Raw genomic sequence first — 230,686 nt, 5'->3', positions numbered from 1 at the left:
AATGTTGACAACTCGTTGCGGTCTAACAAATTTTGATAGACTTGTTGATGATTTAGAAACCCCGCCGCTCCATTACATAATATATAGTTATTAAACGCTAAGTCTCTCAATACGTCTTGCGCATGAAAACGACTTCTACCTGTCGCAACCGTGACTAAATGTCCTTTTTCTCGTAGAATCTCTAACGCTTCTCTTGTGCTATCTAGCGCCTCTTTGTTACTATTCAGCAACGTTCCATCAATATCAAAGGCAAATAATTTTCGTTTCATAAACTAACTCCGTCTCTCTTTCTTATCCATACTTATTTGTTGTCAATGTTTAGGTTTGGGTACTATAAATGCTTACTCGCTTCTCGCACAGCAAGCGGGCTCAGTATTTCTTCTGCTAAAAACTCGATTACCCACGTAGCATCTGTTTTAGTATATTCTCTTAACGCCCAACCAATTGCTTTTTGAATAAAGAACTCATCTGTATACTTATCATAAAGAATGGCTTTTTTCAATAAGTCAAGATTGGTCTGCTCCTTATATTTCAACTGCAAATTAAGCGCTATTCGTCGATACCAAAAATTCTCATGACCATAAAACCAATCATAGACAGTTGAAAGTTCAGAGGGATTAAGCTTGACCCACTCACTATAGACCTTGCGCCATGCATCAATACTGTCCCACCAGCTCTTTTCCCCTAATAAAAGAAGGAGCGCCTCCATAAATTCTAACGATAGACGTTTGACATTTTTTGAAGCCAAGTCAATCGCATAATATTGATACTCTCGTTCCACTTTTTGATAATTTTCTTGAATCGTCTGCAATAATTCAGGCAGAGACCAAGTTAAGCTTGCTTTTAAATAGGCCTTTTCCAAGTCTCGTTGCTCAGGCTTTGGAACGCCGGCAAAAGGAAAATGATTTTTCATATACTTTTCCATAGGAACTGCTTGTTCAGGATTACGTGGAAAAATTAAAGGGTTCATTTGATCTTCCTCCAAAACAGAAAAAAGTGGTGCACAAACACACACCACTTTCGCTGATTAATCTACATAATTTGATTTTGAATTGTTTAGCCACGCATAACCAAGACCCATCACTAAACCACCACCAATATAATTTCCGATTAAAGCGAAAACCAGATTGTGGGCAACACTTCCTACAGTCATTGCAGCAAGACCACCGTTTGAGGCAGCATAGACTAACGTGAATGCCGGAAAATTGGCAATCACGTGTTCGTATCCCAAGAAGGCAAAGATAAAGATAATAAACACAATCGCAGCAATTTTCCCTGCATCATCCTTCATTCTCATACTCACTAACACAGCCGTATTTACCACAATATTAGCAAATATTCCTTCAACCAAAATTTGAATCGTTGACTTACCTAATTTTGCAGCGATTCCTTCATACATATAATTATCCATGGGTAAATTTTGGAAAGGTGCCGTTAACGACACAAGATAACCAAAAACAACCCCACCGATTAAGTTAAATAAAATACACGTAAATAAAATCTTAGCAGCCATCGATAAATTAATTTTCTTACGATAAACACCTACCGTCATATAAAGCATATTAGAGGTTCCTAATTCTGCGTTCATATATAAAATCATAACAAGCGACCAACTAAACATAAAGGCGTAAAGAATTTTTCCTAAACCATGGACCATTGACTCAGCTTTCATCGCAATAGCAAATGCAATCGCCGTACCTAATGTTAAAAACAAACAAGCCAACATAGCACGAACGGCATAGCGGGCATAACTATTTTCGATTAGATTAACTTTCTTTTCTATAGAAGAATCAATCTTTTCAAATAAGGGTGACACTGGGTTCATGTTTTTATCTCCTTTTCTATAACACAAAGCTTCAGTTATATTTTAAAGAGGAAACCTTAATTTGTAAAGTTTTTTTTGAAAACTGACAATTTTTTCTGAAAAAATAGTGGTTGATTTACACCAGAAATCACTTGACTTTCTTTCGAAAAATGACGTATACTAATGATTGTGTAAAATAATGCAGCAGAAGAATAATAGCTCGTCCCCAGTTTGTTGCCCCGTTTAGGGTTCAATTAGTAACCACGGCTGCAAAAGGTGAAGATTGAAGAACAAACTGTACGAATATGAATTGTTCAACGGATTATTTTACTCCAAAAAAACTTATTTTATTGGAGGAACTTTAAATGTCTCGTTATACTGGCCCATCTTGGAAAGTATCACGTCGTCTAGGAATCTCTCTATCAGGAACTGGTAAAGAACTAGAACGTCGCCCATATGCACCTGGTCAACACGGACCAAATAGCCGTGGAAAATTATCTGAATACGGTATGCAAATGGCTGAAAAACAAAAATTACGTCACACTTATGGAATGAACGAACGTCAATTCCGTAACCTTTTTGTAAAAGCTAGCAAAATTAAAGAAGGTAAACACGGGGTTAACTTCATCATCTTACTAGAACAACGTTTAGATAACGTTGTTTACCGCCTAGGTTTAGCAACTACTCGTCGTCAAGCACGTCAATTAGTTAACCATGGTCACGTAATGGTTGATGGAAAACGCGTTGATATTCCTTCATACCACGTAGAAGTAGGTCAAGTGGTCTCTATCCGTGAAAAATCTAAAAACGTTGTAACAATTAAAGAAGCAGTTGAAGCGGTTGTTGGTCGTCCAGCATTCGTAAGCTTTGACACTGAAAAGTTGGAAGGATCATTAACTCGTTTACCAGAGCGTGACGAATTACATCCTGAAATCGACGAATCTCTAATCGTTGAATTCTACAACAAAAAACTTTAAGATGTTTTACGAAGCACTCAAATCCTTTTATATCAAGGGTTTGGGTGTTTTTTCATTTCTAAAAAAGCAATAAAATCGGGTTTGACTTAGTTTTTGACTTAGTTGCCTATTCAGTTAAATAATCCATCAACGTATCTACCGTCTTTTGACTGATGTCTTCTCCAACATGAGTATAGGTATCCAATGTTGTTTTAATACTAGAATGCCCTAGTCGAATTTGAACTTCTTTAGCAGTTGCCTTACTCTCGAATAAAAGAGTTGCATGCGTATGGCGCAACCCATGCGTATTGATATCGGGTAACTCTGCACTTTTAGTGATTCTTTTCAACATATCATAAATACTTCCATTATGGAGGACCTTGCCATTCCTCGAAAGAAATATATGAGAGGTATCTTTTCTCTCAACAGTAGTGAAATAATCCTCTTGCTTCTTTCTAAATGAGGATAACCTTTCTATTGTGTCTTCATCTATTATGACCACTCGATTAGATGCTACATTTTTTGGTGTTCCGACTACCCAACCTTCATCGGTAAAGGTAAATGTCTTTGTAATCGATACTGTATGTTTCTCGAAATCTATGTCTGACCAATTCAAAGCTGTACATTCACCTATCCTCATTCCTGATTGAGCCAATAGTCGAAATACTATCTTCTGAACTTCATTAATATAATGTCCTTCTAAATGATCCAGATAGTCATAAAGTTTTTTTAATTCCTCTTTCGTAAGATAATTACGTCCTCTCTTTCTTTTCACCACTTTGGGTTTTATAACATACTCTGTTGGGTCATCCTGTAGCAGTCCTATACTCACTCCATAGCGGATAATTTTCGATACAATTTGTAAGATTTGATGATAATATTTTGTACCGTTTTCAGCCATAAAACCATCATAATATTTTTGCAATGATAATACATTCATATCTTTTAGCTTTGTTTCTCCTAGACCTGGTAATACATAGTTTGTAATTTTCTTACGTGTTCCTCGATAAGTGGACTCTTTCACTCCTTTTCTATATTGAGGTAACCACAAATCATATAAATCCTTAAAGGTATTTATCGGTTTTTCCGTTTTCTTTTTTTCCTCTGGATTAAACTCATATAGTAACTTGGAGTATTTATTTTTTACTTCTGTTTTTGTTCTTCCGCGAATATTGGTAATCTTTTGTGTACCGTCATAATAAGTACCTATATAGGCATTTTTACAAATAAATCTCTTATCACCTTTTTTAGTCTTATATTCTTTTATTTTCTTTGTAATATCCATTTCTAAAACTCTCCTTATATGTGTGGGGCACATAGGAAAGCAAATTAATTATTTTTTGTTGTGTTTGATGTTTGTTGAATAAACGCTAAATCTTTTGCTACTCTTTCAATTTCTTCTAATGGTAGCGTGTCAAAGATTGGGGGATCAATCAATGGTTTACCCGTGTCATCAAAAAGCAACTCTCCTTGATCGTCATATCGTTTACGTGGCGTAAAGTAGCTATTAATATATTCTAGTGACTGAGCTATCTGGCTTAGTTCATCTAACTTATAACGGTCTAATATCTTCGTAAGATTAAATATGTTTTGAACTTTCTGATCGTACGTATCGATTCTATCCAAAATAGTTGTCGTTTCAGAGACCGCTATTTCTTTTGGCGTACCAAATAATTGGATAGGTGTTGCATGAAAAACTTGAGCAATCTTTTCCATAGTTTCAAACGTTGGGTAACGATTCCCTCGCTCAATATTTGAAATTGTTTGCTTTTGAACACCGATTTTCTCTGCTAATTCTGTTTGTGACAGATTAAATTCTTTTCTCAATCGTGCAATATTTCCACCGAAATTTTCTATCATATTCCTCACCTCGAGTTTATCATAATCCTTTATTACGAAATTTTCAAGCAAAAGATAATCTTTAAGCGTTACAAAAAATACTAAAAAAACTATTTGACATTATTTTCCATTAGCGTTATTATGTTGTCATAAGATACTTATAGATATATTTGTAATGTTATTAGTTTCCTAGAAAGAAAGGAGATGAATATATGTCGAAAGTCGAACGCTCTTTATTGGATTGGCAAAAAGAAAACGTGGAGAATTGCTTTACGATGATCAAACAAGCCATCGAAGATGCACGTGAAGAACATGATATTGTTAAGCAAAAGTATTGTGCTGAATATTTTGATATCAGTGTGAATACATTAAAAGATTGGGTAACCCATGGCTGCCCAGAAATACGATTGGACTCAGGAATGGTTTTATATAGCAAGCGAGCAATTCATGAATGGTTATTAAGTTTTCAACAATAGTGGAAAATAAAAGATGTGTGGGGCACTAGAAGGAGCGAATGTGATAAATGATGAGTTGGAGGATAAAAATAAAAAGAGAAAAATCATCTCAATTGGCGTCTCTTTGCGGAGGGGTTCGCACAAGCGAATGCCCCTTCGTAAAGAGTTCGCCTATCCATGAGTGAGCAACGCTCACTCATGGATGTATCCCCTATATCTAACAGGGGGGTACAAAAACACAAAAAACAAGCAAGCAACAATTAATAATTCTTACTCTGGCAAGGATTACAGAGTTTTTCATGGGATGTGAACTTTTGATGAATATTTCACATTATTTCACACGTTATTCAAGAAAACACGAGTAAAGTAGCATCGAAACTTTAGTTTTTCAGCTTGAGAGATATTCTATGACTACTTGGCTAATCAATCAGCAAAGATTCACCTGTCGCTAAATAACTTAATTTGTCTTTTAAGATTGGTTTCAGCAACTTAAAAGCTTTCATCCCTGTACAATGACAGGTGTAAAAATGGTCGACTGATAGGTTATTCAGCTTCTTACCTATTTGTTGCACCTCAATTTTATCCATACCTAAATTATTAAGATAAGGAATCCCTATCATATGGAAGCCACCAACTACATGTTTAATTTTCTTTGTAGGAAAAGACTTTTCTATCTCTTGGATAATCTCGACAATTCCATGATGACTGCAGCCAGTAAAAATAGTCAGCTCCTGATTATGTTGCAATACAAGAATCATTTCATCAGAAAAATCATCGAGAATAATGGTCTCGTCAACTGACTTATACAAATTAGCTGTTGTTTTAGTTTTCTTCCGCAAAGGTACGAGAAAAACATTCGGATATATTTCTTTCGTCGCTGAAATAAACGTCCAGTTACTCTTATCTAGCGATTTTGGCATGCCAACATACTTATGAAAATTCAAAATTTTTAGATATTTAGGATTATGTATATCGTGCGAACAATAAATCTTTTGCTCAGATAATTCTGGTAACTTCAATCCACCCGTGTGATCAGAATGACCATGTGAAATTACGATGCCATCCAAATCAGTCAAACTGATTTCTAACTTCTTCGCATTTTCAACACTTTTCTTGTTTGGACCCGTATCCATCAACAATTTTAATCCATTAAACTCTATGTGCATGGATAAGCCGTGCCCATTTTTAAGCATTCGATTATTTGTTATATTATCAAGTAACATTGTAACTTTATTCATAGCTACCACCCTTATCTACTGAACTTGAAATTACTCCTAGCATCAATTTTTATCTATTTATATTATTCCCATTACAATCACATGAAAAGTTAATAATATATGATCACCCGTTCATATGTCAATAGTTATTGTAGATACCTGTCAACGAATATAACTACCAAGCTAAATAAGGAATTAAGCAGCCTAAGCTCAGAAACTTGGCTTAGACTGCTTAATTTATCACTATTAAAAATTTAATTATTCTTCTATGTATTGTGTATCACCAATGACATCTAAAGAATATTTGTTGTCCTTATATTTAAGAATGGTCACGCTACAATTGTCTAATACTTCACCTTGATATTCTTCTGGAACTATAAGCTCTAAGATTGTTGGAATCATACTTCCTGAAGAAACAATCATCACATTCTCAGCATTTTTCTTCTTTGCATCTTTAATCACTTGGTCCATGGCCGCTTGTCCACGAGTAGTAATTTCATCATAGGTTTCAGCCGCTTTTAACGGATCATTTTCAGCAATGGCATTGGCAATCCCTGCGTCACCTATTTTTTCAACTAGCTTCTCATAGTCAGACCAGTTCTCATCTAATTTCAAACCATTTTTCTCAAAAATCGGTTCCCACATTTCACCATTGGTTTTTCCTTCATAGCCACCATAATTCCATTCTTTGAAACCATCATGTTCAAGCAATTCTGGTGTTTTATGCTCACTTTTAGAAAGAATTAATTTTGCTGTATTTCTCTGGCGACCCAGTTCACTAGAATAAGCTAAATCAAATTTGATATCCTTTAAGCCTTCTCCTAGTTTCTCAGCCTGACTAATCCCTACATCAGTCAATGGTGAGTCAGCAAACCCTTGTACTTGATCTGTTGTATTGAAAAATGTTTTTCCATGTCTGATTAAGTAAATAGTCACTTCATCATTTTTTTCTTTCGCTTCAGATTTATTATTTTCTGATCCACAAGCGGTTAAACTCAATCCTAGTAACCCGACAAACAACCCTAAAAATACTTTTTTCATTTTTTAAAGCTCCTCTCCATTCGTTTCAATTAACTGTTTATACCAATAGAATGAATCTTTACGGCTTCTTGATAAATCGCCTGTTCCATCATCATGTTTGTTCACATAAATAAAACCATAGCGTTTTTTCATCTCGCCAGTTGTCGCACTAACTAAATCAATCGGGCCCCACATTAAGTAACCAAAACAATCGACTTTATCTTCTTCAACGGCTTTTTTCAACTCACTCAAATGTTTGCGTAAAAAGTCAATACGATAATCATCATGAACAATTCCGTCTGCCCCGACTTCATCAACTGCCCCTAACCCGTTTTCACAAATAATAATCGGGAGTCCGTATCTTCGATAGGTATAGTTTAATAAGTATCTAATACCGACTGGATCAATTCCCCATCCCCACTTAGTTTTTTCCAAGAATGGATTATGAACACCACCAAAGAATGAGCTTTCATCTGCTTCGCCACCTTCATATAATGCAACCGCAGACATGTAATAATTCATGCCAATGTAATCCAATTTCCCTTCAGCGAATGCTTGTTTATCTTCTTCAGTCATCCCAATGTCAATGCCCATATCTGCATATTCTCTCAATTTATATTTAGGGAATTCACCGTAACACATTGCATCCACTTGGTAGAAGTCACGATCCATTTCTTTAAATGCATTCAAAACATTTGTAGGATTGCAATCGACTGAATAGGTTGGCGTAATACCGAACACACAACCAACTTGACTATCTGCATCTAATTGGTGAATTAATTTTGTTGCTTTTACACCAGCTAAGGTCATGTTATAGCCGACCACGGCTAATATTTCTTTTTTATTCCCTTCTAGTTCGCTATATTTCAGTCCTGCTAAAATATACGTGAACATATCCGAAGCTTCTGTTTGTGGATCAATATGATTCATTTCGTTGAAAGTAACCCAATATTTGACCTTTCCTTTCAGCGCTTTAACCATAGTTTCTACAAATTTCAAATAGTAATCGATGACTTTCCGGTTCTTCCAAGAGCCATAAGTTGTCACTAAATTCATTGGTAATTCAAAATGATAAAGTGTGATAATCGGTTCAATTCTGTATTTCAATAGTTCATCAACTACATTTTGATAGAACTCAATACCCGCTTGATTTGGCTCAGCATCATCGCCATTTGGATAAATACGTGACCAGTCGACTGAAATACGCAGACTTTTAAAGCCCATCTCTCCAAATAATTGAATGTCTTCTTTATAACGATGGTAAAAATCAATTCCTTCATGTGAAGGATAATGTCTGCCCTCTTCGATTGTTTTCGTATATTCACGAGGTGTGTTAGCTGACCCTGATGTAGCAAAATCCATAATTGCTGGACCTTTTCCACCTTCTTGCCATGCCCCTTCTAACTGATGCGCTGCGATACTTCCGCCCCATAAAAAGTCCTTCGATAATTTCGTCATTTATTTCTCTCCTTATCTATACGACGACTGTTAAGCAATCTTCTTTATTAGTTAAATTTAAATCGTTGGTTGGTAAAACATCTAAATAATCTGAAGTATTCGTAATAACTGTTATAACGACTGGGTCGTAGCCTTCCTCACGAATTTTAGCCATATCCGCTTTCAGAATTGCCTGTCCGATTGTGATCATATCTCCTTGTTGCACAAATGATTCAAAATACTTTCCGTTAAGCTCTACCGTATTTATCCCAATGTGAATCAATATTTCAATTCCGTGAGTTGTCTTAATTCCAATCGCATGTTTTGTTGGGAACAGGCTGACTACTTCACCACTAATCGGGGCATAAATTGTATCTTCCTCTGGTTCAATTCCCAGTCCTTTTCCTAATGCAGAAGAGGCAAATGCTTTATCATTTACATTGCTTAATACAACATTTTTGCCTTTTACTGGAGCTTTTATTGTTAGTTTAGGAACCTCTTTTGAATCAGACTCTAATGTTAATTCTTCCTTCGCTGCTACTTTTTCATCATCTGGAATTCCTAGAAGGTAGGCTACAATTCCTGACCCAATAAATCCGATAATGACAGCAATCACCATCATATAAAAGTTTCTATAATTATCCTTACCAATAAATGATGCAATTCCAAATAGACCTACAGGTGCATAGCCGACAACTTTCATTAGCCCAGCGAATAGTCCACCTAGTCCACCACCAATTAAAACAGCAATGTATGGACGACGATATTTTACAAACACACCGTAGATTGCAGGCTCAGTTACACCCATAAATGCACTAAAGGCTGTTGTCCCAAATAATTGTTTCTGTTTTGGATCCTTTGATCTAAAGAAGTAACCTAAGACAGCCCCACAAACAGCAATATCAGAAATAACCCACGCTGCAGTAAAGACTGGATCGTAACCTAATGTTGCATACGAATTCATAAAGATTGGTAAAATAAAGTTCCCTGCACCAATCGTAATCAAAAATGGTTGTAGCGCTGCATACAACATAACTACACTCCAACTACCAAATGTATTGCCAATAAATTCAAATATAAAGTTTATCCCATCCCCAATGTAAGTTCCTAGAGGGCCAAACAAGATTAAAGTGACAGGCAATGTAATAATCAAAATCAATACTGGATTAAAGAAATACTGTAAAGCTTTTGGAATGATTTTATCTAAGGCTTTTCCAACATATTTCATAAATATGATACTTAGAATAATCGGGAAGAACGAGTTAGAATAAGTCGTTTCAGGTAGTTTCAACCCCAAAAAGTCTAACCCGGCAACGCCATTGATTGTTTCAGACATCAGTGTAAGAGCAACTGTGACTGCTAAGTATTCATTTACCCCTAACTGACGGCCAAAAGAAATCGCAATCAATACAGGTAAGAAGAAAAATACAGACTGACGAATCGCATCTAAAATTAAATAAGTTGAACTTTCTGCAGATACTAATCCAGTCAATGAAAGCAGTGATAAAATCCCTGCCAATAGACCTGCCGACATGATTGGAACTAAAATTGGTCCCATCGCTTCAGAGAGTATCCGTAAAGCCATCGTCACAGGCTTTTCTTTTTCACCTGAGCTCGCTTCAGCATTTTCTTCACCCAATCCCAAAATTTGGTTTAATTCAGGACGAATATCTTGGACTTGAGTCCCAATAATTACTTGGTAGGCGACATCATTTGAAACAACATCGATCACATCCGGTAAATCCTTAATTTCTTCTGTACGTGCAATTTCACGATCCTTTAGTTTAAACCGCAAACGTGTCATACAATTTGTTACACTTTGAATATTATCTTTGCCGCCGAGTAATTCAATCAGCTGGTCACAAAATTCTTTATATTTCATATTAGTTCTCCTCTTCTCGTTTTGTAACACGTTGAATATGAAGCATCAAATAGGACTCCTCTTCATCAGATAATTCCTTTTCGAACGTGTCTCTGACATAAATACGTATCTTATTAACACAACTAAACGCCTCTGGATATAGTTTTCGAATCTGTTTATTCAACTCAGTCTCATTTGATGTATACCCTTCATTCTTAAACATTCGAATGATAAAATACTGTAAGTGAGTCACTAACCGAGCATAATTTATACTTTCCTCTTCGAACTCCAATTTAAAATGGTACTTAATAATCGATAATATATTTCTGACTGCCTCCATCATTCGCACCATATTGTCATCTTCATTCTCTTTTGTCTGTAGATTAATAAAGTGTAAAGCAATTGATACTGCTTCTTCATTCGGACAAGCTAGACCTGTTGTTTGTTCAATTAGTTTTACCGCATAAAGTCCAATCTTATAATGATCCGGATAAAACTTACGAACCTCCCAATCTAAGGGGCTTTTTACAATCTGTTCTTTTTCCAACCTTTTAATAGCAAAATCAACATGGTCTAATAACGCTAAATAGAGATAATCAGAAACTTTTTTATTTATGATAGCTTCTCCATACTCAATCGTCTTTGTAACAATTTGAAGATATTCATCCTTCGTATTAGAAAGTAGATAGCTGAAATGTTCTAACTTATCATGTGAGTCTAAAACGTAAGTTTTTTGAATCTCATCCTCTGAGATGTTATCACCAACCTTATGCTTGAAAGCAACACCCTTTGAATAAACGATAATTTCATTTCCACGTGCTTCGTTGTTACTTCCCTTTCTTACAATGGCTACATTATTGTTCAAAATCTGACTGATTAACATACTTTCCCTCCTTCCAAACAAAAAAACTCAAACTACCTGGGGATAGTATATTTATCCCAAGGTAATTTGAGTTCTGCCTGCATTATCAGTAACATACTCATCGCGGCAACTACCACCGTTGCCCTAATTTAAGTTTTTTCTCCTCTACAGTATAGTAGGGAATTTATTAGATGTCAACATTTTTTGGTGGCGATTTCATAAATGTTAATACTCACTCATTAAGCCTAACTTAATCAATCAATATAGAAATTAATTACTATTCAAATTTAGCCTGAATTATTCATAAAATCATTAGAAAGTTTCAAGACTCTAAGAACCTCAAAGGGTTTGAGATTTCTTTCATTTCACCCAATAGGTGCACAAAAAGAGCACACTTTATGTTATTGTAAAGTTGACAAAAACCAACAAAAACAAGGAGTGTGCTCTTCATGTCTACATTACAACAACAATCCCTTTTATTCAATCCCAAACTGGAAATTTCTAACGATGGTGGTCGGCTTTCCTCAGATGGCGGCATTTTACTTGTGAAAGAATTTATGAAAAAAATCCAATTTGACCATTTTTTACAAGAAACAGTCGCTTTTCAAGACAATAGGAAATATTGTACCCATCAGCTAAAGAACCAATTTACGCAATTGGTCCTTCAACTGATTGCCGGATATCAGAAAGATGAAGCGGCTAACACATTAAAAGAGGATCCTGTTTTTCAACTTGCACTGGATAAGCTTTGTGCCTCTCAGCCAACGTTATCTCGTTTTATCAATGGGGTCAGTCAAGAAGAACTGCCTGGCGTACACCATTTAGCACAAACTCTCGGTGCGTTTTTAATCGAGCAAACGAATCAAAGACAAATGATTTTGGACATCGATTCTACGCACTGTGATACTTATGGAAAACAAGAAGAATCAACTTACAATGGCCATTATAAAACCACTGGCTATCATCCTCTATTAGCTTTTGACCTCATTTCTGGCGCATTATTAGGTGCTGAATTGCGTGCAGGGTGCGACTATACTTCAAAAGGTGCCGAAGATTTTCTAGCGCCTATCCTTCAGCGTTATCAGGAAAAGGAGTTAGAACTGATTGTTCGAGGAGACAGTGGATTTGCCAAACCTGAAGTCTATCAAGTTTGTGAAACACACCATGCCAAATTCATCATTCGACTAAAAGCCAATCGAAAACTGCAAAAAATCGCTGAACAACTTGTCTTATACAGTGATGAGACTGATTTCACCAAAGAAGAAGTCCAGTGGTTTACGTTAGAGAACTATTGCCCGAATACTTGGGTACATCCCTATCGCGTGGTGATCAAATCGACTCGAAACGCTGGAGAATTTCTGTTTTCTCATGCATTTCTCGTAACCAATCTAATAGAGTTATCTCCAAAACAAATTTTCCCCATGTATCAAAACCGTGGTGCCATGGAAAATTTAATCAAAGAAATCAAAAACGGTTTTTTCTTCGATAAAACGGACAGTACATCGTTTACAGCGAATGCATTTCGGATGCTTTTAAGCAGTGTTGCTTACAATTTAATGCAGTGTATGAAACAACTGGTCTTTCCTGAAACTCAAAAGAAGCTTAGCATCTGTACGATTCGTTTCCGTCTATTTCATATCGCAGCTCGTGTGGTCTCTCATGCAAGGCGAACGTTTATTCAACTTTCTAGCACGAATGTATTTGATGTGTTTTATTGGCAGGTTCTTGAAAAAATACAAGGCTTACAGCTTTATCCTACAAAAAACTGACATAGACCTTAAAAAAATTTTTTAGTGCTACCAAGGGGCTAGTGTGCCCTTTTTTAAGTGAAACCCAAGAAATGAAGGCAGAATTAAGTTTCGAATCCAATTTTTCTTCTGAATAGATTCAAAATTAGGTGCCAAGTTCTCTAAAATTTGGTTTTAAGGTTTTCTTCGTTATTTTTTTAAAAGTATGAATAATTCAGGACATGAGTTATTTTACACTAATTGGCTTGATTCAAATACATTTCGACTTCAAATTTTCAAAAAAGTTTGTTTGTAAATTTTGATGCAAAACTACTAGATTTTTTAATAAAATCAATTTCTCCAACCGATAGCATTTTTTACAAACGCCCCTCATCTATATTGGTTGGAGAAAATCATTTATGAAATGGCTGTTTATCGTTAGTCTTATCTCTACTTCCTATTGTTCTTTATTTTTTTAAGTTAAAGCCTACATTAGGGCTATTTTAGAAATGAAACCATTTAATGTATCCGTTCTATTACCAATTTATCTAGATTGGTAATAGAAACCAACATCGTTTTCACTTTTATAGAAGTTCAATAGTCGAGTCGAAATATTGTTCTATAAAGTACGTTTGCTCGGCTATCTCCTTTTTTGTTAAACCTTCACCACTTGAAGTTGCTACCCACTTATCCTCAATATCATTTTTCCTATGTATAATAGCAACAAGCTGTCCTTCGAATTCCTCTAATGCACTAGTTACCTTCTTTGAAATAATATACACATCTTGTTCTTCACCATCGCCGCCTATCACTCCTGGAACAAACCCATAGTTTATTGGATAGACATTTCCATAATCATCAGTATACCCAATCGGTCGATCAATACGAACTCTGACCTTCATTTTTTTCATTTCACTTCCATCCTTTTCTATCATTAATTTTGAGAATTACTATCCATAAATTTGTAAAAAAAATGTCGAGCTCTCTTATAAAGCAAGTATACTGTACACCACACATTATCGGCCATATCAACCTATATTTTTTTGTAATTACTAAAATTCACCACAAACTCTAACGGGAATAGTTGAAATCAATCTCTACATTTACTCCCTTCTTTTTGAAATACTCTCTGATGATTTTTTAAATTGCTCGCCTTCACATATTCTACAAACCTTGGTTTCATGCACTTTCTACGAAGAGTAGAGTGACTTTTTATGCCAATTGAGTATACTTATCTTATAGAAGACTCGACAAGTGAAGGAGAATTTATATGAATTTAGGAGAACAACTGAAACATTATCGAAAAAACAGACATCTCACACAAAAGCAGCTCGCTGATCAATTATTTGTTTCTGATAAGACGGTCTCAAAATGGGAAAGTGGAAAAGGCTATCCAGATTTGAATACCTTACCTAAAATTGCCGACTTACTGAACACAACGGTTGATGATTTACTAAACGAGCGAATGGTCCCACAATACTATGAGTATAAAAGTGCACGACAGATTTTTGGAAAACCACTCGTACATATTGTTTTGCCAATAATCAGAAAAATCAATCCTTATTCTACTCTTTTTTTTAGTAGTCAATCAATCTTTATGCGAGCCATTCCACAAGCAAATGGAATTATCTCAATCGGGGTACGCGCTAAAGGGCTGCTCAGTATCGGCCTACTTGCACGCGGTTTGATTTCACTGGGTATTTTATCTACTGGTCTATTTTCCATTGGCGTTTTTGCGATTGGTCTTCTGGCTATTGGTGATGCTTCTTTCGGCCTATATGCATTAGGAAATATTGGTTTTGGTCTATTCGTTTTAGCAAATATTGCCTTTGGGGTATTTACTAGTGGTAACTTAACATTTGGCTTTACAGCGATTGGAAACCAAAGCTATGGGCCACACAGTTTTTCTTTAGGTGATGACTACACGCTTGAAATGTATCAGACAGCTGTGTCCACTTTACAAAAAACGGTTCAGCAACCTATCGCTGATGCTTTCTATAATCTAAATATTTGGCTCCACACACAGCCATTATTTATTGTCATTTTAGTCTTAGGTTTCGTCTTTAGTTTAATTTTATCGTTTTTTGTCATTTATCTGAAACGCCGGAAGCTATTTTTCACCTATTGATTACAAAGCACCCACACTTCGATACCGAGTTTATACCAACTACTAAAACATAAGTCAAAATCTTACTAGTTTAGGCTTTGGCTTTTTTCTACGCAGATAATCTATCAAGTTAAAAACCACAAAATTTCTTTTTCCGAAGTTCTTGATAAGATGACTTATAAAAAAAATACTATACATTTTTTTTAAAATCGATTACACTTTCGTTAACCGATAAATTATTATAGGTTAACGAAAGGAAAATGTATATGAAAACTTCACTAAAAGAATGGATTCTTGCGGCAGAATTTGCGGCAATTATCGCCGTACTCTCACAATTTACAATTCCACTAGGGCTGATTCCCTTAACTGGGCAAACACTAGCTGTCGGCTTAACCGCGACATTACTGGGCAAACGAACAGGGACTTATGCGATTCTTATTTATTTGCTTTTAGGTCTTATCGGTTTACCAGTCTTTGCTGGTATGTCTAGTGGTTTAGGCGTCTTATTTGGGGCAACGGGAGGCTATCTGATTGGCTTCATTTTTAACGGCCTCATCACTGGAGCGATTTTGGAATGGAAATCCTTCAATTATGCCTGGGCTATCATCGCCAATATTGTTGGCGCTATGGTCACTTTGGTCTTCGGAACAGTTTGGTTAAAGTTCAGTGCAGACATGAGCTGGCAAACCGCCTTTTCTTCTGGTTTTGTCCTCTTTATCCTACCAGGAATTTTAAAAGCTGTCGCAGCTGGTTATCTAGGAATTTTTATTCGAAACCGAATTCCTTCATTGGTCTTACAGAAATAATCAGGAGCTTTTGAGCGATTAGCTAAAATAGACACTAAAAGAGATAAACTGCTGTACGAATTGCTAAAGCTTTTTATAAAAAATACGCCACCCAAAAAAAATTTCTTTTGGATGGCGTATATCTATAATAGAAAGCCTAGTGTTCAAATCTTTTGAAATTATTTGGTTAAATCAATTTTTTTACTTATCCAATGAATGATTACTCCGCCGACTGTCATTGATACCAGTTCTCCTAACCCGATGATGACCCAATTAAAAAAAAATGGCGCATCATAGAAAATAGTCAATTGTCCGGCCACAGTGAACATTGAAAAAGCGAACATTAGCGCGGTCACAATCATTTTATGAGACATTTTTTTCAGTCTTCTCGTTACATAATGATTCACAACTAAGACGATAAAGGTTGAGACACTGCCCACAACCACATCAATCAACCCTAGTGGTGAAGCCATATTGGCGATTGCTACACCTAATGTCACCGCAATGATAGAGCGTTTATTAAATAAAGAAAGGTAATTAAACATCTCTGATAAGCGAATTTGAATTGCACCAAAGCTTATCACGGATAAAACGACGGTGACGGCCACATATAACCCTGTTATAAGAGCCATTCTAGCTGTTTGTGTGACTGTCCAACGAGCAGTACGTGTGTTGTTATTCATTTGTCATTCTCCTTTACAAGATTGCTCTTGCTTGTAACTGTGACCAAAGGATGGGAGCTCTCACTCCAGCTGAAGTGTCACAGTGTGGGTAAACCCACTGCATTCTATAATACGCCAAAAATTAGTATTTTCAAGAGGTAAATTTATTTTAACAGCCAGCCGCCATCAATCGGGATAACATCGCCTTGCATATAACTTGATTGCTGACTCGCTAAAAATAAAGTCAAGGCCGCCACTTCTTCTGGCTGAGCCCAGCGTTTCATTGGCGTCTCCTCTGCAACCCATTTGGCCATTGCACCATCGCCTTCAAAATCCGCTTGATTCATCGGCGTTTGAATCGCACCTGGAGCAATCGCTTTAACGAAGATTCCTTTATCGGCATAATCCAAAGCTAACTGTTTTGTGAATCCGACAATGGCGTGTTTGGCAGCCGTATAGGAAATACCGCCCCCACCTGCAACTAGACTCGCAATCGAAGCCATATTAATAATCGTTCCTGAAGCCCGCTCAATCATCTCCGGCAAAACGAGTTTTGTTAGGCGAAAGACACTTTTTAGGTCCACTGCCATCAGTTCATCCCACAGCTCTTCACTTGTCTCTAATAACGGCCGATAACCGTCCAAAATCCCTGCTGTATTCAGTAAAATATCAATCTTTCCAAAACGATGACGACAAGCTTCAACGGTTAAGGTCAAGACCGATAACTCTTTGACATCCCCCACTTGAAAAGCAAACGTCTTAGGAAAATCTGCTTTTAACTGAAGCATGCGTGCATTTTGTTGATCCAATCCATAGACATTCGCACCTTGCTCTAAAAAAGCTTTAGCTTGTGCATAACCAATTCCCGAGCCCGCACCCGTGACTAGCACAGTTTGATCCGTGAACTCCTCATAGACAACCGTGCTCATCCTTCAACAATCACCCAATCTTCTGCTAGAATATCGCAAACAGTTGGGGCAAAACTAGAAAATCCCTCATCTGATGTTTTAATCAATAGATAAGGCGTGACAGGGCAGCCCTCAAACTCGTCCCCGGAAACTAATGTGACGTACAGCTCAAACCCACTCCAGCCTTTACGCAAGATTTTTTTCCCATTCTTTAATTCTGGTAAAATTTCTTCAAATGTCATGATTTTTTTTGCTCCTTCTCCATTCAATTTTTGATTCACATTTCTATACACGAGTCACTCTACTAACCTATGCTTTTTAATTAGGCGAAAAACCAATCGTTTCATGATAGATTGGTAACAAGAATTCGTACGTTTCCCACATATATTGTTTCGCCTCAGCTGGGTTCTCCCATAGTGAACTTTCTTTGGGGATAATTCGCCCAATCTGAAACTCCCCTTTTTTGACATCTCGAAAACGAGTGAGCCCTTTTGCTAAATCGACTTGCGCTAACGGTTCCACCTTCTCAATCGTATGATCAAACGACACCATCGTATCTTTTGGTAGCTTCTCAAACAATGTCGGATGGTCCAGCAAGACCTGAGCCATTTCTTTTTCATTTTTCGGATTATCGATAAATGACAGCCACATAAATACATAGTCGGGAAAGATGCCTAACTGAAAATGCGGCTCCATTTTGTACCCACGTTTTTTTCTACTAATAGCTGACCAAGTATTTTCAGGAGGATAAACCGTCCGTCTACGATGTTGCGCAATGTGAACAAATAACTCCTCATTGACTTCTTTTTCAAGTAACACTTTGAAAGCATCATCTAACTCCTGAAAAACCGGTTGGATGTTTGTTCGAATAGCAGCCATTCTATTTTCCAGTCCATCTATCGTAAATACGTCAAAACTTTCTTCCGTAAACATTTTGGTTCCTCGCAATCTTCTCTAATTTGTCACGACTCTTTATTTTAACGGAAATCGTCGAAATAGCCAAATCTGAGTTTTTTATCATACATCTGACCGCTAAAAAACGCGTAAAATAAACACCCTCTGACAGCTTGTCTCTCATCACTCATTCCTTTTACACAGAAGGTTTTCTCTCAAATAAAATCAGTGGCATTTTCCCCTTGTTCTCGTGTATACTTTTCTAAAGAGAGGGGTGCTGATATATGGCACAGACACTATTACAAAAACTAAGACTATTTGAAACACAAGCTGTCACTATCTTAAATCGACCTTCAGCAGACTATTTTTCTGAATTGACCGTATCTGTTACCTATCCAATAAGACCTGTAGAAACCATTATCCTATTTATTCAAACGGTGGAAGAATTAAAAACACAGACCTTAGACATTGTAGAAAAGAATCTTTTAGTTCCTGGCGGGCGTCTTCTAATTGCCTATCCTAAAAAAGGGAATCAAAAATTTGAAACCTTTGTTCACAGAGATGAGATTTTCCCAACCCTTCAAGTGAATGACGAAGATGGTTACATCCCTAACAGTGACTACAAATTTAATCAGATGGTCAAGCTCGATGACATTTACACGTTGGTTGGTTTAAAACGCGTTGCTAAAAAAAATGTAAAGAAGGGCGCTAGTCAATCCGTTGGTGATTATATAACGTTCATTCCAATGCTTGAAAAAGAATTAGCTGATGAATCACAGGCACTTGAGTTTTTCAAATCACTCACTCCAGGTTACCAACGAAATTGGGCGAGATATGTTTACAGTGCCAAGCAAGAAGCCACTCGACAAAAACGAAAACTAGAGATGATTCAGTTATTAAAACAAGGTGTTAAATATAAATAAAAACATTCACACGAAGGGAGTTTTTTATGCAAACGATTGAAGAATATGAAGCAAATCTACCAGAGAAGTGGCACTCTAGCTATTTTTTAATGAAAGAGACTTTGTTAAACAACTTACCTGATGGATTTGAGTTAGTCTTACAATACGGCTCCCCTACATTTGTTGTACCACTTTCTGCCTATCCAAACGGTTATTTAAATAGAGCCAACGAACCTCTCCCCTTTGTTTCATTGGCCGCCCAAAAGAATCATTTGGCCGTCTATCATATGGGCATTATGGATAATCACAAACTTTTATCATGGTTTGAAGAGGCCTACAAAGAACAGGTTGCAACAAAATTAAATATGGGCAAAAGCTGTATTCGTTTTACGAATCCTAAAACAATCCCTTACGCACTAATCGGTAAGTTGATGCAAAAAATAACCCCTAGCGAATGGATTGTCGCCTATGAGCATTATCAAACCCAAAAATAATGATTGCCTAAATTTGATACTTAGAATAAAGAAAAAAATGATAGGCTGTTCTTTTTGAGAACATGCTATCATTTTTTCTTTTATGATTTCATTTAATCTACTTACTTTGATCTGTACTTTCTTGTACAGCATCCTCAGCAGATTCTGTTTTAATCTTGCTCTTTTCTTCGCCATATTTCTTTAGTTCATCAGCTTTTACATACTTCACATCGATCGGAATTGTTTTTTCAATTTTTTCTCCATCAATTGATTTTACAAGATTTTCAATTACTTGGTAACCAATTTGATACGCATCTTGATCTACAATCGCAGTAATTCTTCCGTCTTCAACACCTTTTAACCAAGTGTCTGTGTAATCAAAACCATAATGTAAGATTTCGCCAGATTTCCCTTGTGATTCTAATGCACTCATTACGCCCACGTCAGGTCCTTCAGAACCTAAAGAAAATACAGTAACTAAATCTTTGTTCGCAGAAATATAGCCTTCTAATTGTTTTTTTGATTCTGAGGGTTGGTCGTTATCTTGGATTGTTGCCAAAAACTTAAACTTACTAGCATCTGAACCATAAACTTCTTCAAAGCCTTCTTTTAAGCCTTTTTCTCGATCAATCATTGTTGGCTGTGCCACATCCACACAGACAATAGCGATTGTTCCGCCTGTAATACCTTTTGTCTTCATCTCTTCAGCAGCTTGTTTTCCTAGTTCTTTTCCGGCAGATACATTATCTGTCCCCACATACGCTGTTCTATCTGCTTCATTTTCCAAATCTGCGTCAAAGGTAATTACAGGTATATCTTTGTCCATTGCAGTTTTTATTGAATCTACAAACGCTTTTTTCTCAATCGGAGCAATGGCAATCCCAGCTACCTTTTTAGCCGTTGCTTCTTTAACAAAACCGATATGTTTTTCTTTTTTACTTGGTTCAGCCGATGGAGATGTTTTCGTCACTAAAGTATAGCCGAGTTTTTCAGCCGCATCCTCAGCCCCTTTTTTCATTGGATTCCAGTAAGCTCCTGTGTCAACGATTGGAATGAAATAGAGTGTTTTTTTCGAATCACTACTAGCCGAACTTCCGCCACCACTACAGCCTGCCACCAATAGAAGCATTACAGCCATCAAACCTGTTAAAGCAATTTTTCCTTTTTTCAACATGATTCATTTCCCCCTGATCCGTTTCTTTTTTATACTATTTATTATGACTGACGACCTGCTTTTCTCTTCAGATAATCAATAATAATCGCAAAAATAATGACCAATCCTGTGACCGTATCTTGCAAGAATGAATTAACCCCCATTAAGGTCAAGCCATTCTTAAATATTTGTAGTGTGAGAATACCTGCAACTGCGCCTCCAATAGTTCCGATACCTCCACTAAACGAAGTTCCACCCATGATAGCAGCTGCCATGGCAAACAAATCTAGGCCATTTGCGTCTTTTGAAGCGCCACCATTCAAATTAGAAACAATTAACAAACCGGCAATTGCTGCTAACATTCCTTCAATAATAAACACTTTGACAATGTGCATATCCGTATTAATCCCTGATAGTCTGGCTGCTTCTTGATTTGACCCCACAGCATAGGTATATTTACCCAATCGAGTTTTCTTCATAACAAAAGCAAAAATAATAACAACAATCACAAAAATTAACGCATTACTTTTAAAGACATCTGTTCCGATTGGCGTTTTTGCTAGTTTATTGAACCACTCTTTATCAGAACCAATAAACTGTTCATCTGTAAAAAAGCCTAACATTCCTTTGATAACATAACTCGTTCCCAAGGTTAGAATAAATGCAGGTAAATCAAACTTTTTAATTAGAAGTGCATTAATCGTACCTAACGACGCCCCTACAGCTAAAGAAATCGCTATAACAACAACTGGTGGAAACCCATGATTCGAGGCATATAACCCCACCATTCCAGAAGCCATTCCAACGTAACCGATTGATAAATCAACGTAACCACAAATAAGAACCATAGCATAAGCCACTGTAAGTATGCCTACAGGAGGTATTTGCTGAAGAAAATTTTCCATATTGTATGTGCTTAAAAAGTCAGCATTTGCAATTGAAAAATAGCCAATCAGTACAATTAAAACCAGATAGACTGAATAATTCATAAATATCGTTTTTAAATTCCACTTCTTCTTTTCACTATTTTTGTCACCTTTTGTAATCTCCATGTCTATACTCCTATCATTTTTCATTTTGGATAATTTGAGAAGCCATTATCTTTGATGAACTGATCCTTATTGACTTACTGATTCATTGTGGCATATGTCATAATCAATTCTTGTACTTCATCTTCTCTACCTTTATATTCTGATACGTTTACTTCACCTGTAATGGTTCCTTCATGAAACACATGAATTCTATCACAAATCCCTAATAGCTCAGGTATCTCTGAAGAAACAATTAAGATCGTTTTTCCCTTTATAGCAAGCTGGTTGATAATGGCATAAATTTCTGATTTTGCACCTACATCAATCCCTTTGGTTGGCTCATCAAATATATAAATTTGATTATCTGTGTTAAGCCATTTTGCTAAAACAACTTTCTGCTGATTCCCACCAGATAAACTTGAAACCGGATTTTCAATATTGCTCGTTTTGATATTAACCTTCTTGACCGATTCGTTCGCGTTATCTATCAAGTCTTGCGCACGAATGACTGCATTGTTTAAGGTGGTAATCGTAATATTATCTTTGATGGATAAACTAGCCATTAAGCCCTGATGCTTTCTATCTTCTGTCAGCAGACAAATTCCATGTTTGATTGCATCAGTTGGTGATTTAATGCGGACTGGCTTCTGATCAATCATAATTTCTCCAGACTTTAACGAATCAGCTCCAAATAAAAGTCGCATTGTTTCTGTCCGACCACTTCCAACAAGTCCAGCAAAACCGAGTACCTCTCCTCTTTTTGCCACAAAACTGACTTCTTTCACCTTATCATTTTTATCCTTTAAGTTTTGTACCCTCAAATACGGCGCTCCTATTTCCGTTGCCTCTTTCGGATAAAGATCTTTGATTTCTCGACCAACTAGCATTGAAATAATCTGCTTTTCTGATAATTCCTTAACTTCTGAGGTAGCGATAAATTCGCCGTCTCTCATAATCGTAATTCGCTCACCTAGTTCAAAAATTTCTTTCATTCGATGTGAAATATAAATACTTGAAAAGCCTTTTTCTTTTAATCTTCGAATGATTATAAAGAGTACTTCAACATCTTTATCAGATAAAGATGTTGTTGGTTCATCAAAAATGATTACTTTGGCATTCAGGCTAAGCGCTTTTGCAATTTCAATTAACTGTTTATTTGCGGTAGACAACGTACTGACAATGTCTGTTGGGTTTACTTTTGCTCCTACCATATTCAGCCAATGTTCCGTTTCTTGATGTAACTTTTTGAAATCAACAATCCCTAAGAAACGATTTGTATAGGGGAGTCTTCCAATAAAAACATTCTCCGCTACAGATAAGTCTTCGGCCAAATTTAGTTCTTGATGAACAAACCCAATCCCCAATTCAGTGGCTAAATCCGGAGTCATTTTTTTGATTTCTTTTCCTTCAAAAATAATTTCTCCTGCATCCTTTTCTAGGAGCCCAGATAATATGTTCATTAAGGTTGATTTTCCTGCGCCATTTTCACCCATAAAAGCATGAATTTCACTTTTTCGAACTTCAAGTTGGGCTTTCTTTAATACCTTGACTTTACCAAAACTCTTTTCAATATTTTTCATTGAAAATAAAATCTCATCGTTCATCTTCTCTCTTCCTTTCAGAAAATGAGTGCCTCTCTTTGCAGAACCTTATCTCACTTCATATTTAAAATAATCAAATTTTGCTTCCAAGTTATACCCTGAATAGTCAACATTCACCATACCGACAAATGCCCCTGTAAAGAAACCACCGTGCGTTTCATTAACATAATCGTCAGATAGAACTTTTGCATCTAGTTTTACTGGGACCTCTAGCCAATTTATTCCATCGAAGGAATAAAGATACGTATAAAACTGTGTACGAATTTTTGTTTTGAAATACACATACTCAACCTCATTAGGGATTGCAATTGCCTCATCTTTTAAATAGCTAGTAAAAACGCCTCGATTATTCTCTGTGAGTTCAATAACTCGCCCGTTCTTCTCATTCCACGTAATTTGAATCATTGACCAATGTTGGCTGTTATAGAAGTTAGTTAGTCCTGCCATTTGCTGATAGGTGACTGGTTCATAATTCACCTTCACCTCTGCATCTAATTCAAAAGCTTCCCATCTTCTTGCCACTAAAGAATTATTATTTAAATTAGCTAGACTACCCAAGCCATTTAAGATTAAATGACTCTCTTCAATTCGACCTATTTTTTCTGTAAAGGGAACACGTAACGTATTAAAATGGATATTCAATTGTTCATTTTCGAAATCATCTTTCACTAAATAATTCGGTTTGTATTCATGAACCGATGCGTTTTTAGGAGCATCCACTTCTAAGCTTCCTTGTCGCCCTCCAACAATGTAAGGCCACCCAGCTTCATCCCATTCAACTTTTTGGATAGCCGTTTCTCTTCCCAATGTACACCATCCACGTGGGTCATGACTGGATTCAGTTTCATGATGCCAAGGTCTACCTGTCAAGTGCGCAAAATACCATTCGTTATCTGGTGTATTTACTAAAGAACCATGACCGCATTTTTGAAGTGGATTGTCTGGATGACCAAATGCTGTTAGAAACGCTTCTGATTGACTTTCATACTCTCCATAGATTGAATTTGAACGTGCAACAACCTCTTGATGAGAATAAGTCGTTCCGCCTTCAGCACAGAACAAGTAATATTGACCAAATAGCTTATACAGATGAGGTCCTTCAACTAGTTTAACATCGGTGCCATGCCAGATAATTTTACTTGTTTCAGGCAATAAACGTTTTTCTGAAACAGAATATTCCGTGCACTTAATCCCATTAAACGGATGATGATATTCTCTGTGGTCCCACTCCATTTGTAGGAGATATTTACGGCCATCATCATCATGAAATAATGAACTATCAAATCCAACACCATTTAACTGAATTGGCTTACTCCACGGCCCATAGATTGAATCCGCTGTCGTTAAATAGTTCATACAATCTTTAAATGCACCATTTACAACTTTTACATCCGTATAGACTAACCAAAATTTTCCATCCGCATACGATAAATCAGGTGCCCAAATTCCACCAGAATCTATATTACCTTTCATGTCTAGTAACTCAACCGTATCTAAAGGGTGAGTAATCAACTGCCAATTAATCAAGTCTTTTGATTCGTGGATTTGAACTCCCGGAAACCAATCAAATGTCGAATTAGCGATATAATAAGTATCATCTACTCTAATAATTGATGGATCTGGATTAAACCCTTTGATTATGGGATTTATTATCTTCATAGTGTTCTCCAATCTCTATATAATTTATTTTTATTAAATAATGCCCTCTTGTTCATACCAGCTCTTTCTACTATAATAATGAGTGTCTTATTTTAGATTATGTGTTTTCAACTCTCTGCAGAAAAAATTTTTCAGTCCAAAGAAACCGCATTCATCAAAAATGATAGAATTTCATACGCTCGTACTCTACATTTTCGATTAGTTAGTTTATCGTACTTACTAACTCATCTGTAATCATTGTATCCGCTTTATATTTGTAGGTCAAGAGTTTTTCTATATTTTTATAAAATCTATCTATGAGCTTATTATTACTTACTTTTAATCTTTACAATAGGGCAATATAATATTACGCCACATTTTCCTTATAACAGGATAAACTTCTTTTAATAGTAATCCAGAGGTATACACTTACATGCAACTGTATACCTCTGGATTACTATCCTTGCTCGTATCCCTTAATGATTTTATTTACTGACTGCTATAAAGAAAACTAACTCATGCACTTAGCCCATCTCCATTAGATGAAACTCTTAATAGAATAAGTAGGTGAAACGAAATGATTTACCTTGTCTACAGCAAGTAGCTGTCTCTTAGTCACTAGAATCTTCTAGTTATCGAGATGTTTGATTCTTGCCTAGGCCTAATAACCCATACGACGAATACTCATCTCTTCTTTCAAAACTGTTAGGTTGTTTCAAAAAAAGTACGTCCTTAGACTGATAAACTCCCCGCATATTGAACGTATAATAAACTTATAACCAAACGGGAAGTAACACATGAATGAACAAAAAAAGGAGGTACCCATGTCTATAGTATAGCGTATTCTTATAGGTTGTGTAATTATAGTTATCTGTTATTCTCTACTTACGAAGTTTCAAACCTATTACAAACAAAGTAAAGTACAGAATACCATTTTTCGCACGCTTCAAGCGGCTCTATTTTCGATCGTTCATGTTGTTCTTGAAGGAATCTATTACGCCTTCATTCATTTTTAAAATGAAACTCTTTCAAACGGTGTAAATTTTTTTCACAATAACAAAGGCTCCACTACCCTCTACATAGAAATTCTTATCTACCCTAAACTATAGCGTCTGGAGAGATAACAATAAAATAAAAAAATTATGCGACAAAGAAGCTGTGGCAGACTATTAGTGAAATTATCGGGTAGCTCCTAGTTTGTTTTTTGTGATGTACGTCTGGTTTAGTTTTTTAGAACCAACAATCCCCACTGAACATCATCCAAAACAGCGCAAGAATCCTTATTTCGATTCTTGCGCTTCCAGTTGTCTAGGTTTTCTTCAATTTTTTGATTAATCTGCTTGCAGTGCATTGCCGTTCATCATTGAAGAACAGCCATAAAGAATAGCACCAGATAAGCCAAAGTTAAAGAGCAGTGTCACAGGGATTAAGACATTAATTGCTGCCGTCAAGTCACCGTTTAGTTTGTATAACAAGTAGACAATACCGACACTTGGTGCTAAAACAGCTGCCGTAACAAACATTCTAAGCGTTGAATTGATCATTTGGTTGCTTCTTGTTTTCATCACACGCAGTGATAATACATTTCCTGCGTATAGAACGAACACAAAGGACAACACGATGACTAAACCAGCGAGAAACTCTTTCATGTCTGGCTTCACCAGAAAAAGAGACGGTAACATCATAATAATAGACATTAACAGCGTTTTGCAGATAGGAATAAGTAACGCATAGAAGAGCTTTTTAATCGCCTTATCAGGAATCAAATAGATATAATTATTTTTCAAATCCTCTTCCAGTGCTGATTCACCGACATTCATTATCAAATAAAATATGGTAAAACCAACATAAAGGATAAAGCTTTTATTGGCGATCAAAGCCCCCATCCCAACAACCATCGCAATACTAAAGTAATCGTTTGTCTTGAAGAATTTTCTCGTTTTTTTCATAACTAAAATATTTTTTGAAAGAATAGCACCTGCATACGGTCGATAATTCACCGTAGAATCCACCACTTTTTGATTGGCCTCTTCTGTCTTTCCAGCCATCGCTCGTTTATAATATTCACTATAATCATGTGCATCAATCATTGCTTGTTCATAAAAATCGCCTTTCGCACGAACAGTCAGAATTGAAAGGAAAATGCTACAAGCTAGGAAGAGTGCATAAGGAATCAATATCCCTAAAATATTCCCATCTACGGTGTCAAACGCACTTTTCGCCCAACCAATAAACGGAACATAATAAAATTCCTTTTGATAGACAAACCCTCGAATCGCTTCGTCAATTTTCAATTCATTCTGCAGGACATTATAAACAATAAAGCCGACAATCGCTACAACAATCGCTAGAACTAAATACTTTCTTGTCTGACTTTTTGCTCCTCTGATTAAATCCTTTAGATAGATGTATTGCGTAAAGACAATCAACAAAAAGTAGGCCAAGGTATTGGTAAGAAACAGATTCACTATGTATCCTATCGGCAAGACACAAACCTGTATCGCCATCATAAACAAGATACCCGTAATCACTAAAGCACACATCAGACTTTGGAATACCGCATCAATCAGCGTATACCCTAGTATCTGCTTATTAGTATATGGACCGATAAATAAATAATACGAATCCTCTTCAAAGAATAGAGCTTGTTTACTTTGGAGCATAAATGTGGCAAACATAAATAACATAAAGACTAACGCCACAACACTAAAAATAACAACCAATTCTCCATCTAATGGTGGATTATCGTTTTTCTTGAACAAAGGCATCAACCCGACACCCATAATAGCGATAACGATAAGTGTGATGATTGCTGAGGTTGGTTTCGAAAATATATTACGAATTTTGGCTTTCTTTTTAGCAAAATATAACTTAGTTAGCTGCTTCATAAGAAACACCTTCCTTTACGCCATTCAATTCGTCAATCAGCGCTTCATTGCTCTCATCTCCGTCATTTAACTCAAAGTATAACTGCTTCAATGATTTGCCTTCCAACTCATTACGCGAAACATCCGCTAAAACTTTGCCTTTTTTCATAATGTACGCATGGTCCCAAATGTCATCGACCATATCAATAATGTGCGTGCTCATCAAAATACTTGTTCCTTGACTCTTCAGCAGCTCCATAATTCTTAACGTGTCTTGAATGCTGTTTGGATCTAGCCCCATCATTGGCTCATCTACTAGTAACGCTTTAGGCTCAATCATCAGAGCCAATGTCATCGATAACTTTTGACGCATACCTTTTGATAACTCTTTGGCAATGGTCTGTTTTTTCTCTTGAATTCTAAACAATGATAAATACTTATCCGCTTTTTTCTCATAATTGACAACACCATACGAATTTCCAATAAAATCAATGTGCTCCTTAATCGTTAACATATCATACAACACAGGCGTTTCTGGAATGTAGCCAAAATTACGCTTTGCTTCGACACTCAAATTGGGTTGCCCACAAATAGTAATCTCACCTTTATACTTTAATAACCCAATGATGCTTTTGATTGTCGTTGATTTCCCCGCGCCATTTCCTCCCAAAAGGATTGTAATTTCGCCTGGTCGAGCAACTAAATTCACATTATTTGCCCCTATTACTTTGCCATAATCTTTTGTTAAATTTTTCACTTCAATCATGTTTTCACCCCTATAAAGTTTATCTATAAAAAGTATACCCTCTCCTTTGTCCTCGTTTGCTTTATTTTCCTAAACGGTCAATTTTCATTCCTAAACTGCATCTTAGTTTGTAAACATAACGTTGTGAAAAACACATAAAACAGGTGAAATTCAATTAAAAAGTCGTAAAAATACTGTTCAACTTTAAGCGTCAAGCCTCTTTCCACACCAAAACCTGATTGGATAATACGCGAAAGAACAAACTCAATGAGATACAACAATATACAGGTGAGAATTGCATACTTTTGGGCTTTACTCTGGTGGTACATTGTTTGCTTCAAAAATAAACTAAAGGCAATCCCGGCAATAAAGATACTGACAACAAACTGATAATATGCGAGTAAACAAAGAATCCCGACACCTAAAATCGCCAAAAAATACTTGGGCTTCATTAGAGGATAGCCCTTTTCCCAGTATAGAATACTTATACTGGTTACAAATAAGATTATATTCATATCATCACCGATATCACTATACTTTTATACGCAAAAAAAAAGATTATTTTTATCCCTTTCGGTTTAAAAATAATCCCCAATGGTCATAAATTTGCTTATTTCATGACACTAAATGATTGGATAAATTCCTGCTCCTCAGCAGAAATCTTGGTTTGCTTCAAGACAAATTCATAACGACTGATAATATTCAGATAACTACTTAAGCCAAGTCCACGACTCATTCCTTTCGTTGAGTATCCTTCCTCCCAGATTTTCTGTAACAAGGGTTTTTCAACAATTGAATTTTTAACCATAACATTTAATTCAGCCGCTTCATTTAATAACACGATACTTAAGCTACCATGATTCTGTTTCATAACCTCTTCCTTGGCATTATCAATAAGGATACCCAAACAACGTGTAAAATCACTCATGCTCATCTTAATAGAATTAATTGGATAAGGAACCTCAATGGTATAGCGAATATTTTCATTCTCTAACTCCATCAATTTGACTAATAGCAAGCTCTTCAGCTCCATCACCTTCAAATTGACTAGCTGACTACTCAGCATGATGCTTGAACCAATCTGCTCATCCAAATGATTCATTGTCTTGGATAAATAATCTTGAATCGCTGAAATATCCCCCTCTTTTGCCTGCAGGTAGATGCTTGAAATAATATTTTTGTAGTCATGACGCATTGTTTTCATCTCTGACTGTAAATTCTCTAACTTCTGTATGTACAGCTGTTGCTGAATCAGTTCATTTTTCTGTCGCTCAACCTTCTCCATGTTCATAAACAAATAAGAAGAGAACCAGATTAAAACCACTGAAAAACTAATATCTGCTAAAAGAATCAGCACCATCTCGTTCGTATAATTTTGTAGCGGCTCAAAGGATTGAAGGGTCGCTACCTCTTGCATTGCTTCCATAAAGAGAGAAACAATAAACGCCAAAATACTTGCATTGACAATAATCACAAACATTACAATATAGCTAGAGGCCTTGTAGTTCGCAATTCGAACAATTCTGCTCGTAATATCTAATCGCTTCAAGATGAGGTAGGCTACGCCACTCACAAAAGGAGTCGCTATCATAGAAAAAAAAGTGCCCAAAAAGACATACTTTGATAAATCAATGAGGCTATAAAACAGACCCAACGTTAGATAGGCACCTCCTATCCAAATGATATAACTAATCATAAACGCCAAAAAGACAAGTATGTAGTTCTTCTTTTGATAGAGTTTGAAGGCGACCACCAAAATCAACAAATCGAGAACAAAAAGAAAATTGTTAAACAGAATAGGGACGATACCGGTCATTCCTGACATACCAAGAATCAAACTACCTACATAAGAGACAAGTTCAAAAAGCAGTGCCGTAAGTAGGCTTACCCAAACTGGACGCTTATGTCTGATAAGTAATTGGAGCGTATACACCAGAATTATGTTGGCAATCCAACCCGAAATAAAATCTATAAGCATATAATAGTTCACATAAAATAATTGCATGCTATCCAAAAATTCGTTCATGACATCCTCCCCACTAGACTAAAAATTTGAATAAATTCTTGTTCCTGAATAAACGTTTGTTTCAAGACAAATTCATACCGTGTAAGAATTCGTTGATAACTACTTAATCCTAAGCCACGATTACTCCCTTTTGTCGAATACCCTTCTTCCCAAATTTTCTTTAACAAGGGTTTTTCGATAATTGTATTTTTGACCATGACGTTTAGTTCATCGGGCTCGTTTAATAACAAAATACTTAAGCTGCCGTCTGGTTGTTTGCGCACTTCTTCCTTGGCATTATCAATGAGGATTCCCAAGCACCGGGTAAAATCACTAATGTCCATCTTGATGAAGTCAATCGGATAAGGCACCTCAATCGTATAGCGGATGGTTTCATTTTCAAGCTCCATCAATTTAACTAACAATAAGCTTTTCAATTCCATGACCTTCAAGTTAGCTAGCTGGCTACTTAACATAATACTTGAGCTAATCTGCTCGTCTAATTGATTCATCGTATTAGCTAAATACTCTTGAACCGAGGTACTATCACCCTCTTTTGCTTGCAAATAGATGCCTGAGATAATGTTTTTATAGTCATGTCGAACGGCTCTCATTTCTGTCTGCAGACCTTCTAACTTCTGTATGTACAACTGTTGCTGAATCAACTCATTTTTCTGCTGCTCGACTTTTTCCATATTCATAAATAAATAGGAGGAGAACCATATTAAAACCAAGACTGCACTAAAAACAATAAATAGAATAAGGAAAATATCATTTGTTGTTTTAGATAACGCTGCAGATTCTCCAGTAACAAGAAAAGCTGTAAGACTATCCATTGAAAGTATCAGCACATAATTTATTGTAGCAATCACAATCACTAAACTTGCTAAGACAATCCAAACAATCCATTTGTAACGCATAATTTGGGTTAGCGTCTCATTCAACTTTATTCGTTTACTTATTCCATAAATCGCCAACATCGGCAAAAAGACTAAAATAGTTGGCAATATCATTATATAACCGACATACTTTCCTTGACTAAACAGTGCAGTTGCAATATAGCTGACAAAAAAGTCTGATAAGTAGTACACCGCATAGGCAAAAGTAAAAGCTAATAAAAATTGTCTGACTTTCTGCTTACGAATACTAGAAAAATAAAGACCGTAAACCATCATCGTACATAAAATAATAACTGAATTCCAACCAAAAACGCCTAGCCATAGAATTAATTGAGGCCAAGTGGCAACTCGCATAAAAATAAACGCAACAAGAATAGCGATTCCGATCTTGGTGAACCATTTTTTGGTTTCGTTTAACAGAAAACTAATCAGGAGGATTTGGATCAAATGAGACAAAAAAACGCCGACACTTTGAAACGGCCATAGATTCTGAAGTACAAATGAATAGATTGTCTCCTTCATCAACAATACTCCTTCACGGTTGATTTCATTTTGCGAGAGACATAACAAACCGCCCCATTCGAAAATTCCAGTGTATTATTTTTGGCATCAAAAGATTTCATTTTGCCGAGGTTCGCTAAAAAAGAACGATGGACTCTTACAAATGTCTCCGGCAGCTGCTCACTTACCTCAGTCAAATTTCCAGAGAATTCGAGCATCTCTTTTTCTGTATAGACGTTGACCACATGCTTTTTGCTACTCGTCTCAAAAAAGAGAATTTCCTTTATAGGGATATGGGCCACGCGACCAAAGACCCTCACCTTGAAATAGGCCTCCTCACTCGCACTGACATCATTATTTTGCGCGTGAATATGATCAAGACACTCTTTTATCCGCTTAATAATATGTTCTTTGTCATCTTTAATTATGTAATCCATGACTTCCAAACGATGACGAAACGTTTCTTGTAGTAATTCATCATGCGTGGTTATGTAGACAATAAACCCTCGAGGATCCTCTTTTCTAATCGCAACACCCAAATCGAAGCCATTCATTGCCTGCTTCAAATCAACATCTAAAAAATAAATCCCTCGTTTTCTATGTTCTCTTACTTGATTGATAATTTCTTGAGGCAAAGCAGAGGAGCCAGCGATTTTAAAATCATAGGCTTGAATCATACAATATGACTCAATTGCTTTTTCTATAAATCCTCTAATTTGCTCATCATCTTCACAGATATAGATTGGAACCATCTCTTTTCCGCCCCCTTTTTGTTTTTATTCCCATTATTATACCTCATAAAAAAAGGTTTACATAGGCATTGCAAAAAGACCATATGTTATTTTATAAAAATGCATAACTAAGAATACAAACAGTTCGTTTTTCCATCTTCATATCTTCTAGACCTGAGGCATCTTTGTTTCTTAAGATTGGTTTTCTTGCAGCTTCCTTGAAGCCTGTTGCACTGTATGGTTTTCAGTTCATACAAAGTGTGAATACTTCGTCAAGAATAGCTTGAGGTGGCTCCTTTTCGAGTTGCTTAATAAGTGTGTATTGGTCGTACACATAACGAGGATATGCTTTATGCTAAAGTTTGAGATAGGTTTCAATCAAAGATGATTTGAAAAGGCGGAGACTAGTTGAGTGGGCGACCAACTCAGGAATAGCAATTGTTGTATCTCGAGCATATTTTTCAATCTTTAATCAACTGTCCCTTCCCGTGCCATAACCTATGTTCTGCCAAAATTCCGCCCATCTCAGAGTCAATTAAAGTAGCTGTTGTTTGCATTTTTCTTTTGTTGACATGCACCTGTTGGACGAACAAAAAAAGGACCCTATTAAATTAAGGTCCCTTACTTTGCGCTCTTAAGTATCATACACCCAGCCTCTCTTTATCCGAATAAACAGGGGGTACAGAAGCAATTCCATCTTCAACAAATATATAGTATCCTACTACTAACATAATAAAAAAAGTAAATAGCGTACTCCTTTTTTGTTCATAATCAATCCACTCCTAACAATATAATCCACTTATGATTAAACTTACTATACTTAGGTTAAAATTAATACTGACAAAAAAACAAGACGTTTTTTTATAATTAGTCCTCGTAAATTTACCCTTTGATTTATTCAGTTAGATACTTACAAAAACAGTCTTCAACATGGTCGTTGACGATACCCACAGATTGCATAAAAGCATAGACCGTGGTACTTCCCAAAAATTTGAAGCCGCGTTTTTTTAGATCCTTACTAATTTCATCTGATAATTCTGTTGAACCGGGAACCTCTTTTTTCTCAGCCCAATGATTCATAAGTGGCTTATAGTCAACAAATCCCCAGATATAGGCATCAAAGCTATCAAACTCGGCTTGAATTTCCATGAATTTTTGAGCGTTATTAATCGCCGCCTTAACTTTTAATGGATGCCGAATAATTCCGGGATCATTCAATAACTCTTCTACCTTTTGCTCATCATACAAAGCAATTTTATGATAATCCCAATCATCATAGGCTTGTTTGAATGTCTCGACTTTTTTCAAAATAGTCAGCCAACTCAATCCTGCTTGCATTGCCTCTAACATCAACATTTCAAATAGCTTTTGGTCATCATGTTCAGGAATCCCCCATTGTGTATCATGATAAACCGTCTCTAGCTCGTGATCTTCAGCCCACGCACATCGTTTCATCCTTTTCCTCCTAATAATCAATTAACGTCATTGACGATTGAAATTCCTGCTTTAAATGGCTTTTTTTATACTCATCGAAGGCCTCTTGATGGGTCTTTAGAATACTTCGAATTTTTGCCATTTGAAAGCTCTCCATCAATTGGTTTTCTTGAATAAATCTTCTGGTTAACTGCCATTCATAAAAATAGCCAAACGGTCGGCAACTATAAATTGTTTGCTGTAACTTTGTATCTTCAAATTTCCGATGTGTATGACCAAACACGACTCGCTCCACATTGGGAAATCGATCAATCAACTGCCCTAACTCCTCTGAACCTAAGAAAGCATTCAATTGATTCCATCGCTGATATTTACCTGTTTGATAGACAATAAATTCTTTTTTGGGAACAAAATGAGTCGCCAAAACAACCTTCAACTCTTTTTCTTCTAAGTCCTTCAGAATTTTTTCTAAACGTAAAATACCTAGCTGATTCACTTCAGGATCAGAAAACTCACGATCAATCAATCGATCGTACCAATAAAGATTTTTCAAACGAACAATTTCTTCTGTCGTCTTCATTGTCGAATAACTATAATCATACCAACCAGTGAAGCCTAACAAAACCTTCTTTTCATTAAGTGGGACAAAGCGTTCATTTAAGAAATGGTCGTCTGGAAAATGAGCCATCATGGCTTCTCCTGTCACATCGGCAAGCTCATGGTTGCCAAAAATAAAGGTCGTGGGGATGCTGCCAGAAAAAAACTGAATGACTTTTTGACAAGTCTCCAATCGATTAGCCGTATCCCCCGCTAAATGTAGATGAGTCACGTGTTCCGCCAACAAGACGTCCACTAACTGTTGAAGTTCTATTTCTGTAAAATGATTAATATCAACATGTAAATCACTAATAATCGCTAAACGTCCCACGCTCTCACCCTTCTTTTTCCATTCATACTTCAATCTATTATCTATTCATCCTACTTCGTTTTTAGCCAAGCTTCTTTTGTCAGACCATACTGAATGTCTGTCACAATTTTCCCTTTTACTTTACGAGCAGCAGGAATTCGCCCTTCTTTCACAAGTCCAATCTTCTCCATCACTCGACCGGAATTTGGATTGTCTTCATCATGAATGGCATAAATCCTATTTAATCGCATCTCCTCAAACCCAAAACGTAAAAGTTCCATCGCCGCTTCTGGGATAAACCCTTGTCCCCAAAACTTTCGACTTAAAGCATAACCCAACTCGCCAACCTCGTTTCCTTCAGTCACACGAAGTTCAATAGTGCCCATTAGCTGATGCGTTTCTTTTCGCTCAATTCCATACTTGCCTAATGGTGCTGCCATAAAAAAGTTGGCAATACTGATCGCTGCATCCTCTTTCGTTTGATAAGTGGGAAACACAAAACGAGTGGTTTCCTCATCTTTTCCGTATTCATATATATCCTCTAAATCGGCCAAAGTCACTGGGCGCAAAAGTAGCCGCTCGGTCTCTAACTGCTGATTCCGAGCAAAAATAAGGTTCACATTTTTTACTAAATCCATCTGCTTCACCTGCTTTTCTACATACTATATAGAAGGTCCGTATAAAATTCAAGTAGAAGTTTTATTTGTCACGTATCTATTTAAAAAGCAACCTAACAAACAAATGATTGATGATGCCCTCGTTTCTATAGGAATTTACCTAGGTAAATCAACTAGGTAATATCCACCCAGTTACCTACCTAAAGATAAATAAAAAGAGTGGGTTCGAACCCACTCTTTTCATCTGATTCTATTACTTATTTAAGAGCCTTATTGACATCTTCCAACATTAGGTGAGTTGACTCTAATCCGCCCCCACTTAAATACCAAACATCAGGAGATAGCTGAATGACTTTACCAGCTTTGCCTGCCTTTGTCTGTTTCACTAACTCATTATCGACCACATCATTTTGCGCTTCATCACCACCGATTGCTTTGGTTCGATCAACCACAAACAGAATATCAGGGTTCTTTTCTAAGACATACTCAAAAGAGACACTTTGACCATGGGTAGATGCTTCAATCTTATCATCCGCTTGTTCAAAACCAAATGTATCATGAACAATCCCAAAACGTGAACCTTGTCCATATGCAGATAACTGTCCTTCATTAACTAAAACAACTAGCGCTTTTTCACCACTTTTTTCTGCTTTTTCTTTAGTTTCAGCAATTTCTTTTTCTACGGTCGCTAACGCCTCTTTGGCTTCAGACTCTTTCTCAAAAATTTTACCTAAAGTCGTGACATTTTTTTGAATAGAAGCCCATGTATCCTTAGTATCAACTGATAAAAATAGTGTCGGTGCAATCTTAGATAAGTCCTCTTTAAAATCTTGTTGACGACCAGAGATAACAATCAGGTCTGGTTGCATTTGATTAATTTTCTCTAAGTCCGGCTCTTTAATGCCACCTGCTGATTCGACAGAAGTATATTTATCTAGGTAAGTGGGTAAATTATCCACTGCTGCCCCAACAATTGCATCCCCAGCACCCAGCTTATCAATCGTGTCTAGTGAGCCATTGTCGAAAACAACGACCTTTTTAGGATTGACTGGAACGGTGACTTTTCCTTCACTACCTTCGACTTCAATCGTCTTTTTTTGACTGACTGCACTAGAAGATTCTTTTGTGCTTGTAGAATCGGTCTTTTCTCCATTCCCACAGGCAACTAAAATAACACTTAATCCAGCGACTACTAAGCTCGCGAATATTTTTTTCTTCATTTTCTTTCTCCTTCATAAAACAAATTATTTGATTTTCATTACTGAAAATACATACAAAACCGTTTGCCTTCAATTTCACAGATACGAATGTTCATTCCGTATAGTTTATTCAAGACTTCACTTTGAATCACTTCGTTTGTTTCACCATGAGTGAAGAGCTTTCCATCCTTCATTGCTACAATTTCATCTGCGTAGCTTGCTGCAAAATTAATATCATGCAACACAATAATAATGGTCTTCCCCATCTCATCTACCAAACGTCGTAATGTCTGCATCATTTGGACTGCATAATTCATATCTAAATTATTTAATGGTTCATCAAGCAAGATATAATCTGTGTCCTGAGCTAAAACCATCGCAATATACGCACGTTGAAGCTGACCACCAGATAAAGTATCAATCATTTGGTCTGCCAATTCTACTAAACCCAAATTCTGCAAAGCTTCTTCAACAATTCGCTGATCTGTTTTATTCAAACGCCCCTTGCTATATGGAAAGCGCCCAAAATTCACAAGCTCTCTAACCGTTATTTTTACATTTGTTCCATTACTTTGCTTCAAAATAGATAACTTCTTTGCTAATTCATTGGATTTCCAAGACTTTACTTCATTATGGTCCAGGTAAATTTCCCCGACATCTTTTGAAATCAAGCGGCTCATCATGGAAAGTAAAGTGCTTTTTCCTGCCCCATTCGGGCCAATAAAGGCCGTCAATTTGTTTTCTGTAATCGGTAATTTTATCTCTGAAACAACCAATTTATCACCATAACGTTTGGAGACATTTTTGATTTCAATCATGCTTGACGCTTCCTTTCATAAATCAGCTTCCCGACAAAATAAAACCCACCAACAAACTCAATAATGACACTCAATGTGGTATTCAGGTGAAAGACCTGTTCCACTAAAAACTGCCCACCAACAAGAAAAATCACACCCAATAAAGCTGAGGCAACAAATAAAACGCGATGCTTATAAGTTCCCATAAACTGGTAGCTAACATTGGCCACGATGAATCCAAGAAAAGTCACTGGACCAACTAAAGCCGTGGCCGTTCCTGTCAGTCCACTAATCAATACTAATAGTAAGACTTGTAGCTGTGGAAGATTAAGCCCCAAATTAATTGCTTGATCGCGACCTAGATGTAAAACATCCAAGGTTCGACTCAGTCCGAACAAACACACTGAGACGCCAAGAATAATCCCCATTGCCCAGATAAGATGCTGACTATCGACATTTCCAAAGCTAGCGAAAAGTTTGCCCTGTAGTAAGTCATATTCGTTTGGATCCATCAATACTTGTAGAAAGGTGCTTCCACTACTGAACAGCGTGCCTAAAATTAAGCCAATCATTAACAACAAAAATAAATCATTTTGACTTTTACCTAACATAAACTTAGCTAAAAACAAGCTCGCGACAACCATCAAACCAATCGTGGCCAAAAACAGGCCCAAGCTTTGCTGAGAAAGCATTGTCACCCCGCCAAAGAAAAAAAACAGACTTGTTTGAATCAAAACATATAAAGAATCTAGCCCCAAGATGTTGGGTGTTAGAAAATGGTTTTGCGTCAGCGTTTGAAAACTAATCGTTGAAAAGCCTGTAGCCAATGCGACAAATAAAAACGCCAATAGCTTCTTTCCACGAATTTGCCAAGCAAAAGCAAAATTTCCGTAAGTATTGTATGTCAGATAAATCACACACACAACGAGTCCAACAAGACCCAGAAAGCCCAACTTTGCTAAGACGGATTGTGTAACTTTTTTCATGCTCTTGTCCTCCGTGTCAATAAAATGACAAATAGGATACTACCCAAAACGCCGACAACCACACTGACCGGTACTTCATAAGGCGCAATCACTACTCTAGCGATAATGTCACAAATAAGTAAGAAAATACTTCCTGAAATAGCTGTAATTGGTAAAATTTTCTTTATATTATCCCCATATATCAACGAGACTAGGTTCGGAATAATCACTCCTAAAAACGGAATGCTACCAACCATAATTAAAACTACCGCGCTTGCCAATGCGACTAGTCCAACACCAAAAATCTGCATCCATCGATAATTTAGTCCTAAGTTTGTCGCCAAATCTTCCCCAAAACCAACAATTGTGAATTGATAGGCAAATAAATAAATCACAGCAAACAAAGGAATTGTTAGGTACAACAGCTCATAATTTCCTTTCATAATCGTTGAAAAGTTTCCTTGTAGCCAAGAGGACATGTTTTGAACGAGCTGAAATTGATAAGCAAAAAATGTTGCTACTGATCCGACAATATTTCCAAACATGACTCCGACTAGCGGCAGCATTAACTGATTTTTGGCAGGTAATAACCTAGTTAATCCTAGAAAAACCATCGTCCCAAAAAAGGCAAATAAAAATGCCACAAATGAACGAATCGACAACGGTGCATGAGGTAAAAAGAGCATTACAACCAAGATTCCTAGTCTTGCACTATCCATTGTTCCTGCCGTTGTCGGTGAAACAAATTTATTTTGTGTTAGATGTTGCATGATTAATCCACAAACGCTTAATGTGCTACCAGCCAGTACCAAACTAACGGTTCGCGGAATCCTTGTTGCAAAAAACACTAATTGTTGTTGAAAGCTCCCCGAAAATAGTTCTGTAATTGTGAGGTTTTTTACGCCTACAAACAAAGAAATCCCGGTCAACAAAAACAACAGTAAGAAAAGAGCCATTCTTTTCATGAGTACACTCCACTATTTTCTAATTGAGAATGATTTTCATTCTTATTACAGTTTATGGGAACTTTGGAAGAAAAGCAATCTTTTTTTCATTCCATCAGGTAATCTAGAATGTGCTATACTAGTATTATGTAATGAAAACAGATTCAGGAGGTTATTTTTATGTCAGACGACCAGTTACAAAGTCACCTAGACCGCGGCCGCTATGGCAGTCCTTTAGTAAATCCGGATGAACAGCACCAGTACATGGGTACGTTTCGTGAGCGTTGCCTTCTTAGTATGACCGTGGCCGAGATGAAAAAAAGAGAAAATCAAACACGGTTCGTCCAAGAATTAAAAAAATATCCAGGTATGACGGTCCTTTTAAACGGGAAACTTCCCGACCAGCTACAGACAATGTATATTCAATTAGCTACACAAAACAATATGAAGTTCACAGTAATCAATGACTTCGTAACAAATGAGCCCACAAGCTTAGGGCTACTCTTAACCGCAAAAGAAGCTGTGAATGAAGCAGTCATTGATATTGAAGAAAAATATGCAACACCAGAATCCACAGAGGCAAAAGAGCCCACAGAAGAAGATAAAAAGGGCTTTTGGCATAAATTATTTCATTAGGAGACGATTTTATGGTTGGGTATGAACAGTTAAAAGAAGAATTGTTACGCGTCTTAGATTGTCACATTGATCTGTTAAAAGATGTCGAGACGATTGAGCCAAAACATCTAGACGGGATTGTTTTTATGATGCACAGCTTTGGTTTTATGTTAGATAGAGCGCCAAAAGTATTAGCTTTTGAAGACGAAGAAGATATGAATTACATGATGTTTCAGTACTATAGCTTACTTAGCGAGTTGAAATATAACTTAGCAATGAATTATTCTTATGCTACTTTAGCTGGTAAAAAGCTCTCTGAGATTGTCGAAATCTTCCCAAAAACCTATGAAAATGAGCTACGTCAATGGTGGGAACAAAAAACAGGTCTAGAGGTTGAAGAGACTAAACAAACCATCAGCATTCCAGCCTTTGAGTAGGGCACACGTAAAGAAGGACTTATCTTACTAAGAGACTAGGCTACCTATCAAGCTGCATGATAGGTAACCTAGTCTCTTATAGTTATTCTTTGAAGAGATAGAACGAAAAGCATGACGGTGCGCGAATAATCTGCTTGTCAAAAATAACGGCTCTATAATATATGGGACTGATGAAATTAAAAACAATTTCATCAGTCCCATTCTTGTGCTGTCCTAACTTCTTTATTCTATTCACTCACGACTTCTGGGAACAACAAATGTAAAACATTAATTGTTAAGCGACGTCCGGTTCCTTTATAGGGATAGATGTGCATGTGCATCGCCGGATTAAAGTTGGCTTCAATGATTCCATACGCCCTGTCATCTGTTGATGGATCAACCGTATAATCAGGAATAATCAAATCAATTCCACTAACCTTCGCCCCTATTGCCTTCACTGCATCCGCAGCAATCTTTTTGTAGCTCTCTGAAAACTGATCAGTCACATCGATAGAATCACCACCAGTGCTGACATTCGAATTTTCTCGAAGGGAAACTACCTGATCCTTTTCAGGAACGGAAGCCACTGTTAGTCCTTGCTCTTTTAGCATCAGCTTTTCAATCTCACCTAGTTGAATCAACTCATTAAGAGGCTTGATTCTTCTCAGACACTAACGCCTCAATCGTTTGTTTCCCATCACCGACTACATTGGCTATAAATATTTTCACAGACACCACTCCGTTTTATATCATATATTGAATTTTTAAACAATATACGATATAATCAAACTATGAATAAAATCTGTTTTGAATCATTTGAAAGAAAAAACGGGCATGATGAGTTCGCTGAGTGGATTTCTACTTTACCAAAAAAGGATAAAGTTAAGTTGTATGTGACTATTCAGAAAGTGGAGAAGCAAGGGATGCTTATAGCACAGAGGTTGAAATGGGTCAAGAAAGTTGACACAAATTTATATGAGTTAAGGAGCAAAGTAGGCTCAAATATTCAACGTGCTATCTATTTCCATGTGGACTCAGAGCGTTATATCATTACTCATGGTTTTACTAAGAAGACTGAAAAAACGCCACTTAAAGAAATTGATCATGCAAAACAGTTAAGAAAGGAATGGTTTGATTATGAAAATTGATGTTATGATTGAGAAAGAGATGAAGGACTCAGAATTTGCTGAACTTTGGGGAGTGGAAAGTGAGAAGCTTGAAACTGCAATTGCTTTATATAAGGCACGTGAGGAAGCTGGTCTGACTCAAGTTGAACTTGCTGAACGCGCTAAGACGACACAAGCAACGATTGCTAGAATAGAACGTGGTGATAATGTCTCTTTTGATAAGTTATCTGCAATTGCTCATGCTATGGGTAAAAAATTAAAGATTGAATTTGCTTAAATAAAACAAGGTTAGGACCTCACAAAATCTGGCTCTATAATATATGGGACTGATGAAATTAAAAACAATTTCATCAGTCCCATTCTTGTGCTGTCCTAACTTCTTTATTCTATTCACTCACGACTTCTGGGAACAACAAATGCAAGACATTGATTGTTAAGCGACGTCCGGTTCCTTTATAGGGATAGATGTGCATGTGCATCGCCGGATTAAAGTTGGCTTCAATGATTCCATACGCCCTGTCATCTGTTGATGGATCGACCGTATAATCAGGAATAATCAAATCAATTCCGCTGACCTTCGCGCCCATTGCCTTCACTGCATCTGCAGCAATCTTTTTGTAGCTCTCTGAAAACTGATCAGTCACATCGATAGAATCGCCACCAGTGCTGACATTCGAGTTTTCTCGAAGGTAAACAACCTGATCCTTGTCAGGAACGGAAGCCACTGTCAGTCCTTGCTCTTTTAGCATCAGCTTTTCAATCTCACCTAGTTGAATCAACTCAAGTGGTGCTCTATGATGCGAGCCTCTTAATGGATCTTGGTTCTTCTCAGACACTAACGCCTCAATCGTTTGTTTTCCATCACCAACTACATTAGCTGGTACACGAAGTAAAATTGCGCGAACGACACCATCTAACACAAAGAAACGGTATTCGGTGCCTGGCAAAAATTCTTCAATCAAGACTTCTGTATCTTCTGAAAAAGCAATCTCTAACGCAGTATAATAATCCTCTTTGGAAGCTCCTTCTTTGAAGATAGAAATTCCTAAGCCGTAATTTGTTGATTTTGGCTTGACGACAAAGGCCGTTTTTCCAAACTGAGCATACGACCGTTTGGCCTCTTCAATTTCAGCAAATTCAGCGCCCATTGGCACACGGAATCCAGCGCTTGCTAAAATTTTCTTCGTCACCGTTTTGTTTTCCATCATTAAAGGAACAATGTAGGAATCCTTACTAGTCATATTCGCATTTTTGACGTACTCCACATGTCCATGATGTTCTAATTTTAAAAACTGATCCATCTCATCTAAAATAGTTACACTGATTCCTTTTTGGATAGCATCAAATAACAAGATTTGTGTGGATAATTCCATTCCTCTAAAGCCGGCTAATTGATACGGACGATCATGTGCTTTGTCATAATACTGTTTTGCCAGAGTCACAGCGACCTCTTGTTGGCTTGTCGCTTGAATTTTTTTCAATAACGCACCAGAAACGGTTTCTTCCGGTTGAGTCAAACGGGCTTTAAGCGTAAGAGTCAGCTCTTTTTCGGCTGTTAATTCTAATTCCTCAAGCATCGCTAACATATCCATAAATAAAGCCTCGCCTTCCTCTACTAACTCCGTCTGTTCTAAAGGATTTTCCAAAGCCACTTGGTTATTTAGCAAGTCACCAATTGCCACCCATTCATCGGCTGCATGCAATTCATCTGTCCATAATAAGTACAAAAGGAAAATATGCAGAAATTCGACCTGCTCTTGGCTAATCCCCACTCGTTCAAATGGATTTACATCAATGCTGCGCAATTCAATATAACGAATCCCGAATTCAGCCAGCTCAGACATTTTTTTCCCACCACGTAAACGTAGTGGCGCATAAAATTCTTTTTCTTCTGATAGCTTACCCGTTTCTACCATCTCAGCAATATCTTGCACGTATCTCGTCAACGACTCGTAAGATACCTGAACGTTGTCATGATTCGTATAGCCATACTTACTGCTACGAATACTGCGAACCGGTTCATCTGGTTGTGGTTCATTTTCAAAATAACGAGCCTCACTCACAGGAGACGCCCCATATAAATACGTAATCAACCAACGATAACGTAAAAAGTTGCGCGAAACCTTCATATAGATTTCTGTTTTAAATTTTTCAAGGGAAGAAATTTCTGTCTGTTCGTTAAATAATTGACAGACTAATTCATCAGCAAATTCAAAATTAAAATGAATACCACTGACCATCTGTTTTCGTTTACCATACTCTTTAGCAAGATAACGTCTATATAACACATCTTCAAATTTATCTAGTTTGGCAATGATAATATCTTCTTCCTTTTCAGGCAAAGCTGGCGGCATACTAAGCGGCCAAAGCATCTCTTCTTTTGGCAATGAACGCATCGTCACATCTTGAATCGCTGCCAAATAACGAAACATTTCTTTGGCACTATCAGCGACAGGCGTAATCATCTCCACCTGGGTTTCACTAAAATCTGTTTGAATATATGGATGAAATGCACGATTTCCCAAAACAGTTGGATGATCTGTTTGCGCTAATTCTCCTTGTAAACTCACTCGTTGGCTCTCTCTTTCTAAGCCAAAACGAGCTTTTTTCAAAAATGGTCGAACCGCTTGTCGACGGATTAACTCTTTCATTTGCATGTCCACTTGCACCTCTCTACTTCTACTACCAATCATTATATAGGAAAGTCAAAATAAAACCTTATAAGTTGTCTCGAATGAATAGCCTTTCATATAAAAAGACTCTGATTAGATGATACCACTAAACATGAACGAATAGGTAGAAGAATTTTCTTTTTATTTTTCCTTCTTTGCTGAAAGAAAAAAATCACTCAAAATCGCCTAGTTTCCTCGACGATTCCAAGTGATTTTTTAAAACAACACCATTTGACAAAGTGCCTTTTTTTACTGCTCTTTAAAAGGTGCGCTTTTAGAATGCTAGCCCTTTTATTCTTCTTTTAACAGCCCTTTGAATAAACCAATCACAAAATCATTTGGTTCAAAGACTTCTAAGTCATCGATTCCTTCACCAAGACCCACTAACTTCACAGGTAAGTGTAATTCATTTCGGATAGCCAAGACAATTCCACCCTTAGCCGTTCCATCTAGCTTCGTTAGAACAAGCCCCGTAACATCTGTGGTTTCTTTAAATTGTTTTGCTTGAACCATCGCATTTTGACCAGTTGTTGCATCAAGAACGAGTAAGACCTCATGGGGTGCTTCTGGCAATTCGCGTTGAATCACTCGTTTAATCTTTTCAAGCTCGTTCATTAGATTGACTTTATTTTGCAAACGTCCTGCGGTATCCACCAACAAAACATCGACGCCTTCTGCTTTGGCACGAGCTACTGCATCAAAAACCACTGCCGCTGGATCGCCACCTGCATTTCCACGAACCACTTCAACACCTGCGCGCTCACCCCAGACAACTAACTGGTCAATCGCCCCAGCTCGGAACGTATCTGCAGCTGCCATCAAGACCTTTTTGCCCTCTTCGCGGTATTGGTGCGCTAATTTCCCGATGCTTGTCGTTTTCCCAACACCATTCACTCCGACAAATAAAATAACGGTCACGCCATCCTCTTGCAAATTGATTTCGTTAATTTCATCAATTCCTTCTGCTTCGTACAAATCAACCAGTTTTTCGATAATCGTATTTTGAATTTCTGCTGGTTTCTTCGCATTACGCAGCTTAACTTCCTGACGAAGCGACTCGGTAATTTTTAAGGCCGTTTCAAAGCCAACATCTGCTCCAATCAGCGTTTCTTCAAGCTCTTCAAAAAAATCCTCATCGACACTTCGGAAATTCGCAAATAGCTCGTTCATTCGTTCGCCAAAGGTCTTGCGCGTTTTTTCTAGTCCCTTATCGTATTTCTCTTGGACTTCAACGACTTCTTCAGGAGCTTGTTCTTCGCCAGTAAAAGCTTTCTTGATTTTATCAAAAAATCCCATCGAAATTCCTCCTTTTATTTTAAGACAAATTGCTCAATCGCTTGGGCTACGCCGTCCTCTTCATTTGAAGCTGTCACGTAATCGGCCGCCTTACGAACTTGTTCCACCGCATTGGCCATTGCCACACCCACTCCTACGTACTCAATCATCGGCAGATCATTTTCCTCATCGCCAATTCCCATAATTTCTTCTCGTTGAATCCCTAAGTCCTTTGCCAGTAGTGAAATTCCATAACCTTTTGTGATTCCTTTAGGCATGAATTCCAACAAGTTACTACGTGTTTTGATAATTTCGTAGTCCTCATAATACGCTTTAGGGATATCACTAATTTTAGGATCTAAGATATCTTGGTCAAGTGCAACCACAACTTTGTTATAAATTGTTGAACCATCAATTTCCTCTAAAGTAATTGGCTGGAAATTCAGTAGCTTGTTTAACTGACTGTAGATAGATGGATGATTCTTAGAAGTCGGCAGCTGTAAGACATTTCCTTCTGATAACACATCTAAAGGCATGTCTAAGTCCACCGATAATTGATGTAATCTATGAACATCAGAAGGCGCCATCACCGTCTGTTCCATAATTTCGCCAGTATCATTTTTTTGAACCAAGCCACCGTTAAAGGTAATGCTATAGTCTCCTGGCTCCAGTAGATTCAGCTCTTCCAAAAAGCCCTCAATTGCTTTTAGCGGGCGACCTGTACAAATCACAATTTTTACACCCAACGCTTTTGCTTCAGCCAGTACTTGTTTATTTTTTTCTGAAATTTGTTTTGCGTCATTCAGTAAAGTTCCATCTAAATCAATCGCAATCATTTTTATCACAAATACTCCCCCTTCCTCACTCAAAATCAGATAATGCCCCTTTTTCTAAGGCCTTATCCTTCTGTTACTCCTTTTATGAAAGTTGACGTGCTTCTACTTTCCTTCAGCCAACAAGACACACGTCTCCTCTAGTTTCTCTCTACACTTAACTTTGGTAGCATGTTACTCGCTATTGACCGATTAGTCAACTCTCAGACAGACGATTTTGTCTATGCTTCTGCTGAAATAATCTTGCCGCCCTCAGCCACTTCTTCCAAACGAACCGAAACAATCTTCGACACACCAGACTCCTGCATGGTAACCCCGTACAAAATATTGGCTGCCTCCATCGTTCCTTTTCTGTGAGTAACAACGATAAATTGTGTATCATTTTGGAACTGACTTAAATAATGTCCAAACCGAGCGACATTTGCATCATCCAAAGCCGCTTCAACCTCATCAAGAATACAAAACGGTACAGGTCGGACTTGAATAATTGAAAAGAGCAACGCAATCGCTGTTAATGCGCGTTCGCCACCAGAAAGTAAACTCAAGCTTTGTAGTTTTTTCCCAGGTGGTTGTGCTTCAATCTCAATTCCTGTATTCAGCAAATCTTCTGGATTGGTTAACACAAGCTCCGCACGCCCGCCACCAAACATATTCGGGAACACTACTTGAAACTTCGCCCGAATTGCTTCAAAGACTTCACTGAATCGGATTTTGACCTCTTGATCCATCTCTGTCATGGTTTCAAATAACTGTTCTTTTGCAGACAACAAGTCATCTCGCTGCGCCACTAAAAATTCATACCGCTCATTAACTTGTTCATACTGCTCAATCGCATTAATATTGACTGGGCCTAAACGGTCAATGCTTCGTTTTAATCGATTGACTTCCTGTTTGGTCTCATCGATAGCCTCTACCTCTTCGGCTTGTTCGGCAGCTGCTTCAAAGGTCAAGCTATACTCTTCTTGCAAATATTGTAGTCCCGAATCCAGCTTCATCTCCGCTCGATTCTTTTGCACTTCGATTTTTGTTTGGTCAGAAAGCATTTCTTTTTGCTTGCGGTTTCGTTCAGCTAATTGCTGATCTAACTCATCGACCTGTTCTTGAACCTCAGTTCTTTGGGCTTTTCGAGTAGCAATCTGCTCTCTTATTTCATCACGTTTTTCTTGTAGCTCCGTCACACGAACAGCCAGTGATTCTTCTGTCATCTCATGATCTGACACATCATTTGTTAGTGCATCTAATTGACGGGCTAGACTTTCTTTTTTGTCAACAGCCTCTGCTAATTGGTCATCTGCACTTTGAAGTTGCTGCTGAATACTTACCAATTGTTCTTTAGCAACTGCCAAGTCTGCAGTCAAGCGTGCGCGCGCTTGTGTCAGCTCTTGACGTTTTTCTTCCATCAAGTCACTTTCTTGGCTAATCGACTCAATCTCTTTATCAATTGCACCACGTTCTTCATCCAGCTCTTTTTGGCGTGCCTCTAGCGTTGCCTTTTGTTCCTCATACTGCTGAATAAAAGCTTGCAGTTCTTGGGTTTCAAAGCTAAAGACTTGTTGCTCTTTTTGAATTCGTTCAAGGTCAGCCGTGATATTTTGTAATTGGTTGGCTACTTCTTGTTCTTTAAAGCGAGTCGTTTCCCCTTGCTCACGAATCTTCTCAACCTTCTCCGTAAGTTTAGCAACCTCTTGTTCCATTCGACGAACACTTTTTTCTCTTTGTTGTTGTTGTTCGTCCAACTCAGCATATTGTGTCGTCAACTCCTGTAGCTCTTGCGATTGAGCAAACAAGCTTCCTTGATTGCCTCGCTTATTCGCGCCACCTGTCATCGAACCACCTGCGTTCATGACATCTCCTTCAAGAGATACCACTCGACACTGGTAGTTGATGCTTTGTGCAATTTGATTAGCGCTGGTTAAGTCTTTAGCAATAATAATCGTCCCTAACAAATTCTCCACAATTGTCGAAATTTTCTCAGGAAATTCCACCAATTGACTCGCAATTCCTAAAAAACCTGCAATCTTATTCGCTTTTTGTAAGGTACTCGCTTGCATTTGTCGAGGTTTAATCGTTGTTAACGGTAAGAAGGTTGCCCGACCACCGCGTTGTTGTTTTAGATAGGTAATTCCTTGACGAGCATCCTTTTCTGTCTCAACAATCACATGTTGTGCTGAACCACCTAGAGCTGTTTCAATCGCTAAAGTATACTCATTCGGCACATCAATTAACTCGGCCACTGCACCAACGATACCAGAAAGCGCGTCTTTTTGTTTGAGAACCATCCGAACTCCTTGATAAAACCCAGAATAGTTCTCTTGGATTTCTTGCAAGCTCTTCTGACGTGCACGAACCTGTTGGACTCGACTCATTAATTGATACATGACTTGTTGCTCTTCAGCTAAAGATTGTTGCGCTAGTTTCAATTGCTGTTGGTTTGTAACATAGTCTGCTCGTTGTTCCACTAGTTGCTCTTTAATTGTTTCATAGCTAGTCGCAATCGTCTGCTGTTTTTCTTCCAACAATTGGTTTCTCTTCGCAAGCTCTTCATGTTTGGTTAAAGCTTGCTGATTTTTAGATGATTCTTGTTGATACTGACGTTCTAAGTGCTTTAATTCATTACCAGTACTCGCCTGTTCCTGCATCAACTCGACGTATTGTGCACGTAGCTCCTCTAGTAATTCTTTCGATGTTTTTTGATATTTGATTAATTCAACTTCATTTTGTTCAATAGCCTCTTCGATTTCAAGAACTTCACCATTTTTGGCTCTTTTCTCTTCTTCTAAAGCTAAGATTGCAGCTTCTAGTTGTTGAATCTTCTCCGTCATTTCCTGTAAATTCTCTTGGTACTCTTTTGAGCTTTGTAACGTATGTTTGGATCGCTCAATCATCACCTCTTTTTGTCCTTCAGCCTGCTTTAACGCCTCCGTCAAATGCAATAACTGCTGTTGGGCATTTTCTGACCATTGATCCATCTCACTACGTTTGCCTCTAAGCGAAACCAACATCTGTTCTGATTGACGAATATCACTATTTAATTGAACAAGATAGCCATTCAATTCGTTCAATTGTTGATTTTGTTCTTCCCACTGAACCTTTGCCGTTTGAATTTCACTGACAGTCAGATTAATATCTGCTGACGTCAAGCTCTCTTTAAGGCGCAAAAACTCCTTTGCCGCCTCACTTTGAGCTGCCAAAGGGGTTAATTGATCTTCCAATTCATAAATGATATCCTGCACACGACTCAGGTTATCCTCTGTTTCAAAAAGCTTCTGCTCTGCTTTTTTCTTTCTTTGCTTGTATTTCAAAACGCCGGCTGCCTCTTCAAAAATCCCTCGACGATCTTCTGGCTTACTACTAAATATAGCTTCAACCTTCCCTTGAGAAATAATAGAGAAGGACTCCTTACCCAAGCCAGAATCCATAAATAAGTCATGAATATCCTTTAAACGACAGCTCTGTTTATTAATGAAAAAATCACTGTCGCCATTTCGATTGTAGCGACGTGTGACACTGATTTCGTTAAATTCCAATGGTAAATAATGGTCACTATTGTCCAAAATAACCGTCACTTCTGCGATATTTAATTGTTTACGAGAGTCAGAACCAGCAAAAATAATATCTGGCATCTTCCCACCACGCAAACTTTTGGCTGACTGCTCGCCAAGAACCCAACGGACAGCTTCTGTAATGTTACTCTTCCCACTGCCATTAGGTCCGACAACCGCCGTCACACTATTCTCAAAATCAATCACCGTACGATCGGCAAATGACTTAAAGCCCGCAATTTCAAGTCGTTTTAAATACACGAAAGACTCCTGCTCCCTTCACTTATCCTTGCAAATCTTTCAACGCATTCTCTGCGGCATTTTGCTCAGCTAATTTTTTTGATTTTCCTTGACCCTTACCAATCAGTTGACCATCCACATAGACCTCTGTCCAAAAAATGCGTTCGTGGGCCGGTCCTTCCTCTTTAATCAAACGATAATCAATCAAGACATCACCTGATTTTTGTAAGACCTCTTGTAACCTTGTTTTATGATCCATCTCATGTGAAAAAGCACCAGCCGCCACTTTCGGAAAAATGACTTTCTTAATGAACTCGTGAACCGCTTCTGTTCCTTGATCTAAATAGAGAGCTCCTAAAAAAGCCTCAAACAAATCGCACAACAAAGCCGGACGTCTTCTACCACCAGAGTTTTCTTCCCCTTTGCCTAAACGAACGTACTGATCAAAATGACACGCTTTGGCAAACATCGATAAGCTATCCTCACGCACAATCGCTGCACGCATCTTGGTTAGTTTTCCTTCTGGAAGATCCGGATATTCCCGATACAAATATTGGGAGACCAATAGCTCCAATACCGCATCCCCTAAAAACTCTAATCGTTCATTATCAGATAAATTCAAATTCCGATGCTCATTCACATAGGATGAATGGGTAAACGCTTGTTCCAATATATCGACATCATGAAAAGTAATTGCATATTGTGTCTTTAACTCTTTAACTAGCTGTATATCCATTCTTCAACATTCCTTTAATTGTATTTACAACACTTCCCTATTATACTGGTTTTTTCCAATTTTTGAAATGCTTCTGCGAAAAGAATACACAAGGGAAACATTCTTATAATAAATGCAAAAACTTGGCGAGCCTAGAAGGCTCACCAAGTCTACATAACAAATAAATTATTTACGAGAATCAGCTGTTACACCGATAGTTGACCATGGGTTTGTTGATTCTGCATAGTCCCAAGAGAAGTTAGTTACACGATCACTAATCGGCATTACTTCGTTACGGAACAATGTAGGAATAACAAACGCTTCGTCAGCAGCATATTCTTGCCATTTAGCAAATGCTTCTTTTTGGAAATCAGCATCAAACGCTTTATCTGAGCTAATATCTGCTAATAATTTAGTATTTTCTTCTGACTCAAAACGAGTGTAGTTAAATGCAGCTGTAGCACTATATAATCCATCTGGGTTTGGATCAGTTCCCGTATTCCATGCCCCTTGATAAACATCAATTTCTGGATCATCATTTTCTAATTTGTCATAGAATGAGTTAAACTCAATCAAACGACCTGTTGCGTATTCAACATCTAAACCAATTGATTTCCATTGTTGTACATAGTAATCAGCTAATGGTTGTGCTGTTTCTCCACCTGACATAGAAGCAAATTTAATTTTCAGCTCTTTACCATCTTTGTCTTCACGGATGCCATCATCAGTTACATCTTTGTATCCAGCATCATCTAATAATTTGTTCGCTTTATCAATATCTAAAGTATAACCTTTAATCGTTGAATCATGAGTTGTTTTAAACACAGGTGGGATTAATGACGTTGCGTTTGAACGCAAACCAGCATAGAAACGTTCCCCTACTGTACTATTATCAATCGCATAACCCATTGCTTGACGTAATGATTTATCCGCCATCTTAGACTCTGGATTGTACTCTACATGACCTTTTTCTTTGTTCCATTTACCTAGTTTGAAACCTAAGTAAGTGTAAGAAGTTTGCTCACGACCTAAGTTTGTATAACCATCTAAATCTTTATAAGTTTCATAAATATCAGTAGGCATTTGATAAACCATGTCATATTGTTTTGATTTTAATGATTCAACAATACTTGCTGTTGGTACTGAAGTCATCACAATTTTTTTCAATTGTGGTGTGCCATTCCAATAATGTTCATTTGGGCTGTACTCAACAGATTCACCTGGAACAATATTACTCATATAGTAAGGTCCAAATGTAACTGGATTTTTACGCACGGCATCACTAGATTCCATGTCTTTGATGGCAATATCTTTTAAGACATGTTTAGGTGCTGCATACGTCCAGACGCCGCCACCCGCTTGTAACATACTTGGGTTTACATCTTTATAAGAAATTTCAACTGTTTTATCATCAACTTTTTTGATTCCTGAGATAGAATCAGCTTTTCCTTCATGGTATTCGTCCATACCTACGATACGAGCAAATGTTTCATCATAACGAATTCCTGTGTAATCTTTGTGTCCGATAATTTCATAAGGGAAGATTACATCATCAGCGGTAACCTCTTCACCATCAGACCATTTAACGCCATCTTTAACTTTGATAGTCGCTTTTTTCGCATCTTTATCTAAGTCTAAAGTAGCCGCTCCATCGTTAGTGATTTTGAAGTCTCCGTCATAACTAAATAACGCTTCGTGGGAAGGTTGCATAAACATATTGTCATAAGCATCTTGATAGAATTCCCATTGGAACATTCCTTTAAACTGGCTATCTGTTGCTACCGCAACATCTAACTCACCATCTTTGATTGCTTTATCTTTATTTGTTGTTGCAATTGGAAAGCTTGCTACATCTGTCGAATCTGCTCCACCTGCTGTTTCTCCACCAGAAGAGTCAGTTCCTTTGCTGTTACTGTTGCCTCCACCACATGCTGCCAATCCTAATGTCAACACAGATGCTAAGGTAACTAGTCCTAAAATCTTTTTCTTCATCCTTTGTCCTCCTTCTTATCCTAAACGTTGACGAGCATCTGCTGAACGCTTAAATGCTTGACCAACATAATTTATACTCAACATCAATACCAAAATAAGTACTGATGCAGGTACCCAAATCCATTGTTTGTTCACGAGAACATCTCCACTGCTAGCGTAGCCAATAAGTGTTCCTAAGCTAGGAACCTTTGTTGGCAAACCAAAGCCTAAGAATGATAGGGTTGTTTCAATCCCGATATTCGCAGCAAAGTTCATTGTTAAGTTCGTGATAATTAACGAACTCAAATTGGGCATTAATTCTCTGAACATAATTTTAAAATCACTAGTCCCCATTGTTTTTGAAGCACTAACGTAATCACGGCGCCCCTCTGACAATGTCTTACTTCTAAATAATCGTGCTTTTGCTACCCAATAAAAAGCACTCATAATCGCAACAAATGACCAAACATTGTATTTAGGAATAATTGACACGAATACGATAATAATCAACATGATTGGTAAAATCATAACGAAGTCGACGATACGCATCAAAATATTATCAATTATCCCTCCATAATAACCAGAAACAATTCCTAGACCTACTCCAATAAATGAAGTAATAATAGTAATTGAAAATCCAATCAATATGGAATTACGTGCACCTATAAACAGTTGTCCTAGAACATCTCTTCCGCCCTCATCAGCTCCAAAAAGATACTTGTGTCCTTGGGCAGAGATTGATCCAGGGGTGGCATATTTATCAAAAATACTTACAAACATTACTTTATCTTGATCAATGAACATAGTCCCGATAAAAATTGCAAGTAATAAAACCACTAATATAATCAAAGATAGAATCGCAATTTTATCTTTTAAAAATTCTCGAGCAATCATTCGTAATCCCATCGGTGGAATACTCTCAGTTGCTGCTACATTCTTTTTTTCTTTACTCATTAGCGTGTCCATTCTCCTTTCTGGAAGTCATCATTTACTGAATACGAATTCGTGGATCAACGATACTCATAATAATATCGGAAAGTAAAGTTCCGACAAGAGTCGCTATCCCTAAAATCAGAACTAGCGAAGTGATTACTGTATAATCTCGTTGAGCAATACTATCAATAAATAGTTTCCCCACTCCAGGATAGCCAAATATTTTTTCAATAACTACAGAACCGGCAATTAACGAAGTAATTTCATACCCCATTTGCGAAGCCATCGGTAATGCAGCATTTCGGAAAATATGACGACTAAACACTTTTGAGGTTGGTACCCCTTTTGAGCGAGCCGTTCGAACAAAGTCCAAAGATTTTGAATCAATGACTTCGCTTCGTAAATATTGAATGGTAACAGCCGTTGCTAAGAAGGCTTGCGTCAATGCTGGTAACATAATATATTTCAGTTTATCTAGTACTTCAACAAAAAAGCCGCCTGTTAAACCAATTGTTTGAGAGCCACTTGTCGGGAACCAGCCCAATCGGTAGCCGAAGAAGAACAATGTGATTAAGCCAAAGATAAACGTTGGCACTGCAAAACTGAAGAAGTTGTAGATAACCACAGCTTTATCAAGAATTGAGTTTTGGTAACGTCCCGCTAACATCCCTAGTGGAATCGCAATGATATAAGTGAAGATAACCGTTAAAATGGATAGATACAGTGTGTTTACTACACGCTCGCCAATCAAATCAGCTACTGGACGTTTGTATAAAAAGCTCTGTCCAAAGTCTCCTTGTAGTGCATTACCAATCCATCTAAAATATTGTGTGTACCAAGGATCATTTAATCCAGCTGATTCTCTCATCGCTTCGATTACTTTAGGATCTTGGTTCGGGTTAATTAGTCCGGTAAATGGGTCTCCAGGCATTGCTTGTGCTAATAAAAATATTAAAACACTAAGAATAATTATTTGGGGAATCATTAACATTATCCGTCGTAAAATTGTTTTCCACATTATTGAGCACCCCCATCTTTTAATGCGACTTGATGTGTATCTGTAATTTTTCTCAAGTCGTATACACGACCGTTATTGTCGTAATAGTCTTTTTGATGAGTAACATACTCTTCTTCTACACGACGGCGGTTTTGTTTATGGGCGTCACGATTTTCGACATCTATCCTTGGAATAGCGGATAATAAACGTTTCGTATAAATATGACGAGGATCATCATAAATATCTGTACGAGAACCAATCTCCACAAAACGACCTTTTGTCATAATAGCGATATTATCACACATATGTTTCACGACCCCTAAGTCATGAGAAATGAATAAATAACTTAATCCATACTCTTCTTGAATACGTTTCATGAAGTTCAAGACTTGTGCTTGAACAGACAAATCAAGTGCCGATACCGGTTCGTCCGCCACAATTAATTTAGGACTTGTTGCTACTGCGCGGGCAACTCCTAGACGTTGACGTTGACCACCTGAAAATTCATGTGGATACTTATATAAAGCATCTTCTGGCATTCCAACAATATCTAACAAGCCTTTGATTTTTTTCTTTTCTTCTTGATCGCTTAATCGTTCAAAGTTACGAATCGGCTCAGCGATAATATCGATCACACGTTTTTTAGGGTTTAAACTAGACATCGCATCCTGAAAAATCATTTGAACGTCCTTATTATAGTCCATTTGTTTTCTGTTACTACGTTTAGTAATATCTTTACCTTGATAAAGTATCTCTCCTGAAGTCACTTTTTCCAAACCAACAATCGCTTTTCCGGTTGTTGATTTTCCGGAACCAGATTCACCAACTAGGCCGTAAGTTTTTCCTTTTTCAATCGTAAAATCGACACCATCCACGGCCAATACATAATCTGTTACGCGATTCAAAAAACCGCTACGAATTGGATAGTGTACTTTTAGGTCTTTTATTTGAATGAGTTCTGACATTTACACTTCTCCTTCTTCGTCTCTAAAATGAAAATGCTTATAACAAGTGCAACGAACCAAGTGATCTGGTGCTACTTCATGTAAGCTTGGATTTTCTTCATGATCGCTTTCTGGAATCCAAGGAATTCGTGGAGCAAAACGACACCCTGTACGAATCATATTCTTTAATGAAGGAACCACTCCTTCAATTACGTGTAGCTCACTATCATGATTGTCTTCTTGAGGAATCGAGTTTAATAATGAACGTGTATAAGGATGTTGTGGGTTAGAAAATAATTCTTCCACAGAAGCTACTTCAACGAATTGACCTGCGTACATTACCGCCACACGGTCAGCCATCTCAGCTACGACGCCCAAGTCATGGGTAATTAAGATAATTCCCGTTTCTGTTTCTTTTTGCAAATCTTTTAATAAATCAAGAATCTGAGCTTGAATTGTCACGTCCAAAGCAGTTGTTGGCTCATCGGCGATAATAATTGGTGGCTTACAAGCAATGGCAATCGCAATAATTACCCGTTGGCGCATCCCACCTGATAGCTCATGGGGATATTGACGACCCACACGAGCAGGATTAGGAATTCCTACTTGGTCTAATAATTCTAAGGCACGCGCTTGACGTTCGTCAGCGGTCATCTTTGTATGATAAGAAAGGCCTTCTTTAATCTGGTCTTCAATTCTCATTAAGGGATTTAAGGCAGACAATGGATCCTGAAAAATCATTCCAATATCATTCCCTCGAATCTTATTGTACAACGTCTCATTCAAATTTGATAAATTCAAATCGTTGTATAAGATTTCTCCAGTAATTTTTGTATTGTTTGGATCATGTAAGCCCATAATTGTAGTGGCTAGTGTACTTTTCCCACAGCCTGACTCACCTACTATAGCTAGAATTTCATTTTTCTCGAGGACAAAAGACACGTCGTCTACTGCGTCGTAAAAATCGTCTTTAATTCGGAAGCTAGTATGCAGGTTTTGTACGTCTAATAATTGATTATCATTTGACAATCGAATACCCCTCTCTTTTTTACCCTTCACTGCTATTGAAGTTTGTTTTATATATATGAAAAAGAGTGAACATTTTACGTTCTTTGACAGTTACAAATCTTTCTCTTAACATAATATAATAGTTTCTTAACAATTATATAGAAATCACCTTAAGAATGCAAGGTTAAATCCCTCTAAAACCGTCAAATTGTCAGAAAAATCTATTTAAATTTAACGTAGGATAAAAAAAAACAACGATTCATTAGATATCTCTAATAAATCGTTGTTTTTTATCCTTGATGAGAAAGGATATATTCTACTGCTCCACCAACTGTTTCAATTTTTTCAGCATCTTCATCTGAGATTTCAGTCCCAAATTCATCTTCAAGCTCTAAAACAAATTCCATAATGCTGATCGAATCAGCGTTCAAATCATCTTTAATACTTAGTTGATCATTTACTTTGTCTGCATCCATATCAAAATGGTTCGAGATAATATTCGCTACTTTAGCAAAAACTTCTTCACGAGTCAATTGCATTCACCTCCACTGCTTTTGACAACACCTTGTTAATAGCCAAGCCATAGTACATTTTACTCAGAATCAACAAATTTGTCCAGTATTTTTTCAAATTTGTTACAGAATAATTTCATTTTGATTTCTAAAAAAGTTACTTATTTGTTAGTCAATGATTTACTCAACTGCTTCAGTTGCGACCTCTTCTTCAAAGTGGGCAACTAGCTGTCCAACCACATCGGTTTCTAGCATGGTATGAATTTGGCGAATGGTATAACGAACAGCCTCAGGACCTGTTGATCCATGTGTTTTAACAACCGGTGCCTTCAAGCCAAACAACACTGCACCTCCATGTTTGGAATAATCCATCTCATGCTTCATGCCACGCAACGCATCCTTCAATAAAAGGGCGCCCAACTTACCTTTAACACCTTCTGCTAGAATAGAAGATTTTAACAAGTTCATCATATTCATCGCCGTGCCTTCAATTGACTTTAATACGGCATTCCCCGTAAATCCGTCTGTCACCACAACATCAGCCGCACCGCTCAACAAATCACGTGCTTCGACATTCCCAATAAAATGGATACTCTCTTCTTCTTTTAATAATTCAAAGGCCTTTTTCGTTAATTCGCTCCCTTTTGTCTCTTCCGTCCCGTTATTCAAAAGCCCAACTTTTGGCTGTTGAATCTTGCGAACCTTTTGCGCATAAAATGAACCTAACACCGCATATTGAACCAAATGCTCAGGCTTATTATCTGCATTCGCTCCTAAGTCTAAAATATCAAACCCACCATCAGGGTTCCCAATCACAGGCAATGTTGACATCAAGCCTGGGCGTTCGATATTTTTAATTCGACCAACGATGAATAAACCAGCTGCTAACAATGCGCCTGTATTTCCTGCCGAAAAAATTGCATCCGCTTCGCCATTTTTTACAGCTTGAGCTGCGAGTACCATAGAAGCTGTTTTCTTGCGACGAATCGCTTTAACTGGCTCATCATCACTAGCAATTTTCTCATCCGTGTGTACGATAGTCAGATTTTTTTCGTTTGTTACGTATTTTTTTATTTCCGCTTCTTTTCCATATAAAATAAATTCAATGTCAGGAAAATCCTGTTGCGCTAACATCACGCCTTCAACAATTGCTTTTGGGGCATTGTCGCCACCCATTGCATCTACTGCAATTCTCATTACCTGTTCGCTCCTCTCAACTCAAGACACATCTTCTTACTAATCAAAATAACGCCCTTCTGGATCTTCTATTTTGATTGATTGACTCAGTCCTCGATAGGTCTTTACTTCTTGCCAGTTAGGAATTTTCCAAATAGCATTCGCTTCTTCTCTTGCAACTTCCAAAATATTCCCATCTGTCACCAAGTCACCCACTAAAAACTGAGGAATTCCTGATTGACGTGATCCAAATACTTCACCAGGCCCTCTTAATTCTAAATCTTTTTCACTTAAGATGAAACCATTATTTGTTTCTGTCATAATTTTCATCCGCTGTACGCCCATCTCATTTTTGGGATTGGCAATCAAAATACAATAAGAAGCATCCGCACCACGCCCCACCCGTCCTCGAAGCTGGTGCAATTGTGCCAAACCAAAACGATCCGCATCCATAATCAACATGACCGTCGCATTGGGGACGTTTACGCCCACTTCAATCACGGTAGTCGACACTAAAATTTGTAGCGCTCGGTCCTTGAATGATTCCATGATACGATCTTTTTCGGTGTTTTTCATCTTCCCATGAAGAAGACCAACCTGATAGTCTGGTGAATACACCCGCTGCAAATGTTCATAAATTTCTGTCGCATTTTTTACGTCCAGTGCTTCTGATTCTTCTATTAAAGGACAAATGACATAGACTTGATGTCCTACCCTTAATTCTTTGCGCACCCATTCAAGAATACTCTCCAATTGAGGTGGGCGAATCCAACGCGTCTCTACAGGAATCCTGCCGGCTGGTAATTCATCAATCACTGAAACATCCATCTCACCGTACGCCGTAATCGCAAGCGTTCGTGGAATTGGCGTCGCTGTCATAAACAGGACATCTGGCTTGAGCCCTTTTTCTCGCAATACCTTTCGTTGATTGACTCCAAACCGATGTTGTTCATCAGTAATTACCAAACCTAACCGGTGAAATTCAACATTATCCTGAATCAATGCATGGGTTCCAATCACCACATCAATTTCGCCGTTCGCAAGCTGCGCCAAAATTTCTCGGCGTTCTGCCGCTTTAGTTGAGCCTGTTAATAACGCGGTCTGGATTTCTAAAGGGTCAAACAATTGATTTAAACTTTCTAAATGCTGTTGCGCTAAAATTTCAGTAGGCACCATTAACGCCCCTTGAAAGCCCGCCGTTGCTGTCGCATATAAAGCAATCGCCGCAACGACCGTTTTTCCACTCCCAACATCCCCTTGTAACAATCGCTGCATATGTTTTTTACTGCGCAAGTCACGACAAATTTCATTGGTTACGCGCTTTTGAGCTTCCGTTAGCTCAAAGGGTAATTTTTGGGTAAACTGCTTCACTCGTTCAACGTCATATAACACAGACAATCCTTGCGCTTCTGATTTTTCTGCTTTTTTTAAACCTTGGATCTGCATTTGGAATAAAAAGAACTCTTCAAAAATCACACGTCGTTTCGCTTGGCGACTTTCTTCTTGATCTTTTGGAAAATGCATCGCAAAAACGGCCTGTTGTCGACCAATTAACCGATATTTTTCTAGCAGCTCTTCTGGTAAATTCTCTTCTAGCTGTTGGAAATACCCTGCAAAGGCCGCTTTGATTAATTCAATTAATGTGGTTTGACGAACAGATTTGCTGACATGATAAATTGGCGCAAATTCTTCGGTTGCTTTACTACCCAAAATTTTCATCCCTGTTAAGGCTTTTCTTTTAGCATCCCATTTCCCGTAGACTGCCACCTCTTCTGACAGGACAATTTTATCTTTTAAATACGGCTGATTAAAAAAAGAGACATTAAAGACTGCGTGCTCTTGCATCATCCGAAACTGTAATCGACTTTTTTTGTAGCCATAACGACTAACAACTGGCTCTGAGACAACCAACCCTTTAAGTGTGACTTTTTCTTGATCTTGAATTTCCGTCAGATTTTTTTCTTGAATATCCTCATATCGAAAAGGATAATAGGTCATCAAATCAACAACTGTTTTAATGCCCAACTCAGCCAAATTACTCGCTCTTTTTTCGCCAACGCCAGATAATACCGTCACCGGATCATTCAAATTGCCCACAGACTGTCCCTCCTTTCTTTCAAACACTTTGAAAAGTAGCTAGAACATAAATCAATGATGATTTACATCCCAGCTACCTGTTTATTTCTATACTCTCTCTTTTTCGTTCTTACTCAGCTGAAAACAGATAAGGATACACCGGCTGGTCCCCTTGGTGAATCTCGAATTCTAACTCTTCGTATTTCTCACTCAAAGCTTCGCTCAGTTTTTCAGCTTCTTCAGCCGAACCCTCTTCTCCTGTAATGATTGTTACGATTTCTGTCTCCTCGTTAATCATTTGCTCTAACGTTTTCAATGACGTTTCAAAACGATCAGGATTTGAAATCACAATCTTACCATCGATCATTCCTAGGAAGTCGCCTTCTGTAATCTCAACACCATCAATTGTTGTGTTACGAATCGCATTCGTCACTTGACCACTGACTACACTTTCAAGCATTTCTTTCATGCCTTCTTTGTTGTCTTCTAAAGAAGCTTGATCGTTAAAGGCTAACATCGCTGTCATCCCTTGAGAAATTGTTTTTGATGGCACAACGGCTACTGGAATCTCAGCCACTTCTGCTGCTTGATCCGCTGCCATAAAGATATTTTTATTATTCGGCAAGATAATGACTTGATCTGCATTCACTTCTTCAATTGCTTTTAAGATATCCTCTGTACTCGGGTTCATTGTTTGTCCGCCACTAATCACGTAGCTTGCGCCTAAGCTTGAGAACAACTCTTGAATTCCCTTCCCTGCTGCAATCGCAATAATGCCATAAGGTGTACGAGGTTTTTTCGCTACGGCTTTTGTTTGGCCACCATCATGTTCCAAAATCGTCTCGTGTTGAAGGCGCATGTTATCCACCTTAACCTTTACAAGAGAACCAAATTTTTGACCATAATTCATCACTTCACCTGGATGTTCTGTATGCACGTGAACCTTGATAATCTCATCATCATTCACGACCAATAAAGAATCACCCAATTTATCTAAGTAGTTACGGAATTCTTCGTAATCAAACTTGCTATCAACAGTTGGGCCTTCGCCAATTTTCACCATGATTTCTGTACAGTAACCAAATGTGATATCTTCTGTTGCAAGCTGACCTTGAACACTACGATGATGCTCGGCATTCACCATATCATCCATCTCAGCTGGTGACGGTTCAAAAACTGTATCTAATTGGTATTCCCCATTTAAGACACTCAAAAACCCCTCATAGATAAATAACAGCCCTTGGCCACCACTATCAACAACCCCCACTTCTTTAAGTACAGGTAAAAGATCTGGTGTTTTCGCTAATGCGCGTTTAGCACCTGTCACAACTGAGGTCATTACTTCCACACAGTCATCTGATTCTTTCGCCTTTTTTTCTCCCGCTTTTGCGGCTTCACGAGCCACAGTTAAAATAGTCCCTTCAACTGGCTTCATAACCGCTTTGTAGGCAGTCTCCACACCACGCATAAACGCTGACGCTAAATCCTGTGCATTCAACGAGACTACAGACGGAATCTGTTTTGAAAAGCCACGGAATAATTGAGAAAGAATAACTCCTGAATTACCGCGTGCGCCCATTAAAAGCCCTTTTGATAAAACATTGGCTAATTCACCCACTTTATCTGACGTTGAATCAACCACAGCTTTCGCACCACTCGTCATAGATAAGTTCATATTTGTACCCGTATCACCATCTGGCACAGGGAAAACATTCAAAGAATTGACATATTCTGCATTTGTTTGCAAACGATTCGCACCAGCCTGCACCATTTCTTGGAACTGACTTGCGCTAATTTCTGTTACATTCACCTAAATAATCCTCCTTAAGATCGACCTGCCGTTTTTCAACAGACCTTCTGCCACCTAGTCTGGCAGTACACGTACTCCTTGAACAAACACATTAACTGAGTTAGCAGCAACACCGAGTAAAGTTTCTAAGTTGTATTTCACTTTCTCTTGGACATTGCGAGACACTTCAGAAATTTTTGTTCCGTAACTAACAATCGTATACACATCCACTGCGATTCCATTGTCTTCTTGACGTACCACTACGCCACGTGCATAATTTTCTCTACGTAAAATTTCAGTAATATTATCTTTAATTTGATTTTTGCTTGCCATACCAACGATTCCAAACACATCAGTTGTTGCGCCGCCTACGACAGTCGCAATCACTTCATTTGTAATTTCGATAGTACCAGCTGACGTTTTAATTTTTACAGCCATTGAAATGACCCTCCTTAACGAGTCTATTAACCCATTTTCTACTATAATAGTTTATCATAGCCTAACGGTAAATAAAAGGTCGAGCACCTACTTACCTCTCAAATTAACAATTTTTTTTGGTTTTGATTCAACTAAATAAAACAAAAAAATGGTGATTTCCACCATGACTTTGTCTAATTTACAATGTTTGCGTAATAATGTCAATCGTCTATAAAAAAAGTCTCTTGTAAATACGGGCAAATTATGTTAAATTGTTTTAGTATGAGCTGAAAACTATCGCTCCAATATCAAGGCAAAGGAGGAAATTAAAAATGGCTAAAGTTTGTTACTTTACAGGTCGTAAAACATCTAGCGGAAACAATCGTTCTCACGCTATGAACGCTACTAAACGTACTGTTAAACCGAACCTACAAAAAGTTCGTGTTATGATCGACGGAACACCTAAAAAAGTTTGGGTGTCAGCTCGTGCTTTGAAATCAGGAAAAGTTGAGCGCGTTTAATATTTGAATTATGAAATGTTTTCGAACCGTTCAATAGAACGGTTTTTTTTTGCGCTCAAAAATAAACAACAAGAGAAGCGCTAATACACTACTTCTTATCTCTCCAAAATTTTGAAAAACATTCCCACATTCTCACTTTTTTAGACACTCTTCATTGATTGTCTAAAAAACTCACAAATAAACTTGCATTCAGAATTCCTTTCAATTTTATCGTCTTACGGTAGTCCCTCCAAAAAAACTATATATTGTATAATAAATCTTCCTACCATCTTTCAAACTAATCTAGCTTCCTGATTGAGGATACATCGCTTCTTTTCTCAATTAGAAAACAAAACAAGAGTCGACTCTCTATTTCTAGAAACTCGACTCTTGCTGAATTGTACACTGACCACAATATACAATTCCGGTACTAACCGTTTATGATACTCCTATGTGCACCTACTAAACAAATGTCTAATAAGCAAATAAATATGTGCTGTTATGTTTTAAAGATACCGTCTTTTAGTAAAAAAGTCAATATTCTGATAATATTTTTTATTATCTGAGATTTATTATCGTCATAAAAAAACACATGGAATCCCTAATATATAGGGATTTTTTATTAATTTTTCCAAAAATTGGAGGTTTTCCTATCAATATATGGTAAACTAAAATCAATAATTTTTTAGAAATTTGGTGACTTTTATGACAACTATTAAACGATTTATCAAAGCTAATCGTTCTTATATGTTAGCTAGTTTCTTTATTCCTTTTTTCATTTTGGCCTTTGTCTATCTGACTATCGGAATTTATCCTGGAAGCAGTCGCAGCATTTTGGCCAGTGACGCCTTCTCCCAATTTTCAAATTTTCATGCCAGCTTTCGAAATATGTTGAAAGGCGATCAAAGTATTTTCTATACATGGAATGGTTCCTTAGGTTTAAATTACCTTTCCGTGATTTCTTATTATCTAGGTGGTTTTTTCACAGCTCTTGTTTTTTTCTTTCCAAATCAGATGATGCCAGACGCTTTATATGTCCTGACCTTATTAAAGGTAGCCAGTAGCGGGTTAGCTTTTTGGTTCTTAGCAAAACACACCTTCAAGATTCCTCGTTGGAGTCATGTAGCCTTAGCCGTAGCCTATGCCTTGTCTTCTTTTGCCATTGCGCACTCTGAGATTATTATGTGGCTAGACGCCTTTGTTTACCTACCTTTAATCATCTTAGGCATTCATCGCGTGATGGACTTAAAGAAGCCGACATTACTCTTTGTTTCTTATTTGATGCTCTTTTTATCTAGCTTTTATATGGGCTTCATGGTCGGACTATTCTCATTTTTATACTTCTGCGTTCGTTTGTTGACTCATTGGAAACAATATAAAGGCTCCATCCTTCAATACGGGGTAACTTCTTTACTCGCGGGTGGTGCATCGATGATTATCATTTTACCAGCTTTAGTTGACTTACGTGAAAATGGAGAAAAATTAAGCGAAATTACTAAGCTAAAAACAGAAGCCACGAACCTTTTTGATATTGTCATTAAAAATATGGTCAGCGTGTACGACACAACAAAATACGGTTCAATTCCATTTATCTACATCGGTTTATTGCCGTTAGTTTTCTGTCTTTTGTATTTTGTCACCAAGAAGATTCCTTTAAAGGAAAAACTAGGCTTTATCAGTCTTTTTGCCCTTCTTACAGCTAGCTTCTATCTGGTGCCTTTAAATCTTTTCTGGCACGGTATGCATGCACCAAACATGTTCTTATTCCGTTATGCGTTTCTTTTTTCTTTTCTAGTCATTTTCCTAGCCGGTTATGGTTGGGAGCAGTTTAAACGAGAAGATTTAGGAACACTTTGTGCGCTCATTTTAGTATTAATCGGTGTTTTCTGCATCGCCTGGGGGACAAAAGGATCCGAGAATTATTCGTATGCCACCCTCGTTTCATTCGCCTTAACCGTGGCTTTTTTACTCGTCTACTTACTGGCCATCGGATACTATCAATTAGGTTCGTTTCCAAAGAAAAAGTTGACCATTTTGTTACTCGTCTTGATGAGTGCTGAAGCGGTTATCAACACAAGTGGTATGGTTCATGGTATCTTGGACGATTGGAATTATGCGTCAAGAAACTTATACACTCAGCCTTATCCTGACATAAAAAAACTCGTTGATAAAACGAAGGATGAAAACAAAACCTTCTATCGACTAGAAAATCTCGATGGTGTTTCAGCCAATGACAGCTTCAACTACGGCTATAACGGGATTGGCATGTTTTCTTCTATTAGAAACCGCCATTCATCGACTTATTTAAATACACTAGGTTATCGTTCGCGAGGAACCAATCTGAATCTGCGTTATCCGAATAATACCGTTGCTATGGACAGCTTCTTAGGTGTCAAATACCTTCTTTCTAAAGAAGATATCAATACGTATGGTTTTAATTCAGTAGGACAATCTGGCTCTTATCAGTTGTACGAAAACAAAAACGCCTTACCATTAGGCTTCTTGACACCAAACACGATTCAAGAAATTAAGCAGCCTGAAACAGATAACTTAACGAGTCAAACGAATCTCCTAAACGGAATTTCTGGTTTGAACATGGGCTATTACCAATTTTATCCAATCACGATTGTCGAACAAAAAAATACTATTATTGATCGGTCAGGTAATCGTGTCACCTATAAAGAAGAGAAACCAAATATTTCTAAAGATATCACTTGGCAAGTGACGGTGCCCGCCAATACACAGGCCTATATCAGTCTCTTTCCAACTGATTTTGCTCAATTAGACAACTCATCTGCAACTGTTACAGTTAACGGCATCAGTCACAAAACGCAGATGAATATCACGGGCCAATATTACGATCTTGGCTACTATGAAAATCAAACCACTTTTGACTTTACCGTTAGCTTCTATGGGACCGCCGCTGTTAGCTTCATTGAGCCTGAAGTCTTAGGCTTAGATACATTGGCCTATCAAGCAGCCATTGACCAAGTCAAACAATCTGGCGTCGATTTTACAGTCAAAGGACGCACTGCAACGGGAAAGGTAACAGTATCGGAGGAGCAGACGCTACTTACTACGATTCCTTATGATAAAGGCTGGACCGCCAAAATCGATGGGAAAAAGGTCGACATCACTGGTTTTCAAAATGCCTTTGTGAGTTTTAAGGTACCAAAAGGCGCTCATACGATTACTTTAAGTTATCTGCCAGTCGGTTTCATCCCTGGCGCATTTCTATTCGTTGTCTGCATCCTTCTATTTATTGGCTATCTCTATTGGTTAAAGAAAAGACCCAATTCACGCCTATCAAACAGCAAGAATTTAGACGAGCTGACTTACGACTAATCAAAAATTAACACTCATCTAGTCAAAAAAATGACCGAAGCTAGTGAATGAACGCCCCGTTCACCTCACTAGTTTCAGTCATTTTTTATTATCTAACCCGTTTTTTAGTCATATTTTACTTCTACCAAATATAAGCCTTCTGGATGGGCGGTAGGTCCAGCCAGATTCCGATCCTTGGATGCAATAATCTCCGGAAGAACTCCTTCAGGCATACGCCCATTGCCAATTTTAAGTAAGGTTCCCACCAAAATACGAATCATTTTATACAAAAAACCATCCCCACGAAACGTAAATAACAGCTCATCTCCCGCTTCATTCACAGTCATTTTCGCTTCATAAATCGTTCGAACTTTATCTTCTATCGGACTTCCCGATGCACAAAATGCCGTGAAATCATGTGTCCCTAATAAGTCAGGCAAGGCCCGTTGAATCTTTTCCACGTCGATTGGATAGGGAAAATAACTCGCATAAAACCGCCGAAACGGACTCCGTGGTTTACCTATATCCACCCGAAACTGATAGGTCTTTTCCGTCACAAGGTAACGCGCATGAAAGTCTTCTTGGACAATCTCCACTGATTTTACAGCAATATCTTCTGGTGTTTGTGTATCTAAACCAAAACGCATTCGTTCCAAGGGGCGCGTCTCTGGGTAATCAAAATGAATGACTTGCCCAATCGCATGTACCCCAGCATCTGTTCGGCCCGAACCAAATATTTGAATGGTCTTTCCATTCGCCATCTTTTTTAAGGTTTTTTCGACTTCTTCTTGTACAGTCCGGCCATTTGGTTGCCTCTGAAATCCATTAAAATTCGTTCCATCATAGGAAATAGTTGCTTTATATCGAACCATCGTTTCCCCTCATTCTCTCTGACTTTTTTATGAATAGACGACCCACTTTTAAACTACTCGCCTACCGTTCATCTACTTGTTTTCGTAAAAATAAGGAAGAGGACGAGTATTCATCCACTCCCTTACTCATTTATTTCTTTATTCTGCTACCTTCACCTGTTATTTTTTTCGTTTTTCCTCAAAATCATTCAACTGGCGTTTAAACTTAGCTTCGGAAAAAGACCAAAGCAACTGTTAGTAGTATAAAGGCCACAAGAGCAATCGTATCACGCATGTGCCAATGAAGAACACGATATTTCGTCCGTCCTTCGCCACCTTGATATCCTCTTGCTTCCATCGCTGTTGCCAAATCCTCCGCTCGATTAAAACTACTCACAAATAACGGAATTAGCAACGGAACAACTGCCTTCATTTTTTGAACTAGGCTGCCTTCTCCAAAATCAACCCCACGTGCGCGCTGAGCATTCATGATTTTTTCTGTTTCATCCATTAAAGTCGGAACAAAACGTAACGCAATAGAAAGCATCAGAGAAACCTCATGAACAGGGAAACGAATCGCTTTTAACGGACGCAGCAAATACTCAATCGCATCAGATAACTCTAATGGTGGCGTCGTTAAAGTCAGCAACGTCGACATAAAAATAATCAGAACGAAACGGCAAAAAATAAAGATACCATTCGTCAAACCAAACTCTGTGATGCTAAACACGCCCCACTCCCAATAAACAGCGCCACCACGAGTGAAAAATATTTGTAAAGCCACAGTAAAAAGAATCAGCCAAATCAGTGGTTTTACACCGCGTAAAAAGAAATTTAAATCAACCTTTGATAAAAGAATAGCCACTATAGTAAAGACGGCCATTAACAAGTAGGTTTGCCAATTGTTTGCTAGAAATATAATGCCAATAAAATAAAAACTAGCCAGTAGCTTCGCTCGAGAATCCATTCTGTGAATGATTGAATCCCCTGGCATATATCTTCCTAAAATCAGTTTATTCATCATGGGCAGATCCTCCTGCTAAAGAAACGAGTTTATCTGCTAATTCATCAGCCGTTAATGGTAGAGAATCAAAGGAAACTCCTTTTGCAACTAACCGCTCAGCAAATTCCGTTGCGGTTGGCACGCCTAATTGTTTTTCTTTCAGCCAATTCAGCTCTTGGAAGATTTCTTTTGGTTCGCCATCACGGACAATATGACCTTTTTCAAGTACATAGACATAATCCGCATAGTTTGCCACATCATCCATCAAATGAGTGACTAACACGATAGTCATCCCAGCTTCTTTATGAAGGGATAAGAACATTTCCATCATCTCTTTACGTCCTTGTGGATCTAAGCCTGCTGTGGGCTCATCTAAGACCAATATCTCGGGTTCCATAGCTAGTACACCTGCAATAGCTACTCGACGCATTTGACCACCAGAAAGCTCAAATGGTGAACGCTCCAAATAACTTTCATCTAATCCAACCTGCTTTAACATCTTTTCAGCAAGTTTTCGGCCTTCCTCTTCACTCGCTCCAAAGTTTTTTGGCCCAAAAGCGATATCCTTCGCCACTGTCTCTTCAAATAGCTGAGCCTCAGGAAACTGAAAGACAATGCCAACTTTTTTTCGAATCGGTTTCAAATTTTTGTTATCTGTCTCAGGAACAATTTTTCGTTCCCCAATCTCAACCATTCCCTTTGTCGGTTTGACTAAAGCATTCAGATGTTGAAGAAGAGTCGATTTGCCACTTCCAGTATGACCAACAAGCGCAGTATAAGAACCTTCTTTTATAGTTAAATTAATATCAAACAAAGCGCGTTGTTCAAATGGGGTATTCGGTTGATAGGTATAATCTACTTTTTCAAAACGGATGTCCATAACCAATCCACCATTCCTTCCTCAGTCAAATACTTCTCAGGCACATCAATTCCTCGTGTTTTAAGGGCGGCCTTTAGCTTTTCAGGAAAGGGTAAATCCAAACCTAGCTCAATCAACTCAGGTCCAGCAGAAAAAATCTCTTCCGGCGTCCCCTCACTAACTAACTCACCCCGACGCATCACAAGGATACGATTCGCATTCGCAGCTTCGTCTATGTCATGAGTAATCGAAATCACTGTTAAATTACTTTCTTCTTTGATCTTTTGAATCGTTGAAATAACCTCTGCTCGTCCTTCTGGATCAAGCATACTTGTCGCTTCATCTAATATAATAATATCTGGTCGTAAAGCCACCACCCCAGCAATCGCTACTCGTTGCTTCTGTCCTCCAGATAAACGCGCAGGCTCCTTTTTAGAAAACTCACCCATGCGAACCCCCTCTAACGCAGCCTTCACACGTTCAATCATTTCTGCGCGTGGAACGCCTTGATTCTCTAAACCAAAGGCCACGTCATCTTCAACGGTCGAACCAACAAATTGGTTATCTGGATTTTGAAACACCATGCCGACCATTTTTCTTATTGACCATACATTGTCTTCGTTTAATGATTGTGTGCCTACTGTAACTGTACCTTCTTCTGGCATCAATAAACCATTAATCGTTTTGGCTAAAGTAGATTTTCCCGAACCATTATGTCCGATAATCGCAATCCACTCTCCCTTATCAATCGAAAAAGAAACATCTCGCAAAGCAGGACGCGTATCATCAGGTTGATATTTATAAGTGATATTCTTTAATTCAATAATTGGCTCCATGACGTACTCCTCATCCTTTTTAAAGTTCTTATTAACACTATCAAAAAATGCGTAAGTTTTCAATTATATTCGTCGCGAAAGGATAAAATGCTTTTTTGTCTACAAAACTGTCCTGTCAAGACATCTATTTTTGTGTACAAAAAAACACTTTATGATGAGTGCTTACTCTCCAAATCCAAAAGATTTGGAGAGCAGCGCTGAGCTAGACTCGGAGTATAAACTCCAACATCATAACACTCTAAAAGAATCATCTATAAAGTGATGGATTAGTGTGATTTTAGACAAGTTCTAAGATTACCATTGGTGCGCCGTCTCCGCGTCTTGGTTCTGTTTTCAAGATACGAGTATAGCCACCTTGGCGTTCTGCATAGCGAGGTGCGATATCACTGAATAGCTTTTGTAAAGCTGATTCAATAACGATTTCTTCGTTTTCTTCGCGTACGCTAGCAACTTCGTTACGAACGAAAGCAGCTGCTTGACGACGTGCATGAAGATCTCCACGCTTACCTAATGTAATCATTTTTTCGGCAGTAGAGCGAACTTCTTTAGCACGAGCTTCAGTCGTTACGATACGTTCGTTAATTAATAAATCAGTTGTTAAATCACGCAACATCGCTTTACGTTGGCTAGATGTGCGTCCTAGTTTACGATAACTCACGTTGGTTTCCCTCCTTCGTAAAAGGTTTTAATCTTCTTTACGTAATCCAAGACCTAGATCATGTAATTTGGCTTTTACTTCTTCAAGAGATTTACGGCCTAAGTTACGTACTTTGATCATTTCAGGTTCAGATTTATTTGTAAGTTCTTGTACAGTATTGATTCCTGCACGTTTTAGACAGTTGTACGAACGAACAGATAAGTCTAATTCTTCAATTGTCATTTCTAACATTTTTTCTTTTTGTGTTTCTTCTTTTTCAACCATGATTTCAGCATTACGTGCTTCATCAGTAAGGTTAACAAAGATGTCTAAATGTTCAGTCATGATTTTTGCAGCTAAACTCATTGCTTCTAATGGTTCAATAGAGCCATCAGTCCATATTTCCATCGTTAATTTGTCGAAATCATCACGACGACCAACACGTGTGTTTTCTACTTGATAGTTCACACGACGAACCGGTGTGTAGATAGAATCAACTGGAAGAACACCTATTGGCATATCTTCTTTTTTGTTTTCATCTGCTTGAACGTACCCACGACCAGGTCTCACAGTTAAGCGAGCATGGAATGTAGCACCTTCAGAAACACTACAGATATATAAATCTTTATTGAGGATTTCTACATCACTATCAACGATAATATCGCCGGCAGTTACAGTAGCTGGTCCAGTAATATCGATTTCAAGGGTTTTTTCTTCTTGACCATACATTTTAAGCGCTAGGCCTTTAATGTTCAAGATGATTTGTGTGACGTCTTCTCTCACACCTTTGATGGTAGAGAATTCATGTAGCACACCATCGATTTGAATATTAGTGATGGCAGCACCTGGCAAAGAAGATAATAAAATACGACGTAGGGAATTACCTAAAGTAGTCCCATACCCTCTTTCAAGAGGTTCAACGATGAACTTGCCATAATCTTTCTCTTCATCAATTTTTGCGATTCTTGGTTTTTCGAATTCAATCATTCTTATCTTTACCCCTTTCAAAACGAAAAGTGTCTTGTTCAATGACGTTTTTTAATTCAAACTCAAAATGAGCTGCACTCATTAAACACGACGGCGTTTTGGAGGGCGGGCACCATTATGAGGAACTGGAGTCACGTCACGAATTGCAGTCACTTCTAAACCTGTTGCTTGTAATGAACGAATTGCTGCTTCACGTCCAGAACCAGGTCCCTTAACTGTTACTTCAACAGTCTTTAATCCGTGTTCCATTGCTGCTTTAGTAGCAGTTTCTGCTGCCATTTGAGCGGCAAAAGGAGTTGATTTCTTGCTTCCTTTAAATCCTAATGAACCAGCTGATGACCACGCTAAAGCATTTCCGTGAGTATCAGTGATCATGATGATTGTGTTGTTGAATGTAGAGTGGATATGTGCAATCCCAGCTTCTATATTCTTTTTGACACGGCGTTTACGATTCACTTTTTTTGCTACCATGAAGTTTTAACCTCCTTCACTTAAGATTTATTTTTTCTTGCCTGCTACAGTACGAGCTGGGCCTTTACGAGTGCGTGCATTATTTTTCGTGTTTTGTCCACGAACTGGTAATCCACGACGATGACGAATTCCACGGTAAGAACCGATTTCCATTAGACGTTTGATGTTTAAGTTCACTTCACGACGAAGATCCCCTTCAACTTTCAAGCTGTCGATTTCAGCACGGATAGCGTCTGTTTGTTCATTCGTTAAGTCACGAACACGAACATCTTCAGAAACTCCGGCATTTTTTAGAACTTTCTTTGCAGTAGTGTTACCAATACCATAGATATAAGTAAGTGAAACTACTACACGTTTATCACGAGGAATATCTACTCCTGCAATACGAGCCATATCTGTTACACCTCCAATTATCCTTGACGTTGTTTATGTTTTGGATTTGCTGGACAAATCACCATAACGCGTCCATTACGACGAATTACTTTACAATGCTCACACATTGGTTTTACTGATGGTCTTACTTTCATGATAATACCTCCTGTGGTTTTACGGAGTACAATTATTTAAAGCGGTAAGTAATTCGGCCACGGCTTAGATCATACGGTGATAATTCCACCGTTACTTTGTCACCTGGTAAGATACGAATATAATGCATTCGGATTTTTCCAGAAACAGTAGCAAGAACTTGGTGTCCGTTTTCTAATTCAACTTTAAACATTGCATTCGGCAAAGTTTCGACGACTGTACCTTCGACTTCAATCATATCTTCTTTTGCCACGCACAGTACCTCCTTGTACTTGTTTCGCATTTTCACACGATAAAATGGCGGAAACTGCAGTTCCCACCTCGAAATTCTCAAAATGATCCACTAGAATGACTACTCACTCTAGAAGTCGGACTGACATATTTTATCATATTTTGTTAAACTTGGCAAGAAAAACTGCATTATGCAAGTCGGCTATGGGCAATTGACAATTAACTATCCTTCAATGATTTTTTTCACATCAACGAATACATCATCAATCTCACGATCACCATCAATACTTTGTAGCAATCCTAACTCTTTATAGTGAGCTAAGATCGGTTCGCTATTTTTAATATTGATAGCTAAACGATTTTTAACCGTCTCTGGTTTATCATCTTCTCTTTGATAGAATTCATGTCCACCACAACGATCACACGTTCCTTCAACCTTTGTCGGATTGAATAATTTGTGATATGTTGCTCCACAACTACGGCAGATGAATCGACCAGCTAAACGCTCAATCAATACATCTTCAGCTACGTGGATGTCGATGACTGCATCAATTTTTTTGTTCAAGTCTGATAACATAGCATCAAGTGCTTCAGCTTGTTCTAATGTACGAGGGAAGCCATCTAATAAGAAGCCTTTCTCAGTATCAGGTTCAGCCAAACGCTCTTTAACGATCCCATTTGTTACTTCATCGGGGACTAACTCCCCTTTGTCTATATATGATTTTGCTTCCAAGCCAAGAGCCGTTTCATTCTTCATAGCCGCACGGAACATGTCGCCCGTAGAGATATGAGGAATTCCGTAAGCATCAATAATTTTTTCTGCTTGCGTCCCTTTTCCTGCACCTGGTAGCCCCATTAAAATGAGGTTCATTGCTGTACCCTCCTAATGAATTGTGAGAACGGTGCTGAGGAAAATCCTCAACACACTTTCTTACTTAATCAATAAATCCAACATACTTACGTTTCAGCATTAAGCCGTCTAACTGTTTCGCAGTTTCTAATGCAACACCAATAACGATTAGTAAGCTAGTTCCGCCTAGACCAATAGATTGCGGTAAGTTCCAAAGCATTTGAGCTGCAATTGGAATTAAAGCAACTAGACCTAAGAAAACAGCACCAACTGTACTTAAGCGCATCAATAGACTAGAAACATACTCCTCAGTCCCTTTACCCGGGCGAACACTTGGAATATAACTTCCTTGCTTTTGCAAGTTCTCAGAAAGTTTTTCTGGGTTCACTTGGACAAAAGCGTAAAAGAACGTAAACGCAACAATCAAGATAGTATAAATCGTTGCACCAGGCAATGTATTATAACTAAATATTTGCGTCACTACATCATACCAAGCCGCTCCCTCGAACTTCCCACTTAGTGCTTGAAGCACAGCATTAGGAGTTGCGATAAATGAGCTGGCAAAAATTACTGGAATAACTCCGGCAGCATTTACTTTTAACGGTAAATAACTACTAGTCGGTGCCCCAGCAACACGTTTTGTGTATTGAATAGGAATTTTACGTTCTGCTTGTTGAACATATGTCACAAGCGTTACAATAACCAAAATTGCAATGATTAAGATAGCAACAAAGATCGCTGATTTCCAAATTTCTGAAGACTCGATATTCACGAAGTAATCTTCGTAAATTTCTTTGATGCCATCAGGTAAACGAGAAATAATTCCCGCAAAGATAATCATTGAAACTCCATTACCAATCCCTTTTTCGGTGATTTGCTCCCCTAACCAAGTCACAAACATTGTTCCAGCTGTTAGGATTAACCCAATAGTTAGATAAGTTTGAACGTTAGGAGTTTTGACAAAACCTAGTTGTGCATACGTATTAAACCCAGCCGTAATCCCAATTGATTGGACAAACGCTAAAACCAAAGTTAAATAGCGTGTTGCTTGGTTTAATTTTTTACGACCCACTTCACCTTGTTTCGACCATTCCACAAACTTGGGAACGATGTCCATCTGTAACAATTGAATAACGATTGACGCAGTAATGTATGGTGAAACCCCCATCGAGAAGATAGAGAAGTTTTGCATAGCACTCCCACTAACCAGGTTCATCATGTTAAAGAAAGGTAATTCACTTAAGCTTTGCAAGCTGTTTGCATCCACACCAGGCACAGTTACATGCGCACCCAAGCGGAAAGCAAACAGAACAAATACTGTAAAGAGAAGTTTTGACCTAATGTCTTTTACTTTAAAAGAATCTTTTAATAGTTTAAACATTAAATCACCTCGATTGAACCACCAGCAGCTTCGATTGCTTCTTGCGCTGCTTTAGAGAATTTAGCGGCTTTGACAGTTAATTTTTTAGTTAACTCGCCGTTAGCAAGCACTTTAATTCCAGCTTTTTCATTTTTAACGATTCCAGCTTCAATTAAAGCAACTGGGCTAACTTCTGTACCATCTTCAAAACGATTTAATACGTCTAAGTTGATTACAGCATAGTCTTTACGGTTTACGTTAGTAAATCCACGTTTTGGTAAACGACGGAATAAAGGAGTTTGTCCCCCTTCGAATCCTAAGCGTACGCCGCCACCTGAACGAGCTTTTTGTCCTTTTTGACCACGTCCGGCAGTTTTACCATTACCAGAAGATGTTCCGCGACCTACACGATTGCGTACTTTGCGAGACCCTTCAGCAGGTTTTAATTCATGAAGTTTCATAGGTTTGGCACCTCCTTAAACAATCTAAATAACTCTTTTTTAGACTTCTTCAACGTCCACTAAATGAGAAACAGTGTTGATCATGCCTTTGATTGCATCATTGGCAGGTTTCACAACTGTACTATTTAATTTATTTAAACCTAACGCTTTAACAGTATCGCGTTGGTTTTGAGGACGTCCGATAACACTGCGTTTTAATGTTACTTTTAATTCAGCCATTATTTTTGTCCTCCTTAACCGATAATTTCTTCAACTGATTTGCCGCGAAGTTCTGCAACTTCTTCAACACGTTTCAATTGAGTTAAACCTTCTACAGTCGCACGCACAACGTTAATTGGTGTGTTTGAACCTAGAGATTTAGATGTGATATCCGCAACTCCAGCTAATTCCAATACGGCACGAACTGGTCCACCAGCAGCAACTCCAGAACCTTCTACAGCAGGTTTCATAAGGATGCGTCCGCCACCGAATACACCGATTACTTCGTGAGGGATTGTAGAACCAACCATTGGTACTTCTACCAAATTTTTCTTAGCGTCTTCGATTGCTTTACGGATAGCTTCAGGTACTTCTTGCGCTTTACCAGTACCAAAACCAACATGTCCGTTTTTATCTCCCACAACAACTAAAGCAGCAAAACGTAGACGACGTCCACCTTTAACAACTTTTGTTACACGGTTGATTGCAACAACGCGGTCTTCTAATTCCAAGTGTTTTGGATCAATATAAACCATGAATGGTGTTCCTCCTTCTCCTAAAATTCTAGTCCATTTTCACGAGCTGCTTCAGCTAAAGCTGCAACGCGGCCATGGTAAAGGTATCCACCACGGTCAAAGACTACTTTTTTGATGCCTTTTTCAGCGGCACGTTCAGCAACTAGTTTCCCAACTGCTGTAGCGACTTCTGTTTTTGTATCGCCTGATACTTCTTTATCTAAGGCAGAGGCACTTGCTAGCGTCACACCCGCTACGTCATCAATAACTTGAGCGTAGATGTTTTTGTTCGAACGGAAAATATTTAAGCGTGGGCACTCAGCAGTACCAGAGATTTTGTTACGTACACGACGATGTCTCTTTTGACGTGTTTTATTTTTATCTGGTTTTGTAATCACAATTGTCACCTCTTTAATTTTGCTAGCCATTAGGCTGCGAATAGTAATTCACGTGAATTACTATTATTTACCAGTTTTACCTTCTTTACGACGTACGTATTCGCCAACATAACGGATACCTTTGCCTTTATAAGGTTCTGGTGGACGAACGATACGAATATTCGCAGCTAATTCGCCAACATCTTCTTTATTAGCACCTTTAACGATTACTTGAGTGTTTGAAGGAACTTCAACTGTCACTCCAGCAGGTGGTGTAATTTCAACTGGATGAGAGTAACCAACGTTTAATACAAGTTTTGTTCCTTGTAATTGCGCACGGTACCCAACCCCAATTAATTCTAAAGCTTTTTCGAAACCTTCGCTAACACCAACAACCATGTTGTTGAAGTTTGCACGAGTTGTTCCGTGGATTGTTTTCATTTCTTTACTGTCGTTTGGACGAGTGAAAGTTACTTCGTTTCCTTCGATATTGATTTTAATATCAGAAGAGAAAGTACGTGATAATTCACCTTTAGGTCCTTTAACTGTAACATCATTTCCATCTTGAGTAATTGTCACGCCAGCAGGGATGACAATAATTTTATTACCAATACGGCTCACTTAGAGACACCTCCTTGTGTTTTCTTTTAAATTACCAAACGTAAGCGACTACTTCGCCACCAACGTTTTTAGCTCTCGCTTCTTTATCAGTGATAACACCTTCAGAAGTTGAGATGATTGCAATACCTAAACCATTAAGTACTTTTGGTACTTCATCAGCTTTAACGTAAGCACGTAAGCCTGGTTTAGAGATACGTTTTAAGTTCGTGATAACACGTTCGCTGTTTTTTCCATATTTTAAGAAAACACGGATCACACCTTGTTTGTCATCTTCGATATATTCTACATCGCGGATGAAACCTTCACGTTTCAAGATTTCTGCGATATCACGCTTGATTTTTGATGCAGGCACTTCTAACACTTCATGTTTAACCATGTTTGCATTACGAATGCGAGTTAAAAAATCTGCAATTGGATCTGTCATGACCATTGAACTGTTTACCTCCTTTATGCAAGTTTACTTGTTTACCAGCTAGCTTTCTTCACGCCGGGAATTTGTCCTTTATAGGCAAGTTCGCGGAAGCAAATACGGCAAAGATGAAATTTACGATAAACTGAATGTGGACGTCCGCAACGTTCGCAACGTGTATAAGCTTGTGTTGAATGTTTCGCAGGACGTTTGTTTTTAGCAATCATTGATTTTTTAGCCACGTAGTTCGCCTCCTTTTTTTATTTTTGGAATGGCATACCTAATTGTCCTAGCAATTCACGAGATTCTTCATCTGTGTTTGCTGTTGTAACAATAACGATGTCCATACCGCGTACTTTATCTACTAAATCGTAATCAACTTCTGGGAAGATTAATTGTTCTTTAATACCTAAAGTATAGTTACCACGACCATCAAAGGCTTTTTTACTTACTCCGTGGAAGTCACGAACACGTGGTAAAGATACTGATACTAATTTGTCTAAAAATTCGTACATTCTTTCGCCGCGTAGCGTTACTTTCGCACCAATTGGCATTCCTTCACGTAAACGGAAGCCAGCGATTGATTTCTTAGCTTTTGTAATCATTGGTTTTTGACCAGTGATAATTGCTAATTCTTCAACAGCTTTATCTAAGTTTTTTGCGTTTGATACCGCATCACCAACACCCATGTTGATGACAATTTTATCAACTTTAGGCGTTTGCATAACAGAACTATAGTTGAATTTTTCCATTAATGATGGAGTTATTTCTTTAAGATATTTTTCTTTCAGGCGGTTCATTCAATAAGCCCCTCCTTCCTCAAATAATTATTTATCTTCTGTTTTTGTTACAGGAGTCGTAATAACTTCTCCAGATTTCTTAGAAACTCGAACTTTTACGCCGTCAACGACTTTGTATCCGATACGAGTAGCTTCACCAGTTGATGGGTCAATGACCATCACGTTAGAAGCATCAATTGGAGCTTCAAACTCAACAATTCCTCCTTGAGGAGCTGATTGTGAAGGTTTTTGGTGTTTTTTAGCAATATTAACACCTTGTACTGTGACTTTATTTTGTTTAGGGAAGACAGCTAGGACTTCACCTTCTGTATTTTTGTCTTTACCAGTAATTACTTTAACTTTATCGCCTTTTTTAACAAACATTATTGTTGCGCACCTCCTTTGATAAGTGACTCACGATTATAAAACCTCTGGTGCTAGAGAAACGATCTTCATGAAGTTGTTTTCACGTAATTCACGTGCAACTGGGCCAAAGATACGTGTTCCACGAGGGCTTTTATCATCACGGATAATTACTGCAGCATTTTCATCAAATTTAATGTAAGAACCATCAGTACGACGAGCGCCTGATTTTGTACGAACGATAACGGCTTTTACTACTTCACCTTTTTTAACAACCCCACCTGGCGTTGCTTGTTTAACAGTAGCAACAATCACGTCACCAATATTAGCAGTTTTACGACCAGAACCACCAAGGACTTTGATCGTTAAAATTTCACGCGCGCCAGAATTATCAGCGACTCTTAAACGGCTTTCTTGTTGGATCACGATGTGTATCCTCCTTTCAGATTTTGAAGTCTCAATCTATATAGGAAAATCTCGTTTTATTAGATAATAACTGCTTCTTCCACTACTTCTAGTAAACGGAAACGTTTTGTAGCTGATAATGGACGAGTTTCCATAATTCTCACGATATCTCCAACTTTTGCAGTGTTGTTTTCGTCATGAGCTTTGTATTTCTTAGAATACTTCATACGTTTACCGTAAATCGGGTGATTCTTTTTCGTTTCAATTGAAACTGTAATCGTTTTGTCCATTTTATCGGAAATTACACGACCTTGGTAAACTTTACGTTGATTTCTTTCTTCAGTCATACGATGAATGGCCTCCTTCCACTATTAGTTAGCTTGTTCACGCAATACTGTTTTGATGCGTGCAATCGATTGACGTACTTGTTTAATACGCGCAGTGTTTTCTAATTGACCTGTAGCTAGTTGGAATCTTAGATTAAACAATTCTTCTTTCAATTGTTTCTCTTGGTCTAGCATTTCGGCAGTGGTTAATTCTCTGATTTCTTTAACCTTCATTCGATTCACCACCCATTTCCTCACGTTTTACGATTTTCGTTTTGATAGGTAATTTGTGAGAAGCAAGACGTAATGCTTCGCGAGCTACATCTTCAGGTACGCCTGCAATTTCAAACATGATTTTGCCACGTTTTACTGGTGCAACCCATCCTTCAGGAGCCCCTTTCCCTTTACCCATACGAACGCCGATCGCTTTAGATGTATATGATTTATGAGGGAAAATTTTGATCCATACTTTCCCGCCACGTTTCATGTAACGAGTCATAGCAATACGAGAAGCTTCAATCTGACGGTTTGTAATCCAATGTGATTCAACAGCTTGTAAGCCGAATTCACCAAAAGCGATTTCTTTTCCGCCTTTTGCTTCACCGCGCATTTTTCCGCGGAATTCACGACGGTGTTTTACACGTTTAGGTACTAACATGATTATTTCCCTCCTTTCTCAGTGTTCTTTTTAGTTGGAAGAATTTCTCCACGATAAATCCACACTTTAACTCCTAGTTTTCCGTATGTTGTATCTGCTTCTTCCCAAGCGTAATCAATATCTGCACGCAATGTGTGTAGAGGAACTGTTCCTTCAGAATAACCTTCTGAACGAGCAATATCTGCACCATTTAAACGGCCTGATACTTGAGTTTTAATCCCTTTAGCTCCTGAACGCATTGTGCGTTGGATTGCTTGTTTTTGCGCACGACGGAAAGCTACACGGTTTTCTAATTGACGTGCAATTCCTTCGCCCACTAATTTTGCATCTAAATCTGGTTTTTTGATTTCAACAATGTTGATGTGAATTCTTTTTCCAGTTAATTTGTTTAATTCTTTTCTTAGGTTTTCGACTTCAGATCCGCCTTTACCAATTACCATACCTGGTTTAGCTGTGTGGATTGAAATGTTCACACGGTTTGCAGCGCGTTCGATTTCAATTGTAGACACAGCAGCATCAGCAAGTTTAGTCGAGATAAATTTACGGATTCTTAAATCTTCGTGTAAAAATTCAGCATACTCTTTTTCAGCATACCATTTTGCATCCCAATCGCGGATGATTCCTACACGCATTCCAATTGGATGTACTTTTTGCCCCACTGAATGTCCCTCCTTATTTTTCTGATACGACTACTGTAATATGACTTGTACGTTTGTTGATTGGAGAAGCTGATCCTTTAGCACGTGGACGGAACCGTTTCATAGTTGGTCCTTCGTTAACAAAGGCTTCAGATACTACCAAGTTTTCAACATCTAAGTCAAAGTTGTTTTCTGCATTAGCAACTGCGGACATCAAAACTTTTTCGATGATTCCAGCAGATTTGTTCGGTGTGAATTTCAAGATTGAAATTGCATCCGCAATGCTTTTACCTCTGATAAGATCGATTACTAAACGGGCTTTACGAGGTGAAGTGCGAACTGTTTTTGCAGTTGCTTTAGCTGATGTAATTTGTTCTGCCATTTGTATTTATCCTCCCCTCAAAATTAACGTCTAGTTTTCTTATCGTCTGCAGCATGGCCACGATAAGTTCTAGTTGGTGCAAATTCACCTAATTTGTGTCCTACCATGTCTTCTTGAATATAAACTGGCACATGTTTACGTCCATCGTAAACTGCGATTGTAAATCCAACAAAACTTGGGAAAATTGTAGAACGACGAGACCAAGTTTTAATAACTTTTTTCTTTTCGGCACCTTGTTGAGCTTCAACTTTTTTCATTAAATGCTCATCAGCGAAAGGTCCTTTCTTTAAACTACGACCCATGGTGAACCTCCTCTCAAATTGTGTAACACTCTGATAATTCTATTATTTAGTTCTGCGACGAACAATAAGTTTGTCTGATTTAGCTTTTTTGTTACGTGTTTTGAAGCCAATAGCTGGTTGACCCCAAGGTGATACTGGTGATGGGCGTCCGATTGGAGCTTTACCTTCACCACCACCGTGTGGGTGATCGTTAGGGTTCATTACGCTACCACGTACTGTTGGGCGTTTACGCATCCAACGAGAACGACCGGCTTTACCAATGTTGATTAATTCGTGTTGTTCGTTACCAACTGAACCAATTGTTGCACGGCAAGTTGCTAAGATCATACGAACTTCGCCAGAGTTTAAGCGGATTAATACGTATTTACCTTCTTTACCAAGTACTTGAGCACTTGTTCCAGCTGAACGAATTAATTGTCCACCTTTACCAGGTTTCATTTCAATGTTGTGGATAACAGTACCAACTGGAATATTTTCCAATGGTAATGCGTTTCCTACTTTAATATCTGCATCTGGGCCAGAAACTAGGCGCATGCCCACTTCTAATCCTTTAGGTGCAATGATGTATGCTTTAATTCCATCCTCGTAATGAACTAACGCAATGTTAGCTGAACGGTTTGGATCATACTCGATAGTTTTAACCAATGCTGGTACATTGTCTTTATTACGTTTAAAGTCAATGACACGGTACTGGCGCTTGTGACCGCCACCTTGATGACGAACAGTGATTCGACCGTTGTTGTTACGACCGGCATTGTTTTTCATCGGCTGTAACAATGTTTTTTCTGGTGTTGAAGTTGTGATCTCAGCGAAATCAGAACTTGTCATGTTACGACGGCCGTTTGTGGTAGGTTTGTACTTTTTAATCGCCACGTCTTATTCCCTCCTACTTAATTGTTTCTTTTAGAAATGCTTATTCAGCATCAAAAATTTCGATTCCTTTAGAATCTTCAGTTAATGTCACAACTGCTTTGCGACGTTTTTTTGTATATCCTGCATATTTACCCATGCGTTTAAATTTAGGACGCACGTTGATGATGTTCACGTTTTTAACTTTTACGTCAAATGCTGCTTCAACAGCTTGTTTAACTAAAGTTTTGTTTGCACGAGTGTCCACTTCGAAAGTAAATTTCTTTTCATCCATAGCAAGCATAGATTTTTCAGTGATCACAGGGCGTTTGATTACGTCTAGTAAGTTCATTATGCAAGCACCTCCTCAATTTGAGTAAGAGCAGTTTGTGTTGCTAACACTTTGTCATTAGATACAACGTCTAGAACACTTACATTGTCAGCAGTAACAACTGAAACTTTCTCAAGATTACGTGCAGATAAAGCTGCAAAATCATTTTCTGTTTCAATTACTACTAACACCTTAGAGTCAATAGATAAGTTAGCAAGAACTTGTTTGAATTCTTTTGTTTTCGGTGCGTCGAAGCTTAATGCATCAACAGCTACCAATTTGTTTGAAGCAACTTTTTCTGATAAAACAGATTTCATTGCTAAACGACGAACTTTTTTAGGAAGTTTGTAGCTGTAAGAACGTGGTGTTGGTCCGAAGACAACTCCACCTCCACGCCATTGTGGCGAGCGGATTGATCCTTGACGAGCACGACCAGTTCCTTTTTGACGCCATGGTTTACGACCACCGCCACGAACTGCACTACGGTTTTTAACTGCGTGCGTTCCTTGTCTTAATGAAGCTCGTTGCATGATGATTGCATCAAAAACAACATTTTCATTAGGTTCGATTCCGAAGATTTCTTCGTTTAAAGTGATTTCACCGTTTTGGGTTCCATCTTGTTTGAATAATGCTACATTCGGCATTCCTTAGTTCCTCCTTTCCCGTACTAATTATTTAGCTTTCACAGCTGATTTAATAGTGATTAAAGATTTTTTCGCTCCAGGAACATTTCCTTTAATAAGGATAACGTTTCTTTCAGCATCAACGCGAACGATTTCCAAGTTTTGGATTGTTACGCGGTTGCCACCCATACGGCCAGCAAGTTTTTTATTTTTAAATACACGGTTAGGTGCAACTGGACCCATTGACCCAGGACGACGATGGTAACGAGAACCGTGAGCCATTGGTCCGCGGCTTTGGCCGTGACGTTTGATAACCCCTTGGAATCCTTTACCTTTTGTAGTACCTGTAACATCAATAATGTCACCTGCTTGGAAAACATCAACAGTGATTTCTTTTCCTACTTCGTATTCTCCTAGCTCAACATTTTTGAATTCTCTAATGAAGCGCTTAGGAGCCGTGTTTGCTTTTGAAACATGACCTTTCGCAGGTTTGTTTGATAAAACTTCACGCATATCTTGGTAACCAACTTGAATAGCTTCGTAGCCGTCCGTTTCCATTGTTTTCACTTGTAAAACTACGTTTGGCGTAGCTTCAACAACTGTAACTGGGATTAGTTCGCCAGATTCAGTGAAGATTTGTGTCATTCCCACTTTTTTCCCTAAGATTCCTTTGGTCATGAGTACACCTCCAACTTAATTTTTTTGATTATAGTTTGATTTCAATGTTCACACCAGATGGTAAGTCAAGCTTCATTAAAGCATCAACTGTTTTTGGTGTTGGGTTCACAATGTCAATCAGACGTTTGTGAGTACGCATTTCGAATTGTTCGCGTGAATCTTTGTATTTATGAGTCGCACGAATAACAGTGTAAAGACTACGTTCTGTTGGTAATGGAATTGGACCAGACACGCTAGCTCCAGTTCTTTTTGCAGTTTCTACAATTTTATCCGCTGATTGGTCTAAAATACGGTGTTCATACGCTTTTAAACGGATACGAATTTTTTGTTTTGCCATCTTATTCCCTCCTTCGCCTATTTTGAAAAGTAGACATAGCTCCACGAAAATTTTCCGTCACGCTCGTTCGTGGCAAAGCGTCCGGGCGTGTCGCAACCTCTCGTTTCTTAGCCGGCAGGTTTCTTTCGAGCCCCACCAGTGTCTGTTCGTTCACACAAACAGCACCTTTATGATTATATTACAGAAAAACCTAGATAGCAAGCCTTTTTCTTGAAAAAATGAATTTATTTTCATAACGATATTTCCGATAATTCCAAATAAATCTTTATTTTTTTCTTTCCCTTCTCTGACTGGATATTTATTTTAAAAAAAAGGATTTTCTTCTACCAATTAGTTTTCCTATTACTATAGTAGGAAACTTTCTTATTTTAGATAAAATTGACAGACTTGATCAGGCTAACGCCCTCTAGAAATGTGTGGCTATCCCCTAATAGCTTTCTTGTATTATGAAAAACTAAAGGGAAGCGATATTTCATCGCCCCCCTTAGTTTCTTGAGTCACTGCTGCAGACTAAAAAACAGTCATCCTCATCTATAATATCCATCATACCCTGACTTTGTTTTTTCCACTCGATACCTAGTACGTCCATTATATTTTTTTGGTGGGTATTTTTTAAACGAATATCTAAACCCACTCCCAGCAAAAAAAGTCCCTTCATTTTGCTTTTCTATAACCGTTTGCTCTTGTGCAATCCCTACATGACTTCCCAGCACGATGATTCCTAATAATACACCTATCATCTTCTTTTTCATTTTATTACGCTCCTTTACATTTTCCTTCTTTCAAATAGAAGCGTACCATTTATCTAGCATCTATGACCAAAAAAATCCTAAACGATTGAAATCGCGTCATTACCGTTTAATTTATGAGCTTCCGTCCTCTTACTGAGACAAAACAAGTTGCTCCGTTTTCCATCATGACTTCTCTTTTTTTTAGGTCAAAGGAGTGAATGTTCTCCTTATTAACCAAAAAGGATTTATGAATCCGAATGAACGCGTCTGACAAATTTTCTAATTCCTTTAACGAGCCATGCAAATCAATCGTACTGTTCCTTAAATGCAGGGTAAGCTTACGTGGCACGTGCGTTGTTTCAAAAAACATAATGTCTTCTAGCGAAAATACTCTAATTTGATTATTAATTTTGATTTTCACTCTCTTTGCTTCTACTCTGTCTTCCTTCGTATAATACTCATTCGCTAGTTGTAAACACTCCTGAACACGTTTTCTTAATAAAGTAATGTCCTCTTTATCAATGTAATCCATCGCTTCGACTTTGTATGTAAATACTAACCCCTGAAGCTCACTATGCGTCGTGATAAAAATGATTTTTGCATCTACGTCTTTTTTTCGTATCTCTACGCCTAATTGAATGCCGTCTATTGCTTGCTGCAAATCAACATCTAAAAAATAAATTCCTCGTGTATTTTCATTTTTCTCTAGATATTGCAGTACTTCATAAGGATTACTCGTCGCCAAAGTCATCTCCATCTGATACTCTTCAATCATAATATTGTCCTTAACCAGCTCGACGATTCGTTCTCTTTGCGCCTCATCATCTTCACAAACAAATACTGACAGCATTTAGCATCCTCCTTTTTGAATCGTGAGCTTTTGCACGAAAAATTGTTCTGTAACGATTGTTTCTAATGATACATTTGGCTCTTTTTTATTTAGCTTGTTTAAATTAGATAGACCTAGCCCACGCCCTTCTCCCTTTGTAGAAAAGCCTTCTCTAGTTAAAATAGCCAGTTTTTCAATATTTTTTCTGACAGAATTTTCGACAACAAACAAGTAGGTTTGCCCCACATCTAATAAACCAATCCGAATCTTTCCATCTGGTAAGCTACTAACTTCTTCGATGCTATTGTCCAAAATAATCCCTAGCATTCGAACCAATACAATTGAATCGGCAGACATCCTGTTAGAAATTTTGTCAGGTACTTCTAATTTGGCAAGTATTCCTTTTTCTTTTGCTAACGTTAATTTCACTGCTAAAATACTTTTAATTTCCTCAGATTCAATATTTTGGAGCTGCTGAAAATACGTATTCGATTGTTGTATGTAGGTTTGTGTTGGCAAAATCGTTTGCTTGAAATACCTCTCTACCCTATCTAAATCCTTCGTTTTTATAAAATAATCTAATGAAGAAAGAATATTAACATAATCATGCTTAAACTTCCTCAGCTCTTCATACTGCCCCTTAACTTCATCTGAATAAGCTGACATATACTCTTTTTCAATTTTTTGTCGTTCTACTTCTACTTTTAGTGCTTGTTTCTCCGTGATTTCCTTCACCGAAAAATAGATAAGTATCGTAAATAATAAAAGAACAATAAAAATAATGATAAAAAAGTCTGAAGAGTACTCTGTTAGATAGGCCACAAGCCATTCTATCTGAACACCTAGAAAAACAATTATCAAAAGTAGCAGAGTTTTTTTTTCTTGTTTTTTTCTTAAAATGTAGGGAAGCAAATAGTTAGTAACACCCCAACTAACGATAAAAATAATAGCGTAACTTCCTAACTTAATAAACATATACGGAGTGAAGCCACCTTCTTCAAATGATGGAATTAATGAATATAATGGTCTTAACGCTACAATTACAGCTGATTGTATCGAAAAAGGAAAAAGAATTAGTAATAAGATTTTCTGTACCGCCATCTCTCTTCTTAGATTCAGTAAAATTAGAAATACAAGAAGAAAAATTTCACCCAAAAAATTATAGTGATAAGCAACCACTCCTACTATACCTACAGTTGCCAAAAAATATAGAAACTTTCTTTTAGTGGTGAATAAATTTCTATCTATAATTAAGTAAGAAAAGAGAATGCCAATTATATGACTCATACTCATATATATACTTAACAACACTTATTTCACATCCTTTCCGCATTTTTTTACGTTAATGACTGATTTTCAACCGTTTATGACAAAAATGGTTAAAATAACTGTTTATATTGTATTATACATTCATCAAAAGAAAAAAGAGTGTTTTACATGAAAAAGCAAAAAAAATTATTATTAACAGGAGCGTTACTTTTTAGTATCATCGCGGTCAGCAGTGTACCTACAGAAGCCAGAAACGTTGGAGATTTGTCAAAATTCAGAGTCACAAAAAATGGGAATGACACATCAGCTCTGAGAAAGTTAAACGATTCAAATACTATAATTAATTTGCAAAATACAGTTGGGGGCAAACAAGTCAGGGTCCGCACTAGAGTTGGACAAAAAGATGTTGGTGGAACAACACTATGGACTGGAACTAGAAAATCTTATTCAGACAAATCCGCTCCTTATCAATATCCATTTTTGAGAATCAGTAAAGCAAACAAGGATCAATCTAATTTTACAGTATACGGTTCATGGAGCCCTGATTCTTATTAATATTTTTATGAAGAAGCAAAGGAACCTCCCTTTGCTTCTTTTCTAAAAAAATTAATTCAAAAAAAGGAGCTTCTTATGTACAAAAAAAGAATCATCTCAAATAAAATCCTACTCATAACAATCATCGGTATTCCTTTATTAGTCTATGGAGCCTATCTTCTTTATGAAGTCATTCCTACCTGGGATATTTTTATGGGAGAATCAACCTATAGTTCTGCAAAAAATTATAGTTTAAAAGAACAGATGATTATATTCGTTTTAGAATGGAATGCAATCAATTTACAAACCTCATTTTTAGCAGTCGCCTATCCTATCTTCATTCTCTTAAATACCTTACGATTCAAAGAAGACTTACATTCATACTTTGTTTTCGGCAGAAATCGATTTAAAAATTATTATCGGGCGCTCGTTCATTCAATGCTTGGCTACGCCTTTATTAGTGCATTAAGTTTTACTTTGGGGCATATTTTAATTTACGTTACCTTCAATCAAATTACACCGTTGACTACTGATCTCTCTTTAGAGTCAACCTCGTACATATTTAATCATCTTTTACCTTCTGATTTCTTTGAAGGACGCCCTATGTACTACTTTATAACAACTGCAATTATTAACGATTTACCAATTATTTTCTCTTATAGTCTTTTATTTTGTGTCATCACATTATTTACTAAGGACAATCTTTATCTATTTGTATTAGTTCCACTAGGGATTTCACTCGTAACTTTTCAATTAAGCGGCACATTTAATCTAGCTTGGTTGAATTTATATACTCCTTTCACAGGTTATTACAGTAAAATAACTGATATTTGGACCTATACGATTTATCCACTAGGCTGCTCAGTATTAGGTTTACTCTACTTTTATAGACGGAGAATAATCATATGAAAATAAAAATGATCAAACAAACACTTGGATTCATTATCATCTACTCACTATTTATCTACCTATTTCTCTCTCAGACGAGTGACACCTTTGAAACACTTACCTATAATCATGGACTAACAGGTAACCAATGGGATCTTCTACAACTAATTTTAGGCTACTATACGCCCAAAAGCGAACAAGGGATTTCTTATCTAGAATTAAAGGATATAAAACAATTGATCATGCCTATTTGCATTCAATTGTTGGGCATTCTTTATTCGGTTCGATTCTTGCAGATTCCTTTATCTTTTCACACATTTTTAAAAACGCGCATACAAAATAACAAAGAATACTTTCTATTCTTCTTAAAAAAAAGCATCCTTTATGCGGTTATTTTTGTTTGTTTACTAGGTTTTTCTTTAATCACCACGCTACATCTTTCACCATTAGATCTAACTCACAGCAGCTTTAACTATCAAAGTGGCTCTATCTATTGGACATTAGTTAGCTATCTTATCAATTTGTTACTCATGATTCTCACTTTTAACTTTTTCATTTTCCACGGCTACATCAAAAACAAAAGCGTATTAAGCCTCAGTTTTAGTTTTCTATTTTTGATTTTACTAAATATCGCTGATCGAGTTATCCCCCAAGTCAACCTTGTTCTATTTGATAAAACAAACCATTTTATGGATAGTTGTCTATTCTGGGGCCTATTACTGATTTGTTCATATTTATTATCCAATAAACAAAATTTATATCAGGAGGAATATAATGATTGAGATAAAAGATCTATCAATTACTCTAAATACGAGTCACTTGTTAAAGGACGTCAATTTAACATTTGAAACGGGAAGATGTTATGGCTTAATCGGTCGAAATGGCGCTGGTAAATCGTTATTATTTAAAACACTGATTGGTCTTATGCCCTTACAAGGAGGTAACATCACGATAGATGGACAACCACTAACCAAGGGACATTTCTTAAAAGATGCGGGAATTATCATTGAGAATCCACAATTCATTAGCAACCTTACCGGCTTTGAAAATTTAAAGCTCCTAGCTGAAATTCAGAAGACGATTGACTATGAAAGAATTAAGGACATACTATTGATGGTCGGCTTAAGTCCCGAACTTCCCCAAAAGTATAAAAACTATAGTTTAGGAATGAAACAGCGACTTCGTATTGCTCAAGCGATTATGGAAGATCCAAAGTATTACATATTAGACGAACCCTTCAACGGCTTAGATGAACAGGGCGTTAAAGAAATTCATGAGATTATCAAGCAATTAAAACAAAAAGATAAAATTATCCTGTTAACTAGTCATGATGAGCGAGATATCGACAGTCTTTGTGACAAAGTCTTTAAAATTGAAGGAGGAACCATCCATGAAATCTAAACTAATGATAACCAGTCTACTAATTATCTGTTCACTATCTGGCTGTGGCATAAAAAAAACAATCAACGAAGCACATGAAGTTGTTCAAAAAGAAAATACTGAAAATGCTGTAAATCAAGAACCGTTCGCTGATGAGGACCCAAGTAACGCCGAGAGTCTACCAATAGATAGCAATGCGTATATCAAACAACAGCAAAATGCTGATACCGTAGACTATTCCAAAACGGTTGTGGGCGATTTCATCGAGCACGAGATTCGCCACGCAAAAGAACATGTGATTGAGAGCTTTTCAACTGCCGCTGACAGTGTCCACCCTACTGCTTATAGTATAGAAGTCTCTAACCAATCCAAAAAAACAAATAACAAACTTTCGAATAAAGATTTAGCGATTAATCTATTTAGTAATTTTTTACAAGAAGCACAAGTCATCGACAAACCATTAGATATGATTATTGATTTAGATGTCACAGACTACAATCAATATCCTTTAACAGATACCCATACGCTTGTTGTATCTCCTCAGCCTGATACGGACGGGTTTATTCTACAGTTAGGAATTAGTTTTTCAACAGATTAGTTTTCTTGTTATGTATGTTCTAGGGAATGGAGTGATCTCAATCACTTACTACAAAGTATTACTAACCACCTTTTATACTGCATTGGGGATATTGTTATACAGCGAACCACTCCCCCTTGATAGTCATTCTTTACTACGGAAAACTATTCTGTTTATCAGTTTGGTACTTACTTTCTATTTAGCTTCTTTGGTATTTGATAAGAGTATTTCATTACCGTTTTTCCTTTCAAGTAGCATCATTATAATTATCGGACTCATTCTCATGGAAGTAACTCTCCATAGTTCACGCTATCCTGATTGGCTATCCCAATTGGAGCTATCATTGGGAACTTATATTTTTCTAGGTGCACTCGGTCTATTTAGTTTCCTTAAGCTCAACAAATAATAGTTATTTGTCTCCATATGTGAAAAATAGACGCTTACTAACAAAAAATTCCAGATACTTTCATAAGTATTATCTTTACCGAACGAGTTTCAATCATTTATGAAAGAAATACTTAACTCAAGTTTCGCACACCAAATTAGGTAGATATCCCTTGATATAACAAGGTAGATTATTAAACCAATGCTGAACTTGTAATGAAAATAGTTTTGTGAATGAGGGACTCAATGTTTGAGTTAATTCCTCTAAAAGGCTCACCAAAGAAGATAAAGCAACTGCCCAATCAAGTTCTTTCATCTCGTCGCACAACTCAGAATAATATGACAAATAAAGACAATCGTGGTGTGGCAAATAAGCCCATTAAAATTACAGGCTTGAGTTTCTTCAGTAAGTGCCTAATAACTAGGTACTTACTAAAGCTTGGGTTATTTGGCATGTAGGTACCATTTTATTGGGCACTTACCAAAAGACATCGTGTTTTGCACGATGACTTTTTCTATCTGCACAAAAAAACTAGAGCCCGCGAATCTTCGGCTCTAGTTTTTTTGTTCTTATTTGTTATTTAGCGCATCTTCTGCAGCCATTTGTGCTTCAATATCAGAAATGCTATATACATTCTCACTTGCAACACTTGCTTCTTTTGGTTCCATGTTACGGTAACGAGCCATACCCGTACCTGCTGGGATGATTTTCCCAATAATAACATTTTCTTTCAATCCTAGAAGCGGATCTTTCTTCCCACGAATCGCCGCATCAGTTAAGACACGTGTCGTTTCTTGGAAGGAAGCAGCTGACAAGAAGCTGTTTGTTTCTAATGAAGCTTTTGTGATACCTAGTAAGACAGGGCGTGATGTAGCAGGTACACCACCGGCAACTAATGTATCGTAGTTACGGTCTTTAAATTCTGCAATATCCAATAAAGTTCCTGGTAAGATATCTGTATCACCTGGATCCATTACGCGGACTTTGCGCAACATTTGACGAACCATTACTTCGATATGTTTATCGCCAATTTCTACCCCTTGCATACGGTAAACACGTTGGACCTCACGTAATAGGTAGTTTTCAACTGATAAAACATCACGAACTTGCAACAATTGTTTTGGTTCGATTGATCCTTCAGTTAATGGTGCACCACGATGGATGTAATCACCTTCAGCTACTTTCATACGCGCTGTATAAGGAACTGTATACGTACGTGTATCAGTTTTCCCTTTAATAGTTACTTCTTTAACACGTGTTGCAGCTTCTTCAGAAATATCGATAACTTCACCGGTTACCTCTGTAATAACTGCTTGCCCTTTCGGATTACGTGCTTCAAAAATTTCTTGGACACGAGGAAGACCTTGAGTGATATCATCCCCGGCAACCCCACCGGTATGGAACGTACGCATGGTTAACTGAGTCCCAGGCTCCCCGATTGATTGAGCGGCAATTGTTCCTACTGCTTCTCCAACCTCAACATCGGAACCCGTAGCCAAGTTACGGCCATAACAATGTTTACATACACCGTGTTTCGTATTACATGTGAAGACAGAACGAATGGTCACTGTTTCAACGCCCGCATCAACGATTTGACGCGCCACATCTTCAGAAATTAATTGGTCAGAGCCAATAATTACTTCTTTCGATTCTGGATGACGGACTGTTTTACGAGTATAACGGCCAATCAAACGTTCTTCTAATGATTCAATAATTTCATTGCCTTCACGAATTGCTTGGATTTCTAAACCGCGGTCTGTGCCACAATCGTCTTCACGAATGATAACATCTTGCGCTACGTCAACTAAACGACGAGTCAAGTAACCTGAATCGGCTGTCTTCAAGGCGGTATCGGTCATCCCTTTACGAGCTCCGTGAGTAGAGATAAACATTTCTAAGACAGATAACCCTTCACGGAAGTTAGAGATGATTGGCAATTCCATGATTTGACCATTCGGAGCGGCCATCAGTCCACGCATCCCAGCAAGCTGAGTAAAGTTGGAGATGTTACCACGGGCTCCAGAATCAGACATCATGAAGATTGGATTTTTTGCATCCAAACTTTCCATTAAACGTTGTTGAATATCATCTTTAGCTGCATTCCAAACGCCGATTACACGCTCATAACGTTCTTCGTCCGTAATCAATCCACGACGGAATTGTTTCGTGATCGTTTCGACTTGTTTATGGGCTGCATCAATGATTTCTTGTTTCTCATGAAGAACCATGATATCAGCAATCCCAACAGTAATCCCGGCCGTTGTTGAATGTTTGTAACCTAGATCCTTCATACGGTCAAGCATCTTAGAGGTTTCAGTGATTTTGAAACGTTTGAAGACTTCCGCAATGATATTTCCTAGATTTTTCTTCTTAAACGGTAAGATCAATTCTTGTTCTTTGATTGCTTTAGGGATATCTACCCCTGCTTCAACAAAGTATTTATCAGGTGTTTGAACTGTTAAGTTAAAGTCAGTTGGTTCATTTAAATAAGGGAATTCAGGTGGCATGATTTCATTAAAGATAATCTTACCGACTGTTGTAATCATCATGCGTTCTTTTTGCCATTCAGTAAATGGTTTATCACCTAATGCATTAGGTGCAACCGCAATACGTGAGTGTAAATGAACGTAGCCATTACGCCATGCAATTACCGCTTCATTCATGTCACGGAAGATCATACCTTCGCCTTCACGACCGTCTTCTTCCATCGTTAAATAATAGTTCCCTAAGACCATATCCTGAGATGGCGTAACAACTGGTTTTCCATCTTTTGGATTCAAAATATTTTGGGCAGCTAACATCAGCATACGTGCTTCTGCTTGTGCTTCTTCATTTAATGGTACGTGAACCGCCATTTGGTCACCATCGAAATCGGCATTATAGGCTTCACATACAAGTGGATGCAAACGAATCGCGCGACCTTCAACTAGAACAGGCTCAAATGCTTGGATTCCTAATCTATGCAAAGTAGGTGCTCGGTTCAATAGAACTGGATGTTCGCGAATAACGTCTTCTAAAACATCCCACACTTCATCCTCTTGACGCTCAATTTTGCGTTTCGCGTTTTTGATATTTGAAGCAAGCTCGCGTTGAACAAGTTCGCGCATCACAAATGGTTTAAATAATTCAATCGCCATTTCTTTTGGTAAGCCACATTGGTACATTTGTAAATTAGGCCCTACGACGATAACCGAACGACCAGAATAATCGACACGTTTCCCTAGTAAGTTTTGACGGAAACGACCTTGTTTCCCTTTTAGCATGTGTGATAAAGATTTTAACGGACGGTTACCAGGTCCTGTTACAGGACGGCCACGACGACCATTATCAATCAACGCATCCACCGCTTCTTGAAGCATCCGTTTTTCATTTTGAACAATGATGTTTGGTGCATTCAAGTCTAATAGACGTTTCAAACGGTTATTACGGTTAATCACACGACGGTACAAGTCATTTAAGTCACTTGTCGCAAAACGACCACCTTCTAATTGAACCATTGGACGTAAATCTGGTGGAATTACAGGAATAACATCCATGACCATCCAGCTAGGTTCATTGCCAGAAGCGCGGAACGCTTCTAAAATGTCTAAACGACGAATAGCACGTGTCCGTTTTTGCCCTTGTGCTGATTTTAATTCTTCTTTTAATGTTACAACTTCGCCATCTAAATCAACATTGTCTAACAATTGTTTGATTGCTTCGGCACCCATTGCAGCATGGAATTCTTGACCATATTGGTCGCGTTTTTCGCGATACTCACGTTCAGTTAATAATTGTTTTTTCTCTAAACTAGTATCACCTGGTTCAATAACTACATATGAAGCAAAATAAATGATTTCTTCTAATGCACGAGGACTCATGTCTAAAACAAGACCCATACGAGAAGGAATTCCTTTAAAATACCAGATATGAGAAACAGGCGCTGCTAACTCAATGTGGCCCATACGTTCACGACGAACTTTTGAACGTGTGACTTCAACACCACAACGGTCACAAACGATTCCTTTATAACGAATACGTTTATACTTTCCGCAGGCACATTCCCAGTCTTTTGTTGGACCAAAAATACGTTCACAGAACAACCCTTCGCGTTCAGGTTTTAAGGTACGATAATTAATCGTCTCAGGTTTTTTTACTTCACCATAAGACCAGCTTCTGATTTTTTCGGGAGAAGCCAAACCTATTTGCATACTCTCGAATTTATTTACATCGATCAAACGGGGTTCCCTCCATTTCAATTTCGTGGCAATCTGCAAGGCGTCTTACCGCCTTGTCAGATATAAGACTGGTTTAGTCTAATGTGTCCTCTGCCGTTTCAAATTTTTGAGCAGCCGTTTCTTGCTCTTCTTGAAGTTTCGCAGCAGCTTGTTTTTCTAACTCTTTTGCATTTTGTTGTTCTGCAAATTTTGTTAACGCATCAACGGTAATCAAATCATCATCATCGTCATCCATGTCACGAAGTTCAATTTCTTGTTCTTCGATATCTAGGACACGCATGTCTAATCCAAGTGATTGTAATTCTTTAACTAATACGCGGAATGATTCTGGTACACCTGGTTTTGGAATTGGCTCACCTTTAACGATGGCTTCGTATGTTTTCACACGACCAACAACGTCATCTGATTTGTACGTCAAAATTTCTTGTAAAGTATAAGCTGCACCGTATGCTTCCAGTGCCCATACTTCCATTTCCCCAAAACGTTGTCCACCAAATTGAGCTTTCCCTCCCAATGGTTGTTGTGTAACCAATGAGTAAGGTCCAATTGAACGGGCATGTAATTTATCATCAACCATGTGGGCTAATTTAATCATGTACATCACACCGACAGAGATACGTCCATCAAATGGTTCCCCTGTCCGACCATCATAAAGGATTGTTTTCGCGTCACTTGCCATACCGGCTTCACGAACCGTTTCCCAAACATCTTCATCGGTTGCTCCATCAAAGACTGGTGTCGCAACGTGGATGCCTAACTGACGGGCAGCCATTCCTAAGTGTAGTTCAAGTACTTGTCCGATATTCATACGAGACGGAACCCCTAATGGATTCAACATGATATCGATTGGCGTACCATCTGGTAAGAAAGGCATGTCTTCTTCTGGCATAATGCGAGAGACAACCCCTTTATTCCCGTGACGACCGGCCATTTTATCTCCTTCGTGAATTTTACGTTTTTGAACGATATAGACACGAACTAACATGTTTACGCCTGGTGATAATTCATCGCCAGCTTCACGTGTAAAGATCTTCACATCATGAACAATCCCGCCACCACCATGTGGTACGCGTAGAGAAGTATCACGAACTTCACGTGCTTTTTCACCGAAAATAGCATGTAATAGACGTTCTTCAGCAGATAGTTCAGTCACTCCCTTAGGTGTCACTTTCCCTACTAATAAATCGCCATCTTTCACTTCTGCTCCAATTCGGATAATACCCATTTCATCTAAATCTTTCAGTGCATCTTCACCGACGTTTGGAATTTCACGAGTAATTTCTTCAGGTCCTAATTTGGTATCACGAGCTTCTGATTCATATTCTTCAATATGAATAGACGTGTATACATCATCTTTCACTAGACGACGGCTCATGATAATCGCATCTTCATAGTTGTACCCTTCCCAAGTCATGAAGCCGACTAAGACGTTTTGCCCTAAAGCCATTTCGCCCTCTTCCATAGAAGGTCCATCAGCTAGAGTATCGCCTTTTTCCACTTTTTCACCAAGGTGAACGATTGGACGTTGGTTATAACTTGTTCCTGAGTTTGAACGACGGAATTTAGTGACAGAATATTTATCTAATGCCCCGTTATCACGACGAACGCGCACTTCAGAAGCGTCAACAAATTCTACAACCCCATCATGTTTACATAATAAAGCGGCACCTGAGTCATGCGCTGACTTATATTCCATTCCTGTTCCCACCCAAGGAGAACGAGGTTGAATCAATGGTACGGCTTGACGCTGCATGTTGGCACCCATCAAGGCACGGTTGGAGTCATCGTTTTCTAAGAACGGAATACAAGCGGTGGCAACAGCAACTACTTGTTTTGGTGAAACGTCCATGTAATCGACTTTATCAATTGGAATTTCTAAGTTTTCACTCTGAGAACGAGCCATAACTAACTCTTCTGCAAAGCTTCCATCTTCGTTTAATAATGAGTTCGCTTGCGCTACGATATAGTGATCCTCAATATCAGCTGTTAAATAATCAATCGTATCTGTTACACGACCTGTTTCACGGTCAACACGACGATAAGGCGTTTCGATAAAACCAAATTTGTTGACTTTGGCATAACTAGACAAGCTATTGATCAACCCGATATTTGGTCCTTCAGGCGTTTCAATCGGACACATACGACCATAGTGAGAGTAATGAACATCTCGAACTTCATAGCCGGCACGATCACGTGTCAATCCACCAGGTCCTAAGGCTGATAGACGACGTTTGTGCGTCAACTCACCTAGAGGGTTTGTTTGATCCATGAACTGTGACAACTGAGAAGAACCAAAGAATTCTTTGATACTTGCAACAACTGGTCGAATATTAATTAATTGTTGTGGTGTCAATGTTTCTGTGTCTTGGATAGACATTCTTTCACGAACCACACGTTCCATACGAGCTAACCCGATACGGAATTGATTTTGTAATAATTCCCCAACAGAACGAATACGACGATTTCCTAAATGGTCGATATCATCGACATTGCCGATTCCTTCCATTAAGTTCAAGAAATAACTCATAGAAGCAACGATATCTGCTGGACGAACCGTACGGATAGCAGCTTCTGGATAGCCGTTCCCAATCACGTTGATTTCACGTTCAGGATCTTTTGGTGAAAAGACTTTGATTACTTGAACAGTCATTGGTTCAGTCACAACACCATCTTCTGAAGGATAGTAAGTTACTGAGTTCAAGCCGTTATCAATATGTTGGCCTAAGTTTTCCATAACTTGGTGAGTTAAAACTGTTCCTTTTTCAACAAGGATTTCACCCGTCTCTGGATCTACTAAGGTTTCAGCTAATGTTAAGTTTAATAGACGTGTTTTTAAGTCTAATTTTTTATTGACTTTGTAACGACCTACATTGGCAAGGTCATAACGTTTTGGATCGAAGAAACGAGCATTCAGTAAGCTACGAGAACTATCTGCTGTTTTAGGCTCGCCTGGACGTAAACGTTCGTAAACATCTTTCAACCCTTCTTCTGTACGTGAATCGCTAGCATTTTTATGCAAATCTTTTTCGATGGTATTGCGTAAGCTTTCACTCTCGCCGAAAATTTCAAAAATGGTGTCATCTGAGCCGAAGCCTAATGCACGGACCAAAACAGTTAATGGAATTTTACGTGTACGGTCAATACGCACATATGAAATGTCTTTTGCATCTGTTTCCATCTCTAACCATGCGCCACGGTTAGGAATCACTGTTGAGCCAAAACCTTCTTTGCCGTTTTTATCCACTTTCCCATGGAAGTAAACGCCTGGAGAACGAACCAACTGAGAAACGATTACTCGTTCTGCCCCGTTGATAATAAATGTACCCATTTCAGTCATCAGTGGAAAATCACCGAAGAAAACTTCTTGAGACTTAATTTCACCCGTTTCACGATTCGTTAAACGCAACGTAACGTGTAAAGGTGCAGAGTAGTTCGCATCGTGTGCACGAGCTTCTTCTACTGTATACTTAGGTTCTTTTAATTCATAATCAACAAATTCTAGTGACAGGTTGCCGTTAAAATCATCAATAGGTAAAATGTCTTCAAACATTTCTCTAAGTCCTTCATCAAGGAACCATTGATAAGAGTCTGTTTGAATTTCAATCAGGTTTGGTAATTCCAACACTTCACTGATTCTCGCGAAACTTCTACGTTCACGGTGTTTTCCGTATTTTACTACGTGTCCAGCCAAGTTCTTCACTCCTCTAATAAGTCTTCAAAATGCTACCCGAGCCTCTATGTTACATTTTAATTACATAAATTAAAATTACGTAACAACAAGCATTTTTTGCGGCTTTTAGGCAAAAAAAAACCAAAAATAGAACATTCTCTTGAAAGATATTTTCTTGAGCTTCTACTTTTGTTTCCCTATTTAAACCGGAACGGACAATATTTCGTTCCTGCTTTCATTTCTGTATCAGATAGTTTTTGCAACTTCACATGTTACACTGTTTTCGTATGAAAGTCAAGGGTTTATGTGAGAGAATCATTAAGCTGTTTCAGCTTTAAGAAAACAAAAGCAACATATTGAATATTTCCCTCATTGATTTTATCTATCCTCTAACTTAAAGACAGTTCAACCTCTTTCTGAGTAAGCATTATTATAGAAAGAACTTCATTTACAATCTCTTTTAAACTATTTTTTACTCAAATACTTTACGAAGTCTCCCCTATTTCTTTAGTGTCAGGTTTTTCATCCCACCATCGCAATGAATGGCCTTTCTACAGACTACTTTTTATCATGCGCTATACTTTCATAGCGAAAGAGTTGCTCTTCTATTTTACAAATGTTACAAAAAGGAGCGCTTTTTATGAAAAAAGTACTATATAGTTCCATATTACTACCAGCATTATTCGTTAGTGCTTATGCAAACGCTGAAGAAAACAACCAGCTAAGTCAAAGCAGTGACGCACTTGTGCAGCAAGCCAGTTCTGAAACACAAGAAACATCTGAGGTCGCATTCGCCGATAAACATATAAACACAAAGACCCAAATAGAATTATTAGTAAAAAATGGGATCTAACAAAGGAACAAGGGGATTCCTTCTTAGCTGCTGTTGAAGCGGCGAAAACTATCGATGAATTGGATGCTATTTGGAAAAAAGTAGAACAGCAAGTAGCAAGTAATAAGAAAGAAACACAATCTAGTAGCGATAAAGCTGAAGCGAAAAAAACGACAACTATTTTACCAAAGACCGGAGAAAAACGGCTTAGCACTCTATTAATCGGCTTAGGGATTTTATTAATTTCTACTGTTGCCATAATTAAATTCAAATCAAATTCAGTAAACAATTAGTTGTTTAACTCATGTTTCACACGTAAGAACTCACCCAAGACCTCTGTATAAGTCAGGTGATTGGTAAGTGTGAAGCTTGAAAGAAAAGTTTCACGCTCACCTCGTGGAACTTTTTTGTTTCTCATTTTTCTATTTCTCACCAAATGACTAGTCTCCTCGTTTCTTTTTTGTTCCTCCCCCTTCACTTTCCATAAAAATTCTAGTTTATCCAGTGACAATTCCACCTAATCATGAAACAATCCTTTCAAATAAATAAAAAAAGTTTTTCTTCAAATTGATTGTTTCACGGCCAGGCCGACCAAATTCCTAAAAAAATATTTACCCGGAAAAGCCTTGATATGTTCACTGTTCTATCGATTTTCGAGTTACTTTTTTAGTGAATATTCTGAAAATTTAAAAACTTTTCATTGACAGCTCATTTATTTTTCCTATATACTGATAACAATTCAATTTGTGGAGGGGTTCATTATGACTCATTTAGACAGTACACAACTGAATAATCTTTACTTTAGCTATTTTAGATAAGTTTGTATTCATCATTGTGGATACAAACGGACAACGTGAGTTTGTATCTATAATGGCTAGAGAGTTTGCATCTGCAAAAAGAAGCCACGTAGACAATACTAAGTGGTGAGCAGAGAACGATTGTAATCGACCTTTTCAATCCATTTAGGCATATTGTCTGAATGGATTTTTTATTTTCAGAAAAATTAGGAGGACTTAGGATGAAAAAGAAAGTATTAGCAGGATTAGGAATGATTTCACTATTGGCGTTAGGAGCATGTGGTACGTCAAATGAAAACACAGATGGTGGCAAAAATAGCGACGGAAAAACAGTTGGCGTTTTACAATTAGTCAAACATGGTTCGTTAGATGCCGCTTACGAAGGATTTAAAGAAGGACTTGAAGAAAATGGCTACAAGGAAGGCGACAATTTAACAATTAATTACCAAAATGCTCAAAATAATCAAGATAATTTAAAAAGTATGAGCGAAAAATTAGTGAAGGAGAAACCTAATCTTCTTTTAGCCATTGCTACACCGGCCGCTCAATCTCTATTAAATGAAACAACAGATATTCCAATTACCGTAACAGCTGTCACAGACTTGATCGAAGCAAAACTAGTTAGCTCAAACGAAGAGCCTGGTGGAAACGTGACTGGAACAACGGATATGGTTCCGATCGACAAACAAATTCAACTATTGTTAAGTATTGTCCCTGACGCAAAAACAATCGGAATTATGTACAATAACGGCGAAGCAAACTCAAAAATCCAAGCAGACCTTGCTGAAGAAGCATTAAAAAAAGCTGGCGTAAAAGTCAAAATTTTAACGGCCAACTCAACAAATGATGTACAGCAAGTAACTTCAAGTTTAGCCAAAGATGTTGACGGCATTTATGTCCCTACAGATAACACCTTTGCCAGTGCGGCGCCAGTTATCGGAGAAGTTGCAAGGGAAACAAAAACACCAGTTGTCGCTGGTTCAGTTGAACAAATCGACGAAGGTGGCTTAGCAACTTTCGGAATTGATTACCACTCACTAGGAAAACAGACAGGAGCTATGGCTGCAAAAATCCTAGACGGTGACGCAAAACCTGAATCAATGCCTGTAGAATCTGCTAACGAGTACAAATTAATCGTTAACGAAGATATGGCTAAAGCATTAGGAATTGATCCAACAAGCATTAAAGAACCAAAATAAATAAACACGTGCGACTCTTTTTCAGGCCTCGTTTAGATCAATAAGAGGTCTGAAAAACGGTGCGTGAAACTAATGCAATAAAAAAACACGCGCCACTTTTTCTATTTGAAAGGAAGACATACTTTTATGAGTAATCTATTAACTATATTTGTTTCATCAACCTCGCAAGGCTTATTATGGTCGCTTTTGGCTATTGGCGTATTTTTAACTTACCGAATCTTAGATATTGCTGATTTGACAACGGAAGGTAGCTTCCCTCTAGGCGCTGGTATCGCTGCCATCAGTATCACCCAAGGCATGTCACCTATCGTAGCAAGTCTACTTGGTTTTTTGGGTGGTGTGGTTGCTGGACTTGTTTCTGGCATTTTGCATACCAAATTAAAAATCCCTGCGTTACTTGCCGGAATCATTACCATGACAGGCTTATACTCGATTACAAGCCGTGTAATGGATGCCCCTAACCTATCTTTACTTGGGCAAAAGACCTTCTTCTCTTGGCTTCAACCACTCGGACTCTCTAAAATCAACACGGTGATTATCGCCGCTGCAATTATTATCATTTTCGTAATCATCGCACTTGTTTTGTTTTTCAGAACCGAAATCGGACTGGCGATTCGTTCAACTGGAGATAATTTAGAAATGAGTGAAGCAAACGGCATCAATACGGACAACATGAAAATGATTGGTTATATGATTTCAAACGGCTGTATCTCTTTATCTGGTGCTCTTTTGGCACAAAATAACGGCTTTGCTGATGTCAACTCTGGGATTGGAACAATCGTTATCGGCTTGGCTTCTATCATTATCGCTGAAGTTTTATTCCGCAACCGCCCGCTTCCTATTCGCTTACTCACGATTGTTTTAGGGGCTATTATCTATCGGTTTATTTTGGCTCTAGTATTTGAATTGAATATTCCATCTGATTACTCAAAACTAGCTTCAGCACTTGTCTTAGTTGTTTGTTTATCCCTTCCACAAGTTCGCAGTAAACTTTCACTAAAACTTCCAGCTACACAAGAAAAATCGAAAGGGGAGAAAAGTAAATGACCGCTGTATTAACCATTGAAAATCTTCACCAAATTTTTGAAGCCAACACCGTCAATGAAAATCACGTATTAAAAGGGATTGATTTAACCATTGAAGCCGGTGAATTTGTGACAATCATCGGAGGAAACGGTGCGGGTAAATCAACGCTTTTAAATAGTATCGCTGGAACAATCCCAACTACTACAGGGAAAATCTGTTTACAGGGAACAGATATTACAAAAAAATCAGTCACCAAACGCTCAAAAGATATTAGCCGTGTCTTCCAAGATCCACGAATGGGGACAGCCGTTCGTTTGACAGTCGAAGAAAATTTAGCTCTTGCTATGTTACGTGGGCAAAGAAGAGGGTTTCGTAGCGGCGTTCAGAAAAAAGACCGCAGCTTTTTCAAAGAACAGCTTGCTCATCTAAATCTCGGCTTAGAAGATCGACTTCATACTGAAATTGGCTTATTATCTGGCGGACAACGACAAGCAATTACTTTACTCATGGCTACTTTACAACGGCCAGAATTAATTCTTTTGGATGAACACACTGCGGCTCTTGATCCCAAAACATCCTTGACCGTTATGGCGTTAACCGAACAACTAATCACCGAACAAAAACTAACTGCTTTTATGGTTACTCACGATATGGAAGACGCCATTCGTTATGGCACTCGTTTGATTATGTTGCATCAAGGAAACATTGTCGTTGATATTTCTGGCGAAGATAAAAAAGATTTAACTGTGCCACATTTGATGGAACTTTTCCATAAAAATAGTGGTGCTGAACTAAAAGATGACCAGCTTCTTTTGGTCTAAACAAAAAGACAGCTCCTCATTTGATAAACAATTAATTCCCTGTTTATCAAAAGGTAAGCTGTCTTTTCGTTCATTTGAAATGAGGCGATACTCGCTTCTTCCCCTCACTTTGTCCATTTGTCAGGATTAACCGCCCATTAAAAAGTCTAAGACGTTCCACCCATCACTTGTTCGGCTTTGATATAACTCAGTAAAGCCACACTGCGTACAACTAACCGTGATAAATTTTTTGTTTTGGACGTCAAAGATTTTTGCAAAGTTTCCACCAGTCGCTTGAAATTGATCCGAAATATAATGCTGATTTCCACATTTCTCACAAACATATTGTTTTTTCTCCATTTTCATCGCCCCTCTCTTATGACTTAATTATACCTTTTCTTAGAAAAAAAAACTCCGTCCAAGGATGTATTCTTTGCTGATAATTCTCTTTATCTTTGCTACACTAGAAGTAATAAATGAAATGAGGAATCCAAATGTCAACTAAAAATCGTGTCTTAGCCTTATTAAAAGAGACCTCCACTGCTTTAAGTGGCGAAAAAATTGCGCAAGAACTTGGCGTCTCTAGAACGGCTATTTGGAAAGCCATAAAGGAACTAGAGAAAGCAGGCTATCACTTTGAACACCAAGCAATTGGCTATCGTTATCTGCCTTCTGATGTCCTTTCAAAAGAAGAGCTTTCTCAACAGCTACCTACACTTTCTATTGATGTTGCATCAACCTCTGAATCCACAATGAAGGTGGCTAAGTATGCCGCAATTGACGGCCAACGCGGACCGAGTCTATTTGTTGCCGATATGCAAGAACAACCAAAAGGACGCTTTGGTCGCCCGTTTTACGCTGAACAAGGACGTGGTATTTACATGAGCTTACTTTTAAGCCCTAATCGCTCGTTTGAAGAGCTTCCCCAATACACCGTTCTTGCCGCTGTTGCTGTTGCAGAAGCCATCGATTCACTGGTGGGAGTCTCTACAGAAATCAAATGGGTCAATGATATTTATTTAAATGGCAAAAAAATTTGTGGGATTTTATCTGAAGCAATCAGTGATTTTGAAAGTGGTCACATCGCACACATTATTATCGGTATGGGTCTCAATTTTTCTCTACCACAAGAAAACTTCCCAGCTGAATTAAAAGAAAAAGCTTCGTCTCTATTTCCCGATGGACAAGCAACGATTACTCGAAATGAGCTTATCGCAAAAATTTGGCAACGATTCTTTTATCATTTAGATCGGTTGCCAGATGTCAGCTACTTAGAGACCTATCGCAAAAAATCCTATGTCTTAGGGAAAACTGTTTCGTTCGTCCAAAAAGACCAAAAATATACAGGCATCGCAACGGCTATTACCGACCTAGGCGAACTCGTCGTCCAAGTCGGACAGCAAACCATCACCCTGTCCTCTGGGGAAATAAGCTTACAAACGATTCAGTAAAAAATAGTGTTGGTGGAAGATTTGAAAACCTTCTACCAACACTATTTTTGAAACTAGTATAGAGTCAAGTCTGTCCTTTGAAACTAGCCATTCATCTTGGAGATTAGACTTTGATTACTTTCATTATCGGTCAGCTTAGCACGTTTGAGCTTTATTTTCTAAACCCTTTTTACCTTACTTTTTGCCAAACAAAGGTCAACAGTAAACCAGCAACATAACTACCATTAAACAAAACCATATTTTTGATGGCATACCCAAAGCTACGTGGCTGAGGCAAGACTTCTTTGTACTCTTTCAAGTTTTTGAGAATTTTCGGCAACGTCAAGAAGGTCAGCAGGATTGGCCATTCGTACAATCCCACCAAAACGCCCAACGCCATAATCAAATAGCAGCTTAGCATCAATAATTGAAACAGCACGATCCCATGTGGCCGACCAATATAATAAACCAATGTATACCGTCGATTTTCAATATCACGATCCAGGTCACGTAGATTGTTAGCTAACATGATATTAGCAATCGTAAAAATCAACGGTAACGAAGCTACAAAAACTGCTAAAACAGCCCAAATACTTCCTTGTAGAGCGAATAAGCCCGTACCAAAATCAACAGCCAAATAAAAGATTTTTTTGTCAGCTGTATTTAAGTAAACCGTCATAGCAAAGATTCCAAGCCCCATGGTCACACCACTGAATATTTCACCTAAAGGCATTCTTGACAATGGAACAGGACCAAACGTGTAGAATATGCCGATAAAACAACACACACCACCCATAATGAGTAATAACCATCCTGTAAGATAAGTCAAAACAAGGCCGATGCAAAGAACAAAAAGAATCATTCCTATAATCATATTACGAACGAGCAGTGGAGAAATCTTTTCTCGACCAATGACGTTCTCTTCATATTTATAAACGTCAGAATGTGCTTTTTGGAAATCCATATAATTGTTGATGGCCGTTGTCGCTAAATCAAAAATAAGCATACCGATAAAAAACAGCGCGGTATATCCCCACTGAACCTGCTTAAAATAGGTCATTGAAAAAAGTAAGCCCACGACAAAGGGAAAAACACTTGCGACTTTTGTCCGAATTTCAACAACCTCTAAAAACACCTTAACTGACATTTTCTCGCCCCTTTATTTCAACTCGCTACGGTCACCCATCGTGTAATCTGAGTTAGCATCTAACTTGAACTCATCTTTAATGGCATCCGTCACGTAAACTTTACCTTCTTTAGTCACAAAAATAGCATTGGTTCCTTTATCGGTCTTTTGTTCGATATAATCTAATCCAGCTTTGACCCCTTTATCAAAAATGACCGTTGTTAATCCGTCGCCATCAATTGATTTATCTGTAATAACCGTCACACTCGCTACATCATTATCATAGGGATAGCCTGTTTTTGAGTCGAAGATATGATGATATTTTTTTCCATCAACTTCCAAATAACGTTCATAGATTCCTGAAGTTACCAACGTTTTGTTAGTTTCCTTGATACTTCCTAACACGGAACCTCTCGGAGAATTTGGATCTTGAATCCCAACTGTCCAAGGTTCATCCTTGCCTCGAGGACTATGACCTAAAACATAAACATTCCCACCCAAATCAATAATCGCGGTTGTCACGCCTTCTTTTTTCAACACTTTGACCACTTCATCTGTAATGTACCCCTTAGCAATAGCACCCAGATCAATAATCATGCCTTTTTCTTCTAAATAAACGGTTTGGTTCTTATCATCAAATTTCACTTTACTATAGTCAATATGTTTTAACCCTTCATCTATTTCTGACTGTGCTGGTTTTCTAGCATCGTCAAACCCAATGCGCCATAATTGCGTAATTGCTCCAATAGTCATGTTAAACCCTGCATCGGATTCCTCACTGTACATATAAGCTTGTTTCAATAAGCCATACATATCCTCTGTCACTTTAACCGGTTTGATTCCGGCTTGGGCATTAATTTCATCTATTTCTGAGCCGGTTTGATTAATCGTAATCTTATCACCTAGCTCCTTCACTCGTTTAAAAGCAGGTGCCAGCGCGCTTTCTTTTCCATCATCATATACGCGAATACGCACGTAAGTCCCTAATAGAAACTGTTCATCTGAATACGGATCACTATTGATTTTTGGCGACGCTTCTTTTTTATCTTGGCTACAAGCAGCTAACAAAACGACAGCTACCATCGCAAACAATAGGTATACGATCTGTTTCTTTTTCATAAATTCCCTCTTTTCAAAAAGTAAATCAATACAACTTCTATATAATAGCGCGTTTTCCTTCACTTGAAAAGTACTTCACTCGAATAAACGCTCATTTTTTCACAAACTCTTCCTTACTTCTAAATTTGCTTTCATTTTTACTGACAACTACAGATTCCAAGCATTTCACAAAGTTTTCTAAAACAACCAGTAAGTGTAGGCAAAATGAACAGACAGATAAATAGGGACTCTCCCTTACCAGCAGTTGTCAAAAACTGCAAAAAAAATCTGTGGCAAAAGGATTGTTTTGCCACAGAAATGAAAACTATTTCGTTAATTCACTAATTATTCAGTTACAATGTTATCTACTTCGATTGTCGCAGTGTCGCCTTTTTCAGCGGCATTTACTAATTGCTCAGCGTAGATAATGAATGAATGTGAGCTGTGAGTTGCACCAGTTACGACTTCGATGTTCGCTGGTGAAGGTTCTTCTCCGTTCATTGCTTTGACAAAATTATCATTCAATTCTGGAATGAATTTTTCAGGATTTGTGCTTCCTTTATCACCCATCATTTTGTTGTAGTCAGCATCTTTTTGTTTTGATTTACCATCTTTGTCGATGTTGTCATATTCAGATTTTGTTACTTTTCCGCCTTCAACAGTCATCACAAATTTCGCACGGTAATTATTTGAGTAGTTCTTTTCTTCTAAAGTATACGTACCATCTTTCAAGTCCGCACCATTATCGATTTCAATTGTTTCTGTGTTGCCAGCTTGAGCTGCTTGGATTAATTGTTGCGCATAGTTTTGGAATGATTCAAATGAATGAGTCGCGCCAGTCACTACTTCAATCCCTTGAGGACTTTGCGCTTTTTCTAATTCTTCATTAAACTTAGGAATAAATTTCTCAGGACTTGTCCCCGCTTTTTCGTCCATCATCTTGTTGTAGTCAGCATCTTCTGTTTTTGATTTGCCATCTTTATTAACGTTATCATATTCAGATTTAGCGATTTTTCCGTCTTTTACCGTAATACTGAAGACTGCACGGTAGTCATTTGAGTAATTTTTTTCTTCTAATTTGTACGTACCATCTTGTAAAGGCCCGCCAGCGACAACTTTAGCCTCAGAAGATGCTTCAGTTGCTGAGCTTTCTGAACTTGCAGATGCAGCAGATGATTCACTTGAAGAAGAATCTTTCTTATCGCCATCTGAGCTACAAGCTCCTAAAACTAATACAGATAACGCCAACATCGCGAATCCTGTCACAAATTTTCTTGATTTCATTTTTTCTTCCACCTTTTCCTTTGTTTTTTCACAAAAATGGTTTGTGATACAATATACATTTTAACTATTTCGATTAATAAGTCAATCATTTATGAAAAAAACTTCACAAATTCAATTAGTTTCTGAGTAAGAATTAATAAATGTTCGTTTTTTCATGAAAATTGAGTGTAAGCATTAGACAAAATCTTATTCTCTCTATATAATATAATAGATTGTGTAATAATTATCTATTTTACTATTAAGGAGCGGATTTTCAATGACAAAGCAAAATATTGTCGTTGTAGGTGCAGGGTATGCCGGCGTTTCAGCAACGAAATTCTTGGCAAAAAAGCTGAAAAAAGACAGTGATGTTCAAATTACTTTAATTGATCGTCATTCTTACCACACTATGATGACTGAACTACATGAGATTGCAGGGGGACGCGTTGAGCCCACTGCCATTCAGTATGATTTACAGCACTTATTCTCACGTCAAAAAAACGTGAATCTTGTTACTGACACTGTGATTGGTATAGACAAAGAAAACAAAGTCGTAACTACGAAAAATGGGCAATATCCATTTGATCATGTAATATTAGGTATGGGTGGCGAACCAAATGATTTTGGTACACCTGGCGTAAAAGAAAATGGCTTCACTCTTTGGTCTTTTGAAGATGCGCTTAAGATTCGTGAACACATCGAAGAGACCGTTGCAAAAGCTGCAATTGAACCTGATCCAGAAGTTCGTAAAGCAATGTTAACTTTTGTTGTCTGTGGTTCTGGCTTCACTGGAATTGAAATGATTGGCGAGCTTATCGACTGGAAAGACCGTTTAGCTAAAGACAGCAAGTTAGATCCTAGTGAATTTACATTAATGGTTGTTGAAGCTGTACCAACCATTCTTAATATGCTAACTCGTAACGATGCAGCAAAAGCAGAACGTTACTTAGAGAAAAAGAATGTGAAATTACTAGTTAATTCGCCAATCGTTGAAGTGGCACCTGATCATATCAAGTTAAAAGATGGTTCAAGCGTTCCTACTCATACGCTTATCTGGACAGCTGGAGTAAAAGCTACTTCGGATGCTGCTGATTTTGGATTAGAGGCTGCACGAGGACAACGTTTAATCGCTAATGAGTATATGCAAGCAAAAGGATATGAAGACAAAAATATTTATGTAATTGGAGATTTAGTGTACTACGAAGAATTCCCTAATACACCAACTCCGCAAATCGTTCAAGCTGCTGAGCAAACCGCTCATACCGCAGCTGCAAATATTGTTTCTTCTATTAAAGGGGGCGACAAACATAAATTTAAGAGCAACTATCAAGGCTTTATGGTTTCTGTCGGTTCTAAATGGGGCGTAGCGAATCTATTTGATAAAATTCATTTAAGTGGCTTCTTAGCTATTGTTATGAAACACATCGTCAACCTGAAGTATTTCTTTGATATTCGTTCTGGTTACTACATGTTCCAATATATCATGCATGAATTCTTCCATATCAAAGATGATCGTAATGTCGCTCGTGGCCATTCTTCACGCTACGGAAACGTCTTATGGAGTGTTCCATTACGTGTCTTCTATGGATTGGTTTGGTTAGTTGAATCAGGTAAGAAAATTATCGGTGACGGCGAGTTATTCAAACCAAGTACTTGGTTTGGTGATGGTTCTTGGTTCAAAGGCGACAGCGTATTCCCTTGGACTTGGGGTTACAATGTAGCAGATGCCGCTTCTGGCGCATCTGAAGCAGCATCAACTGCAACGGATGCTGCAAGTGCCGCTTCTGGTGCCGCTGATGCCGCAACATCTGGTGCAGGTGAAGCTGCTGCCCAAGCTGCCCATTTTGGTTTAAGTTATGCCTATGGTGAACAGCCAATGGTCGTTATCGAAAAATCACCAAATTGGTTTACAAAAATTATGCAGTTTATTATGCCAAACAATGATGTGGCAATGTTCTTCCAAAAATTCATGGTATTCTTTGAAATTGCTTTAGCTTTAGCTTTAATTGCTGGTTTGTTTACTTGGTTATCTAGTGCGACAACGATTGTATTAGTAATCACTTTCTGTATGTCTGGTATGTTCTATTGGGTAAATATTTGGTTTATCTTCGTAGCCTTTGCTTTAATGAATGGCTCTGGGCGTGCGGTTGGTTTAGACCGTTGGGTAATCCCATGGTTACAACGCACATTAGGTAAATTGCGGTATGGTACAGCCAAGTCACTATACGGACAAAAATAACCTTTCAATCAAGGAAAGTTCTAGGTGAACCCTAGGACTTTCTTTTCTTCTTGTGATAAAATTAGGACAGTCTTTAAAATCTATAGTATGGAAAGGAGCAGCGCGAATGAAGTGGCGTGAATTTATTATAAAAAGCCGCCTAAAGCCATGGGATATTGTAATTATTACAGGACTCATTCTTGTCTCTTTTGTCCCTTTAATTATTTTTGGGCTACAGCAAACAGCAGAAGCCACGGTGACTAAGCAAGCTGTTCTTCGAGTAGATGGAGAAGAGATCAAAACCTTTGACCTTTACGAAGGTCAAAAAACCTATACCTACACTTATAAGGATGAAGATGGCGATTATAATATTCTTGAGATAAGTGATGGAAAGATTCGTATCAAGGAAGCAAACTGTGGCGACCAAATTTGCGTTCGACAAGGTTGGGCACAAAAGAATGGTGAAACGCGTGTCTGCTTACCTCATAAATTGGTCATTGAAATTCAGACTTCAGATGGGAGTGATGAGGGTAGCCTAATTTATTAGCGCTACTATAGCTTATGAGCCAATTACAAAAAAACATCTATATTGCTTTACTCGTTGCTCAAGGAGTTGTTATCGGTTTAGTCGAAAACATGATTCCCTATCCCTTTGCTTTCGCTCCAGGTGCCAAGCTTGGCTTAGCAAATTTGATTACAATCATTGCGATTTTTACAATGCCAAAAAAAGAGAGCTTTTTACTAGTTTGGATGAGACTAATTTTAACGACCCTATTAGGTGGTACACTCTCAACCTTCTTATATAGTATGAGTGGCGCTCTGTTAAGTTATTTGGGAATGCTTCTAGTCAAACTACTCGGACCAAAACGCGTCAGCATCATTGGAATTAGTGCAACGGGTGGATTTATGCATAATGTCGGACAATTAGTCACGGCCTCTTTTATCGCTCAATCGTGGACGATTATGCTTTACTTACCCATCCTATCTGTCATTGGTCTACTGTCCGGGATAGCCATTGGGATTGCTGCTAATTATTTGCTCACTCACGTCCAAACTTTGCGAAGATTCCAATTAAACTATGAAAAAAACAGCCGTCACAAATGGCGCCTACTCGATTCGAAAAAATAATTGTTGTAAACAAGGAGTCCGCTATGAAACTTCATCCTATATGGAAACCCTATCCTTCAATATCCAAAGAGTTAACAACAACTTTGAATTTGATGGAAAATTCAATTAACTTAAAAAACAAAGCGGTAGAAAAAGCCGTTCTCGAAATGATTCACTCGGGTGGAAAAATGCTGCGCCCAGCTTATCAGCTGCTCTTTTCACAATTCGGTCCAGAACAAGATCGTAAAAAAGCCATGTCTTTAGCTGCTTCTATCGAGATGCTACACACCGCAACTTTACTGCATGATGATGTCGTTGACGATGCAGACATAAGGCGCGGACTGCCGACTATTCGTTCTACTTTTGGAAATGATGTAGCTGTTTACGCTGGAGATTACCTTCTTGTTTGTTGTTTTAAACTCTTAGCTGATTACTCAAGTTCTTTAAAAAGCTTACAGCTAAATTCACGTAGTATGGAAAAAATTCTAAGTGGTGAACTAGGTCAGATGGAAAGTCGCTATAACTTTGAGGGGACAGTCGATCAATATCTAGAAAATATTTCTGGAAAAACTGCTGAACTTTTTGCGCTAAGCTGTTCTGTCGGAGCCTACGAAAGCGGAATGAATCGACGTTTTTCACAGAAATGTGGTGAAATCGGCCTGAATATCGGCATTGCCTTTCAAATAATCGATGACATTCTTGATTACACGCAAAATAGACAAGAAATAGGTAAGCCTGTGTTAGAAGATGTTCGACAAGGCGTCTACTCCTTACCTCTTTTGTATGCACTACAAAAAGATAAACAGCAGCTCCTTTTCTACCTTGAAAAAAAAGAAAAAATGACTGAGAAAGATACAAAAAAAGTCTTCTCTCTTGTTCATGAACTACAAGGAGTAGAGAAGGCTCAAGACTTAGCCAAACTTTATACTTCAAAAGCTTTGATTGCTATTGACTCTTTACCAGAAAATGAACAACAAACAAAACAAGTTTTAACGACCATCACAAAAATCATTTTAACACGAACCAATTAAACATAGAAATGAGACCACCTCGTCTATCCTATAACTGATGACGAGATGGTCTCATTCTTTTTAGCATTTAAAGTATTCGTCTCCAAACATCCTAAAAATTCCTACTAGTGAGTATTGTCGAACAAACCTTTCATACTTATTTATTTTTTCGAACATGCTTCCCTTTTTTTCTCCAAAACATCAATGAAGTGGCTACGCCAGCCATAGCAAAACCAATTCCTTGTGTACTAGTTGTGTCGTTTGATCCTGTTTTTGGCAAAGCTCTTCTCTCAGCTCTTGTTGTCGGTGCTGAGTGTTCATCATCCGATGGTTTATTGAGGCTTTCCGTTGGTGCTGGTTTCAGTTCTGAATCCGATGTTGGCTTCGGATCAGGTTTCGGTTCTGGATCCGGTGTTGGCTTCGGATCGGGTTTCGGTTCTGGATCCGGTGTTGGCTTCGGATCAGGTTTCGGTTCTGGATCCGGTGTTGGCTTCGGATCAGGTTTCGGTTCTGGATCCGGTGTTGGCTTCGGATCAGGTTTCGGTTCTGGATCCGGTGTTGGCTTCGGATCAGGTTTCGGTTCTGGATCCGGTGTTGGCTTCGGATCAGGTCTCGGTTCTGGATCCGGTGTTGGCTTCGGATCAGGTTTCGGTTCTGGATCCGGTGTTGGCTTCACTGGTTCATCTACATCGATGATTGGTGCGATTGGTTGTTCCCCGATAATTATCTCTTTAGGCTTCTCTGGGCTAGTCACTTCCGAAATTTCTATCTCTTCGCTAACTGGTGGTGTTGTAGGATTAATTCCTTCCGGAGCTACTTGATCAGGTAACGTAGGTACTACGATTTCAGGTGCAGTTTCTACTGCAATTGGCTGTTCCACTGGAGAAAGCTCTTCCACATTCGTTAGCTCATTCAGATCCGTCGGTGCACTAGGTCCCACACTTTCAATAGCTGTGTTTGTTTCTCGCTCTACTTCTTCAATCTCGGGCGCTTGTGTAAGTCGTTCAATAGTTTCTACGGGAGCACTGACCTCTTGATTACTCATAACCGGCGCTTCAATATCTGTGATACCGGTCACAAGAAATTCAGACTTGGTCGTTGGTTCTATCAAAGTAATTGAATGCGTCGGAACAGATGTGACTGGCATTGGTTGAATAAGCTCAGGCACGTCAGCTGGGCTCTCTGGCATAGCTGAAAGATTGGTAAGTTTTAATTCAGCAATCTCATAGACCTCTAACTGCCCCAATTTCAGCGTATCAAGCTTCGGTACAAAACCTGGCAACATAATAATATCAGAAAACGGTTGCCCACTCAACTCCCCATCCGATTTTGTAAATCGGTTATTATAAACAGTAATCCAATCATAAACACTGACAATTCCCGCATAATTTTTATAGAATGAAACTGAGTTTTTAAGATACTCCGTATTTTTTAGGTAGGCTGATTCTAATTGATTATGAATTTCTAACGAATTAGCTGTCAACATTTTATCAACAAAAATACTGTTTACTTGAATACCTGTCGCCTCTTCAAAAGCACTGATTTCAGCTTTTAAAGCTGCTTGAGCCTTTGTCCATTCTTCGTCGACTTCTTTAATATGTGTATTTGTATAATTCACAATATTTTCAAGAGCTGCTAGACTTTTACTATCATAAGTAGCAATAAATGCTTCAAATTCAGCTACAGTCTTCATTTCTTTCAATTGTTCAACCGTATATCCCAACAAATCGTATTGAGGACTTTGAATATGTACAGAATTAATCACTGCTTGCCATTCAAGATGTAATTTATTTTCTTTATCGCCAGCATTTCCTTCTGCCCATCCCTCACGGTAAGTATCATAATCACTCAGATAACTAACATAGGCTTGATAATATTTTTCATATGCTTTTGCTTTAGTCACGTTTTCTTTTGTGATTGCCTCAACTCCTTTAATATAAGAAACTAAGTTATCTCCAAATCCAGCCGGACTATAAACTTCTGCCAAAGGTGTTGTAACAAATGATTTTTTATTGTACTCATTATTTGCAGTCTCGTACGCCTCAATCATCGGCCATGATTGCGCATAAGCTACGTCCAAGGAACGTTTTGCTGCATCATACATATTCTGCCATTCATCTATTGCTGGCAGAATATTAGCAACATTTTCCTGCGTTATCTGACTAGTTGGAAAAGCCTCAAGAACTGCTTCCATCTCAAGTATTGCCTGATTGATGGTTTCTTTAGCTTGAGCCGCAGAAATATACGCGTTGTGCGTTGTTTCATAGGCTGCTATAGCCGCTTCATATTCTTTTTCAGCAAGTGCATAAGCTCTACTCAATGTTTGATATTCTGCCATCACAGCTATTCGTTCCATCTCTAAATCATCTAATAAGCTCTTCGCCGTGTCATAAGATTCATCTGCCACTTTCCATGCTTGATGTGCTACTGTGTAGTTAGACTGAATTTCAATCTGTTTTCCATCCAGAACTGTCAATAATTCTTGAGCTTGATTATACCTCGCAGTGACCGCTTTATATTGTGCCTCATGAGCTGTATAAGTCAAACTGATTTCTGTAAATTTCCCTGTTAGTAGTATATATTGATCATGCACCTGTGTGTATTGTTCTTTGACACTCACATAAAAAGCTGCTAAAGCCTCATAATCCATTTTTCGTTGCTCTTGAATCGCTGCTAGCTCATCAATAGTTTGCTGCACACTGACATACATACTTTCTGCTTCCAAACGTTCCATATCAAGTAATTCAATCTGGGGTTTCAGTATCTCATAATGACTTTTGGCTTCATTATATTGATCTTCAAGCGCTGTGTATTCTTGTTGGCTGGCTTGGAGAATTAGCGTTAGTGCAGAAAATTCTTCTGATACACGGGCATATTCAGTTTGCAATTGACTTAACTGTAAATCTAGCTCCTGATTTATCAAAAATAAGCGTTCGTACTCGCTCCTAGCTACTTCATAAACGGAATTAACTGCTTCATAGCTAGTATTGACTTCCTCGTAGCGTTGCTTGATTTTTGCAAAGTCCAACTCTGCTTGCTCATAAGAAGCTTGGATACTTTCATAAACTGAAAGTAACTGCTGAATCCGCTTTTCGACCGCTACCTTTTCTGTTACTACCGCTTGATAAGCTGATTGGATCATTTCATAGTCTTCTAGTATTTCCATATAGGTTACACTAATTTCTTGATAGGTATTTTCAAGGCCTTGATATGTCTTCCGCTGTTGCTCCTGTTCTGTCACCAGTGCCTCATATTGAGCTTTAGTTGCTTCATAAGAGACTAACACTGCTTGATACTCAGTGTCTACAATAGTATATTCGGCTGTTACACTTTCATACTGTGTAGTCAACTCGGTTAATTGTTGTTTCACCGTCTCATAAGTTGCTTTTGTTTCATTGTACTGCTGTATAAGTTCATTATAAGCAGCTAATGCTGTCTCATATTCAGTTGTTCCTTCTTCATATTGTTTGAGCATTGCCTCTATTTTCACACGTTGAGCATTATAAGTAGATAATTCTGCCTCATATGTCTTGAGCTGCGCATCATAACTACTCTTTTGCTGATTATAAGTCAATGTATTTTCTGCATAAACGGCTGCTTTACTCTCATAGTTTTGTTTAGCTAATTCATACGCCACTTGTTCTTCTTGATACTTATTCGCTTGTTCAGAGACTTTTTTGTTTAACGCCTCATAGTTCGTCATTGCGGCTTCGTAAGCTGCCTTACTCTCTAAATAATTAGCTTTGATTTGATCATATTCAACCAGTTTCTGTTCATAGCTAGTGCTTGTTGTTACTAATTGTGATAACTCCGCTTCATAGCTTGTCTTTTCAGTTAAATAGTTTTCTTTATCTTTTTCGTAAGCTGCTACAACTGCCTCGTACTCCTTTAATGCTTCGTCATAAATAGTTCTTTCACTTTCATAGGCTATTCGTGCAGCTTCTACTTCCATTTTTAATTCATTATATGTAGTTATTGCCAAATTAAATTCAGTAGCCGCCTCTTCATGCTTTGCTTTTTGACTCTCATAAATATGTAGAATATTCTCGTAAGCTTGCTTCTGTGTTTCATAATTCGCTAAATTACTTGTATATAAAACTTTGGCTTCATTATAAGACGTTTTTAATGTTTCATAAACAGTTACTGCATTCTTGTATACCTCAAGCTTCATCTCATACTGTTTGCGTAGCTCTTCATACTGATTTCTTTCCTCTAACACCAAATCTTTGGCCGCCTCATATTCAGTCACAGCTGACTCATAAGTTACCTTTGATTGATCGTACGCCATTTTGATTAATAAGTAAGCTTCTTTTTCAGTTTCATAGGCAGTCTTTTCTTGCTCATAGTTTGTTGCATTCAATTCATAATCATTTTTACTCATTTCATAAGCTATACGTTCTTTTTCATAAACTTCTTCGATTGCTTTAAATTCTGCCAATTTTATTTCGTAGTCAACTTTTAACGCATCGTATTCTTTTTTGAGTTTTTCTGCATTCTCACGTTTTTTGTCGGCATCCACTTTGGCTGTATCGTAGACAGACAAAGCTGTATTGTACTTGCCCAATGTCATTTCATACTCTGCTTTTGCTCGATTATACTCATCTAAAGCAGACTGGTAATCACTTTGTTGACTCTTTTCTACTGAATGATTGCTCGATTGAATTATCGTTGCCAATGATCCAGCTGGATTCGCTAATCCTGCAACTAGAGTACTTGAATACAATAAAAATTTAAACGAACTTTTTCTCAATGAATGTCTCATTACATTTTTTACCTTCCTTTTTCAGTATTATTAATACTCTGAAAATTCTTTCCATATACACTACTGCCTAATTAAAATTTCTATCAGAAGCTCAACTACAACTGAGAGCTTTTTAGTTATAAATCTCTATTTAATCATCCTTTTTATTATACTTAGACAAAAGGAACTACCTCCAAGCCAAAAGAATTATTATGGATGAATAAGCAGCAATCCAGTCGAGATTAACTTAAAGGCTTGAAAAGCTTTCGGTTTCTAATAAGCCCTTCCTACTCACTTCACAAGCACCAAAAAACAACTGACTATTAGTATGTAATCAATTTTTTGACTATGTTCTATTATAATACTTTTTAAAATAACACACAATATTTAAAGCTTATATTTTCAAGCAAAACGCAATTATCTCGAATGTGAGCATATTGTAACAAATGATACAAAACTCCCTCAAAACTAGACAAACCGCTAGTACCCTCTACACACGAAATATACTTGAGTTTAAAGCTAGATGATATATCCAAGAGCATCAAACATTTGGTGGACTATCGACTAAGAAACAATCCGTGTCTTAAAAAATTCGTATTTCTTATTATTTGCACGCTTTTCTGCTTATTGTTAGAGAATCAACACTTCTATCACACCTCCAGTGAAAAAGCTTTTCATTCATTCTCAGCTAGAATATTTTCATTTCTTTATAACTACAATAAATTGATACCTGTCTAAACAAAGTCAGACAGACATTGTAACTTCTGCGATTTATGACTTTTCTATAGCTGATTTTTGTAAAGTAATGAGAATTGCTAGACAAATGATTATCCACGCTATAAAATGAGAGTATTATGTATATTTAATTAAAAATAAATGGAGGTTTTCTAATATGACTGATATTTTTCATACGACACCCGAAATTATCCGTTTGGCTGACTACTGTTTGCAGGAAGACAAAATAGCGAGTCACTATTATACACACTATGAAGTCAAGCAAGGCTTACGTGATATGAATGGAAAAGGAGTCATGGCAGGACTAACAAATATTTCAATGATCCATTCTCAACGTCTCGAAAACGATCAATTAGTACCTTGTGAAGGAATTTTACAATATAGAGGTATTGACATTAAGCAACTCGTACACGGCTTTTTACATGACAACCGACTCGGCTATGAAGAAGTTAGTTATCTACTTTTATTTGGTCAACTTCCGAATGCCACTGAATTAACCAATTTCAAGAAAATTCTAACTGAAAAACAAACCTTGCCGACAAATTTTGTACGCGATATCATCATGAAAGCTCCTTCAAAGGATATCATGAACACCTTAGCTCGTTGTGTACTCACACTAGCTTCTTACGATGATCATGCAGATGATATTTCCTTGCCCAATGTTTTGAATCAGTCACTAATGCTGATCAGTGTTTTTCCAATGCTAGCTGTCTACGCCTACCACGCTTATAATCATTATGGAAATGATGATAGTATGTATATCCATTATCCACAAGCAAATCTTTCAACTGCTGAGAATATTTTGCATATGCTTCGTTCAACTAAATCGTATAGCGCGATGGAAGCAAAGGTCTTAGATATGGCCCTTGTTTTACATATGGAGCATGGCGGCGGAAATAATTCAACCTTTACCACACATGTTGTTACCTCTTCTGGAACAGATACCTACTCTGCTATTGCAGCCGCTCTTGGCTCCCTTAAAGGACCAAAGCATGGAGGGGCCAACATTAAAGTCACAGAGATGATGAAAGATCTTAAGGAAAACCTGACTAGCCTAACTAATGAAAAAGAAATCAGAGCGTATTTAATTAAACTTCTCCGAAAAGAAACTTTTGATAAAAAGGGGTTAATCTACGGAATGGGCCACGCCGTCTACTCGATTTCTGATCCTCGTGCAGATATCTTTAAAGGGTTTGTTAAAGACTTAGCACAAGATAAAGGTCGCGAGGAAGAATTTCAGCTTTATTCGCTTGTAGAAAAAATTGCTCCTGAAGTCATTGCTGAGGAACGAAAAATTTATAAAGGTGTTAGCGCAAACGTCGACTTTTACAGTGGTTTTGTCTACAGCATGCTTGATTTACCTGAAGAGCTATATACCCCCATGTTTGCAGTCGCTAGAATTGTTGGTTGGAGTGCTCATCGTATGGAAGAGCTAATTAATGTGAATAAAATTATTCGCCCTGCCTATGAAAGTGTCTGTATTGAAAAGGAATATGTTGAACTAAGCAAAAGAAAAGCTTAAGAGATGATAATTCTGGATGTATCAATGGTTAGATAAACAAACACTTATCCACACGAGGATATTTCAGCTAGAATTCGTCCAGTTATCAGTTATCCACAACAAAAAAGAGGAGTTGAGACCAAAAATGTCCCTGCCTCCTCTTTTTCGGTTACTTTTTTCTAACTAAATCAACTAACGCATAGTAACAAATTCTTCTGAACCGGTTGGATGAATCGCAACTGTCTGATCAAAGTCTTTTTTTGTAGCACCCATCTTGATTGCCACTGCAAAGCCTTGAAGCATCTCATCAACACCAATACCAATTCCATGTAAGCCGATAATTTTTTCGTCTTCACCTAAACAGACTAGCTTCATTTCACACTTTTGACGATAATCATTTAAAGCAAAGTACATCGGCGTAAATCGAGAACGGTAGACTTTAATCTGCTTCTCACCATATTGCGCCAATGCTTCCTCTTCTGTTAAACCAATTGTAGCAATGGGTGGATGTGTAAAGACCACTGTCGGTACTAAGTTATAATCTAAGTATTCCTCTGTTTTCCCATTAAATAGGCGCTCAGATAAACGACGCCCCGCTGCAATCGCCACCGGAGTCAAATCAATTTTACCGATTACATCGCCAATTGCATAAACCCCTTCTGCACTTGTGTTTTGAAATTTATCGACTTCAATGAATCCCTGTTCAGATTGTTTAATTGCCGTATTCTCCAGACCTAGCTGGCTTGTATTTGGTACACGTCCCCCTGCAAAAAAGACTTTATCCGCAGTAAGCTTCTTCCCATTTTCAAAATAAACACTGACTTGACCATCTGCTTCTTTCACTATCTTTTTCGCAACAGAATTGGCATATAAATACAGTCCTGCCTCCTTAGACATTTCTACAAGATTGTCTGTTAACATCTTATCAAAGCTCCGTAATGGTCGTTCTTTACGATAGGCCCAGTGAACTTCTATCCCCATGCCATGCATCACTCCAGCCAATTCTGCAGCAATATAACCTGCACCCAACATCACGACTTTTTTTGGTTGTTCAGTTAGCGCAAAAAAATCATTTGAATCGAGAGCTAACTCGCCACCAGGAATCTTCATTACAGATGGTTTTCCACCCGTCGCAATTAAAATATTGGGAGCTGTGTATAACTCACCATTGACTTCGAGGATGTGCTGATCTTTAAATTTCGCATAACCTTTGACTACTTCTACCTTATTGCTATCCAGCCCACGCTGATAAGCACCATGTAGAAATTCTATATAGGCTTCTCTTTTTTTCACAAGCTCTGAAAAATTAAAGCTTTCCACAGACGCATGAATTCCATAACTGGCTGCATCTCTGTGAATCATTTCAAGCATACTACTGGCTTGCCACATGACTTTTTTAGGTACGCAGCCGACATTTACACAAGTACCACCTAGCTCATTGCCTTCAATCAGTAATACTTTAGCACCATACATTCCAGCACGGTTAGCAGAAGCAATCCCACCACTGCCACCGCCAATGACTAGATAGTCATATGTTTTCATTTTATAAGCCCTCCTTCTATCAAAAAGGTATTCCCCTTTTCTACTCGCTTTTACTTGTTTTTTCTCGAACGAAAAAAGTTTTCCACAAGTAAAAGAATTCTCGCTTAGTCTTCTTTTTTCTTACGAATCATATCCCCAGGCTTTACTGGTTTTTCCACAGGCATCGTCAAAATCATCATTGGGTTTGGCGCCCGATCAATTGACTCCCCTTCTTCATTATACATAACTTCCACTGATTGTGAGAAATGATTGAACCCTGGGCCATAAAATTCAATTTCATCACCTACAGAAAAATGGTTTCTTTGTCGAACCGTCGCGATTTTGGTTCCTTCATCGTAGGCCATCACTTCTCCAATAAACTTATACACAGGAATCTTACGGCGAGGACCAAATAGCTGCTCTTCTTCAGTCGGTGTTCGGTAATAAAAGCCCGTTGCTAGCTCACGTTGAGCCACTTTCCACAGCTCATCAATCCACTCTTGTTTACACACATAGTTTTCTGGATCTTCCATATAACTATCCACAGCTGCTTTATATACATTTGAAACAGTCGAAACATAGTGAATAGACTTCATACGTCCTTCAATTTTGAAACTATCAACACCATTCTCAATTAACTCTGGAATATGCTCAATCATCGACATATCTACCGCACTCATTGAAAATTCTTCAGGGACTCTTCCTTTTGCGACCAAACTTTCTCTTTCCCCTGCAAAAGGCAAATCAAATAAGTCATACTTCCAACGACAAGACTGCGAACACCCCCCACGATTGGCATCACGCATAGACATATGGTTGGATAAGGTACAGCGCCCTGAATAGGAAATACACATCGCGCCATGAATAAAGGCTTCAATCTCGACATCCGTATGTTTACGAATCTCAGCAACCTCCTCCATCGAAACCTCTCTAGCTAGAACAACCCGTTCCAAGCCTTCCTCTTTCCAAAATTCTAAGGTTTCAAAATTCGTTGCTGATGCCTGTGTGGATAAATGGATAGGTAAACCCGGTGCTTCTGTCGCACAAATTTCAATTAAGGTTGGATCAGAAACAATCACCGCTGAAATACCGACATCTCTTAATTCTCTAAAAAATTCTCCCGCACCTTCTTGATTGCCTTCGTGAGTGACCATGTTCGCGGCTACATAGACCTTTGCATTATGTGCTTTGGCAAAGGCTACCCCTTCAGCCATCTCCTCATAACTAAAATTGCCCGCGCGACTTCTTAAACCATACGCATTTCCACCAATATAAACTGCGTCTGCACCATAGTGAATCGCTGTTTTTAATTTTTCTAATGTACCTGCCGGAGCCAAGACTTCCGGACGTTTTAATTTTTTTGTTGTTGTCATCTTTATACTCCCTATTTAATTTTGTCAGGATCTAAATCGAAAAATCCACTATCTAATCCACGATTTTCTGGATGTAAGGCTTGGACCTTTTGATTAAAATTTTCTGCCGTTTCTTGCGTCCATTCTCCAGCTTCAATCACTTGTTTGGCCTCAACAAATAACTCAGCGATTGAAACAAATGCCTCACCTGTTGTAAAAATACCATCCAGCTTCCAACGTGTATAGTTCTCTTCGTTCAGTCTCGCTAACTCAGCCATCAAATTCACATCATTATTGGCAAAAATATGTGTGCCATGACTATCTTCATATATCGAATAATGTGTATCCTCTTTTTTCGGCTCAGATAAAAACAGCCCACGTTCCTTACTTGTTGACTCAGCTAACTCTGTATAGTTATAGTAGTTTTGCAAAAGAGGTCGTTTGGATTGATGAATACAGGTCGCACCATAGACTAGAACTTCTACTGGTACCAATAAATTAGAAGACATCGCTTGCATCTCTTCAAACGGAACTTCTCTAGCAAGAACGGCCCCAATTGCCCCTTTTTTCGCCCAAAAATTAATTTGACGAGAGCTTGTCACCATCGTCTCGGCATCATAAATATAAGGAATTTGTAACGCCTCATTTTTTTTCATCGTATAAATCACACCAGGATCTCCTACAGTGATCTGATCTACTTGAATTTCCTTTAAAAAGGCTAAGTAATCGGGAATCCCCTTCATTTTTTCTGGATGCATAATTCCATTCACTGCGACATTGACTTTTTTGCCTAACTGATGCGCAAATGCCACCAATTCTTTTTGTTCTTCGCGCGAAAACGAGTACGGCAAACGTAAGCCAAACCTCTCTTCACCAATATATACAGTATCGACTCCTGCAGTTAAAACTGCTTGTGCTTGTACAACGGATTCCGCGGTTGCCACTAGTTCAATCATAAACTGCCTCCTCTTATTCTTTTTCATCATTTGATATAACGGTTCTGCAATAAAAAGTCAAGTGCTCAATGGAAATTTTCTTCCCCTTCCCCAGACTTGGGTACCTGCCTTAACCTGGTTCTTTTCCATCAAAAAAAGCAGCGAATGAATGGATAAACCCCAAAAAGTTAGACCTAGCCTAACTTAGTGGGACAGCCCATGCACCGCTGCCCGTATTTACTTATTTTTACTGACTGTTGTTAAACAGGCTGTAATTCTTCTTTGACTTCTTTTTTATTTTTAACCGATACGGTTATTTTACCCTTTGTTGCGCCAATTGTCACGTTGTCTCCGAAATGAATTTGACCAGAAAGTAACGCTTCACTCAAACGGTCCTCAACTTCTTTTTGTAAAGCCCGGCGAATCGGTCTTGCACCATACTCTGGATCAAAACCAACCTTGCTGATAACATCTATCGCAGCTCCCGTAATCTTAACTTGAACATCTTGTTCAGCCAAACGCTTGACTACTGCGTGACTCATGATTTTGACAATCGAATGAATCTCTTCTTTTCCTAGCGAATGGAAGACTACTGTTTCATCAATTCGGTTTAAGAATTCAGGTCGGAAGGCTTTTTTCAATTCTTCTAAAATCCGTTTTTGCATTGCCGCATGATCCTTCGTCAAATCTTTGACATTAAAGCCGACATTTTTTTCTTCACGAATCTCAGTTGCACCAATGTTTGAAGTCATGATAAGAATCGTATTTCTAAAATCGACTTTACGCCCCTTAGCATCTGTCAAATGACCGTCATCCAATACTTGTAACAAAATATTAAAGACATCTGGATGAGCTTTTTCCACTTCATCCAACAAAATGACAGAATAAGGTTTTTGACGAATCTTTTCAGTCAACTGACCACCCTCATCATAGCCGACATAACCTGGAGGTGAACCAATCAAACGACTGGTACTATATTTCTCCATAAACTCAGACATATCTACCCGAATCAGAGAATCTTCACTACCAAACATTGCCTCTGCTAAGGCCTTAGCAAGCTCCGTTTTCCCAACCCCAGTTGGTCCTAAGAACATAAAGGAACCAATTGGTCGTTGTGGATCCTTCAGCCCACTTCTTGCACGACGAATTGCGCGGGAAACAGCTTTGACCGCTTCCTCTTGACCAACCACACGTTTATGAAGAGTCGCTTCAAGCTCCAATAAGCGTTTGCTTTCTTTTTTCTCTAATTGTTTCAATGGAACACCTGTCCATTGTGAAACAACAGCTGCGACATCTTCTTCTGTTACACGATTCGCATAGCCTGTCTCATTCTTGGCTTCAACTAATGCTAGAGCATCTAATTTTTTCTCAAGGCGTTTTTCTTTTTTGCGAATTTGAGCGGCCGTTTCAAAATCCTGTTTACGAATAGCCGACTCTTTATCTGCTGAAAGTAATAACATCTCTTGTCGAAGCTTAGCTGTTTCTGTCGGTTCGTCTGCTTTGTCTAAACGAACTTTTGCCGCAGATTCATCCATCAAATCAATCGCTTTATCCGGCAATTGACGTGAATTAATATAACGAACAGATAGCTGAACCGCCGCACGCAAAGCATCATCTGTAATCTCTACATGATGATGTTCTTCATAACGACTTCTCAAGCCCTGCAAGATTTCTTCTGCTTCATCTGGTGTCGGTTCATCAACTTGAATCCGAGCAAATCGACGCTCTAACGCAGAGTCCTTTTCAATATATTTTTGATATTCATCTAGTGTCGTTGCACCAATTGTTTGAAGTTCCCCACGAGCTAACGCCGGTTTTAAAATATTTGAGGCATCAATTGCCCCTTCTGCACCACCAGCACCAATCAAGGTATGCAACTCATCAATGAATAAAATAATCTCGCCATCTTGATAGATTTCTTCAATCACTTTTTTCATACGATCTTCAAACTCACCACGATACTTGGTCCCAGCAACTAAAGAACCCATGTCTAACATCATTAAGCGCTTCTTTTGCATCTCTTCTGGGACTTCTTGTGCCACGATTCGTTGAGCTAAGCCTTCAGCAATCGCTGTTTTACCAACGCCTGGTTCTCCAACTAAGACCGGATTATTTTTGGTTCGGCGACTTAATATTTGAATTAGACGTTTCACTTCTGCGCTTCTACCAACCACTGGATCAAGCTTGCCATCTCTTGCAAGCTTTGTTAAGTCACGGGCAAGTGAATCTAACGTAGGTGTCCCTTGTGTTGGTTGATTCTTCGCAGCTCCACCTTTACGACGATTGCCAGTACTTCCTTTTGGTTCTGTGACACCCATCTTACGTTTTAATAGTTGGCGCATTTTAGATAAGTCTAACCCCAAATTCATAACAATTCGTGAAGCTAGAATTTCTTCATCTCTTAATAATCCTGATAACAGATGCTCCGTGCCAATCGCTGGTACACCAAAACGTTTGGCCTCATCTGCAGCATAGGCAAAAATTTGTTTAGCACGCGGTGAATAAGGTAAGTAAATTCCTTTTGGATAAGATTTAATGGTGCCATAACCAATTAAATGCTCAATTTCCTCTTGAACCTCATGATCATTTAAGCCCATTTGGCGTAATGTTTTCCCCGCAATTCCTTCTGTTTCTAATAGTAGCGCTAATAACAAGTGCTCTGATCCAACTGATTGATGTTTAAAAAATTTGGCTTTTTCTTGAGAGATAGATAAGACCACTCTAGCTCGTTCTGTAAATAGTTCGTTCAAAGCGCTCACTTCCTTTCTTCATAACTTAGTCGTTCTAAAAATGCTCTAAGTATCTGAGCACGCAGGACATTCTCTTTGGCAGAGATGCCTAGCACATTTTTTGAAATAGCACTCAGCATTAAATTTCCTTCATTTCGAGTAACTATCTCATCCTCATACATTTTCTGAATAATTGCTAGGGCATTTTTTTCAGTTAATTCATGGTCAAATAACTGGTTAATTCTTTCTAAAAGTTGTCGTTTATCCGACAATTGAACTTTAACGATTCGGATATAACCACCACCGCCACGCTTACTCTCAACCGTATAGCCACGTTGAATGGTGAAACGGGTATTGATTACATAATTGATTTGTGAAGGAACACAATTGAATAAATCTGCCATTTCGGCACGTCGAATCTCAATCATTTCACTATTCTCAAGAATGCTCTTTAGATATGCTTCAATCAAATCTGACGTATTATGATTACTCATTCTCTTCATTCCCTTGACTAATATTGACCTTAATTATATCGAACTTAGGAAGAGAATGAAAGAACTATGCTTTTGTTTAAATAAAAATAAACACTTTTTTTAATGAATCTTATAGATAAAGACACAAATTCTGCTAATAAATCCCCGTCCGTCACGTGTTAAATCAAATTCACTCCTCTTATTTTACTATTTAACGGAAAACTTTTACAGCTTGAATTTGTAAGCTTCTCGGATTCACCTGCCCAAATAAAGAAAAAATGTGAAGCCGAAAGCTCTCTTCTAATTGTTACTATTCATACCATTCCTACTAAGACTATTTAAAATGGTGAGGCTGGGACATTTCATACGTTATGTCCTAATCTCTCTTTAGCCGAATAAACGGTGGATACAGAAGCAACTCCATCTGCACTCCGTCCCATCAATTTCTAAAGGTGCAACACTTTTAGAACTGATGGACTGCGTTCCGCTCTCAACAACTTCTACGCATGAGACATGCTAGAGTTGAAGGTTCTTATTGCTGTAAAACACAACGAAGCATGAGTTGATGTTGCACAGTACCTACCCGGTTCTCGGAGTTAAACACTCCTGTCCCAACCTCTTCAATCAGTCTACGTTTGCCATTCTTGCTAGTGCTGAGGTAGGGAAGCGAAATGAAACATTTCACTAGTATCGCACTACGCTTACCATTCTACTAAAAGGTCCTACAAAAGTAGAACTGGCAACTAAAAGTTCCTACACAAGTGGAACTGACAAGCTACTTGCGATCAGACTGCGAACTTTTTGATGGAAGGAATTATAGATGCGGCCTTGCTACTTTGGTCTCATGAAAGGTACTGAAAAGCCTATTACCAGTAGCTTTCTTAGTAAGTGCCTAATAAAATAGTACCTACACGCCAAATAGCCCAAGCCTTATACTAAGCTTAGGTTATTTGGTCTGTTTATAAGTAGTTCTACATAATGCTTGAACATCTGGTTTCCAGGGAAGTAAGGCGTCCAACCCTTCATCTGATTGAGTTTCCATATTTGGTACTCGATCAAATAGGAATTCTATATATCGAATCGGGTCGAGACCATTGGCTACTGCCGTTCGATAGATACTCAAAATGACGCCTGATGTTCGTGCGCCTTCCAAGCTACAGGAATGCATGTAATTTTTTCGCCCAATCACCAGCTCTTTTATATGACGCTCGGCCAAATTATTACTTAATTCCAATCGTCCATCCTCAAAGATTCGCTCAAATCCGCTTCGTATCTTCCGTACATACTCAACGGCATTCTCTAGCTTCGATTTTGGGACCGCAACGAACGTATCTAGCCATTCATAAAAGTTGTTCACCAATGGCTTCAGATAAGCTTGACGCTTATCAAAACGTTCCTCAATGGTGACTTCCTTCCATTTGCGTTCTAGCTCGAACCAGATGTCAAGCATCTTCACGGCGACAACTGCTGGCGTTTGTTCGGCCTTACCATTTTTTGGAATGGCTTCAAAAAACTTTCGACGTGCGTGCGCAAGGCAATAGACGAGCTTCACATCCGTTACATAATTATACCCTGCATAGCCATCACAATGAAGATACCCCTTAAAGTCAGACAAAAACTCTTTCGGTACTGTCCCAGATTTAGACTCTGCATGATGGTAATAGGCAATAGGCTGTGCACTATGTTTCCCGGTTGAGAAGAGCCAGTAATAGGTTTTTGCTTTTTTACTCTGAATCACTTGATAGCTCGTCTCGTCTGCATGAAGAATCTCTTCTTGATTCAAATAATGTTTGAATCGTTCGGCAACCGGATCTAACGCATGATGACAAGCTTTGATATGCCAGTTTGTCATATTATCGCGTGAGATATCGAGTCCGAGTGTTTCTCGCCAATAAATTTCTTGGCGATTCGCTGGACTTTTTTGACCGAATTTTAGACGGATTGTTTCCGCAATAATACTGTTTGAGCCTAAACTATTTGGGACGACTGGTTTAGGAACAGGTGCCTTCTTATAGGAAGAAACATCTGCCTTTTCACATGCCTTACAACAATAAGTGTGTTGAATGTGAGCCAATCGATCCAACATTGCTTGATGGAATCGGACCTCTTCACGTAATTTTGTTGTACCGATATCAATCATTTGAGTACCACAATGTTCACAAGAACGTTCTTCTTGTGGAAGTTCATGGTGTATTTCAGTTAAAGGAAGGTGCGCGATTTTCTCAGCTTTTTGGCCACTCTTCCTTTTAGACTTTTTTTCAGGGGCCGGTTTTTCTTCTTTGGGTACGGTAAATATAGAGGCCTCTTCGAGTTCCTCTGTGAATAAATTTAATTGACCACTAACATCTGAGGAAATAGTTTCCTTTGAGCGCCCGAATTGGCGATTCATAAAGTAGTTGAGTTTTTCATTCAGTAGTTGAATTTCGGTGGTTAATGCTTGGTTGGTTTTCTTTAGAGAATCAATCGTTTCAGTCTGATTTTTTAAAAGTTCAAGTAAGACATTTACATCAATCTCAACGTTATTTGTTGAACTTACATCTGTCGATATATCCAAAAAAATCCACCACCATTCTATCTATTTTTCTTCCCTTTATTATACCATTTTTCAGAACAAAAAAACAGATAAAAACCGCATTAAATCAATGTTTATTACGGTTTTTATCTATTAGAATTGGCCTCTTTTCCCTGGCTTTATCGCCCTGGGTTGATCGATGTCCAACCCTTCAAATAACCAACGAATTTGTTGACTAGTTAGTTGTCGAACCTCTTCTTTTTTTCTAGGCCACTTGAGTCGGCCATCTTGAATCCTTTTATAACATAAGAGGAAGCCGTCACCATCCCAATACAAAATTTTGAAACGATCACATCGATTACCGCAAAAAAGGAAGAGGGCATCTGAATAAACATCTAGCTCGTACTCTTGTTGGATGAGACTCGCCAATCCGTCAATTCCACGACGAAGGTCTGTTTTCCCAGTGACGATATACAAGTTCTTTACTTTAGTGAAATCAAGAAGCACGTCATCTCAACTCCCTAAGCACTGCGGCAAGAATATAACTACTGATACCATTATAAAGATGTATTTCAGAGCCATCTTTTCTTTTTATTCGTGCAGCTAGCTTCGCACTCGCTACTTTCTGATTTTGTTTCTGGTCTGGCTGCGTATGAAGCTGAATGGGTACAATTTCGTTTGTCTTGGTCAAACAAACACCTCCAATTTACTTGTTAAGCCAAGTATACCCGGAGGTGTCGCTTGATTATAGGTACCTAGTTATTAGGCACTTACCTTTCTTACACCTCGATATTATAATCTCTTTACAACACAAAAAACTAGCTCCATCACCGAAATGATAGAGCTAGTCAAAGTCCGAATATAATGTTACAAAATAGTCGTTGTCAAAATCAATTAAGCTTTGATTTCAGAAACAACGCCAGCACCAACTGTACGTCCGCCTTCACGGATTGAGAATTTAGTACCATTTTCGATAGCGATTGGGTGGATTAATTCCACGTCAATTGTTACGTTATCGCCAGGCATAACCATTTCAGTACCTTCTGGTAACTCAACAACACCAGTTACGTCAGTTGTACGGAAGTAGAATTGTGGGCGGTAGTTAGTGAAGAATGGTGTATGACGTCCACCTTCTTCTTTAGATAAAACGTAAACTTCAGCTACGAATTTTGTATGTGGAGTAATAGTTCCTGGTTTAGATAAAACTTGTCCACGTTGGATATCTTCACGAGCAACCCCACGAAGTAACGCACCGATGTTATCACCAGCTTGAGCGTAATCCAATAATTTACGGAACATTTCAACACCAGTAACAGTTGTTTTAGAAGTTTCTTCGTCGATACCAACGATTTCAATTTCATCACCAACACGTACTTCACCACGTTCAACACGGCCTGTAGCAACAGTACCACGTCCAGTGATTGAGAATACGTCTTCGACTGGCATCATGAATGGTTTGTCAGTGTCACGAGTTGGAGTTGGGATATACTCATCAACTGAAGCCATTAATTCTAAGATTTTTTCTTCGTAAGAAGCGTCGCCTTCTAAGGCTTTCAAAGCAGAACCAGCGATAACTGGAGTGTCATCACCTGGGAAATCGTATTCGCTTAATAGGTCACGAACTTCCATTTCTACTAATTCTAATAATTCTTCATCATCAACCATATCAACTTTGTTTAAGAAAACAACGATGTATGGAACACCAACTTGGCGAGATAATAGAATGTGTTCACGAGTTTGAGGCATAGGACCATCAGCAGCAGATACTACTAAGATAGCTCCATCCATTTGCGCAGCACCAGTGATCATGTTTTTAACGTAATCCGCGTGTCCTGGGCAATCCACGTGAGCATAGTGACGTGCGTCAGTTTCATACTCGATGTGAGAAGTGTTGATAGTGATTCCGCGTTCTTTTTCTTCAGGTGCGTTATCGATATCAGCATAGTTTTGTGCTTCACCGCCACCATGTTTCGCTAATACAGTAGCGATAGCAGCAGTTAATGTAGTTTTACCATGGTCAACGTGTCCAATAGTACCAATGTTAACATGGGGTTTAGAACGGTCAAATTTTTCTTTAGCCATTTTAAATGTTCCTCCTAAAAATCATATGATTAGTTTTTTATTATTTGATACGCGATTAAACAATCGCATTATCATCTTTAATTATTTTACCCGAAATTCTTAAAAAAGCATAGTCAAAAATAGGAAATAAGTTTTTTACGACTTATTAATTATTTCCGCCACCATTTTTCTTAATAATTTCTTCTTGGATAGATTTTGGTACGTCTTCATAGTGGTCAAATACCATCATAAATGTACCGCGACCTTGTGTTGCAGAACGTAATGTAGTTGCGTAACCAAACATTTCTGCTAGTGGCACAATTGCATTAACGATTTGTGAGTTTCCGTGAGCTTCCATACCTTCAACACGGCCACGACGACTTGTAACGTGTCCCATAATATCACCTAAGTAATCTTCAGGAACAGTAATTGTTACTTTCATCATTGGTTCTAAGATCACTGGGTTAGCTTTCTTAGCAGCGGCACGTAAAGCCATAGACGCAGCAACACGGAAGGCAGTTTCATTCGAATCGACATCATGATATGAACCATCATAAAGTTTTGCTTTAATATCAACTAATGGATATCCAGCAAGAACCCCGTTGTTCATTGATTCTGCTAAACCTTTTTCAACAGCAGGAATGTATTCACGAGGAACAACCCCACCGACGATCGCGTTTTCAAATTCGAATCCTTTACCTTCTTCGTTAGGTGTAAATTCAACCCAAACGTGTCCGTATTGACCTTTACCACCAGACTGACGGACAAATTTACCTTCAGCTTGAGTAATCGGTGCGCGGAATGTTTCACGATAAGATACTTGAGGTGCACCAACGTTAGCTTCAACGTTGAATTCACGTCTCATACGGTCTACTAAAACGTCCAAGTGAAGTTCTCCCATACCTGAGATAACTGTTTCGCCTGTTTCAACGTTTGTTTCAACACGGAATGATGGATCTTCTTCTGCAAGTTTTTGTAGAGCAACACCCATTTTATCTTGGTCAGCTTTTGATTTAGGTTCAACAGCGACTTGGATAACTGGTTCAGGGAATTCGATAGATTCAAGGATAACTGGTGCATCCAAGGCACATAGCGTGTCCCCTGTTGTTGTATCTTTCAAACCAACTGCAGCAGCGATATCGCCTGAATACACTTTATCAATTTCTTTACGTGTATTCGCGTGCATTTGAAGAATACGTCCAATACGTTCTTTTTTGCCTTTAGAAGCGTTCAATACATATGAACCACTTTCAAGGACACCAGAATAAACACGGAAGAAAGTCAAACGACCTACGAATGGGTCAGTCATAACTTTAAATGCTAATGAAGCGAATGGTGCTTCGTCATCAGCTGGGCGAGTTGTTTCTTCGTCCGTCTTCGTATCAATCCCTTTGATTGCATCGATGTCTAATGGTGATGGTAGGTAAGCTAATACCGCATCCAACATCAATTGAACACCTTTGTTTTTGAAGGCAGAACCAGCTAATACTGGGAAAAATTCAACGTCAATTGTTGCTTGACGAATTCCAGCTACTAATTCTTCTTCAGTGATTTCTTCACCATCTAGGTATTTCATCATTAAGTCTTCATCAGTCTCAGCAACTGCTTCAACTAATTTTTCACGCCATTCTTCAGCAAGCTCTTGATAGTCTTCTGGAATGTCAGTTTCTTGAATGTCAGTACCTAAATCATTTGTATAGATTTCAGCCTTCATTTTGATCAAGTCAATGATTCCAGTAAACGTTTCTTCTGATCCAATTGGAATTTGGATTGGATGAGCGTTTGCTTGTAAACGATCATGTAATGAACTTACTGAATAGAAGAAGTCCGCACCTAGTTTATCCATTTTATTACAGAAAACAATACGTGGAACTTTATATTCAGTCGCTTGACGCCAAACTGTTTCAGTTTGGGGTTCAACACCTGATTGTGAGTCAAGAACAGTTACCGCACCATCAAGTACACGTAATGAACGTTGAACTTCAATCGTGAAATCCACGTGTCCAGGCGTGTCAATGATGTTTACTCGATAACCCTTCCATTGTGCAGTTGTTGCTGCAGATGTAATTGTAATACCACGCTCTTGTTCTTGTTCCATCCAGTCCATTTGTGAAGCACCTTCGTGAGTTTCACCAATTTTATGGATTTTACCAGTATAGTATAAGATACGCTCAGTTGTTGTTGTTTTACCAGCATCAACGTGGGCCATGATACCAATATTACGAGTTTTTTCTAATGAAAATTCTCTTGCCATCTCAGTTTGTTCTCCTCTCTTTATTCAAATCGATTGCAAAGTAACTGTCTGCTGCAGCGCTAGGCTGCAGACAGAGAGGATCTTACCAACGATAATGTGCAAATGCGCGGTTGGCATCTGCCATTTTGTGTGTGTCTTCGCGTTTTTTAACTGACGCGCCAGTGTTATTAGCTGCATCCATAATTTCTTTAGCTAAGCGTTCTTCCATTGTGTGTTCTCCACGCAAACGAGCGTAGTTAACAACCCAACGAAGACCTAAAGTTGTACGACGTTCTGGACGAACTTCAACTGGTACTTGATAGTTAGAACCACCAACACGGCGAGCTTTAACTTCAAGAACAGGCATAACGTTCTTCATTGCTTGTTCGAAAACTTCCAATGGATCATTCCCTGTAGATTCTTTGATAATGCCAAATGCATTATAGATAATGTTAGCAGCAATCCCGCGTTTTCCATCAACCATTACACGGTTAATTAAGCGAGTTACTAATTTTGAGTTATAAATAGGATCTGGTAAAACATCACGTTTTGCAACTGGACCTTTACGAGGCATCCGTAACTCCTCCTTCCGAAATATTTCTATTATATAGTTTTATCTAAAATTTGAATTCAAAATTAAGCTTTAGGTCTCTTAGTACCATATTTAGAACGGCTTTGTTTACGGTCGTTAACTCCGGCAGTATCAAGCGCGCCACGTACGATATGGTAACGTACCCCTGGTAAATCTTTTACACGTCCACCGCGTAATAGTACCACGCTGTGTTCTTGTAAGTTATGTCCAATACCTGGAATATAAGCTGTAACTTCGATTAAGTTAGACAAACGAACACGGGCATATTTACGTAAAGCTGAGTTCGGTTTTTTAGGTGTCATAGTTCCCACACGAGTACACACACCACGTTTTTGTGGAGAGTTCACATTCGTTTGAGATTTTTTGAAGCTGTTATATCCTTTGTTCAATGCTGGTGAATTAGATTTATCCACCTTAGATTTACGAGGTTTACGTACTAATTGGTTAATTGTAGGCATTCCTTGTTTTCCTCCTTCCTTAATTCGCTCTGCTAGTCCCACACATCCAGGTGGTTCTTTTTAGGCGATAAAAAATAATGCAATCTCTGCATCCTTTATCAAATATGCTTTGATAAACAGTCAGCACGTCTCTAAACAGAGACCTGTAGATAAAGCACCTTTGTTAGAATAGCACGATTCAGCCCCTCTGTCAACTGACTTTCTGCGTTTTTTCTACTCTCTTTTCAAAAATAAAAATTAACTGAAAAAAATCGACCGACTCTATCTTTTTAATAGAAGAAAAGTTAAACTATAGAGGAAGTTTTTTACGAAGGATGGGTGACTATGGAATTAAAACAAATGGTCGGAATTGAAGCCGCAAAATATGTCAAGGATGGGATGGTTGTTGGCCTTGGTACTGGCTCAACTGCGAAGTTTATGGTGGACGAGATTGGTCGTAGAATCAAAGAAGAGGGCTTATCAATTGTGGGGGTGACCACCTCAAAGAGCACTGAAAAACAAGCCTTAGAACTAGGCATTCCCTTAAAAAGTATTGATGAAGTTGCGGTCGTTGATTTAACCATTGATGGTGCCGATGAAATCAGCCGAGATTTCCAAGGAATCAAAGGAGGCGGTGCTGCACTCTTGTTTGAAAAAATTGTAGCCACTTACTCAAAAGAATGTATTTGGATTGTCGATGAATCAAAAATGGTCGAAAAACTAGGCGCCTTCCCTTTGCCTGTTGAAGTTATGCCTTATGGAAGTCAACAGCTTTTTTGTTTGTTCGAGAAAAAAGGCTATGCACCAAGCCTTAGAAAAACAGCTAATGGACAAACATTAGTCACTGATGGTGGACACTACATTATTGATTTACAATTAGACGTTATTGAAGATCCTCGAGCACTTGGAGCTTACTTGGATAATTTAGTTGGCGTGGTTGAGCACGGCTTATTTTTAGACATGGTCAAAAAGGTCATCGTCGGTCATGTGGACGGCCCTGAAACGCTCGATTCACCACATAATCCTCAACTGCCTAAATAAAAAAGCTAAAAATATTCAAATTATAAAGAAATTCTTTCATTTTTTACCAAAAAGCTACCATTTTCGTACTCTTTATGCTACATTTTTTATAATAATAAGGTTAAAAGTATATTAGAGAGGGTAAAGAGGATAAAGAATGAAAATTATTGGTTATGCGCGGACAACCATCATCCATGATGATTGGGACAATCAGCTCTCACATTTGACCGACTTTGACTGTCATGAAATTTACCACGAATCATGCACAGACATGGAAAGTCAAACGGAGCGATCTGATTTATCGTCTGTTTTGGGTAAGTTACAAAAAGGAGATACATTAGTTATTTGTCAGCTGCACCGTCTAGGCAAATCGACGCGTCAATTAACGGAATTAATGCAAGAGTTTAAACAATCGGGCATTCATTTGGTAAGCTTACAAGAAGGAATTGATACGCGAAATGAAATTGGAAAAGCTTATTTCCACTTAATGGATGGTCTGGCAACAATGGAATGCACATTGATCAAAGAGCGAACCTTGGTTGGGTTAAATGAAGCTCGCAAAAAAGGAAATATTGGTGGCCGGCCGAAGATTGACGGACGCACGGTCAAACGGATTCGTCGAATGTATTTTGATAAGAAAGAAAAAATTCAACAGATTTCAAGCAAGTGCGGTGTCTCTGTGGGAACTTGTTATAAATACATCAACCTGTCAGAAGCAGATGTTCAGAAATTTTTAGAGAAATAACACATAAATGATTCATTTGTAAGTAAAGAAGCCAAAATTTTACAAAAGAGGAAGACTCTCTTTCGTGAATTTTGGCTTCTTTACGTGCGCAACTCTTTAAACTTTTTCTATCTTGTGAAACTTTTCTCAGTTTTTCAATGGAAATCTTGTTGAAAACATTGTACAATAAAGAAGGAATTGAAAATTTCAGAAACTATATTGTAAAAGGAGCGCTATACATGCCAAAATTAGTTTTCTCTCGTCACGGTCTTAGTGAATGGAATGCATTAAACCAATTTACTGGTTGGGCTGATGTTGATTTAGCACCAGAAGGAATTGAAGAAGCCAAAGAAGGCGGACGCAAAATTAAAGAAGCAGGAATCGAATTTGATATCGCTTATACATCTGTATTGACTCGCGCAATCAAAACTTGTAACTTCATCTTAGAATATTCTGACCAATTATGGGTACCTCAAGTAAAATCTTGGCGCCTAAATGAACGTCATTATGGTAAATTACAAGGATTAAACAAAAAAGAAACGGCTGAAAAATATGGGGACGAACAAGTTCACATTTGGCGCCGTTCTTATGACACGTTACCTCCATTAATGGAAGCAACGGATGAAGGTTCTGCAGCTAGCGATCGTCGTTATTCTATGTTAGATAAACGTGACGTACCTGGTGGCGAAAACTTAAAAGTAACTTTAGAACGTGCGTTACCGTTCTGGCAAGATGAAATTGCCCCTGCATTATTAGATAACAAAACTGTTTTAGTTGCTGCACATGGTAACTCTTTACGCGCATTAGCTAAACACATCGAAGGAATCTCTGATGAAGACATCATGGATCTTGAAATCCCTACAGGTCAACCACTTGTTTATGAATTAAACGATGACTTAACTGTAGCGAAAAAATACTACCTATAAGATAGGTTCGAGTAGAGGTTGAGACAAAGACGGTAAACGCTCCTGTCCCAACCTCTTTAAAAATGGCGCTTGTACCACTCATCCAGTTGATGATTGGTACAAGCGCCATTTATTTGTGTCAAATCCAAGTAGCCCTTAGATATAACTCGATTCTGTCATACTTGCTTTGTAAATAGCGACAACATCGTCTTCTTTTAATGGGACAAAGGCTTGCGTTGCGATTGTACTTTGACCAACTGCTTGTTTGGCCATTTCTGCAAATTTTGATTCATCGTTAATACCAACTTCTGGTAAAGTCATTGGAATGCCACATGATTTGAAGAAATCATAAGTCTTTTGAATCGCCAGACGCGCAGCTAATTCAGGAACCGCTTCTGTAATCCCCCAAACCTCTTTTGCGAAACGGGCAAATTTCGGTGTCGTTTCTTCATTTAGAACATGTTCCATCCAACGTGGCGTGATAATAGCCAAACCAATCCCATGGGTAATATCGTAAAAAGCACTTAACTCATGTTCCATTGCATGACAAGACCAGACGCCTGTTTTGCCACTGCCAGTTAATCCATTTAGTGCTAAGCTACTCGCCCACATCAGATTTGCACGCGCATCGTAATCATCCGGTGTATTTAATGCAATCGGACAGTTTTTAATGACCGATTTCATCAAGCCTTCAGAAACACCATCTTGTACATCCGTTCCAGGCGTTAAATTAAAATAACTTTCAAACAAATGACTTAAGATATCTGCAGAACCTGCTGCCGTTTGAATTTTAGGTACAGTAAACGTGTTTTGTGGATCTAAGAAAGAAACTTTTGGTAAGGTTGAAGGGCCACCCATTCCTAGTTTTTGATTGGTACTCATATTAGAAATGACCGCACCAACATTCATCTCGCTACCTGTTGCCGCCAATGTTAAAATCGTTACGATTGGCAGAGCTTTTCCGTTAAAGCTTCTACGTTCTAAAACTAAATCCCAGGCTTTTTTTTCTGAATAGTAACCTGCTGCAACAGCCTTTGAACAGTCAATCGTTGAACCGCCACCAACCGCCAAAATAACTTCTACATGCTGTTCTTTACAAAGGTCAATACCTCGCTGAACCGTTTCAACACGCGGATTAGGCTCGACACCAGCTAATTCAAAAATCGTACAAGAAGCCTCCTTCAAACGTGTAGTCACCTCATCATATAAGCCATTTTTTTTGATACTTCCTCCGCCATAGACAAGCAACACACGTTGACCATATGTACGGATAACTTCTGGAAGCTCCCCTAAACGATTTTTTCCAAAACGAATATCTGTTGAGACATGAAATTGAAAATTTTCCACAATGATTCTCCTCTCAAAACTTGTTTCTTCTATTCTAGCACATAGAAAAAATAAAAGAGCCGGAAAAAGATTCTTTCCTAACTCTTTCATTTATCATTCGACATAGCTTTCAAAAAATAAACGACCACTTGCACTTAGCTAATAGCTGTTTCCAATCCTACGTGAACCATATCAGCAAAAGTCGTTTGTCTTTCTTCTGCCGTCGTTTCTTCACCTGTAATGATATGATCGCTGACTGTCATAATCGCTAACGTTTGAACGTTGAATTTGGCGCCCAAATAATAGAGTGCGGCAGCTTCCATTTCAACGCCCATCACACCTAAGTCGGCTAATTGCATTGTTTCTGTTAGATCATCCTTATAGAAGGAATCTTCAGACAAAACATTCCCAACATGCGTGGTGAAGCCTTTTTCTTTGGCCACTTCGTAAGCTTTTAACAACAACTTAAAGTCGCCAATCGGTGGAAAATGAAACGCTTGGAAATTCTTTTCAATCATCGATGAGCTAGTGGCGGCACCTTGCGCAATAATCAAATCACGCACATGGATATCCTTTGCTAACGCGCCGCAGGTTCCCACACGAATCAGTTTTTTAACGCCATACTCGTTAATTAACTCATGCGCATAAATCGTTGCAGAAGGCATGCCCATTCCCGTTCCTTGAACAGAAACACGTTCGCCTTTATACGTTCCTGTATAACCTAACATCCCACGAACTTCATTGTAACAAACGGCATCCTCCAAAAATGTTTCAGCAATATATTTTGCTCGTAACGGATCGCCCGGTAATAAAATTTTATCAGCAATTTCTCCTTGTTTCGCTTCAATATGAACGCTCATAAAAAGCCCCTTTCTATTATCGAATCCTTTTTTATAAAACTGCTAACGTTTCTTTGATTAGCTCTTTAAACTCAGCTTTTACTCGCTCAGTCGTTTCAACAACTTCTGTATGATTTAGATTGGCCTGCATTCCAGCTGCCAAATTAGTAATACAAGAGATTCCTAAGACCTTCAAGCCATTATGAACCGCTACTATCACTTCAGGAACCGTTGACATACCCACTGCATCCGCACCTAATATCCGTGCCATATGGATTTCAGCCGGTGTCTCATAAGTCGGACCTGAGAAGCCCATATAGACGCCTTCCTTCAAATCAATCCCGCGCGTTTGAGCAACTTCTGCTACTTTTTTACGATAATCTCCTGTGTATGCTTGACTCATATCTGGGAAACGTGGGCCCAAGTCCTCTTCATTTGCCCCAATAAGTGGGTTGGTTCCCATAAAGTTGATATGATCAGTAATCAGCATCAAATCTCCTGGTTTAAAGGTTTCATTGACCCCACCACAAGCATTGGTTACCACCACAGAATGAGCGCTAAGTGCCGCCATCACACGGACAGGATACGTCACCGTTGTCATTGCATACCCTTCATAATAATGGAATCTTCCTTGCAAAGCCAAAACCTTTCTTCCAGATAGGGTTCCATAAACAAGTTTCCCTGCATGTCCAGTAACTGTCGAGACAGGAAAATTAGGAATTTCCTCGTAAGCAATCGCTACTGCTTCTTCAATTTCATCAGCTAACTCGCCTAACCCTGAGCCCAAAATCAGCCCAAACTCTACATCACCAATTCCTTTTTCTTTTAAAAACTGAGTCGTCTCTTGTAGTTTTTCACTTAACGTTTTCATTTTGTCCTCCTATTTTAAAAGTTTTAAGAAGCTGGTTCCATTTTCTGTCGCAGCCACTTCAAAGTTTTCCGCAATCGTTGCAGAGATATCTGCATAATATCCTTGACTTAAGGAACCTTGGCCCGCCATTTTCTTACTGTACGCAAGTAATGGGACATATTCACGTGTATGGTCAGTTCCTGGGAAGGTTGGATCGTTCCCGTGATCTGCTGTAATCAACAACAAATCGTCCTCTGCCATCGCCTCTAGGATTTCTGGAATTCGCGCATCAAACTCTTCAATTGCTTTTCCATAACCAACAACATCGCGTCGATGACCAAACAGTGCATCAAAATCAACTAGATTCGTGAAACTTAAGCCTGTAAAATCGTTTTTCATGACCGTCAATAATTGATCCACGCCGTCCATATTACTCTTTGTCCGAACAAAATCGGTCATCCCTTGCCCATTAAAAATGTCGTTGATTTTCCCAACAGCAATTACGTCTTTTCCAGCATCCTTTAGAGAATCCAAAACAGTTTTTCCAAAGGGATCAAGCGCATAGTCATGACGGTTGCTTGTTCGAGTGAAGTTCCCTGGCTCACCAACATACGGACGAGCAATAATACGCCCAATCATATAAGGCTCATCTTTGGTAATATCTCGCACATATTGGCAAATACGATACAGTTCATCTAAGGGAATCACTTCTTCATGCGCAGCAATTTGTAACACTGGATCTGCTGAAGTATAGACAATCAAATCGCCTGTTTTCATTTGGTGTTCGCCAAAATCATCAATTACTGCTGTTCCACTATACGGCTTGTTACAGACAATTCCTCTTCCTGAAAAGTCCGAGATTTTTTTCAAAAGCTCGTCTGGAAAACCTTCTGGAAACACGCGAAATGGTTTTTTGATATTCAAACCCATGATTTCCCAATGTCCTGTCATCGTATCCTTACCAACAGATACTTCCTCTAGCTTCGTTGCATAGCCTTTGTGGTCTGCGATAGAAGCAACCCCTTTTAACGGACGAATCGTACCCAAACCTAAGTTTTCTAAATGAGGAATGTTAAGCCCTGCCTGTTCCGCAATATGTCCCAGTGTATCTGAGCCTACATCTCCAAACTTATCTGCATCGGGAGCTTCTCCAATTCCTACTGAATCCATCACAATCAAATGTACACGTTTAAACATGCCGATTCCTTCTTTCTTTATATATTTCTACACCTTTACCTTACCATATCAAAAAGGGCGCAACAAAGACATATGTCCCTTAGCCCCACCCTTTTTTCAAATGAATTTTATTTAGATTTTATATAACTCTTTCCGTTGGCTTTTGGTCCAGATGCTTTCCCTAGAAAAATAACCAATACTAAGATAGTTAATACATAAGGTGCAGCCTGTAAATAAACTTCTGGAATAGAAGAGATAACTGGCAGATTAGCTCCAACGATACTAATGTTTTGGGCAAATCCGAAGAATATTGCTGCACCCATTGCACCTAACGGATTCCATTTACCAAAAATCATCGCTGCCATCGCAATAAATCCTTGACCAGCAATAGTAGTTACGGCAAAACGTCCAGAAATAGATTGAGCAAAAATCGCTCCACCCATTCCTCCTAAAAACCCTGATAATAATACGCCAGAGTACCGCATCACATACACGTTAATCCCCAAAGTATCAGCAGCCTGTGGGTTTTCTCCAACTGCTCGCAACCGTAACCCAAACCTTGTTTTATAAATGATAAACCAAGCCAATATCGCAATTAGAATAGCAAAGTAAGCTGGTAATGTCGTATTTTTAAAGAAAATTGGCCCAATTACTGGGATGTCTTGTAGCACAGGGAAACTAAAATAACCAAATATTTTGTCTATATTATCTGTTTGCCCTTTTTTATAGATTACTTTAACTAAAAAAACAGCTAGAGAAGGAGCCATCAAATTGATTACCGTTCCACTAATAATATGGTCTGCACGAAGATTAACAGTCGCCACTGCATGTAGAAGAGAAAAAAGCATCCCTACAAAACCGCCAACAAGAATGGCTATCCAAGGTGTCCATTCCCCCAGACTAGTTGCAAAAGTTAGATTAAAAGTAATTGCACTAAAAGCGCCCATCACCATTATCCCTTCAAGCCCCACATTAACAATCCCACTTCGTTCTGAAAATACACCACCCAAGGCAGTCAGAATCAAAGGGGTAGCATACACTAATGTTTGCGTCACAATAGATGCGATTAATGAAATATCCATTAGAGAACCCCTCCTTCTTGATCATTGTCACTTGGTTTACTTTCAATTTTTTCGACGACCGAAACTTCTTTTTTATTGCCAGAAGTTTTCGCCAAAATAAACCGAATTAAATAACTAATTCCTACAAAAAAGATAATAGAGGCAATGACTACATCAACTAATTCTGGTGGAATTCCGACAAACTGCATCCCTTGACCACCAAGCTTTAAAATACTGAACAAAATAGCTGATAATAAAATCCCAACTGAGCTACCTGCGCCAAGTAGAGAAACCGCCATCCCATCAAAGCCAATACTTAAAGAAGTCCCTTGAACAAAGAAATATTGGAATGTTCCTAGTCCTTGAACCACGCCGCCAAGTCCTGCTAATCCTCCTGAAATAATCATAGAAGTAATAATCGTTCGTTTGCTACTCATTCCCGCATATTCAGAGGCAAATGGATTCAAGCCCACTGAACGAATTTCATACCCTAACGCTGTTCTTTTCATTAAAAACCAGACAAGAACTAAGAAAATCAGTGCTAAAAAGATCCCAGTACTCAAACGAGAACCATCACTTAACTTTGTTAACCACTCCACTCGAAGCGAACCATTAACCCCGATTGGCTTAGTTACGCCTTTGTTGTTCATGATAGATGGACTCATCACATTATTCACAATATGTGTGCTAGCATACAATAAAACATAGTTGAGCATAATGGTAACAATTACTTCACTTGTTCCAAAAAAAGCTCGTAAAACACCGGGAATCGCCGCTGCTATCGCACCAGCTACGGCTCCTGCAATAACTGCAACCGGTAAGACCACCCATTTGGAGGCATCTGGCATAGATAATGCTACCCAAATACTAACAACCCAGCCACAGAGCGCTTGCCCCGATAATCCAATATTGAAAAATCCAGCTGAATTGGCTACAGAAAAGCCCAATGCAGTAAAAATTAGAGGAGCTGCCATAACAAAAATTTCACCAATACTCTTAGAATTTCTAAAAGCCGTCTGAAACATCGCTTGATAGCCTGTAATCGGTTCATAACCGAAGATTAACATGATAATAGCCCCCAACACAAACCCCATTACAACCGATAACACGGGGACCAGTATATTTCGAAGCTTTCCTGTTTGACTACTCAACGAACGTCACCTACTTCCACCTTTTTTAACTCTTCACGGGCCTCTTCTAGCGAGTAACCCGCCATCATCAAGCCCAATTCATTTTCAGAAGTTTGTGCAGGATCCACTATCCCCACAATTTTCCCGCCATGTAATACAGCAATTCGATCAGAAACATTTAAGATTTCATCCAATTCAAAGCTAACTACTAATACCGCTTTATTTTTATTTCGCTGTTCAATTAATCGTTTATGAATGTACTCAATTGCTCCGACATCCAATCCGCGTGTTGGTTGAGAAACGATTAATAAATCTGGATCTCGATGAATTTCTCGTGCAATAATCGCTTTTTGTTGATTCCCTCCTGAAAGAGCACGAGCAGGAACCAACTCATTCGTCGTGCGCACATCAAATTCTTCAATTAATTCACGCGCAAACTGATTCATCTCTTGATAATTTAAAATCCCGTGCTTACTAATAGGCTCTTTGTAGTAGGTTTGTAGGGCAATATTTTCAGCAAGCGTCATATCTAAAACCAAGCCATATTTATGTCGATCCTCAGGGACGTGCCCAACACCCGCCTCCGTAATCTTACGAGCTGACCGATTCGTAACATCCTCTCCATTTAGTAAGACCTGACCTGATTCAACTTTTTTCAAGCCAGTTATTGCTTGCACCAGTTCAGTTTGACCATTCCCGTCAATCCCAGCAATTCCCAAAACCTCACCTGCACGAACCTCTAGGCTTAGATTTTTGACAGCCTCTAATCCCCGGCTTTCTTTTACAACTAAATTTTCAATAGATAAAACAACTTCTTTGGGTTCAGCTGGTTTCTTCTTTGTTTTGAAAGAAACAGCTCGACCGACCATCATATCTGCTAATTGTTGTGAAGAGACCTCGTTTACGTTCACTGTATCAATACTCTTTCCTCGTCGAATAATCGTACAACGATCAGCCACTTTTTTGATTTCATCTAGCTTATGCGTAATTAAGATAATCGATTTTCCTTCTTTGACCAATCCTTGCATAATATCCATCAATTCATCGATTTCTTGAGGCGTTAAAACGGCAGTCGGTTCATCAAAAATTAAAATATCAGCCCCACGATAAAGTGTTTTTAAAATCTCTACACGTTGTTGCATTCCCACTGATATATCCCGAATATACGCATTAGGTTTCACTGAAAGACCGTACTTTTCAGAAAGCTGCTCAATCTCTTTAACTGCTTTTCTTCGTTCTAAAAGTCCAAAATGATTCGGCTCATTCCCTAAAATAATATTCTCTGTTACAGTGAACGCATCAACTAACATAAAATGTTGGTGTACCATACCGATGCCCAAACGGTTGGCCGCAGTTGGACTTGTAATAGCCACTTGACTGCCATTCATATAGATATTTCCAGAGGTTGGTTGCAATAAGCCAGATAAAATATTCATTAACGTTGATTTCCCTGCACCATTTTCTCCTAACAAAGCATGAATCTCACCGCGTTTCACTTGCAAATTAATCTGGTCATTTGCCTTAAATGTTCCAAATTCCTTTGTAATATCTTGCATTTCAATAACAAAATTTTCTTGATCCACGTTTTTCACATCCTAACAATTTTAATACAGTGCAATAAGCGATAAATTAGTACGATTCTAAAGGTCTACCGATAGTTATACAAAATTAAACGTGATTAGACTCTTAGGAAAACAGAATTTATAGCTCCACTTTCCTAAAAGCTAGTCTACTCATTTTTTATTGATTGAAAAGCCTTGCCAAACAACTTGTTCAACAAGGCTATGAAATTCGTTTATTTCTTAGCTGGCGCTTCTGGTATTTCTATATCACCTGCAATGATTTTTTCTTTTGCTGTTTTGACTGCTGCTTTGGCTTCATCTGAAAGGAAACCGTCAGTGAGATCAACCCCACCGTCTTTTAGCCCGTAAACTAAATGTTCACCGCCAGGGAATTTTCCTTCTAGTGCACGGTTAGAAATATCTTGAACTGCTGCCCCCACACCTTTAAGGGTAGAAGTTAATGTAAAGTTGTCATCTTTACCTTCTTTTTTATTTGTATACTTTCCTTGATCTTGTTGGTCACTATCTACACCAATAACCCACACTTTATCTTTATCGCCAGCTTCATTTAATGCTTTTGCTTCCTGGAATACACCATTTCCTGTGCCACCTGATGCATGATAGATAATATCTACGCCATCTTGATACATTGCTGCGGCTAGTGCTTTCCCTTTGGCTGAATCACCAAAAGAAGCAGCATATTTAACGTCGACTTTAATATCTTTCTTCAATTCTTTGGCTGCATCTGCTACACCTTTTTCAAACCCCGCTTGGAAACGGTCAATAACGGTACCTTCTTCTCCGCCTATAAAACCAAGTTTATTTGTTTTAGTCGTATACGCTGCAGCTACTCCTGCTAGATAAGCTGCTTCATGGTCTTTAAAGGTTGCAGAAACAACGTTTGGTTGGTTTTCGATGACTTCATCAATCAAACCAAAATTCACCTCTGGATTTGCTGCAGCACCCGCTGCAATAGAATCTTTTAGTAAATAGCCTATTCCAAAAACAGTTTTAAAGCCTTGAGATACTGCTGAATCAACGTTTGGCGTATACTGAGAAGCGTCATCTGATTGGATATAGTCAAACCCATCTATTCCTTTAGATAAGCCATGTTCTTTCCCCCAAGCTTGAAGTCCTTCCCAAGCTGATTGATTAAATGAACGGTCATCTGTCCCACCAACATCAGTCACTAATACCACACTGTGCTCACTGTCTGTTTTGCCAGAAGCACTTCCACCACTTGAATCAGTTGAGTCTGTTCCACCTTTTCCACATGCACCTAACACAAGTGCTGCTGTCAATGCCACTGCACCTAGACCAAATAATTTCGCTTTTTTCATTTCTGTAAAGCCCCCTATATAGTATGAGTTTTTTCAACAGTCAATGACTGAATTGAACAAGGTTATAAATCTTTTTCCGTAAAGGAATATGGCAGTAACTCTTTTACGGTCATTTGTTTCTCTACTTGATTATCGCCTAACAAAGTCACTGGCATCTCTGGATCACAAAACTCAGCCATCACTTGTCGACACGCACCACAAGGTGAAATAGGTTCTGGCGTATGACCGGCAACAACCAAATGAATGAATTCTTTTTCCCCTTCTGAAACAGCCTTAAAAAAAGCTGTTCGTTCTGCGCAGTTAGTTAGACCAAACGAGGCATTTTCAATGTTAATTCCTTGATACATCTTGCCACTTTTTGTGACCAGACAAGCACCAACAGGAAAATGAGAATACGGAACATAAGCTTTGTCTAAGGCGTCAATTGCACAATCCTTCCATTCTTGCCTCATCCGTTTCTCCCCCCTTCTAGTAGCCTACTCCAGTCGTTCCAGAAACAATTGAAACTCCTGCGCTTGTGCCAATACGAGTAGCGCCTGCTTCAATCATTGCCATCGCCTCTTCTGCATTATGAATGCCACCCGAAGCTTTAACACCCATATCCGGTCCGACTGTCGAACGCATGATTTTTACTGCGTCGACGGTTGCTCCCCCTGTTGAAAAGCCTGTCGATGTTTTAACAAAATCAGCGCCTGCTGCTTTAGATAACTCGCACGCTTTAACGATTTCTTCTTCCGTTAACAAAGAAATTTCAATAATCACTTTAACTAAAGCTTGGTCTTTAGCTGCATCCACGACTGCTTGAATGTCTGCTTGAACGTTTGCATATTGCTTAGACTTCAACGCGCCAATATTAATCACCATATCAACTTCATTTGCCCCATTTTTAATGGCATCCTTTGTTTCAAAGGCTTTCACAGCTGACGTATTTGCCCCTAAAGGAAAACCAATTACTGTACAAACCGCCACTTTTGAATCAGCTAACTCTTTACTAGCTAAAGAGACCCATGTTGGATTCACACACACTGACCAAAAATGGTGTTGTTTTGCCTCTTCTATAATTCGTAATACGTCTGCCTCTTTTGCATCTGCTTTTAAAATTGTGTGGTCAATCATTTGGTTTAATTCCAATTTTACCAACTCCTTATTCTGTAATTATAGCATGTATCAGCTTAGGTTCTTTGGCTGATACTCCTATTTTGATATTTTTATAAAGCAATTCTTTTACCGCTTCAACGTCTTCTGTATTACTATAAATAGTTACTAATGATTCTCCTTTATTAACTGATTCCCCCATCTTCTTATGCAGCTTCAAGCCCACCGCATGATCGATAGCTTCTTCTTTTGTTTGACGACCAGCGCCTAACATCATCGCCGCAATACCAATCTCGTTTGCAACTAATTTTGTCACTACACCTGATGTTGTCGCTGGCAGCTCAACCGCGTATTTTGCTGTCAAAATCTTTTCTGGATGATCAATTACCTCTGCGTCACCGCCTTGATTAATAATCATCTCCCGGAATTTTTCTAACGCTTTACCAGAAGTTAAGGCTTCTTTTAATTGGGTACGTGCTTCCTCTAGCGTCTCGGCTTTTTTTGCAAGAACCACCATTTGACTCCCCAATACGTAGCACATTTCAACTAAGTCATCCGGCCCTTTACCTTTTAATGTTTCAATCGCTTCCACGACCTCTAAACTATTTCCGATAGCCTCACCTAAAGGCTGGGACATATCTGAAATAACTGCCATCGTCTGACGATTCGCTAAGTCGCCAATACGAACCATGGTATGTGCCAAACGTTTCGCATCCTCAAGACTCTTCATAAAGGCGCCATCTCCTGTGGTCACATCCAAAACAATGGCATTTGCCCCAGCCGCAATTTTTTTGCTCATAATCGAGCTTGCGATTAAAGGAATCGAGTCCACCGTTGCTGTCACATCGCGTAAAGCGTAAAGTTTTTTATCAGCGGGAGCCAAATCACCTGACTGACCAATCACCGCTACCTGACTTTTATTAACAATTTCAATAAATTTTTCATCTGAAATTTCCACTTTAAACCCAGGAATCGCTTCAAGCTTATCAAGCGTTCCCCCTGTGTAACCTAAGCCACGGCCAGACATTTTCGCAACAGGCGCCCCGACACTCGCTACCAAGGGTGCTAAAATCAACGTCGTCGTATCGCCAACGCCACCTGTCGAATGTTTATCCACTTTGATCCCTTCAATTGAAGATAAATCAATCATTTCACCAGAGTTTGCCATCGCTAAAGTTAAATTGGTAATTTCTTCATCGGTCATATCTTCATAAAAAATAGCCATCAGTAACGCACTCATCTGATAATCCGGAATCTCATCGTTTGTGTATTTACCGATAATAAACTGAATTTCTTCTTTCGTTAAAGCTTGGCCATTTCTTTTTTTCTCTATCAAATCAACCATTCTCACTTTGAATTACCTCCAAATTCCACTTTTTTAATTATACATGAATCAGCTCTTAGGTAAAACACTTTAGTAAAACAGTTTACCTAAAATGAATAAGATATAGTTAGCGTTTACAAACGCACTATATCTCATCTGGTTTCACTTGTCAATCCCTTCACACTCTCACGAATAATTAATTTTGTTTCAAAGGTTTTATTCGGGATTTTTTTATCTGGGTATTCGATTGCATCAATCAAAAATTTAGCTGCATAATAACCAATCTCAAAACTCGGCTGAAGAATCGTTGTCAATGGCGGATAAATATACTCAGAAAGCTTCAGTCCATCGAAACCAATAACTGAGATATCCTCAGGAATTTTCCGCCCTGACTCATAAATCGCTTGATAACAGCCAATAGCCATCGCATCGTTTCCACAAAAAATAGCTGTCAACTCTTTATTTTTGCGCAATAAATTCTTCGCCGCTTCATATCCCCCTGAAACTGTTAAATCTCCTGATGCTACAAATTTTCCAGAGAAGGGAAGCTGATGGTCTTTCAGCGCTTGACGATAGCCATTAAACCGTTCTTCCAATTGATAATATCCCGTTGTCTCTTTTAACATGCCAATTTGTTTATGCCCCGCTTTAATTAACTGATTGACTGCTTGATAGACCCCTTCATACTCTTTAACTAGTAGCCGACCACTGTCACGTCGATTCAATCCTCTATCTATTAACATTATCGGTCGATTTTTGTAAAAGCCACTTTCTAAAGAATGCTCTTTGGATAAAATATGAGGTGTTGCTAACATAATTCCATCTACAGAACGATGGCTAAGCTCCTCCAAATACTGATTTTCTTTTTCTTGGCTATGACGTGAATTACACAAAATGATGACATAACCTAACGCGTTTATGTAATTTTCTACTCCTTCGATAATCTTTGAAAAGAAAAAATCTGTCACATCTGGCACAATCATGCCAATTGTTTTCGAATGACGATTAATTAAATTCGAAGCAAAATAATCGGGTTTATATTGATGTTCCTCCACCACTTCAAGTACGCGAGCACGCGTTTGTTCGCTAAAACGACTGCCCTTGTTATTTAAAATTTGTGAGACGGTTGTTATCGAAACACCTGCTAATTCAGCAATTTCTTTAATTGTCAGTTTCATTTTTCCACCCTCTTTTCTACGGCTCGCCTACAGTGTACCAAATTCCCCCCCAAAAAAATACCACTCAAATACAAACTGCAGTTATCACGCCCTGTATTCCCTAGGTAAATCCCCACTAGCATAGATGGTGTCTCCAATAAAAAAATACAGAGACTCCTCAAATAGACAAGAGACTTCTCTGTGCTCAGTGAACTTATTCCGTTTTTTCACTCTAACATCTTTATTAGTGACTTAATAAATAGCGGGTGCAGAAGAGACTCCATCTCCACAGTATTCCGCTCTCAACAACTTTTACGCAGGTCACATGCTAGAGTTGAAAATGTTGATTGCTGTAAAACATAACAAAGGATGAGTTGCTGTTGCACCACACCCTACCTGGCTCTCGAAGCTAAATACTTCCGTCCTCCAAAAATTATTCAACTGTTACAAGTCAATAATTGACTCTAAGCTTCTTAGATCAATCGATTTTATTTCTATAAATTTTACCCTTTTCCTAGACTTCTTTTATACTCTTCAAAACATAATAACCTTTATCCTTTGTCACAATCTCAACATTCCCAAACGTTTCGAGCATTTTTTTCTCTGCACTAGGTGCCCCTTGTTTCTTTTGAATAACAACCGTCAACGTACCGCCAACCTTAAGTAGCGGATGTGCGCCTGTTAAAATCTCATGAACAACTTTTTTGCCTGCTCGAATCGGTGGATTACTGACAATTGCTGCATACTCTTTTTGGTGTAACGTTTCATAGATGTTTGATTGATGAACATCAATTTGCTGCAGCCCATTTTGAGTAGCATTCCCTGTAGCCAAACCAACTGCGCGTTGATTGACATCAATCATTTCAACGGGGAATTCACTAGCATAGCTTAGAGATAAGCCAATCGGACCATACCCACAGCCAACATCTAGAATGGTCCCCTTTGGCAATTCATCCCAGGTGAACGCATCAATTAATACTCGTGAGCCGTAATCCACTGTATCTCGTGAAAAAACGCCACTATCGGTCATAAATTGAAATTGTTTGCCTTTTAACTCAAACGACCATTTTTCTATGTTATGAGCTACGTCTGGTTGTTCTGTATAATAGTGATTTGTCATTGTCTCCACCCTCACATTTCTTCTCTCATTTAGTCTACCTTTATTTTGATTAGCAGGCAACTTTTCTTCTTATTTTTTCGTGGAGTCGACCCGTTTTTATTTAAAAAAGTCCTTAATAAAACTCATTTTAAAAAGAATCGTATTCTCCATGAAAAACCCTTAGTAAAATTGGTTGAAATGAACATTTTTATGGTAAAATAATTTAAGTGTTGGTAAGGGAGGATAACATGGACGGAAAAATGAACTACTATCAGATTGCGCGAAAGGAATGGCAGGAGTTTTATCGAAATGGTGCAGCGCCTTTAACGCAAGAAGAACTAGATAGTATTAAGAGCTTTAACGACCAGATTTCAATGCAAGATGTCCAAGATATTTATGTGCCATTGACGCATTTAATCCATTTATACATGAAAGAATTTGAATCTTTAACTGTGAGTAAAGGACTGTTTCTCCATGAATATGTCCCTGTGCCACCTTTTATTATCGGAATTGCCGGAAGTGTCGCTGTCGGCAAAAGTACCACGGCGCGCTTACTACAAATCATTCTTTCTCGAACCTTTAAACGAAGAAATGTTCAGCTGATTACAACAGATGGGTTTCTTTATCCCAATAAAGTCTTAGAAGAACGTGGGATTATGGATCGCAAAGGATTTCCTGAAAGCTACGATATGGAAAAACTGATTGAGTTTCTTAATCAAGTCAAATCTGGCCAAGAAGAAATTCAAGCACCACTTTATTCTCATAACGTTTATGACATTATTGAAGGCGAGTTTGAGACGATTGTCCAACCAGATATTTTGATTGTGGAAGGCATCAACACCCTGCAGCTACCTGCGAATCAACAAATCTATGTTAGTGATTTTTTTGATTTCTCAGTCTATGTAGATGCGGACTCTTCACTAATTGAAAAATGGTATCTAGATCGCTTCGGTGCGTTATTAGACACGGCCTTTCGTGACCCCAATAATTACTATTATCAGTATGCGATTGGAAACCGAGAAGATGCGTTCACTATGGCTAAAGATGTATGGAAATCTGTGAATTTGAAGAATTTAGAAGAATATATCTTGCCGACTCGAGGACGAGCAGATATAATTCTTCATAAAACTGATCATCATATTATCGATGAAATCTTTCTACGGAAGTATTAATTTTTAGACAATTACTGACGTAGCACAAGAATCTTGGTATGATGACTATAGAAATACAGAAACTTTTGCATTTTAGAGCGAAGGGCAACCTTCCTTTGAGATAAATTTAAATGAATAGGGGTAATAAATGTGACGAACGTTGCCGACATGACAAATGTTGAAAAGATTATCGTGCTAGATTACGGTAGTCAGTACAATCAATTAATTACACGCCGCATACGTGAATTCGGAGTCTTTTCAGAATTATTAAGCCACCGAATTACTGCTGCTGAGGTCAAAAAAATGGCGCCAAAAGGAATTATTTTATCTGGTGGCCCAAACAGTGTTTATGATGAAAATGCTTTTCGTATCGACCCTGAGATTCTAGAGCTAGGAATTCCTGTTCTAGGTATCTGTTATGGTATGCAATTAATTACTTATAGCTTAGACGGAAAAGTGGAATCAGCGAAAAACCGTGAATACGGAAAAGCAGAACTAGAAGTCACTAGCTCTTCTGCAGCCTTATTCCAAGATACGCCGAACAAACAAACCGTTTGGATGAGTCATGGTGACTTAGTTACAGAAGCTCCTGCTGGGTTTGAAGTCGTGGCAACAAGTAAAGATTGCCCCATCGCTTCTATTCAAGATAGCAAACGCAAGTTTTATGGCGTGCAGTTCCACCCAGAAGTTCGTCATTCAGAATACGGAAATGACTTACTACGTCATTTTGCAATGGACGTTTGCGGTTGTACTGGAAACTGGACAATGGATAATTTCATCGATATGGAAATTGCCAAGGTTCGTGAAAAAGTCGGCGATAAAAAAGTCCTTCTTGGCCTTTCTGGCGGAGTTGACTCAAGTGTCGTTGGGGTGCTTTTACAAAAAGCAATCGGCGATCAATTAACTTGTATCTTCGTTGACCACGGTTTATTACGTAAAGGTGAAGCAGAACAAGTTATGGAAAGCTTAGGTGGAAAATTTGGCTTAAACATCATCAAAGTGGATGCCAAAGACCGCTTCTTAAACAAACTTAAAGGCATTTCTGATCCAGAACAAAAACGTAAAATCATCGGCAACGAATTCGTGTATGTCTTCGATGATGAAGCAACCAAACTTGACGGCATTGATTTCCTTGCACAAGGAACCCTTTATACTGATGTCATCGAAAGTGGCACGGAAACTGCTCAAACAATCAAGTCTCACCATAACGTTGGCGGACTTCCTGAAGATATGCAGTTCCAATTGATTGAACCTTTAAACACGTTATTCAAAGATGAAGTGCGTGAATTAGGTACACAATTAGGTATGCCAGACTCAATCGTTTGGCGCCAACCCTTCCCAGGACCTGGATTAGGTATCCGTGTCTTAGGCGAAATCACTGAAGAAAAATTAGAGATCGTCCGCGATTCTGATTTAATTTTAAGAGAAGAAATCGCAGCAGCTGGCCTTGACCGCGACATCTGGCAATACTTCACTGTCTTACCAGGCATCCGTTCAGTCGGCGTAATGGGCGACGGTCGTACGTATGACTACACTATCGGCATCCGCGCGGTCACTTCAATCGACGGCATGACAGCAGACTTTGCACGAATCCCTTGGGACGTCCTACAAAAAATCTCTGTGCGCATCGTAAACGAAGTTGCACATGTCAATCGAATCGTGTACGACATTACGAGTAAACCGCCCGCTACGGTGGAGTGGGAATAAAAGTATTAGATGACTTAACCCCAAAACGTTGGTATAACAGCATTTTAGTTGTTTTAGAATGAGTTAAAAACAGTTAAAATGAGCTCTAGTGGTACCAAAATTGGTACTAAGAAATCCTATTAGGCTTTTGCTTAGTAGGATTTTTTTTGATATCTAGTGTCGCCAAAATCACATAAATAAGCTAAAAAATTTGGTATAAAAAAAGACTGTTTTTACAGCCAATCAAAACAAATCATATACTTCTCATCAATCTAGTATATTCATTTCATCTTTCTATTTCTTTTATGAACTTAAGTACCTAATTTAATTACTTTGTTCCTTTTTTTATACATCTACCAATACTCAATCAAAGAATATCTTTCCTACATTTTTTATGTTTTAAAAATACAAGGCATACACTACTATTATCTTTTTTTTGTATATTTTTATAAAAAGCACTTAAGTGAGGAGTATCCCATTTAAGCGCCTGTCTCTTTTATTTATCATTTTACTAGTAGAACTCTGTTTCCCTACCGAGTGACTCTAGTTATACTTTACACTGCATACTTGTTTGTACTGACAAGAAATGTCTTTAGTATAAGCTCTTGCTAGAATCACTAGGTAAGGAAACAGAGGTCTTTACCTAGTGAAGGGTGTTAATTTTATTGAGATGTTGATTAGTTCCAATCATCACTTTCGTAAAAAACAATTGTATACCATTTGCTACCGTCTGACATTAGTACTTGTTGTGATTTGTAACCATACCCGTTCGCCCAATAGAATGGAGAATTTGGGTCGTTGTGCATAGCTTCTGCTTGTGCTCCTGCATCACTTAAAGATGGAGTCAGAATACCGCTGTTTCCTACATCTGATGGGTTTACAGGAACTACTTCAGTTGGTGCATTCTTCTTCCAAACTTTAGTTGTGGTATACGTAGTGATTGTATTACCGTTTTCTAAAGTTTGTACAGATTTTTGAGTTGACTCAGAAACGAATGAGTACCCCTCTGTGCTTGAAAGGATTGCACCGTTTGTATCAACATTTACGGTTACGTATTTGTCTTCGTTAGTTGGTGTTGACGGTTTTTCTGCTAGACGCCACACTTTGGTAGTTGTATAAGTTGTGACTGTGTTCCCATTGTCCAGTGTTTCAACTTTTTTAGCAGTTGACTCTGAAATGAAGTCGTAGCCTTTTGTTGAATTAAGAACTGTTCCAGATTCATCAACGTTCACAGTGACGTATACGTCTTTGTTAGTTGGTTTAGAAGGTTCTTCTGGTTTCTCTGGGTCAACTGGTTTTTCAGGTTCTGTTGGTTTATTAGGCTCATTTGGTTTTTCTGGCTCTGTTGGATTCGTTGGTTTAGAAGGATTCTCTGTTCCAGTTCCTCCGCCGTTGTTACCACCGTTATTGCCTTTGTCGCCACCAGTTGAAGGTTTCTCTTCTGGTTTGGCAGGTTTTTCAGAACCACTGTTGTTATTTGGGTTAGGTAACTTGCCAGTATTATCGGGAGTACCCACGACATCCCTGTTTGAAGCTTTTCCATTAGCGACATCTTTTGATACGTCTGTTCCAATTGGCTTGTCTTTAACGATTTTGTTACTATCGTTAACTTTTACACCATTATTCAACGCTTGACCGTTTGAGTTAGTGGCTTTAATTTCAGATTGACTGAAATGAATAACCGTTCCAACTGGCAATGAATATTGCTGACCACTAGACAAGTCAATGTTATTGACGGAAGCTAGAGTATTAACGTTTACGTTGATTCGCATTCCGATTGCCCACAAAGTATCGCCCTGCTTCATGGTGTAGCTTGTTGCTCCTTGTGCAATCTGGATACTCTCAGGGGTGTTTGCTGTCCATTCAACTGCGAAAGCTGGGATAGCACTAGTTATGCCAAGCATTCCAAATGCAGATAACACGCCTACTTTAATCATTTTTTTCTTTTTCTTGTTACGCTCTGAGCTCTTTCTGTAATCAATTCTTTTCTCCATTTTCTTCCTCCTTCTTTTTACTTACAGCAACTATTTTAGCACTTAGTTTTCTGTAAGTAAATAATTTATTCAATAAGAACACAACTGTTTATATAAAAAATAGAGCATTCTATTTACAATTGTATAAATGAGTAGTAAAGGGAGTGGTGTAATGGAAAGAGATATCCTGAGTACTTTAGGAAGTAAAGTCAGAGAACTACGAGTAGCTAAAAAAATGACTCAACAAGAATTAGCTGAAAAGTGTGAATTAAGCTTACCGTTTATTAATTTAATTGAAAATAATAAGCGAAATGTGTCTTTGGAGACGCTAGTGAAGTTACTGTCTGCTCTCGAAATCTCTCTCGGAGATTTCTTTCTCCCTTTTTCAGATTCAGAAAATGATGATAAATTACGAACTTTATTAACTCTGATTCAACAATCACCAGATAAAGAGAAATATATCCGACTTTTTACGGAGATATTAAATCTTGGAAAATAGTTATCCTCTCTTTTTTTATAAATCAGAACTTTCATAAAAGAAACTCTACAAAGATTTTGAATTATATATCTTAGTAGAGTTTTTTTAATTTATTTAGATTTCAGATACTCATTAACCCTTTTTTGGAAATCATAATTATTTTTGTTCTTATTGATAATTTCAATATTTTCTTTATTGAAATCACGTACTTCCTTTTTCTGCTGTATCAGTTTATCCGATTGCTCCTTTTTACTTTGCGCTATATACTCTTGAAATTCAGTTGTTGACGAAAAGGACTCCATCCACGTTCCTTCAAAAGTTGATTTCCATTCCTCAACTTCCTCTGCTTCCAAGCGTTTTTTCCATTCATCTGATGAACGAAGAAATTCCACTACTTTGTTGTATTTGTCCTTAAAGTTAGGAATTTCTCTTTCAAGAATTTTCATACTATTGTCATTAGGAAAAGCATCACCTCTTTTCCATTTATCGAACATTGACACACTTATATCAAATATTTCCAGTGAATCATATAAGAAAGATTCACTTGTCTCCTTTTCACTTTCACCCAAAAAATAGTCTAAAACTATCATAAGAGCATATTTTTTTGTTTCTTGAATAAAAATTTCTTGTTTCATAAAATAACCTCCTAAATTTTAGTACATTGTAGCATATCTCATGAATTCTACATAATCTCTATTAACCCATCAAAATCTATCAAATACTAACATTAGTATAGGATTTCAAACTTTCATCATTATCCGAGATAATATGCCTGTGATAAAGTCTATTCACATTTAACGAGAACCATAATTGCTATTTCTCAATACTTAAAAAGTGTAGCATACCTCACGAATTCTACATAATCTCTGTTACCCCATCAAAATCTATCAAATACTAACATTAGTATAGGATTTCAAACTTTCATCATTATTCGAGATAATATGCCTGTGATAAAGTCTATTCACATTTAACGAGAACCATAATTGCTATTTCTCAATACTTAAAAAGTGTAGCATATCTCATGAATTCTACAGAATCTCTGTTAACCCATCAAAATCTATCAAATACTAACATTAGTATAGGATTTCAAACTTTCATCATTATTCGAGATAATATGCCTGTAATAAAGTTCGCCCAAAATAAATTGAATTGCTAGAAAGGAATGATTGTTTATGCTCTGAAAATACAATAGTATTCGAATAACTATCGCAAGGCTAATCACAATAAACATTGATTACTAAAATTAAGGAGGATTTACAAATGAAAAAAATAACAATCGGAACTAACAAAGAAATGATGGAGGAGGATTTTATGAAAACAAATATTCTAAACAAACTAAAAGCAATAGCGGAAATACACGAAGCACAATTCAAAACAGATGGAATGATATTCAAATTATTAATTACTGAGTTATCAACTACGGAACTCGATAAAATCATAAAAAAAGAAGACCTAGGCGTTTTAAAAGATTGTACACAACAGTTCCGTCGAGACTTATATCATGCCAAGAGCACCGTATATCCTGTGACTATAAGAAAAATCAAAGACTCATTAAAATACAATCCTGATTTTTCAGCAACTGATATTTCAAAACGTTTACAGGTACCTATCATTACTGTAGTAAAAGCAGATATAGATTTAGGATTATCTATAAGCACTGACGCTCAGAAAACAGAAGTTACTAATAAAATTCTACTATATTCATTAATCACAAGATTACAGGATAGTATATATCAAATGGATGATCGTAATATAAAAGCTGTAGCGAATAAATTCAAAATCGCAGAGAAACACTTAGAGGAGATAGAAAAATATTATGGTTTGGGAATCAAGTTGTAAGCATGGTTAAACAGAGTCACAGAAATTCAATTAGATAGAATAGAAAGTAGTTGTGTTGTGATAGTCATTAAAATTTCATGGCTACTTTCTTCAGTAGTGAAATTGGAATAGCAAGCAGAAAAAGGAGTAATGCACACAATAAAATCATTTACTAACAGTAATTATCTCACTTCTGCTACTTTTCCTTTTTCACTTCATAAAAAAAAGATACGGAGTAATCAGAATTATGAAAAAAATAATAACAAACATTAAAACAAAAGTTACTAATAAAGATTGGTGGGTTCCACCAGTCGTCATATTAATTGTATTATCAAATCTTTTCTTTCTTTTATTAACATTTTTACATCCTGAAACCATGTTACCACTTCTACTTATAGTTATTATCTACATTTATTACACCGGGAATATCAGACATCAAGAAAAAGGATTGAAACTTCAAAAAGCAAACAATGATATAGAGTATACAATCAATCGCATGAACACTTTAGGTATTCTAGGATTTGGTTATAGCGATATAGCTTCTCCTGAATTGAAGAGCTCAAAAAAAATTATTCCTAGTCTAATCATTCGATTAGAAATAGAAATTTCTAAAGAGCTCACTGAAAAATCAAAGAATATTACCCTTGAGCAATTCACTTTTGAAGCACAGCAAATATTGTTCGAAAAGTTTTCACGTGATAGTTGCTTTGAGAGTTATCAAGTAAATCGTTGTGAAATTGTTGAGAACCAAAATACAGATACATTTATTTTCATTCTTTCCGATACTTATAACTTTTTAATTCGTGAAAATGTTTATACAGGTGATGACAATGATTTTTAATGTTCTTTTAACAGAAAAATACCATAGTTCTATTCATTTAGATTTTGAACGATACCCCCATGCCATTTTAGTAGGCAGTACTGGCAGTGGCAAGTCATATTTAGCACGCCTTCTACTTGGAAAAATCAGCAAATATGAACCTGATGCTACTCTGATTATTTGTGATTATAAAGGAGATGACGATTTTATTCAGTTCGTTACTTCTTCAAATTGTTTTCGTTATGACCAAGTAACTGAAGGCTTAGATATTTTTTACCAAGCTTTCAAACGACGACAAGAAGGAACAGACAAAAGTCGCACTCCGAAGTACTTATTTTTTGATGAATGGACTGCTTATCTCACCAATTCTGAAAAAAAAAAACAAGAATCAGAGAAAAAGAAACTCGCTACGTTGTTATTACTTTCACGTTCTTTCAATCTTCATATCATTGTCGCCGTACAGCGCATGGACGCTAAAAACTTTGAACAAAGCCGTGACAATTTCGTTATAAAAGTGGCGCTTGCTACTTTATCTGCTGAATCCAAACGGATGGTGTTTCCAGATGAAGAGAGCAAAAGTATTATTCCAAAAAGTAGAGGAAAAGGTTACCTGCTATTGGATGGAAAAGAACTTACACCAGTTATTGTTCCAAAAATAAGAAATAAGGAAAAATTAGATAACGCTATATGGGACTTATTAGAAAGAGAGGACAACTCAAAATAATAAGTTTGTTAGAACAACAGTTTCTTAAGGAATGCTGAAGTCACCTCTAATGAATTATCTAATAACAAAGTATAGTGAACTTATATCAACTAGAAATATTTCTAAAAAAGAGTATCTCTAAAAATACGTCCATAGCTTTCACTGACAAAAAACTGCAAGCTAGTTGTTAGTTACTAGCTCGAGATAGTAACTAATAGCGGAAAGGATAGATAAATTATGTTTTCTTTAAATTTACCAAAATTATTAACTACAAATACCGAGCCTAGAACAAAGTATACCTACATCAACCAAGAGCGTTCTGATACGATTGAAGGATATGTGTATCGCCTAATTGATATTGCAAATGGGGAAATTTTGAATGTCACACTCCCTAAGTATAAAAAGATACCTTCACAGTCCTATGTTGAGATTTTGAATGCTGTAGGGACTCCGTATGTTTCAGGTAATAGAGCTGTGATGAGTATAAAAGCCGATGATATTGTACTAGTTGATGATTAACTAGTAATTCACAATTTTCTTTTTGCCAATCTGAGCTTTAGCTCTAAGATTGGTGAAAAGATAAATTGAAGATTATCAGTGTCACCTCAACAAGACCCTATAACAACAGGCGGGAGGGCTTGTTATCCCGCCTAATATTAACGGTGTCAGTGCCATTAGAAATAGAAAAAGAGGTTAAAAATGAATAAGAGCAATAGAGCTAAAAATATGATGATAACACAACAAGTAGAGTACCTTCCTTCTGACATGAAAACTACAGACGAGTGTTTTACAACTATCATGAACAAACTAAAGCCTTCAAAATGTGCGGTTATCCTTCATGATAAAGATGTAGATGATGATGGTAAGGCTAAAACTCCACATATACATGCCATGATAAGTTTTGACAATGCAAGAAGTCTACAAAACGTAGCTCGTCTCTTAGACATTGAGCCACAGTATATACAGCAATGGAAAAATCAATCTTCGAATGGGTATTCGTACATTGTACATGAAACTTCGAATGCTGAGCATCAACATCAATATAGCACAGATGAAGTCATAGCCAATTTTGATTTTAATGAATTAATGGAACAAGTGCGAGAAGGTATTAAACGTAAAACTAAGGTAACTAGTGCTAAAGATGAAATCATTATACGGGCTTATTTAGATGAATTGAAAAAAGGGTCTATTATTCTTAAAGAGGTAGAAGAAAAACTCACAGGCTCACAATATGCTAAAGCTAAAAATAGGCTAGAAAATGTTTGGCAAAAGCGCCGAACAGTCCTAGCAGAAGAATGGCGAGAAGAAATGCTCGAAACAGGTCGTTCGATTGACGTTATTTACATTTATGGGCAATCAGGAACAGGAAAAACACGATTAGCAAAAGAATATTCCGAAAAATCTGACAGCGATTATTTTTTGACTGGTTCAAGCCGTGACCCTTTTCAATTATACGAAGGTCAATCAACCATCATCTTAGATGAACTCAGACCATCAACATTTCCCTACAATGACCTATTGAAATTGCTCGACCCATTTAATGCTTATTCGAATGCGCCTAGTCGCTACTTTGACAAGGTACTAACCGCTGATTTAATCATCATTACGTCTCCTTATAGTCCTAAAGAATTTTATCAGCGTATCATTAAAAGTGATAAATATTTTGATGAAAGGATAGACAGTTATTACCAACTTGCAAGACGATTAGGGTTAGTAATACTTTTAACAAAAGATTTTATGCAGGTAGCATTCTTTGATGAATATCGGCAAGATTTTGTATTGGACAATTCATCTAAAGAAGCCAACCCCTATAAAGAAGCCACAGCAAATAATATTTTAAGCCAAAATCAAAACGCTGAAAAACTCTATAAAAATGTATTAAATGCGTTTCGTGCTTCAGATAGCCAAAAGGATTGTGAAACTTCATTAAGTGAACAGACAGCTCTCTTTGAAACTCATGTAAAATTAGAGATAAAGAAAACAAACCACGAAAAAAAGCCCCATCATCAAGCCGACCAAAGCAAATGATGACGAGACAAAGAATGTAGACAAAAAAATACTGTCCACGCTGTATTATCTCATAGTGTGGACGATAAAAAAAGTGAGGAAATACAATGGAAACAATTACAGCAAAAGACCTAATAAACTTAGGTTATCCAAAGAATACTGCTCAAAACATCATTAGACAAGCCAAGCATAATATGGTACAACAAGGGTATGCTTTATACAATAACAAACGCTTAGGACGTGTTCCTAAACATATCGTTGAAGCTATTTTAGGGGTTAAGTTATCTGATAACGGAGGTTTATCAGATGGCAAGAACTAAATTAGAAAATGTATACAGAGATAACAATGATGAAATTTTTATTTCCGTCAGTTGTGGCGTTGATAAAATGACAGGTAAGCGAATTAGGAAAAAAAGTAGAAAAACGAGTACTGGCAAAAAGTTTTCTAGTGAAGAAGAAGCCTATGCAGAAGCTATAAAGCTTAAAAGTCAATATCTTGAAAGTACTGGGTATTCTAATTATCATATTACGTATGAGCAATACATGAATACTGTATTTGTTCCTTACTACGAGGCAGACGTTCAAGAAAGTACCTTTACCTCTCGCAAACCAATGCTTAAAATCTTCATAGACCGTTTCGGAAAGAAAAAACTCAAAGATATTACTGTCCAAGATGTCCAATTTTTCAGAACGTGGTTACGCTCTAAAAATGGTGCAAATTATTCTCAGTCTTATGCTAGTCTTGCGTTTAGTATGTTCAAGAGAACGTTAGAGTTTGCAGTAACAATGCAGTATTTGACAACAAATGTTGCTTCAAGAGTTACTGCTATTCCAAAAGGAAAAGCTGTAGTAGCGTACTGGACGAGAGAAGAATTTGAACAAGTGATTTCAACAATCTATATTGACGATTTTTATGAACATTTGTGTTTCGTTATGCTTTGGGTTTATTTTACAACTGGTGTCCGAGTAAATGAAGGTTGTGCCTTGTGGTGGAAAGATATTGATTTGAAAAAGAAAGAAATGCGTATTCACCACATGCTATTGTTCAAGGCTAAAACAGACTGGACTCGTCAACCCTATTCAAAAACCGAAGCTGGAAGCCGAACCATTACATTAGATGATGATACCGTCGAAATTTTGAAGGTATGGAAAAACCGTCAAGAAGAAATGGGTGTTAAAAACTTTGTGTTTAGCTATGACAGCTTACCCATGCAAAAATCAACCATTTCGAGAATTGTTAAACGCTATGCTCGATTAGCTGATGTAACCGAAATTCAGGCAAAAGGATTGCGACACAGTAACGCTTCTTACTTGATTAATGAATTTAATGCTTCTGTTTTAATCATTTCAAAACGATTAGGTCATTCATCACCTGAAATCACACTTAAACATTATGCTCATTTGTGGAGTGGTGTTGATAAAGAATTGGCTCTTGAAATGACTGGAGCAATTACAATCAAGTCTGCACAACAAAAATTCTTCACGTTTAATGGTAATCAAGCCATAAAAAAAGACTATTGATTTAAGTGTCGCCAAAAGTGGTACCAAAACAATTAAAACAGCTTATAAACGCTGATATATCAACAATAAATCACCTGTTCAATTGCATTGAATGGGAATAATATACAGGTGAATCGCTCACAAACCCATTGATTTATAGGGTTTTCTGCACTAATGGGTTATTCCAGAAAGAATGAAATTAATCAAATTTGGTAGCTCGTGTGGCCACGTTTGTAACCACGAAGTCAGTCAGAAATGGCTGGCTTTTTTACTTTATTCAACTACTGGCAATTTTGTATATTGCCCCTTTTGGAAAAACCGGAAGTTCCAAGTGTAACTGCTAAACTAAAGTGAGCCATTTCCGCTCGATAAAATTGAGCCAAAAATGCTCATTAAGATTGAGCCACCTAGCTTATAGAAAGCAAACTTTTCCGATACAATATGAAAGAATATTCGTATTGGAGGACAAAAGGTGGACAAATATAACATGTACGCAAAAATCAAGCAATTATCAGAGGGGGGCATCTCGCAACGAAAAATTTCAGAAACACTGGGTATCTCGAGGAATACTGTCAAACGATACCTAAAGATGGATTCAGAAGAAATGTCTGTGTGGATTGCCTCCACAAAACAAAGAAAACAAAAATTAGATATACATCGGACATTAATTCTAAGTTGGTTACGGGAATCACCTAGTTTATCTGCTTCACAAATTCATGATTGGTTAGAAGAGAGACATATAACTGGTATTGCTGAAAGTACCCTAAGGAGATACGTCGCAGCTCTTCGGGCAGACTATCAACTTGTGAAGAAAACCAAGACAAGGATTTATGAAGCCATTCCTGATCCCCCCATGGGAGAACAAGCACAACTAGATTTTGGTGAAGCATGGGTTGTTGACGCTAAAGGAAATCGGAAGAAAATCTATGTGATTGCCTTGGTGCTTTCTCATTCTCGGTATAAATACATGGAATGGTGGGACCACCACTATACAGCGACAGATGTTGTTGAAGCCCATGAAAGAGCGTTTAACTTTTTTGGTGGTCAACCTAAAACAATTGTCTATGACCAAGATCGTACAATTTTCGTAGATGAAAATGTAGGTGATATTGTCTTCACAGAGGTTTTCGAAGCTTATCGACAATCACAAAAGTTTCGTATCCATGCTTGTCGCAGTTACGATCCAGAATCGAAGGGTCGAATAGAAAATGTCATTGGCTTTATCAAAAAGAACTTTGCCAATGAACGTCTTTATACGACTCTTGAACAATGGAACAAGGAAGCACTTGCTTGGTTAGAACGAAAAGGAAATGGCAAACAACATAATACCACTAAGAAAATTCCCACAGAAGTGTTCAAAGAAGAACAAAAAAAGCTGATTCCACGTAAGGAAAGAATCATCCTGCCTTCAGATGTGCTTGATTTGAGACAAGTACGAACCATTCGAAAAGATAACACGATTATCTATAAGGGCAATCGTTATTCCCCCTAGGCACTTATCAACCTGAACGTAAAGTGATGACAAAAGAAAAACGAGAACAGCAGCTTCTTTTAATCGATTTTGAAACAGGCGAAATTTTGGCTAAACATACACTATGGAACGGGAAAGGCCAATTGGTCAAAGATCGAAACCATGCGCGAGATACAACATCTGGTATTCCAGAATTGGCCGCACAACTAATTCCTGCATTTTCAAATCATCCATTGGTCGAAACCTATCTCAAACTTCAGCACAAAGCCTACCCTCGCTATGTGCGCGACCAATATTCACTCATTAAGCAACTCGTGAAGGAGCATCCTCAAGCTATTCTTGACGAAGCATTAGTACTTTGTATGAACAGGAAATTATACAGTGCAACAGACTTTAAAGCAGTGGTAACTAAGATAACGGACCGCCCTCAATTACAATCGTCAATTGTTGATAGCGAGGTCCAATTGCCAACAAGAGAAGAAACAAGTAAAAGAATACAGCAATATGAAACAGAAATGCGCGATTTAAGCATCTATACAGCTATTTTAAGAGGTGATAATTTTGAAGCAACTAGCTGAACTGGAAGCTATTCTACAACGTTTACGTTTTTCCGAGACAGCGAAAGCCTTGCCAGAGCTGTTGATGAAAGCAAACGAAGAAAGTCCAACCTATAAAGACTTTCTTTTAACTGTTTTTCAACACGAAAGAGATTGTCGGGAAGAAAAAGCCATCAGTCGCAGATTAAAACAAGCATCATTTCCATACTATCGCCCAATAAGCGAGTTCCAATTATCTGAACAGCCTTCAATGAGCAAAAAAGAATTAAATAAATTGACCGACCTACTTTGGATTGAGCAGCACTATAATTTAGTTTTGCTTGGTCCAACAGGTACAGGGAAAACAATGCTTAGTGTAGGTCTAGGCATAGCCGCAATCGAGGCTGGCTTTAAAGTAGTTTTTGTCGCAATGGGTGAAATGATTCATCTATTGAAAACCAGCGACATTTCAAGGAAATCGTTGGCCCGACTGAAACGCTTAAAAGACGCGCAATTGATTATTTTAGACGACTTAATGTTTATGGCTATGAATAAAGAAGAAGCAAATTTGTTTTTCCACTTTATTAATGAAGTCTATGAGCAAGCATCCATCATTCTAACCTCTAATAAAGCACCCAGTGAATGGGGACAGCTAATCGGAGATGAAGTCATCACAGGAGCTGTTTTAGACCGAATTATTCAAAAAGCTGAAATCATTCAATTGACGGGTGATAGCTATCGTATTAAGCATCGTGAAACAATTTTTGGTAAAACAAACAATGTCTAAAACGGGGTGGCTCATCCTTAATGAGCAAAAATGATTGTTTCGTGGGGAAATAAAAATAGTTATCTACGCAAAATATTTGTGCTAGTCGTCTCATTCCCTAACTACCAGGGCTTGATCTTTGAAAACTAAATCAGCAAGGAAATCAGTAGAAAACTGAGAAATATAAGAAAACTGTTCTTAAAATAGAAGGAATGGTAACCCGAACGATACACAAAACAAGGTGGCTCATCTTTAATGAGCAAAAAAGCGCTTTACTGGCTCAAAATTAATGAGCGAAAGTGGCTCATTTGTACTTGACAGTCACAATTGGGCATTGTTGTGGAAAGAGCAGTTGAATAGGTGAAACAAATTTTCTTTGAGAAGAAATGTCTAACATGGTTTGTAAGCAAAGAAGCGCAAACAAGCGACATCACTTATTTTCGCTTGATTTACATTACGACGGCTCATAATAGAAACGGGACAGTACTTTTGATACAGCACGTTGAAAAGACAGCGTAGTTTATAAAAATCTTCTTGAAATTGGTGACGATAAGGTTTAAAGTGAATGTGGTCTAACGTAGTCTTGAACTCCTTTATTGGTTTTATCGCCTTTGAGTTTAACTGTGTTAGGCCTTTTTGTTAAATATTTTGTCAACTAGCACCACGCGTAAGATCTATATATTTTCAGAATCAATTTTTTTTAGTTTTTCAAGATCTTCTGGTTCTATAAAAAGACTAGCATCCCCAGTATCCATATTAACTTTGACCTTTAATTCAATGCCTTTAGTAATAAATTTCCCTTTACCTGTATCTAATTGTAATCTTATGTCACCATAGGACTTAGTTCTAAATATCTTTTCCATATTACCTGCCTCTTTCCATAATAAAATAGACTATTTTACTCTATATGTCTTCTAACATAGCTAACTATAATCTAGTTTCCTGCACTTGATATTGAGCTGCCAGAAGATGCACAGCTGCCAACAAAACTTCCAGCCGATGAAAAACTTCCAGCCGTTGTAAAACCACTTAACTCCAAATCTTGAGCTTCCTCTTCAAGACTAATACTCAAAACTTTACTATCAAAGTTTTTAAATGTTTGTTCTTCAAACTTCATATTATCCATAATTTCACCTCCTTCCAGTATAATTTTTAGCCAAATGATGAAGCAGATCCAGCACTAGACGCACAACTACCTACCGATGAACCAAATGTTCCTAAACTGCCCCATGTTCCAGCAACTTCAAGACTATCTGTTTCCTCTTCCAAAAAAATATTGTTCTCAATATTAAGTACATTATTTTCAAATTCCATATTATCAGTATTTTCCACACCATTCACCTCCATAATAAATTTAGTTACTAATTTTATGGTCTCCAGGTACTTGCAGTACTTGCACTACCTGACATGCAACCAAAAGTTGAAATTGATGACACTGCACTAACTTCAACTTCTGTTTCTTCTTCGACAAAGATATCATTTATGATCAATTCTTTTGTCTCAAATTCATTATTTAGTTCATCTAATTTCATACTTAGTGTCCTCCCTTTATCCAAAACATGAGACTGTTCCTAAGGTACTGGCACAACCTGTTGCAGTTCCTAGGGTTGATAGTGTTCCAAAAGATGCCGCGACTTCTAAAACATCTGTTTCTTCCTCAAGAAAAATATTATCTAAAGTAATTGTTAGCTCTTCCATCGTTTCTTTATCGTTTCCTTTTACATTCATTGTTTTCTGCCTCCGTAATAACAAATATTTTATTTATAACTAGTTAGAAGACATATAGAATAAAATAATCAATGTATCAAGAAGCTGTAAAAACCTAAAATGATTTTAATAGTTATTCATATCTAAAGGTCTTCCATTCAATCAAACTTGTAACAATTCCAAATACTAGAACATATAAAATAGTTTCTATAAAACCATTAAAAAAATAATCGTTTGCATTTCCTACTAAAACTAACATTGAATCATAGTAGCCAAATAAAGGATTGATAATTAAAAACTTTTGAATAGTATCTAGACTAAAATCTGTCTGCATAGAAAAAAGTGATGAGAAAGTTAAAGTAAATACCATAAATAACATAACTAAATTACTAAAATTACTTGCGAAAGTTGTACTTTTAATAAAAGTAGAAATAATAAAAGAAAATGGGTTAAGAACAAAAAATGTAATATTAACAAGTACTATTATTTTTAAAATTATATCTAAATTTAGATAACCTAATAAGGAAAATAGCAGAATAACAAATAGACAATGAAGATTCAAAAACAATAAATTTGCTAGTTTATTTCCTACAGTAAATTCCTTGGTATTCAAATCAGTTTGCTTGATCCAACGAAGCGTTTGCTCTTCCTTACTATTCACCAAATTTATCAAAGGAAACGTAAATGCATACGTAATAACACCAAACATTAGAGCTGTTGAGAAAAATTGACTATTAATCAAAGCAGATAATTCGGTATCGTTAAGATCAGAGTTACTTTTTAAAAAGTAACTGACGCCAAAGAAAAGAACTGGTAATACAATATTTGTTATCAGTAACTGGTATGAGCGTAATTGCTCTAAAATATGTAGCTTAATAACGGACAACACTCTACTAATAGAGAAACTATTTGTCATAAATACTCACTCCCCCCACACTTCATTTTTAATTAGCGAGAACAGTTCATCCTTTTCCTTTTTATCGGTTTCAAAGACTTGCTTTATTTCTCCTTGATTAATGATCGTAATGTAGTCAAATAACTCTTCATAACCTTTTACTTCGTGGCTAATAATAATAACTAATTTATTTTGTGCTACAATTTTCCTGATCTCTTTGCTAAATTCTTCTTTTTTCTTAGTATCCAGACCCGAAAAAGGCTCATCTAAAACGAATATATCTTTATCCATTAAACAAACAAGAAACAAGCTAAGTGCTCTAGCTTCACCACCAGATAACGTTTTAACTTTTTTATTCAAAATCGAATGAATATCGAGTATTTCTTTCAATACTTCTTCATCTATATTAGATAAACGATTTATTTTCTTCCAAAAAGAAATAACCTCTTTTGTTTTTAACGTTGGAAAAGAATAAAAGTCTTGAATTTGATAACCAATATTTTTTTGTGTCATTTTTTCAGGAAATTCTATTTTTCCGTGTGTTGGTGTAATAGAACCGGTTAAGATATTTGCTAATGTTGATTTACCGACTCCATTTTTTCCAAATAATAAATATGTTTTCCCAAAATTAAATGATGTAGTGATATTTTTTAATACTTCTATATTTTTTCCATATGAATATGATATTTTATCTAGATTGATGTTCATAATATAAGCTCCTATCTTTATTTTTGAAAAGCATAGGCAAAAATTGGTTTTTTTATAGCATAGTCTGAGGACACAATAGCACGCCAATCGGCCTCCATAACCCCAGCAAACACTGTGCCTTTCCATGAAATATCTTCTGCGTACTCTGAAATAATTTGACCGAACAAGCCACTCATCATGATTATTTCTCTATAGAATCTTCCACTAGCTAAATATGTTTCTGGCAACTCTGATAAATTCCACAGAAAAAAGAAAACACCGTCGCAATCATGCATCTCTTCTTGAATATATAAATTTTCTCTGGTCAAACTATTCTTTGTCTCGATCTTTTGAAATACATTGTTTTTATAGACATAGATACTCTGATCTTCATTGTCAATAATGCCTTTATTATCGACAATACAAAACTCAACTGCTTGAGGTACCTTAAGCATTTTTTCAGTTAATAGTGTCAACAAGTTAAACACTTTTTGAATTTCATCTTTAGTAGAACGAACATCTCGATCAGAATCAAAATTTCTAAAGGACTTTCGCTTTTCAATATTATTCTCATAATTTAATTCCTGTAAAAAGCTAAAATCTTGATTAAAATCAAAGAGAGAATGGTTATCTTTCGTAATTTCTGTATGTTTAATTATTTCTTGTATCATTTTGTGACCTCCACCACTGCATTGAAAATAATTTTACTCATAGATGCTCCAATAGCATTTTGTATCGACGCTTCGTCATAATTTTCAATAAATTTAATCGCTTTAATTTCTTCAGATTGCTTTATTGACAGTAATGTTGCAAGTTGAACGCCTGTATTTAGATTAGCAATCTTAAAGCCAAAATCATGATACTTTGTTTCAATATAATCTACATTACTTGCCAAAAGTAGATAACCTGAGGCCGCCTCATTTAAATCAATCGCATCTGCTAGCCTCATAAGATTATCATCAATTTGGTACATCTTATTTCTGATTCCTTCATAGTAGTAAATACCTAATCCATCAAGTTCTTTCTCAGAAAGATTAATATAGAACAACATATTAGAATTAATATTCCCACCTGTTGGACTCATCTTCTTTCTAGAGCGATCCTTTTTAAATCCACCCAAATTAGTAAATACACTTTCTAATCCCTTTGGTGTGTGAAATTTTGTCTCTCTCCAAAAATCAGAAACAAATTCTTTTTCGCCTAATTTAATATTTCCTTCTCGATAGTGCGCTAAATGGTTAGCCTTGTTTTGATATATAGGTGAAGAAAAAGCTGAAGTAATTTCAAACTTTTCAATTGTATCTAAGTTCTCTTTTCCAATAATATCAATCATATCTAGGTATTCAGCATCAAAGTCTTTATAGACAACTAATCCTCTATCTAAATTGAAATCTTTCAACTTCAATGTCATTTTCATAGTTGTAAGAAAAATATTATAGATAGATTCTTCAGAAATCATACGATTGAATTTTTGCTTTTTAAAATAATTTAATTCTGAACTTTTAACTGCATCTTTTGAAACTATTGGACCTAAAATTAGCCCATCCTCAATACTGGAAAATATCAAATTCTTTTTGCTTTCGTCAATATCTGCTAATGAAGTTTCTGCATTGATCTCCAAAACACGCCAATCGTAATTATCACCTTCTGTCAAAATAAAATTTTCACTCAGTAATAGTTGCTCTAACATTTCTGAGGCATACTTATTGCTAACGCTAATTTTAATTCGGATTTTTGATTTTAATGTTACTATTTCATCTACACTATTATAATTTTTTACATTTTGATTCAGTTCATCAAGGTAACATTTTTCTGGAGTTTGTGCATCTTTATCTGCAAGAAATCCATTAGAATGTAATTTAGTTAAAACATAATACAGATTTGCTGAATTACGTTTCTGAGATAATTTTTTTACAAATTCAATATAGGGTATCTCATTATTCTTTAGCTCACTCAACAATTCAGTTGAATCTTTAATAGCATTTGGACCATTTAATTTGAAGGGACCTTTTCCTCCACCATAGAAAATAATTCCATCTGTAATAAAATATTCCATTTTGCTTGACAACGTTGGAATCCGAGGCCATTTAACCATTGGATCAAATAACATAGACATCTACAAAACCTCCTTTAGCACTTTTTGCAATTCCATATTTTCATAATTGGTTGTATCACAAGTTGAACAATTTGATAGACCATTCATTTTTTCTCTACTATAAGTATTTCCTTGGATCAAATAACTAAAAGAGTATTCATACAATTCATTCTTATCAAACATTTCTAAAAGTAATAGAAGGAAATGTTTTAATTCTTTTCCATAGCTTTTTTCTATTGATTTAAATCCTCTTTGTGTTGTCAAATGGTCATAAAGATTTAAATTAAATGATTTATTTATTGTTTGTTTAGTTACACAAATAGGACAAGCTCCTATCTTAGTTTGACCATCTTCTATTTTATTTATACCAAAAATATAGAAATTAGTTGCCATCAAGAAAATAGGAACATATTGAATTTTTTCTAAGGATGGAGCTATTTCAAGAAATTCACTGATACAAAAACCATCGTAAACAATAAAAACTGTATCCATATTGTTATCTACAGCATTTATACTTTGTTCATCATACTGAACAAGCTCTGCTCCTCTCCCTTCATCAAGAATTAAATCTAATAACAAACTTTTACCATTACCAACTCCAGTAATTTTTATCATAATACCCTCCTATGAAAACGCCAATGGCATATTATTAATGTGTTTTTTATAATGATTTCCGTATTTATCTTTGGCAAGCTTGACAAAACGTTCAGAATCTAAATAGCGACTCGTATATACAAAAGAAATCGGTTGAGCCTCAGGAATAACTACTTTAACTGCTCGATAATTTCTTTCTAGAACTTCTCGACAACTGATGTCTGCTACGTAGGCTGAAAAATTCTGGTTTTTCAAAATTTTCACCAAATATTTTAACTCATCTTCTTTTGATAAAATTAAATTATTCTGATAAGTTTTTTTACTCACCGGAACATTTTTGAAAAAATCAAAGTAAGAATCATTAAATCCTTTAGCCATATAAGCACCACCTTGTTCTACACTAACAAATCTTGTAAAATCAGTTGAATCATCATAAGGATACTCGTTTATATAAAAGCTAAACATGACTGATATCAATTCTTTCCACAGTTTGTTTTTAATATCTGATAAGTTTATTGAAGAACAAAACATCAATACATTTTTGCAATTTTCAGAATGATTTGATTTTGCATGCGCACAAATTGTTGTTATACCTGCAACTGTGCTGACATCGTAAAATTTAACTTCTCCTAAATATGAACTATTAAAAACTTGGTTCTTGTCATCACTAAACAAATGAGTAACATCACCTTTTATATTTCTAAGTAACCAGGTTAATGCAATACCATCTCTTTCAATCACCTCATAAATGCCATTAATTACTGCAGAAACATAGTCTTCATGAAGTGCTGCTCCTGTTGAAATAGGTACTGTTACCCTATCTCCATAAAAATTTTTATCGTTAAAAAGATAGACAAAATTTGTTGGAATTAACTTTGTTTTCAATGTATGTAGATCTACGCATTCAATCCAACAATAAGTTTGTTCAGAAGAAAAATTGAGATCTACACTACTTTCATCTGAAGACATTTTGGGGAATTTAGTTATGTCAACTACCTTGTCATTTAGGTTTTTAGCAGTATCAACAATCACCTTTCTACAATTGACAGCATTAGCAATTCGTTCTATCGCTTCATATTCGGATAATTTTAAAGCCGTACTTTCTTCACTACTTGTTCCAGCCCCTGACATTTGGCTCAATTTCTGCTGGGCGTTAAGGTTATAGAGAAATTTAACATTTCCAATTCTTGTTAAGCCAATATGTGTTTTTTGTATGCCTATAGGTGGTACAATAGGAAATTTTTTCATTTACTTATCCTCCTTTTAGTTCATATAGTTTGTAATAGAGTAAGCACTCATCTTTTAAATTGAAATTGAATCGATTTACGGCTAAGTGAATAAAATTGAAACATAGTTCTCGGGCCTCATTAATTGATGTAACAGACAAACTTTTAATTAGTTCTTTAATGTAATCAGAAAAATAATATTCTGGAAATAGTTGACTATAGATTTGATGGTTTATTGTAGCTCTAAAAAAGTTTTTACTAGTGTTCCAAAAACCGATGGATGATTCTATTTGAAATGCATCATATAAATTAAACTCTTCCAATATATTCTGCATTAAACCTAAAAGTAGATTTGCAATCTTGTTTTCACTAATAAATTCTTTCCTATTAGCAATAATATAGTTAGAGATCACTGTTGAAAAAAGTTCATATGTTTGCAAATTACTTCCATATTTTATAATTTCTGGATCATAAATTCGTTCTTCAATATTCGTTTCAGAAAATTCATAGCTCAATTCTTTATAAAATTGAGTAGTATTTTTTATAGACTCTCTCCTTATCCTTAGGCGATAATGAGGCCCTTTCATATCAGTATAAAGCGTAAAAAATAAAGAATTATCGTCCTCAACAAATTTCTGTTTCAAATTATTGACCTTATCTAAAAAGCCATCATAATCTGTTTTATAAATGTGATAACTTTTCCACATGGTCTACAATTTCCCTTTCTGTAATAATATTGATATGCTCGAATAGTTTTTCATTACTCTTATAGGTATCTGGATTAGGATTTAATGTAGTCAATCTTACATCATTATTTTTAACTGCATTCACAAATAGTTCATACCCCTCTTTATTCAATAAAGAAATATACATAGGTTTGTGAATACCGAAACCAGTTTCTTGTACAAAGAACTTTAATGGAAATCCACGTTCTTCAAAATAATCTAAAATGTTTAGATAAGTTTCAAACGAGTCTTTTTTCAAACATGATTCAAGTATTTGTCTTGTAAAAAGTAACGACTCTCTCTCATTAATCTTGCCAATCTGATTGCTTACATTTTGACTCATTCCCCAAGGCGAGATAGCTTTTAGAAACAAGCCTTTTGCACCATGAAACATGTGAATTGGTACACTCCCAAAATAAATCGGCTTTATTTCACTATTTTTATAAAAGAATTTTATTCCCTTATCGTAAATTACCTTCACCTCTTTGAAGTCATCTGGCCAATACAATTTAGAATAGCTGGTTTTTCCTGTATTAATAAGCGCAGAGATTTCCGGTTCAATAACAACTTCGTATATTTTTTTCTCTGAACCAAGGTTATTATTGATGTACTCTTCCAACAATGATAAACTTTGGTCTGTTACTTTATCGAACTCTCTTCCTAATAAAAAACCATTACCAGGATATACATTGGTCAAAAATACCTCACCACACTTATCTACATTAAACATCACCAGATAGGTCTTTTCTTCAGTGAAACCATCATCTTTTATTTTTATATTTTGAGATGTACTTTCCTTTTTATACCAATAACTTTCTCTATAAATCATTTCTGCTTCTATCTTAAAAAAAACATCTAATACATTACGTAAATCTGAGGAAGAATATTTTTTGATAAGCTGAACAATTTTACTATACTGATCATGAGCATTCACACATTCTTGTAATTCATCATAATCCTTAAAATTCGTTTCAAAAATACTCACTGCTTTAGAAGTCCCTATTTTACTAACCAAATTGATCCAAATAGGTTCATTTTTTAGAATTTCTAAGATAGATTTATCAAAGTAATAAGTATCCAATTCTTCTAAATAAGACACATCTGAAGCAGTCAAGGTCAACATATTATTACGGTCTACCGAATTACTTTCTAAAATTTGTAAAGCAATAATTCTAAAGATTTCTGACTTATTTAGAAGCTGAAGCAGATTTTCCCCTTGAGAGTAGTATTCAAAATCCGGGATAAGCAAATAATTTTTTTGAAAAAATTCAATACTTTGCTCTCTTTGGCTTAAAAACACTTCGAGCTCTTCTCCAGTGAAAACATTCTTGGCTTTGATTTCCTGTAATAATTGAACAATACTTTCTTTAAAAAGCATATTTTCTCTTGACAGAAACGAATTGTTTAATAAACTTACATAATAGAGTCGTTGAATATAACAAGTTATTCCCTCTCTGTCTGCAAATTCACCCAAAGTGAATTTCATTTTTTTTCTTATTTGAGGATCATTTGCTGCCAGAAAAATTAGCGCTGTTACAAAATATTGATTTAAAATTGTTCTCTCCTGAATTTCTCCTGTTCCCTCAACATCAAAGGATGTTAATCCCATCCAACTTATTGAATTTGTTTTCAATATATTACGTTGAATATATGAATACCTTGTTTTTTGATATTTTCCTTTTTGATATTTCGCTTCATCAAATACTTGTGTAAACGCCTTTGGATTTGTATATTTTATTGCTTGTTGAAAATTCTGATTTTCTAAAAAATAATTATATGAGTAATTATTTGAGAAAAATTCGTTTTTGATTATTCGTTTCAGCTCGTTAAATTTTGTTAGATTATCAGAAAAAATTTGGGCTAGATCGGTAATTGTCTTTGGCAACATATCCGGTATTTGACTAATTTTTCGTGACTGTACTGTTCTTCGGAATTTTAAAACTTGTTTTAATCTTTCTTGCTTACCTTCTTCATAACAGATTTTGGAAAATACTTTTAACTGGTCATTCAATTGTGCTTGATGTAATTCAATGGTACTTAGTAATACAAAATACTTTTTAATTTCATCTTCTTTAATATAATCTAGCTTTAAAACATCTTCATGTGAGAACAATGATTCTCTTGTATATTTAAACAATTTTATTACCTCATTTTCATTACTTTAATAATTTGATTTACCAAATTTAATAAAACCAAAATCCATAAAGTCGTAAATAGCAGTGTATATAAAACATAGACGATTCTTTTAATCTTACTAGCCTGTTTATAAATACTTGTATTTCTTTTAAAGATATTTTTAGAATACTCAAACGCTTCATTTCTGAAATTTCCAAAGTTAAAATAAAATAAAATCGAATTTGTAAAATCTGTTGGAAGTAAAATATTATAATTAAAGAATGTCATTAGTAGCTGCAAGTTTAAAGCATATTGAAAAACAGTTTGGTCTGTAATAATAAACAATGTATTGTAGAATAATAATAAAAATAAATCAGATACAAGTCCTACAAATGCTATATTAATCTTTTTCTGTCTATTGGATGTGGGAAACACCCGAACAAAGAATATCGGAAATACTAAATACCTTAATCGAAATCCTATTTTTTTTATAAATATTCCTTGAAGTCTGGCTACTAATACGTGAGAGAATTCATGTATAAAGAATACTCCCAGTAAAAAAATAAACAGACCTTTCATTCCTTTAAAAAATTCACCATTACTAGATTGATTGATATTCTGTACTGATAAATTTAAAGTTCCAGATAAACCAGTAGAAAGAAGGACTAGTAATAGACTCCAATATAAAATGACTAGAATTTTTGACAAACGTGATGGATTAGCTATGTGTTTAAATGTTGTTAGTCTATTGATATATGATTTGCTGATATCTTTACCATTAAAATTACTATCTATTTTTTTTAAAATAGCTGATTCGACATTTATGCTTTCACTGTTGTTTTTAACATGAAACCCTTTGGCTGTTTTTTTATCAACGATAAAAATCAACTCTCCTTGTAGGTTATACTCTTTTAAATAACGAGTTTCCAAATTTTCCCCTCCCTATGTAATAGTTATAAAAAAGCTCTTACGTCAATTTTTTTAGCAATATACATTTTAAAACGTCCGTATTTACTCCACCCAATAGTTCTTCCGTATTTACTATTTCATATTGGACTTGGTTTACTTTTAAACAATTTGTTACCTTAATAAATAATTCAGATATTTTTCGAACTTGGTACTCATTAAAAATTATTACTATTTCATCTGAATTACCAGCGTTGTTAATAACTAAATCAGATATCTTCCATATTTCTAGGACAGAAATCCCTTTTGGCTTAAAAAAGAATTGCTGCTTATAAAGATATACAAGAGACCCAGTCAAGTCTTTCTCAATGTCAATTAACAGCTCGAATAATTTATAAAAAATACCATTCCATTTCTCACTTTGACTCAACTCTTTCAGAAAAAGTATATCTATAATATCTAGAAGTTCACCGTGCTCAAAAAAACAATTCATACATCATTGCTTTGTTCTAAAATTTTGGGTTTGGCAGGTTCGTATATTACAAAAATACAGCCTCTGTTTAAAGCAATACTTCCCACCATACTTCCCATCCATACACATAAAGTTGCAAATGGCAGTTTCATATCTTTTAATTTCTCAATTTTCATTATTGAATCCTCCAATATCTTTTAGTGGTAGTGTAAATACTGTTGCTATAAAAACACCCGTAATTCCTAGTAACTTAACTGTGTTATTGCAAAAAGCTAATACGGTTGTTATTTTAAATAATATTTTTAGAGTATTTTTTCTCAATTCCTTTTTTTGTTCAAATTTAATTATCCTCTTTAATGTATCTGCTGGAGCATATCTATAAAGAATTACGCTACAAATCACACTGATTAAAATCAATCCGTATAAACTAATTTCCAATTTAGCCCAGTTAATAAGCCATGGTATAATCGCAAAACAAACCATTCCAATTAATGTACAATTCACACTTTTTTTTGCATGGAACCCATAGCTATATTTTCTTAATAAACAAAATGAAGAGTGGATTATTATTGTTTGAATTAAGGAATTTAAAAATATCGAGATTATATAGATAATTAGCAATTTTAACAGATTAATAAATAATACTGAAAAACCGTATTCTACTTTTGCTTGCTCTAACTCACTAAGATTAATTTTACTCCCCAATGATTTTACAAATAGCTTTGATAACTTCTCTTCAAAAGATAATGTGTCCATAAAGTATCTCCCCTCAAAAACAAGTTTACTTGAAATTAACTGGTAGTGATCCTTTTTTCATAACAACACACTTTTGATGGAAATGTGTTGTCCTTTTTCACAACAACCAACACTTTTGATGTCAAAAGTGTTGACTATCACAAAAAAATACCATAACAGCAAATTAGAACAATGCTATTATGGTAATCTACCTACTATTAAATTTTGACCTTAGAATCAATCAGTTATCCTTAAAAGAATACGATAGTTACTCCTTAGGCACCTCTTAACACTATAGATTTAAATTTTTTATTTACTATTCTGAACTAACCTTTAATGGCGAATTTTAAAATGAACTTAGCCACTTCATAAAATAAAAAAACGTCATTGCCCAATTTCATGTATTATTGAAGTTCCTACACAAACAATAAAGGATGAAATGACAATGACGCAAATTGAGAATACCATATTTTTACGCAAAGGCAAACACCTTGATTATGAAGAACGAAATAAAATTGAAGCTTGGAAACAAATCGATCGCCCTTTGTCGAATCGTGCGATTGCAAAATTACTCGGACGTGCTCCTCAAACCATTCATAGCGAAGTAAAAGATGGTACGGTTCGCCAAGTCAGGCGCCAAGTCCAAAACGGTAAAACCTACGAATATGAATCGTTTGTTTATTCCGCAGATGCTGGTCAAGCCGCTTACGAAGCCGCACGTGCGAATTCCCGTAAACAACCGAAGTGGGTCGCTTCACCGAATTTCATGGCGTATGCCGATCATCAGATGAAGAAAGAAAAGCAATCACCAGATGTCGTTGTTGGTCGTGCAAAGAAACTAGGATTGTTTCCTAATGAAACGATCCCTTGTACCACAACCCTATACAACTATATCGATTTCGGTTTGATGGAAACGAAGAACATTGATCTCCATCTCAAAGTTCGACGGAAGACCAATAAGCCAAAAAGCAGACGAAACAAAAAGATTCTCGGTGATTTAATTGAAAAACGTCCAGATATTGTCGATACACGTGAGCGCTTCGGCGATTGGGAAATCGATACAGTGAACGGACTGCGCATTGGCAAAGACCAAGCATTGCTTACATTAACCGAGCGTAAAACACGCTACGAAGTGATTATCAAAATCGATGGAAAAGCAGCTGATCCAGTTAATCGTGCACTGACCGCTTTAAAAGAAGCAGCGGGCAACGATTTCGAAGTACTTTTCAAAACGATTACTTCAGATAATGGTACTGAATTCGCTGGTCTATCCACACTTCTCAAAGATATTACAGAAGTTTATTTCACCCATCCCTATTCTTCATGGGAACGAGGGACCAACGAAAATCACAATGGGATGATTCGCCGTTTCATACCTAAAGGAACACGCATGGAAGACGTAGCGTTGACCACCATTCGTCGTGTACAGGATTGGATGAATAATTTGCCGAGAAGAATATTGGGTTACGCCACTCCGCGTGAGTGTCTATTGAACGAACTATCAGAGCTATCTTTAGCTACTAGATAACCAACAAAAACTAAATAACCAATGAATTTCAATAAGTGGCTAACTTGAACTTGAAATTTGGGACTAACCTTTAATTATCAATATTTGTGAAAACATTCCATCTTTTATTTCAGTATCAAGAACCAAATTTTTTTCCCCTTGAATAATTCTATCCAAATTATTCAACCCTATTCCACGGTTTTCTCCTTTAGACGAATAACCTTCTTGCTTTAATAAATGAAGTTTAGGAAGTACCCCACATGAATTAGTCACTATAATCAAATTTTCCTGATCTCTTTTGATTATTCCAACTCTTATTTCTCCCTTATTTTGCTCCATTGCCGACTCGACCGCATTATCTAAAATTATTCCCAAAGAACGAACTAAAGCCAAGCTATCAACATTAAAACCACTTATTCTTTCTCTAATTTCAATTTCAGTATCAATGCCATATTCTTGAGCAATCATTAATTTATTAGCTAACAAACTTTTTATCTCTTGAATTTCTAAACTAGCCAGTTGAGATAGTTTTAAAAAGTTACTATCCATGATTTTGGACGTTTCTTTTATATTCTCAAAAAAGTATATTTCCAATCCTTTTAAATCTTTCTGACTAATATAATCTTCTAAAGAAAGCAAAATGTTCTGATAGTCATGTTTAAATGTTCTCATTTCCTGATTATTCTTCTCTAATTTCTCCATATACTCTTTCAAATATTCCATCTCATAGCGTTGCTGTTTTACTGTAAGTTCTTTTTGATTAGTGTACAACAACATTAAATATACAAGTAAAAAAACGATGCCATAGACAATAATAAATATAGCATTGGCTTGTTCCATCGAAATCATATATCCTTTAAATCTTTCAATAGCAATAATTGTGAAGTAACTTATAAATACGAATATCGCTAAAATAGAAATTATCCATTGTATAGTATTACTTATTTGAATTTTAGTTTTGAAAAGAAAAAAAATCTTTTTCAAGAAATATACTGAAATAAGATAGAATAGACTTATATAAGTCACTTCTAAATTCAATGATACCTCCAATCCAAATAAAAACAGAATTCCATCTACAACATAATTAGAAAATACATAGAGCAAAAAAGCAATCGATGGGAATAATATTGCCAATTCCAAACTACGGATATTTATGTAAAGTAAATACACTAAAATCAACCAAAAGGGCACTGTAGCGAATAAATTGATTTCTATATAAATTATTGTAGCAAATATCGAACTTGATGATAATATAAGTAAATTTAAATTATTTTTTTTTAAATTTACTAAGTAGCTACTTGCTAAAGCGAGCAATAAATATTGTAACAATACAAACTGTAAATAATTTTTCAGAATGCTATTAACAATCTCTGACATTAAAATTCCCCTTCTTTAGTCAATCTCTATTCTCTTTAACAAACTTTTTAGATATCTTACAGAAACATAACAAATCTCGCCATTGTTCATTTTGATCACTCGATTTTTTCGATCTACCTCTTCAATGTTATTAACATTAACAACAAAGGATTGATGACAACGATAAAATAAAGGATTTAGCTTTTCAACATCTTTAATCTTCCCATAATATTTTACTTGACGATTATCTAAGTGAACAAGTAAGCGATGTGGGGTAGTTGATGATTCAATAAAAAGAATTTCTGACATAGACAATTTGATTGAGACACCTTCACTTTGGATTAAGATCGAATCATTTTTTTCTGAATTTTGACCCAAATAGCGTTCAACTGCTACATCAATACAATTAGAGATTCTAGTGGCTAACATACTCTCATCATCTTTTGAAATATAATCCATTGCTTCAACTTTATATAAAAAGGTCAAATAAGAAAGCTCCATATGAGTAGTTATAAAAACAATACGCGCTTCAAAATTTCTCTTCCTAATTTCACTTCCCAAACTAATTCCATTCATTTCTGTTTTAAAATCAACATCCAAAAAAAATAAACTTGGACCATCTGAATGTTCTTCTAAGTAACTCAATAAGATATACGGATCTGTCCCTTCCCATTCAAAAGCTACATCACAATCTTGCATCATTAAATAATTCTTTATTATCTTAACAATTTTGGCTTTTTGCCTATCGTCATCTTCACATACATAAATTTTTAACATTTTATTCTCCTTTTAGCCAAAACTGAAACGCTTGATAACAATTATTATTATATCATTTCAACTCTACTTTGTACTATTTTTTAACTCAAGTTTCGCACACCAAATTAGGTAGATATCCCTTGATATAACAAGGTAGATTATTAAACCAATGCTGAACTTGTAATGAAAATAGTTTTGTGAATGAGGGACTCAATGTTTGAGTTAATTCCTCTAAAAGGCTCACCAAAGAAGATAGGCAACTGCCCAATCAAGTTCTTTCATCTCGTGGCACAATTCATAAAATAAACCGCCTAATGTCCGTTCATCTGTGGTACACCGCTGTTGCCAACTCCGATGAAGGCGGCATTGTAAATTGACCACCTCTGCGAAAGAATTGACCAGTCAGTGCGAAGAAGTTAACCACTCTCGGCGAAGAACATGACCAATATCTAAATTAGCATATAAAACCTCCTGTATAATAGTCTTTCATGCAAGTGTATGAAGAATAAATACAGGAGGTTTTTTTATGCTTCAATATCGAAAAATTTTGGAATTGAATGAACAAGGGTTTAGTATGCGTAGTATTGCCGCAAATACAGGTAATTCGCGACCCAAGGTCTCTGAAATCATTAAGAAAGCAATGGAAAAAGGAATTAAAGAACCGTTCACTGAAGAAATGACTGATTCCTGGTTTGAGGGTCTACTGTTTCCTGAAAAAATGCGTGAATCTAAAGGAAGGGAGTTACCTGACTTCGAATATATTTATAAAGAACTCGCAAAACCAAACGTTACATTATCGTTGCTTCACCATGAATATGAGCTTGAGTGCAGAAATAGTGATAAAATTCCATATGCCTATCGAACCTATTGTCAGTATTACACTGAGTATGCAAGAAAATACAAAGCCACTATGCGTATAAAACGTAAGCCAGGAGAAATCATGGAAGTCGATTGGGCGGGTGCAACACTTAAATTAGTCGATAGAGATACTGGTAACCAAGTTAAAGCGTATCTTTTCGTTGCCACACTTCCGTGTACACAATATACCTATTGTGAAGCAACACTATCGATGAAACAAGACGATTGGATTAATGTTCATATTCGCGCATATAATTATTTTGGCGGTGTAACAGAACTATTAGTACCGGATAATCTTAAAACGGGTGTGAGCAAAACTGAATATGGTGCAGCTATTTTGAATGAAGTTTATCGCGAATTGGCTGATCATTATGGGACTGTGATTCTTCCGGCTCGTATTAGAACACCTAAAGATAAAGCGAGTGTTGAAGGAAATGTTGGAAACCTGTCAACATGGGTAATCGCTAGTTTAAGAAATTCGGTGTATTTTACACTTGATGAATTAAATGCAGATATAAAAAAGAAGTTAGATGAATTCAATGACCGGCCCTTTACAAAAAAATATAAGTTGGGAAATAGAACAACGGCATTTGAGGAAGAAGAAAAGTTCGCGCTTAAACCTCTTCCTCTTACACCATTTAGATTAGCAACATGGAAAACAGCAACCGTTCAATTAGATTACATGGTTTCGATTGAAAGCATGTTTTACTCAGTCCCTTATGAGTACATCCAAAATAAAGTTGATATTCGCCTTACAAAAGACTTAGTAGAAGTTTTTTATAAAGACAGCCGTATTGCCACACATAAGCGATTATACGGTAAATTCGGACAATTTTCGACTAATCGCGACCATATGCCAGATAATCATAAACTCTATATAGATCACACGAAAGAATCAGTCATTGACTGGGCGAATACAATTGGTGAAGCGACCACTAAAGTGGTCACGTTTATTTTTGACTATGCGCAAGCTGAAAGACAAGCGTTAAAAGCTACCATGCGCTTGAAAAATCAAGGAAAGAAATACTCGAAAGAAGAGCTTGAAACAGCTTGTGAGGCAGTTCTTAAGTTAGCATCAACTCCAACTGTTCGTACAGTTGAAACACTATTAGCAAGTAATAAGAAGAAAAACGCAAAAATGAAATTGAATGGAGACATACCAGAGGAAACAACGAAAGACTATGGGTTTACTCGAGGAGCGAGTTATTTTGGAGGGAAACTAAATGATGAATGAAGATACGAAACGCAAGCTACATGAAATGCGCCTCAACGGCATGGTAGAAGCAATAGAATCACAGCAATTAGATAATAAAAGTTACAACGATATGCCATTTAATGACCGGCTCAATTTAATTGTCGATGCTGAATATGCTCGTCAGAAATCAGCTCGGCTTGATCGTTTGATTAAAAGTGCAAATTTTCATAACCGACAGGCGGCAATTGAAGACATTGAATATTATCCAGATCGTCAATTAGACAAAGAATTAATTCTAAAACTTAGAATGGGGACATATTTAGCAGAGCATCATAATATCATACTCATGGGTGCTTCAGGGAATGGGAAGACCTGGCTTTCTAATGCCTTTGGTATTGAAGCATGCCGTCAAGGTTATAAAGTACGTTATATCCGGCTACCTGAACTATTAGATGAACTAACAATTGCCAAAAATGAAGCCGATGGAAGCTTCAGGAAAGTATTAAATCGTTATAAAAAAGTGGACTTACTTATTTTAGATGAATGGTTATTGACCCCTTTAACGCTTGAGCAATCCACTTATATTCTTGAGTTGGTAGAAAGCAGGCTTCAAGTGACGTCAACGATCTTCTGTTCACAATTTTCCCCTGAAGGTTGGCATGAAAAACTTGGTAATCCACAAATTGCCGATGCCATACTTGATAGAATTATTCATGATGCCTATCCTATTTTAATTGATGGAAAAGTATCTATGCGTGAACGGCATGGTTTGGTCATAAAGCCATGATGATTCCGGACAATGTTTATATACGAATTAAGGACTTCCATTACCGCTTAACAGCTCCTGAGGATCTGATAAATTTGGTAGATGAATCACTTCTACAAGCCATCTGGGACTCACAAGAATCCCTTACAGACGATGAGCTCGTTGCCCTTGGGATTAAATTAATTAAGAAATATGACCATTTAAACCACTAAGGGCCACTTTAGTCTAAACTAGCCCTTAATAAATACCTTTACAAGCCTAACGACGCTTTTAGGGGTATTTATGTATTTTTCATATGGTATAAACTGTTGATATTCATTTAATTTTCTTTGAGTGGCAAATTACTGCGCACAAAGTGGTTCATTCTTTCGCCGAAGGTGGTCAATTTCTTCGCAGAGGTGGTCAATTTACAATGCCGCCTTCATCCGAATAATATAACGAATAAAGACAATGGTGGTGTGGCAAATAAGCCCATTAAAATTACGGGTTTGAGTTTCTTTCGCTAACTTCAATAGTGATTTTGAGACTTTAAAAAAGGTTTCGATATCCCAGCGAATGCCGTACAGCTTGACGATTTCTTGTGAATTTAATGTCATATCAGTCGTCATAATCGCTAACCAGTCGTTTTTTTCTTTCGATTTCGGATGAAAATAATACGCACAGAAATTCCTGTCTGTAGCTTTACGGAGATGGATTAAATAACCGTACCTTCACGAAATTCGTCCGCGGATTTCTTATAGAGAGCCTCTAAACAATAGGGCTTTCCTTGATAAAAATACTTTGTTTTACTTTTTTTAACCATCCCAATCACATGGATGCCGATTTCTGTCAGTTGTGTCAGAAGTTTCGGGAAGGTGAACCAGCTATCCATTCATACATGGCTTGCATAAATTCCCGATGATAACGCACGAGCGACCATTTCTACGACCAGTTTTGGCGAAGTCATTTGTGCTTCTTTCGCTCGAATTCCGCCACTAGTGCGTTTATCTGATGGCGCGTCTTTTCCGACTTTACTTGAGCCACTTAAAAGGGCAAAGTCTACTGGTAAAAATGAATGCCCATCTGAAAAGCCCAGTATCAACATACGAAAACCTTTACACGCGCGGTGCAACGCATGATCATATTGCAAGCAAGATTCTCAACTTGTTGACTGCGTGTGCGATAAAAAAAGGAGTGATTAACAATCAAAACACGTGCTTGTGAGGAGCTATCCGTTAATTGATGTAGTTTACCAATAACGAATGAGCTGATGCTTAAAAGGAATTTTCGCCAGTTGTTCAAAGGGTTATTCATGAAACGATAAATCGTATCTTTTTTGAAAGTAGTTGATGAACGCCAATTAGTTAACATACCAAATAGCGTCTTACCTTCAAAGATAAAAGAAAATAGAATAGCGTCAACGCTGAGGTACCTTTTGCTTTGGTGATACCAAGCCTTCTTTAAGAAAAGAGCAAGCTTCAATTCAGAAAAAGTAGCAGAAAGTTCGTTAGATAGTTTTACATCTGATTGGATTTGGTTTAGCATAGGGGAAGAGACATCCTTTCTTTTGTTGATTCGTTGTGGTAAACCAATTATAAAAGATGGATGTCTCTTTTTGTACTTTTTTAATCAAGAGAAGTATTGAATTATGTTTCCACCCTACGCATACGTGAGGTGTAGTAGTTTTTTCATGTGCAAAACTTGAGTTTCTAACTACTACGGAACAGCAAAAATCGTAAAAAAGAAGCTTGCGCACTCTATTAGTCTGATATTGATTTTGAAAAGAAAACACTGAGTATTCAACATATGCTTGAAATCAAAAATAAAGATAATTGGATTAGAAAAGATTATACAAAAACAGAAAGTGGAAAGAGAATTATTTCGTTAGATGATGATACACTTCAAATTCTGAAAGATTGGAAGATAAGACAATCAAAACAATGTACCTCTAATTTCATTTTCAGCTATGATGGAAACCCAATGCAGAAATCAACAATTGCTCGAATTATTGAGCGTTATTCAAGACTAGTTGGAGTTCATAGAATTCAAGCAAAGGGTTTAAGGCACTCTCATGCCTCGTATTTAATCAATGAGTTTAATGTGGATAGTCAAAAGATTAGGTCACTCATGACCTGAGATAACCTTGAGACACTATTCGCATTATTATCCTAACCGTGATGAGGTAATTGCAGACAATATTACAGGAAATATCAAAATACAAACTTCTAGAGAGAATCAAGTTAAATTTAATGGTAATCAAAATATTAAAATTTAGTATTTCACACAAAGTAATGTTATTAGATTAATCTTCATGAGATCCGAAATTTAGGTTTTATATAAATGTTTTCTGAATAACAGCCTCAAAAAAGAACGTACGTTCTTTTATAATGATAAAAAAAGGAGGATTATATTTATGAACTATTCTGATGAACTTGAAAAAACTTTTTTTAGGATTTCCAAAAAAGGAATAGCTGTTATTGCTACTTCTTACAAAGATGATATTAGTATTCGTCCCGTTAGTGTTGTATTGTATGATAAGAAGATTGCATTTCAAACAAGCACCAAACTTTTAAAGTACCAACAGATTAAAAAAAATCCTCTTGTCGCACTTTCAGTGGATAATATTTCAATTCAAAGTATTGCAACCATTAAAGATCACCCCTTGAAAGAGAAAACTTTTATAGATTTATTCAAGAACAAACATAAAAGTTCTTTTGATAACTACTCACATATGAAATCAAATTGTGTAATTGAGCTTAAACCCTTAAAAATTCAAAGATGGGATTATATCAACAAAGAACCTTATATCGTAACACTTGATTTAAAAGAACAAACAATTCAAAAAGAACGTTATCAACATGATTTAGAAGACTAAAAAATTAAGTAATCCTCAATGTAACCGACTTTTTGTTAGTAAATTCTCAACTACCCATTTCAAGCAAACATAAGAAACAAAATCTTGAATTATAAGTCTGATATAATTACTATTGTAACCCTGAGTGTGACCCGATAAATTATGATACAGAACTATGCCAATACTCGCTTGCCTTTTAGCCCTAGCGAATTGATTAGAGTGGCATAATGTACAGGTGAATTCAAGCTTGAAATGTTGCTTTAATAGTCTTCTGCTTGATGTTGAACTTGAAATCTGATTGAATTTACACTTTAAACCAAATAGATGTAACCGCAAATGTAACCACGAAGTCAGTCAGAAATAGCTGACTTTTTTATTAGACAGTATCCGGAGAATAAAGATTTCTACTTAAAAACTTTGATATAATTAAATATATAGTATTTTGGGAGGAATGAAGATGGGGTTATTTGATTTATTTAAGAAGAAAAAAAGTTCTAAAACGGAAACCAATACAAAAACTAATTTAGATATTTACACTAAATCTATTCCACTTAATATAAGGAAACTGCTTCTCATTTCTGAAACAAGAACTACTATACGAATACTTATAAGTAATATCATGCTAGAAACGCCTAATATATTTTTATATTTTTCTATATCTCTTATATTTTTCATGTCATCAATGTCCCCTTTAACCAGAACATCCAATGTTGTATCAAACAGAGTACTTAAAGCTACGAGATTATTTATATATGGATAGCTTTTTTGGTTTTCCCAATTTTAAATAGTTTGCCTTGAAACATAGATTGATTTCGCTAGATCTTCTTGGGACAACTCATATTCTTTTCTAAAGTTTTTTAATTGATTTCCAAAACTCATTTTCAAATCCTCCTATTATCTTGATACAACAAGAATAATATATAATCAGTTGCTTTAATAGAATACTTCGTTTATCAACCGGTAAAATCCGTTTTACATTTGAATTTATTTCTGCAAAAATCTCTTTACATCGTTGTTATCAGTGGATTTTATCAGAATTTTGTATTAACCTACATAATTGACTTACTTTATATTTAAGTTGTAGATTGTCAATACAAACGCAAACTACCATAGATTGAAAGGAACACTTTTTATACAAAAGGAAGCCAAAATATAGAACCAAATACCACTAAAATCCTTTTAAATAAAACCTTCAATTAACAACCATTTCAAGAGAATTTCTCGATACTTTGCCCGTAGAAAAATAGCTCTCAATCCCTCGTCTATCGTAAAAATAACATGTCCATAAACCACTCGAAACAGGGCACTTGCAGTGATTTCTCCCCATCGTTGACTTTCACCAACGGAACAACTCGGGCAAAATTTCCTTTTACAGCTCAGTGGAAATAGCTTTACATTATGGCTTTCTTCACAGACTAACAAACGATACCCTTTATGAACATCCCTGTAATCTCTATATTTTTTCACTTCATTCTTAACCACCGAGCAAATTCTTCGCCCATATTTCTTCAAGAAACGATCCCAATGCATATATATGTTTGTCAAAGAATATAGCTTGAAGAAGATTCTTCTTCATACCTCCATTTCATCGGAAAATTGGACAGATGAAATGTGCTAAAATGCCTACTACAATTGGCTTCCTAACACCTCGATATTATATAATCTCTTAACGGTTCAAAAAAAGCCAACCATTTCTGGCCGACTTTCTCGTTATAAATATGCTCTTATAAGTAAACCATTGTCTATAAAATACTGCTTCTAAAAATTAAAAATCATCTGTTCATGCGGAATTTTTCTACAGTTCAAGCAATTTTCCATCACTAATTTTCTTAATATTCGATTGCATTCATCAAGTCAATAAATTTATTTTGTGAAGAATCTAGCTTTTCTGCCAAGTCTGTATTCACTTGGTTATACGCTTCTTTATCTGCTGCCTCGGCCAATCTATTAAAATAATCTGATTGCACGCCATTGTATTCTTTTAGTGCTGTCTGTAGCTCCATAAATTCTTTTGCTTTTTCTTCATTCTCATCAAATTGGAATGCATCCAATTTTTCACCTTCTGCTTCCCATGCTTTATATTCATCAGATTGAATAACATCCTTAGCATGCTGACTGACTACTTCAAAATCATCCGATTGCCCTTCTGATTGTTTGACCATCAAAGCCTGTTGCTTCTCAAAATAAGTGTCAGTAAGAGCCACAAAGTCCTCTACTGATGCTTTTTTTGTTTCACTACTGTTGGCTTCACTACTAGCGTCCTTACTTGCGCTATTGCTGGCTCCACAGCCGACTATCCCAATAGTTAACAGTGCCAATAAACATGCCATAGATACTTTTTTCTTCATTTTGATTTCTCCTTTTCCATCAAATTCATTATCTCTTATAAACGTGTTATCTACAGGTCCATCAACACATATAAATAACGACCATTATAAAATAATGATACTTTATTTGCGGGCGGAATTCATTTACACTTTGCATCCAACTGTCTATTTTGGGTCCCGTTTATTATTCGCATTTTCATGAATTCGTGCGAACTTTACTACTGTTTTGAATCTAGATATAAGCTACTTAATGAGTCGCCCAGCATTTTCAAGATACTTTCCGAAATAAACGTAACTGATTGCTGGAAGCCGTCTTGAAACCATTTCTCTATAATTATAGCTACTCCCTTTGTCATATAAGAAGCATAGTAATCCAAATCTTGCTTAGAAAACTTCACATAAAAAAAGGTCGGTAACACTTGGAGAAAATGAGTGAAGTACACAGTATACAATTCATCCATTAGCTCTACCCCACTATTTTCATTCATCAGCATTTTAATCGTTTTTTTCCGTTCATAGAAGTAACCTATGATATCTAATACATTGGGCAATAAACGATCAATGATTTCTGTTTTCTTTTCCATATCAATCGTTAACAAAAAGGTTGTGTTCTTTTTTTGAAGCTCATTAAAAGTTTCAATGATTTCTTCTAATAACGATTCAACCACTTCATATTTGTTTGCATAGTAATTATAAAAGGTAATCCGACTAATATAGGCTCGCTTGGCAATCTCTGTCGTGCTGATTTTATCAAGCGGCTTTTCTTTGACTATCTCTATGACGGCATTTTGTATCACTTGTTTTATTTCCATTGACGTATTCCTTTTCTACCATTTTTGAGATTTTAGTATATCAACAAATGATTCATGGGGCAAAAAAAATTACTTGTTACAAAATGTGTGCTAATTTCTTTCTATTAGGGGAACAACGCTCTTTCATCCACAATTGCCACCGCTTCATCAAGACTAATCGGTTTAAAGTCAATCATATCAACGCCTACATTTAGGGCTGCTGTCCCTAAATACTGCTCAAAATAATCTGTTCGAGTATTATGAACATGCCCATACAAATGAATCGCACGTTTGAAATAACCGTCCCACTCCAAAATCGGATAATGAAATAACACAAATTTTCTTTTATTGTAGTTAAATGAATAATAATCCTTTACCCATCCAAACAATGATTGATCAAAGGTTGGGTCGTTTAAATATTTCTCATGGTTGCCTTTTATTAAATATTTTTTTCCACGTAATTTTCTTAGAATTTGATTGCCTGTTCGCCACTTCCTTTATAAACAAAATCACCCAAAATATAGACTTCATCTTTTGGTGACCTCACGACACTGTTCCAGTTTTTAATCAGCTGTGTATTCATTTCTTCTATATCTTTAAAAGGGCGCTGACTAAATTCCAGCACCGCTTCATGATAGAAATGCGTATCAGCAATAAAATATTTCAATCGCTCACCTTTTCATCTCAAATTAATTCTCTCTCAATCAGTTGTTCACTCAAGCAAATAGGCTTTGGCTTTTTGATACTTGGCTATTCGTCCTTCATCTTTTGCTGTTATTTGCTCCAGTCTTGACGTATTCATATTGTGTCTCAAATCTGCCAACTTCACCGTTTTTGCTAATGGATTTTCTTTAATTTTTTCTAAATAATCAAAGTATGGCTCCCATCTCTCCACGTTAAAAGCTTCACAGCTTGGATAATTGCTTCTGACATCCCTGCTTCCTTTAGTTGCTCTTCTGTAAGCTCCGTGTCTTCTAAAACATCATGAAGATAGGCTACCGCTTTTTCTTCATCCGTTTGAACAAAACTGGCAACGGTCTCTGGATGTAAATAATAAGATTGTCCACCTTTATCCACTTGCGTTTCATGTGCTTTTTTCGATAACCTTTTGGCAACTTCTACCATCGTCATTTTTTTCACGCCCCTCTCTCAAGTAACCATCTTGGCAAATCAGATAGTGCTTCTTTATTCCCTTTAACTATATCGTATATCGCCTAGCCATTCATTAATTTTTGGAAATTAGCTTAGGCATCAATTTTTTTCTATTCCGTAATTTCTGTTCTATGTATTTGAGTGATCGAACTTGTAGAGGCAGTTAATTAACTACCCACCCTAGGTTTACCTTCTTACTCATTTGATAGTGGCCATGCTTTATCAAACATGCTGAAGAATACCTCTCAAAAGCTTTTATTTACGTAAGTGCCTAATAACTAGGTACCTATAATTAAGCAACACCTCCGAGTATACTTGGCTTAACAAGTAAATTGGAGGTGTTTGTTTGACCAAGACAAACGAAATTGTACCCATTCAGATTCATACACAGCCAGACCAGAAACAAAATCAGAAAGTAGCGAGTGCGAAGCTAGCTGCACGAATAAAAAGAAAAGATGACTCTGAAATACATCCTTATAATGGTATCAGTAATTATATTCTTGCCACAGTGCTTAGGGAGCTGAGATGACGTGCTCTAAAGTAAAGAACTTGTCTATCGTCACTGGAAAAACAGACCTTCGTCGTGGAATTGACGGCTTAGCGAGTCTCCTCCAACAAGAGTACAAGCTAGATGTCTATTCAGATGCCCTCTTCCTTTTTTGCGGCAATCGATGTGATTGCTTCAAAATCTTGTATTGGGATGGTGATAGATTTCTCCTGTGCTACAAATGAAAAGATTGGACCGGATAAAAAATAAAAGAATATCACACGCAACATTAAGGTGTAATATTCCGCATCGCCTGTGCTAAGCTTAGGCTGACTGATAAGTTCCAGAATCGATTTGCTTTCTACAGCAAAAAAGCAACTCAATTCTGGAATAAGAGCTCCGATATTTTATTACTTAGCCGTTGCCAATCACTGACAGTCGGTGGGTATGACCAATCAATGATTCGATTTTCTGTATGATTCGATTTATATCTATCCGTTACCACAATATCTGCTTCTAAATTTTTCTCTACTACAATAGTAATCGGCAAATCAATCATATGAGTCATCAAGTTTTGAATTTCCCTTTGATAGGAAATCCCTAAATTAAAATCCAATTTAACTTTCACTTCATACTGTAAATGACTGAACTCGAACAAAGTTGTCACAGCAAATACAACACTTAACATTAATGAATTATTTCTACTTAATGCCGCGCCCAAATCTGCTCTCTCAAAAAAGTATTTCTCCATAAACGATTTACAAATGACAAATTGGGTGGGGTAATGTAAGCATACATCCTCATGTCTCAAGTAAAATAGATTATCGATTCTCAGCATAGAGCACAGCAAAATATTTTTAAAAATATCTCGCAATCCATGATTCGCTATATTCATTGAATATTTGCTCTTAAACTCAATACTATACTTCTCTAGAAAAGAAATAAAAGCGTCTGCCTGTTCAACAATTGATTGAACGACTTCATTTTTAAATACCGAAGTAGAATAGGGCAATATCTTTTCCGTTTCCAAAAAAAATTTAATGCTCTGACACTCAATAGCCGCACTTTCTTCACTTAAATTGAACCGCTTTTGTAGAAACTGACTTGTTTCTGTCCGTTCTGTTTGAGGAAAAAAATAATGGTTATCCTGTGAAAGCGTCTCTCCTGTATCAAGTCGAATAGTTGTAATATAAAGAAAAAAATAAAGCTTATTTTTATCTCCTTCTGCCAAAGCGTTTAATGTGTAATCATTCAGAATGTGTGCCATTAGATGCTCAGATTCAATAGTAACAAAATTAGAGAAAGGGTTTTCAAATTCATTAAAAATCGTAAAGTAGACTGAAAATAATAATTGCCGGATAGAGAACTCATTACCTCTAATTTTATAATTGCCGTCTAAACGAATATTGTAATAAGAAAAAAAACTTTCTAAATTCTTTTTTGCATTATATGCACTAGATGTACTCAAATAATTTTCTCTTGAGTACTTGAGTAGAGAAAAGTCTTTTTTATTTAAAATAGCATCAAGAAATTGAAATACCTTGGAACTTCCTCCATATCGCCAAACTAACATAGCTATCACGTTCTTTGCGTCTCCAGCCACTCGGTATCCTTCCCCGCATCGCTCAATTCGACACCTCTCTTCCTCTGCATATATCTCCTTCAAATCATTGGTCAGTTCCTTAATACAAGATTTAACAATATAATAAGAGAGGTCTAATGCTAGCTCTATTTCTTCAATCGCTCGATACATGTTGTTGCCTGATAAAATATAATAAAGTATCTGTAGCTTGGTTATATCGTTCCTGTTTAAGAGTTTATCCATTTATTTTCCCCAATTTATTTATCTGTATTTTAACAAGTAATTTTTTAACTATTATTCTCACTTATAACTGCCAAAAGTACTCTTGACAAACGGTTAGTAGATTTAAAATGAGTATTTTGGGATAACACGGTCTGCAACAATACACTAATTATGTTGTATTTGTGTGCTTCATAGTCCCCTATCACAAAAAACAGTCTATATGGCTATCCCTAGCTTACTTTTCAAATATATTGCTGTCTTGGTCAAATAACTAAAAAAGAAATTGATGCGTTAAATCCTGAAAGAAAGATTCCTAAAAAGTAAGTGTCATCGCTAGCTTCTCTCAAAAATCCATCAATTCCTATTGCTTTCAAACTAAGTCACAGAAAAGAATCACTTGCCAACTCGCTCTACCTAAGTCTAGCCATTCTCGCGAAACTTAATTACTTTAGCAGGGTTGCCACCGATAATGGCATTCTTTGGATAGCTCTTCCCAGGTACCACAGAGCCTGCTGCTATCACTGCACCTTCACCAATATCCGCTCCTGGAAGTAGAATGACTCTTGCACCAATCCAAACCCCGTCCGAGATAAAAACTGGGCGTTTCTCCATTCCACCCTCTATTAATAGCTGGCTACTTGGGAGAATTTTATGATTTTGCGTGAAAATCATCACCTCTGGACCAATCATTACATTCTTTCCAATTTTGACTGTATCCCCAGCAATAATCATGCTTCGATCACCAATACTAGAATTCATTCCTAGTGAAACATTTTGCAGAAATGAGATTTTCACTTTCGGTCGAATCGCAGCATTTGCACCCACTTCTGCAAACAACTTACGCGCAAAAAAATTTTTTACCTTTCGATACCCTCTTTCCACCTTCACTAAACGGTAAGGAACAAAACAAAAGTTAAGCATCATATAAAATAAGTAATACAGTGGCTTCATCTATTAAGCTCCTTCAATACATGCCTCAATTTTTTTGATTAATTGCGCATTTATTACTTTACTATCATACATTTTTGCCGTGAGCAAGGCTTGTTTGGCTAACTCTATTTTTCTCGATTCTGGCAAATAATAATACGCCCGCATAGTCCGTTCAAGTGCGTCACTATCCTTAGGCTCAAACAAAAAGCCATTCACTCCTGGTTGGACATACGTTTTTATCCCCCCAAAGTCACTCCCAATTACAGGTACACCACAGGCCATTGCTTCCAATCCAACAAGCCCCAAGCTCTCTCCTTTTCGAAAACTTGGAAATATAAAGGCATCTAACGAAGAATACACCTCAACTAATTCATTTTGCGTTAACATTTGTCTTCTTTCTACAAAATTAGTCAAACCCAAGTGGTAAATCAGCTCGTTTGCAGACTCCTCTTGTGCCCCGCTTCCAACCATAATTAGCCTTGCATCTGGAATCACCTTTACTAGCTTTTGAAAGGCCATCAGTAAAATGTCCCAGCCCTTCTCTTCATCGATTCTACCAACATACCCAATAGTAAAGCTCGTTCGCTTAGAGACAACTTTTTTTTCATTATTAAAGAGTTGCAGGTTAACACCTGCTGATGCAGACACGTAAATTGGGACCTCCCCATACTTTTCAACAACAATCTCTCTAAAATACTCTGACGGAACGATGGTCAAATCCGCTTTGTTGACCAAAATACCTGTCAAAAAATTAGTTTTTTCTTCCAATTTTTTTTCTGGTGTCACATCACTGCCATGTACGTTAACAAGTAGACGTGTTTTTTTGTTAAATAGTCTCCCTAATATAATTGGTGGACAATTATACCCTGCGTAATGAACATATATGGCTTCGTAACCACCAAAAACATAGTGAGACCAAACATTAAAATAGAAGAAAAAATAATTTAACAATTTTACGTACTTATTCTCCGTTTTTGTCAGAGAAATACGTTTTACTTTTTTTATATGTGATAACTCGTCAACAAAATTTTTCACAAAAATACCATAATTAGGATATTTTGTTGACGGGTACATATTCGAAATCACTAAAATCAACAAATCAGCTCCATTACCTAATTTTCTACATATTTATTCTTAATATATCCTTTTGTTGCATCCAATCGTTGTGGTTTTATAACAGCGGGTGATCCTATCACTACTGAATGACTAGGAACATCCATATTCACAAGTGTGTTAGGGGCAATCTGGACATCATTTCCGATGACTATCTTGCCGATAACTGTACTATTTGTCCCCACATATACCTCGTCTCCAATCGTCGGGCATCCTTTCAAATGTCCTCGCTCGACAATACCGATTGTACATCCTTTGTTTAAATTTACATTTTTTCCTAAAACCGCTTCTTCATGAACGGTAATATTAAACGCATGGCCTAAATACAGACCTGGCCCAATATTCTTCGTACAAAGTTCAAGACCATATCTAAGTCCATACCTTCTAGCCAATGTTTTAATGATTCGTTTGATATATCTGTTTCTAACCCTGTCTTGAAGCCTTGACAAGTACAAATACCATATCGAATGGACCTTAATAATATTAAGAAACGACTTATTTTTGCCCCCAAAAAAGCGCCTATAATCCCCGTCAAAAAAATTCATTGCTCACTTTTCCTTCCTCTGTTTCCATAAAGCATTGGAACTCATAACCTATTCAAGATATCCACCAATTTTTCTTGTCCAAATCGTAGTTTAGGTTCATCTTCAATATCTAGATCCCCTTTATAGGAAGCTGTCTTATAAACACCGGGACCCGATACATCCGAACAAACAAAACAGATTTTGTTTGGATAATCTAATTGCTGGAAGTCCTTTAGTACCTTCTCCGAGAAATCATTTTGTTCGCTAATTTTAATCAGTAATTTTGAAAAGTTCACTCTTTTTTTTCTCCTATTCCATTTCTCACGTGCTTCTTCTTCTGTTTGATAGTTTATAAAGGCGATTTCGACACAATGCTCTTCAAAAAATATCTGGCCAGTTGGGTAGCTTAGGGTTTCGAATCGTTTCGTTTCTTCATAGTAGTCCTTCCATTTCGAATGTGCTACATCAACAAAAAATACATCACTCTTCAAAAAGCCTTCCAGATGTTTCAAGAATAAAATATAGTCCTCTGACATGATTGATAGCCCCACAGTAGGTGAATTATATGGTAAGCCAAAGCCTTTACTAATCCGTCCGCCCCAACAATTGTTAGATAGAATCGTAAAGTCCTGATGAACTAGCTTTCTATTCCTAAATTGAGCAGTTTGATAAAAATAAAGATTTTTAAGTTTATTTACTATTCGAACAGGAATTGTTTTTTTTGATTTTTTCATCTTGTTAAGCCCTTCTCTCTAGCTATATCTTAGGTAATTCCTTTGAACCTTTCAAAACTAAAAAATACAGCAACACAGATAACGGAATAGCCAATAGTAAAGTTTGGGTAGAAGATTCTGATTGCTGTTGAATCATCAAACAAATCACAACTATGCCCAGACACCCCAGTGCTATCGTACCCATTTTTTTAAGATTAACCTTTAATGTCAGCTCGTTTTTAGAATAATATACAGCAATTCCTGCAACTAGTAGTTCAGATAGAAGTGTCACAGTCGCAGCTCCCGTTGCTTTCAAAATAGGGTCTAAAAGAAAGTTGCCGACAATCGCAAAGACAGCCGTTAACAATGTTGCTCTTAAAAGGAGGTTTTCCTTTCGGTTGACCAGTAAAACAGTAAAAATTAGAAAATCAAACAAAATACTAGGAAACAACGCCAATGCCAAGAATAATAATGGCTGACTGCTCTCAATAAATCCATTTCCAGCAATCACATCGACAATCTCTTTTCTCAAGAGCACCGTTCCAACAACGGTAGGAAGTAAGAAAGTAACTAATAACCAAAATAAATTTCTTAAGGTCTCTTCATAACTTTCTTGTTTTTCATTGTTTTTATAAAAAGTTAGTCTCGGATTCACCGCATAGATAATACCGCTCGCCATTGACTTTATAATTGTATAAACCTTTACAGCCACGCTATAGATACCAACCGTATAATCATTTGTAAGAATCCCCAGTAAAAGTACATCGACGGATAGGTAGATCGTACTCGCTAATCCACTTGTCATCAAAATCAAAATGGGCTGATAATGTTTCTTGAAAAGAATTTCCTTTGTCAGCTTCAATCGAATGAACTTTTTTCCATGAATAAAATTGAAGATATGAGCAACACTAATTGACAGAGTGGTAATCCACGCGTAGACCACATAATCATCTGCAGATTTTACTAAAAGAAACATACAAACAATCGAGGCAAGCTGCACAATGAGACTTCTTATCGCTATATAAGCAAAATCCTCAAAAATGGTGTAGATCCATTCAATAGATAGAGTTGTCGTCAATATCTGTATGCTTAGAATCATGATAAGCAATCTATAGGGGCGAAATACAGGTAAGAAGGCTACAAGGCCCGTCAACAGAAGATAAGCAGAAAGGGTCACGAGAAAGAAAATAGAAAATAATTGGTTGGAAAATCGCTGGAGCTCTTTTGGCTGTTTCTTATAAATCGAGCCCTCTCTAATTGCATACTGCCCTACTCCAATACTGATGACTGCTAAAAAATAATTGACAAACGTCCGGGAAAATTCATACTTTCCTAATCCCTCAGCGTTTAATACTCTAGATATATAGGGAAATGTAAGTAGTGGGAAAATAATACTCAAACTACTACGTAACACATTAAATAGAATATTCTTTTTTAATAAAGGCTCCTTACTCATCTACGATTGCTTCCAAAAGATGACGAAAGTAGTTTTCAGAGCTAAACTTCTCTGACTCCTTCAAACCGGCTTCACTTATTGTTTGTATTAGCTGTTTGTCTCGACTAAGAAGCAATTCTCTTTTTGCTATCTCTTGCGCCCAATCATCGCTCGTTTCTAAATCAATCATAAGTGAGGTTTGTTCCGTTCGTATTTCGGGAATCCCTCCCGCATTACTACAAATTAATGGTTTCCCATATAATTGCATCTCAATAACCGTCATTGGACAAGCTTCCTCTTCTAGCGTAAAAACGATACCGACATCACTGAGAGCCAAAAATGCTGGAATTAAATCCGGATTCTGGTAACCCGTAAAAATAACTCGCCCTTCGTAGTGACTTGCAGCCTTTTCTAAGTTTCTCAAAAACCGATTCTTCTTGTTTGAACTGTAAAAACTGCCCCCCACAATGAGTAACTTGAAATGAGGTGGTAAGTATTTTAAAGAGTCTACAATATAAGATACTCCTTTTTGATAAATTAATCGCCCTGTATAAATTGCAACAAAGTCTTCCTTCGAGAGTCCCCATTTTTCTCTAGTAATCTCAGAAGCGTCAGAAATTTTTTCTACTTTATCTTTTCCATTATAAACAACAAATCGTTTAACTACTTTTTCACTTCGAATTGTCGAAACCTGTTGATCTATATAACTAGAGACACTGATGATTTTATCAAAGCTTTCATAAATTTCTTTGCTTTTTGGTGTCCGCTCATTCAAATTATTATTATGGAGATATAACTGAATCTCTGTATCAATAGCGCTTTTTAACGGTAAAACCAGCTCAGGATAATTTAGAATCATCACTTTGTCATAGCTGTTTTCCTTCAGCAATTCCTTACTTTTAGCAAGTACTTTAGGAAATTCATAGCGAATTTTCCACTTATTAAAGACAGTTCTTTCTATAATCCTTCTGCTTTTTTTATAAAACGTCGCCATTTGATCAATAAAAGTCTCTGGCATTGTATAAAAAATTTGTGTGTAGCGATATGCTTTAGAAAGTCTTTGGCTATCTTCATCAAATGTTGAAACAATATGAATCATAAGCTGCGGATTTCTTTCATTCTTTTCGACAATAGTTTCAATCAAGGCTTCTACTGCACCACCTTTTGTAGCAGGAATGGGTAGAATACCTGGTGTCACAATTAATATTTTTTTCACAAATGGACCTCCTCATGTTCTGCTAAAAAATAGGCAGAAATAATGGCTAAAAAAGTTGCTGTCATTGCATTTACAAAAACATGTCCTGCAAAAATGCTGTACACAATAAAAACAACAAACATCCAACTCACACTATCAAATTTACTGTTGATAAATCTCAAGAAACTTTTCCTAAAATAAAAAAAATAGATAAGACAGCCACTAATTCCATAACTGAAATACAAATCGAACAAGTCCATCTCAGTTATAACTCGTCGTTCATAGACCCAGCTCATGTTTACATAATAACCTGAGCCAAATAGATGAATAAACAGAAAATCAGGTGATTCTAGCAGTTGGTTGATATTTCGTTGCAATAAATTGGAGCGATTACTTGTCAAAAACTGAACTAGATTATTCCCAATATCTCCATAAAAAAATTCCCCCCGCGTAAATATCCCCTCTAAGGAGTCCAACATTTTGGGGTACACTACTGGCCCAATCATTAGTAATAATAGAGCAATGCTCATAATACTTCGGACCTTAAATACTAGTCTTATCTGACTACTTACCATCACTCGTAACATGAGTAGACAAAAATAGCCTATCCCAAACCCTATTCCTGTCTTTGTCCCCGTTATTAAAAGGGCCATACACTCCGCTACAAAAAAAAGACCAAAAAGGAGTGCTGTTCTCTTTTCTTGCTGCTTTAAATAATGAAAAAAGGTCTCTCCTATAAGAACTAGTCCGCTCATTAAGATGGCCGTCAATGAATTAATCTCTACAAAAAAACCTTTAAAACCAACACCTTGATCTGCTGATAAAAACCCACTTCCACTTACATCGTATGTAGCTAAGCCTTTGCCAAACACAAATGGAATGAGCATACAAATAACATAGCCACTAATAAGTAGATAAAGAAGCGCACGGATCTTCTTTTTATCTATCAGGCCTAATTGGATTAGCTTATAAAAATAACTGTAATAAAAAACCGCAAGCAACACTCTGGAAGCCGACCTCAAATCATTAATCAAAGGCAATTGATAGCCATAGAAAAAAACAAACTGTAGAACATTCAATGATAAAAAGCTAACAATAACAAGCCCCATATGAAAGCTTTGCTCAAAAACAACCCTTTTATAAAACAACAAAAACCAAAGAATATATATAAGTAATCCCGCTCGATAAACATCAGAGATATGAAAACCTAAGAAAGCCCCGTTTAATGATTCAACCATTGGCATTAGACAAAACAAAAGATTTCCAAGATAGAATTGATTCGTTTGTTTGCTCATATAACCACAATTAGCTTCCTTTCTTTACCTAAATGTTCTTTTGTTGATAGAGTAGACATATTCCGTCTGAAGAAGTTCCTTTACTTGAACTGGAAAATAAACTTTCTTTCCGAAAAGCACCTTCAACAAGAGCAACAAGGTATATATACTCAAAGATACTGTTAAACTAATCACGAATAGCTGCTTTTTTGATATCGTAGTTACATCGCTCGTTTCTTTTGTCTGCTCAAGTAACGAAATAATATTTGTATCAAGTATTTTAGGAATTTCTTCTTTAGCTATGACCCCTATAGAATTCGCTAGCTGGATACTTTCTTTTTTTGAAGTTGAAATCACTTGAAGAGAAATCAGCTGTGAATCATTATCTAAATTTACGGTTAAAGCTTTTTTGATTTTATTAATTGAGAGCTTAATTCCCTCCGTTTCAAGCTGTTCGCTAACCTTTGATAATATAACATCGCCTGAAATCAACTCTTTATACGTATTAATATACTTTAATTCAGATTGATCGCTATTTTTTGGCGTAATAAGTAATTGACTAGCCGAGTAATACTTTTTCGGGGTGATATAGCTATACAATTGAGAGACTACAAGGCCGGTTAACGTTGCTGATAAAATTAACAATAACCAGTATCTCTTTATCACTAACCAAATAACGGAATTACTTGTTCGATTCATCCCTTACCTCTAACTTTCTACAAGGACGACTGATAGCCAAGAAAAATCCAATAATTTCAGTTGCTTATTTATTAGCTTCAAGTCATTCCTTCGTAGTTTATTTGCAGTATCTATAAACACAATAAGATCATTAGTCATTGATAAAAGAACCGGATTTATGTCTAATATATTTTCAGGGAATTTAAAAATAACTAATGCGTATCTCTCATAAATAGTCTTCATTTCCTTACAATCCATAAAATGCCGATACTCAGATAGCGAGTGACTAAAGTCCCTAGCCTTGACCTCATCAACATACGTGTTGTGCCAAATATGACTTTCTAAACTAGATATTCCTGCTACTTTTCCTCCTTTGCTCAGGTGAAAGTCAACAATCAACACCTTCCCTTCAACCTCTCCAATGGCCACTGCAAACTTTTGTACCAAGGTCTCAAAAACATCCTGTTGACTAATTGTCACTAAACCAAGAAATTTCTGTTTGCTGATAGTTCTTTGCGTTAAATAATCAACAACCAACTGCTTAAACGGTCTTCTTTTGGATTTGCTTCTTTTCATACATTCTCCTTAATGCTTATTTTTGAACAATCTCTTTCAATAATTTGATTCCAAATAGTACGTTTCCAAAAAAATATCTTTTAAACAATCTCTTAGGCTCTTGCTTCACTCTAAAAAGCCATTCTAGATTACATTTTTGCATCCAAAGTGGTGCTCTTTTCACAGTCCCTGACAACACATCAAAGCTACCTCCGACTCCCATAAAAACCGACTGTATCCCTTGATTCAATAAAAATTGAATTAGATATTCTTTCTTAGGTGAAGTAATTCCTATAAAAACAATCTCTGGCTGTAGATACTTTAAATTCTCAGCAATTTCAACCCATTTATCTTCAGAAAAATAGCCATTTCGACTTCCTGCAATACATAGCTGAGGATATTTGATGGTTAATCGTTGAACCATTTTATTCAAATTTTCTTCTCGTGCCCCTAGAAAAAAAACACGATAGTTTTTTTGCTCAGCTAGTCCAATAAGCTCTTGCATCAAGTCAATACCGGCAATACGCTCTGGCAATGGGCGATTTAATAGTTTGGACGCAAGAACGATTGACGCGCCATCTGCATTAATTATTTCCGCTTGCTCAATAATTGAACGAAACGGCTCTCCTAGACCTAATTCATTAATTTTGTCAGCATTCACTCCTAATAAATGCGCTCCTGTCTTAGCGATAATCTTTTGATTGACTAGTTCAACCGTCTCATGCATAGTTAGTGCATCAAATTCCAGCCCAAATAACTCTACTTTTTTATCTATCATCAAAACGCTCCTTTAGAATGAATCATTACAAAGAAGGTTTTAAAGATAATGATAAAATCATCTCGTAAATGTTGATTCGCTATATATTCAAGGTCCAACTGCACCATCTCTTTAAAGTCCAAATCTTCGGTTCGACTTACCTGCCATAATCCTGAACAACCAGGGCGCACAAGCAATCGTTGCCTATCATATGCACTGTATTCTTTGACTTCTCGAGTTAACGGTGGCCTTGGTCCCACTAAACTCATATCTCCTTTGATAACATTCCATAATTGTGGGAGTTCATCTAAGCTTTTTTTTCTAAGAAACTTCCCAATTGTCGTAATTCTGGGATCGTCCTTAATTTTGAACATAGCTCCTTTAACTTCGTTTTTTTCTAACAATTGCTGTAGTTGGTCCTCCGCGTTAGGCACCATTGTTCGAAACTTATACATTCGGAAAATTCGACCATTTTTCCCTACTCGTTCTTGTGAAAAAAACACAGGAGCCTGTCGGTCAGACCCTTTAATTATCAGAGAAATAAGTATGAAGATGGGCGATAACAATAAGACACCTATGGATGCGCCTGTGAGGTCAATCACCCTTTTAACAAAAAAATACACTTTTTTATTCTTCATTTGTTCACTCAATTGTAAATTATGCGTATCCAGATCACCTTTACGATACTTTCCAATTTCTTTTGGATAGTCTATCTGCCTCTTCCTATGAATAGATAGATTTCTCATAACTGGCAACCCCTAACAAGATTGCATGTACTCCGCGAAAGGAACTTATGAGCCAAACGCTTCTTACTTAAGCTGCAAACGATAACTCTCCTTATCAAATGAATCCCTCCATAGTTAAAATTCATGGAACGACTAAATGATACGCCAGAAGACTAGCTGGAATTTTTATATTTTTTTATTGAAAAATAAAAAAATAAGCAAGGTCGTCTTTTTAAAAGACCGCTCTTGCTCATTTTTAATGCTTGTATTTTATTGAGTAATTGTCAATATCCTACTGTCTAATACGCTAGAAGATTCATCTAACAGCAAGACTTTAACTATTTGATTAGGTCCTGTAACTAGACCCTCTATCCAATACGTAAACTGACCACCACCAGGAGAAATCGCCACTTTTCCACCACTTACTCCATCAACTTCAACCTCTAAAAGAGCGGCCCTTGTCCCGCTGTAAGTGCCATTCAAAAACCCACCTGAATTCGAAAGTGAATAGGTGTCTAATGAAGTGATTTTATCCGTTTCAGATGGTTCTCTTTCATGAATGACCGCTTCTGACTTTGGACTAGTATCACCTGTTGCATTTGATTCGACCACATATATCACACTGTACGCGGGTTGAGCCGATATGATTATCGCAAATGTTAAATCTGCTTTTACTAACCCTACACCAAGCTCATTTCCTGACTTATCAGTTATCGTTATCTTATCTCCTGCCATATATCCTCTACCGGTGATAATCGTATCATCTTCATACACAGGTTCATCAATAATTGGCACAGGAATCTCCGCTTCTTTGTGTTTCACAATTGTAGAAGCTGGTTCACTCCACCCAATCCCATTATTTTGATAGGCTGAAATGGTTGTTCCAGCTGCTTGCGTGGGAATCTCAATTGTATAAATGCCTGTCGACGAGACACTCCCTTTCCCAATCACCGAGCTTCCTACTCTCAGCTCAATGGCCGCACCGACTGTTCCACTCCCTCTGACAATAGTATCTATGTCATAGACTTGCTCAATCGTCGGCTTCTCTTGACTTAACCGCCATCCTGGATCAAGTTGATTTGTAGGCAATGTATAAGACGCATTCTTACTTCCGATTAAGTCCCAGTCAAGAATGGCCCCTTCTTCTACAATGCCAGATAAAAATTCATAGCTAGAGCCGTTTGTAGCATCTGGAATACGGACGCCACTTTCTGTCACCGCATTCCCTAAATCCATAGACAGCTCAACTTTTAAGTCTTCACCTACCACCCAAAAAAACGCAGGTGCATTTGAGATTCTTAGGACAGTTCCACCACTTTCAATGTGAAAATCTGATTGTTTATAATGATGAACTGTTCCGCCATTACTTTGGAAAGTAGCTGAAAGACTCTTTAGAAAATCAGATGTTTTAGCTAACTCACTAAACTCTTCGGGCATTTGCATTACATAATCTACCTTTGTATCCAAACCGCCCAGTCCTAATGTCCACCCATCATAATGAAAATCAATCACGCCAGTCGTAACGAGTCCTCCACCATATAAATCAAGCCCATCAACTCCTGAACCACTTGCATCTAAACTCCCACCAGAAATTATCGCTGGTTCAGGTTCTCCTTCATTAAGTTTCTCTGCCTGATTTGTCTGCGTCTGTGCTTGTGCATCTACAGGGTTCCCTATCCGTGTTACTGAGTACAAAATACCAACTGTTGCTAAAATCATAAAAATTTTCTTCTTCATACTACTTTCATCTCCTTCTATTGGACTATAACAGCGCATCTATATTTGCCAGTCAATCGCTATTTGTCACTTACAAATTGTCACACGCAACAATCCTACGAAATACAGCCTTCACCTCCTATTTATTTGACAGGCCTTACACTCATTATGTTAGCGCTTTCCAATCTATTAAACAAACCTCAGTACCACAAATGAGAAAATTATTATTATAACGTACGTTTTTCGAAAAACAAAATAAACTTTCTTCTTAATGTTTTATTAGATGTGTGATTCATTTGTTAGAAGCATCTGTTTTTTATTATTTTTATTTTCTTTTAAAAAATAAAAAAGCAGAACAGCAATCTATCTGAAACGAGATTATCATTTCATGTGTGCGTTAGCATTAGCCAAGCTGGGATAGTAAAAATAAGCAATAGAATACTTCACATGAAGCACTCCCTAGTTGGTATTTTTTAGAAAGCGAGTGAGAACGGCATAAACGGTCCTTCATAATTAACAGTGATCGACACACCAACAGCCGTATCTTTTTGAAAAAGAGAGGTCAAAGCTTCCTAAAAAAATATTTAAGGAGAAACTCTCCACGTGTCTCTCTTTTACATCAGGTGATGCTAAAAACATCTAGATTAAAGACTTATTTATTTTAAAATGAGCTCTAGTGTCTCTAAAATTAGTATCAAAAAACTATCCTTCCTTTTCTTCCGCTATTTCAGATATAGTTTCATTTAACAACTCTAAATCCTTAATTTCAATAGGATTTTCTTGTAATTCTGCCAAAGAATCATCTGAAACTATTTCTGTATCAGGTCTTTCATACAATTCTGTTTCATCATTTTTATCGAATCTTGTTAAATAATCCGCCATTATTTGATAAAAATCTTCTTCTAAACCCAATTCATTACCAGGAACTTTTACTAAGTAAAGAGCAACTTCATCCCCAGGAAATGAATTTTTAATCCCGTTAATATTTACAACGACCTCTTCTGACAGTTCTTCTTGACTAAGCGTTGGAGCTTCTGGTGCTCTTTTTTCAAGAAACCCAAGTTCTTCCTTAGTAATTAAACCTCCTGGCTCATAAATGGTAATTTCTTTTCCAACCAACTCTTCACTATTATGTAAAGCAGTCCTAACATGAACAACTATCTTGGTAAAAGGCGCACCATTTTCATATTTATGAAATACAAAGGGTTCAGCTGACATCACAACTCCTTCAATACCAATTTCTGTTAAGTCTTCTACATCCTCCATAGTATTCACTTCAACCATAGCTAGTGAAGTGGTGATTATTTGCTCTTTAGTTTCATACTCCTTACTCATTGCTATTCCGTACTCTTTTAACTTTTTTAATTGTTTGGAATGAATGCTTTGATTCTTATCTATATTTTCCACTGTATTTTTATCATTGCTAAGTAATACTTTTTCAGTTTTCGCTTTGTTCCCCCCCACAGCCAGTCAAGATTAATATCGTAATCAATAATATTATTTTTTCCATGAATAACCACTCTTTATTTATGTACCCTATTAATCCCTTTAAAATCATTTAAATTAGGACCCTCAGCCATTGAATCCGAATACAACCACCTCATTACTGTCCCGTCCTTAGAGGAAGTATCATTATAGGCTAACCTAAGAATATATCTTATCTCGTGAACCATGGTACTTTTTTATTTTGTACTATTGGCTGCTTGATATACGTTAGTTACCTCAATTTTGATTTTACACCAATCCCAATTATTTTTTTAGGACCTACTCTTTGACCTTTCCAAGTAAACCATGTTGCTTGTGCACTCATTTCATTATTATTGCTTCAGATAATAAAGCTTATTTAGCACTGATAGTTGAACAAAACTAAGGAACTGAATATTTGATAGTCAATTTCACAAAAATTTGTTCAATTTATGTATTTGACAGGTAAGTCGGCCTGCTCTCAACTTACCAAACTTCTCCAATCACTTGTATAATGGTTTGGACGATTTTTTTAATTGCATCGTTACTAATAGCGTTGTTCAACTTATAGGTATTCTTTTTGTCAATGTAGGGCAAAACATCTTTTTGATATTTTAACGTGATAAGATTCGATTCTATATAATATTGTACTGTCTTCAAATCGCCGTAAGGATTTCGTTCAACTATCGGTTCGAAATGTTTGTCTAACACATCCATATACAATCTAACTCCGATATATAGATTTTCAAATTCTTTTTATGTAAAATCATAATATTGTTCTAAATTAGTAGTAATCATTATCTCTTCATCTGGCTTTATAGAAATATAATTTTCTTTTCCTATAGTAAAACTATTGTAAAGCGTTAGATCCGAGTAACCAGTTGTTTTAGAAAATACACGAAGTGGGATCGCCTTTACTCCTAATAAGCTTTTATCAACAAAAACAGTCTCATCACTTTCGTTTTTAAATGTAACCTTACTAACAAACCCTTCCAAACTGAGTTGAACACTGAACGGACTCGGTTTTCTGATATCTTCTGGTACCATTGATAACGCAGAACTTGACGAAGGAAATAGCATAAGAAATATGCTTGAAATAAACAATATTACGACGAATCTATTCATGCTTTTCATAACTTATCACCTACTTTTTTTTGTTAATTTAAAATCTGTATCTAAAAATCACTTGTAACAGTTGAACAAAACTCGACTTTAAAAGAAAACACAAAAGGAGGTGGAACAGAAATGCTTATTTCCGAACCTTCAACTCTAGCATGACCCATGCGTAGAAGTTGTTGAGAGCGGAACGCAGTCCTTCAATTCTTATGGTGTTCCACCTTTAGAAATTGATGAGATCGGAGTTTGGTTTTTACGTAGTGGAGACCTTCAACTCTAGCATGTCCCATGCGTAGAAGTTGTTGAGAGCGGAACGCAGTGGAGATGGAGTTGCTTCTGTGCTCATCGGTTATTCGGATACTAGGAGTGGGGGACATAACTTTTTTGAGTTATGTCCCCCACCCACACTCTCCAATAGTTCTAAGCTCTCTCTTCACCAATATCAGTTGACAAAGAGCCGTTGTTCTTTCAAACAAAAAACAGGGACCAAACTCTCTAAAACTTGAGTTTAAGGTCATTGTTATTATTTATTCAAGTATGAATAATTTAGGCTCATTTATATGTTTCTTTTTCGCTTTACTTTCCGCTATTTTCAGGGGAAACAACACTACTGATTAAGGATAGACTCCCCACGCAAGGAGCAAATCGCTTGATTAATCGCTCGTAAGCTAACTAATTTCCATAAAAAAGTACCGTCTCCGCAGGTTTTGTTTCGACGATTTTCTTCCCTGCTTTAAATGAGTAAAGTAATTCTGAACGATTACTTACAACCTCGTAAAAATTAGGGGCATTTAATACGACAAAGTCTGCTGAATTGCCGACCTTAATTCCATATGAGTCACCTAAGAATAACGTTTGAGCCGCGTTATTCGTAATGAACTGATAACTATTCATAATTTCCTCATACCCCATCATTTGTCCCACATGTAAACCCATATGCACCACATCAATCATATCCGTATTACGCAGTGGATACCATGGATCAAAAATATCATCGTGGCCAAAAGAAACATTATTGCCATTTGCCAAAAGTTCTTTTACACGAGTTAATCCCCGACGCTTCGGATAGTGATCAAAACGCCCTTGTAAATGAATATTAACAAGTGGATTTGCAACAAAGTTAATGTCACTCATTTTTAACAAACGAAAAAGCTTAGAACAATAGGCGTCATTGTAGGAATGCATCGCCGTTGTATGGCTAGCCGTCACCTTATCCTTCAATCCTGTCTCAAGTGCGCGACACGCTAATACCTCTAGGCCCTTAGCTTCAGGATCATCAATCTCATCACAATGTACATCAATCAATGCATCATAACGCATAGCCAAATCAACACAGTAATTGATACTTTCTACTGCATATTCACGTGTAAACTCAAAATGTGGGATGGCACCTACACCATCAGCCCCTAGCTTCATCGCTTCTTCCAACAATTCTTTTCCATTAGGGAAAGATAAAATTCCCTCTTGAGGAAAAGCAATAATTTGGATAGTCATTAAATCTTTTAATTCTTCTCTGAGCTTCACCATAGTTTTCAAAGCTAATAGATTAGGGTCAGTAATGTCCACATGGGTTCTTACATATTGAATCCCCTTCTCTGCTTGCATACGAACGGCTTCATTCACTCTTAAACAAATATCTTCTTCGCTTAATAATTTTTTCCGTTCAGACCAACGTTCAATCCCTTCAAAAAGTGTCCCTGACTGGTTCCAAGCTGGCTGTCCGGCAGTCAAGCAAGTATCCAAGTGAACATGACTCTCAATAAATGGCGGAAAGACTGCTTTTCCCTGTAAATCAAGAATTTCTTCATGATTAGCTTTCAAATTAGGGGCTATTTCTGAAAAAATTCCATCGATAATTCTAATATCCATTAACTCCGTCGAATTTTCTATGTACGCATTTTTTATTAACATTGAACCTCTCCCTTTACTTGATAAATCATACTCTGTGTTTCTTCATAGTACACTTCTTTTTTTGCTTTTTCAATCTATACTAAGCTTTCTTAGTGTTCATTGTCCTTTTCCCTTACCTAAAAATAATAAGTCTGGATAGCTCATTTCATTTCTTTCATCTCATAAAAAATTTTACTCAAATTTATCGTTTTCATTTGTATTTGTTACTTGGTTAACTAATTTGGAAAAGTAATTTTCTAGGCTAGTATTTTGTATCTTTAGATTGTTGACTGAAATTCCATTTTGCATCAACAATTTGTTCACTTCTTTTGCCTGTATCCCTTCTTCAAAAATATGAAGATTATTCTCAGATATCACTTTAAAGTGAGGAATTTGGTTTTCAATTAAAACCGTAGCCGCCTTCTTAACATCCTCCACCTCAACTAGAATCCCTTTTGTCGTTACACTAACTAAATCCTTTTTTGAAATTTCTTGAATCATCATGCCTTCATAGAGAAAACCAAAACGAGTAGCTATCTGATATAACTCTGTTAGAATATGACTGGAAATAATAATGTCCGTGTTAAGCTCTCGATTAATCCGTTCTAAAATCTGACGGAATTCAATTATGGAAAACGAATCCAAGCCATTAATCGGTTCATCTAAAATGAGAAAATCTGGTTTGCCAACCAATGCCATCGCAATCCCCAGCCGTTGTTTCATCCCCACTGTGAAATGTTTGATTTTCTTTTTTCCTGTTTCAGTTAAATGAACTACGCTCAGAATTTCCTCAATTATCGAAAAATCGTGAATTCCTTTTTGGATACAGGTTCGCCTCATTTCCTGATAAGCTGTCAATTGACTATTAAGGGCTGGACTATCAATCACTGTACCTATTCGTTGCAGGCTTCTTCGATAAGCTCTAGTTCCTTTTCTGGCGCCCAATAAAAGAATTTCACCCCCAGAAAACTCTCTTGAAAGATCCGCAATTAACTTCATGATGGTCGTTTTTCCGGAACCATTTTTTCCTATCAAGCCGTAAATATCGCCTTTTTCTATCGTCAATGAAACATTATTCAAAACATAGTGATTGCCATACTTTTTACTAACATTCGTTAAAGCTAATACGTTCTTTCTCATTTTTCTGGACCTCCTTTTTTGATATTTTTACTTTATCAAATATTTCTTAAGTGAGGCATTAACTAATCCTTAAGCCTTTCTTAAATCAAAAAAAGCTTGGAATAAAATCAATCTGAAGCCTTTCTCGTAGCATATTCCTTGTGGTTTTTATTATTTGAATTTATCCACACGCCAACAAAATTGTTATGACGTACAGCTTTTATTGTCTCCATACTAAAAGACTCTTAAGATTCCCTACTAAAATCTAATACAGTAGTAAATCTAAGAGCCTTCTTTTTTGGTGACTTTTATAAATAAATGATTCAGCCTGTCATCTATTCACTCATCCGCGTTTTATAATTCTTTCGTACGGATTAATAAGGTGCTTCCCATTAGTGAAAGAATAGTGACCACAGCACTTGTTAGAATATATGGCAGAAGATCGTCAAATCCTAATTGTCCAACACCTAAAATTTGAATGAAATTGAAGAAATCAAAATATTCAAGGCCATCAAATTGAGTCAATTGAGAAATTATCTGAATGATGATAGGATAAACCACAATAAAGACAGTAGCTCCTACCAGACTACCCATACCTACTAATAATAACGTTGCTAAACTAAATACCACACTAATGACTAATCCAAATGCAATGGCCAATAAGAAAGTTTCTCCTAAAAAGGCCATGAAATCACTTTGTGTACTCCCAAATTTGACATAGGCAGTTACAATCGCTGCACCGAAATAAAGAATCATAAAAAATGATAAATATAAGACTTCGCTAATATATTTAGCTAAAATAAACTGAAAACGACTGACACCAGATGTTAATGAGTTTTTGTAAGTTTTTTGTGAAAACTCATATCCTATCACGATGACAAATACACCGATCAATAGATAAATCAATACACTACTAGAAAAAATAGTTGAATTAATTGCACTTTTTAAATCCATCATAACTGGCATCTTCAAGCTTAAATCTACCATGATCCCTCCCGGAGAACCTGATGTAATGATAAGTATCGCAAAGGCAATCACAGCTACTCCTGTGGCAATAAATCCTTTTGTATGTAATAAACGATAAAAATCTGCTTTAATTAGTCGAAACATGTTATTTTCCCCCTACTATATCTGTCTTTGTATTTGTGGTTTTACTGACTAAATCTGTGAAGTAATCTTCTAAACTATGTTCTTGCTTTTGAATTTGATTCACTAAAATATCATTTTGAACCAGTAGCTTATTGATTTCTTTAATTTCCACCTGCTCATCGAAAATACGAATCAAGTTTTCATTAGTCACTTCGAAATCAGTCACTTGGTTTTCTCTCAGAATCATCGCCGCTTTTTTCGGCTCCTCCACATCCACAAGAATGGATTTGGTTACTAGATTGTCAAACTCTTCTTTGGAAATTTCCTGAATCATCTTTCCTTCATTAATAAAACCAAAACGATTCGATACCTGATATAGTTCCGTTAAAATATGGCTTGAAATAATAATCGTCGTATTTCTTTCACGATTGATTCGTTCCAATATCCCTCGAAACTCAATAATCGCGATTGGGTCTAAGCCATTGATTGGCTCATCTAAGATTAAGAAGTCTGGGTCACTAACCAATGCCATCGCTATGCCGAGTCGTTGTTTCATTCCTAACGAAAAGTTTTTGAACTTTTTCTTTCCTGTCTCAGCCAGATTAACAAAACCTAACACTTCATCAATGACGGAGAAATCATGAATCCCCTTTTGGATGCACATAATTTTCATATTTTGATACGCCGTTAATTTGTTGTACGCAGCTGGGCTTTCAATCACAGCTCCTGAGCGTTGTAAACTTTCTTGATATTCTTTTGTTCCTTTTCGGTTCCCCAACAAAACAATTTCACCACCAGAAGATTCTTTTGATAAATCTGTAATCAATTTCATGATAGTGGTTTTCCCTGAACCATTCCGCCCAATTAATCCGTAGATATCTCCTTTTTTCACCGTTAATGAAACATTCGTTAAAGCATATTGTTTGCCAAATTTTTTGGTCACATTTGTTAAAGTTAGTATATTTTCAGTCATTTTTTGTTTCCCCCTCTTTCGATAGTCTTACTTTACCAAGCATTTCTTAACTCAGGTATTAACTAATTCTTAACTCTTTCTTAAATAAAACGAGGAAAACAACTGATTAGATGCTAAAAAAGCTAGTATCTCCACTATCATGAACCGAGGTTGGGACAGAAGTATTTCACTCCGAGAACCAGGTAGGTTGCAACATCAACTCATGCTTCGTTGTGTTTTACAGCACCGATTAGGTACTGTGCAACATCAACTCATGCTTCGTTGTGTTTTACAGCAATAAGAACCTTCAACTCTAGCATGTCCTATGCGTAGAAGTTGTTGAGAGCGGAACAACGTCCTTCAATTCTTAAGGTGTTTCACCTTTAGAGATTGATGAGATCGGAGTCTTTTTGCGCAGTGCAGACCTTCAACTCTAGCATGTCTCATGCGTAGAAGTTGTTGAGAGCGGAACAACGTCCTTCAATTCTTAAGGTGCTCCACCTTTAGAGATTGATGAGATCGAAGTGGTTTTACGGAGTGCAGACCTTCAACTCTAGCATGTCCCATGCGTAGAAGTTGTTGAGAGCGGAACGCAGTCCATCAGTTCTAAAGGTGGAACACCTTTAGAATTGATGGGGCGGAGTGAAGATGGAGCCCCTTCTGTACCCACCGTTTATTCGGATAAAGAGAGGCTGAGACATAACTTATAAAGTTATGATGTCCCAGCCTCGATTCATTATCAAGTAGTTCTTCTAGCTTTTCACGGTTACTTTTTTACTTATATTTATCCTTAATCTGCTACTGTATTTAATCGTTCAATAAACTTATCCTCTGCGACATATAGCTTTTCTGTGTACTCATTTATAATTGCATAATAAGTATCCTCGTCTCTTGCCTCAGCTAACTTATGACAATAATTTGATTGTAATAGGTTGTATTCTTCTATCGCTGTTTGTAATTTTGAGACGCCTTTATATTTTTTTTCATTTTTTGCAAGCTTAAACGCCGTCAATTTTTTTCCTTCTTCTTCCCACTCTATATACTCGTCAGATTCGAGGAAATTTTTGGCTTGTTGACTCAACTCCTCAAACTCAAGAGTCGGTTTCTCTATTTGTTTAGCCATCATTTTTTGATGTATTTCGTTATATATCTTCGTTTGTTCCATGAACTTATCTGCTGTTTTATTTGTGCCACATCCAACTGTAATTACAGCAATCCATGCTAATAAACATATTATGTAGGCTTTTTTCATTTTAGCTATACCTTTCTTCTTATTTTTTGGCTCTAAACTCTTCTATACCAGCCTTCTGCTTATTTAGCTACTTTCAATAATACAATCTCTCCTTGAACCCTTTCTCCTGTTAACACAAACCCGACCTTCTCATATAAGTTTTGAGCAATCTCGTTCCCCTCCACAACAGAAATCCGTAACTCCTCAGTTGGGTACTGCTCAACAAACCACTCGATACTTTTCTGCAGGCCAGTTTTTCCAAATCCCTTATTTTGGAATTTACTGGCGATCATATAACGCTCAATCCACCAAGAATCTTTGGAATAGTCTTCATCTGCAGGAGAATAGCTAAACATCACAAAACCAACCATTTCCTCTTCATTATAAAGGCCAAATGCTTTTCTATTTTCTTCAAATTTGGCTTCCAATAAAGAGTACCAATTCGGGGCGACAAATTTCTCTTGTTCTTTATCGGTACTTAATTTAACACAAACCTTATAATTTTTTTGAGTAATTTCGTTTAAATACATCATTATTCAACCCACTTTCTTATTCAAATTAAAAAGGAGAGGTTCTCTCTTAAGAGCCCTCACCTAATCACTCGTTCCTACTTAAAACAAGCCAAATTTTTTCTTTTTCACTTCTGTATAGTCCAGATAGTTTGTGGGATCGCCGTTTAACAAGTCTTTAGCTACTTGCTTCATCAGTGTCACCTTTTCTTGACCAAAATCCTTAGCAATTTGTTCGTACGCTTCTTTCATATAAAACGTCCGCTTCTGTACACCATGGGCATCAGAGGCCACCATCTGTACCAGGTTATGTTCTACCATTGTCTTCGCTGTCTTTTGAATCTCTTTCCCAAATGTCCCTACATAGCTTGGCGCGGTCAACTGAGCCAAACACCCCATATCTAAAAATGGAATCAGATGGTTCGGATCTTTTCGGAAATGGGCATTTCGTTCAGGGTGAACAATTACTGGAATTTTTCCTAAGGCTTGAAGATCAAAAAAGACTTGTTCTGTATAAGACGGAACCTCCATCGTTGGAAATTCAATCAGAATGTACGTATCATCTAAATCTGTAAATAAGATATTATCACGTGCCAAATCGTCTAATAAATCTCCTGTAATCCGAACCTCTTGCCCTTCAAGAAGAGTTAGTGGCAGATTTCGTTTATCTAATTCACTTTGCAAAGAAGTGACAAGTGAGATTACTTCTGATTTAGGATTGCGATATTTACCGTTATTGTGATGAGGCGTACATAAAATATGAGTAATTCCTTGACTAATTGCTTTTTCAGCCATATCTATGCTGTCTTCCAGTGAGGACGCGCCGTCATCAATTCCTGGTAAAATGTGGCAATGTAAATCAATCATGTCTTATGTCTCCTTATCTACAAATTCGTTTGCTTACTAGTTTCCGTAATAGTAGTAATAGCCTTGATCCTTGCTATTTTCAGCACCGTTATAAATAACACCTAGCATTCGTGCTTGAACCATACTTAATAAATCTTTTGCTTTGGTTAATGACTCTTTTCTTGAAACATTTTCGCGAATCACTAATAATGTACCATCTGTTTTAGACGCCATAATCTGCGCATCAGTCACCGCTACAACAGGAGGCATATCAAAGATAACAATATCGTATAGGTTTTTAGCTTCCTCAATAACTTGAGCCATCCGCATAGAGCCTAACAATTCTGAAGGATTCGGTGGCTTTGGTCCACTTGTTAAGACCGTTAAGTTATCAATCACTGTTCGTTGAGCTGCCTCTAAAACACTCGTCGCTGTACTTAATACTGTACTTAAGCCCTTCGCATTACTCAAGTTAAATGTTTTATAAACAGTTGGTTTACGCATATCCGCATCTACTAACAATACACGTTGACCAGATTTAGCAAACACAACAGCTAAGTTTGCCGAAGTAGTTGATTTGCCTTCTCCAGGTCCAGAAGAGGTAATAACCATTGTTTTAATTGGATTATCCGAGGAGGATGCAAATTGAATATTTGTTCGAATTGTACGATATTGCTCAGAAATCGGTGAAGAAGGGTCCACTAGTGTAATTAGACTAACGGCACTTGTTGCTGTCCCTTTTCGTTCATTTTTCTTTGACATAATGAATTGTCCCCCCTAGACACGCGAGCGACTTCGACGTGATTCTGTCGCTGAGTCGTCTCCGGTTTTTTTCGCTACTGGTGCAGCAGTTGGTCGTGCTTGAATGGTTGATTGTAACTCTTTGGCTGACATTTGAGGAACCGTTCCTAAAATAGTGAAGCCCAGTGTTTCTGTAACAAATTTATCATCTTTGACCGTTCTATCTAACAATTGTAGTAAGAAGGCTAACCCAATTCCGACCATCAAACCTAAAACGACCCCGATTGCCAGGTTCAATTTGTTGTTAGGTGAAACAGGAGTTGTGCTTGCTACCGCACTGGATACAATCGAAATTTTATCCACGTTCATCACGTCTTTGGCATTTTCTTGGAAAACCAAAGCAGTGGTATTGGCAATTTGTTGTGAAGTCACTGTATCTGTACTTGTTGCTTGAATAGAGAACATTTGTGAGTTTGGTGATTGATTGACTGCAATAGCATGTTTAATCTCTCCTGCACTCATCTCAATGTTATCCTCTTTTTCCAAACGTTCTTCGACTTCATTCATAACCAAATCACTGGTGATCATATCTTTATAGGTGTTAATCATCTGCAAGTTTGTATTTACGTCATTTACATTTGTTGTTTCTGTTTGAGGTAATGTTACAATTAACTGCGCTTGCGAGCTATACTTTGGCGTAATAACAAAAAATGTGAACATCCCAGCTAACGCTAATCCAGCAAACATCGAAATCAAAATTGACGTGATGTGTTTACGCAAGACTTCAAATATATCTTTTAAACTAATTGTCTCTTCCATCTTTTCTCCACTTTCTATTAATTCTCTATATTCATTTGGTCCTTCAATTCAGTTTGAACCCTTGTTAACTCATCAGCACCTACTCGTTGGTAAGAGACACCATCTTGCATAAAGCCTTCACCCTTAAGCTGGTCTTGTTTGACTGTGTTAAATGCACCACGATAATCTAATGCCAAGGTCTTCATCGTAGAAAAGTCCATATCTGTCTTCATATTACTTTCTACAGCGCCTAGAATACTTTGATATTTACTAACACCATCGACACTCAACGCTTTTTTGGCAATCCCTTCAACGATTTTCCGCTGACGTTCTTGTCGACCATAATCGCCGTTTGGATCTTCATAACGCATACGTGAGTAAGCAAGTGCTGCATCACCATCTAGTTTGGTTTTGCCAATCACAAAGTCATGTCCGTCTTGCGAAAAGGTTAAATCATTATTCACTTCAATTCCACCGACCGCATCAACGAGCTGCTTCAGCCCTTTCATGTTGATTGAGATATAATGGTCAATCGGAATATCAAGATACTTTTGAATGGTGTCCATCGACATTGCTGCTCCACCAAACGCATACGCATGGTTGATTTTATCTTGTGTGCCATGCCCAACAATCTCAACGTACGTATCACGTGCAATACTAACAACCGTTGTCTGATTATCTTCTGGACTTATCGTTGCAACCATGATTGTATCTGAACGCCCTTGCTCAATACGTCCCAAGTCTCCCGTATCAATCCCCATCAAAAGAATTGAGACAGATTCTTGCTTTGTTAAATCTACAGGGGTTTCACGTTGATTATCAAGCTTTTTCTCACGCTGAACCGGTTCGTAGGTTTTATCAAACGCACTAGACACATCCGTGTAAAACTTTGCGCCAATGCCGACAACTGTCACGATAAGAACAACAATAATTGCTAATATAATCAAAAATATCTTTTTTCCCTTTGACATAGCTTTCCTCCGTTTAATTCTATCTGTTTATGAAAGAATCTTTTGTTTGCCCTAGACTCTGGAGCCTACGTTCAATTTCGACTAATAACCTGTATCAGTTTCACTAGTATCTATCTCACTATTGTTGGTTGTCTCTCCATAGTAATTCGTGCTAGTTCCATAGCCCATCTGTGTAGCAACTTTTTCTGCTAATGCAGTGTATTTTGCTTTTTCTTTCTCATTACGCACTTGACTAATGCTATCTACTGTAGCCAAGTAACCTTCATATGTAACAGAATTTGTTACTACATCATTTTTTAACATAGTTGCAAATGTTTTTTGTAAGTCTGAAAGACGCTTGACTTGTGCATCTGCATACCCTAGATACTCCTCAACATTTTTCTTCCACGAACTATCATCGAATAAACCTAAGTTTTCACGGATTCTACCCACATCTGTATCTTTCAAATTCTCTTTGATAATGACGTTGTTTTCTGATTTTTGCCAGTTTGACACGCCGTTAACAAATAGCTTAGAGGCCTCTTGTTGGATAGATAGTTTTGCGCGCGCATCCTTTACTGTATTCTCAACCACTTTTTTCCGTTCTTGAATCCCTTTTGCTCCGTCTGGTAGTGCCTTTTCTTCAATTCCAAACTCCTTAGCCGAAACTTTTATTGCTGAAAGACTTCCAGATAACTTCGTCAGTGTATCTTCATTTACACTTGGTTTTAAGAAGACTTGCTTGTCATCAGTGAATAATCCCTTCACTTCTGTTTCCACCTTCGAAATCCCATCTTTTTCTCTTGTAATAGCCGCTTGCGCATACTCGACACGCTGTTGATATTGGCGTTGATTGTTTGCTCTATACCCAAAAAAACAGACAGCAACTGCCCCTATACCTGCTGCAAGAACGGTCAACGTCTTAAATAACGTCTTGCCCATGAACACACTCCTTAACTAATTGATTAAATCATCTAACATGTCTTTATTTTGAAAATAAAGACAGTTCTTATTAATTATAGAAGAAATTGCCTGTTAAATAAAGATAAATCGAGGGAAATTCCCTTTCCACAACAAAAAAAATCCCTTAACAATTATCTTTCATGAACAAAAACAGCTTTAAATCGGCGTTTTCTTCTTCTTAGACATAATTTAAACAAATTAATAAGTTTCTATTTATTTTCATGAAAAATAGCCAATAACAGTTGTTTCCCTCTTTTTTTAACAGATAACTGTCGTTTTTATCCTTCATAAAAAAAGCGAATGACCGTAGAAATCTACGAAAATCATTCGCTTTGCTTCTTTTTTGGCTAGATGATCAATTTCTTCCTCTGCTCATCTCACAGGTATTGCTTAATTTCTATTCTTTAACAAATTCTGCTGATTTCGTTCCAGCTTGACGACCAAAAATAATGATATCAGCTACTGCGTTTCCGCCGATACGGTTATTTCCGTGAACACCGCCAGTTACTTCTCCTGCTGCAAACAAACCTGGAATTGTTTTGTTTTCTTTATTCAATACTTCTGTGTTTGTATTGATTTTCACGCCACCCATTGTATGATGGATACCTGGTGCAATGGCAATCGCATAGTAAGGACCTTTTGATAAATCGTTGTCCATAGCTGTTTCACGACCAAATTCAGCATCTTTTTTATCAGCTACTGCTTTGTTCCATGTCTCAACAGTTGATTTTAAGTTGTCGCCTGATACGTTAATTTCTTTCGCTAATGCTTCAAGTGAGTCTGCTGATTTAACTAAGCCTTCTTTTTCATAAAAATCAATAGCTTTTGCACGTTCTTTCACACCAGCATCAAAGATTAGGTACGCTGATTTTTCAGGAAGAGCGATAATCGCAGCAGAAACTTTGTCGCGTGTTTCCATTTCATTAAAGAAACGATTTCCTTCTTGGTTGACTAAGATAGCTCCTTCACCACGAACAGCTTCAGTAATCAATAATGATTTTGTTTGGTCAACAGTTGGGTGAATTTGAATTTGATCCATATCCACCGTTTGTCCACCTAATGCTTCGATCATCTTGATTCCATCACCAGTTGAACCTGCTTGGTTAGTTGTTACATACCCTTTTAATTCAGGTTTGTTTTCAACAACCATGTCCATGTTCGCACCGAAGCCACCAGTTGTTACAACAACTGCTTTAGAAGAAACTTCTTTATCTTTTCCATCAATTGTTACTTTAACGCCTGTAACTTTGCCGTCTTTTTCATTAATTTTAACAACATCTGCATTAACGAATAATGGGATTTTACGTTCATGAACGTTTCTCATTAACCCATCAACTAAATACCCACCAATTGCCGAACCATCTGAAGGACGGTGTGTTCTTTTTTCGCTCATACCGCCAGTTGTTGTCAAATTATCCAGTGTAATCCCCATTGAATCTAACCAGTCAATCGCAGCTGATGAATTATCAACTAAGTAGTGCAATAACTCTTTATCATTTGTTCCTCCACCACCAGCTAATGTTTCCTCGAAGAATTTATCATTGGAATCGCTAATTCCTTGGGCTTTTTGGAATTTTGTTTCAGATGCATTCATTCCTGCTGAAGATTTAGATGTATTTCCACCTGCAACAGGCATTTTTTCTAAAATAACTGGGTTAGCTCCCGCTTCTTTTGCTTGAATAGCCGCAGCCATCCCTGCGCCACCAGCACCTACGATAATTACATCATATTCATCTTTTAATTCTGACGGATCTGTATACTCTTGAGCGGACGCTCCTGAAGTCACATCAGATGACTCAGACGTTTTGTCTGCCTTAGATGATGAAGCACTTGAATCTGTTTTCTTGTCACTTCCACAAGCAGTTAATAATAAAACAGACGTTAAAACCAACAATCCACTAAATACTTTTTTCATTTTATTCCCACCTTTTTTGTATTTCATAAAAAGTATAACACATCACAAAGATTCTTAAAAAAGAAAATAATTTCATGTATTTCACAGAATAACTCCTGATACATCAGCGTTTTGTTGTTTACTATTAAAAAAGATAAATTATAACTATTGATATTTATTGATTATTAAATTGAGATGAGGAAACAAGTTGTTCTTACGAATAAAAAATTGTCTAACTCTTTTTTCAAAATTCGTCAAAAGCTGATAAATTCTTCTTATTTTCTGTATACTAAGACTAAAAGTTCGTTTACAAAACAGATGGAGGGATAACTATGACCACACTAATTCTAATTCGGGGAAACTCTGGTAGCGGAAAAACAACACTGGCACAAACACTCCAAAAACGATTGGAACAACCCTGTCTACTTATTTCACAAGATATCGTTCGCCGAAACATGCTTATGGCAAAAGACGGACCTGAAACACCTACCATCTCTTTGTTAATAAATCTTCTATTGTACGGTAAAAAAAATTATCCCTTTGTAATTATCGAAGGCATCCTACATTCAGAATGGTACGCACCATTATTTGAAGCTATTAAACGAGAATTGCCAACAACTACCTTTGCTTATTATTATGACCTCCCCTTCGCAGAAACTACACAACGACATGCCACGAAACAAGCACCCTCATTCACAGAAGAAGATATGAAGCGTTGGTGGAATGAAAAAGACTTCGTTTCAATCCTACAAGAAACCCTTCTGACAAAGGAGTTATCTCTCGAGGCTACTGTTGAAAAAATTATTCAAGACGTTAAAGGTATATGATTCCTCTCTCATAAAAGTTGATGGAGCAGAAGAGTTTCACTCCGAGAACTGGGTAGGTACTGTGCAACATCAACTCATGCTTCGTTGTGTTTTACAGCACCGAGTAGGTACTGTGCAACATCAACTCATACTTCGTTGTGTTTTACAGCACCGAGTAGGTACTGTGCAACATCAACTCATGCTTCGTTGTGTTTTACAGCAATAAGAACCTTCAACTTTCACATGTCTCATGCGTAGAAGTTGTTGAGAGCGGAACGAAGTCCTTCAATTCTTAAGGTGTTTCGCCTATAGAAATCGAATTGCTTCTGTACCCACTGTTTATTCGGATAAAAAGAGGCTGGGACACAACTTTATAAGTTATGATATGCCTCATCCTCTTCTATTCCTCAAGCTTATACTAAACAGTGAAAGCAAAAAGCCAACTAGTTATTACCTAGGTCAACCAATAATTTTACCTAGGTAAATTGTAAAAAATACTTACCACTTTGTTGGCTTATCCTTATCTGAAAACTGATTTCTCTATTTGTATCTACCGTTTAGCTTAACTATCTACTTCATTTTCCCCACAACTTTTACTCGAAGACGCGTTGCATTTTCAGGGTGATAGGCGAGAGGTGTTTCCTCTACCTCTACCAGTTCAATCGTTTCTTCAATCGCACCAGCCAATCGCGCTTGATTTGTTGCCTTAGCTTTCGCTTCTTCTAAACTATCTTCACGAGAAAGTTTGGAATAGATATAAATCTGTTCATATTGTCCACTAATTTGAGCAATCGAGGCACCAATTGCATTTGCAACTCCTCCATTTGAGTCAAGATGTGCAGTCGCAACACCTTTCAGATTCTCGGGAATAATGATTGCTCCGCCACCGACCAGAACGAGTTCAACATCGCCTGAGCTAACTTTCATCTTATCGATTGCATCTTCAATCATTTCCTTCATCTTCTGATAAGCTTTTTCTGCGAGTTCTAATGGTACTTTGTCAACTAACTGCTTATCACCAACCTCGGCTTTTCCTAAACGTACAGCAATATCTGTTGCCGTTAATTGATTACCACCAAAAACAAGTGCTTCTTCTGTGATTTTATACCCCACACTATCTGGTCCGACTGTCACTTCTCCATTGATTTCGCGAATCACACTTCCTCCACCTAAACCAATTGAGACAATATCTGGCATACGAAAGTTGGTTCGAATCCCACCAACTTCTACTGCTAATGAAGATTCGCGTGGGAAGCCGTTCGCTAGGACACCCAAATCAGACGTCGTTCCACCCACATCTAAAACAATCGCATTTTTTAGTTTGGCCAAATAAGAAGCTCCACGAATACTATTTGTTGGGCCACAAGCAATTGTCAAAATAGGAAATTGGCGCGCATAGTCGATTGACATTAGTGTCCCATCATTTTGGCAAAGATATGCTTGTGCATTATTAATGCCTTCGTTTTCTAAGGCACGTTCAAAACCATTACTCGTCATCGCCATCACCTTATCTAAAGCAGCGTTCAGAATTGTTGCGTTTTCTCGTTCAATCAATCCCACTGAACCGACAGTTGAAGAGCACGATACTGGAATTTCTTCTCCTAAAATTTCTTTCGCCCATTCAGCCACCTGAAACTCTTGATCATTCTTTAATGAAGAAAAAACGCCCACAATTGCTAAGGATTCCACGCTCCCCTTCCACTGAGCCAAGACAGATTTTACTTCACCCTCATCCAATTCTGTTAAAGGCTGGCCATCATATTCATAACCACCATGAACCAATTCAAATGTTTCCCCTAGCGTTTCAATCATATCTTCTGGCCAAGCCGTAAATGGTTTTACAGAAGCCGTCGCAGGATAACCCAAACGTATCACGCCAACCTTTGATAATTTTTTTCGTTCAACAATCGCATTCGTACACTGAGTGGTTCCTAGCATCGCATGACTGATTTTTCCCGGATCAATTGAAGACTCTGCCATTACTTTGTGTAGCGCCTGCTCAATACCTGTCTGAATATCTGAGCTTGTAGGAATCTTAACACCATGAACAAGCTTTAATTGCTCATCAATAATTACCGCATCTGTGTTTGTTCCCCCAACATCAATTCCAATTCTATACATCTGCATGCCCTCCTGTTGCTAACTTCTCCACTGGTACATAGTCTAAATTATAACCAAAATACTTAGGTCCAACTGTTTTGATTCCTTCATCCGTCCGCCACTTTTGGTCACAAGGTAACGCCAAAACACGCACTCGTTTGCCATATTTTAAAGCTTCTGTCGTTACTGGCATCAATGTTTCCAAGTCAACCATACAAATCAAATCCGGTGTCATAGCAACTGGCTGACCATCTTTTTCAGCGATTAAGTTTTCATTTTGGAAAAAGACTTTTATTTCTGAGCCAATATCCTTATTCAAGCCTTCGATGGTTGCTTCTCCAAAGTTAAAGCCGCTCTCCACTCGTCGAATCACATCAACAATTTTCCCTTCAAACAACTCATACCCACCAATTAACTCTAACAGATTCGCCAGTTTGACCGCTTCCTCCAACTCATTGGAACGAATAATCTCACCAATCTTTTCAGAGAAGGTAATGATATTATGAACCCCATGGTCTTTCAGCTGCTTTCCTGTAGAAGGATAAATACTAATTAGAGAGCTTGCCCCCATCTCCACCGTTTGAACACGTGCTAAACGTTCGGTCCATTTATTATCAATCGTTTCTGAAATACCAATATTACCTTTTTCATCAGTGATTGCCATTGGAGTTGCTGAAATCCCCCCTAAATTAAAGGTCGTCATCTGTAGCTCAGGAAAAGCACGCCCCATCCCATCACAGTCTAATAACGGAATTCCTAATTTGGCTGCGACGACAAACGGAATCATAGAATTCACTCCGCCCGCTTCCATTGGATATGTTCCCGTAATATTTTCAACGCCTAAATAACGACTTAATTTGTCAAACACTCGAACAAATTCATCCCCTTTAGGAAACTTTTCAATCAAAACAGATGGCGCACCCATCATAGCAGCCGGTATAAAAAAGTCGTCATCCGACACTTCCTCGATTGACAATAGCCGAACAGGGCCCGTTTCTTTAATCGCCGATAGTGCCATCATCTTTCCGATATACGGATCTCCTCCGCCACCTGTTCCTAAAAATGCGGCACCAATCGCAATATTTTCAACTGCTTCTGCATCTAAATAACGCATGCTTATTCCCCCAACTCTTCTGAATTTATGGCTTGTCGGCTCTCTTGATTACCCAAAAAACGACTGCCTATTAAATAACTAATAAATGATAAAACAATACCGATCAATGGTTGATTCGGCAACTGTGGTAGACTAGGAAAGAAGCTCAAACCTACAGGAATCACCGCTATCACTGCCCCAATTAACCAAGAGATAATGCCCAGCCAATTAACGCCCTCTACAGGTGACCATTGTGCAGGATCTCCTTTTTGAACAATCCAGTAAGAAGCAATCATAACCCCAGCAACGGCTGGAACCATCGCAGATAAAATCGACATAATCGGCACGAAATAATTTAAAATTCCCACCACCGCCAAAACAGTTCCAATACCACCAGAAATTCCTACTGCAATCTTTTCTTTTTCTTTTGGAATATCAAATACGTTGATTAACGCTAGTCCACCTGAAAAAGCATTTACTGCATTTGTGGTCCATGTAGCTAAAATCAAAGCGACAACCCCTAAAATAGGAGACCCGATATTCATAAAAACTTCTGCAATATCGGCTGTTCCCGCAGTAATCGTCAGAATTGCGCCCACTGCAATCATCAAAACACCTGCTGGTAAAATCCCCAACGTAGCTGCTTTAACCACATCTTTTCTAGAAGCAGAATATTGTGAATAGTCACCAGCAATCACTGCTCCCAAAGCAAAGGAGCCAATCGTTATCGCTAGACCAGACATAATATCAACCTCTCCTGTTCCTTGATAAGAAAAAATCGAGGCTGTTTGACTATCATTTATAGAAACAAATACGCCGTAAATACAGGTTGCTACCAAAATAGGAACCGCAACATAGTTTAGAATATTTAAAAATTTAATACCATATAAAGCCGAAACAAGCATAATCACACCCCAGATAAGAGAAGATATCTGCACTGGAAACTGAATCTCGTACATAGATAAAAAAGTCGTAAATGCTTGCCCACAAACATTCGCTTGAATCCCAAACCAGCCCAAACAAGCAATCATTAAAATAATAGAAATAACCTTCTGTGAACCTGTTTTTCCGAATACTTGAGAGGCCATACTCACCGTTGGCCTATGTAAATCAGCTCCTTGCATCCCTTGTAATACCATTAAAAGAACAATCAATGCATAGCCGATAAATCCGACGAATAAGCTCTCCATAAATGACATTCCTGATACCAATGTTCCACCTATCATCAAACTAGGAACACAAATCATGGCACCAGCCCAAACAAATGCCAAGCTTTGCCATGATTGTGTCTGTACCTGTGTATTTTCTTGTTTTTTCATACCCATTCCTCCTTGTGTTAATTTACGATTATACGTGAGTTAAGAAAAAGAGTCTTTTTCATTATGAAAAATATAGGACCATTATTTTTGAATTCCGACAAAAATTCACATCATTTTATCATTTACGAGCAAAAAAGAATGCGCGCATCGACTATTCGACAGCACACATTCTCAACTATTTGTTTCATCTTATCTGAATAAACAGTGGGCACAGAAGCAATTCGATTTCTATAGGTGAAACACCTTAAGAATTGAAGGACTTCGTTCCGCTCTCAACAACTTCTATGCAGGTCACATACTAGAGTTGAAGATGCTCGATATTGTAAAACACAGCGAGGTATGAGCGGATGCTGCACAGTGCCTACTTTGGCTCTCGGAGCTAAGCACTTGTCACAATCTCATCCTACCAAGGTCATTTCTTAAAAAAATTCTGTCATAGATAAGACCTCATTGTCCAAAATTCCCCTTTATTGTGTCACCAGCCTCTGAACCATGCACGCTAGGGAACATTCATAACTTTCAGAAAAACCAGTCACTTCATAACCAATCAGTTCACTAATTTTTTTGATGCGGTATTTGACTGTATTTTTATGGACAAACAAGAGCTCACTACAATGTTGAAAATCCGCCTGCGCATCCAATAAAAACAGACTCAATGTTGTTAGATACTCTTCGTTCTCTAAAATAGGTTCCAAAATACGAAGCTGCTCTGCTATCTGCAACTCCCCAGATCGAACAATTTTGCGTCCTTTTTGAACTTGTCGAATTTCACTAAGCGAAAAATGAATACGATTCGGAAAAATGATTGGCAAAGAATCTACGACGTCATTAATCAACTGATACGTTTGTCGAACATCTGCGGTATGACGCATTCGCGGACAAAAAACGATACTCATAATCTCTTCTTTATAGCGACTTGTCTCAACAAACACCTGTCCTAAATCTAACTCTGAATCGCTATGTCGATGATTTCCTAACAAAACGACAATTTCTTTTTCGATAATTTGAACCAGCGAGGTCTGATAATTTTTTGATGCCTGTTCACTTAGTTCTTCCTTTATTTCCTTAGCATGGGCTAATGTTTTTAGTTGAACTAACCACATTTTATCAATTCCTTTAACATCCACCGAAAGCTTGCTCGCTAATCGAAACATCTTCTCACTTTCATCATTTAAAATAGCTTGAACTAAAGCAAACTCGCTCACTTCCCCATGCTTCTTCCCCCATAAATTCAGTGCCACTCGAACAACCTCAACTGCTTGTTCACACTCTTCTTGGGTCAACAGCTCATGCTCTTTTATTAAATATAAATGTAATCGTCCATTGTCTTTATGATAAATTTCTTTATAAAATATCGAAAACTCCTCTTGCTGAATCGTCTGACCATCTATCAAATTTACCGAAACACTCAACTCAGATGAATAATCAACCTTAGAAGCTGGCCTAAAGCCGACTCTAGAATCCGATAACGAACCCAAAAACTCCTTCAAATCCATGGTCGAATTCCTCGGCCATTTGATTTGATTGATAACTTCCTCCTCATCATTAGTCAACAAGATATTCGTTCGCAAGAAGTCAGCCACAATTTTTAGAGTCATATCCACACTTTGTCTATGGACGGGCAATGCTGACGCTTTTTCTAAGACCTCATTGACCATCGTATCTGTAGGCTTTTGCTTCAAAAGCTCTGTCATAATCTCAATAATCGCTTCATTATACCGAAGAGAAAAGTTATTTTTGGGCATCTGAATAATCACGAAATCAAGCGCTTCTGCGGTCTCAATCACTTTCGGAGCCAAATCCGGTAAAATAATTCCCACATAATAAAGTAAGATGCCAACTTCTCCTAGATTATGTAAATGTCGAATCGTCTCACACTGTTTTTCAACATCGTCCTTTACCGTAAACAAAGAAGAGATCACCAACTCGCCACCAACATACTCATAGGGCATTCGCATATTCTGCTCAAAAAAGGCCATATCCGATACCTCTAAAAAAGACAAGGACGTGACACGTCGCTCTAATTGATTTTCCCCAGTAATTACCTCTGCCTCCTTTAATGATGGCAATGTCAATAATTCTCGCAGTTTTACACTCAACCCACTCACCCACTTCACATTCACACTAAAATCTATTTGTTTTCTAACCTTATCAAAAAGATACTCACTTGTCTATCATAAATCGCCTATAAAATATGGACCGAAAAACAACTAACAGGTCCAAAAAAGCTTCTCTTATCTTTTAAAAAAATAGAAACACAAACTCTTCAACTCTTTATATTCACTGATCTATTCAATCAACTCCATTCTCCAACGAACAAATAAATTCTAGCGTTCGTAGCCATTTCATGTTTCAAAACCAATGAATCTATGCTACTATCCTATTTATATACTTTTTCATTTTTTTCTCATAATAAACAAAGGAGGTAGACTTGTATGGTTTTACTTGGATCACTAGCAGATAGTTTGGGCATTGTTATCGGGAGTCTTGCAGGCATTCTTTTACGCAATATCAATGAACAAACCAAAGACACAGTTACAAAAGGAATTGGGTTAGGCGTCGTCATTTTAGCGATACAGATGGGCATTCAAGCGTCCTCTTTCATTCTGATTATTATTAGTATTTGTTTAGGTGGACTTATCGGTGAATGGGCAAAAATTGAAGATCGAATGGGCCGTTTTGGTCTGTTTTTAGAAAATCGTTTTGCACGAGGAAATAGCAATTTTTCTGAAGGTTTTGTTACAGCTACGCTTATTTTTGTGATTGGTTCAATGGGAATTATTGGAGCGATTGAAAGTGGTGTTTCAGGCAATCATCAGACATTACTTACTAAGGCTGTCATGGATACCTTCATGGCCAGTATGTTAACCGCGTCATTAGGTGTTGGTGTGCTCTTTTCCGCCATCCCTGTCTTACTCTATCAAGGAGCCATTACCTTGTTTGCTAGCTTCATCATTCAATACGTTCCCGATGGCTTGCTAACTATTCTTATGGACCAAATCAGCGTGATTGGCGGATTAATGATTTTAGCAATTGGTTTAAACATTATGAAACTAACGAAAATCCGCGTCTCCAATTTTTTACCTGGCATTTTGGTCTTAATCGTGATTCTAACTGTCCAGTACTATTATTTTTAATCGGTAAAAGAGGACTTCTGATGGTAAAAGGAGCCCTAAATAAACGGTGGGTACAGAAGCAACTCCTTCGGAAATAAGCTGAAATTCACAAAAATTTGAAGAGCAATTTCCGTGAATTCCTTCTTATTTCTCGGAGTTAAACACTTCTGTCTCAACCTCTTTTTTTCACCCGATATACAAGCTTCTAAGATACGCCAAACCTTCTTCTGCCAACTAAACAAATTCTCCGCTCCTTAACTAGGTGCGTCGATTTCTCCAGCGTTGTAACTGTATACTTCCTATCGCAAACAACAGAAAAAACAGCCCACCGACAAGGGACGACTGAATCGTTGCATCAGAATGGTAGACATAAGGATTCTCTGCCACCATATATGGCCGACTCTTCAGAAAAAAAATAGGAATCTCATCCCCATCTTTCCAAGAGGAATCCTTTGCTACAACTGGATAAGAGTT

The 230,686-nt window shown here is 37.2% G+C and carries 232 protein-coding genes and 4 pseudogenes (2 of these 236 cut by a window edge); 55 read left to right on the top strand and 181 right to left on the bottom strand.

Annotation, left to right across the window (positions count from 1 at the left end; all coding sequences use genetic code 11):
• The 3 genes from IGI37_RS02120 to IGI37_RS02110 form a co-directional block, all read right to left on the bottom strand.
• Positions 1 to 269, bottom strand: the start of a protein-coding gene (locus IGI37_RS02120) for a Cof-type HAD-IIB family hydrolase (RefSeq protein WP_438759751.1). The gene continues 508 nt to the left of window position 1, outside the view; 269 of the gene's 777 nt are visible here — the first part of the coding sequence; its start codon is at positions 267 to 269; its stop codon lies beyond the left edge, outside the window.
• A 62-nt stretch (positions 270 to 331) separates the two neighbouring features.
• A complete protein-coding gene (locus IGI37_RS02115) occupies positions 332 to 970 on the bottom strand; it encodes a DNA alkylation repair protein (RefSeq protein WP_438759750.1) in 639 nt (212 codons plus the stop codon).
• A 57-nt stretch (positions 971 to 1,027) separates the two neighbouring features.
• Entirely contained in the window at positions 1,028 to 1,825 is a 798-nt protein-coding gene (locus tag IGI37_RS02110; protein ID WP_438759749.1) for a formate/nitrite transporter family protein, read from the bottom strand.
• A 344-nt stretch (positions 1,826 to 2,169) separates the two neighbouring features.
• Here IGI37_RS02110 and rpsD point away from each other — a divergent pair, with 344 nt between their 5' ends.
• A complete protein-coding gene (gene rpsD / locus IGI37_RS02105; RefSeq protein ID WP_438759748.1) occupies positions 2,170 to 2,781 on the top strand; it encodes a 30S ribosomal protein S4 in 612 nt (203 codons plus the stop codon).
• A 106-nt stretch (positions 2,782 to 2,887) separates the two neighbouring features.
• Here rpsD and IGI37_RS02100 read toward each other — a convergent pair whose 3' ends face one another.
• Together IGI37_RS02100 and IGI37_RS02095 are read right to left on the bottom strand one after the other, a co-directional pair.
• A complete protein-coding gene (locus IGI37_RS02100) occupies positions 2,888 to 4,045 on the bottom strand; it encodes a tyrosine-type recombinase/integrase (RefSeq protein WP_438759747.1) in 1,158 nt (385 codons plus the stop codon).
• 44 nt (positions 4,046 to 4,089) lie between these two features.
• Positions 4,090 to 4,620 carry a helix-turn-helix transcriptional regulator gene (locus IGI37_RS02095; RefSeq protein ID WP_438759746.1) on the bottom strand — a complete coding sequence of 177 codons (531 nt, stop codon included), beginning with the start codon at positions 4,618 to 4,620 and terminating at the stop codon, positions 4,090 to 4,092.
• Between the two features lie 191 nt (positions 4,621 to 4,811).
• Between IGI37_RS02095 and IGI37_RS02090 the strand changes: the two genes are divergently transcribed.
• On the top strand, positions 4,812 to 5,075 hold the full coding sequence (locus IGI37_RS02090) for a DNA-binding protein (protein ID WP_438759745.1): 264 nt from the start codon (positions 4,812 to 4,814) through the stop codon (positions 5,073 to 5,075).
• A gap of 398 nt (positions 5,076 to 5,473) precedes the next feature.
• On the opposite strand, the gene IGI37_RS02085 is transcribed toward IGI37_RS02090, so the two are convergent.
• The 5 genes from IGI37_RS02085 to IGI37_RS02065 all read right to left on the bottom strand — a co-directional run bounded on the left by IGI37_RS02085 (position 5,474) and on the right by IGI37_RS02065 (position 11,472).
• On the bottom strand, positions 5,474 to 6,292 hold the full coding sequence (locus tag IGI37_RS02085) for an MBL fold metallo-hydrolase (protein ID WP_438759744.1): 819 nt from the start codon (positions 6,290 to 6,292) through the stop codon (positions 5,474 to 5,476).
• Between the two features lie 237 nt (positions 6,293 to 6,529).
• Entirely contained in the window at positions 6,530 to 7,312 is a 783-nt protein-coding gene (locus IGI37_RS02080; protein WP_438759743.1) for a histidine phosphatase family protein, read from the bottom strand.
• Positions 7,313 to 7,315: 3 nt separating this feature from the next.
• Positions 7,316 to 8,749 carry a family 1 glycosylhydrolase gene (locus tag IGI37_RS02075; protein WP_438759742.1) on the bottom strand — a complete coding sequence of 478 codons (1,434 nt, stop codon included), beginning with the start codon at positions 8,747 to 8,749 and terminating at the stop codon, positions 7,316 to 7,318.
• 16 nt (positions 8,750 to 8,765) lie between these two features.
• Positions 8,766 to 10,610 (bottom strand): beta-glucoside-specific PTS transporter subunit IIABC, encoded by a 1,845-nt coding sequence (locus tag IGI37_RS02070; protein ID WP_438759741.1) that lies wholly within the window; start codon positions 10,608 to 10,610, stop codon positions 8,766 to 8,768.
• A gap of 1 nt (position 10,611) precedes the next feature.
• A complete protein-coding gene (locus IGI37_RS02065; RefSeq protein WP_438759740.1) occupies positions 10,612 to 11,472 on the bottom strand; it encodes a PRD domain-containing protein in 861 nt (286 codons plus the stop codon).
• 428 nt (positions 11,473 to 11,900) lie between these two features.
• Here IGI37_RS02065 and IGI37_RS02060 point away from each other — a divergent pair, with 428 nt between their 5' ends.
• Entirely contained in the window at positions 11,901 to 13,220 is a 1,320-nt protein-coding gene (locus IGI37_RS02060) for an IS1380 family transposase (protein ID WP_438759486.1), read from the top strand.
• Positions 13,221 to 13,762: 542 nt separating this feature from the next.
• Here the strand turns inward: IGI37_RS02060 and IGI37_RS02055 are convergent.
• On the bottom strand, positions 13,763 to 14,089 hold the full coding sequence (locus IGI37_RS02055; RefSeq protein WP_438759739.1) for an inorganic pyrophosphatase: 327 nt from the start codon (positions 14,087 to 14,089) through the stop codon (positions 13,763 to 13,765).
• A 359-nt stretch (positions 14,090 to 14,448) separates the two neighbouring features.
• Here IGI37_RS02055 and IGI37_RS02050 point away from each other — a divergent pair, with 359 nt between their 5' ends.
• Complete coding sequence (locus tag IGI37_RS02050) at positions 14,449 to 15,306, top strand: helix-turn-helix domain-containing protein (RefSeq protein ID WP_438759738.1); 858 nt, start codon at positions 14,449 to 14,451, stop codon at positions 15,304 to 15,306.
• A gap of 245 nt (positions 15,307 to 15,551) precedes the next feature.
• Entirely contained in the window at positions 15,552 to 16,091 is a 540-nt protein-coding gene (locus IGI37_RS02045) for a biotin transporter BioY (protein ID WP_438759737.1), read from the top strand.
• A gap of 158 nt (positions 16,092 to 16,249) precedes the next feature.
• Here IGI37_RS02045 and IGI37_RS02040 read toward each other — a convergent pair whose 3' ends face one another.
• The 4 genes from IGI37_RS02040 to IGI37_RS02025 form a co-directional block, all read right to left on the bottom strand.
• Complete coding sequence (locus IGI37_RS02040) at positions 16,250 to 16,753, bottom strand: QueT transporter family protein (protein WP_438759736.1); 504 nt, start codon at positions 16,751 to 16,753, stop codon at positions 16,250 to 16,252.
• Positions 16,754 to 16,896: 143 nt separating this feature from the next.
• Positions 16,897 to 17,661, bottom strand: coding sequence for a 3-oxoacyl-ACP reductase (locus IGI37_RS02035; protein WP_438759735.1), 765 nt, complete (start codon positions 17,659 to 17,661; stop codon positions 16,897 to 16,899).
• Positions 17,658 to 17,882, bottom strand: coding sequence for a DUF2829 domain-containing protein (locus tag IGI37_RS02030; protein ID WP_438759734.1), 225 nt, complete (start codon positions 17,880 to 17,882; stop codon positions 17,658 to 17,660). Before IGI37_RS02030 ends, IGI37_RS02035 begins: the two co-directional genes overlap by 4 nt.
• A gap of 76 nt (positions 17,883 to 17,958) precedes the next feature.
• On the bottom strand, positions 17,959 to 18,573 hold the full coding sequence (locus tag IGI37_RS02025) for a DUF1054 domain-containing protein (RefSeq protein WP_438759733.1): 615 nt from the start codon (positions 18,571 to 18,573) through the stop codon (positions 17,959 to 17,961).
• A gap of 245 nt (positions 18,574 to 18,818) precedes the next feature.
• Between IGI37_RS02025 and IGI37_RS02020 the strand changes: the two genes are divergently transcribed.
• Positions 18,819 to 19,457 (top strand): YdeI/OmpD-associated family protein, encoded by a 639-nt coding sequence (locus tag IGI37_RS02020; RefSeq protein WP_438759732.1) that lies wholly within the window; start codon positions 18,819 to 18,821, stop codon positions 19,455 to 19,457.
• A gap of 26 nt (positions 19,458 to 19,483) precedes the next feature.
• Positions 19,484 to 19,930: a DUF1801 domain-containing protein gene (locus IGI37_RS02015; protein WP_438759731.1), complete on the top strand. Its 447-nt coding sequence runs from the start codon at positions 19,484 to 19,486 to the stop codon at positions 19,928 to 19,930.
• A gap of 97 nt (positions 19,931 to 20,027) precedes the next feature.
• Here the strand turns inward: IGI37_RS02015 and IGI37_RS02010 are convergent, their stop codons facing one another.
• The 17 genes from IGI37_RS02010 to IGI37_RS01930 form a co-directional block, all read right to left on the bottom strand.
• A complete protein-coding gene (locus IGI37_RS02010; protein ID WP_438759730.1) occupies positions 20,028 to 21,083 on the bottom strand; it encodes a sugar ABC transporter substrate-binding protein in 1,056 nt (351 codons plus the stop codon).
• Between the two features lie 41 nt (positions 21,084 to 21,124).
• Positions 21,125 to 22,114, bottom strand: a complete 990-nt coding sequence (locus IGI37_RS02005; RefSeq protein WP_438759729.1) for an ABC transporter permease — start codon at positions 22,112 to 22,114, stop codon at positions 21,125 to 21,127.
• Positions 22,115 to 22,188: 74 nt separating this feature from the next.
• Complete coding sequence (locus IGI37_RS02000; RefSeq protein ID WP_438759728.1) at positions 22,189 to 23,697, bottom strand: sugar ABC transporter ATP-binding protein; 1,509 nt, start codon at positions 23,695 to 23,697, stop codon at positions 22,189 to 22,191.
• Positions 23,698 to 23,742: 45 nt separating this feature from the next.
• Positions 23,743 to 25,353 carry a glycoside hydrolase family 43 protein gene (locus IGI37_RS01995; RefSeq protein ID WP_438759727.1) on the bottom strand — a complete coding sequence of 537 codons (1,611 nt, stop codon included), beginning with the start codon at positions 25,351 to 25,353 and terminating at the stop codon, positions 23,743 to 23,745.
• Between the two features lie 1,310 nt (positions 25,354 to 26,663).
• On the bottom strand, positions 26,664 to 28,220 hold the full coding sequence (locus tag IGI37_RS01990; protein WP_438759726.1) for a putative ABC exporter domain-containing protein: 1,557 nt from the start codon (positions 28,218 to 28,220) through the stop codon (positions 26,664 to 26,666).
• Positions 28,204 to 28,965: an ABC transporter ATP-binding protein gene (locus IGI37_RS01985; protein WP_438759725.1), complete on the bottom strand. Its 762-nt coding sequence runs from the start codon at positions 28,963 to 28,965 to the stop codon at positions 28,204 to 28,206. The genes IGI37_RS01990 and IGI37_RS01985 overlap by 17 nt, the downstream gene beginning before the upstream one ends.
• A 77-nt stretch (positions 28,966 to 29,042) precedes the next feature.
• The gene (locus IGI37_RS01980) at positions 29,043 to 29,396 is read right to left on the bottom strand and encodes a hypothetical protein (protein WP_438759724.1); all 354 of its coding nucleotides are present in this window, start codon (positions 29,394 to 29,396) and stop codon (positions 29,043 to 29,045) included.
• Between the two features lie 158 nt (positions 29,397 to 29,554).
• Positions 29,555 to 30,970, bottom strand: coding sequence for a sensor histidine kinase (locus IGI37_RS01975; protein WP_438759723.1), 1,416 nt, complete (start codon positions 30,968 to 30,970; stop codon positions 29,555 to 29,557).
• A complete protein-coding gene (locus IGI37_RS01970) occupies positions 30,967 to 32,370 on the bottom strand; it encodes a sensor histidine kinase (protein ID WP_438759722.1) in 1,404 nt (467 codons plus the stop codon). The genes IGI37_RS01975 and IGI37_RS01970 overlap by 4 nt, the downstream gene beginning before the upstream one ends.
• The gene (locus tag IGI37_RS01965) at positions 32,370 to 33,101 is read right to left on the bottom strand and encodes a LytR/AlgR family response regulator transcription factor (RefSeq protein WP_438759721.1); all 732 of its coding nucleotides are present in this window, start codon (positions 33,099 to 33,101) and stop codon (positions 32,370 to 32,372) included. Before IGI37_RS01965 ends, IGI37_RS01970 begins: the two co-directional genes overlap by 1 nt.
• An 873-nt stretch (positions 33,102 to 33,974) precedes the next feature.
• Positions 33,975 to 34,535 (bottom strand): DNA-3-methyladenine glycosylase I, encoded by a 561-nt coding sequence (locus tag IGI37_RS01960; protein ID WP_438759720.1) that lies wholly within the window; start codon positions 34,533 to 34,535, stop codon positions 33,975 to 33,977.
• 10 nt (positions 34,536 to 34,545) lie between these two features.
• Positions 34,546 to 35,442, bottom strand: a complete 897-nt coding sequence (locus IGI37_RS01955; RefSeq protein WP_438759719.1) for a metallophosphoesterase — start codon at positions 35,440 to 35,442, stop codon at positions 34,546 to 34,548.
• Positions 35,443 to 35,492: 50 nt separating this feature from the next.
• On the bottom strand, positions 35,493 to 36,059 hold the full coding sequence (locus IGI37_RS01950) for a GNAT family N-acetyltransferase (protein WP_438759718.1): 567 nt from the start codon (positions 36,057 to 36,059) through the stop codon (positions 35,493 to 35,495).
• 236 nt (positions 36,060 to 36,295) lie between these two features.
• A complete protein-coding gene (locus IGI37_RS01945; RefSeq protein ID WP_438759717.1) occupies positions 36,296 to 37,258 on the bottom strand; it encodes a siderophore ABC transporter substrate-binding protein in 963 nt (320 codons plus the stop codon).
• 38 nt (positions 37,259 to 37,296) lie between these two features.
• Positions 37,297 to 38,055 (bottom strand): iron ABC transporter ATP-binding protein, encoded by a 759-nt coding sequence (locus IGI37_RS01940; RefSeq protein ID WP_438759716.1) that lies wholly within the window; start codon positions 38,053 to 38,055, stop codon positions 37,297 to 37,299.
• Positions 38,052 to 39,020, bottom strand: a complete 969-nt coding sequence (locus IGI37_RS01935; RefSeq protein ID WP_438759715.1) for an iron chelate uptake ABC transporter family permease subunit — start codon at positions 39,018 to 39,020, stop codon at positions 38,052 to 38,054. Before IGI37_RS01935 ends, IGI37_RS01940 begins: the two co-directional genes overlap by 4 nt.
• On the bottom strand, positions 39,017 to 39,964 hold the full coding sequence (locus IGI37_RS01930; protein WP_438759714.1) for an ABC transporter permease: 948 nt from the start codon (positions 39,962 to 39,964) through the stop codon (positions 39,017 to 39,019). The genes IGI37_RS01935 and IGI37_RS01930 overlap by 4 nt, the downstream gene beginning before the upstream one ends.
• Positions 39,965 to 40,123: 159 nt before the next feature.
• Here IGI37_RS01930 and IGI37_RS01925 point away from each other — a divergent pair, with 159 nt between their 5' ends.
• Positions 40,124 to 40,579, top strand: coding sequence for a YueI family protein (locus IGI37_RS01925; RefSeq protein WP_438759713.1), 456 nt, complete (start codon positions 40,124 to 40,126; stop codon positions 40,577 to 40,579).
• Between the two features lie 11 nt (positions 40,580 to 40,590).
• Positions 40,591 to 40,995, top strand: a complete 405-nt coding sequence (locus tag IGI37_RS01920) for a hypothetical protein (RefSeq protein ID WP_438759712.1) — start codon at positions 40,591 to 40,593, stop codon at positions 40,993 to 40,995.
• 227 nt (positions 40,996 to 41,222) lie between these two features.
• On the opposite strand, the pseudogene IGI37_RS01915 reads toward IGI37_RS01920, so the two are convergent.
• Positions 41,223 to 41,688: pseudogene (locus IGI37_RS01915) on the bottom strand (bifunctional glutamate--cysteine ligase/glutathione synthetase); the annotation flags it as partial.
• A 77-nt stretch (positions 41,689 to 41,765) separates the two neighbouring features.
• On the opposite strand from IGI37_RS01915, the gene IGI37_RS01910 reads away from it, so the two are divergent.
• Together IGI37_RS01910 and IGI37_RS01905 are read left to right on the top strand one after the other, a co-directional pair.
• Positions 41,766 to 42,122: a type II toxin-antitoxin system RelE/ParE family toxin gene (locus IGI37_RS01910; protein WP_438759711.1), complete on the top strand. Its 357-nt coding sequence runs from the start codon at positions 41,766 to 41,768 to the stop codon at positions 42,120 to 42,122.
• Positions 42,112 to 42,378, top strand: coding sequence for a helix-turn-helix domain-containing protein (locus tag IGI37_RS01905; RefSeq protein WP_438759709.1), 267 nt, complete (start codon positions 42,112 to 42,114; stop codon positions 42,376 to 42,378). Before IGI37_RS01910 ends, IGI37_RS01905 begins: the two co-directional genes overlap by 11 nt.
• Positions 42,379 to 42,487: 109 nt before the next feature.
• On the opposite strand, the gene gshAB is transcribed toward IGI37_RS01905, so the two are convergent.
• The 15 genes from gshAB to IGI37_RS01830 all read right to left on the bottom strand — a co-directional run bounded on the left by gshAB (position 42,488) and on the right by IGI37_RS01830 (position 63,222).
• The gene (gshAB, locus tag IGI37_RS01900) at positions 42,488 to 44,758 is read right to left on the bottom strand and encodes a bifunctional glutamate--cysteine ligase GshA/glutathione synthetase GshB (RefSeq protein WP_438763562.1); all 2,271 of its coding nucleotides are present in this window, start codon (positions 44,756 to 44,758) and stop codon (positions 42,488 to 42,490) included.
• A 306-nt stretch (positions 44,759 to 45,064) separates the two neighbouring features.
• Positions 45,065 to 46,069 carry a signal recognition particle-docking protein FtsY gene (ftsY, locus tag IGI37_RS01895; protein WP_438759708.1) on the bottom strand — a complete coding sequence of 335 codons (1,005 nt, stop codon included), beginning with the start codon at positions 46,067 to 46,069 and terminating at the stop codon, positions 45,065 to 45,067.
• 14 nt (positions 46,070 to 46,083) lie between these two features.
• The gene (locus IGI37_RS01890; RefSeq protein ID WP_438759707.1) at positions 46,084 to 46,893 is read right to left on the bottom strand and encodes a Cof-type HAD-IIB family hydrolase; all 810 of its coding nucleotides are present in this window, start codon (positions 46,891 to 46,893) and stop codon (positions 46,084 to 46,086) included.
• A 209-nt stretch (positions 46,894 to 47,102) separates the two neighbouring features.
• Positions 47,103 to 50,684 (bottom strand): chromosome segregation protein SMC, encoded by a 3,582-nt coding sequence (gene smc, locus IGI37_RS01885; protein WP_438759706.1) that lies wholly within the window; start codon positions 50,682 to 50,684, stop codon positions 47,103 to 47,105.
• Positions 50,685 to 50,706: 22 nt separating this feature from the next.
• The gene (gene rnc, locus IGI37_RS01880) at positions 50,707 to 51,399 is read right to left on the bottom strand and encodes a ribonuclease III (RefSeq protein WP_438759705.1); all 693 of its coding nucleotides are present in this window, start codon (positions 51,397 to 51,399) and stop codon (positions 50,707 to 50,709) included.
• 165 nt (positions 51,400 to 51,564) lie between these two features.
• Positions 51,565 to 53,370, bottom strand: a complete 1,806-nt coding sequence (locus IGI37_RS01875) for an ABC transporter substrate-binding protein (RefSeq protein WP_438759704.1) — start codon at positions 53,368 to 53,370, stop codon at positions 51,565 to 51,567.
• Positions 53,371 to 53,385: 15 nt separating this feature from the next.
• Complete coding sequence (locus IGI37_RS01870; protein WP_438759703.1) at positions 53,386 to 54,303, bottom strand: ABC transporter permease; 918 nt, start codon at positions 54,301 to 54,303, stop codon at positions 53,386 to 53,388.
• A 34-nt stretch (positions 54,304 to 54,337) separates the two neighbouring features.
• On the bottom strand, positions 54,338 to 55,300 hold the full coding sequence (opp4B, locus tag IGI37_RS01865) for an oligopeptide ABC transporter permease (protein WP_438759702.1): 963 nt from the start codon (positions 55,298 to 55,300) through the stop codon (positions 54,338 to 54,340).
• Complete coding sequence (locus IGI37_RS01860) at positions 55,300 to 56,244, bottom strand: ABC transporter ATP-binding protein (RefSeq protein WP_438759701.1); 945 nt, start codon at positions 56,242 to 56,244, stop codon at positions 55,300 to 55,302. The genes opp4B and IGI37_RS01860 overlap by 1 nt, the downstream gene beginning before the upstream one ends.
• Positions 56,245 to 57,252 carry an ABC transporter ATP-binding protein gene (locus IGI37_RS01855; RefSeq protein ID WP_438759700.1) on the bottom strand — a complete coding sequence of 336 codons (1,008 nt, stop codon included), beginning with the start codon at positions 57,250 to 57,252 and terminating at the stop codon, positions 56,245 to 56,247.
• 269 nt (positions 57,253 to 57,521) lie between these two features.
• Complete coding sequence (gene acpP / locus IGI37_RS01850; protein ID WP_438759699.1) at positions 57,522 to 57,764, bottom strand: acyl carrier protein; 243 nt, start codon at positions 57,762 to 57,764, stop codon at positions 57,522 to 57,524.
• A gap of 159 nt (positions 57,765 to 57,923) precedes the next feature.
• Positions 57,924 to 58,940 (bottom strand): phosphate acyltransferase PlsX, encoded by a 1,017-nt coding sequence (gene plsX / locus IGI37_RS01845; RefSeq protein ID WP_438759698.1) that lies wholly within the window; start codon positions 58,938 to 58,940, stop codon positions 57,924 to 57,926.
• A 39-nt stretch (positions 58,941 to 58,979) separates the two neighbouring features.
• Positions 58,980 to 61,016: an ATP-dependent DNA helicase RecG gene (gene recG, locus IGI37_RS01840; protein ID WP_438759697.1), complete on the bottom strand. Its 2,037-nt coding sequence runs from the start codon at positions 61,014 to 61,016 to the stop codon at positions 58,980 to 58,982.
• A 109-nt stretch (positions 61,017 to 61,125) separates the two neighbouring features.
• Positions 61,126 to 62,805, bottom strand: coding sequence for a DAK2 domain-containing protein (locus IGI37_RS01835; protein ID WP_438759696.1), 1,680 nt, complete (start codon positions 62,803 to 62,805; stop codon positions 61,126 to 61,128).
• Between the two features lie 54 nt (positions 62,806 to 62,859).
• Entirely contained in the window at positions 62,860 to 63,222 is a 363-nt protein-coding gene (locus IGI37_RS01830) for an Asp23/Gls24 family envelope stress response protein (protein WP_438759695.1), read from the bottom strand.
• A 311-nt stretch (positions 63,223 to 63,533) separates the two neighbouring features.
• Here IGI37_RS01830 and rpmB point away from each other — a divergent pair, with 311 nt between their 5' ends.
• On the top strand, positions 63,534 to 63,722 hold the full coding sequence (gene rpmB, locus IGI37_RS01825; RefSeq protein ID WP_161841834.1) for a 50S ribosomal protein L28: 189 nt from the start codon (positions 63,534 to 63,536) through the stop codon (positions 63,720 to 63,722).
• Between the two features lie 684 nt (positions 63,723 to 64,406).
• Complete coding sequence (locus IGI37_RS01820; protein WP_438759694.1) at positions 64,407 to 67,046, top strand: YfhO family protein; 2,640 nt, start codon at positions 64,407 to 64,409, stop codon at positions 67,044 to 67,046.
• A 104-nt stretch (positions 67,047 to 67,150) separates the two neighbouring features.
• On the opposite strand, the gene truA is transcribed toward IGI37_RS01820, so the two are convergent.
• From truA to IGI37_RS01640, 36 genes are all read right to left on the bottom strand, one after another.
• Entirely contained in the window at positions 67,151 to 67,897 is a 747-nt protein-coding gene (gene truA / locus IGI37_RS01815) for a tRNA pseudouridine(38-40) synthase TruA (RefSeq protein WP_438759693.1), read from the bottom strand.
• Between the two features lie 205 nt (positions 67,898 to 68,102).
• Positions 68,103 to 68,900: an energy-coupling factor transporter transmembrane component T family protein gene (locus tag IGI37_RS01810; protein ID WP_438759692.1), complete on the bottom strand. Its 798-nt coding sequence runs from the start codon at positions 68,898 to 68,900 to the stop codon at positions 68,103 to 68,105.
• Positions 68,890 to 69,759 (bottom strand): energy-coupling factor ABC transporter ATP-binding protein, encoded by an 870-nt coding sequence (locus IGI37_RS01805; protein ID WP_438759691.1) that lies wholly within the window; start codon positions 69,757 to 69,759, stop codon positions 68,890 to 68,892. Before IGI37_RS01805 ends, IGI37_RS01810 begins: the two co-directional genes overlap by 11 nt.
• A complete protein-coding gene (locus tag IGI37_RS01800; protein WP_438759690.1) occupies positions 69,735 to 70,574 on the bottom strand; it encodes an energy-coupling factor ABC transporter ATP-binding protein in 840 nt (279 codons plus the stop codon). Before IGI37_RS01800 ends, IGI37_RS01805 begins: the two co-directional genes overlap by 25 nt.
• Positions 70,575 to 70,851: 277 nt before the next feature.
• Entirely contained in the window at positions 70,852 to 71,232 is a 381-nt protein-coding gene (gene rplQ, locus IGI37_RS01795; protein ID WP_010767964.1) for a 50S ribosomal protein L17, read from the bottom strand.
• A 27-nt stretch (positions 71,233 to 71,259) separates the two neighbouring features.
• Entirely contained in the window at positions 71,260 to 72,198 is a 939-nt protein-coding gene (locus IGI37_RS01790; RefSeq protein ID WP_010767963.1) for a DNA-directed RNA polymerase subunit alpha, read from the bottom strand.
• An 81-nt stretch (positions 72,199 to 72,279) separates the two neighbouring features.
• A complete protein-coding gene (rpsK, locus tag IGI37_RS01785) occupies positions 72,280 to 72,669 on the bottom strand; it encodes a 30S ribosomal protein S11 (RefSeq protein ID WP_010734450.1) in 390 nt (129 codons plus the stop codon).
• A 27-nt stretch (positions 72,670 to 72,696) separates the two neighbouring features.
• Positions 72,697 to 73,062, bottom strand: coding sequence for a 30S ribosomal protein S13 (rpsM, locus tag IGI37_RS01780; RefSeq protein WP_438759689.1), 366 nt, complete (start codon positions 73,060 to 73,062; stop codon positions 72,697 to 72,699).
• Between the two features lie 17 nt (positions 73,063 to 73,079).
• Positions 73,080 to 73,196: a 50S ribosomal protein L36 gene (gene rpmJ, locus IGI37_RS01775; protein WP_010742772.1), complete on the bottom strand. Its 117-nt coding sequence runs from the start codon at positions 73,194 to 73,196 to the stop codon at positions 73,080 to 73,082.
• Between the two features lie 32 nt (positions 73,197 to 73,228).
• Complete coding sequence (gene infA, locus IGI37_RS01770) at positions 73,229 to 73,447, bottom strand: translation initiation factor IF-1 (RefSeq protein WP_010767960.1); 219 nt, start codon at positions 73,445 to 73,447, stop codon at positions 73,229 to 73,231.
• A gap of 201 nt (positions 73,448 to 73,648) precedes the next feature.
• The gene (locus tag IGI37_RS01765) at positions 73,649 to 74,296 is read right to left on the bottom strand and encodes an adenylate kinase (protein ID WP_438759688.1); all 648 of its coding nucleotides are present in this window, start codon (positions 74,294 to 74,296) and stop codon (positions 73,649 to 73,651) included.
• A 64-nt stretch (positions 74,297 to 74,360) separates the two neighbouring features.
• On the bottom strand, positions 74,361 to 75,656 hold the full coding sequence (secY, locus tag IGI37_RS01760; RefSeq protein ID WP_438759687.1) for a preprotein translocase subunit SecY: 1,296 nt from the start codon (positions 75,654 to 75,656) through the stop codon (positions 74,361 to 74,363).
• The gene (rplO, locus tag IGI37_RS01755) at positions 75,656 to 76,096 is read right to left on the bottom strand and encodes a 50S ribosomal protein L15 (protein WP_438759686.1); all 441 of its coding nucleotides are present in this window, start codon (positions 76,094 to 76,096) and stop codon (positions 75,656 to 75,658) included. The genes secY and rplO overlap by 1 nt, the downstream gene beginning before the upstream one ends.
• 39 nt (positions 76,097 to 76,135) lie before the next feature.
• Positions 76,136 to 76,315 (bottom strand): 50S ribosomal protein L30, encoded by a 180-nt coding sequence (rpmD, locus tag IGI37_RS01750; RefSeq protein ID WP_438759685.1) that lies wholly within the window; start codon positions 76,313 to 76,315, stop codon positions 76,136 to 76,138.
• Positions 76,316 to 76,329: 14 nt separating this feature from the next.
• A complete protein-coding gene (rpsE, locus tag IGI37_RS01745; protein WP_161841847.1) occupies positions 76,330 to 76,830 on the bottom strand; it encodes a 30S ribosomal protein S5 in 501 nt (166 codons plus the stop codon).
• 20 nt (positions 76,831 to 76,850) lie between these two features.
• Positions 76,851 to 77,207, bottom strand: a complete 357-nt coding sequence (gene rplR, locus IGI37_RS01740) for a 50S ribosomal protein L18 (protein WP_010767954.1) — start codon at positions 77,205 to 77,207, stop codon at positions 76,851 to 76,853.
• A 63-nt stretch (positions 77,208 to 77,270) separates the two neighbouring features.
• Positions 77,271 to 77,807, bottom strand: a complete 537-nt coding sequence (gene rplF / locus IGI37_RS01735) for a 50S ribosomal protein L6 (RefSeq protein WP_438759684.1) — start codon at positions 77,805 to 77,807, stop codon at positions 77,271 to 77,273.
• A 31-nt stretch (positions 77,808 to 77,838) separates the two neighbouring features.
• On the bottom strand, positions 77,839 to 78,237 hold the full coding sequence (gene rpsH, locus IGI37_RS01730; protein ID WP_438759683.1) for a 30S ribosomal protein S8: 399 nt from the start codon (positions 78,235 to 78,237) through the stop codon (positions 77,839 to 77,841).
• Between the two features lie 35 nt (positions 78,238 to 78,272).
• Positions 78,273 to 78,458 carry a type Z 30S ribosomal protein S14 gene (locus IGI37_RS01725; protein WP_002356214.1) on the bottom strand — a complete coding sequence of 62 codons (186 nt, stop codon included), beginning with the start codon at positions 78,456 to 78,458 and terminating at the stop codon, positions 78,273 to 78,275.
• A gap of 18 nt (positions 78,459 to 78,476) precedes the next feature.
• Positions 78,477 to 79,016 (bottom strand): 50S ribosomal protein L5, encoded by a 540-nt coding sequence (rplE, locus tag IGI37_RS01720; protein ID WP_438759682.1) that lies wholly within the window; start codon positions 79,014 to 79,016, stop codon positions 78,477 to 78,479.
• A 27-nt stretch (positions 79,017 to 79,043) separates the two neighbouring features.
• Entirely contained in the window at positions 79,044 to 79,379 is a 336-nt protein-coding gene (rplX, locus tag IGI37_RS01715; protein WP_438759681.1) for a 50S ribosomal protein L24, read from the bottom strand.
• A 36-nt stretch (positions 79,380 to 79,415) separates the two neighbouring features.
• Positions 79,416 to 79,784 (bottom strand): 50S ribosomal protein L14, encoded by a 369-nt coding sequence (rplN, locus tag IGI37_RS01710; RefSeq protein WP_069697070.1) that lies wholly within the window; start codon positions 79,782 to 79,784, stop codon positions 79,416 to 79,418.
• Between the two features lie 59 nt (positions 79,785 to 79,843).
• The gene (gene rpsQ / locus IGI37_RS01705; protein ID WP_161841853.1) at positions 79,844 to 80,110 is read right to left on the bottom strand and encodes a 30S ribosomal protein S17; all 267 of its coding nucleotides are present in this window, start codon (positions 80,108 to 80,110) and stop codon (positions 79,844 to 79,846) included.
• A gap of 24 nt (positions 80,111 to 80,134) precedes the next feature.
• A complete protein-coding gene (gene rpmC, locus IGI37_RS01700) occupies positions 80,135 to 80,323 on the bottom strand; it encodes a 50S ribosomal protein L29 (RefSeq protein WP_010767948.1) in 189 nt (62 codons plus the stop codon).
• Positions 80,313 to 80,747: a 50S ribosomal protein L16 gene (rplP, locus tag IGI37_RS01695; RefSeq protein WP_438759680.1), complete on the bottom strand. Its 435-nt coding sequence runs from the start codon at positions 80,745 to 80,747 to the stop codon at positions 80,313 to 80,315. The genes rpmC and rplP overlap by 11 nt, the downstream gene beginning before the upstream one ends.
• Positions 80,748 to 80,749: 2 nt before the next feature.
• A complete protein-coding gene (rpsC, locus tag IGI37_RS01690; RefSeq protein ID WP_438759679.1) occupies positions 80,750 to 81,406 on the bottom strand; it encodes a 30S ribosomal protein S3 in 657 nt (218 codons plus the stop codon).
• 13 nt (positions 81,407 to 81,419) lie between these two features.
• Positions 81,420 to 81,767, bottom strand: a complete 348-nt coding sequence (rplV, locus tag IGI37_RS01685) for a 50S ribosomal protein L22 (RefSeq protein WP_010767945.1) — start codon at positions 81,765 to 81,767, stop codon at positions 81,420 to 81,422.
• A 23-nt stretch (positions 81,768 to 81,790) separates the two neighbouring features.
• Entirely contained in the window at positions 81,791 to 82,069 is a 279-nt protein-coding gene (rpsS, locus tag IGI37_RS01680; RefSeq protein WP_438759677.1) for a 30S ribosomal protein S19, read from the bottom strand.
• Positions 82,070 to 82,111: 42 nt separating this feature from the next.
• Positions 82,112 to 82,942 (bottom strand): 50S ribosomal protein L2, encoded by an 831-nt coding sequence (rplB, locus tag IGI37_RS01675; protein ID WP_438759676.1) that lies wholly within the window; start codon positions 82,940 to 82,942, stop codon positions 82,112 to 82,114.
• Between the two features lie 40 nt (positions 82,943 to 82,982).
• Positions 82,983 to 83,270 carry a 50S ribosomal protein L23 gene (locus tag IGI37_RS01670; protein WP_438759675.1) on the bottom strand — a complete coding sequence of 96 codons (288 nt, stop codon included), beginning with the start codon at positions 83,268 to 83,270 and terminating at the stop codon, positions 82,983 to 82,985.
• Complete coding sequence (gene rplD / locus IGI37_RS01665; protein WP_438759674.1) at positions 83,270 to 83,893, bottom strand: 50S ribosomal protein L4; 624 nt, start codon at positions 83,891 to 83,893, stop codon at positions 83,270 to 83,272. The genes IGI37_RS01670 and rplD overlap by 1 nt, the downstream gene beginning before the upstream one ends.
• Positions 83,894 to 83,920: 27 nt before the next feature.
• Positions 83,921 to 84,550, bottom strand: a complete 630-nt coding sequence (gene rplC / locus IGI37_RS01660; RefSeq protein ID WP_438759673.1) for a 50S ribosomal protein L3 — start codon at positions 84,548 to 84,550, stop codon at positions 83,921 to 83,923.
• Between the two features lie 28 nt (positions 84,551 to 84,578).
• On the bottom strand, positions 84,579 to 84,887 hold the full coding sequence (gene rpsJ / locus IGI37_RS01655) for a 30S ribosomal protein S10 (protein ID WP_005880808.1): 309 nt from the start codon (positions 84,885 to 84,887) through the stop codon (positions 84,579 to 84,581).
• Positions 84,888 to 85,414: 527 nt separating this feature from the next.
• Positions 85,415 to 85,639, bottom strand: a complete 225-nt coding sequence (locus IGI37_RS01650) for a hypothetical protein (RefSeq protein WP_438759672.1) — start codon at positions 85,637 to 85,639, stop codon at positions 85,415 to 85,417.
• 106 nt (positions 85,640 to 85,745) lie between these two features.
• Positions 85,746 to 86,468: a LytR/AlgR family response regulator transcription factor gene (locus tag IGI37_RS01645; protein WP_438759671.1), complete on the bottom strand. Its 723-nt coding sequence runs from the start codon at positions 86,466 to 86,468 to the stop codon at positions 85,746 to 85,748.
• Positions 86,469 to 87,548, bottom strand: a complete 1,080-nt coding sequence (locus IGI37_RS01640) for a sensor histidine kinase (protein ID WP_438759670.1) — start codon at positions 87,546 to 87,548, stop codon at positions 86,469 to 86,471.
• A 336-nt stretch (positions 87,549 to 87,884) separates the two neighbouring features.
• On the opposite strand from IGI37_RS01640, the gene IGI37_RS01635 reads away from it, so the two are divergent.
• The 5 genes from IGI37_RS01635 (at position 87,885) to IGI37_RS01615 (ending at position 91,116) form a co-directional block, all read left to right on the top strand.
• Positions 87,885 to 88,271 (top strand): hypothetical protein, encoded by a 387-nt coding sequence (locus IGI37_RS01635; protein ID WP_438759669.1) that lies wholly within the window; start codon positions 87,885 to 87,887, stop codon positions 88,269 to 88,271.
• 75 nt (positions 88,272 to 88,346) lie between these two features.
• Positions 88,347 to 89,159: a hypothetical protein gene (locus IGI37_RS01630; protein ID WP_438759668.1), complete on the top strand. Its 813-nt coding sequence runs from the start codon at positions 88,347 to 88,349 to the stop codon at positions 89,157 to 89,159.
• Positions 89,156 to 89,920 carry a hypothetical protein gene (locus IGI37_RS01625; RefSeq protein WP_438759667.1) on the top strand — a complete coding sequence of 255 codons (765 nt, stop codon included), beginning with the start codon at positions 89,156 to 89,158 and terminating at the stop codon, positions 89,918 to 89,920. The genes IGI37_RS01630 and IGI37_RS01625 overlap by 4 nt, the downstream gene beginning before the upstream one ends.
• Positions 89,913 to 90,539 (top strand): ABC transporter ATP-binding protein, encoded by a 627-nt coding sequence (locus IGI37_RS01620; protein ID WP_438759666.1) that lies wholly within the window; start codon positions 89,913 to 89,915, stop codon positions 90,537 to 90,539. Before IGI37_RS01625 ends, IGI37_RS01620 begins: the two co-directional genes overlap by 8 nt.
• On the top strand, positions 90,529 to 91,116 hold the full coding sequence (locus IGI37_RS01615; RefSeq protein ID WP_438759665.1) for a hypothetical protein: 588 nt from the start codon (positions 90,529 to 90,531) through the stop codon (positions 91,114 to 91,116). The genes IGI37_RS01620 and IGI37_RS01615 overlap by 11 nt, the downstream gene beginning before the upstream one ends.
• Positions 91,117 to 92,049: 933 nt before the next feature.
• Here the strand turns inward: IGI37_RS01615 and rpoC are convergent.
• Positions 92,050 to 95,697, bottom strand: a complete 3,648-nt coding sequence (gene rpoC / locus IGI37_RS01610) for a DNA-directed RNA polymerase subunit beta' (protein ID WP_438759663.1) — start codon at positions 95,695 to 95,697, stop codon at positions 92,050 to 92,052.
• Positions 95,698 to 95,770: 73 nt separating this feature from the next.
• Positions 95,771 to 99,388, bottom strand: a complete 3,618-nt coding sequence (gene rpoB, locus IGI37_RS01605) for a DNA-directed RNA polymerase subunit beta (protein WP_438759661.1) — start codon at positions 99,386 to 99,388, stop codon at positions 95,771 to 95,773.
• A gap of 619 nt (positions 99,389 to 100,007) precedes the next feature.
• Between rpoB and IGI37_RS01600 the strand changes: the two genes are divergently transcribed.
• On the top strand, positions 100,008 to 100,220 hold the full coding sequence (locus tag IGI37_RS01600; RefSeq protein ID WP_438759660.1) for a hypothetical protein: 213 nt from the start codon (positions 100,008 to 100,010) through the stop codon (positions 100,218 to 100,220).
• Positions 100,221 to 100,279: 59 nt separating this feature from the next.
• On the top strand, positions 100,280 to 100,492 hold the full coding sequence (locus IGI37_RS01595; RefSeq protein WP_438759659.1) for an LPXTG cell wall anchor domain-containing protein: 213 nt from the start codon (positions 100,280 to 100,282) through the stop codon (positions 100,490 to 100,492).
• Here the strand turns inward: IGI37_RS01595 and IGI37_RS01590 are convergent.
• Complete coding sequence (locus IGI37_RS01590) at positions 100,489 to 100,617, bottom strand: hypothetical protein (RefSeq protein ID WP_438759658.1); 129 nt, start codon at positions 100,615 to 100,617, stop codon at positions 100,489 to 100,491. The two genes, IGI37_RS01595 and IGI37_RS01590, sit on opposite strands and share 4 nt — an antisense overlap.
• Positions 100,618 to 101,217: 600 nt before the next feature.
• Between IGI37_RS01590 and IGI37_RS01585 the strand changes: the two genes are divergently transcribed.
• From IGI37_RS01585 to IGI37_RS01575, 3 genes are all read left to right on the top strand, one after another.
• Positions 101,218 to 102,195 carry an ABC transporter substrate-binding protein gene (locus IGI37_RS01585; RefSeq protein WP_438759657.1) on the top strand — a complete coding sequence of 326 codons (978 nt, stop codon included), beginning with the start codon at positions 101,218 to 101,220 and terminating at the stop codon, positions 102,193 to 102,195.
• Positions 102,196 to 102,321: 126 nt separating this feature from the next.
• On the top strand, positions 102,322 to 103,242 hold the full coding sequence (locus tag IGI37_RS01580) for an ABC transporter permease (RefSeq protein ID WP_438759656.1): 921 nt from the start codon (positions 102,322 to 102,324) through the stop codon (positions 103,240 to 103,242).
• Positions 103,239 to 104,042, top strand: coding sequence for an ABC transporter ATP-binding protein (locus IGI37_RS01575; RefSeq protein ID WP_438759655.1), 804 nt, complete (start codon positions 103,239 to 103,241; stop codon positions 104,040 to 104,042). The genes IGI37_RS01580 and IGI37_RS01575 overlap by 4 nt, the downstream gene beginning before the upstream one ends.
• A 126-nt stretch (positions 104,043 to 104,168) precedes the next feature.
• Here the strand turns inward: IGI37_RS01575 and IGI37_RS01570 are convergent, their stop codons facing one another.
• On the bottom strand, positions 104,169 to 104,381 hold the full coding sequence (locus IGI37_RS01570; protein WP_438759654.1) for a zinc ribbon domain-containing protein: 213 nt from the start codon (positions 104,379 to 104,381) through the stop codon (positions 104,169 to 104,171).
• Positions 104,382 to 104,515: 134 nt separating this feature from the next.
• Here IGI37_RS01570 and IGI37_RS01565 point away from each other — a divergent pair, with 134 nt between their 5' ends.
• Positions 104,516 to 105,472, top strand: coding sequence for a biotin--[acetyl-CoA-carboxylase] ligase (locus IGI37_RS01565; RefSeq protein WP_438759653.1), 957 nt, complete (start codon positions 104,516 to 104,518; stop codon positions 105,470 to 105,472).
• 169 nt (positions 105,473 to 105,641) lie between these two features.
• Here the strand turns inward: IGI37_RS01565 and menA are convergent, their stop codons facing one another.
• The 3 genes from menA to pplA form a co-directional block, all read right to left on the bottom strand.
• Positions 105,642 to 106,598, bottom strand: a complete 957-nt coding sequence (gene menA, locus IGI37_RS01560) for a 1,4-dihydroxy-2-naphthoate polyprenyltransferase (protein ID WP_438759652.1) — start codon at positions 106,596 to 106,598, stop codon at positions 105,642 to 105,644.
• A 12-nt stretch (positions 106,599 to 106,610) separates the two neighbouring features.
• Positions 106,611 to 107,696 (bottom strand): FAD:protein FMN transferase, encoded by a 1,086-nt coding sequence (locus IGI37_RS01555; RefSeq protein WP_438759651.1) that lies wholly within the window; start codon positions 107,694 to 107,696, stop codon positions 106,611 to 106,613.
• A gap of 324 nt (positions 107,697 to 108,020) precedes the next feature.
• Complete coding sequence (pplA, locus tag IGI37_RS01550; protein ID WP_438759650.1) at positions 108,021 to 108,959, bottom strand: extracellular electron transfer flavoprotein PplA; 939 nt, start codon at positions 108,957 to 108,959, stop codon at positions 108,021 to 108,023.
• Between the two features lie 256 nt (positions 108,960 to 109,215).
• Between pplA and IGI37_RS01545 the strand changes: the two genes are divergently transcribed.
• The 4 genes from IGI37_RS01545 to IGI37_RS01530 all read left to right on the top strand — a co-directional run bounded on the left by IGI37_RS01545 (position 109,216) and on the right by IGI37_RS01530 (position 113,294).
• Positions 109,216 to 111,177: an NAD(P)/FAD-dependent oxidoreductase gene (locus tag IGI37_RS01545; RefSeq protein WP_438759649.1), complete on the top strand. Its 1,962-nt coding sequence runs from the start codon at positions 109,216 to 109,218 to the stop codon at positions 111,175 to 111,177.
• Between the two features lie 106 nt (positions 111,178 to 111,283).
• Complete coding sequence (locus IGI37_RS01540) at positions 111,284 to 111,703, top strand: NusG domain II-containing protein (protein WP_438759648.1); 420 nt, start codon at positions 111,284 to 111,286, stop codon at positions 111,701 to 111,703.
• Positions 111,704 to 111,717: 14 nt separating this feature from the next.
• Positions 111,718 to 112,284 (top strand): Gx transporter family protein, encoded by a 567-nt coding sequence (locus IGI37_RS01535; protein ID WP_438759647.1) that lies wholly within the window; start codon positions 111,718 to 111,720, stop codon positions 112,282 to 112,284.
• Positions 112,285 to 112,307: 23 nt separating this feature from the next.
• Positions 112,308 to 113,294, top strand: coding sequence for a polyprenyl synthetase family protein (locus IGI37_RS01530; protein ID WP_438759646.1), 987 nt, complete (start codon positions 112,308 to 112,310; stop codon positions 113,292 to 113,294).
• 136 nt (positions 113,295 to 113,430) lie between these two features.
• Here IGI37_RS01530 and IGI37_RS01525 read toward each other — a convergent pair whose 3' ends face one another.
• A complete protein-coding gene (locus IGI37_RS01525; RefSeq protein ID WP_438759645.1) occupies positions 113,431 to 118,035 on the bottom strand; it encodes an LPXTG cell wall anchor domain-containing protein in 4,605 nt (1,534 codons plus the stop codon).
• A gap of 871 nt (positions 118,036 to 118,906) precedes the next feature.
• Here IGI37_RS01525 and IGI37_RS01520 point away from each other — a divergent pair.
• Positions 118,907 to 120,271 carry a citrate/2-methylcitrate synthase gene (locus IGI37_RS01520; RefSeq protein ID WP_438759644.1) on the top strand — a complete coding sequence of 455 codons (1,365 nt, stop codon included), beginning with the start codon at positions 118,907 to 118,909 and terminating at the stop codon, positions 120,269 to 120,271.
• Between the two features lie 171 nt (positions 120,272 to 120,442).
• Here IGI37_RS01520 and gor read toward each other — a convergent pair whose 3' ends face one another.
• From gor to rpsL, 12 genes are all read right to left on the bottom strand, one after another.
• Entirely contained in the window at positions 120,443 to 121,792 is a 1,350-nt protein-coding gene (gene gor / locus IGI37_RS01515) for a glutathione-disulfide reductase (RefSeq protein ID WP_438759643.1), read from the bottom strand.
• 104 nt (positions 121,793 to 121,896) lie between these two features.
• Positions 121,897 to 123,144, bottom strand: a complete 1,248-nt coding sequence (locus tag IGI37_RS01510) for a peptidase U32 family protein (RefSeq protein ID WP_438759642.1) — start codon at positions 123,142 to 123,144, stop codon at positions 121,897 to 121,899.
• 11 nt (positions 123,145 to 123,155) lie between these two features.
• Entirely contained in the window at positions 123,156 to 124,079 is a 924-nt protein-coding gene (locus IGI37_RS01505) for a peptidase U32 family protein (RefSeq protein WP_438759641.1), read from the bottom strand.
• A gap of 239 nt (positions 124,080 to 124,318) precedes the next feature.
• A complete protein-coding gene (locus tag IGI37_RS01500; protein ID WP_438759640.1) occupies positions 124,319 to 126,808 on the bottom strand; it encodes an ATP-dependent Clp protease ATP-binding subunit in 2,490 nt (829 codons plus the stop codon).
• Positions 126,809 to 126,813: 5 nt separating this feature from the next.
• Entirely contained in the window at positions 126,814 to 127,281 is a 468-nt protein-coding gene (locus IGI37_RS01495) for a CtsR family transcriptional regulator (RefSeq protein ID WP_438759639.1), read from the bottom strand.
• A gap of 925 nt (positions 127,282 to 128,206) precedes the next feature.
• Complete coding sequence (tnpC, locus tag IGI37_RS01490) at positions 128,207 to 129,808, bottom strand: IS66 family transposase (protein WP_438763561.1); 1,602 nt, start codon at positions 129,806 to 129,808, stop codon at positions 128,207 to 128,209.
• Between the two features lie 117 nt (positions 129,809 to 129,925).
• Positions 129,926 to 130,279 (bottom strand): IS66 family insertion sequence element accessory protein TnpB, encoded by a 354-nt coding sequence (gene tnpB, locus IGI37_RS01485; protein ID WP_438759491.1) that lies wholly within the window; start codon positions 130,277 to 130,279, stop codon positions 129,926 to 129,928.
• Between the two features lies 1 nt (position 130,280).
• On the bottom strand, positions 130,281 to 130,463 hold the full coding sequence (locus IGI37_RS01480) for a hypothetical protein (RefSeq protein ID WP_438759490.1): 183 nt from the start codon (positions 130,461 to 130,463) through the stop codon (positions 130,281 to 130,283).
• A 203-nt stretch (positions 130,464 to 130,666) separates the two neighbouring features.
• Entirely contained in the window at positions 130,667 to 131,854 is a 1,188-nt protein-coding gene (tuf, locus tag IGI37_RS01475; protein ID WP_438759638.1) for an elongation factor Tu, read from the bottom strand.
• A 145-nt stretch (positions 131,855 to 131,999) separates the two neighbouring features.
• Positions 132,000 to 134,087: an elongation factor G gene (gene fusA / locus IGI37_RS01470; RefSeq protein WP_438759637.1), complete on the bottom strand. Its 2,088-nt coding sequence runs from the start codon at positions 134,085 to 134,087 to the stop codon at positions 132,000 to 132,002.
• An 82-nt stretch (positions 134,088 to 134,169) separates the two neighbouring features.
• Positions 134,170 to 134,640 carry a 30S ribosomal protein S7 gene (gene rpsG, locus IGI37_RS01465; protein WP_010767911.1) on the bottom strand — a complete coding sequence of 157 codons (471 nt, stop codon included), beginning with the start codon at positions 134,638 to 134,640 and terminating at the stop codon, positions 134,170 to 134,172.
• A gap of 62 nt (positions 134,641 to 134,702) precedes the next feature.
• Positions 134,703 to 135,116: a 30S ribosomal protein S12 gene (gene rpsL / locus IGI37_RS01460; protein WP_010767910.1), complete on the bottom strand. Its 414-nt coding sequence runs from the start codon at positions 135,114 to 135,116 to the stop codon at positions 134,703 to 134,705.
• Between the two features lie 324 nt (positions 135,117 to 135,440).
• On the opposite strand from rpsL, the gene rpiA reads away from it, so the two are divergent.
• From rpiA to gpmA, 3 genes are all read left to right on the top strand, one after another.
• Complete coding sequence (gene rpiA / locus IGI37_RS01455) at positions 135,441 to 136,136, top strand: ribose-5-phosphate isomerase RpiA (protein ID WP_438759636.1); 696 nt, start codon at positions 135,441 to 135,443, stop codon at positions 136,134 to 136,136.
• Between the two features lie 136 nt (positions 136,137 to 136,272).
• Positions 136,273 to 136,860 (top strand): recombinase family protein, encoded by a 588-nt coding sequence (locus tag IGI37_RS01450; protein WP_438759635.1) that lies wholly within the window; start codon positions 136,273 to 136,275, stop codon positions 136,858 to 136,860.
• Positions 136,861 to 137,078: 218 nt separating this feature from the next.
• Positions 137,079 to 137,765, top strand: a complete 687-nt coding sequence (gpmA, locus tag IGI37_RS01445; protein WP_438759634.1) for a 2,3-diphosphoglycerate-dependent phosphoglycerate mutase — start codon at positions 137,079 to 137,081, stop codon at positions 137,763 to 137,765.
• 135 nt (positions 137,766 to 137,900) lie between these two features.
• On the opposite strand, the gene IGI37_RS01440 is transcribed toward gpmA, so the two are convergent.
• The 13 genes from IGI37_RS01440 to IGI37_RS01380 form a co-directional block, all read right to left on the bottom strand.
• Positions 137,901 to 139,091 carry an iron-containing alcohol dehydrogenase gene (locus IGI37_RS01440; protein ID WP_438759633.1) on the bottom strand — a complete coding sequence of 397 codons (1,191 nt, stop codon included), beginning with the start codon at positions 139,089 to 139,091 and terminating at the stop codon, positions 137,901 to 137,903.
• A gap of 134 nt (positions 139,092 to 139,225) precedes the next feature.
• The gene (deoD, locus tag IGI37_RS01435) at positions 139,226 to 139,930 is read right to left on the bottom strand and encodes a purine-nucleoside phosphorylase (protein ID WP_438759632.1); all 705 of its coding nucleotides are present in this window, start codon (positions 139,928 to 139,930) and stop codon (positions 139,226 to 139,228) included.
• 31 nt (positions 139,931 to 139,961) lie between these two features.
• Entirely contained in the window at positions 139,962 to 140,780 is an 819-nt protein-coding gene (locus IGI37_RS01430) for a purine-nucleoside phosphorylase (protein WP_438759631.1), read from the bottom strand.
• 9 nt (positions 140,781 to 140,789) lie between these two features.
• Complete coding sequence (gene deoB, locus IGI37_RS01425) at positions 140,790 to 141,956, bottom strand: phosphopentomutase (protein ID WP_438759630.1); 1,167 nt, start codon at positions 141,954 to 141,956, stop codon at positions 140,790 to 140,792.
• Between the two features lie 107 nt (positions 141,957 to 142,063).
• Complete coding sequence (locus IGI37_RS01420; RefSeq protein WP_438759629.1) at positions 142,064 to 143,017, bottom strand: ABC transporter permease; 954 nt, start codon at positions 143,015 to 143,017, stop codon at positions 142,064 to 142,066.
• Positions 143,017 to 144,090, bottom strand: a complete 1,074-nt coding sequence (locus tag IGI37_RS01415) for an ABC transporter permease (protein ID WP_438763560.1) — start codon at positions 144,088 to 144,090, stop codon at positions 143,017 to 143,019. Before IGI37_RS01415 ends, IGI37_RS01420 begins: the two co-directional genes overlap by 1 nt.
• A 53-nt stretch (positions 144,091 to 144,143) precedes the next feature.
• Positions 144,144 to 145,709: an ABC transporter ATP-binding protein gene (locus IGI37_RS01410; protein WP_438759628.1), complete on the bottom strand. Its 1,566-nt coding sequence runs from the start codon at positions 145,707 to 145,709 to the stop codon at positions 144,144 to 144,146.
• Positions 145,710 to 145,921: 212 nt separating this feature from the next.
• Positions 145,922 to 147,028: a BMP family lipoprotein gene (locus tag IGI37_RS01405; protein WP_438759627.1), complete on the bottom strand. Its 1,107-nt coding sequence runs from the start codon at positions 147,026 to 147,028 to the stop codon at positions 145,922 to 145,924.
• 62 nt (positions 147,029 to 147,090) lie between these two features.
• Positions 147,091 to 147,480, bottom strand: a complete 390-nt coding sequence (locus tag IGI37_RS01400; RefSeq protein WP_438759626.1) for a cytidine deaminase — start codon at positions 147,478 to 147,480, stop codon at positions 147,091 to 147,093.
• Between the two features lie 16 nt (positions 147,481 to 147,496).
• Positions 147,497 to 148,159: a deoxyribose-phosphate aldolase gene (gene deoC, locus IGI37_RS01395; protein WP_438759625.1), complete on the bottom strand. Its 663-nt coding sequence runs from the start codon at positions 148,157 to 148,159 to the stop codon at positions 147,497 to 147,499.
• A 13-nt stretch (positions 148,160 to 148,172) separates the two neighbouring features.
• Complete coding sequence (locus IGI37_RS01390) at positions 148,173 to 149,474, bottom strand: pyrimidine-nucleoside phosphorylase (protein ID WP_438759624.1); 1,302 nt, start codon at positions 149,472 to 149,474, stop codon at positions 148,173 to 148,175.
• Positions 149,475 to 149,599: 125 nt separating this feature from the next.
• Entirely contained in the window at positions 149,600 to 150,625 is a 1,026-nt protein-coding gene (locus tag IGI37_RS01385; RefSeq protein WP_438759623.1) for a LacI family DNA-binding transcriptional regulator, read from the bottom strand.
• A gap of 493 nt (positions 150,626 to 151,118) precedes the next feature.
• Entirely contained in the window at positions 151,119 to 151,724 is a 606-nt protein-coding gene (locus IGI37_RS01380) for a class I SAM-dependent methyltransferase (protein WP_438759622.1), read from the bottom strand.
• A 227-nt stretch (positions 151,725 to 151,951) separates the two neighbouring features.
• Between IGI37_RS01380 and coaA the strand changes: the two genes are divergently transcribed.
• Positions 151,952 to 152,875, top strand: a complete 924-nt coding sequence (coaA, locus tag IGI37_RS01375) for a type I pantothenate kinase (RefSeq protein WP_438759620.1) — start codon at positions 151,952 to 151,954, stop codon at positions 152,873 to 152,875.
• Positions 152,876 to 153,004: 129 nt separating this feature from the next.
• Positions 153,005 to 154,561 carry a glutamine-hydrolyzing GMP synthase gene (gene guaA, locus IGI37_RS01370; RefSeq protein WP_438759619.1) on the top strand — a complete coding sequence of 519 codons (1,557 nt, stop codon included), beginning with the start codon at positions 153,005 to 153,007 and terminating at the stop codon, positions 154,559 to 154,561.
• Positions 154,562 to 155,217: 656 nt separating this feature from the next.
• Here guaA and IGI37_RS01365 read toward each other — a convergent pair.
• The gene (locus tag IGI37_RS01365; protein WP_438759618.1) at positions 155,218 to 156,534 is read right to left on the bottom strand and encodes a LysM peptidoglycan-binding domain-containing protein; all 1,317 of its coding nucleotides are present in this window, start codon (positions 156,532 to 156,534) and stop codon (positions 155,218 to 155,220) included.
• A 151-nt stretch (positions 156,535 to 156,685) separates the two neighbouring features.
• On the opposite strand from IGI37_RS01365, the gene IGI37_RS01360 reads away from it, so the two are divergent.
• Positions 156,686 to 157,012 carry a helix-turn-helix domain-containing protein gene (locus tag IGI37_RS01360; protein ID WP_438759616.1) on the top strand — a complete coding sequence of 109 codons (327 nt, stop codon included), beginning with the start codon at positions 156,686 to 156,688 and terminating at the stop codon, positions 157,010 to 157,012.
• An 89-nt stretch (positions 157,013 to 157,101) separates the two neighbouring features.
• Here the strand turns inward: IGI37_RS01360 and IGI37_RS01355 are convergent, their stop codons facing one another.
• The gene (locus IGI37_RS01355; RefSeq protein WP_438759615.1) at positions 157,102 to 157,626 is read right to left on the bottom strand and encodes a hypothetical protein; all 525 of its coding nucleotides are present in this window, start codon (positions 157,624 to 157,626) and stop codon (positions 157,102 to 157,104) included.
• A gap of 625 nt (positions 157,627 to 158,251) precedes the next feature.
• Between IGI37_RS01355 and IGI37_RS01350 the strand changes: the two genes are divergently transcribed.
• The 10 genes from IGI37_RS01350 to istB (IGI37_RS01305) all read left to right on the top strand — a co-directional run bounded on the left by IGI37_RS01350 (position 158,252) and on the right by istB (IGI37_RS01305) (position 166,633).
• Positions 158,252 to 158,830, top strand: coding sequence for a hypothetical protein (locus tag IGI37_RS01350; RefSeq protein WP_438759614.1), 579 nt, complete (start codon positions 158,252 to 158,254; stop codon positions 158,828 to 158,830).
• 226 nt (positions 158,831 to 159,056) lie between these two features.
• Positions 159,057 to 159,650 carry a hypothetical protein gene (locus IGI37_RS01345; RefSeq protein WP_438759613.1) on the top strand — a complete coding sequence of 198 codons (594 nt, stop codon included), beginning with the start codon at positions 159,057 to 159,059 and terminating at the stop codon, positions 159,648 to 159,650.
• Positions 159,640 to 160,353 carry an ATP-binding protein gene (locus tag IGI37_RS01340; RefSeq protein WP_438759612.1) on the top strand — a complete coding sequence of 238 codons (714 nt, stop codon included), beginning with the start codon at positions 159,640 to 159,642 and terminating at the stop codon, positions 160,351 to 160,353. The genes IGI37_RS01345 and IGI37_RS01340 overlap by 11 nt, the downstream gene beginning before the upstream one ends.
• Positions 160,354 to 160,569: 216 nt before the next feature.
• Positions 160,570 to 160,851, top strand: a complete 282-nt coding sequence (locus IGI37_RS01335) for a hypothetical protein (RefSeq protein ID WP_438759611.1) — start codon at positions 160,570 to 160,572, stop codon at positions 160,849 to 160,851.
• 180 nt (positions 160,852 to 161,031) lie between these two features.
• Positions 161,032 to 162,360 (top strand): Rep family protein, encoded by a 1,329-nt coding sequence (locus tag IGI37_RS01330; RefSeq protein WP_438759610.1) that lies wholly within the window; start codon positions 161,032 to 161,034, stop codon positions 162,358 to 162,360.
• 86 nt (positions 162,361 to 162,446) lie between these two features.
• On the top strand, positions 162,447 to 162,659 hold the full coding sequence (locus tag IGI37_RS01325) for a DUF3173 domain-containing protein (protein ID WP_438759609.1): 213 nt from the start codon (positions 162,447 to 162,449) through the stop codon (positions 162,657 to 162,659).
• Complete coding sequence (locus IGI37_RS01320; protein WP_438759608.1) at positions 162,646 to 163,860, top strand: tyrosine-type recombinase/integrase; 1,215 nt, start codon at positions 162,646 to 162,648, stop codon at positions 163,858 to 163,860. The genes IGI37_RS01325 and IGI37_RS01320 overlap by 14 nt, the downstream gene beginning before the upstream one ends.
• A gap of 451 nt (positions 163,861 to 164,311) precedes the next feature.
• Positions 164,312 to 165,331 carry an IS21 family transposase gene (gene istA / locus IGI37_RS01315; RefSeq protein ID WP_438759607.1) on the top strand — a complete coding sequence of 340 codons (1,020 nt, stop codon included), beginning with the start codon at positions 164,312 to 164,314 and terminating at the stop codon, positions 165,329 to 165,331.
• A gap of 26 nt (positions 165,332 to 165,357) precedes the next feature.
• On the top strand, positions 165,358 to 165,888 hold the full coding sequence (locus IGI37_RS01310) for a hypothetical protein (RefSeq protein ID WP_438759606.1): 531 nt from the start codon (positions 165,358 to 165,360) through the stop codon (positions 165,886 to 165,888).
• Complete coding sequence (gene istB / locus IGI37_RS01305; protein ID WP_438759605.1) at positions 165,872 to 166,633, top strand: IS21-like element helper ATPase IstB; 762 nt, start codon at positions 165,872 to 165,874, stop codon at positions 166,631 to 166,633. The genes IGI37_RS01310 and istB (IGI37_RS01305) overlap by 17 nt, the downstream gene beginning before the upstream one ends.
• A 653-nt stretch (positions 166,634 to 167,286) precedes the next feature.
• Here istB (IGI37_RS01305) and IGI37_RS01300 read toward each other — a convergent pair.
• The 16 genes from IGI37_RS01300 to IGI37_RS01225 all read right to left on the bottom strand — a co-directional run bounded on the left by IGI37_RS01300 (position 167,287) and on the right by IGI37_RS01225 (position 178,790).
• The gene (locus tag IGI37_RS01300) at positions 167,287 to 167,475 is read right to left on the bottom strand and encodes a hypothetical protein (protein ID WP_438759604.1); all 189 of its coding nucleotides are present in this window, start codon (positions 167,473 to 167,475) and stop codon (positions 167,287 to 167,289) included.
• 71 nt (positions 167,476 to 167,546) lie between these two features.
• Positions 167,547 to 167,738 carry a thiocillin family RiPP gene (locus IGI37_RS01295; protein WP_438759602.1) on the bottom strand — a complete coding sequence of 64 codons (192 nt, stop codon included), beginning with the start codon at positions 167,736 to 167,738 and terminating at the stop codon, positions 167,547 to 167,549.
• Between the two features lie 26 nt (positions 167,739 to 167,764).
• On the bottom strand, positions 167,765 to 167,944 hold the full coding sequence (locus IGI37_RS01290) for a thiocillin family RiPP (RefSeq protein WP_438759601.1): 180 nt from the start codon (positions 167,942 to 167,944) through the stop codon (positions 167,765 to 167,767).
• Positions 167,945 to 167,979: 35 nt separating this feature from the next.
• Entirely contained in the window at positions 167,980 to 168,144 is a 165-nt protein-coding gene (locus IGI37_RS01285) for a hypothetical protein (RefSeq protein ID WP_438759600.1), read from the bottom strand.
• 16 nt (positions 168,145 to 168,160) lie between these two features.
• Positions 168,161 to 168,340, bottom strand: coding sequence for a thiocillin family RiPP (locus IGI37_RS01280; protein ID WP_438759599.1), 180 nt, complete (start codon positions 168,338 to 168,340; stop codon positions 168,161 to 168,163).
• 112 nt (positions 168,341 to 168,452) lie between these two features.
• Positions 168,453 to 169,235, bottom strand: a complete 783-nt coding sequence (locus IGI37_RS01275; protein ID WP_438759598.1) for an ABC transporter permease — start codon at positions 169,233 to 169,235, stop codon at positions 168,453 to 168,455.
• A 6-nt stretch (positions 169,236 to 169,241) separates the two neighbouring features.
• On the bottom strand, positions 169,242 to 169,922 hold the full coding sequence (locus IGI37_RS01270; RefSeq protein WP_438759597.1) for an ATP-binding cassette domain-containing protein: 681 nt from the start codon (positions 169,920 to 169,922) through the stop codon (positions 169,242 to 169,244).
• Positions 169,923 to 169,939: 17 nt separating this feature from the next.
• On the bottom strand, positions 169,940 to 170,572 hold the full coding sequence (locus IGI37_RS01265) for a hypothetical protein (protein WP_438759596.1): 633 nt from the start codon (positions 170,570 to 170,572) through the stop codon (positions 169,940 to 169,942).
• Positions 170,569 to 172,017 carry a hypothetical protein gene (locus IGI37_RS01260; RefSeq protein WP_438759595.1) on the bottom strand — a complete coding sequence of 483 codons (1,449 nt, stop codon included), beginning with the start codon at positions 172,015 to 172,017 and terminating at the stop codon, positions 170,569 to 170,571. The genes IGI37_RS01265 and IGI37_RS01260 overlap by 4 nt, the downstream gene beginning before the upstream one ends.
• Positions 172,018 to 172,611: a hypothetical protein gene (locus IGI37_RS01255; protein WP_438759594.1), complete on the bottom strand. Its 594-nt coding sequence runs from the start codon at positions 172,609 to 172,611 to the stop codon at positions 172,018 to 172,020.
• Positions 172,612 to 172,620: 9 nt separating this feature from the next.
• Entirely contained in the window at positions 172,621 to 173,838 is a 1,218-nt protein-coding gene (locus IGI37_RS01250) for a YcaO-like family protein (RefSeq protein WP_438759593.1), read from the bottom strand.
• 4 nt (positions 173,839 to 173,842) lie between these two features.
• Positions 173,843 to 174,523: a lantibiotic dehydratase C-terminal domain-containing protein gene (locus tag IGI37_RS01245; protein ID WP_438759592.1), complete on the bottom strand. Its 681-nt coding sequence runs from the start codon at positions 174,521 to 174,523 to the stop codon at positions 173,843 to 173,845.
• Positions 174,498 to 176,678, bottom strand: coding sequence for a hypothetical protein (locus IGI37_RS01240; protein WP_438759591.1), 2,181 nt, complete (start codon positions 176,676 to 176,678; stop codon positions 174,498 to 174,500). The genes IGI37_RS01245 and IGI37_RS01240 overlap by 26 nt, the downstream gene beginning before the upstream one ends.
• A 5-nt stretch (positions 176,679 to 176,683) precedes the next feature.
• Positions 176,684 to 177,586 carry a hypothetical protein gene (locus tag IGI37_RS01235; protein ID WP_438759590.1) on the bottom strand — a complete coding sequence of 301 codons (903 nt, stop codon included), beginning with the start codon at positions 177,584 to 177,586 and terminating at the stop codon, positions 176,684 to 176,686.
• A gap of 465 nt (positions 177,587 to 178,051) precedes the next feature.
• Positions 178,052 to 178,210, bottom strand: a complete 159-nt coding sequence (locus tag IGI37_RS01230; protein WP_438759589.1) for a hypothetical protein — start codon at positions 178,208 to 178,210, stop codon at positions 178,052 to 178,054.
• Complete coding sequence (locus IGI37_RS01225; protein ID WP_438759588.1) at positions 178,200 to 178,790, bottom strand: accessory gene regulator ArgB-like protein; 591 nt, start codon at positions 178,788 to 178,790, stop codon at positions 178,200 to 178,202. The genes IGI37_RS01230 and IGI37_RS01225 overlap by 11 nt, the downstream gene beginning before the upstream one ends.
• Before the next feature lie 424 nt (positions 178,791 to 179,214).
• Between IGI37_RS01225 and IGI37_RS01220 the strand changes: the two genes are divergently transcribed.
• Positions 179,215 to 180,297 carry an IS30 family transposase gene (locus IGI37_RS01220; protein ID WP_438759587.1) on the top strand — a complete coding sequence of 361 codons (1,083 nt, stop codon included), beginning with the start codon at positions 179,215 to 179,217 and terminating at the stop codon, positions 180,295 to 180,297.
• A gap of 63 nt (positions 180,298 to 180,360) precedes the next feature.
• Here IGI37_RS01220 and IGI37_RS01215 read toward each other — a convergent pair whose 3' ends face one another.
• Positions 180,361 to 181,653 carry a sensor histidine kinase gene (locus IGI37_RS01215; RefSeq protein WP_438759586.1) on the bottom strand — a complete coding sequence of 431 codons (1,293 nt, stop codon included), beginning with the start codon at positions 181,651 to 181,653 and terminating at the stop codon, positions 180,361 to 180,363.
• Between the two features lie 15 nt (positions 181,654 to 181,668).
• A complete protein-coding gene (locus IGI37_RS01210) occupies positions 181,669 to 182,409 on the bottom strand; it encodes a LytR/AlgR family response regulator transcription factor (RefSeq protein ID WP_438759585.1) in 741 nt (246 codons plus the stop codon).
• A gap of 505 nt (positions 182,410 to 182,914) precedes the next feature.
• Between IGI37_RS01210 and istA (IGI37_RS01205) the strand changes: the two genes are divergently transcribed.
• The 3 genes from istA (IGI37_RS01205) to IGI37_RS01195 are packed head-to-tail and all read left to right on the top strand — an operon-like array spanning position 182,915 to position 185,419.
• Positions 182,915 to 184,480 (top strand): IS21 family transposase, encoded by a 1,566-nt coding sequence (gene istA / locus IGI37_RS01205; RefSeq protein ID WP_438759505.1) that lies wholly within the window; start codon positions 182,915 to 182,917, stop codon positions 184,478 to 184,480.
• Positions 184,470 to 185,228, top strand: a complete 759-nt coding sequence (gene istB, locus IGI37_RS01200) for an IS21-like element helper ATPase IstB (RefSeq protein WP_438759506.1) — start codon at positions 184,470 to 184,472, stop codon at positions 185,226 to 185,228. Before istA (IGI37_RS01205) ends, istB (IGI37_RS01200) begins: the two co-directional genes overlap by 11 nt.
• Complete coding sequence (locus tag IGI37_RS01195; protein WP_438759507.1) at positions 185,225 to 185,419, top strand: hypothetical protein; 195 nt, start codon at positions 185,225 to 185,227, stop codon at positions 185,417 to 185,419. The genes istB (IGI37_RS01200) and IGI37_RS01195 overlap by 4 nt, the downstream gene beginning before the upstream one ends.
• A 195-nt stretch (positions 185,420 to 185,614) precedes the next feature.
• On the opposite strand, the gene IGI37_RS01190 is transcribed toward IGI37_RS01195, so the two are convergent.
• The 3 genes from IGI37_RS01190 to IGI37_RS01180 form a co-directional block, all read right to left on the bottom strand.
• The gene (locus IGI37_RS01190; RefSeq protein WP_438763559.1) at positions 185,615 to 185,902 is read right to left on the bottom strand and encodes a transposase; all 288 of its coding nucleotides are present in this window, start codon (positions 185,900 to 185,902) and stop codon (positions 185,615 to 185,617) included.
• 176 nt (positions 185,903 to 186,078) lie between these two features.
• Entirely contained in the window at positions 186,079 to 186,291 is a 213-nt protein-coding gene (locus IGI37_RS01185; protein WP_438759583.1) for a hypothetical protein, read from the bottom strand.
• Positions 186,285 to 186,731: a hypothetical protein gene (locus IGI37_RS01180; RefSeq protein ID WP_438759582.1), complete on the bottom strand. Its 447-nt coding sequence runs from the start codon at positions 186,729 to 186,731 to the stop codon at positions 186,285 to 186,287. The genes IGI37_RS01185 and IGI37_RS01180 overlap by 7 nt, the downstream gene beginning before the upstream one ends.
• A 219-nt stretch (positions 186,732 to 186,950) precedes the next feature.
• On the opposite strand from IGI37_RS01180, the pseudogene IGI37_RS01175 reads away from it, so the two are divergent.
• Together IGI37_RS01175 and IGI37_RS01170 are read left to right on the top strand one after the other, a co-directional pair.
• Positions 186,951 to 187,461: pseudogene (locus tag IGI37_RS01175) on the top strand (site-specific integrase); the annotation flags it as partial.
• Positions 187,462 to 187,599: 138 nt separating this feature from the next.
• Entirely contained in the window at positions 187,600 to 188,061 is a 462-nt protein-coding gene (locus tag IGI37_RS01170; protein WP_438759581.1) for a hypothetical protein, read from the top strand.
• A 759-nt stretch (positions 188,062 to 188,820) separates the two neighbouring features.
• Here the strand turns inward: IGI37_RS01170 and IGI37_RS01165 are convergent.
• The 7 genes and pseudogenes from IGI37_RS01165 to IGI37_RS01135 all read right to left on the bottom strand — a co-directional run bounded on the left by IGI37_RS01165 (position 188,821) and on the right by IGI37_RS01135 (position 192,289).
• The gene (locus IGI37_RS01165) at positions 188,821 to 188,919 is read right to left on the bottom strand and encodes a helix-turn-helix transcriptional regulator (RefSeq protein ID WP_438759580.1); all 99 of its coding nucleotides are present in this window, start codon (positions 188,917 to 188,919) and stop codon (positions 188,821 to 188,823) included.
• A gap of 312 nt (positions 188,920 to 189,231) precedes the next feature.
• Positions 189,232 to 189,616, bottom strand: a pseudogene (locus IGI37_RS01160) (transposase zinc-binding domain-containing protein); the annotation flags it as partial.
• Positions 189,617 to 189,869: 253 nt separating this feature from the next.
• On the bottom strand, positions 189,870 to 190,388 hold the full coding sequence (locus tag IGI37_RS01155) for a hypothetical protein (protein WP_438759579.1): 519 nt from the start codon (positions 190,386 to 190,388) through the stop codon (positions 189,870 to 189,872).
• 197 nt (positions 190,389 to 190,585) lie between these two features.
• On the bottom strand, positions 190,586 to 191,179 hold the full coding sequence (locus IGI37_RS01150) for a TetR/AcrR family transcriptional regulator (protein WP_438759578.1): 594 nt from the start codon (positions 191,177 to 191,179) through the stop codon (positions 190,586 to 190,588).
• A 104-nt stretch (positions 191,180 to 191,283) separates the two neighbouring features.
• Positions 191,284 to 191,493: a hypothetical protein gene (locus IGI37_RS01145; RefSeq protein WP_438759577.1), complete on the bottom strand. Its 210-nt coding sequence runs from the start codon at positions 191,491 to 191,493 to the stop codon at positions 191,284 to 191,286.
• 131 nt (positions 191,494 to 191,624) lie between these two features.
• Positions 191,625 to 191,825: a hypothetical protein gene (locus tag IGI37_RS01140; protein ID WP_438759576.1), complete on the bottom strand. Its 201-nt coding sequence runs from the start codon at positions 191,823 to 191,825 to the stop codon at positions 191,625 to 191,627.
• A gap of 45 nt (positions 191,826 to 191,870) precedes the next feature.
• Positions 191,871 to 192,289: pseudogene (locus IGI37_RS01135) on the bottom strand (GTP pyrophosphokinase).
• A gap of 367 nt (positions 192,290 to 192,656) precedes the next feature.
• Here IGI37_RS01135 and IGI37_RS01130 point away from each other — a divergent pair.
• Positions 192,657 to 192,839 (top strand): hypothetical protein, encoded by a 183-nt coding sequence (locus IGI37_RS01130; protein ID WP_438759575.1) that lies wholly within the window; start codon positions 192,657 to 192,659, stop codon positions 192,837 to 192,839.
• Positions 192,836 to 193,042: an IS66 family insertion sequence element accessory protein TnpB gene (gene tnpB / locus IGI37_RS01125; RefSeq protein ID WP_438759574.1), complete on the top strand. Its 207-nt coding sequence runs from the start codon at positions 192,836 to 192,838 to the stop codon at positions 193,040 to 193,042. Before IGI37_RS01130 ends, tnpB (IGI37_RS01125) begins: the two co-directional genes overlap by 4 nt.
• Here tnpB (IGI37_RS01125) and IGI37_RS01120 read toward each other — a convergent pair.
• The 29 genes from IGI37_RS01120 to IGI37_RS00980 form a co-directional block, all read right to left on the bottom strand.
• Positions 192,950 to 193,180 carry a hypothetical protein gene (locus tag IGI37_RS01120; RefSeq protein ID WP_438763693.1) on the bottom strand — a complete coding sequence of 77 codons (231 nt, stop codon included), beginning with the start codon at positions 193,178 to 193,180 and terminating at the stop codon, positions 192,950 to 192,952. The two genes, tnpB (IGI37_RS01125) and IGI37_RS01120, sit on opposite strands and share 93 nt — an antisense overlap.
• Entirely contained in the window at positions 193,177 to 194,622 is a 1,446-nt protein-coding gene (locus tag IGI37_RS01115; RefSeq protein ID WP_438759573.1) for a helix-turn-helix domain-containing protein, read from the bottom strand. The genes IGI37_RS01120 and IGI37_RS01115 overlap by 4 nt, the downstream gene beginning before the upstream one ends.
• A gap of 399 nt (positions 194,623 to 195,021) precedes the next feature.
• A complete protein-coding gene (locus tag IGI37_RS01110) occupies positions 195,022 to 195,552 on the bottom strand; it encodes an acyltransferase (protein ID WP_438759572.1) in 531 nt (176 codons plus the stop codon).
• A gap of 3 nt (positions 195,553 to 195,555) precedes the next feature.
• Complete coding sequence (locus IGI37_RS01105; protein ID WP_438763558.1) at positions 195,556 to 196,617, bottom strand: glycosyltransferase family 4 protein; 1,062 nt, start codon at positions 196,615 to 196,617, stop codon at positions 195,556 to 195,558.
• Positions 196,618 to 196,643: 26 nt separating this feature from the next.
• Positions 196,644 to 197,189 carry a serine acetyltransferase gene (locus IGI37_RS01100; protein ID WP_438759571.1) on the bottom strand — a complete coding sequence of 182 codons (546 nt, stop codon included), beginning with the start codon at positions 197,187 to 197,189 and terminating at the stop codon, positions 196,644 to 196,646.
• A 41-nt stretch (positions 197,190 to 197,230) separates the two neighbouring features.
• Positions 197,231 to 197,902, bottom strand: coding sequence for a DUF1919 domain-containing protein (locus IGI37_RS01095; RefSeq protein WP_438759570.1), 672 nt, complete (start codon positions 197,900 to 197,902; stop codon positions 197,231 to 197,233).
• A gap of 22 nt (positions 197,903 to 197,924) precedes the next feature.
• Entirely contained in the window at positions 197,925 to 199,337 is a 1,413-nt protein-coding gene (locus IGI37_RS01090) for an oligosaccharide flippase family protein (protein ID WP_438759569.1), read from the bottom strand.
• Positions 199,330 to 200,532: a glycosyltransferase family 4 protein gene (locus tag IGI37_RS01085; protein ID WP_438759567.1), complete on the bottom strand. Its 1,203-nt coding sequence runs from the start codon at positions 200,530 to 200,532 to the stop codon at positions 199,330 to 199,332. The genes IGI37_RS01090 and IGI37_RS01085 overlap by 8 nt, the downstream gene beginning before the upstream one ends.
• Complete coding sequence (locus tag IGI37_RS01080; protein WP_438759566.1) at positions 200,529 to 201,806, bottom strand: hypothetical protein; 1,278 nt, start codon at positions 201,804 to 201,806, stop codon at positions 200,529 to 200,531. Before IGI37_RS01080 ends, IGI37_RS01085 begins: the two co-directional genes overlap by 4 nt.
• Positions 201,807 to 201,830: 24 nt before the next feature.
• Entirely contained in the window at positions 201,831 to 202,484 is a 654-nt protein-coding gene (locus IGI37_RS01075; protein ID WP_438759565.1) for a YveK family protein, read from the bottom strand.
• Between the two features lie 9 nt (positions 202,485 to 202,493).
• The gene (locus IGI37_RS01070; protein WP_438759564.1) at positions 202,494 to 203,039 is read right to left on the bottom strand and encodes a hypothetical protein; all 546 of its coding nucleotides are present in this window, start codon (positions 203,037 to 203,039) and stop codon (positions 202,494 to 202,496) included.
• A gap of 16 nt (positions 203,040 to 203,055) precedes the next feature.
• On the bottom strand, positions 203,056 to 203,796 hold the full coding sequence (locus IGI37_RS01065; RefSeq protein ID WP_438759563.1) for a WecB/TagA/CpsF family glycosyltransferase: 741 nt from the start codon (positions 203,794 to 203,796) through the stop codon (positions 203,056 to 203,058).
• The gene (locus IGI37_RS01060) at positions 203,796 to 204,521 is read right to left on the bottom strand and encodes a sugar transferase (protein ID WP_438759562.1); all 726 of its coding nucleotides are present in this window, start codon (positions 204,519 to 204,521) and stop codon (positions 203,796 to 203,798) included. Before IGI37_RS01060 ends, IGI37_RS01065 begins: the two co-directional genes overlap by 1 nt.
• Positions 204,522 to 204,770: 249 nt before the next feature.
• Positions 204,771 to 206,237, bottom strand: coding sequence for an Ig-like domain-containing protein (locus tag IGI37_RS01055; RefSeq protein WP_438759561.1), 1,467 nt, complete (start codon positions 206,235 to 206,237; stop codon positions 204,771 to 204,773).
• Between the two features lie 681 nt (positions 206,238 to 206,918).
• Complete coding sequence (locus IGI37_RS01050; protein ID WP_438759560.1) at positions 206,919 to 207,623, bottom strand: hypothetical protein; 705 nt, start codon at positions 207,621 to 207,623, stop codon at positions 206,919 to 206,921.
• 543 nt (positions 207,624 to 208,166) lie between these two features.
• Positions 208,167 to 208,397, bottom strand: a complete 231-nt coding sequence (locus IGI37_RS01045; RefSeq protein ID WP_438759559.1) for a hypothetical protein — start codon at positions 208,395 to 208,397, stop codon at positions 208,167 to 208,169.
• A gap of 39 nt (positions 208,398 to 208,436) precedes the next feature.
• Positions 208,437 to 208,814 carry a hypothetical protein gene (locus IGI37_RS01040; protein WP_438759558.1) on the bottom strand — a complete coding sequence of 126 codons (378 nt, stop codon included), beginning with the start codon at positions 208,812 to 208,814 and terminating at the stop codon, positions 208,437 to 208,439.
• 654 nt (positions 208,815 to 209,468) lie between these two features.
• Entirely contained in the window at positions 209,469 to 210,707 is a 1,239-nt protein-coding gene (gene codA / locus IGI37_RS01035) for a cytosine deaminase (RefSeq protein ID WP_438759557.1), read from the bottom strand.
• 171 nt (positions 210,708 to 210,878) lie between these two features.
• Positions 210,879 to 211,826, bottom strand: coding sequence for an ATP-binding cassette domain-containing protein (locus IGI37_RS01030; protein ID WP_438759556.1), 948 nt, complete (start codon positions 211,824 to 211,826; stop codon positions 210,879 to 210,881).
• A gap of 333 nt (positions 211,827 to 212,159) precedes the next feature.
• Positions 212,160 to 212,915 (bottom strand): hypothetical protein, encoded by a 756-nt coding sequence (locus IGI37_RS01025; RefSeq protein ID WP_438759555.1) that lies wholly within the window; start codon positions 212,913 to 212,915, stop codon positions 212,160 to 212,162.
• A 1-nt stretch (position 212,916) separates the two neighbouring features.
• The gene (locus tag IGI37_RS01020) at positions 212,917 to 213,867 is read right to left on the bottom strand and encodes an ATP-binding cassette domain-containing protein (protein WP_438759554.1); all 951 of its coding nucleotides are present in this window, start codon (positions 213,865 to 213,867) and stop codon (positions 212,917 to 212,919) included.
• A 769-nt stretch (positions 213,868 to 214,636) separates the two neighbouring features.
• Positions 214,637 to 215,098: a hypothetical protein gene (locus tag IGI37_RS01015; protein ID WP_438759553.1), complete on the bottom strand. Its 462-nt coding sequence runs from the start codon at positions 215,096 to 215,098 to the stop codon at positions 214,637 to 214,639.
• A gap of 59 nt (positions 215,099 to 215,157) precedes the next feature.
• Complete coding sequence (locus tag IGI37_RS01010; RefSeq protein ID WP_438759552.1) at positions 215,158 to 215,610, bottom strand: GNAT family N-acetyltransferase; 453 nt, start codon at positions 215,608 to 215,610, stop codon at positions 215,158 to 215,160.
• Between the two features lie 78 nt (positions 215,611 to 215,688).
• Positions 215,689 to 216,453: a tyrosine-protein phosphatase gene (locus IGI37_RS01005; RefSeq protein WP_438759551.1), complete on the bottom strand. Its 765-nt coding sequence runs from the start codon at positions 216,451 to 216,453 to the stop codon at positions 215,689 to 215,691.
• Positions 216,454 to 216,489: 36 nt separating this feature from the next.
• Positions 216,490 to 217,194: a CpsD/CapB family tyrosine-protein kinase gene (locus IGI37_RS01000; protein ID WP_438759550.1), complete on the bottom strand. Its 705-nt coding sequence runs from the start codon at positions 217,192 to 217,194 to the stop codon at positions 216,490 to 216,492.
• Positions 217,195 to 217,209: 15 nt separating this feature from the next.
• Positions 217,210 to 217,992 carry a YveK family protein gene (locus tag IGI37_RS00995; RefSeq protein ID WP_438759549.1) on the bottom strand — a complete coding sequence of 261 codons (783 nt, stop codon included), beginning with the start codon at positions 217,990 to 217,992 and terminating at the stop codon, positions 217,210 to 217,212.
• Positions 217,993 to 218,009: 17 nt separating this feature from the next.
• Positions 218,010 to 218,942, bottom strand: a complete 933-nt coding sequence (locus tag IGI37_RS00990; protein WP_438759548.1) for an LCP family glycopolymer transferase — start codon at positions 218,940 to 218,942, stop codon at positions 218,010 to 218,012.
• 81 nt (positions 218,943 to 219,023) lie between these two features.
• Positions 219,024 to 219,863, bottom strand: coding sequence for a hypothetical protein (locus tag IGI37_RS00985; protein WP_438759547.1), 840 nt, complete (start codon positions 219,861 to 219,863; stop codon positions 219,024 to 219,026).
• A 418-nt stretch (positions 219,864 to 220,281) separates the two neighbouring features.
• Positions 220,282 to 221,799: a flavocytochrome c gene (locus IGI37_RS00980; protein ID WP_438759546.1), complete on the bottom strand. Its 1,518-nt coding sequence runs from the start codon at positions 221,797 to 221,799 to the stop codon at positions 220,282 to 220,284.
• Positions 221,800 to 222,110: 311 nt separating this feature from the next.
• Between IGI37_RS00980 and IGI37_RS00975 the strand changes: the two genes are divergently transcribed.
• Positions 222,111 to 222,605, top strand: a complete 495-nt coding sequence (locus tag IGI37_RS00975) for a kinase (protein ID WP_438759545.1) — start codon at positions 222,111 to 222,113, stop codon at positions 222,603 to 222,605.
• A 549-nt stretch (positions 222,606 to 223,154) separates the two neighbouring features.
• Here the strand turns inward: IGI37_RS00975 and IGI37_RS00970 are convergent.
• The 4 genes from IGI37_RS00970 to IGI37_RS00955 form a co-directional block, all read right to left on the bottom strand.
• The gene (locus IGI37_RS00970) at positions 223,155 to 224,705 is read right to left on the bottom strand and encodes a hydantoinase/oxoprolinase N-terminal domain-containing protein (protein WP_438759544.1); all 1,551 of its coding nucleotides are present in this window, start codon (positions 224,703 to 224,705) and stop codon (positions 223,155 to 223,157) included.
• Complete coding sequence (locus IGI37_RS00965) at positions 224,698 to 225,798, bottom strand: DUF917 domain-containing protein (protein ID WP_438759543.1); 1,101 nt, start codon at positions 225,796 to 225,798, stop codon at positions 224,698 to 224,700. Before IGI37_RS00965 ends, IGI37_RS00970 begins: the two co-directional genes overlap by 8 nt.
• A gap of 2 nt (positions 225,799 to 225,800) precedes the next feature.
• On the bottom strand, positions 225,801 to 227,096 hold the full coding sequence (locus IGI37_RS00960) for a cytosine permease (RefSeq protein ID WP_438759542.1): 1,296 nt from the start codon (positions 227,094 to 227,096) through the stop codon (positions 225,801 to 225,803).
• A 467-nt stretch (positions 227,097 to 227,563) separates the two neighbouring features.
• Positions 227,564 to 229,204, bottom strand: coding sequence for a PucR family transcriptional regulator (locus tag IGI37_RS00955; RefSeq protein WP_438759541.1), 1,641 nt, complete (start codon positions 229,202 to 229,204; stop codon positions 227,564 to 227,566).
• Between the two features lie 327 nt (positions 229,205 to 229,531).
• Between IGI37_RS00955 and IGI37_RS00950 the strand changes: the two genes are divergently transcribed.
• Positions 229,532 to 230,233, top strand: a complete 702-nt coding sequence (locus IGI37_RS00950) for a DUF554 domain-containing protein (RefSeq protein ID WP_438759540.1) — start codon at positions 229,532 to 229,534, stop codon at positions 230,231 to 230,233.
• A 237-nt stretch (positions 230,234 to 230,470) separates the two neighbouring features.
• Here the strand turns inward: IGI37_RS00950 and IGI37_RS00945 are convergent, their stop codons facing one another.
• Positions 230,471 to 230,686, bottom strand: the 3' portion of a protein-coding gene (locus IGI37_RS00945; RefSeq protein WP_438759539.1) for a hypothetical protein. 168 nt of this gene lie beyond the right edge of the window; the window shows 216 of its 384 coding nt (coding positions 169–384); the start codon falls outside the window, past its right edge; its stop codon occupies positions 230,471 to 230,473.

Origin of the sequence: Enterococcus sp. AZ194 (assembly GCF_051713825.1) — a bacterium.
Lineage (GTDB): Bacteria > Bacillota > Bacilli > Lactobacillales > Enterococcaceae > Enterococcus_K.
Note: the sequence above shows the minus strand (reverse complement) of the source record. Positions and strands in the feature narration are given on the sequence as shown.

Bases quoted from the DNA above. Each gene is read 5' to 3' on its own strand.
- IGI37_RS01510 (WP_438759642.1), bottom strand. From the start codon at position 123,144: ATGACAACAACAAAAAAATTAAAACGTCCGGAAGTCTTGGCTCCGGCA.
- menA (WP_438759652.1), bottom strand. From the start codon at position 106,598: ATGTCAGTTAAGGTGTTTTTAGAGGTTGTTGAAATTCGGACAAAAGTC.
- IGI37_RS01790 (WP_010767963.1), bottom strand. From the start codon at position 72,198: ATGATTGAATTCGAAAAACCAAGAATCGCAAAAATTGATGAAGAGAAA.
- IGI37_RS01650 (WP_438759672.1), bottom strand. From the start codon at position 85,639: ATGAAAAAGAAGATGATAGGTGTATTATTAGGAATCATCGTGCTGGGA.
- IGI37_RS02100 (WP_438759747.1), bottom strand. From the start codon at position 4,045: ATGGATATTACAAAGAAAATAAAAGAATATAAGACTAAAAAAGGTGAT.
- rplC (WP_438759673.1), bottom strand. From the start codon at position 84,550: ATGACCAAAGGAATCTTAGGGAAAAAAGTGGGAATGACACAAATCTTC.
- IGI37_RS02110 (WP_438759749.1), bottom strand. From the start codon at position 1,825: ATGAACCCAGTGTCACCCTTATTTGAAAAGATTGATTCTTCTATAGAA.
- IGI37_RS01320 (WP_438759608.1), top strand. From the start codon at position 162,646: ATGGCAAGAACTAAATTAGAAAATGTATACAGAGATAACAATGATGAA.
- tnpB (WP_438759574.1), top strand. From the start codon at position 192,836: ATGACGTGCTCTAAAGTAAAGAACTTGTCTATCGTCACTGGAAAAACA.
- IGI37_RS01930 (WP_438759714.1), bottom strand. From the start codon at position 39,964: ATGAAAAGAATGGCTCTTTTCTTACTGTTGTTTTTGTTGACCGGGATT.
- IGI37_RS02070 (WP_438759741.1), bottom strand. From the start codon at position 10,610: ATGAAATATAAAGAATTTTGTGACCAGCTGATTGAATTACTCGGCGGC.
- IGI37_RS01430 (WP_438759631.1), bottom strand. From the start codon at position 140,780: ATGAAAACGTTAAGTGAAAAACTACAAGAGACGACTCAGTTTTTAAAA.
- rplO (WP_438759686.1), bottom strand. From the start codon at position 76,096: ATGAAACTTCATGAATTAAAACCTGCTGAAGGGTCTCGCAAAGTACGC.
- IGI37_RS01580 (WP_438759656.1), top strand. From the start codon at position 102,322: ATGAGTAATCTATTAACTATATTTGTTTCATCAACCTCGCAAGGCTTA.
- IGI37_RS01255 (WP_438759594.1), bottom strand. From the start codon at position 172,611: ATGATAAAAATTACTGGAGTTGGTAATGGTAAAAGTTTGTTATTAGAT.
- IGI37_RS01875 (WP_438759704.1), bottom strand. From the start codon at position 53,370: ATGAAGAAAAAGATTTTAGGACTAGTTACCTTAGCATCTGTGTTGACA.
- IGI37_RS01980 (WP_438759724.1), bottom strand. From the start codon at position 29,396: ATGAAGCCCAAGTATTTTTTGGCGATTTTAGGTGTCGGGATTCTTTGT.
- IGI37_RS01365 (WP_438759618.1), bottom strand. From the start codon at position 156,534: ATGGAGAAAAGAATTGATTACAGAAAGAGCTCAGAGCGTAACAAGAAA.
- IGI37_RS01155 (WP_438759579.1), bottom strand. From the start codon at position 190,388: ATGAAGAAAAAAGTATCTATGGCATGTTTATTGGCACTGTTAACTATT.
- IGI37_RS01970 (WP_438759722.1), bottom strand. From the start codon at position 32,370: ATGAAGGAGACAATCTATTCATTTGTACTTCAGAATCTATGGCCGTTT.
- IGI37_RS02030 (WP_438759734.1), bottom strand. From the start codon at position 17,882: ATGACATTTGAAGAAATTTTACCAGAATTAAAGAATGGGAAAAAAATC.
- IGI37_RS00965 (WP_438759543.1), bottom strand. From the start codon at position 225,798: ATGCGTTATTTAGATGCAGAAGCAGTTGAAAATATTGCGATTGGTGCC.
- IGI37_RS01385 (WP_438759623.1), bottom strand. From the start codon at position 150,625: ATGAAACTGACAATTAAAGAAATTGCTGAATTAGCAGGTGTTTCGATA.
- IGI37_RS01040 (WP_438759558.1), bottom strand. From the start codon at position 208,814: ATGAAAAGCATGAATAGATTCGTCGTAATATTGTTTATTTCAAGCATA.
- IGI37_RS01925 (WP_438759713.1), top strand. From the start codon at position 40,124: ATGTCAGACGACCAGTTACAAAGTCACCTAGACCGCGGCCGCTATGGC.
- secY (WP_438759687.1), bottom strand. From the start codon at position 75,656: ATGTTTAAACTATTAAAAGATTCTTTTAAAGTAAAAGACATTAGGTCA.
- opp4B (WP_438759702.1), bottom strand. From the start codon at position 55,300: ATGTGGAAAACAATTTTACGACGGATAATGTTAATGATTCCCCAAATA.
- IGI37_RS02045 (WP_438759737.1), top strand. From the start codon at position 15,552: ATGAAAACTTCACTAAAAGAATGGATTCTTGCGGCAGAATTTGCGGCA.
- IGI37_RS02090 (WP_438759745.1), top strand. From the start codon at position 4,812: ATGTCGAAAGTCGAACGCTCTTTATTGGATTGGCAAAAAGAAAACGTG.
- IGI37_RS01600 (WP_438759660.1), top strand. From the start codon at position 100,008: ATGAAAAAAGTACTATATAGTTCCATATTACTACCAGCATTATTCGTT.
- IGI37_RS01985 (WP_438759725.1), bottom strand. From the start codon at position 28,965: ATGATTGAAGTGAAAAATTTAACAAAAGATTATGGCAAAGTAATAGGG.
- IGI37_RS01990 (WP_438759726.1), bottom strand. From the start codon at position 28,220: ATGAAGCAGCTAACTAAGTTATATTTTGCTAAAAAGAAAGCCAAAATT.
- IGI37_RS01495 (WP_438759639.1), bottom strand. From the start codon at position 127,281: ATGAGTAATCATAATACGTCAGATTTGATTGAAGCATATCTAAAGAGC.
- IGI37_RS01910 (WP_438759711.1), top strand. From the start codon at position 41,766: ATGAATAAAATCTGTTTTGAATCATTTGAAAGAAAAAACGGGCATGAT.
- IGI37_RS01355 (WP_438759615.1), bottom strand. From the start codon at position 157,626: ATGAAACAAGAAATTTTTATTCAAGAAACAAAAAAATATGCTCTTATG.
- IGI37_RS01185 (WP_438759583.1), bottom strand. From the start codon at position 186,291: ATGTTGATACTGGGCTTTTCAGATGGGCATTCATTTTTACCAGTAGAC.
- IGI37_RS01540 (WP_438759648.1), top strand. From the start codon at position 111,284: ATGAAGTGGCGTGAATTTATTATAAAAAGCCGCCTAAAGCCATGGGAT.
- IGI37_RS01345 (WP_438759613.1), top strand. From the start codon at position 159,057: ATGAAAAAAATAATAACAAACATTAAAACAAAAGTTACTAATAAAGAT.
- IGI37_RS02115 (WP_438759750.1), bottom strand. From the start codon at position 970: ATGAACCCTTTAATTTTTCCACGTAATCCTGAACAAGCAGTTCCTATG.
- IGI37_RS01635 (WP_438759669.1), top strand. From the start codon at position 87,885: ATGAAAAAGCAAAAAAAATTATTATTAACAGGAGCGTTACTTTTTAGT.
- IGI37_RS01525 (WP_438759645.1), bottom strand. From the start codon at position 118,035: ATGAGACATTCATTGAGAAAAAGTTCGTTTAAATTTTTATTGTATTCA.
- IGI37_RS01805 (WP_438759691.1), bottom strand. From the start codon at position 69,759: ATGGACATCCGTTTTGAAAAAGTAGATTATACCTATCAACCGAATACC.
- IGI37_RS02060 (WP_438759486.1), top strand. From the start codon at position 11,901: ATGTCTACATTACAACAACAATCCCTTTTATTCAATCCCAAACTGGAA.
- coaA (WP_438759620.1), top strand. From the start codon at position 151,952: ATGGACGGAAAAATGAACTACTATCAGATTGCGCGAAAGGAATGGCAG.
- IGI37_RS02005 (WP_438759729.1), bottom strand. From the start codon at position 22,114: ATGGAGATTACAAAAGGTGACAAAAATAGTGAAAAGAAGAAGTGGAAT.
- IGI37_RS02040 (WP_438759736.1), bottom strand. From the start codon at position 16,753: ATGAATAACAACACACGTACTGCTCGTTGGACAGTCACACAAACAGCT.
- IGI37_RS02050 (WP_438759738.1), top strand. From the start codon at position 14,449: ATGAATTTAGGAGAACAACTGAAACATTATCGAAAAAACAGACATCTC.
- IGI37_RS01400 (WP_438759626.1), bottom strand. From the start codon at position 147,480: ATGAGGCAAGAATGGAAGGATTGTGCAATTGACGCCTTAGACAAAGCT.
- IGI37_RS02035 (WP_438759735.1), bottom strand. From the start codon at position 17,661: ATGAGCACGGTTGTCTATGAGGAGTTCACGGATCAAACTGTGCTAGTC.
- IGI37_RS00990 (WP_438759548.1), bottom strand. From the start codon at position 218,942: ATGTCAAAGGGAAAAAAGATATTTTTGATTATATTAGCAATTATTGTT.
- rplD (WP_438759674.1), bottom strand. From the start codon at position 83,893: ATGCCGAATGTAGCATTATTCAAACAAGATGGAACCCAAAACGGTGAA.
- IGI37_RS00980 (WP_438759546.1), bottom strand. From the start codon at position 221,799: ATGAAAAAAGTATTTAGTGGATTGTTGGTTTTAACGTCTGTTTTATTA.
- IGI37_RS01270 (WP_438759597.1), bottom strand. From the start codon at position 169,922: ATGAACATCAATCTAGATAAAATATCATATTCATATGGAAAAAATATA.
- IGI37_RS01100 (WP_438759571.1), bottom strand. From the start codon at position 197,189: ATGAATTTTTTTGACGGGGATTATAGGCGCTTTTTTGGGGGCAAAAAT.
- IGI37_RS01670 (WP_438759675.1), bottom strand. From the start codon at position 83,270: ATGAACTTACTAGACGTAATCAAACGCCCTGTGATCACTGAAAAATCT.
- IGI37_RS01945 (WP_438759717.1), bottom strand. From the start codon at position 37,258: ATGAAGAAAAAAATATTCGCGAGCTTAGTAGTCGCTGGATTAAGTGTT.
- IGI37_RS02095 (WP_438759746.1), bottom strand. From the start codon at position 4,620: ATGATAGAAAATTTCGGTGGAAATATTGCACGATTGAGAAAAGAATTT.
- fusA (WP_438759637.1), bottom strand. From the start codon at position 134,087: ATGGCAAGAGAATTTTCATTAGAAAAAACTCGTAATATTGGTATCATG.
- IGI37_RS01295 (WP_438759602.1), bottom strand. From the start codon at position 167,738: ATGGATAATATGAAGTTTGAAGAACAAACATTTAAAAACTTTGATAGT.
- IGI37_RS01115 (WP_438759573.1), bottom strand. From the start codon at position 194,622: ATGGATAAACTCTTAAACAGGAACGATATAACCAAGCTACAGATACTT.
- IGI37_RS01150 (WP_438759578.1), bottom strand. From the start codon at position 191,179: ATGGAAATAAAACAAGTGATACAAAATGCCGTCATAGAGATAGTCAAA.
- IGI37_RS00975 (WP_438759545.1), top strand. From the start codon at position 222,111: ATGACCACACTAATTCTAATTCGGGGAAACTCTGGTAGCGGAAAAACA.
- IGI37_RS01530 (WP_438759646.1), top strand. From the start codon at position 112,308: ATGAAACTTCATCCTATATGGAAACCCTATCCTTCAATATCCAAAGAG.
- rpsH (WP_438759683.1), bottom strand. From the start codon at position 78,237: ATGGTCATGACAGATCCAATTGCAGATTTTTTAACTCGCATTCGTAAT.
- rpsG (WP_010767911.1), bottom strand. From the start codon at position 134,640: ATGCCTCGTAAAGGTCCAGTTGCAAAACGTGATGTTTTACCAGATCCT.
- IGI37_RS01415 (WP_438763560.1), bottom strand. From the start codon at position 144,090: ATGGGGTTTGTGTTGGGGGCTATTATCATGTTAATCTTCGGTTATGAA.
- IGI37_RS01630 (WP_438759668.1), top strand. From the start codon at position 88,347: ATGTACAAAAAAAGAATCATCTCAAATAAAATCCTACTCATAACAATC.
- IGI37_RS01170 (WP_438759581.1), top strand. From the start codon at position 187,600: ATGAACTATTCTGATGAACTTGAAAAAACTTTTTTTAGGATTTCCAAA.
- IGI37_RS00985 (WP_438759547.1), bottom strand. From the start codon at position 219,863: ATGGGCAAGACGTTATTTAAGACGTTGACCGTTCTTGCAGCAGGTATA.
- IGI37_RS01950 (WP_438759718.1), bottom strand. From the start codon at position 36,059: ATGGATTTAGTAAAAAATGTGAACCTTATTTTTGCTCGGAATCAGCAG.
- IGI37_RS01335 (WP_438759611.1), top strand. From the start codon at position 160,570: ATGTTTTCTTTAAATTTACCAAAATTATTAACTACAAATACCGAGCCT.
- IGI37_RS01180 (WP_438759582.1), bottom strand. From the start codon at position 186,731: ATGCTAAACCAAATCCAATCAGATGTAAAACTATCTAACGAACTTTCT.
- IGI37_RS01210 (WP_438759585.1), bottom strand. From the start codon at position 182,409: ATGTTAAAAATTTATGTATGTGAAGATGACGATAGGCAAAAAGCCAAA.
- rplV (WP_010767945.1), bottom strand. From the start codon at position 81,767: ATGGCAGAACAAATTACATCAGCTAAAGCAACTGCAAAAACAGTTCGC.
- rpsQ (WP_161841853.1), bottom strand. From the start codon at position 80,110: ATGACTGAAGAAAGAAATCAACGTAAAGTTTACCAAGGTCGTGTAATT.
- IGI37_RS01820 (WP_438759694.1), top strand. From the start codon at position 64,407: ATGACAACTATTAAACGATTTATCAAAGCTAATCGTTCTTATATGTTA.
- IGI37_RS01935 (WP_438759715.1), bottom strand. From the start codon at position 39,020: ATGAAAAAAGTTACACAATCCGTCTTAGCAAAGTTGGGCTTTCTGGGT.
- IGI37_RS01535 (WP_438759647.1), top strand. From the start codon at position 111,718: ATGAGCCAATTACAAAAAAACATCTATATTGCTTTACTCGTTGCTCAA.
- rpsK (WP_010734450.1), bottom strand. From the start codon at position 72,669: ATGGTAGCAAAAAAAGTGAATCGTAAACGCCGTGTCAAAAAGAATATA.
- IGI37_RS02065 (WP_438759740.1), bottom strand. From the start codon at position 11,472: ATGTTAATCAGTCAGATTTTGAACAATAATGTAGCCATTGTAAGAAAG.
- IGI37_RS01110 (WP_438759572.1), bottom strand. From the start codon at position 195,552: ATGAAGCCACTGTATTACTTATTTTATATGATGCTTAACTTTTGTTTT.
- tuf (WP_438759638.1), bottom strand. From the start codon at position 131,854: ATGGCTAAAGAAAAATTTGACCGTTCTAAACCCCATGTTAACATTGGT.
- IGI37_RS01615 (WP_438759665.1), top strand. From the start codon at position 90,529: ATGAAATCTAAACTAATGATAACCAGTCTACTAATTATCTGTTCACTA.
- IGI37_RS01225 (WP_438759588.1), bottom strand. From the start codon at position 178,790: ATGGACACATTATCTTTTGAAGAGAAGTTATCAAAGCTATTTGTAAAA.
- IGI37_RS01195 (WP_438759507.1), top strand. From the start codon at position 185,225: ATGATGATTCCGGACAATGTTTATATACGAATTAAGGACTTCCATTAC.
- IGI37_RS01005 (WP_438759551.1), bottom strand. From the start codon at position 216,453: ATGATTGATTTACATTGCCACATTTTACCAGGAATTGATGACGGCGCG.
- IGI37_RS01275 (WP_438759598.1), bottom strand. From the start codon at position 169,235: ATGACAAATAGTTTCTCTATTAGTAGAGTGTTGTCCGTTATTAAGCTA.
- IGI37_RS01830 (WP_438759695.1), bottom strand. From the start codon at position 63,222: ATGGCTGTAAAAATTAAAACGTCAGCTGGTACTATCGAAATTACAAAT.
- IGI37_RS01965 (WP_438759721.1), bottom strand. From the start codon at position 33,101: ATGGTTCCAATCTATATCTGTGAAGATGATGAGCAAATTAGAGGATTT.
- pplA (WP_438759650.1), bottom strand. From the start codon at position 108,959: ATGAAATCAAGAAAATTTGTGACAGGATTCGCGATGTTGGCGTTATCT.
- IGI37_RS01420 (WP_438759629.1), bottom strand. From the start codon at position 143,017: ATGGATATTTCATTAATCGCATCTATTGTGACGCAAACATTAGTGTAT.
- rplX (WP_438759681.1), bottom strand. From the start codon at position 79,379: ATGTTTGTTAAAAAAGGCGATAAAGTTAAAGTAATTACTGGTAAAGAC.
- IGI37_RS01905 (WP_438759709.1), top strand. From the start codon at position 42,112: ATGAAAATTGATGTTATGATTGAGAAAGAGATGAAGGACTCAGAATTT.
- IGI37_RS01060 (WP_438759562.1), bottom strand. From the start codon at position 204,521: ATGAGAAATCTATCTATTCATAGGAAGAGGCAGATAGACTATCCAAAA.
- IGI37_RS01645 (WP_438759671.1), bottom strand. From the start codon at position 86,468: ATGCTGTCAGTATTTGTTTGTGAAGATGATGAGGCGCAAAGAGAACGA.
- IGI37_RS01360 (WP_438759616.1), top strand. From the start codon at position 156,686: ATGGAAAGAGATATCCTGAGTACTTTAGGAAGTAAAGTCAGAGAACTA.
- IGI37_RS01975 (WP_438759723.1), bottom strand. From the start codon at position 30,970: ATGAACGAATTTTTGGATAGCATGCAATTATTTTATGTGAACTATTAT.
- rpmJ (WP_010742772.1), bottom strand. From the start codon at position 73,196: ATGAAAGTAAGACCATCAGTAAAACCAATGTGTGAGCATTGTAAAGTA.
- rpsD (WP_438759748.1), top strand. From the start codon at position 2,170: ATGTCTCGTTATACTGGCCCATCTTGGAAAGTATCACGTCGTCTAGGA.
- rpsE (WP_161841847.1), bottom strand. From the start codon at position 76,830: ATGGTTTATATTGATCCAAAACACTTGGAATTAGAAGACCGCGTTGTT.
- IGI37_RS01450 (WP_438759635.1), top strand. From the start codon at position 136,273: ATGAAAATTATTGGTTATGCGCGGACAACCATCATCCATGATGATTGG.
- IGI37_RS01330 (WP_438759610.1), top strand. From the start codon at position 161,032: ATGAATAAGAGCAATAGAGCTAAAAATATGATGATAACACAACAAGTA.
- IGI37_RS01995 (WP_438759727.1), bottom strand. From the start codon at position 25,353: ATGAAGATAATAAATCCCATAATCAAAGGGTTTAATCCAGATCCATCA.
- IGI37_RS01095 (WP_438759570.1), bottom strand. From the start codon at position 197,902: ATGAAAAAATCAAAAAAAACAATTCCTGTTCGAATAGTAAATAAACTT.
- IGI37_RS01640 (WP_438759670.1), bottom strand. From the start codon at position 87,548: ATGGCGGTACAGAAAATCTTATTACTAATTCTTTTTCCTTTTTCGATA.
- IGI37_RS01860 (WP_438759701.1), bottom strand. From the start codon at position 56,244: ATGTCAGAACTCATTCAAATAAAAGACCTAAAAGTACACTATCCAATT.
- gor (WP_438759643.1), bottom strand. From the start codon at position 121,792: ATGAAAACATATGACTATCTAGTCATTGGCGGTGGCAGTGGTGGGATT.
- rpmC (WP_010767948.1), bottom strand. From the start codon at position 80,323: ATGAAGGTTAAAGAAATCAGAGAATTAACCACTGCCGAAATGCTAGAC.
- IGI37_RS01030 (WP_438759556.1), bottom strand. From the start codon at position 211,826: ATGAGAAAGAACGTATTAGCTTTAACGAATGTTAGTAAAAAGTATGGC.
- gpmA (WP_438759634.1), top strand. From the start codon at position 137,079: ATGCCAAAATTAGTTTTCTCTCGTCACGGTCTTAGTGAATGGAATGCA.
- IGI37_RS01025 (WP_438759555.1), bottom strand. From the start codon at position 212,915: ATGTTTCGACTAATTAAAGCAGATTTTTATCGTTTATTACATACAAAA.
- IGI37_RS01340 (WP_438759612.1), top strand. From the start codon at position 159,640: ATGATTTTTAATGTTCTTTTAACAGAAAAATACCATAGTTCTATTCAT.
- rpsM (WP_438759689.1), bottom strand. From the start codon at position 73,062: ATGGCTCGTATTGCAGGAGTAGATATTCCTCGTGATAAACGTGTAGTA.
- gshAB (WP_438763562.1), bottom strand. From the start codon at position 44,758: ATGCAAATGAAAGAGTTAATCCGTCGACAAGCGGTTCGACCATTTTTG.
- deoD (WP_438759632.1), bottom strand. From the start codon at position 139,930: ATGAGCGTTCATATTGAAGCGAAACAAGGAGAAATTGCTGATAAAATT.
- IGI37_RS01055 (WP_438759561.1), bottom strand. From the start codon at position 206,237: ATGAAGAAGAAAATTTTTATGATTTTAGCAACAGTTGGTATTTTGTAC.
- IGI37_RS01585 (WP_438759657.1), top strand. From the start codon at position 101,218: ATGAAAAAGAAAGTATTAGCAGGATTAGGAATGATTTCACTATTGGCG.
- IGI37_RS01090 (WP_438759569.1), bottom strand. From the start codon at position 199,337: ATGAGTAAGGAGCCTTTATTAAAAAAGAATATTCTATTTAATGTGTTA.
- rpmB (WP_161841834.1), top strand. From the start codon at position 63,534: ATGGCTAAAGTTTGTTACTTTACAGGTCGTAAAACATCTAGCGGAAAC.
- IGI37_RS01165 (WP_438759580.1), bottom strand. From the start codon at position 188,919: ATGAGTTTTGGAAATCAATTAAAAAACTTTAGAAAAGAATATGAGTTG.
- IGI37_RS01015 (WP_438759553.1), bottom strand. From the start codon at position 215,098: ATGAAAAAAGCCTACATAATATGTTTATTAGCATGGATTGCTGTAATT.
- IGI37_RS01010 (WP_438759552.1), bottom strand. From the start codon at position 215,610: ATGATGTATTTAAACGAAATTACTCAAAAAAATTATAAGGTTTGTGTT.
- IGI37_RS01220 (WP_438759587.1), top strand. From the start codon at position 179,215: ATGACGCAAATTGAGAATACCATATTTTTACGCAAAGGCAAACACCTT.
- IGI37_RS01565 (WP_438759653.1), top strand. From the start codon at position 104,516: ATGTCAACTAAAAATCGTGTCTTAGCCTTATTAAAAGAGACCTCCACT.
- deoB (WP_438759630.1), bottom strand. From the start codon at position 141,956: ATGTTTAAACGTGTACATTTGATTGTGATGGATTCAGTAGGAATTGGA.
- IGI37_RS01810 (WP_438759692.1), bottom strand. From the start codon at position 68,900: ATGATGAATAAACTGATTTTAGGAAGATATATGCCAGGGGATTCAATC.
- IGI37_RS01000 (WP_438759550.1), bottom strand. From the start codon at position 217,194: ATGTCAAAGAAAAATGAACGAAAAGGGACAGCAACAAGTGCCGTTAGT.
- rnc (WP_438759705.1), bottom strand. From the start codon at position 51,399: ATGGATATACAGCTAGTTAAAGAGTTAAAGACACAATATGCAATTACT.
- IGI37_RS01310 (WP_438759606.1), top strand. From the start codon at position 165,358: ATGACAAAAGAAAAACGAGAACAGCAGCTTCTTTTAATCGATTTTGAA.
- IGI37_RS01020 (WP_438759554.1), bottom strand. From the start codon at position 213,867: ATGACTGAAAATATACTAACTTTAACAAATGTGACCAAAAAATTTGGC.
- IGI37_RS02085 (WP_438759744.1), bottom strand. From the start codon at position 6,292: ATGAATAAAGTTACAATGTTACTTGATAATATAACAAATAATCGAATG.
- rplE (WP_438759682.1), bottom strand. From the start codon at position 79,016: ATGAACCGCCTGAAAGAAAAATATCTTAAAGAAATAACTCCATCATTA.
- rpsJ (WP_005880808.1), bottom strand. From the start codon at position 84,887: ATGGCAAAACAAAAAATTCGTATCCGTTTAAAAGCGTATGAACACCGT.
- IGI37_RS01245 (WP_438759592.1), bottom strand. From the start codon at position 174,523: ATGTGGAAAAGTTATCACATTTATAAAACAGATTATGATGGCTTTTTA.
- IGI37_RS01380 (WP_438759622.1), bottom strand. From the start codon at position 151,724: ATGACAAATCACTATTATACAGAACAACCAGACGTAGCTCATAACATA.
- IGI37_RS01280 (WP_438759599.1), bottom strand. From the start codon at position 168,340: ATGAATGTAAAAGGAAACGATAAAGAAACGATGGAAGAGCTAACAATT.
- IGI37_RS01505 (WP_438759641.1), bottom strand. From the start codon at position 124,079: ATGATTGAACTAGTGGCAACCGCGGAATCCGTTGTACAAGCACAAGCA.
- IGI37_RS01260 (WP_438759595.1), bottom strand. From the start codon at position 172,017: ATGTCTATGTTATTTGATCCAATGGTTAAATGGCCTCGGATTCCAACG.
- IGI37_RS01520 (WP_438759644.1), top strand. From the start codon at position 118,907: ATGACTGATATTTTTCATACGACACCCGAAATTATCCGTTTGGCTGAC.
- IGI37_RS01405 (WP_438759627.1), bottom strand. From the start codon at position 147,028: ATGAAAAAAGCGAAATTATTTGGTCTAGGTGCAGTGGCATTGACAGCA.
- codA (WP_438759557.1), bottom strand. From the start codon at position 210,707: ATGTTAATAAAAAATGCGTACATAGAAAATTCGACGGAGTTAATGGAT.
- IGI37_RS01765 (WP_438759688.1), bottom strand. From the start codon at position 74,296: ATGAACCTCATTTTAATGGGGCTACCAGGTGCAGGAAAAGGGACGCAA.
- plsX (WP_438759698.1), bottom strand. From the start codon at position 58,940: ATGAGAATTGCAGTAGATGCAATGGGTGGCGACAATGCCCCAAAAGCA.
- istB (WP_438759506.1), top strand. From the start codon at position 184,470: ATGATGAATGAAGATACGAAACGCAAGCTACATGAAATGCGCCTCAAC.
- rpmD (WP_438759685.1), bottom strand. From the start codon at position 76,315: ATGGCTGAATTAAAAGTAACATTAAAACGCAGTGTTATCGGACGTCCT.
- truA (WP_438759693.1), bottom strand. From the start codon at position 67,897: ATGGTTCGATATAAAGCAACTATTTCCTATGATGGAACGAATTTTAAT.
- IGI37_RS02075 (WP_438759742.1), bottom strand. From the start codon at position 8,749: ATGACGAAATTATCGAAGGACTTTTTATGGGGCGGAAGTATCGCAGCG.
- IGI37_RS01920 (WP_438759712.1), top strand. From the start codon at position 40,591: ATGGTTGGGTATGAACAGTTAAAAGAAGAATTGTTACGCGTCTTAGAT.
- IGI37_RS01215 (WP_438759586.1), bottom strand. From the start codon at position 181,653: ATGTCAGAGATTGTTAATAGCATTCTGAAAAATTATTTACAGTTTGTA.
- istA (WP_438759505.1), top strand. From the start codon at position 182,915: ATGCTTCAATATCGAAAAATTTTGGAATTGAATGAACAAGGGTTTAGT.
- IGI37_RS00970 (WP_438759544.1), bottom strand. From the start codon at position 224,705: ATGTATAGAATTGGAATTGATGTTGGGGGAACAAACACAGATGCGGTA.
- IGI37_RS01870 (WP_438759703.1), bottom strand. From the start codon at position 54,303: ATGAGTAAAGAAAAAAAGAATGTAGCAGCAACTGAGAGTATTCCACCG.
- IGI37_RS01080 (WP_438759566.1), bottom strand. From the start codon at position 201,806: ATGAGCAAACAAACGAATCAATTCTATCTTGGAAATCTTTTGTTTTGT.
- IGI37_RS01800 (WP_438759690.1), bottom strand. From the start codon at position 70,574: ATGGAGCCAATTATTGAATTAAAGAATATCACTTATAAATATCAACCT.
- IGI37_RS02080 (WP_438759743.1), bottom strand. From the start codon at position 7,312: ATGAAAAAAGTATTTTTAGGGTTGTTTGTCGGGTTACTAGGATTGAGT.
- IGI37_RS00950 (WP_438759540.1), top strand. From the start codon at position 229,532: ATGGTTTTACTTGGATCACTAGCAGATAGTTTGGGCATTGTTATCGGG.
- IGI37_RS02015 (WP_438759731.1), top strand. From the start codon at position 19,484: ATGCAAACGATTGAAGAATATGAAGCAAATCTACCAGAGAAGTGGCAC.
- IGI37_RS01555 (WP_438759651.1), bottom strand. From the start codon at position 107,696: ATGAAAAAGAAACAGATCGTATACCTATTGTTTGCGATGGTAGCTGTC.
- rpiA (WP_438759636.1), top strand. From the start codon at position 135,441: ATGGAATTAAAACAAATGGTCGGAATTGAAGCCGCAAAATATGTCAAG.
- IGI37_RS01350 (WP_438759614.1), top strand. From the start codon at position 158,252: ATGAAAAAAATAACAATCGGAACTAACAAAGAAATGATGGAGGAGGAT.
- IGI37_RS01545 (WP_438759649.1), top strand. From the start codon at position 109,216: ATGACAAAGCAAAATATTGTCGTTGTAGGTGCAGGGTATGCCGGCGTT.
- IGI37_RS01575 (WP_438759655.1), top strand. From the start codon at position 103,239: ATGACCGCTGTATTAACCATTGAAAATCTTCACCAAATTTTTGAAGCC.
- IGI37_RS00960 (WP_438759542.1), bottom strand. From the start codon at position 227,096: ATGAAAAAACAAGAAAATACACAGGTACAGACACAATCATGGCAAAGC.
- IGI37_RS01960 (WP_438759720.1), bottom strand. From the start codon at position 34,535: ATGAAACGATGTGCGTGGGCTGAAGATCACGAGCTAGAGACGGTTTAT.
- rplP (WP_438759680.1), bottom strand. From the start codon at position 80,747: ATGTTAGTACCTAAACGTGTAAAACACCGTCGTGAATTCCGCGGAAAA.
- IGI37_RS01300 (WP_438759604.1), bottom strand. From the start codon at position 167,475: ATGGAAAAGATATTTAGAACTAAGTCCTATGGTGACATAAGATTACAA.
- IGI37_RS00995 (WP_438759549.1), bottom strand. From the start codon at position 217,992: ATGGAAGAGACAATTAGTTTAAAAGATATATTTGAAGTCTTGCGTAAA.
- IGI37_RS01070 (WP_438759564.1), bottom strand. From the start codon at position 203,039: ATGAAAAGAAGCAAATCCAAAAGAAGACCGTTTAAGCAGTTGGTTGTT.
- rpsS (WP_438759677.1), bottom strand. From the start codon at position 82,069: ATGGGTCGTAGTTTAAAGAAAGGACCTTTCGCTGATGAGCATTTAATG.
- IGI37_RS01590 (WP_438759658.1), bottom strand. From the start codon at position 100,617: ATGAGAAACAAAAAAGTTCCACGAGGTGAGCGTGAAACTTTTCTTTCA.
- IGI37_RS01625 (WP_438759667.1), top strand. From the start codon at position 89,156: ATGAAAATAAAAATGATCAAACAAACACTTGGATTCATTATCATCTAC.
- IGI37_RS01265 (WP_438759596.1), bottom strand. From the start codon at position 170,572: ATGATACAAGAAATAATTAAACATACAGAAATTACGAAAGATAACCAT.
- IGI37_RS01065 (WP_438759563.1), bottom strand. From the start codon at position 203,796: ATGATAGATAAAAAAGTAGAGTTATTTGGGCTGGAATTTGATGCACTA.
- IGI37_RS01285 (WP_438759600.1), bottom strand. From the start codon at position 168,144: ATGAAATTAGATGAACTAAATAATGAATTTGAGACAAAAGAATTGATC.
- IGI37_RS01620 (WP_438759666.1), top strand. From the start codon at position 89,913: ATGATTGAGATAAAAGATCTATCAATTACTCTAAATACGAGTCACTTG.
- IGI37_RS01230 (WP_438759589.1), bottom strand. From the start codon at position 178,210: ATGAAAATTGAGAAATTAAAAGATATGAAACTGCCATTTGCAACTTTA.
- IGI37_RS01570 (WP_438759654.1), bottom strand. From the start codon at position 104,381: ATGGAGAAAAAACAATATGTTTGTGAGAAATGTGGAAATCAGCATTAT.
- IGI37_RS01045 (WP_438759559.1), bottom strand. From the start codon at position 208,397: ATGGATGTGTTAGACAAACATTTCGAACCGATAGTTGAACGAAATCCT.
- ftsY (WP_438759708.1), bottom strand. From the start codon at position 46,069: ATGGGATTTTTTGATAAAATCAAGAAAGCTTTTACTGGCGAAGAACAA.
- IGI37_RS02010 (WP_438759730.1), bottom strand. From the start codon at position 21,083: ATGTTGAAAAAAGGAAAAATTGCTTTAACAGGTTTGATGGCTGTAATG.
- IGI37_RS01250 (WP_438759593.1), bottom strand. From the start codon at position 173,838: ATGAAAAAATTTCCTATTGTACCACCTATAGGCATACAAAAAACACAT.
- IGI37_RS02025 (WP_438759733.1), bottom strand. From the start codon at position 18,573: ATGTTTACGGAAGAAAGTTTTGACGTATTTACGATAGATGGACTGGAA.
- IGI37_RS01940 (WP_438759716.1), bottom strand. From the start codon at position 38,055: ATGATTGAAATCAAAAATGTCTCCAAACGTTATGGTGATAAATTGGTT.
- IGI37_RS01075 (WP_438759565.1), bottom strand. From the start codon at position 202,484: ATGAATCGAACAAGTAATTCCGTTATTTGGTTAGTGATAAAGAGATAC.
- IGI37_RS01325 (WP_438759609.1), top strand. From the start codon at position 162,447: ATGGAAACAATTACAGCAAAAGACCTAATAAACTTAGGTTATCCAAAG.
- IGI37_RS02055 (WP_438759739.1), bottom strand. From the start codon at position 14,089: ATGAAAAAAATGAAGGTCAGAGTTCGTATTGATCGACCGATTGGGTAT.
- rpsL (WP_010767910.1), bottom strand. From the start codon at position 135,116: ATGCCTACAATTAACCAATTAGTACGTAAACCTCGTAAATCTAAGGTG.
- IGI37_RS02000 (WP_438759728.1), bottom strand. From the start codon at position 23,697: ATGAACGATGAGATTTTATTTTCAATGAAAAATATTGAAAAGAGTTTT.
- IGI37_RS02020 (WP_438759732.1), top strand. From the start codon at position 18,819: ATGGCACAGACACTATTACAAAAACTAAGACTATTTGAAACACAAGCT.